The following is a 204,043-nucleotide window of genomic DNA, read 5'->3' on the forward strand; positions in this document are numbered from 1 at the left end:
CAATCGCGTCGAGGGTCACAAGGCGGGGGAGGAGGTGCTCCTCGACGTGGTCGCCGGCGCGATCCAGGCCGGGGTGAAGCACCTCTCCGTGTACGCGTTCTCGACCGAGAACTGGGCGCGGTCTCCTGAAGAGGTGCGCTTCCTGATGGGGTACAACCGTGATGTGCTGCATCGCCGACGCGATCAGCTCAACGAGTGGGGTGTGCGCGTCCGTTGGGCCGGCCGCAAGCCGCGCCTGTGGGGCAGCGTCATCAAGGAGCTGCAGTACGCCGAGCAGCTGACCAAGGACAACGACGTGCTCACGCTCACCATGTGCGTGAACTACGGCGGACGGATCGAGCTGGTCGATGCGATGCGGTCGATCGCCGCCGACGTGGCAGCCGGCAAGGTCAAGCCGAGCGCGATCAGCGAGAAGATGATCCGCCGCAACCTCTATGTGCCCGACATGCCGGACGTCGACCTGTTCGTGCGCAGCTCTGGCGAGCAGCGCACCTCGAACTTCCTGCTGTGGCAGGCGGCCTACGCCGAGATGGTGTTCCTCGACACGCTCTGGCCCGACTTCTCCCGCGAGGAGCTGTGGCGCTCTATCGGCATCTACCTGTCGCGCGACCGCCGCTTCGGCGGGGCGATCGACACCCCTGACGCGACGGCCTGAGCTCGCAGCCACCTCTCCGTCTCGCGAGGATGGCGCAGCCGCACGATGATGAGGTGGGGGAAGAGCTCTCGCTTCTGGGGCATCTGAGTCGTCCAGAACGTGCGAGTCTTCGTCTGCCAGGCCAGGATGCTCCGCGCAGGGTCTCGAGTTGAGAGCACCTGCCAGATCGGCTTCTCGACGTTTCCGTTGTACATCTCGGTGCGCAGGATGCTGCGGCTCAAAGTCCGTCGCAGGAGACGAGCTCGAACGATCAGCCAGGGGTAGTCGAGCCAGACCACGAGCTGCGCACGCGGAGTCATGATCTCGTCGGTGCCCTTGCTCGTGTACTGCCACTCGGTGACCCAGCGGTCTTCGGAAGCGAAGGCGCGCACGTCGTCGAGAAAAGACGGACGCGGCGTCCACTTCTCGCCGTGGAACAGCGCGTCCATCTCGTGTCGGTCAAGGCTCCAGAGCGTGGCGAGTCGGGCCGCGAGCGTGGTCTTGCCCGATCCGGTCACACCGGCGACGAGGACTCGCTCCGGGCGGAACGGAAGCGGATCGTCGGCGGTGAGCATTTGAGACGTCATGATGCCGGGGCCGACTCGACGCGACCGAGCCAGGTTTCGAGAGCGCGAGGATGATCGAGGCGAACCACCTGCAGGTGCGGATGGGATGCTTCGATATCAGGCATGCGCTCGATCCACTTGGTACGCGTGTCCTTCTGCCACCGCAGGATGTCGTTCTCGCCGGTCCATCCCTCGCGTGTCCACAGCGCCGGTTCGACGTTGCCGTTCCAGAGCTGCGTGCGCAGCAGGCGCCGCTTCAGCGTGCGGAGCAGAAGACGCCTGCGCACGAGGGGGTACGGGTAGTCCAGCCAGATCACGAGCTGCGCACGCGGAGCGAGGATCGCATCGGTGCCCTTGCTCGTGTACTGCCACTCGGTGACCCAGCGATCCTCCGCGGCGAAGGCGCGCACGTCATCGATGAACGACGGGCGCGGCGTCCAGTTCTCGCCGTGGAACAGCCCGTCGATCTCGACGTGGTGCAGATCCCACACCTCGGCCACGCGTCGAGCGAGCGTCGTCTTGCCCGATCCTGTGACACCGGCGATCAGTACTCGCTCTGGACTGAACGGCAGCGGATCGGCGGCGGAGAGCATCTGAGAATCCTAACGACGGAATAGCCCATAGGTGCATACGGTTGGATGTCAGTGTGAGTGAAGCCATCTCGATTGACATCTGGTCCGACATCGCCTGCCCGTGGTGCTACATCGGCAAGCGCAACCTCGAGAAGGGACTCGAGGCCGTAGCCTCCGACGACGACGCCCCGCAGGTGAACATCACCTTCCATTCCTTCGAGCTCTCTCCCGACACCCCCGTCGACTTCGACGGCGACGAGATCGACTTCCTCGCCGGCCACAAGGGGATGCCGCGCGAACAGGTCGAGCAGATGCTCTCGCACGTCACAGGCGTCGCCGAGGGGGCAGGACTCGCTTACCGCTTCGACCTGCTGCAGCACACGAACACGGTCAAGGCCCATGAGCTGCTGCACTTCGCGAAGGCTCAGGGCGTGCAGCACGAGATGGAAGAGCGCCTCATGTCGGCCTACTTCACCGAGGGTAAGCACGTCGGCCGTATCGACGACCTGGTGGAGCTCGCGGTCGAGGTCGGACTCAACCCCGACGACACCCGTGAGGCACTCGTGTCATCGCGGCACCTCGCGGATGTCCGCCAGGACCAGGCTCAGGCTCAGGCCTACGGAATCCAGGGCGTGCCGTTCTTCGTCATCGACGGACAGTACGGCATCAGCGGTGCGCAGCCGCCCGCGGCGTTCGAGAACGTCCTCCGCGACCTCTGGGCCAAGCGCGGCGACGCCGAGCCCGAGGGCGCAGCGGTCTAGCGGGTCAGCGCGGCTTCGATCGCGCCGACGATCTCGGGGTCGTTCGGCTTCTGCTTCGGGCGGAACCGGACGACCTCTCCGTCGGGCAGAACGAGGAACTTCTCGAAGTTCCACTCGACACGACCCGCCTTGCCGCCGGCATCCGGCGTCTCCTTCAGCGTCTTGTAGAGATCGGTGGCGTTCCTGCCGTTGACCTTCACCTTGTCGTTGATGGGGAACGTCACGCCGTAGGTCGTGGAGCAGAACTCCTTGATGTCCTCGACGGAGCCGGGCTCCTGGCCGAAGAACTGGTTGCACGGGAATCCGACGACGCTGAACCCGCGGTCGCTGTAGAGGCGCTGCAGTTCTTCGAGCTGCTCGTACTGCGGGGTGAGGCCGCACTTCGAGGCGACGTTGACCACGAGCACGACGTCGGCACCCAGATCGTCGAGCGTCTTCTCGTTGCCGTCGGCGTCTGTGAAGGGGATGGAACGGACTGCGGGATCGGTCATATTCACAGCTTAGGTCGATGCGCCGAGACGGGCTCCGTGTCTGGGAGAATGGGAGGGACATGACTCTCGCCACCACTTCTGCTCGCACCCTCAACATCGGTCCGATCGCTCTCGACGTACCGGTCGTCCTCGCACCCATGGCGGGTATCACCAACACCGCGTTCCGTCGGCTCTGCCGCGAATACGGAGCCGGGCTCTACGTGAGCGAGATGATCACGTCTCGCGCGCTCGTCGAGCGCAACGAGACGACGATGCGCCTGATCCGCCACCACGAGTCCGAGACGCCGCGCTCGGTCCAGCTCTACGGCGTCGATCCGCACACCATCTCCGAAGCAGTCCGCATCATCGTCGCAGAGGACCACGCCGACCACATCGACCTGAACTTCGGGTGCCCCGTTCCCAAGGTCACGCGCAAGGGCGGGGGAGCGGCGCTGCCGTGGAAGAGCTCCCTCTTCTCGCAGATCGTCACACAGGCCGTGAAGGCCGCGGGTGACGTGCCGCTGACCATCAAGATGCGCAAGGGCATCGACCCCGACCACCTGACCTTCCTCGACGCCGGGCGCGCGGCCGAAGACGCGGGCGTCTCTGCGATCGCCCTGCACGCCCGCACCGCGAGCGAGTTCTACTCCGGCTTCGCCGACTGGAACGCGATCGGCGAGCTCAAGCAGGCCGTCACCAGCGTCCCTGTGCTCGGTAACGGCGACATCTGGTCAGCCGACGACGCCGTGCGCATGATGCAGCAGACCGACTGCGACGGCGTGGTCGTCGGACGCGGATGTCTCGGTCGCCCGTGGCTGTTCGGCGAGCTCGCTGCGGCCTTCGGTGCTGAGTCGCACCCGGTCGACGCGACACTCGGTTTCGTAGCCGACGCCTTCCGTCGTCACGCCGAGCTGCTCGTCGAGTTCTTCGAAGACGAGGACCGCGGATGCCGCGACGTCCGCAAGCACGTCGCCTGGTACTTCAAGGGCTATCCGGTCGGCGGTGACATCCGCACCGGGCTCGCGACGGCATCCAGCCTCGCAGAGATCGACGAGCTGCTCGGTCAGCTCGATCACACGGCGCCGTACCCCGGCGCCGACGCCGAGGGCCAGCGCGGTCGTTCGGGGCGTCCGAAGCGTCCGGCGCTGCCTGACAAGTGGCTGGAGTCGCGCGAGCTCGCGGCGTCGGCATCCGAGATGATGCGAGGGGCGGAGATCGAGAACAGTGGCGGTTGATCCTCAGGTGGACTCGGCGCGCGGGCGCTCGGACGGATACGACCCGCGCGACGCCGAGCGATTCTTCGCCGAGACGCATCGATCCGAACGCGACGACTTCGCCCGCGACCGTGCGCGCGTGCTGCACTCCGCGGCGCTCCGCCGCCTGGCGGCCAAGACGCAGGTGCTCAGTCCCGCCAGCACGGCCGACTTCGCTCGGAACCGCCTCACCCACTCGCTCGAGGTCGCCCAGGTCGGGCGCGAGCTCGCGACCGCGCTCGGCGTCTCCGCAGACGTGGTCGACACCGCGTGCCTCAGTCACGACCTCGGACACCCGCCCTTCGGGCACAACGGCGAGCGGGCGCTCAACGAATGGGCAGAGCCCATCGGTGGTTTCGAAGGCAACGCGCAATCGCTGCGCATCCTCAGCCGTCTCGAGGCCAAGGCCATCGACGACGACGGGCGCTCGGTCGGGCTCAACCTGACCAGGGCCAGCCTCGACGCGACCTGCAAGTACCCGTGGACAGTCGACAGCCCCGTTCCCGACCCCGGTGGTCGGCTCAAGTTCGGCGTGTATCCCGAAGACGAAGAGGTCTTCCGATGGATGCGTGAGGGAATCCCCGGGCGTCGGCGATGCATCGAGGCCGAGATCATGGATCTCTCCGACGACATCGCCTACTCGGTGCACGACTTCGAGGACGCGATCGTCAACGGCTACGTCGACGTCGCCCAGCTCTCCGACCCGCGCCAGCACGAGGCGCTGATCGACCGCATCCAGCAGTGGGTCGGCTACGACTTCACGCGCGATGACCTCGCCGATGCGCTGTACCGCCTCGCCTCCCAGCCGATGTGGCTGCAGTCGTTCGACCGCTCGCGTCACGACCTGGCGCGGCTCAAGAACCTCACGAGTGACTTCATCGGTCGATTCGCCCGCGCTGCCGTTGCCGCGACCCGCGAGGCATACGCCGGTCCGACGCTCGTGCGCTACAACGCGCACGTCGTGGTGCCGCGGGTCATCGAGGCCGAGATCGCCGTGCTCAAGGGCATCATGGGGCAGGCCATCGTCACGATCGATGCGCGCAAGGGCGTCTACAAGGAGCAGCGCCGCGTGCTCAAGCGGCTCGCCGACGCGCTGTGGTCGACCGATACGCTCTGGTCCGCTGGAGCGGACGTGCTCGAGCCCGCGTTCTCGGCCGACTTCCGTTCAGCGACGACCGATCACGAACGCGCTCGGGTCATCGTCGATCAGATCGCGAGCCTCACCGATCAGAGCGCGATCGACTGGCACAACAGGCTGGTCGGCGAGATCGACCCCGCGGAGGTGGGCATCTGGACGCCGCGTCATGCGCGACCGGGTGCTCGTCAGCACACGCCGCGGCAGGCGGTCGTCGAAGGGGCCGGCTGATGCCCCGCATCCGCCAGGCCGACGTCGACGAGGTCAAGGCCCGCACGAACATCGCCGACATCGTCGGAGAGCGAGTCGCGCTCAAATCGGCCGGAGTCGGATCCCTCAAAGGACTCTGCCCCTTCCACGACGAGAAGAGCCCGAGCTTCCACGTGCGGCCCCAGGTCGGCTACTACCACTGCTTCGGATGCGGTGAGTCGGGCGACGTGTACTCGTTCCTCCGCGAGATGGACCACGTCAGCTTCACCGAGGCTGTCGAGCGCCTCGCAGGCCGCATCGGCTACGCCCTGCATTACGAAGATGGTGGTTCTGCTCCCGAGACGAGCGGGCGCAGCCGCCTGTACGCCGCGAACACCGCCGCCGCGGAGTACTTCCGCGGGCAGCTGCTGACGGCCGACGCCGAGGCAGGGCGCCGATTCCTCGGGGAGCGCGGCTTCGACGCCGGCGCCGCGGCTCACTTCGGTGTGGGATTCGCACCTCGGGGCTGGGACAAGATGCTGAAGGCGCTCACAGCACAGGGATTCACGCGAGACGAGCTGAGCGCCGCGGGGCTGGTCTCGACCGGTCAGCGCGGTGTCTACGACCGATTCCGCGGCCGTCTCGTCTGGCCCATCCGCGACGTGTCGGGTCAGACGATCGGGTTCGGCGCGCGCAAGCTCTTCGACGACGACCAGGGACCGAAGTATCTGAACACTCCCGAGACGCCGATCTACAAGAAGGCTCAGGTGCTCTACGGGCTCGACCTCGCCAAGCGCGACATCTCGCGGGGCGACCCGCGCCGGGTCGTGGTGGTCGAGGGGTACACCGACGTCATGGCCTGCCACCTCGCCGGTCTCACGACCGCGATCGCGACGTGCGGCACGGCGTTCGGCACCGACCACATCAAGGTGCTGCGCCGGGTCATGGGCGATGACAACGCCTCGGGTGAGGTCGTCTTCACATTCGACGGCGATGAGGCGGGGCAGAAGGCCGCGCTGCGCGCTTTCACCGAGGACGATCGCTTCAACGCGCAGACCTTCGTCGCAGTCGCCCCGGACGGCCTCGACCCCTGCGATCTCCGACTCCAGCGTGGCGACGCCGCGGTGCGGTCGCTCATGGAGACCAAGCAGCCGATGTTCGAGTTCGCGATCGACCGCAGGCTCTCGGGCTTCGATCTCTCCACTGTCGAAGGGCGCGTCGGCGCGCTGCGCGCAGCGGCGCCGATCGTCGCCGAGATCCGCGACCGTCTGCTGCGCCCAGGATACGAGCGGGTGCTGGCCAGGCGATTGGGCATGGACCCGACCGAGGTGCACAACGAGGTCGAGCGTGCGGCACGCGGCGGATCCCAGACCACGCGTCACGAGTCGCCCCGGCACGAGGTGACGATCGACCCCACGACCGGTGCGCCGGCCGTGGCGCCCGTGACGCTGGCCAGCCTGCCGCGCACGGCGGATGTCGCCGTCGAGCGCGATGCGCTGATGGGTGCCCTTCAGTACGGGCACCAGATCGATCAGGCGCTGCTCGGCCGCGCGCTCGGCAGTCCTTTCCGCACACCCGGGCTCGACGCAGTCCGCGAGGCCGTCGCGGCCGCTCCCGACCGCACGCGGGCGGGTTGGGTGACGGACGCCGTGAACTCGGTGCGCGAGCCCTACCGGTCGCTTGCGGGCGAGCTGCTCATGACACCGTTCCCCGCTCGCAACGAGGCCGGAGCCGTCGCATCGACCACCGACCTCGCCCGCAGACTCATCATGCGCAGCCTCGAGCACGAGAAGCAGGAACTCCTCGGTGCTGTGCAGCGGGTGCCTGCGGACTCCGACGGCGGGCGTGCGCTGCGAATGCGGCTGCGTGACATCGATGTCGAGCGTCAGAGGTTCGCCGAGTCGTAACGGCAGCTCCCCAGCAGGGCAGGGCAGGATGGAAGAATGTTCTCCCGGCCCGAATCGACCAACGCGATCGACAGCTCCGACCTGGTCATCGATCGCATCGGGCACAGCGGTGCCACCCGTGCGATCGACGGTGTGAGCTTCTCTCTCGCACCAGGCGAGCTCATCTGCGTGGCGGGGCCCACGGGGTCCGGCAAGTCCACGCTTGTCGCGGCTCTGGCCGGTTCCACGGATCCGTCGGTGCGAGTCGTCGGGGGCAGCGCTCAGGTCTGCGGCGTCGACATCCGACGCCCTGGGCGCAAGCACCGCCTGCTGACCTACCGCACCGGCTTCGTACCGCAGGGTGCGGGGGCCGATCTGCCGCCGCAGCTCACGGTGAACGAGGTGATCGCCGAGCCGATCCTCATCCGCGAGAAGCGCGTCAACACCAAGGCGCTGTCGATCAGGGTGGCGACGCTGCTCGACGAGCTGCACCTGCCGCTGGGCACCGCCGCGAAGTTCCCCTACGAGCTCAGCGCGGGTATGCGGCAGCGCGTCGCGATCGCGAGATCGTTCGTGCTCGAACCCCGCGTGCTCATCGCCGACGAGATCCTCGCGAACCTCGACCTCGAGGTCCGTCCCGTCGTCTTCGACGCGATCACCCGGCGCCGCAAGGAGCAGGGGATGGGTGCGCTGCTTGTCACCAATGACGCCGACTTCATCCGAGAGCTGAACGCCGAGACGCTCATGCTCCGCGGCGGTCACGTCGTCGCTCGCGGGGTGGGAAAAGACCTCCTGTGGGCGCCGAACGCGGAGGCGGATTCGCAGCACTGAAGGCGCCCGCGCGCGACACGCCCGATGTGCGGCCCGTGTCACGAGCACGCTCCGGAGTTTGCTAGGATTGACGAGTTGCCCGCGCAGCGGAGCACATTCCTCGGTAGCTCAATTGGCAGAGCAGCCGGCTGTTAACCGGCAGGTTCTTGGTTCGAGTCCAAGCCGGGGAGCCAATGAAAAGCCCCTCTTCGGAGGGGCTTTTCCCTTTCCCTCGGTCCGTCCGTGGCGATGGATCGCACAGTGCGGCGGGCGATTGCTCCGGCGCACGAAAGAAGGCCCCGTCGACGACGGGGCCTTCATGCGTGTCAGCGTCGGATCAGCGTGCTGCGCCCTGGAGCGAGCCCGTGGTCTGGCCGGCCGGGTCCGAGATGACGCACTGCACGATGCGGTCGTTCAGCTCGTCCCAGGTCTGCTGGGTCGGCGTGATCGGGTAGACCTCGAGCACGGAGTCGTTGAACGCGATACCGACGAAGCTCGTGTAGGCATCTCCGATGCACTCCTGCGAGGCTGCATCGACGCTCTCCTCGGAGAACTCGCCGTCGTCCATCGTGATCTCGTAGTAGACCTCTTCGTCGTGCGGCTGGTCGCACGGGACGACGTCCGCATCTTCGATCAGGCCGGTCGCGCTGGCCATCTTGCAGTCGCCCAGCTTGAGCGAGAAGATGTCGATGTTCGAGCTTTCGGTGACCTGCCCGGTGTCCTCGTCGCGGTCGGCGTCTCCCGAACCGCCACCCAGGATCCCGTTCAGCGCGCTACATCCGGTCAGTGCGACCGACAGCGCCACAGCAGAACCTGCAAGCGCCAGTGCGCGTCGCGTGCGCAGTTTCATCATGATTTCCCCTCCCAGAGCCTCTTGGTGCGTGGTATATCGAAACACCACCTCAAGCACGCTATCCGGCTCGGAGTCTGTGATGCAACTCCGAGAAGGCTTTGATTGGGCTGAAAGGTTAGGTCAGCCTTCCAGATCATCGACTCCGGGCATCCAGCTGGCTCCGGCCTTGCCCCACCCGCGCTTCTTCGCGATCTTCTGCACGGTCTTCCAGTCACCGTCCGAGAGACGGTCGATGTAGAGGATGCCGTCGAGGTGGTCGAACTCGTGCTGCATGATCCGCGCACGCCAGCCGTCGACCGCGATCTCGACCGGCGCGCCGTCCAGATCCACGCCTGTGACGCGTACCCGCTCGGAGCGACGCAGGGGGAATCGCTCGCCAGGGAAGGAGAGACACCCTTCGGACTCGAGGTCGTCGTCCGGCTCGCCCGGCTCGAGGGGCACCATCCAGAGCTCGGGGTTGATGATGACGCCGCGCCACGGCTGGTCGTCATCGTCGACGTACGCGTACGTGTAGATACGCAGCGGCACGCCGACCTGGGGAGCAGCCAGACCCACGCCTGGCGCGGTGTCCATGGTCTCGAACATGTCGGCCACGAGTGTGCGGATGTCGTCGGAGATCTCCTCGACGACGGAAGCGGGGGAGTGCAGGACGGGGTCGCCCATGATGCGAATAGAAAGAACAGCCACGCCATAACCCTACTCGGCGCATATCGCCGGGTAGGGTCGTAGGGTGAGCATCTCCGTATGGACAGCCGGGGCGGAAGACGTCACCGACCAGCTGGTAGGCGCGTTCCAGAACCCGGGACTGCTCCTCGGCATCCCCCTCGCACTCGCGGGCGCTGTCTTCATGTCGCTCGGTGCTCAGTACCAGCACCGCGGCGTCGAGAAGATGGAGCGGCTGAGCGGTGCGGACGGAGCATCCGGTCTGTCGATGGCTCAGGTCCGCGGGCTGCTGACGAGACCCTCGTGGCTCGTCGGGACCTTGATGCTGGGCCTTGCCATCGTCTGTCAGCTCGCAGCTCTGACCGTGGCGCCTCTGATCGTCGTGCAGCCGCTCGGAGCGATCGCGCTGGTCATCACCACACTGCTCAACGCCCGCATCTCGGGGCACTCACCGACCAAGCAATCCATCACGGCGATCATCTGCTGCGTCGGAGGAATCTTCCTCTTCGTCTTCTTCGCGGCGATCTTCGCCACCGAGAAGGACGTCACGGACACAGAGCTGTTCACGATCCTCGCGATCCTGCTCGTCGTGATCATCATCCTCGGCGCCTGCTGGCTCGTCCTCCGACACCGCATGCGCGCGCTCTTCTACATCGTCGGCGCCGGAATCCTCTACGGCTTCGTCGCGACGCTCGCGAAGGTCGTCATCAAGCGGGTCCAGGCCGGTGACTTCGAGTGGATCACTCTCGTCTGCGTGATCGCGCTCGTCGCCGCGAGCGCCGTGGGCGCCTACTTCGTGCAGACGGCGTACAGCTCGGGTCCGCCCGACCTCGTCATCGCGGGGCTCACCGTCGTCGATCCCCTTGTCGCCGTGCTGATCGGCATGGTGGTGCTCGGCGAGGCTGCTGCCGCGCCGCCGTGGGTTCTCGTGATCTTCGGCATCGCCGGTGCGATCGCGGTGTGGGGCGTGGTCGGACTGGCTCGGTTCCACCCGCAGGTGCTCAGCGACAGCCAGGAGATCGGCATCACCCGCGGAAGCGACGAGCATGCGAAAGGCCCCGAGGCGAAGAACCCCGAGGCCTGATCACATCGGCTCAGTATGCCGGATCGATGAGGTCGGGCGAGACCTCCGAGGCGGCCGCCTCATCGACGAAGAACACCGTGCGCTTGCGCCCCTTGGCGCCCGCTGCGGGAACATTCGTGTAGCTTGCCCCGGCGAGAGCAAGCCCCAGCGCTGAGGCCTTGTCGGCGCCGGTGAGCACGAGCCAGACGCGCTTGGATGCATTGAGCACCGGGCGGGTCAGCGTCACGCGCTCCGGCGGCGGCTTGGGCGAGTCGCGCACGGGCAGTGCCGAGGCATCCGTCACGGTGACCTCGATGCGATCGGGGAACAGCGACGCGATGTGGCCGTCGGGGCCGACACCGAGGAAGCACACGGCGAACGAGGGCCACGGATGCTCGTCGGTGCCGAACTTCGCGAGCTCAGCGGCGTAGGCATCGGCAGCCTCGTCGAGGGTCAGACCCTCGCCTGCGGCCGCGACCTCGTGCACGTTCTCGGCGGGGACGGGGATGTGGTCGAGCAGAGCCTCACGGGACTGCAACGCGTTGCGATCGGCGTCGTCTCGGGCGACGAACCGCTCGTCACCCCACCAGAAGTGAACGAGCGACCAGTCGATCTGCGACGAGCGCGGGTCATCGCGCGTGGCGCGAAGGACCGCACCTCCCATCGAGCCGCCCGTGAGGGCGACATGGGCGATGCGGCCGTTGCGCGTGCGTGCGCGAAGTCGTGTCAGGAATCTGTCGGCCACCCTCGCGGCGAGTGCGGCGGGGGTGGGTTCGACCACGACCCGCTTCTCTGCGGACGCTGTCTGCGACGACATCATTCTCCTGTCTCGGGCGGACCCAGCTTCTCCCAGCCCTCGGTGATCACTCGACCGTACAGGACGTCGGGGTCGAGGCGACGCAGCTCCTCGGCGAGGCACTCGCGCAGGGTGCGGCGGGGGAGGTGCAGATCGTGGTCCGGCTGATCCGGCTGCGTCAGCACGGCGACGCCCGGGGTCGGACGCTCGAGCAGGATGTCGCCGGAAGCGCGGTGGAGCCGCACGGACTTGATGCCCTCCTGCCAGTGCTCCGGGTCTTCGTAGGACCACGTGACGGGGATCTCGAGCGCCATCTGCAGCCAGGCGGCGAGCAGCGCGGTCGACGGCGAGGCCGAGCCGCCACGCACCTCGACAGCGGTGACCTCTTCGAACGGCGGCTGATCGAGCACGGCGGCGAGCTGCTCGCGCCAGTGCGTGAGGCGGGTCCAGGCGAGATCGGTGTCGCCGGGCGCGTGCGTCTCGCCGAGCTGAGCGAGACGGTCGCGCACATCGGATGCGGTGGCCGCATCCGTGATCCGGCGCTGAGCGATCTTGCCCAGCGGCGAGTTCGCGGGGGAGGTCGGAGCATCTTCCGGCCACCAGGCGACGACGGGAGCATCGGGAAGAAGGAGTCCGGTGACGAGGCTCTCTTCGTTGCTGGCGGCATCGCCGTAGGCGCGGAGCACGACGACCTCGCTCGCTCCGGCGTCGCCGCCGACGCGGATCTGTGCGTCGAGTCGTGCGTCGCCGTCGCCCGTGGTGAGCACGATGACACGCATCGGGTGCTCGCGGGAGGCGTCGTTGGCCGCGTCGATCGCGGCCTCGGCGACGCCGTTGCGGGCCGAGATGATCAGCGTCAGCACGCGTCCGAGGGCGACGGCGCCGCCTTCTTCGCGTACCTTGACGAGCTGCTTGGCGACCTGGCTCACGGTCGTGTCGGGAAGGTCGATGATCACGGGCGTCTCCAGACTCGTCCGTCGCGGGCGAGGAGGTCGTCGGCGGATGCCGGACCCCACGAACCCGGTGCGTACTGATCGACTGGACCGCCCTCGGCCGCCCAGTACTTCTCTACGGGGTCGAGGATCTTCCACGAGAGCTCGACCTCTTCGTGCCGCGGGAACAGCGGCGGGTCGCCGAGCAGGACATCGAGGATGAGTCGCTCGTAGGCCTCGGGGCTCGCCTCGGTGAACGCGTGGCCGTAACCGAAGTCCATCGTGACGTCACGCACGTTCGTGCCGTTGCCGGGGACCTTGGAACCGAAGCGGATCGTCACACCCTCGTCGGGCTGCACGCGGATGACGAGGGCGTTCTGCCCCAGCTCCGACGTGTTCGAGCGACCGAAGAGGTGCTCGGGGGCCTTCTTGAAGACGACGGCGACCTCGGTGACACGGCGTCCGAGGCGCTTGCCGGTGCGCAGGTAGAACGGCACGCCCGACCAGCGCCGCGTGTCGATCTCGAGCTTGATCGCGGCGTACGTCTCGGTCGCGGACTCCGGGTTCATGCCGTCCTCATCGAGGAAGCCGGTGACCTGTTCGCCGCCCTGCCATCCGCCGGCGTACTGGCCGCGTGCGGTCGCGAGGGAGAGATCGTCGGGCACGTGCACCGCGGCGAGGACCTTCTCCTTCTCGGCACGAAGATGTTCGGCCGAAAGGCTGATCGGCTCTTCCATGGCGGTGAGCGCCAGCAGCTGCAGCAGGTGGTTCTGGATGACGTCGCGAGCGGCGCCGACACCGTCGTAGTATCCCGCACGGCCACCGACGCCGATGTCCTCGGCCATCGTGATCTGCACGTGGTCGACGTAGTTGCGGTTCCAGATCGGCTCGTACAGCTCGTTCGCGAAGCGCAGCGCCAGGATGTTCTGGACCGTCTCCTTGCCGAGGTAGTGGTCGATGCGGAAGATCGAGTCCGCCGAGAACGCGACCTCGAGGGCGGCGTTGAGCTCGCGCGCGGATTCGAGGTCGTGCCCGAACGGCTTCTCGATGACGACGCGACGCCAGCGCTCGTCGTCATCGTCGTTCTCGCCGACGAGACCCGAGTCCTTGAGCTGCTTCGCGACCAGCGGGAAGTCCTTCGGCGGGATCGACAGGTAGAACGCGTGGTTCCCCATCGTGCCTCGCTCGACGTCGAGCTGGTCGACCGTCTCGCGGAGCTTGCGGAAGGAATCGGGGTTGTCGAACTCGCCCGAGACGAACCGGATGCCCTGGAGCAGCTGTGCCCATGTCTCCTCGCGGAACGGCGTGCGCGCATACTGCTTGACGGCGTCGTAGACGACCTGAGCGAAGTCCTGGTCCTCCCAGTCCCGTCGGGCGAAGCCGACGAGAGCGAATCCGGGCGGCAGGAGTCCGCGGTTGGCGAGGTCGTAGACCGCGGGCATGAGCTTCTTGCGTGACAGGTCTCCGGTCACACCGAAGATCACGAGGGCGCTGGGCCCGGCGATCCGGTTGAGGCGGCGATCATCGGGGTCACGCAGCGGGTTGTGCCCGCGCGAGATGGGAACAGACATCGGTGGGGGATTCTCCTGGCTGTTACTTCTGTGCTGCTTCGAAGAGGGTGAGGACGTCGGCCGACGAATCGGTGATCGTCAGGGAGACGACCGGGCGGCCGTGCTCGGCGAGGACACCGGCGTCGCCGGCGGCCTGCGCTTCGATGAGCTGCCCGAACGTGAAGGGCCTCTCGGGGATCTCGAGATCGACCTCGGTGCTCTCCAGGATCTGCAGGAACACACCCTGCGCGGGCCCGCCCTTGTGGTACTGACCGGTGGAGTGCAGGAAGCGCGGTCCCCATCCGAACGTCGTGGGACGACCGGAATCGGCGGCCACGAGTTCACGGAGGCCCTGCAGCTGCGGGACGTCGAGTCGGTTCACGTACGCCTGGATCGAGACGTAGCCGTCTGCAGGGAGCTGAGCCCACAGCGCATCGAGCACGCCTTCGACGGTGCCGGATGCCGCGAGAGCGGGATCGGACACGCGCACCTCGACGCCGTTCTCGACGAACGCGGGCGCGGTGGGCTCGGGGCGTGCGTCCAGCAGGCCGCGGGCCGCCACCTTGGCGGACTCGACGTCGGGCTGGTCGAAGGGGTTGATGCCGAGCAGGTAGCCCGCGATCGCCGTGGCATACTCCCACACGACGAGCTGAGCGCCCAGCGATCCGCTGACGAGGATCTCGCCCTCGTGCCGCTCGCGGAGGTGGAACTCGTTCGCGTCGTCGACCAGACGCACGATCTGCAGGTCCGACGGCTTCGAGTCGAGCTCCGGCGACACCGGAAGGAGCACGACGGGCAGGATGCCCGTGCTGTCCTTGCCCGTGGACTCGGCGATGAGCTGCTCGACCCAATCGGGCAGGCCGTTGATGTGCGTGCCGTCGGTGATCAGACCCAGCTTGTCGCGGCGGGGCGACGTTGCGGAGATCGCCGCTGCGAGCCGCAGTGCCGGGTTGTCGGCGGAGTCGATCGCAACCTCGAGAAGCGAGGCGTCGGCCTCGTTCAGGAGCTCGTCGATGTCGGCTCCGGCGAGCCCGGACGGGACGAGACCGAAGGCGGTGAGCGCCGAGTAGCGCCCTCCGACGTTCGGGTCGGCGTTGAAGACGCGGTACCCCGCCTCGCGAGCCGCGACATCGAGCGGCGAACCGGGGTCGGTGACGACGACGATGCGCTCGACCGGGTCGATGCCCACGTCGCGGAACGCGGCTTCGAACGTGCGGCGCTGCGAGTCGGTCTCTACCGTGGAGCCGGACTTCGACGACACCACGAGCACGGTGGCCTCGAGACCCTCATCAAGCGCGGCGAGCACCTGGCTCGGAGCGGTCGAGTCGAGGATCGTGAGCGGGACGCCCGCAGTCTGTGCGATGACCTCGGGTGCGAGCGACGATCCGCCCATGCCGGCGAGCACGACTCGCGTCACACCCTTCGCATGGAGATCCGCGCGGAGGGCCGCGATCTCGGCGACCAGCGGCCGCGAGACGGAGACCGCATCGATCCACCCGAGGCGGATCGATGCCTCGGACTCGGCTGCCGGACCCCAGAGAGTCGCGTCGCCGCCGGTGAGCCGGGAGGCGACGAGGTCGTGGACGAGAGCGGGAACCGTCTCGTCGATCGCGACCCGAGCCGCGCCCGAGGCGTGGATCGCGAATGTCATCGCTGCGCCTCGAGGCCCTCTGCCACCTGCGTGAGCAGGTCGTGCCAGGAGTCGATGAACTTGGCGACGCCTTCGTCCTCGAGCACCTGGGTCACGTCCGTGAAGTCGATTCCGAGGTCGGCGAGGCCGGCGAAGACGGCGCGGGCCTCTTCGTAGCCACCCGTGATGGTGTCGCCCGTGACCACGCCGTGATCGAAGGTCGCCTCGAGCGTCTTCTCGGGCATCGTGTTGACGACATCCTTCGCGACGAGCTCGGTGACGTAGAGGGTGTCCGGCAGAGCCGGGTCCTTGACGCCGGTCGATGCCCAGAGCGGACGCTGGGCGTTCGCACCGGCCGAGATCAGGTCCTGAGCACGCTTCTCGGCGAACTTCTGCTCGAAGAGCTCGTAGGCCAGGCGTGCGTTGGCGAGCCCCGCCTTGCTCTTGAGCGCCTCGGCCTGGTCGGTGCCGATCGCGGAGAGACGCTTGTCGGTCTCGGTGTCGACGCGCGACACGAAGAACGAGGCGACAGAGTGGATGGTGGACAGATCGATTCCGGCGCTGTGTGCGCGCTCGAGACCGGCGAGGTACGCCTCGATGACCTCGGCGTAGCGCTCGAGGCTGAAGATCAGGGTCACGTTGACGCTGATGCCGGATGCGATCGCCTCGGTGATGGCCGGGAGCCCGGCCTTCGTCGCGGGGATCTTGACGAGGAGGTTCGGACGGTCGACCGTGGCCCAGAGCTGCTTGGCCTGTGCGACGGTGCCCTCGGTGTCGTGCGCGAGGTCGGGGGAGACCTCGATCGAGACGCGGCCGTCGACGTGGCCGGAGGCCTCCCAGACGGGGCGGAAGACGTCGAGCGCTGCCGCGACGTCCTGCGTGGTCGCGGCGAAGACTGCTTCTTCGGCCGTCGCGCCGGACGCTGCGAGCTCGGTGACCTGAGCGTCGTACGACGTGTTGTTCTTGTCGGTGATCGCGTTGGCGAAGATCGTCGGGTTGGTGGTGACGCCGACGACGTTGCGGGTCTCGATCAGCTCGGCGAGGTTGCCGGAGGAGATGCGGGTGCGCGACAGGTCGTCGAGCCAGATGCTGACACCGGCTGCTGCGAGGTCTGCGGTGGGGGTGCTCATGCGTTCTCCTTGATGGTCTCGCGTGCGGCCGCGATGACGGCCTCTGTGGTGATGCCGAACTTCTCGAACAGGGTCTTGTAGTCGGCGGACGCGCCGAAGTGGTCGATGCCGACCGAACGGCCGCGGTCGCCCACGATGCCGCGCCAGCTGAGGACGGAACCCGCCTCGACGGAGACGCGGGCGGTGACGGCCTTCGGGAGCACCGACTCGCGGTATGCCTCGTCCTGCTCGTCGAACCACTCCAGAGACGGAGCGGAGACGACGCGCACGTTGACACCCTCGTCGGCCAGGGCCGCGCGGGCGTCGACCGCCAGCTGGACCTCGGAACCGGTGGCGATGATGATCACGTCGGGGGTGCCGTTCGGAGCCTCGGCGAGCACGTATGCGCCCTTCGAGACGCCGTCGGTCGAGGCGAAGACGTCGCCGTCGGCTGCTCCCTGACCGCGCTCGAACACCGGGATGTTCTGACGGGTCAGGGCGATGCCGGCCGGGCCCTCGTGGCGGCGCAGGATCTCGAGCCAGGCGGCCGAGGTCTCGTTGGCGTCAGCGGGGCGTACCAGCGTGAAGTTGGGGATGGCGCGGAGCGTGGCGATCTGCTCGACCGGCTGGTGCGTCGGGCCGTCCTCGCCGAGCGCGACGGAGTCGTGCGTCCAGACGAAGATGCTGGGGACGTTCATCAGCGCTGCCAGACGCACCGGCGGGCGCATGTAGTCGCTGAAGATGAGGAACGTGCCGCCGAAGGCGCGTGTCGGGCCGTGCAGCACGATGCCGTTGACGATGGCGCCCATGGCGTGCTCGCGGATGCCGAAGTGCAGCACCCGGCCGTAGGGGTCACCCGACCACTCGTGGGTGGACCACTCGGCGGGGATGAAGGACTTCGAGTCCTTGATGGTGGTGAGGTTCGACTCGGCGAGGTCGGCCGATCCACCCCAGAGCTCCGGGAGCTCGGCGGCGAGTGCGTTGATGACCTGGCCGGATGCCGCCCGGGTCGAGACGTCCTTGCCGCTGGCGAAGACGGGCAGAGCCGACGTGATGTCGGCCGGGAGCTCCTTGGCCTCGAGACGGTCGAGGAGCGCCTTGCGCTCGGGGTTGGCCGCGGCCCACGCGTCGAACGACGTCTGCCACGCGGCACGCGTCTCGGCGGCGCGGTCGGCGAGCGCGCGGGTGTGGGCGATCACGTCGTCGGCGATGGCGAAGTGCTCTTCGGGGTCGAACCCGAGGACCTTCTTGGTCGCAGCCAGCTCGTCGCCACCGAGGGCGGAGCCGTGGATCTTGCCCGAGTTCTGCTTGCCGGGCGAGGGCCAGCCGATGATCGTCTTGAGGATGATGAGCGACGGCTTGGAGGTCTCGCCCTTCGCGGCCTCGATGGCGGCGTTCAGCTCGGCCACGTCTTCGACGTACTCGCCCGTCTTCTTCCAGTCGACGGTCTGCACCTGCCAGCCGTAGGCCTCATAGCGCTTGGCGACATCTTCGGTGAAGGCGACGTTGGTGTCGTCCTCGATCGAGATCTGGTTGGAGTCGTAGATCGCGATCAGGTTGCCGAGCTCCTGGTGGCCGGCGAGCGAGGATGCCTCGCTGGTGACGCCCTCCTGAAGGTCGCCGTCACCGGCGATCACGTAGACGAAGTGGTCGAACGGGCTCGTGCCCGCAGCGGCCTCGGGGTCGAACAGGCCGCGCTCGTAGCGGGCTGCATAGGCGAACCCGACAGCGGAGGCGAGACCCTGGCCGAGCGGGCCCGTGGTGATCTCGACGCCCTTGGTGTGGCCGTACTCGGGGTGGCCGGGAGTGAGCGAGCCCCAGGTGCGAAGTGCCTTGAGGTCGTCGAGCTCGAGACCGAAGCCGCCGAGGTAGAGCTGCACGTACTGCGTCAGCGATGAGTGACCGACCGAGAGGATGAAGCGGTCGCGGCCGAGCCAGTCGGTGTCGGTCGGGTCGTGGCGGAGAACCCGCTGGTAGAGGAGATACGCGGCTGGAGCGAGGCTCATCGCGGTGCCGGGGTGGCCGTTCCCGACCTTCTCCACGGCATCCGCTGCCAGAAGACGCGCGGTGTCCACCGCACGTCGGTCGATCTCATCCCACTGCAATTCCGACACTGTGAAGCCCTTCTGCAACTGTTCGAGAGCGTCCGGAGTGCACATTCGCAGACCGCAACGTTACGGAGGGGTGTGTGATGTGCGCCGGGCGCGCGAGTCATTTCAGCATAGCGCCGTGGTGTGACCCGTTACCCAGTCTTACAACGCGTCACCGGCCCAGGAATTCCATGCCGGAGAGGGTGCTACGCGACCTGGTGAGACCCGGAATCACCGTCTTCGGAACGCGGTCTCGCGATGCCCCGGGCGAGTCCCCGGCGCGGGGCCGGGCGGGCCTCCGGCGTGCCCTAGACTGGGAAACGCTGTCGTGACGCGTGTGGAGGAGGCGATCGAGATCTCGACGATGTCTGATCAGACCGTTGTGAAGAAGTCCATCGGTCGTACCGTGAAGGCGTACGTCGCCCTCACCAAACCGCGTGTCCTCGAGCTGCTGCTGGTGTCGACCGTCCCGGTGATGTTCCTCGCCCAGGGCGGAATGCCCGACCTGTGGCTGGTGCTCGCCACGGTGATCGGCGGCTCGCTGAGCGCCGGTTCGGCAGCGGCGTTCAACATGTACCTCGATCGAGACATCGACGCGCACATGCACCGCACCGAGAACCGTCCGCTCGTGACGGGAGAGATCACCCCTCGGGGCGCTCTGATCTTCTCCTGGACCCTCGCCGTGCTCTCGACTGTCTGGCTCTGGTTCACGACGAACTGGCTGGCGGCCACGCTGTCGGCAGTCGCGATCTTCTTCTACGTCGTGATCTACACGATGATCCTCAAGCGCCGCACCGAGCAGAACATCATCTGGGGCGGCATCGCCGGATGCTTCCCGGTTCTCATCGGCTGGGCGGCCGTCACCGGTTCGCTCGACTGGCCGGCGTTCATCCTCTTCGCCCTGATCTTCCTCTGGACGCCGCCGCACTACTGGCCGCTGTCGATGAAGTACAAGGACGACTACGACGACGTCGACGTGCCCATGCTCGGAGTGACCCGCAACGCCTCGCAGGTCGGCCTCCAGGTCATCCTGTACGCCTGGGCGACCATCGCCTGCTCGCTGCTGCTGATCCCCATCGCGAACATGGGCCTCGTCTACACCGTCTCCGCCCTCGTGTTCGGCGGGTGGTTCATCTACGAGTCGCACCGCCTGTACAACCAGGCTGTGCGGGGGAACGAGGCGCGGCCGATGCGAGTCTTCCACGCCTCGATCACCTACTTGACGCTGATCTTCGTGGCCGTCGCGGTCGACCCGCTGCTGCCGTTCTGACGCTCGTCGTTCTCGACGGCAGCCTCGTCCTCCGACGAGGCCGGGGTGGGGTGCTCATCCGTGGCGGGCTCGATCGCGTCGACGGCGTCCGCCTCTGAGGTCCAGTCGATGGGTTCGACGACGACCGGTGCGGCCGTGGGCATGAGCGCCTGCACCGCGGTGAGCGCGATCGCGATCAGGAGTCCGATCACGCCTGCGCCCAGGAGAGCCGCGCCGACCACGACGAGCGACTGGCCGACATAGACCTCGATGCCCGTGGCTGTGCCATCGAGAAGAGTGCTCGTCATAGTGCCGACCTGCCCGGCGATCAGCCATCCGCCGACGCCCGCCGAGGCGAGCGAGAGCACGAGGAGGAGCCAGAAGCCGATGCTGCGTGTCAGTGACTTGTTCATGTCTGCCACGGTGCACGACGAACTGATGAGCCTCTGATGTCGCAGCTATGCATCCACTGTGCCGGTCGCCCAGCCGGCGGTCGTCGTCACTCCTGAGCGGAGACCGGCTTCTTCAGGTGCAGCACCACGACCGTGTAGGCGGCGGCCGACAGCGAAGCGAGCACCATGTGGATGCCGACGAGCAGCGGAGGGAGTCCCTCACGTGCCTGCCAGATGCCGACGCCCACCTGCACGAGGATCGCGAGCACGAGGACGAGCAGCCACTTGCGCGGTTCGAGCCGCAGCGCCCACGCCGTGATCGTCATCACGGCGACGAGAGCGGCGAGGATGTACCCGGGCCACGAGTGCACGTGAGCGAGGATCGTTGCGTCGAATCCGTGCCGCAGCACGTCGGCGTCGCCGGAGTGCGGCCCTGAGCCCGTCGTCAGAACACCGAACACGATCGTGACGGCCAGTGCGAGACCGGTGACGTGGCTGAGGATGGCGAACCACCTCGGGACGGCGCTGACACGGGGGCCGGCCGCAGCGTAGAGCCGCACCAGGAACGCCGCCGTGACGCACACGAGCAGCAGCGACGAGACGTAGTGGAACCCGACGATGAAGGGGTTGAGGCCGGTGAGGACCGTGATGCCGCCCACGAGCGCCTGCGCGACGACTCCGACGAGGACGATCCAGGCGAGCACGACGAGGTCGCGTCGTTCGGACGAGAGCCTGAGCGAACGGATCATCGCCGCGATCACCGTGATGAGAAGCGCACCCATGGCGAAGGGCGTCGCGGGAAGGGAGAACAGGGAGACGAGCCCGAAGACGATCGCCGCGGCGATGATCCCGGCGGCTGCGAACCGCAGCGCAGAGAACACCAGAAGTCTGCCGCCGACACGCGCCAGCACGAGCAGGAGGACGGCGAGGGCGATGATGCCGACGACTCCGGTCATCACGCGGTTGCCGAACTCGATGATCCCGTGTATTCCCTGATCGGCATAGATCGGCACGAGGGACTCGGGAGTGCACAGCGGCCACTCCGAGCATCCGAGGCCGGAACCGGTGAGACGCACCGCGCCCCCGGTGCCGATGATGATCGTCTGTGCGAGGAAGGAGAGCCAGGCGCACACGCGCAGCATCCGCCCCCAGAGGCGCGCGGCCGTCGAGGGCGCCAGAGGTGCGTTCATGGGGGAGGAGATCATCGTCTCGGGCATTGTTCTCTCCGAACCGCGCCGGACACGGCGAGCGGCCCTGTCTTCAGGCGGAACCTGTAGAATCGGATTGTTGTGATGAGCGCTGACCGCGCTGCACCATCACTAACAGTTTAGGCGCGATGGATGCGCCGGTGATGAGGGCCCACCAACGGCACCCGCTCCCGCAGACTCGACGGGGATCAGGTGTGTCGGGGCGGATGACACCGTTTTGGGACCTGTGAGGAGAGTGTGTGATGTCGGATGTGCTGATCGACCGCCCGGAGCTTGACGGCCTGGGGGTGTACGAATTCGGGTGGCATGACGAAGATGCTGCCGGAGCCATCGCCAAGCGCGGTATCTCCGAAGAGGTGGTCCGCGGGATCTCGGCGCTCAAGCATGAGCCCGAATGGATGCTGAAGACCCGTCTCAAGGGATACCAGCTCTTCGGACGCAAGCCGATGCCGACCTGGGGCGCAGACCTCAGCGAGATCGACTTCGACAACATCAAGTACTTCGTGCGCTCCACGGAGAAGCAGGCGCAGTCATGGGAAGACCTTCCCGCCGAGATCCGTGAGACCTACGAGCGCCTCGGCATCCCCGAGGCCGAGCGGCAGCGTCTCGTGGCCGGCGTCGCGGCTCAGTACGAGTCCGAGGTCGTCTACCACCAGATCCGCGAGGACCTGGAAGAGCAGGGTGTCATCTTCATGGACACCGACACGGCGCTCCGTGAGCACCCCGAGTTCTTCGAGGAGTACTTCGGCACCGTGATCCCGGCCGGCGACAACAAGTTCGCGGCTCTGAACACTGCCGTGTGGTCGGGTGGATCGTTCGTCTACGTCCCCAAGGGCGTTCACGTCGAGATCCCGCTGCAGGCGTACTTCCGCATCAACACCGAGAATATGGGCCAGTTCGAGCGGACCCTGATCATCGCCGACGAGGACAGCTACGTCCACTACATCGAGGGCTGCACGGCCCCGATCTACAAGTCGGACTCTCTGCACTCGGCCGTCGTCGAGATCATCGTGAAGAAGAACGCCCGCGTTCGCTACACGACGATCCAGAACTGGTCGAACAACGTCTACAACCTCGTCACCAAGCGTGCGGTCGCGCACGAAGGCGCGACGATGGAGTGGGTCGACGGGAACATCGGCTCCAAGGTGACGATGAAGTACCCGTCGATCTACCTGATGGGCGAGCACGCCAAGGGCGAGACTCTCTCGGTCGCCTTCGCGGGCCCCGGTCAGCACCAGGACGCCGGCGCGAAGATGATCCACATGGCTCCCTACACGCAGTCGTCGATCGTCTCGAAGTCGATCGCGCGTGGCGGTGGACGTGCCGGATACCGTGGCGAGGTGCGAGTGGACGCCAACGCGCACCACTCCGCGAACACCGTGCGCTGCGACGCCCTGCTCGTCGACACCAAGTCGCGCTCCGACACATACCCGGCGATCGACATCCGTGTCGACGACGTGCAGCTCGGGCATGAGGCCACGGTCTCGAAGGTCAGCGAAGAGCAGCTCTTCTACCTCCAGTCCCGCGGCATGCCCGAGGACGAGGCGATGGCGATGATCGTGCGCGGCTTCATCGAGCCGATCGCACGGGAGCTGCCGATGGAGTACGCGATGGAATTGAACAAGCTCATCGAGATGGGCATGGAAGGATCGGTCGGCTGAGATGACGGCCCAGACGACGACGCCCACGGCGTCGCATCATTCGAGCGCGCACGTCGACCCGGCCGCGCAGGTCGCGGACGCCGGATTCGTTCCGGTTCAGACGCGTTCCGAGCGCCCGCATTCGTTCGAGCCGGCGGACTTCGGTGCGCCGACCGGCCGCGAGGTCAACTGGAAGCACACGCCCGTCGCGAAGCTCTCGCCCCTCTTCGAGGTCGCGGGCTCCGCTGAGGGAGTGAGCTACACGTTCGGCGCAGGAGAGCAGTACGTCTCCGCGCCGCTCGCCGCCGGCGACGCTCCTCGTGGCGAGGTCTTCCTCGCCGAGGACATCACCGCGGCCATCGCGTGGCAGGGCTCGCCCGAGGCTCTGCACATCCGCATCCCTCGTGAAGAAGAGGTCGCAGAGCCGATCCTCGTGTCGATCGACGGTCTCGGCGCAGAACTGCGCGCGGATGCCCACATCGTGATCGAGGCGCTCGAGCACAGCTCGGCCACCGTCGTGCTCCAGCACACGGGCGCCGCGCAGTACTCGCAGAACGTCGAGATCATCGTGCGCGACGGAGCCAAGCTCACCGTCATCAGCCTGCAGCAGTGGCAGGATGCGGCCGTGCACACCTCGGCGCACCAGGCGCGTGTCGATGCGGATGCCACCCTCAAGCACTTCGTCATCAGCTTCGGTGGCGGCGTCGTGCGCGTGAACCCGAGCGTCGAGCTCGCGGGCGCCGGATCCGAGGGCTACCTCTACGGTCTGTCGTACGCCGATGCGGGGCAGCACCTCGAGAGCCAGGTGTACCTGCATCACAAGGGCCCGCACACCAAGGGCGACGTGCTCTACAAGGGCGCGCTCCAGGGTGAGGGTGCGCACAGTGTGTGGATCGGCGACGTGCTGATCGGCGCCGATGCGACGGGCACCGACTCGTACGAGGCGAACCGCAACCTGGTGCTCACCGAGGGCGCTCGCGCCGACTCGATCCCGAACCTCGAGATCGAGACCGGAGACATCCTCGGTGCCGGCCACGCCAGCGCCACCGGGCGTTTCGACGACGAGCAGCTGTTCTACCTGCAGGCTCGTGGCATCAGCGAAGAGGAAGCACGCCGCCTCGTCGTGCTCGGATTCCTCACGGACATCGTCCAGCGTCTGGGCATCCCGGCCCTGGAGGCCGAGCTGCTCGACGCGGTCGAGACGGAGCTCGCCGAGGTGAACGCGTGAGCGCCGAGCGCGTGTGCGGCGTCGCGGAACTCGAGCAGGACATGCCGATCCGTGTCGAGCCGAACGGCGTGCCGATCACCGTGATCAAGGACTCCGAAGGCGTGATCCACGCCATCGGAGACACCTGCACGCATGGCGACATCTCTCTCGCCGAGGGCTTCGTCGAGGGTGACACCGTGGAATGCTGGGCCCACGGCTCGGCGTTCTCCCTGCTCACCGGCAAGCCCCAGAATCTCCCCGCTTATGAGCCCGTTCCGGTCTACGTCGTCGAGATCGACGGCGACGACGTGCTCATCGACCCGACTGTGACGAAGGAAGTCTGAATGTCTGTTCTTGAAATCCGCGACCTGCATGTGACGGTCGAGACCGAGGCGGGGACCACTCCGATCCTCAACGGCATCAACCTCACCATGAACACCGGTGAGACGCACGCCATCATGGGCCCCAACGGCTCGGGCAAGTCGACCCTCGCGTACACGATCGCCGGACACCCGAAGTACACCGTGACCTCGGGGTCGATCACCTTCGACGGCCAGGACGTGCTCGAGATGAGCGTCGACGAGCGCGCTCGCGCCGGCCTGTTCCTCGCCATGCAGTACCCGGTCGAGATCCCGGGCGTCACGGTGACGAACTTCCTCCGCACCGCCAAGACGGCACTCGACGGCGAAGCCCCCGCGATCCGCGGCTGGACCAAGGACGTCAAGGCGGCCATGGCGAACCTCCGCATGGACCCGAAGTTCGCGCAGCGCAACGTCAACGAGGGCTTCTCGGGTGGCGAGAAGAAGCGTCACGAGATCCTCCAGCTCGAGGTGCTCAAGCCGAAGTTCGCCGTCCTCGACGAGACCGACTCCGGTCTCGACGTCGACGCCCTGAAGATCGTCTCCGAGGGCGTCAACCGCGCCAAGGAGTCCACCGGTCTCGGCGTTCTGCTCATCACGCACTACACGCGCATCCTCCGCTACATCCGTCCCGACTTCGTGCACGTGGTCGTCGCGGGCAAGATCGTCGAAGAGGGCGGCCCTGAGCTCGCTGACCGGCTCGAGGACGAGGGATACGACCGTTTCCTCGACCCCGCAGCCCCCGTCGAGGCGTAGGCTGATTCGCATGACAGCCACCCTCACGGACGAGAAGTACGACGAGGTCACCGAGGCTCTCAAAGACGTCATGGACCCGGAGCTCGGGATCAACGTCGTCGACCTCGGTCTCATCTACGACCTCGCATGGGATGACGAGAACGATGCTCTCGTCATCCACATGACACTGACCAGTGCCGGCTGCCCCCTGACCGACGTCCTCGAAGACCAGACCGCACAGGCTCTGGACAGCGTCGTCGACCGCTTTCGCATCAACTGGGTGTGGATGCCGCCGTGGGGTCCGGAGAAGATCACCGACGACGGCCGCGACATGATGCGCGCCCTCGGCTTCGCCATCTGAGGATGCTCGAGGTCAAGGCTCTGCCTCTGGCCGAGCTCCGCGAGCGCAGCAGCGAGAAGTGGCGGGAGTATCCCGCCGATGTGCTTCCGCTGTTCGTCGCGGAGACCGACTTCCCCCTCGCGCCCGCGATCTCGGCGGCGCTCAGCCGCGCCGTCGAGACGGGGGACACCGGGTACATCGCGTCGCGGACGCCGCTGCCATCCGCGTACGCTGCATTCGCCCGTCGGCGATTCGGATGGAACGTAGATCCTGCACGCATGCGCAGCACGGCGGACGTGAGCATGGGCATCGTGGAGATCCTCCGTCGCGTCACCCAGCCGGGGGAGCGCGTCGTCATCACGCCACCCGTGTATCCGCCGTTCTACGATCTGGTCGCCGAGGCGGGCGCCGAGGTCTCGCGCGTTCCGCTGCGCGACACAGGCACGGCGTGGGAACTCGACCTCGACGGCATCCGTGCCGCGTTCGAAGGCGGCGCGACCGCCATCCTGCTCTGCAACCCGCACAATCCGACCGGGACCGTCCACAGCCGCGACTCTCTCGCCGCATTGGCCGAGATCGCCGATGAGTTCGGCGCGTCCGTGATCTCTGACGAGATCCATGCGCCGCTGGCGCAGCCGGGCACCGGCTTCACGCCGTTCCTCGAAACCGGTGAGGCCGCCGAGCGGGTCGGATTCGCGGTCGTCAGCGCCAGCAAGGCCTTCAACCTCGCAGGCCTCAAATGCGCACTGATGGTGACGGCATCCGACGCTACGAGCGAGGTCGTGCGTGGCCTGCCGATCGAGGTCGTCTGGCGCACCGGGCAGTTCGGCCTCCTCGCCGCCGTCGCCGCGTTCTCGGAGGAGAGCGATGAATGGCTCGACGGACTGCTGAGGACGCTCGATGCGAATCGAGTGCTGCTCGAAGATCTGCTGGCCTCGAAACTTCCCGAGGCGCGCTACCGGATGCCGGACGCGGGCTATCTCGCCTGGATCGATCTCTCGGGGCTCGGGTGGGGCGAGAACCCGGCGCGCCGCATCCTCAAGGAGGCCAGGGTCGCGCTGCACTTCGGCCCGGCCTTCGGAGACGAAGGAGCGGGGTACGTGCGTCTGAACTTCGGCACGAGCCCTGAGATCATCACCGAAGCCGTCGAGCGCATCGCGGCGCTTGTGGAGAGGTGACCGTGCAGAGGTGACTGCGCGGAGGTGACAACGCGATAGGCGAAGGCGTCACCGGAGCCGTCGATCGCCCGCCTCGTCGTCTACTGTGTCTCTCGCCAGTGCTGTCACGCCGAGGTCGAAGATCCGATCCAGCCCCGCGGTGACGTCGACCGCGTCGCCTCCGGGGAGGGCGCCGTGGCTGTCGGCGTGCATGCGCTGCTGCACGAGCGTCGCGTGACCGAGGATGAAGTGCAGGAGGGCGACCGCTCGCTCCGGGGCGTCTTCGGCTCCCACGCGATGCAGAGAGTCTTCGAGCGCCGTCTGCGCCTGCGAGGAGCCGAGCTGCAGTGCGTACGTGCTGAGCACGAGTTCTGCGCCGTCGCGATACGTGAACAGGGCGTCGCGGATGCTGCGCGCTGTCGTCAGCACATCGGCGTCATCACGCGGGATGGTCGAGGTGATGCGGTCGGCGAGGTCGGCGAGCAGCTCCTGTTTGCTCGTGAAGTGCCAGTAGAGCGCGCTCGGCTGGACATCCAGCCTGCTCGCGATCCTGCGCATCGAGAGGTCGGCGAGCCCGACCTCGTCGAGGAGCGCCAGGGCTGCCCGAGCGACACCGTCGCGATCATGGCGGGTCGAGTTGTGATCGGGGCTCATGTTCTCACTATAGTGAACACCGTTCAGGTGAACAGTGTTCAGGAAGGTGTCGGATATGACGCAGCAGCGAGGCGACCTCGGTCGCGAACTGGCCAGAGTGGCGATCTTCGCCGCCCTCATCGTGGTGCTCGGGATGGTGACGATACCGATCCCCGGCGGGGTGCCCATCACCGCGCAGACTCTCGGCGTGATGCTCGCCGGCGCCGTTCTCGGCCCGCGGCTCGCTCCGCTCTCGATCCTGCTCGTGCTCGCCCTCGCGGCCGTCGGTCTTCCGGTTCTCGCAGGAGGACGCGGTGGGCTCGGCGTGTTCGTCGGTCCCACCGCCGGGTACCTGCTCGGGTGGGTGGCCGGAGTCGTCGTGATCGGACTGATCGTGCACCGGGGCAGGCTCACGTGGTGGCGCATCGCGCTCGGCACCGTGGTCGGCGGCATCCTGGTCGTCTATCTGTGCGGGATCCCCATCACAGCGCTCGTCCTCGGCCTCGACCTCGCGCCGACGGCCGTGGCCGCCCTCGTGTTCCTGCCGGGGGATCTCCTCAAAGCCGCAGCAGCTGTGGCGCTGACACTCGCACTGCGGCGCGCCTACCCGAGGGCTTTCGACGCTCGGGCGGCCCTCGCGCCCGCACCGGTCCGTGCGCTCTGAGACGAGTCACGCGCGCATCGCGCTCAACGGGGTGACCGTCGAGCGCGATGGCCGACGGATCCTGCGCGATGTCAGCGTCGATCTCACTGCCGCGCGCATCGCGGTCATCGGCGCGAACGGATCGGGTAAATCGACCTTCGCCAGGCTTCTCAACGGGCTCGTCGTGCCCACGTCGGGGAGGGTGAACGTGCACGGCCTCGACACGCGACGTGACGTCACCGCATTGCGGCGCCGCGTCGGATTCGTGTTCACCGATCCGCAGGCCCAGCTCCTGATGCCGACCCCGGCCGAGGACCTTGCGCTCTCGCTGCGCGGCCGGCCCAGGGCAGAGATCGATGCGCGGGTCGCCGATGCGCTCGCTGAGCACGGACTCGCTGAGCGGGCGGACGTCGCGGTATCGGAACTCTCAGGCGGTCAGAAGCAGCTCCTCGCACTCGCGTCAGTGCTGATCACGCAACCGGAGCTGATCGTCGCGGATGAGCCGACGACCCTGCTCGATCTGCGCAATGCCGGGCGCATCGCCGGCCTCCTGCTCGCCCAGACGGCACAGGTCGTCATCGTCACGCACGATCTCGACCTCGCGGCACGCTGCGACCACGCGGTCCTGTTCGACGACGGAGCTGTCGTGGCGGCCGGCGAGCCGGGCGCCGTGATCACGGCCTACCGGAACCTGTGCCGATGATCCAGACCTACAGGCCGGGCACGAGCATCTTCCATCGGATGCCCGCGGGGGCCAAGCTCGCGATCTTCGCCGCACTCGCGATCGGGCTGTCCGCGTATCCGCATGATGCCTGGAGTGTCGGCGTCACCGTGAGCGGTGTCTGCGCGCTCTTCGCCCCCGCCCGCCTGCCGCTGCGTGTGCTGGCAGCCGAAGTGTGGCGCCTCCGCTGGCTCGTGCTCGTGCTCGGAGGAGCGCTCTGGATCTTCGTCTCGCCACTTGTGGCCTGGATCAGCACCGCACGCGTCCTCTCGCTCGTCCTGCTCGCCTCGCTGCTCACGATCACGACGCGAATGGGCGATCTGCTCGGTGTGCTGCAGCGCATGCTCCGCCCGTTGCGGCGTCTCGGTCTCGACGCGGACGCCGTCTCGATGACGATCTCGCTCACGATCACGATGATTCCGGTCGTGGCATCGTTCGCCCACGAGGTCAGGGACGCGCAGCGGGCGCGAGGGGTTCGGCCGGGGCTTTGGGGCGTCGTTCCCCTTCTCGTTCGCACGCTACGCCACGCGGACGACGTGGGCGATGCTCTCGCCGCTCGCGGTCTGGTGTGAGCGCCGAGCCAGTCGAAGCGCCCAGAGCATCCCGCAGACCCCGACGGCCGCGGTCAGCACAGTCGTTCCGAGTACGAGCGGCAAGACGACGGCTGTGAGCCCCGCGGCCACGGCGCCGATCACGCGGCGAGGCGACTCCGTGAGCAGGGGAGACGGTCGGGTCTCGAATCGGGTGAGCGTGACGGCCACCGCAGCGGTGAGGGCGAGTGCGGCCGCGAGCCAGAGCGGACGCGTGATCCACCAGGCGACGCTGCTCGGTTCGGGGAGCGCCAGGCCCGTCATCAGCGCCGCGACGGCCGAGAGCCCGGCCATGCCGAGAAGCACCGGCATGTGCCAGAGGTAGATCGTCATGGTGCGACGGTTGATGAACACGGCTAAGGCGGCCGCCCGTGGGCGGCGGCTGAACGTCTCGATGCGGCCGCGGAACAACGACACGGCGCTCAGATGCACTACGCCGACGAGCAGGAGCGCTCCGGTGGGCGGGTTGATGTTCGCGATCAGGTCGGGGGAGTAGATGCCGCTGACGAACGTCGCGACGAGCACTGCGGCCGCCGCCGCGCCGCAGAGGGCTCTGCAGCGCCTGCTCAGACGCTCGATCGTTCCATCCGCGAGGAAGAATCCGATCTGCTGCAGTGCGAGCCACACGAAGGCGAGGTTGAGGAACCCCAGGCCGTCGACACCCGACAGTGCTCGGAGCCCGTCGACAGCGAGTGATGCCGCCACCAGCGCCGCCAGCATCGCCTTCGGCGCCCTGTCATGCGCACTCGCCAGCATCGGCAGCAGGGCCTGGCAGAGCAGGAAGACGCCGAGGAACCAGAGCGGCTGACCGTAGCGGAAACCGGCGATCACCACGAGCTCCGCAGGCACCCCGGCGAGGCTCAGCATCGCGAGAGCCATGCCCACGATCCCGATCGCGAACACGGCCGGCCGGAGGAGTCGGTGTACACGAGCTGCCACGAAGCCGGACGCGGTGCCGCCGCGCTCTCGCTGCCGCCGGTGGGCCAAAAAGCCCGCGAAGCCGCCGATGATGAAGAACAGCGGCATGACCTGCAGCATCCAGCTCACCGGCATGATCCACGCGGTGCCGTCGCTGGCGTTCTCGAAGACGGGGGCGCCGTCGACCACGGTGACACCCACCATGATCGCGTGCAGCAGCACGACGCCGACGACGCAGACTGCACGCAGGAAGTCGATCGCGGTGTCTCGACCACTCGGCATCGGAGCGTGCTGAGCGGTGAGCGGGGGTGTCTCGACGATGGTCATCGTTCCTCCTCGGATGGGTGTCCGAGGAGCGTATGAAGACGATGTCGGGTCGCGGATCAACCCGTGGGGCTGTTCGCACCCCTACCGAGGGGTGATGTCTCGCCGACGTTCACGACGCAGGCTCGACGAGCCCGGTGTCGTAGGCGAGGATCACGGCGTGCACGCGGTCGCGCAGCCCGAGCTTGGCGAGCACCTTGCCGACGTGAGTCTTGACCGTCTGCTCGGCGATGAAGAGGTCGCCTGCGATCTCGCTGTTCGATCGACCGCCGCCGATGAGCACCAGCACCTCGCGTTCGCGTTCGGTGAGGTCGGCCAGCGCGGCGGCTGCCCGAGGCGTGCGCGGCCGGCGACCGGCGAACTGCTCGATCATCCGCCGGGTGACGCTCGGCGCGAGCAGCGCGTCGCCGCCCGCGACCACGCGCACGGCATGGACGAGTTCTTCGGGGAGAGCATCCTTCAGCAGGAATCCGCTTGCGCCTGCTTCCAGGGCGTCGTAGACGTAGTCATCGATGTCGAAGGTCGTGAGCATGAGGATGCGGGGCACGTGGGCCGCGGGATACCCGGGTCCCAGGATGCGCCGTGTCGCCTCGATCCCGTCGACCTCCGGCATCCTCACGTCCATCAGGATGACGTCCGGGTCGAGGCGGGCTGCGAGGGTGACGGCGTCGGCGCCGTTCGCCGCCTGACCCACGACGCGGATGCCCTCGTGGGCGTCGAGGAGTGCCGCGAAGCCTGCTCTGACCATGGCCTGGTCGTCGGCGATGAGGACGCTGATGGTCACGGGGTCTCCTCCAGGGATGCAGTGGGGTCGGTGCGCGGATCCGGGTCGCGCAGCGGCAGGGACGCCGCCACCTCCCAGCCGCCGTCGGTGATGGGTCCCGCCGTGAAGGTGCCGCCGAGCAGTTCGACGCGCTCGCGCATACCGCGGAGTCCGTATCCGCCGCCGGTCGCTGCAGGAGGAGCGGAGGTACGGCCGTTGCGCACGCGGATGCTGATCGCGTCGGCGTCCGCCTGCACCCGGACGGTCACCGGCGCGCCGGACGCGTGCCGCACAGCGTTGCTCAGCGCCTCCTGTGCGATGCGGAACGCGGCGATCTGCACGGCCTGCGGTGCGTCCGCGACGGCCCCGGTGATCTCCAGCCCGACGGTCACTCCGGCTCGTCGCATGGTGTCGACGAGTGCGGGGATGTCATCGATGTCCTGCTGCGGGGCGAGCTCGGCGGTCTGATCCTCGGTGCGCAGGACGCCGAGCATCCGTCGCATCTCGGTGAGGGACGCCCGTGCGGTCGCCGCTATGCTGTCGAACTCGGCGGATGCCGCGTCGCCGATCTCGGGAAGCCGATATCGCGCGGTGGATGCCTGCACCTGGATCACCGACATGCTGTGTGCGATCACGTCGTGAAGCTCACGGGCGATGCGTGTGCGCTCCTCGACGAGTCCCCGGCGGGATTCCTCGAGGGCGGAGTGCTCGCGCTCGCGCGTGAGCTCGGCCGACACGCGCACCCGACCGGCGACCAGGACGGCGACCAGGAACATCGCCGCGGCCACGGAAGTGGTGACGATCATGTCGGCGGTCGTGCTGCCGGCCGTGGGCGCGGTGGCGACGATCTCCGGGCGCAGCAGGGGAGCCGTGAGAGAGAGGACGGCACCGATCACGAGAGGGAAGGCGCCGAGCCTGGCACCGTGCATGAAGGCCATGACGCCGACGAAGAGCACGAAGGTCAGGAGGGCGGGCACCGACCACGGCCAGGGCGACTCGGTGGCGAGCGTCGGGACCACGAGCAGGGGAAGGGTGAAGGCGGACGCGCAGAACGCCGCGATCGCCCAACGGGGGTGTGTCAAAGCCAACAGAGGTGATCCGCAGAGGGCCGCGGCCAGGATGAACGACAGGGGGAGGGACGTGCCGTAGAGAACGGTCTGGATCGGCACCAGCACCGAGAACAGCACGATGCACGCCGCACCGAGCGCCGCCACGGAGGCGGTGCGGCGGCTGATGCGGGGAGCGCGCTCGATGCGCGGCCGACGACGTGCCATGACTGTCATCCTGCCAGCTGTGCAAGGGGAGCACGTCGCCGACGGGCGGCTGCGACTCGGTCGATCACGAGCCCGATGACGAGCGCCACGGCGATCCCGATCCCGGCGCTGAGCAGCGGCTGCTCGGTGACCCACGAACCGGCGAGCAGTCCGATGGCGAGGCTCAGTGCGCTCCAGCTGACTCCTGCCACGACGCTCAGCGGAAGGAACCGTCGCCACGAGAATCGGAGGGCGCCGGCGGACATGTTCACGGCGACCCGACCGACGGGGATGTAGCGGGCGCCGAGGATGAGGGCGGCGCTGCGCTGCTCGAGTGCGCTTTCGGCGTGGGCGAATGCGGCCGCCACTCGCGGGCGACGCATCCAGGCCCATCGGGTGGTGCCCAGGCGCCGTCCGAGGGCGAACGCGATGTTGTCGCCGATCGCGGCGCCCAGCGCGGCGATCAGGCCCAGGGGGATCAGTGCCCAGAACTCACCCGTCGACGCCAGCACCGCCGCCGCGGCGACGAGGACCGTCTCGCTCGGCACCGGCGGGAAGAACCCGTCGACGACGGTCACCGCGAGCAGCACGACGTACAGCCAGGGCGATGCGACGGTCTGCATGATGAGCTCGTTGATAACATCCACCCCAGAAGGCTAGGAAGCAGGTGGCACGTGGGGCATCACCCTGAGGTATCGACCGCATCCCCCCTGAGAGGTAGATCGACCGACCGCCCGACGCGCGTCGGCGAGATCACGGTGCATGGGCTCGTGGTCGACGGCGAGACGCGCTGCGAGCACTATCGCGGTGCTCTCGACGTCATCGCGATCGCGTTCGCCTGCTGCGGTGACTGGTACCCGTGCCATCTGTGCCACGAGGAGGTCGCTGATCACGAGGCGCGGCAGTGGGCGCGGGGTCAGCGTGCGACGCCGGCTGTCCTGTGCGGTGTGTGCGGGGCGAAGCTGAGCATCCACGCCTACCTCGACGCACAGGGGTGTCCTGAGTGCTCGGCCGGTTTCAATCCGGGATGCCGGCTGCACCACGATCTCTACTTCGACTGAACGCGGTACGTCGACTGAACGCCCAGCCGAGCGATCTATACTGGGAGTTTGGCCCCTCGGCCGCTTCCCCTTGAAAGAACGGACATCCCGCCTGTGCTTGCCGTGCACGAACTCGAGATCCGCGTGGGCGCACGCCTCCTTATGGAGAACGTGTCGTTCCGTGTGAGCGACGGAGACAAGATCGGTCTCGTCGGCCGCAACGGTGCAGGCAAGACCACGCTCACCAAGGTGCTCGCCGGTGACGTCCTCCCGTCGGGCGGCAGCGTGACCCGGTCGGGTGAGCTCGGCTATCTTCCGCAGGATCCCCGTTCGGGCAACCCCGAAGACCTCGCACGCACCCGCATCCTCGACGCGCGCGGACTCGGTCAGCTCAACCTCGGGATGGCCGAAGCAGCACTCGCGATGGGATCAGACGACCCCGCGGTCGCCGAGAAGGCGATGAAGCGCTACGCGCGCCTGACCGAGGAGTTCGAAGGGCAGGGTGGGTACGCCGCTGAGGCTGAGGCGGCATCCATCGCGAACAACCTGTCGCTGCCCGACCGCATCCTCGACCAGCCGCTGTCGACGCTGTCCGGTGGTCAGCGCCGTCGCATCGAGCTGGCCCGCATCCTGTTCTCCGATGCCGAGACCATGATCCTCGACGAGCCGACCAACCACCTCGACGCCGACAGCGTGGTGTGGCTGCGTGAGTTCCTCAAGAACTACAAGGGCGGGCTGATCGTGATCAGTCACGATGTCGAGCTCGTCGGCGAAACCGTCAACCGCGTCTTCTACCTCGACGCGAACCGCCAGATCATCGACACCTACAACATGAACTGGAAGAACTACCTGCGTCAGCGGGTGGCCGACGAGGAGCGCCGTAAGAAGGAACGCGCCAACGCTGAGAAGAAGGCCACGACCCTGCAGCTGCAGGCGGCCCGCTTCGGGGCGAAGGCGTCGAAGGCCGCTGCCGCTCATCAGATGATCGCGCGTGCCGACAAGCTGCTCGCCGGCCTCGACGACGTCCGCCAGGAAGACCGCGTCGCAAAGCTGCGCTTCCCGAAGCCGGCTCCCTGCGGCAAGACCCCGATGATGGCGACCGGACTCTCGAAGTCCTACGGCTCACTCGAGATCTTCACGGATGTCGACCTCGCGATCGACCGCGGTTCGAAGGTCGTCGTGCTCGGGCTGAACGGCGCGGGCAAGACGACGCTGCTGCGCATGCTCGCGGGGGTCGACCAGCCCGACACCGGCCAGCTCGAGCCGGGACACGGCCTGAAGGTCGGGTACTACGCGCAGGAGCACGAGAACCTCGATGTGAATAGATCGGTCCTCGAGAACATGGTGTCGGCCGCACCGCACATCACCGAGATGGAAGCGCGCAGGGTGCTCGGCTCGTTCCTGTTCACGGGCGATGATGTGCTGAAGCCCGCCGGAGTGCTCTCCGGAGGCGAGAAGACCCGTCTCTCTCTGGCGACCCTCGTGGTGTCGTCGGCCAACCTGCTGCTGCTCGACGAGCCCACGAACAACCTCGACCCCGCCTCGCGCGAGGAGATCCTCGGCGCTCTCGCGCATTACGAGGGCGCTGTCGTGCTCGTCTCGCACGACCCGGGAGCGGTGCAGTCGCTCAATCCCGAGCGCGTGCTGATCCTGCCGGACGGCGTCGAGGATCTCTGGAGCCAGGAGTACCAGGACCTCATCGAGCTCGCCTGACCTGCGCCGTCCGCAGTCGGTGGCATAGTCGAGAGCGTGACGGACGAACAGGAACTGGACCTTCTCTCGCTCAACGAGTGGTTGAAAGGCAGGCACGCTCTCACCGGGGTCGCCCCGGTCTGGGATATCGGTGCGCTGCCCGAGCAACCGAGCGCGCTCTTCGCCCGCTGGCTGCGCGAAGCATCTGACGCGGGCGTGGCGGAGCCGCACACCGTCACCCTTGCGACCGTGGACGCGAACGGTGTCCCCGATGCCCGCACGCTCATCCTGAAGAGGATCGACGAGCGCGGGTGGGCGTTCGCCAGCACGAGATCCTCTCGCAAGGGCGCGCAGCTCGCCGCCGTACCCGCGGCGGCGTTGAACTTCTGGTGGCAGCCCCAGGTGCGTGCGGTGAGAGTGCGCGGACGCGTCGAAGAGGCGACGGCCGAGGAGAGCGCGGCCGACCTCGCCGCGCGCTCTGCATCGGCGCGTGCCGATATCGCGGCCGGTGACTGGACGCTCTGGCGACTGATCCCCACGCGGGTCGAGTTCTGGCAGGGATCGAGAGACCGACGTCATACGCGTGTGGTCTACGACGCGGTGGGTGAAGGGTGGTCACGGACCATCATGGGCGGTGCCACGGATCGGGTGACGGAAGGTCGAGAAGCGTGAAGGGCTTCCAGGTCATCGAGATCGGTGCCCTCGATGAGTGGCGCGAGCATCATGGCGGGTTCGATGCGGCGCGTTCGCGCGACGGACGCCGGGTCGTCGATCACGAGCTGACGATGCAGTACATCGGTCTCACCGCGAATGCTCTCGCCCCTGGTGAGGAGGCAGGCTACTGGCACGTCCACTCCCGCGTCGAGGAACTGTACGTCTTCCTCGACGGTCGAGGACAGATGGGGCTGGACGACGAGGTCGTCGAGGTCGGTCCCGGCACAGTGATCCGCGTCGGACAGGACGTCGCCCGCACCTGGCGCGCTCGACCCGACAGCACCGGCGAACTGCGCTGGCTCTGCATCCGAGCCGGCGGCGCAGAGCTTCCGCACCTCCCCGACGACAGCTCCCGTCTTCCCGAGAGAGCGATGCCGTGGGCGGACTGACCGATGGATGAGACTCTCGCGCCTCCACCGCACCACGCACCGGTTTTCATCGACGACTTCTCTCGAGGGCTCGACGAGGAGAGGTGGATCGCCCACTACCTCCCGCAGTGGACCGTGCCGGAGCGGTCGCAGGCGCGGTATTCGATCGTCGAGGCGGGCCTGCAACTGCGAATCGAGAGCGACCAGCTCGATTGGCGGGAAGAAGATGCGCCGCTCCGCGTGTCGAATGTGCAGACCGCGGTCTTCTCCGGAGCCATCGGGTCGACGCGGGGGACTCATCGGCATCGTCCGGACGGTCTCGAGGTGCGCACAGAGATGCCGTCGCGCCAGTTGTTCGCTCCGACCCGTGGACGGATCGATCTGACGGTCGCTGCCACCACCGACGAGGGATGCATGCTCGCAGCCTGGCTGGTAGGCACGGAGCAGCGCTCCGAGGAAGACGCGGGCGAGATCTGCATCTTCGAGATCGACGCCGACGCCATCTCGACGACGACACGAGCGCGGACCGGTATCAAGGCCCACCATGACCCGAGCCTCATGACCGACATGGCCGAAGTGGTGCTTCCGTTCGACGCGAGCGAGATGCACACCTGGACCGTCATCTGGGGCGACGGTGAGACGGTGATCGGCTGCGAGGGGCGCGTGCTGCGGCGCATCGCGCAGTCTCCGGACTATCCGATGATGCTCCTGATCGATCTCTTCGAGATCGGCGCTCCGTCTGGTGGATATCCCAAGACAGCCGTCATCTCCGAGGTGAGGGCCTGGTGCTGAGGCGCGTCAGCGCGCGTCGAGGAGCTCGTCCTCGACATCCGCATCCCTGTCGCGGCGCCGAGACTTCTTGACCGGAGCGGGAACGCCCTCGACCTCTTCACGGTGCTTCACGATCTCGGTGCGGATGATGTAGCCGATGAACACGAACCCCATGAGTGCGAACAGGATCCATTGGATCGCGTAGGACAGATGCGGACCAGGGTCGTCGGTGGGGGAGCCGAAGCCGCCCAGCGTGCCTTCTCCTGCCGGATCCTCGCTGACGATCTGCCCATAAGCGCTCGTGATCACATCGCCGTCGACCAGCTCGGCGATCGAGGGGAGGTTGATCGTCGGTACCTGGCCTTCGGGCGCGCCTCGTCCGGATGCCGGAAGCTGCTCGCCCGGACGCAGTCGCACGATGACCTCGACCTCGCCCGCCGGGGGAGCAGGAACGGCGTCGGCGGAATCCCCGTCTCCTGGTGGCACCCACCCGCGGTCGACGATGAACACCCGCCCGTCGACGTCACGGAAAGGGACCAGTACTTCGAAGGCGCTCGTGCCGCCGTGCGGGCGGTTGCGCACGAGAAGCTGCTCATCGGCGACGTACTCGCCGGTGAGCACGACCGGGTGCCACACATCACCGGGATCGAGTGATCCGTCGGTGCCGATGAGGTCGGCGAGCGGCACGGGATCCGCGTCGTAGTTCTTCTCGACCAGAGCGATCTGCTCGGATCTTGTCTCGTTCCGGTCGAACTGCCAGTTGGACAGGAAGGCGCAGGCGATCGCGAAGCCGATCGCGACCAGCACGTACACGGTCCATCGACCCATTCGGGCGCTCATGAGGGGACACCATCTCTCACGGTCACGGGGAAGTCCCTTGCTGCAAGGTAGTCACGGAGGAAGCCGACATGGTCAGCGCAGGCGAGCCAGATCTTCTCGCGGTCAGCGGCGTGGATGCGCGGATTGCGCCACACCACCTGCATGGTCGCGGTGTTCCGGCATCCGGCCCGCGAGCACTCCAGTTCACTCACTCGCGATCCTGGCGGCTTTCGTGGATGGTGAACACGCCGGGGGCGGCCTCCGGTACGACCGGGAGCGTCTCGGCCGGCGCGGGAGCTTCGAGCTCCTGCACGGGCGACTCTGCGATGGTCTCGGTGCTGTCGCTGCCGGCGTTCGCGAAGACGACCGCGATATAGGGCAGCACGGCAGCAGCGAGAGCGAAGACCCAGGTGTACCAGCCATAGGGCTGGATGAACATCATCAACGCGAAGCACACGATTCTGATCGCCATCGTGAGGACGTATCGGCGCACGCGGTGGTCTGCCTCGTCCTGCGGCGACTGCGGCAGGGAGGTGACAGCAGGGACCGGGTGCTTGCTCTTCACGATGACTCCAGCCTACGCCGGTGTGGGCGCGACGGCGCGCCCACACCGGCTCAGAGAGGCGCGCGTCAGGAGGAGAAGATGAACGGCAGTGTGAAGGCGCCGAAGAACACGAAACTGATGATGGTCATGACGATGGTGATCACCAGGAAGCCGACCATGATGTAGCCCATGATCAGGCCGGCGAAGGCCATGCCGCGACCACCGATCGCCGGGTTCGCCTTCGTCTGGCGCAGCGCCATGTGGCCGGTGATGACGGCGACGATCGAAGCGAGCAGCGGGATGAGCGCCCAGAACAGGACGATGCCCGCGATCCCGCAGATGAGCGAGGTGACGGCGAGTCCGCTCGTCGGGCGCGCAGGCGGATAGATCGGAGCGGCGTAGGTCGGGTATCCCGCACCGGGCTGACCCGGAGCGGGGGCGCCGTACTGCTGCGGGGCTGCGCCGTAGGGCTGGACGGCGGCTCCGTAGGGCTGCTGTGCCGGCGCCGCGCCGTAGGGCTGCTGTCCGGGTGCGAACGACGGCGCTGCACCAGGGTAGGACTGCGTCGGCGCGGCGGCGGGGTACGACGGTGCGGGGGCGACGGGGTACGCCGGACTCTGCGGAGCCGACGGGGCCGACTGGTAGGGCGCTGCCGGCGGCGCCGGGGGCGGCGTCCGCTGCTGTCCGCCCGGAGGGGTGGGGATGCTGTTGTCGCTCACGGTGAGGCCTTTCGTCGAGATCAGCGTCCCAGCCGGGGCAGGGGCTGTCAAACGCGCACCCGATCGAGTCACGGCATCATCGGTAGGATCGATGACGACCCGGCCCCGACCCCACCGGCCAGATCAGGAGTGGAAAATGAGTTCTCGCGTCGTCCTCGTCACCGGCGGCAATCGCGGCATCGGCCGTGCGATCGCCGAACGATTCGTCCGCGACGGATACCGCGTCGCCGTCACGGCGCGCAGCGGTGAAGGTCCCGAAGGCACACTGACGGTCCGCGCCGATGTCACCGACGCCGCTGCACTCGATGCCGCGTTCACCGAGGTGGAGCAGCAGCTCGGACCGGTCGAGATCGTCGTCGCGAACGCGGGTATCACCAAGGACACTCTTCTGCTGCGGATGAGCGAGGACGACTTCGACAGCGTCGTCGCGACCAACCTCGGCGGCACGTTCCGCGTCGTCAAGCGCGCCTCGAAGGGGATGCTCCGTGCGCGCTTCGGCCGCGTGATCCTGATCTCCAGCGTCGTCGGCCTGTATGGCTCGGCGGGCCAGGTGAACTATTCGGCGTCGAAGAGCGCGCTCGTGGGCTTCGCCCGATCGCTGACGCGCGAGCTGGGCGGCCGCGGCATCACCGCCAACGTCGTCGCGCCCGGCTTCATCGAGACCGACATGACGGCGGAACTCCCCGAAGAGACGCAGAAGCAGTACAAGGCGAACATCCCGGCAGGGCGCTTCGCGACTCCCGACGAGGTCGCGGGCGTCGTCACCTGGCTCGCCGGCGACGACGCGGGCTACATCTCCGGCGCCGTCATCCCTGTGGACGGCGGACTCGGGATGGGGCACTGAGTCGAGCGCAGGGCTGAGCCGAGCACCGCACTGAGTCGAGCACAGCACTGAGTCGAGTGCAGCACTGAGTCGAGTGCGGGGCGCTGCGTCAGCGGCGGGTCACCGCCGCATCGATGAGGTCCGCCAGCCTGCTCGGCACCGAGAACTGCGGCCAGTGACCTGAGCCGATGCGCACGACCTCGGCGTCGGCGATCGCCCGGAACTCGTCGGCGTACGGGCCCCACTGCTCGAGCTCGGAGTCGAGCGTCTCTCGGTCCATACTGCCCATGAGCAGGGTCACAGGGACTGCGTGCCGAGCCCCGGGGCCGAGCGTGATCTCGTCAGTGGGCACTCTGGCCGGCACGCTTCGTGCGAGAGGCGCGGTGCGCGCGCGGGTCTCGTCATCGAGATCGTCGACGTCTTCGGCAGGGAAGAAGTCCCAGCCGGGGAAGGGCACCACGCCGTCGACCACCTCGAACTCGCTGATGCCGAAGCCGGAGGGCGGCGGCACGGTGTCGACGAACACAGCCCTGGTCACGACGTCTGGGCGCGCATCTGCGACGCCCCAGGCGACGTTGCCGCCGCCGCTGTGCCCGACGACCACGACGGGCCCGCCGACTGCATCGACCGCGGCCACAGCGGCGTCGACCCAGTCGGAGATTCCGATCGCGGATGACTCGGTGGCGGGGGATCCGACGCCGGGCATCGTCAGCGGATGCACGGTGTGACCTGCGCGCTCGAGATCTGCGGTGACGTCGTTCCAGCTGGAGGCATCGAGCCAGAGGCCCGGGATGAGGATGATGTCCATGGCCCGACGATAGACCGGGCCACCGACATACGCTACGGGAGCAGCGCGATGACCTCGGACAGGTCCTGGGGGCCGACGACCAGGCTCGCGGCGGCGCGTACGGCCGGCTTAGCGTTGAACGCGAGTCCGAGCCCGGCGACCGACATCATCTGCAGATCGTTGGCGCCGTCGCCGATCGCGATCGTCGCGTGGCGCGGTACTCCGAGCTCGTCCGCCCAGGCCAGCAGCGACGCGGCCTTGGCCGCCGCGTCGACGATGTCGCCGTCGACTCGTCCGGTGAGGGTGTCGTCCGCGACTTCGAGGCGGTTCGCGCGCCAGCGGTCGACGCCGAGCCCGGGCGCGACGTCGTCGAGGATCTCGTGGAAGCCGCCCGAGACGACGCCGACGACACCGCCGCGTGCGTGGACGGCGGCCGTGAGTTCACGCACCCCGGGGGTCGGCTCGATGCGGGCGAGCACCCGGGCGAAACCCGACACGGGAACGCCCTCGAGAGCGGCCACGCGTGAGCGCAGGCTCGTCGCGAAGTCGATCTCGCCGCGCATGGCGGCCTCGGTCGCGGCCTGCACCTCGGCACGACGTCCGGCCTCGTCGGCGATCAGTTCGATCACCTCGTTGCGGATGAGGGTGGAATCAGCATCGAGTACGACGAGGAAGCGCGCAGAGGTCACGCCTCAGAGCCTATCGACAGCCGTGATGGTCGGCGCGCGACCCCGACTCAGGACGACGCGGTCACCGTTCGATGAACAGGCCCTTGCCGACCACGGTGATGCCGGACTCCGTCACGGTGAACCCTCGGGCGAGATCTCGCTCTCGATCGACGCCCACCGTCGCACCGTCGGCGAGGACCACGTTCTTGTCGAGAATCGCGCGATGAACGCGGGACCCCGCACCGACTCTCACCCCGTCGAAGACCACGGAGTCGGTGATCGTCGAGCCACCGCCCGCGAGCGTCCACGGACCGACGACGCTGCGCTCCAGGTGGGTGCCCGAGAGCACGGATCCGAGCGACACGATCGAATCGATCGCGTTTCCGATGCGGCCCACCGAATCGCGCACGAACTTGGCGGGCGGCGAGTTCACCGCCTGCGAGTGGATCGGCCACTCCATGTTGTAGAGGTTGAAGATCGGGAGCGTCGAGATCAGATCCATGTGGGCGTCGAAGAAGGAGTCGATCGTGCCCACGTCGCGCCAGTACGAGCGGTCTCGCGGAGAGGACCCCGGGACGTCGTTCTGCTTCATGTCGTAGTACCCGGCCTCGCCGCGGTCGACGAAGTACGGCACGATGTCGCCACCCATGTCGTGCCCGGAGGTCGGTGATTCGCCGTCGGCCTCGACCGCGGAGATCAGAGCATCGGCGTCGAAGATGTAGTTGCCCATCGATGCGAGCACCTCGTGAGGCGAGTCTTCGAGGCCGGCGATGTCGGTCGGCTTCTCGAGGAACTGCTTGATGCGTCCGGTCTCGGTGTCGGCGTCGATCACGCCGAACTGCGAGGCCATCGCGAGGGGCTGGCGGATGCCGGCGACGGTGGCCTTCGCGCCGGATTCGATATGCGCCTCGAGCATCTGACGGAAGTCCATGCGGTAGACGTGATCGGCACCGATCACCACCACGATGTCCGGTTTCTCGTCGTTGATCAGGTTGAGGCTCTGAAGGATCGCGTCGGCGGAGCCGGAGAACCAGCGCTTGCCCAGTCGCTGCTGCGCGGGCACGGACGTCACGTACGAGTCGAGCAGGGCGGACATGCGCCAGGTCTGCGAGATGTGGCGGTCGAGGCTGTGGGACTTGTATTGCGTGAGGACGACGATCTGGCGAAGGCCGGAGTTTATGAGGTTCGAGATCGCGAAATCGATCAATCGGTACTGTCCGCCGAAGGGCACTGCAGGTTTCGCGCGATCAGCCGTGAGAGGCATGAGACGCTTTCCCTCGCCGCCGGCGAGGATGATGCCGAAGATCTTCTTAGGTGCGGACATGCACCCACCATAGAGGCGAATCGGCCCGGCGAACTAGCATCTGGACAAGTGAGTCACTACCGTCTAGACATGCGCGTCGAGATGATCACGAAGGAATACCCGCCGGAGATCTACGGAGGTGCGGGCGTCCACGTCGCCGAGCTCGTCACGGCCCTGCGGCAGAATATCGATGTACAGGTTCGAGCCTTCGGTTCTCCCCGCGATGAGGCGGGTACTTTCGCCTATCGGACCCCCTCCGAACTGGCCTCCGCGAACGCCGCGCTGCAGACCCTCGGCACCGATCTCGAGATCGTCGCGGCGATCTCCGACGCCGACGTCGTGCACAGCCACACCTGGTACGCGAACTTCGCCGGGCACATCGCCTCCCAGCTGCACGGGATCCCTCACGTGCTCACCGCGCACAGCCTCGAGCCGCTGCGTCCGTGGAAAGCCGAGCAGCTCGGCGGCGGATACGCGGTGTCGAGCGGCATCGAGAAGCTCGCCTACGAGAACGCGGCAGCGGTCATCGCGGTCAGCGCGGGGATGCGTGCCGACATCCTTCGCAGCTACCCGTCGGTCGACCCGGCCAAGGTGCGAGTGATCCACAACGGGATCGACGTCGAACGGTGGCGGCCTGTGCAGAACCCCGCCTTCCTGGAATCCGTCGGGATCGACCCGGCCCGGCCGTCGGTCGTCTTCGTCGGGCGCATCACCCGTCAGAAGGGGCTCCCTTATCTGCTGCAGGCGGCTCGTCTGCTCCCGTCCGAGGTGCAGCTCGTCCTCTGCGCCGGCGCCCCGGACACCCCCGAGATCATGGCGGAGGTGCAGGAGGGCGTGAAGCTCCTCCAGCAGACCCGCGACGGTGTCGTCTGGATCGAGCGGATGCTGCCGCGTGATGAGCTCTCGGCGATCCTCACCGCCGCGACGACCTTCGTCTGCCCGTCTGTCTACGAGCCGCTCGGCATCGTGAACCTCGAGGCGATGGCGTGTGGCGCCGCGGTCGTCGGCACGGCGACCGGCGGCATTCCCGAGGTCGTCGCCGATGGCGTCACCGGACGGCTCGTGCCGATAGAGCAGCTGCAGGACGGCACGGGCACACCCGTCGACCCTGAGCGCTACATCGCCGATCTGGCCGGAGTGCTGACGGAGGTGACCTCCGACCCGGAGCGCGCGCGGGCATACGGCGAAGCCGGGCGGGAGCGTGCACGGGACGAGTTCAGCTGGGGTGCGATCGCCGACACCACACGCGCGCTGTACGCGGAGCTGACCTCCTGAGCCGATAGGCTGGAGGCATGTCGAGCGCTCTGGAATTCACCGACGTCGTCGTGCGCCGTGAGGGCCGCAACATCATCGATCACGTGACCTGGCAGGTCGACGACGATCAGCGATGGGTGATCCTCGGACCGAACGGCGCCGGCAAGACCACGCTGCTCCAGCTGGCCGACACGCTCATGCACCCGACCTCCGGAACCGTGACGGTGCTGGGGGAGACCCTCGGCCGCACCGACGTGTTCGAAGTGCGTCCGCGCATCGGATTCGCGTCCTCGGCGATGGCGAAGCGCGTGCCCCGCGACGAGACCGTGCTGAACACCGTCCTCACCGCCGCGTACTCGGTGCTCGGCCGCTGGAACGAGAACTACGAGGACATCGACGAGCGCCGCGCACTGCGCGTGCTGGGCGACTGGCGTCTCGAGCACCTGGCCGACCGCACGTTCGGCACACTGAGCGACGGCGAGCAGAAGCGCGTGCAGATCGCCAGAGCCGTCATGACCGACCCCGAGCTGCTTCTCCTCGATGAGCCGACGGCGTCGCTCGACCTCGGGTCGCGTGAAGAGCTGCTGGCCCTTCTCAGCGGCTACGCGTCGTCGCCGACGACTCCCGCGATGCTGATGGTCACGCACCACGTCGAGGAGATCCCCGTGGGCTTCACGCATGTGCTGCTGATGCGTGACGGCCGCATCGTCGCGGCCGGCCCCGTAGCCTCGACGCTCACGGCCGAGACGCTGACCGAGACGTTCGGCATGCCCATCGTGCTGACCAGCGAAGACGGGCGCTACGCCGCGCGCGCGGCATCCTGATCGCGATCTGATAGAATCGATCCTTGGTGCTCTCTGCACCGCAGACTTCCCTCGTCCCTGGCACAATCCAGGGCAGCAACTAAGGAATCCCATGAAGACTGACATTCACCCCGAGTACAAGGCTGTCGTGTTCCGCGACCTGGGCTCGGGAGAGACGTTCCTCACCCGTTCGACCGTGACGGGCGACAAGACCATCGAGCTCGACGGCGTCGAGTACCCCGTCATCGACGTCGAGATCTCGTCGGCATCGCACCCGTTCTACACGGGCAAGCAGCGCATCATGGACTCGGCCGGCCGCGTCGAGAAGTTCAACCAGCGCTTCAAGGGCTTCGGCGGATCGACCAAGTAACGATCGCCGCACTCGAAGGCCCCGTGTTCCTCGGAACACGGGGCCTTCGTCGTACCCGTTGCGACCGTCAGATGTCGATCACGATGCGTTCGCCGTCGATCCGGCTGAGCGGGTCACCGGGAGCGGGCGCGGGAGCCGTGCGCTTCGTCTGGCGGTCGCGCTCCATGCCGGCCTCGTGCGCCGACGGCATCCAGATCGCGTCGAACGAACCACCCAGTCCACCGCCTGTGCTCTCGTACTTCGTCTCCAGGGGTGCCTTCGCGTAGATCGCAACGATCACGACGACGAACGTGATCACGACGATCAGAAGGATCGCGATCGTGAGGAGCATCCCGAGAACGTCGGCCATGAGTCCAGGCTATTCGGCGCGCACCGTGCCGGCATCCACCCGCAGGAGGATTTCGGCCGGGGAGCCTCAGCGGATGCGGCGGCCGTGCGCGAGGTCGAAGAGGTGCGTCAGCACGGGGCCCGAGCGGACGCCGTTGTGCTCGTGCTCGCTGGTCACCCAGAGCTGCACGCCGGGCAGCAGCCGAGCGGTCTCGAGTGAGAACTCCATCGGCACGTATACGTCGTTCACGTACACCGCCGCGGCGCCCGTCGCTCCGGAGGTGGCGATGGCGACCTCGTCGTAGATCCGGGGCCACTCGAACTCCGCCAGCGCGAGCGCGACGTCACGCCACGGCTGGAACGCCGGCACCGTCTCGGTCCATTCGCGCCGGATGTGCTCACCGGTGAACAGGGTGACGTCGTCGCGGAAGTCCTGGGGCTCTGTGCGCTCCGCGGACCACCGTGTGGCGTGCCCGCTCGCATAGCTCGACTCGTGGAAGGCGAAGTAGAGAGGGTTGCGGCCGCCGTAGGGCATCGCGTGCATCAGATCGTGGCGGAAGGCGTTCGACCCGGAATCGCGCTCGAGCAGCGACCACACGGTCTGCCACCCGTCGTTCGTGCCGAGCGCCGAACCGACGGAGCGCAGTCGCGACGGCGAGACCACTTCACCGTCGGGAAGCACGATCTCGCCTGCCGCCGCCTGGTCCACCAGGCGGCGCATGACGTCTCGATGCTCGGGGAAGCTGCGGTAATACCGCTCGGAGGCTGATCGCATCTTGTCGTAGCAGAGCGCGTAGACCTCGTCGGGGTGCCGGTCGACGGTGCTGAGCCCACCCGTGATGAAGACGTCGGCGATCGAGTCCGCGTCGGTCGACAGGTAGGCCAGGGTCGTGAAGCCCCCGAAGGACTGACCCAGCACGCTCCACGTCTCCGCAGCGAGGTGCTCACGCATCGCCTCGCAGTCGCGGACGATCGAGTCCGCGCGCAGATGGGTGAGGTACTCGGCGACCTCGGCGGAGCCGCGTTCGAGGTCGGCGTCGCCGACCGGCGTCGAGAGTCCGGTGCCTCGCTGATCGAGCATCACGACCCGATAGTGCGCGAGAGCCTCATCGAGCCAGGCAGGGGAGGTGGACGAGTGGAACGGGCGCGGTGCCTCGTGCCCGGGGCCGCCCTGCAGGAAGACGAGGTAGGGGAGCCGTTCGCCTCCGTCGCGTGTGACCACACGGGCGAAGACATCGATCGTGCGGGTGTCGGCCGGGTCGGCCCAGACGAGCGGCACGGTCAGCGTGTGCTCTTCGACGGTGAGGTCGAGCAGGCGGCGGATGGTGGTGGTCATGTCACATCACATTCCCGATATAGGAGTACTTGACGAACACCTCGGAGGCGATGCCCGCCTCCTGGAGCACGCCCTGCACCGCGTTCATCATGTAGTTCGAATCCCACCCCATGTACAGGTGGTGCGAGTCGTCGAGCTGGTCCCACTGGCCCTTCCACGCCATCCCGTCGTAGATGGGTCCGCCGTGGGCGGCGCAGTACGAGACGGCGGCGGCACGTGTGTCCGTCCACGCGCGACGGAAGACGCGATTGAAGAGATACCTGACGTCGAAGACCTCCCACCGCTCGCCGCGGTACTCGACGTAGTCGAACTCCCGCTCCCAGCCTGCCGGCCAGCCACGTCGGCGGACGGCATCGAGGATCGGCGTCAATCCGTCGTCGTCGATCTCGGGCAGGGCCGGGCGCGCCCAGATGCGCAGCAGATCGGCGGTGAGGCGGACAGTGCGCTCGGAGATCGCGGCTGTGCCCCAGGTCGAGGTGCGTTCGAGCGCCCTCGTCTCGATGACCGCGCTGCGCGCATACGCCGAGTCGCGCTTGACCGCGAACGACTCCCCGAACACACGCTCGGCGAGGTTCTGCTCGAGCAGGGTGAGGTTGCCGAGCGTGGGCGCGAGAGCTCTGTGGGCGTTGCGCTCGTCATCCGAGTAATCGATCCAGGGGCGCACGCCGTCGCCCGACCAGCTGTCGCTCGGGACAGTCGGAACGATGTGCTCGACGTCGAAGTCGATCGCGTCGTCGACGCCCTCCAGACGCCCGAGCACGTAGGCGGGATGCGGCAGCTCGCTGTACTTCAGCACCGCACTCACACGCTCGTCAGACGGAGTGATACGGGCGAAGGCCCGGGCAAGCGCATCTCGGCCGTCGGAGCGGGCGCGGCAGAGACGCGCGACGAGCCGCTCGTTGGGAAGGTTCACCAGCGTGCGACGCAGATACATGGTCTGGATCCACTCGAGCGTCTGAATGAGTTCGTCGCGTCCGATGATTCCGCGCGAGTGGTCGCTGTACGCGCTCAGCACCAGCGGGTAGGACGCACGGCCGAAGGTGTTCACGAACCGCAGCTGCTGCGCGATCTCGGGGTCCTTCTCGAGAGAGGGGTCGAGCAGGATGCCGTAGATCTCGGCATAGTGCCGCCACACCTCGGCATCCGCCTGCAGGTGATCGAGGTCGACGCGGGGGAAGGAATGCCGGAACGCGCTGTACACGCCGTGCTCGCCGTTGGCCGCGACCTCGCGGCCCGTGGTCATGACGAGATAGTGCCGCCAGAACGCGCCGATGGTCTCACCCGTGTGCTGTTCGATCGGCAGCCAGAACCGCGTTTCGACATCGAGCTGCTCGGTGTGTGTCAGTCCCATCAGGATGTAGTTGTGGATCAGCTCGTGATCACGCAGCGGTTCGCCCGTGGAGTTCAGGCTCTCGAAGATCTGCTGCGCGTTGGCCTCGGTGCCGAGCGTGATCGACACGTGCTCGAGTCTCTGCAGCCCCCGCCAGATCAGCGGAGCCTCGTCGGCGTGCACCTGGCTGCGGAAGAACGCGTAGTTGTCGTCGAAGCGCGACTCCCGGTCGGCATGGTCGCCGCGCTCGAGCACCACCGATTCGTACAGCTCGGCCCAGGCGTCGTGGGGGCGCAGCTTGGTGCGGGTGGCGTCGTCAGGGCGCACGAGGACGCGATCGAGCTCCGCGGCGAGTTCGGGGGAGGAGTCCTGCACCGCGTGCCGCAGCGCTGCGACGAGCAGCATGAGCGTCGTGATGCGCTGCTGGCCGTCGATCAGCACGAGGTCGGTGTCGGCGTCGGAGTCGTCTGCGGCCGACAGGATCGAACCGATGAAGTGGCGATGGGACTCGTCTTCGCGGGCGACGGCTCGGACGTCGGAGAGCAGCTGCTCGCATCCGCCGATGTCCCATCGGTACTGACGCTGATACACCGGCACGACGATGGTCGTGGAGTCCTCTGCGAGCCACTCGATCGTGTTGACAGCTGTCGCCTCGACGTTGGTCGCAGTGCTCATGCTGGTGTCTCGTCCTCCCGTAACGCCGGGCGCCGAGGAGTCGCCAGGCGCCCGATTCAGTCTATTCGCTTATTCACGGCGACCCTCGGCGGCGCTCCAGAGGCGCCCTGTTAGGCTTGCCTTATCAGGGCCTGTTAAAACGTGCTGGCCCCCGATGAAAGGACATGACCTAGATCATGGGATACATCAAATCGAAGGCGCTCGAAGACAAGGGCTTCGTCGTTCTCGACAGCTACGACCAGGAGCTCGACCCCAAGGAGTGGCTCGACATCGAGTACAACGACTGGAAGTCGTCGGGCGACACACGGTTCGCCCCTCTCGCCAGCGCCAAGGGCGAGATCGAGTGCAACGGCTTCTGGAACCACAAGCCGCCGCGCACCGACAAGGACGGCGTCTGGATCGACGAGCAGACCTCCAAGGCCCCGAACCTGACTCGCCGCGCTCAGGAGCCGGGTGCCAACGTGGGTCGCTGCCGCGTGATCGAGCTGCAGCCGACCCCGTACGGCGAATGCCTCTACAACCTCCACCAGGACGACAACAACCGTCTGAACCCCGACGGCACCGGCTGGGTCGTCCGCGGCTTCTTCAACCTCAGCGACGACAAGGACAGCTTCTTCGTCCTGCGCGAGAACCGCACGGATCCCAGCATCGAGTACCGCATCGCTCTGCCGGCCGGAGCGCAGCTGATCGTCGACACGCAGCGTCTGTGGCACGCGGCGACCCACGTCGGCACCGAGCCCCGCTACTGCCTCATCACGTCGTGGACGTCGGGCCCCGAGCTCGACGCCTACATCGAGAAGTACAACGGCACCCAGGATGTGCCGAACGTCGAGGTCCCGCAGGACGTGCTCGAGGCCGGCTACGCCGAGCAGGCTCGTCGTGACGCCGCTCGTGCCGCGTACTACGCGGCCAAGGGCCAGCAGGTCAAGCAGGCGATGAGCGAGGCCTGAGCCTCATTCGATCAGGACCGGCGACGGTCCGAAGGCCCCGGTCCTCGCGACCGGGGCCTTCTTCGTGGAATCACATGCTTGTGATTTCGCCTGGTCTGGGCGAGAATAGCCCCATAACCGCATATTCACGCCAGTTCTCGTTGTTTCAGGTCGTTGGGGAAGACGCACCTGATGAAACGGAGAGATCATGGCGACGGCTTACGCACGCGGAGTGGTTTTCGTCCACTCTGCACCTCGCGCGCTCTGCCCGCACCTGGAATGGGCGGTAGGACGCGCCATCGGTCGTGCGGTGAATTTCGACTGGAGCGACCAGCCGGTGCTCGACGGCGCACGCCGTGCCGAGTTCTACTGGGACGGCCCGGTCGGTACCGGTGCGGCACTTGCCACCGCGATCCGCGGCTGGGAGCACCTCCGCTTCGAGGTGACGGAAGATCCGACGCCTCGCAGCGACGGCGGACGGTGGCTGCACACTCCGGATCTCGGCATCCACTACGCCCAGACGGATGCTGCGGGCAACATCGTCATCGGCGAGGACCGCATCCGCTATGCGATGGAGATCGCCGCCGGCAGTGCGAGCGAACTGCAGCGGGAACTCGACATCGCCCTCGGTTCGGCCTGGGACGAGGAGCTCGAGCCCTTCCGCCACGCGAGTGATGACGCCAGGGTCGTCTGGCTGCACAAGGTGGGCTAGTCGACGACACCGCACAGACCTGGATCGGGAAGGCGCGAGTATCGGATGCCGGTGAGTGATCCCGGACGCTGAGAAGGCGAATCCCCGTTCCACATGACGAGGACCCCGCCCCTGCATCAGGGACGGGGTCCTCGTCTGCGCTCAGATGACAGCCGAGCTCGGCATCTCCAAGCGCGCGGACGATCCGCCGGCCATGACGTCGTCCCACGCGAGCTGCAGTCGTCCTATCGCATCGGCCGTGCGCTCCGGCGGCATCGTGATGGGGATGCGCAGGCGTCGCTCCAACACCCCTCCGGTCGAGAATCGTGGTCCCGGCGGCAGGACGAGCCGGTGGTCGCGTGCGGCGAGGGAGAGCGCCGTCGATATCGGCGCGCCGAGATCGAGCCAGGCGGAGAGGCCGCCGGGCGCCGGTGGCATCGACAGCCCGCCGATGGATGCGAGGCCCTCCGTGACCGCTTCTCGCCCCGCCTGCAGCCTTGTCGTGACATGAGCGGTGAGCGCGGGCATGTCCTGGAGCAGCTCGACCGCGATGCACTGCTCGAGGAGCGCTGTGCCCAGTTCGAAGGAGGGTCGGGTGGCGAGCAGCCGGGTGATGAGTGAGCGCTCGGCGCGGATCCATCCGATGCGGAGCCCGCCCCAGGCGATCTTGGACATCGACCCGACCGTGATGATCTGCGGACTGTAGGCGGCCATCGGCAGCGGCGACCATCCTCGGTCGATGTCGAGCTCGGCGGTGGTCTCGTCGACGATCACGTGCGTACCGGAGTTCCGCGCGGTCGTCGCGATGCGGGAGCGCTCGGCGTCGCTCAGAGTCGCCCCGGTCGGGTTGTGGAAATCGGGGATGAGGTACGCGACGTGCGGGCGGCTGCGCAGGAGCGTCTCGTTGATGTGGCGTTCGTCCCATCCTGTGACGTCCACCGGGGTGGGGAGCAGCCGGTATCCGTGCCGGTGCAGGGCTTCGAGAGCGTGGGGGAACGTCGGCTGCTCCACCAGGGCTCGTTCTCCCCGTCGGCCGATCGTGGCGAGGACGAGGTGGAACGCATTGAGCGCACCCGACGTGATGATGATCTCGTCGGCATTCGTCTCGACTCCACGTTCGGTGAAGCGGCGCGCGACCGCCTCGCGAAGCTCGGGGAGTCCCCGCAGCGAATAGCCGCTCGTGCCTCGGAGTGCGGCGAGTCTGGGGAGCGACCTCACGGTGGCGTCGTAGAGCCCCGGCGTCGAGTCCATCGAGGCGATGGAGAGGTCGATGGCGTCGTCGTCGTCCGTGCTCGTGGAGGCGCGTGCGGAATGCGGAAGGGTGACTCGTGTGCCGCCGCCGTGCACACGGGACACGTAGCCGTCACCTTCGAGGAGCCCGTACACGCGCGTCGTCGTCGACCGTGAGCGGCGCAACTCGAGCGCGAGGGCACGCTCGCTGGGCAGTCGCTCTCCGACGGTCAGCCGACCGTCGAGGATCAGAGCGCGGATCTGCTCGGCCAGTGAGGCGGCAGTGGCCCCGGCGACGTTCTGCGCGCCGAGCTGTTCGACCAGTCGTGATGTCATCACTCCAGCATGCCGCAAAGTGGACTCGTCACAGCAGGCCACTTTTCACCGAGTGGCCTCGGCATCACGCAGAGCAGCGGGGCCACGATGGAACAATGCACCTCCGTTCCGTCTTCCTCCCGATCACGGCCACCAGCCGACGCGACGTCGTCGAGCGCATCGTCCAGCTGCTGGCGGGTCTGTTCCTCTACGGCGTCGCCCTCGGTCTGATGGTGCGTGGCGGTATCGGCGTCGCACCGTGGGACGTGCTCGCGCTCGGGATCTCCGGGCAGACGGGCATCGGGTACGGCGTCGTCACCGTGCTCGTCTCGGTGCTCGTGCTGGTGCTGTGGATCCCACTCCGCCAGCGCGTCGGTCTCGGCACGCTGCTCAACGCCCTGCTCGTGGGCCCGAGTGCCGACCTGGCCCTCTTCGTGATCCCTACGCCGCCGTCGATCTGGATCGGCGCGCCGATGTTCGTGGCAGGGCTGCTTCTGCTCGCGTTCGCGACGGGCCTCTACATCGCCGCGGACTTCGGCCCGGGCCCGCGGGACGGCCTCATGACCGGACTCGTGGCGCGCACGGGGCGGCCCGTCTGGCTGGTGCGCACCGTCATCGAGGGCGGCGTGCTGCTCATCGGGTTCGTCCTCGGAGGACCCGTCGGCCTGGGAACGGTGCTCTTCGCCTTCGGGGTCGGCCCGCTCGTCGGCTGGTTCCTGCCGTGGAGCACGCGTCTGCGCGCGGCTCGTTCGAGGCAGCTCTCCCGGGCCTAGGCCCTGGCAGGACGGAAGACGAGAACGGCCCCCGGTTTCCCCGGGGGCCGTTCTCGCATGTCTGCGTGTCAGTCGGCGTTCGCGAAGACCGCGACGGCGTTGTGCCCGCCGAAGCCGAACGAGTTGCTGATCGCGTACAGCGTGCCGTCGCCGAGGGGCTGTGCCTCGCCCGAGAGCTTGAACGGCACGGCCGGGTCGGGTTCGGTCATGTTGATGGTCGGGGGAGCGACGCGGTCGCGAAGCGCGAGAAGCGAGAAGATCGCCTCGAGAGCTCCCGTGCCACCGAGCAGGTGCCCTGTCGACGCCTTCGTGGCCGAGACCGGGATCTCATCGATCCGGTCGCCGAAGACCTTCCTGAGAGCGACGTACTCGTTGGGGTCGCCGACCGGCGTCGACGTCGCGTGAGCGTTGATGTGGGCGACCTGGTCGGCGGTGATGCCGGCCTCCTCGAGCGCCTGGGTGACAGCGCGTGCCGCCCCGTTGCCCTCGGGGTCGTTGCCGGTGATGTGGTACGCGTCTGCGGTCACCCCACCGCCGAGGACGTAGCCGTAGATCTTGGCGCCGCGAGCCTTGGCGTGCTCCTCGGTCTCGAGGATCAGTGCTGCGGCACCTTCGCCCATGACGAAGCCGTCGCGGTCGATCGCGCCGGGGCGGGATGCGGTGGCGGGGTCGTCGTTACGACGAGACAGAGCCTGCGCGGAGGCGAAGGAGGCCATGGTGATCGGGTGGATGGCCGATTCGGTGCCACCTGCGATCACGACGTCGGCGAGACCGTCCTGCAGGTGGTGGAACGCGTGGATGATCGACTCGGTGCTGGAGGCGCACGCGCTCACGACGGTCTGGGCGTAGGCGCGGGCCTGGAACTGCAGCGACAGGTTGCCGGCTGCGGCGTTCGGCATCAGCATCGGCACAGTCAGCGGCATGACGCGACGGGGGCCCTTCTCACGCAGCGTGTCCCACGCGTCGAGGAGAGTCCAGAGGCCGCCGATGCCGGTGGCGAAGTCGACGCCGAGGCGCTCGGGAGCAACCTCGGGGGATCCGGCATCCGCCCAGGCCTCGCGTGCTGCGATGAGGGCGAACTGGGAGGAGGGATCGAGCCGCTTCGCCTCGTGGCGGGGCAGGACCTCTTCGGGCCGGACGATCGCCTCTGCGGCGAAGGTCACGGGCAGCTCATACTGCTGAACCCAGTCGTGTTCGAGGGTGCGGGTTCCAGACTGCCCTGCGAGCAGGTTGGTCCAGTTGTCGGGAGCTGTCCCGCCGATGGCGGACGTGGCGCCGATGCCGGTGACGACGATGCGCTTGGTCATGTGTGGTTCCTTGTCAGGCGGGTCGAGCAGATGGCGGGCAAGGCGGAGGATGCCACGCCCCACATGCGTGGGGGTGGCATCCTGCGTGAATTACTCCTGGCCGGCGACGATGAAGTTGACGGCGTCTCCGACGGTCTTGAGGTTCTTGACCTCGTCGTCGGGGATGGTGACGCCGAACTTCTCCTCGGCGTTGACGACGATCGTCATCATGGAGATCGAGTCGATGTCGAGGTCGTCGGTGAACGACTTCTCGAGGGCGACCTCGGAAGCGTTGATGCCGGTCTCGTCGGTGATCAGCTCTGCGAGGCCAGCGAGGACCTCATCGTTGGTGAAAGCCATGTGGTCTTCCTCTTTCTTACGGGTTGTATATCGGAACCGTGGAACAGTCTAGGGAAAGTCGGCGCGTTCTCAGGGGAGGACGACGACCTGAGCGGCGAACACGAGGCCCGCGCCGAAGCCGATCTGCAGCGCGAGGCCACCCGAGAGCTCCGGGTGCTCGGCCATGAGGCGGTGGCTGGCGAGCGGGATCGAGGCAGCGGAGGTGTTTCCGGTGGTCTCGATGTCGCGCGCGATGACCGTGGACTCCGGCAGCTTGAGCTGCTTGGCGAACTCGTCGATGATGCGCATGTTCGCCTGGTGCGGGATGAACGCAGCGATGTCGGTCGGTTCGACGCCAGCCCGATCGAGAGCCTCGCGAGCGACCTTGGCCATCTCCCAGACGGCCCAGCGGAAGACCGTCTGACCCTCCTGGCGCAGGGTGGGCCACGGCACTTCGCCGTCGCGGAACTCGGTGAGTGTTCCGTTCATGCCGACAGCGTCGGCCTTCGAGCCGTCGGATCCCCAGACCGCAGGGGCGATGCCCGGCGTGTCGCTCGGGCCGATGAGCGCCGCACCCGCGCCGTCTCCGAGGAGGAACGAGATGCTGCGGTCGGCGGGGTCGACGATGTCCGAGAGCTTCTCGGTGCCGATCACGAGGGCGTAGCGTGCGGCGCCCGACCGGATCAGCGCATCGGCCTGGGTGACCGCGTAGGCGTACCCGGCGCAGGCGGCGTTGATGTCGTAGGCGGCCGCCGGGTTGGCGCCCACGCGGTCGGCGACGATCGCGGAGACCGAGGGCGACTGCTTGGGGTTGCTGATGGTGGCGACGATGACGAGATCGACCTGGTCGGCCGAGATGCCCGACTTCTCGATCGCCTCGGCGGCAGCGGTGGTGGCGAGATCGATCGCATCCGTGCCCTTGTCGGCCCGCACGCGGGTCACGATGCCGGTGCGCTGGCGGATCCACTCGTCGCTCGAATCGATCGGGCCGATGAGGTCGTCGTTCGGTACCGAGTTCTCGCCGCGCGCGGCCCCGTACGAGTAGATACGGGTGTACGCGGGACCTGTGACCTGGTTCAGGGTGGGGCTCATGCGGCTTCTCCGTTCAGCAGCGCGACGGCCGCATCGAGGTCATCGGGGGTCTTGACGGCGACTGTCGGCACGCCGCGCAGGCCGCGCTTGGCGAGCCCGGTCAGCGCACCCGCAGGAGCGAGCTCGATCAGTCCGGTGATGCCCTGATCGGCGAAGGATGCCATGCACAGGTCCCACCGCACTGGTGAGGAGACCTGGTCGACGAGGTAGCTCAGCGCCTTCGCGCCCTCGGTGACGACCGAGCCGTCGCGGTTCGTCCACAGGGTGATGTCGGGGTCGGAGGGTGTGACGGTCGACACGGCGTCGCGCAGGGCGGCGACCGCGGATTCCATGAACGAGGTGTGGAACGCGCCGGCCACCTGAAGGGGGATGACGCGGGTGCCCTTGACGGGCTCGGTGGCGAGGGCGTCGAGCCCTGCGAGCTCACCGGCCACCACGAGCTGGCCACCGCCGTTGTAGTTCGCGGGGGAGAGGCCGAGCTCGCTCAGGCGCGTGAGGATCGTCTCCTCGTCACCGCCGAGCACCGCACTCATGCCGGTCGGGGTCTGCGCTGCGGCATCCGCCATCGCGCGACCACGGATGCCGACCAGCCGCATTCCGGTCTCGGCGTCGATCACGCCGCTGCCCACGAGTGCGGCGATCTCGCCGACCGAGTGGCCGGCGACACCGTCTGCACGGCGTCCCGCACGGGCTGTCAGTGCGTTCGCGGCGATGAGCGAGGCGGCGACGATCAGCGGCTGGGCGACGCGCGTGTCGCGGATCGTGTCGGCATCCGACACCGTCCCGTGCTGCTCGAGGTCGACCTCTGCGGCCTCGGAGTAGGCGGCGAGGGTCTCCGTCACGCCGTCCAGCTCGAGCCAGGGGGAGAGGAATCCGGGGGTCTGCGAGCCCTGTCCTGGGCATACGACGACAATCACCACCCCAGTCTGCCAACGATCTGCCCGAAGTGGTGGATGATCCATCACAAGATTGCGAAGATCCCTTGTGTGTGGCGTACAGCAGATCGGAGTCTGCGGCCCCGATCAGCGGGAGGGGCGACGAAGCGGCGGGCGACGGCGGACCTGATCGGCAGCGCCGATGGAGCCGAGGATGAGGGCAGTCTGCAGGATCAACGCCTCGCGAGGACCCGTGGCATCCCAGCCGATGACCTCGCTGACGCGCTTCAGGCGGTAGCGGACGGTGTTGGGGTGCACGAACAGCTCGCGTGCGGTGGCCTCGAGCGATCGGCCGTTGTCGAGGTAGCTCCACAGCGTCGTGACGAGATCCGTAGAGTGCGCCTGCAACGGGCGATAGATCCGCTCGATCAGAGTCTGTTTCGCGAGGGGATCGCCCGCGAGCGCGCGCTCGGGCAGAAGGTCGTCTGCGTCGACAGGTCGCGGCGCGCTGCGCCAGGCGCGCGCGACGGCGAAGCCTGCGAGGGCAGCGCGTGCGCTCTGGCTCGCATCGACTAGGGCGGCGACGGCAGGGCCGAGGACGACGTACCCGGGACCGAACGAGGGCTCGAGTCGGGACGCGATCTCCTCGAAGCCGAGCTCTTCCTCCTCGCCTTCGGAAGGCTCCTGGCCCGCAATGCGGGCTCGACCGATGACGAGCACGAGGCGTGACCCCTGCACCCCGATGAGTACGTCCACCGCGAGCTTGCGTGCAGTGCGGCGCACGAGGTCGACGTCGAACTGCGGGGGAGTCGTGCCGACCAGCACCGCGACCTCGCCGTGGCCGTGCCAGCCGAGCGCGGCGATCCGGCTCGGCAGCTCCTCGTCGGCTTCACCCGTGAGGATCGAGTCGACCACGAGCGCTTCGAGTCGCGCATCCCACAGCCCACGGGCCTCGGCGGCGCGAGCGTAGACGTCCGCGGCGGCGAAGGCCACGTCGCGCGAGTACAGCAGGATCGCTTCGCGAAGATCGTTGCCTCGACCGGCGACCCGCTCTTCCGTCACCTCGACCGTGACCCGGATGAGCTGCAGCGTCTGCTGCAGGCTGACGCTGCGCAGAAGCTCGCGTGGTGCCGCGGCGAAGATGTCGGCGGCGATCCAGGGGGTCGAGGTCGGATCCTCGTACCACTGGATGAAGGAGGTGATGCCGGCCTGAGCCACCAGCCCGACCGCAGAGCGGCGGGCTGGTGGCATGTCGGCGTACCAGGGGAGGGTGTCCTCGAGGCGCTTGATCGTCACCGAGGCGATGTCACCGGAGATCCGGCGCAGCCACGTGAGCGTAGCGGCCTTGTCCATGCCGCGCGAAGAGGAACCCGTCACCGATGGCTCAGCTTTCGCCGCCCGCGTTGCCGCTGGTGCCGGCGTTCACGTCGTGCAGGCTGTACTTCTGAATGGCCTGCGCGGCGAGAGAACGATCGACGACCCCGTCTTCGGCGAGCGACTGCAGCGTGCGGACGACGATCGACGGACCGTCGATCTTGAAGAAGCGACGGGCTGCTGCACGCGTGTCGGAGAATCCGAAACCATCGGCACCCAGCGTCGCGAAACGCTGCGGGACCCAGGGGCGGATCTGGTCCTGCACGGCGTGCATGAAGTCGCTGACGGCGACGACGGGACCCTCGGCACCCTGCAGCTTCTGCGTGAGGTACGCGGTGCGGGGCTCTTCTTCCGGGTGCAGGAAGTTGTGCTCGTCGGCGGCGAGGCCGTCGCGGCGCAGCTCGGTCCACGAGGTGACCGACCAGACATCGGCGATCACGCCCCAGTCGTTCTTCAGCAGCTCCTGTGCTTCGAGAGCCCAGGGGAGTCCGACGCCCGAGGCGAAGAGCTGGGCACGCGGGCCCTCACCCTCGCCGACGGAGATGCGGTGGATGCCGCGCACGATGCCGTCGACGTCCACGTTCTCCGGCTCGGCCGGCATCACCATCGGCTCGTTGTAGAGCGTGATGTAGTACATGACGTTCGGGTCTTCGTGGTTGCCGCCGTACATGCGCTCGAGACCGGAGCGCATGATGTGCGCGATCTCATATCCGTAGGCCGGGTCGTACGACACCGTCGCCGGGTTGGTGGCGGCGAGCAGGTGCGAGTGGCCGTCGGCGTGCTGCAGGCCTTCACCCGTGAGGGTGGTGCGGCCGGCCGTCGCCCCCATGATGAAGCCGCGCGCCATCTGATCACCGGCGGCCCACTGGGCATCACCGGTGCGCTGGAAGCCGAACATCGAGTAGAAGAGGTAGATCGGGATCAGCGGCTCGCCGTGCGTGGCGTACGACGTGCCGGCCGCGGTGAACGCCGCGAGGGCGCCCGCCTCGTTGATGCCGACGTGCACGATCTGTCCCTGAGGGCTCTCCTTGTAGGCGAGGAGGAGCTCGCGGTCGACCGAGGTGTAGTGCTGGCCGTTCGGGTTGTAGATCTTCGCCGAGGGGAAGTACGCGTCCATGCCGAACGTGCGGGCCTCGTCCGGGATGATCGGGACGATGCGGTGCCCGAAGTCCTTCGAGCGCAGCAGGTCCTTCAGCAGACGGACGAACGCCATGGTCGTGGCGATCTCCTGCGTGCCGGAGCCCTTCTTCGGAAGCGCATAGGCCGTGTCGTCGGGAAGCGAGAGTCCCACGTGAGTGGAACGGCGCTCGGGCAGGTAGCCGCCGAGAGCCTGGCGACGCTCGAGCATGTACTGGATCGTCTCGTCCTGCGGGCCCGGGTTGTAGTACGGGGGCAGGTAGGGGTTCTCCTCGAGCTGCGCATCCGTGATCGGGATGTGCATCGCGTCGCGGAACGTCTTGAGGTTGTCCAGCGTCATCTTCTTCATCTGGTGGGTCGCGTTGCGGCCCTCGAAGTGCGGACCGAGGCCGTAGCCCTTGACGGTCTTCGCGAGGATGACGGTGGGCTTGCCCTTGTGCTCGGTCGCGGCCTTGAACGCGGCGTAGACCTTGCGGTAGTCATGGCCACCGCGCTTCAGGTTCCAGATGTCGTCGTCGGAGTAGTCCTTGACGAGGGCCGCAGCACGCTCGTCGCGGCCGAAGAAGTGCTCGCGGACGTACGCGCCGGACTCGGCCTTGTAGGTCTGGTAGTCGCCGTCGGGGGTGACGTTCATCAGGTTGAGCAGCGTACCCTCGGTGTCGCGGGCGAGCAGGTCGTCCCATTCGCGACCCCAGACGACCTTGATGACGTTCCAGCCCGCGCCGCGGAAGAACGACTCGAGCTCCTGGACGATCTTCCCGTTGCCGCGCACCGGACCGTCGAGACGCTGGAGGTTGCAGTTGACGATGAACGTCAGGTTGTCGAGCCCCTCGTTGGCTGCGACCTGCAGCTGTCCGCGGCTCTCGACCTCATCCATCTCGCCGTCGCCGAGGAAGGCCCAGACGTGCGACTGCGAGGTGTCCTTGATGCCGCGGTTCTCGAGGTATTTGTTCGACATCGCCTGGTAGATGGCGTTGATCGGACCGAGTCCCATGGAGACGGTGGGGAACTGCCAGTACTCCGGCATCAGACGCGGGTGCGGGTACGACGGGATGCCGTGCGGTGCGTGCGACTTCTCCTGGCGGAAGCCGTCGAGCTGGTCTTCGCTCAGGCGGCCCTCGAGGTACGAGCGCGCGTAGGTGCCGGGGGAGGCGTGGCCCTGGATGAAGATCTGGTCGGCGCCACCGGGGTGGTCTGCGCCCTTGAAGAAGTGGTTGAAGCCGACCTCGTACAGAGCGGCCGACGATGCGTACGTCGAGATGTGGCCGCCGACGCCGATGCCGGGGCGCTGCGCGCGGTGCACGGTGATCGCGGCGTTCCAGCGGATCCACGCACGGTAGCGGCGCTCGATCTCTTCGTCACCCGGGAACTCGGGCTCGTTCTCCGGCGCGATCGTGTTGATGTAGTCGGTGGTCGGGACCATCGGCACGCCCAGGTGCAGCTCCTTCGAGCGCTTGAGCAGGCTGAGCATGATCTCGCGGCCACGACCGTGGCCCTTCGCGTCGACGAGCTCGTCGAGAGACTGCTGCCACTCGCCCGTCTCTTCCGGATCGCTGTCGAGGGGGCCCTGGGAATACGGATCCTGGTCGTGCACAGTCACGGGGAGCCTTTCGTCAAGCTGGCAGGTCATGCCAATGAAACGGGAAGCGACGCGGGCAGCCTTGTCGGCTGTGCACAACGCGTGCCGCCCTCAGCCTATCCCCCTTCACGGACGGCCGGATGCCGCAGGCGTCTTGCGAGTCGTCTGTCACATCCGAAGCGCGGCCGGTGTCTTCATGTCGAAGGTCGGAAACGACAGGACAGGAGTCACGAGCATGAACAGCAGCAGCACGGATCGCCTCCCGGCGGCGGAGGTCACGGGTGTGTACGGCGCCATGGTCCGGTGTTCGCCAAGAGGATGATGGGCCGCAGATCCGAGGGTGGAAGGAACTGCCCCCGGATCTGGCCTCGTATGCGGCGATGGCGGCCGCGACGACGACCGGCCGCAGCTTCTGCCTCGACGTCAACTACTTCAGGAGGCTCCCCTGATGCGCTGGCTCACGCTGCTCGCGCCGTCTTGGCTAGGATGATCGGGAAGGGCCTTTAGCTCAGCTGGTAGAGCGCCACGTTTACACCGTGGATGTCGTCGGTTCGATCCCGGCAGGGCCCACCTGAATCCGATCCACACGCCGGACCGCGGGCGTGCTCACGTCGACGGCGCATCGGGGCACTGGGCCCGGATGCGCCGTCGAGTGTCTGCGAGGCCGCTTACTGCTGGATGAAGGCGAGGATGTCGGGGTTGATCACGTCGGCGTGCGTGGTCAGCATGCCGTGGGGGAACCCGCTGTAGATCTTCAGAGTCGAGTCGCTCAGGAGCTCGGCCTGCTTCACCGAAGCGTCCTTGTACGGCACCACCTGGTCGTCGTCGCCCTGGATGACGAGAACGGGCACGGTGATCGCCTTGAGGTCCTCGGTCTGGTCGGTCTCGGAGAAGGCCTTGATCCCCTCGTAATGGGCGAGGGCGCTGCCCGTCATGCCCTGGCGCCACCAGTTGTCGACGACCGGCTGCGACAGCGTGACGCCATCGCGGTTGAACCCGTAGAAGGGTCCTGCGGCGACCACCTGGAAGAACTCGGCACGGTTCGCCGCCAGAGCCTCGCGGAAGCCGTCGAAAACCGTGATCGGCGTGCCCTCCGGGTTGGCATCGGTCTGCACCATCAGCGGGGGCACGGACGACACGAGCACGGCCTTGGCGACGCGGCCCTGGGGCTGCCCGTACTGGGCGACGTAGCGTGCGACCTGGCCGCCGCCCGTCGAGTGACCGATGTGGATCGCGTTGCGAAGGTCGAGGTGCTCGACGACCGCCGAGGCATCGCTCGCGTAGTGATCCATGTCGTGGCCGGTGCCGATCTGAGATGACCGCCCGTGACCGCGACGGTCGCTGGCGATGACGCGGTAGCCCTTGCCGAGGAAGTACAGCATCTGAGCGTCCCAGTCGTCCGACGAGAGCGGCCAGCCGTGGTGGAACATGATGGGCTGCGCGTCGGGGCTGCCCCAGTCCTTGTAGTAGATCTCTGCGCCATCATCCGTGGTCACGAACGCCATGATCAGCCTCCAGGTTCCGTCGTGCCGGACAATGCCGGACGACTGTCGATCGCCCCACCTCTGCATCGTGGGAGCGCGACCACGCTAACCCGCCCGTCCTCACGGCGCGCTCGACATCTGTCCAGAATCCGTCCCCGCCGTTTTCGACATCTGTCCGGTGCGGCGTCGAGGCCGCATCGATAGCGTCTCGACCATGTCGAACTCCCGGATCTCGCACGGGGCGGGATTCTGGGTGGTCGCCTCCGCCTTCCTGCTCGTGATGGCGTACGCGACCGTGCCGACCCCTCTGTACCCGCTGTTCCAGGAGGTCGACGGGTTCCCGGTCTCGGTGATCACCCTGATCTTCGCGGCCTTCGCCGTCGGCGTCGTGCTCAGCCTCTTCCTGCTCGGGCATGTCAGCGACTGGATGGGGCGACGGCGGATGCTGGTGATCGCGATCCTCATCGCGGCTCTCAGCGCCGTCCTGTTCCTCGCATGGCACGAGGTGCCGGGACTGCTCGCCGCGAGGCTGGTGAACGGCGCGAGCGTCGGCATCCTCACCGCCACCGCCACCGCGCATCTGGGTGAGCTGCGGGCCCAGGCGCGCCCCAGCGAGAACGCGATCGTGGCCGCATCCGTGGCGGGTGCCGCCAATCTCGGCGGACTGGCGCTCGGACCGCTGATCGGCGGTCTGTTCGCCGAGTTCCTGCCCGCGCCGCTGGTGCTGCCGCACGCGGTCTTCCTCGTGGTGCTCATCGCGGCCGCCATCGCGGTGTCCGGTGTCCCGGAGACGGTGACACCACCCGGCGAGCTGAGACGGTACAGGCCGCAACGCATCGCCGCACCGCCGCGATCGAGGGCGGCATTCATCGCCGCGGGCTTCGGAGCATTCGCCGGATTCGCCCTGTTCGGCCTGTTCACCTCTCTCGCGCCCACCATCCTCATCAGCACGTTCGGCGAGCATGACCACCTTCTCGCCGGGATCACCGCGTGCTCGGTGTTCGCTGCCGCGGCAACCGGCCAGGTGGCTCTCGCTCGGGTGCCGCTGCGCATCCAGCTGACGGTCGCGGCCGTCTGCTGCGCATGCGGGCTCGTCGCCGTCGCCGCAGGAACGCTGGTGCCGTCGCTCGCGGTGTTCCTCTTCGGAGGCGTCGTCGCAGGCGTCGGCGTCGGGCTGCTGTTCAAGTCGTCGGTCGCGACGGCCGCGGGTCTCGCCGAGCCGGGACGACGGGGGGAGACGCTCGCGCTGGTCTTCCTCATCGCCTACTGCGGCCTCGCGCTTCCGGTGCTCGCGATCGGAGTGATCCTCACGTTCGCATCGCAGACCACGGTGCTCCTCGTCTTCATCTCGATCGTGTCGGTCGCGACCGTCTCGGCGGCGGTCGTCATGCGTCGCGCGCTCGTCGGTCAGGAGCCCGGCGCGAGGGCCGGACGTGCAGTGTCCGGTCCCGACGAAACCGCCCCGTAACCGGCGCGCCATCATCCCGCCGACGAGACCTGCCAAGCTGAGATCAGCGAAAGGCGGACGTCGTGACACAACCCTCACCCTTCGGGCTGATGCTGCGCTCGTTGCGCGTGGGCCAGAACCTGACTCTCGAAGCGCTCGCGTCTCGATCCGGGGTGAGCGTGCGCACGATCGGCGACCTCGAACGCGGAGCGAGCGCCTCGCCGCAACGGCGCACCGTCGATGCGCTCGCCGACGGACTCGGACTCGATGTGGCCGATCAGCATGCGTTCCTCCGCGCTGCGCGTGCCCGGCCCCGTGCCGCCGTCGCGACAGAGCCCGCGGGGGCCATAGCCCCGCACCGGGTGTTCGACTTCTCGGGCCGGCAGGCCGAGATCGATGAAGCACTTCGCATCCTGCACGGCCCTCCGCCCGCAGATCGGCAGCGACCGGCGCTGGTCATCAGCGGCGCGCCGGGAATCGGCAAGACGACCGGCGCCGTCGAGATCCTGTCGCGTGGAGGAGAGGCCGACCGCCGTCCGCTGGTCTTCGTGGGGCTGGACGGCTTCAGCTCGTCTCCGCTGACACCGCTCCAGGTGGTCACCGCCATGCTGCGGCAGCTCCCCGGAGCGGAGCAGAAGCCGCCTGCTGATCTGGCGACGGCGCGAACGGAATGGCGGGCAGCGGTCGCAGAGGCTCCCGTCCAGGTGCTGCTCGACAACGTCGCGAACGAGGCGCAAGTCCGTCCGATCCTGTCGATCTGCGCGGGGGATGTCGTGGTCGTGACGTCGCGCCGCAGTCTCGCAGGCCTCGAAGGGGTGCGGCGCCTGCGGCTCGGGCCCCTGCAGCGGGACGAGAGCATCGCGTTTCTCGGTCGTCTCATCCCGCATGACGATGCCTCCGATCTGGATGCGCTGAGTGAGATCGCGGCCCTGTGCGACGACGTGCCCCTCGCGCTTCGAGTGGTCGGCAACCGCATCGCCAGTCGCCCCTCATGGACGGCCCCCGATCTCCTGAGCCGCCTGCGCACGTCGGAGGACAGGCTGCGCATGCTCGTCGCCGGTGACCTGGCCGTGGAAGCGGCCATCTCTCTCTCCTACGAGGAGCTGGACCCGCGCACTGCCGCGCTGTTCCGGTGGATCTCGCTCATCGACGGTCGCACCTTCGGGGCCCATCTCGCCGCGGCTGCCGTGCGATCGTCAGATGTGGCCGAGGTGGAGCGACGGCTGGACGACCTCACGGACCTGGGAATGCTCGAGGCGCGCGGTGGCGACCGCTACCGTCTGCACGACCTGATGCGTCTCTTCGGGCTGGGCAAGCTGCGCGATGCTGTCGGATCCGATGAGATCGCACGGCGCCACGCCCATATCCGCGCGTGGCTGCTGGGGAGTCTGGAGCGCGCCGGCGCCTGGTACGAACCGGGAAGGGATGCGAGCGCAGTCTCACGCAACGGCCGCAGCTTCATCGATGCCGAGGCCGCCGCGGTGTGGATCCGCGAGGAGGTCGAGCACTGGTGGCCGGCGTATGCGGAGGCAGCGGAGCTCGGCGAGGACGCGATGGTCTGCGACGTCGCGGATGCGCTGCACTGGTACTCCGACATCTGGATCACGTGGGGACACTGGCATCGATTCTTCTCTCTCGCGGCTGCGGCGGCGAAGAGGCTGGGCGACCCGAGAGCAGAAGCCGCGCAGCTGGGGTACGTCGCGTGGGCGGAGATCGTCGAGGTCGGTGACCGGGCGCACGCGGTGCTCACCGGGCATGCCGCGCTGGAGGCGGCCACCCGCGCGGGTGATGCCGCGCAGCAGGGCTGGGCGCACTACTACATCGGGTGGGCGAGCTGGACGCTGGATCGTCTCGTCGAGGCCGACGAGGCGGCCGCGGCCGCCATGGTCGCCTTTCGCGCGGCTCAGGAGACGACAGGGGCGGAGAACGCGCAGGTGCTCTCGTCGATGGTCAAGGCCCGACGCGGCAAGTACCTCGAGTCGATCCCCGAGACGGAGGCGACGCTCGCGCGCGTCCGATCCGCCGAGACCACGGACAGTCTGACCAGCATCGTCACGCAGTTCGCGGCGTGCCTCGACCTCGTCGACGCCTATGTCGCCGTCGGACGACACGAGGACGCGGTCCGAGTCGGCGCGCTGGGCATCGAGATCGCACGATCGCTCAAGGACGACACCCGTGTGCTGCTGATGATGCGCCGACACATCCGTGCGCTGATCCACGCGGGCGACGGCGAGGCTGCGATCGCCGAGGCGGATGAGGCTCTGGCCATGCTGGGGCCGGGGAGCAGCGAGGCGTTCATCTTCGACAGAGTGCGCCGGGAGGTGTCGCTCATCGGCACGTCTTGCGCACCCGGTTCAGAGGGCGATTCAGCGTGATCGTCCGGCGGGGTCCCGCGGTCACAGGCGGCCGGTCGACTCCCAGAGCCTGATGAGCTTCAACGCAAGATGGAGAGTGCTGCGCGCGACGCCGTCGTCGAGCGCCTCTCTGACCACCTCGGGCAGACGCTCGAGCCGGTAGTAGAGCGTAGTCCGATGGACGAACAGGATGCGGCATGCCGCGACGACGTTCGCACCCACGTCGAGATACGTCTCGACGGTCACCCGCTGGCTGTCGTCTCGTTGGGAGTAGAGCGCATGCGCGGCGGGCGAGATGATCCGGAGTGCTGCCGGATCGGCTGACGCCGAGGCGAGCAGCCGCCATCCGCCGAGAGCGCTCGAGTCGACCGAGGGGTGGAACTGCGGGAGGGCGGCCGCGAGAGAGGCGGCGATGACGGCCTCATCGGCGGCGCTGCGCAGGTCCGACGCGCCCTGCGCAGGGGACGCGGTGCCGATTCCGAGAATGCGGATGCCGCGTCTCGCCGCCTCGTCGAGGAGGAGGTCGGTGAGGCCGTTGTCGGACGGCTGTCCCACGAGCAGGACGACACCGCGCTCCAGCCCGATGAAATGAGCCGGCACGGGCCGGAGGTGCGTCAGGTGGCGTCCGAAGGCGATGCGGTCGACATCGCTCACCGTCGCATCGATGAGGACGGCTCGAGCGACCGTGCCGGGGCCCGGCCGGAGCCACCGCTGCTGGACGGCGTGCGCGAAGGCGCCGCGACGCACGGACTCGTCGGCGTGCAGCAGATCGACCAGGATCGACTCTCGATCGACACGCGACGAGCCAGAGGCCCTGCGCAGGGCGATACGGGTGAGGGCGACGGCCGCATCGATCGCCTCGAACTCGCTCGCCGTGAGCTGCGGCCCATCTCCGAGGTCGATCTCGATGACGGCGACCGGGACACCGTCGTCATGCACCGGAACGGAGAGGAGCGAGGCGGATGCCTGAGGTGATGCGGACAGCCCGCCGTCGGACGCCGCCGGACCGAACTCGTGCACGACCACTCGGCGGTGCAGGGATGCTGCGAGTTGGAGGGCGATCTCCGACAGCGCCGTCGAGGCTGCGGGAGTCGTCGTATCGCTGATCGTCATGGGTCGCTCCTGTGCGGGGGATGGGCTCACCGTGTCGCTCTGCGTCGATGGATGCGGACGTCACATCCACCGAACTCGAGTACGCCCCATAGAAGCGTCTTCCGAGCAGCCGCACCAGGCGGAAAGCAGGCAGAAGTGAGGAACGACCGTCTTCGACTCCTGTCGCATGGTCGTGAGTCTGACGGTTCATAGATTCGTATTCAGCGGACGAAGGGACACGAGGTGACGCGATGATGAGCAGCAGCACGGTCGTCCTCGTACACGGAGCCTTCCTCGACGCATCCGGTTGGTGGCCGGTCGTGCTCCGCCTGCTAGACGGCGGACACCGGGTGCTCGCTCCTCCGGTGACCGGCCGCAGCTTCCGCGGCGACTGCGACTACATCCGCACGATCGTCGAGCACGTCGACGGAGAGGTGCTGCTCGTCGGACACGGGTATGGCGCGGCCGTCATCACGGTCGTCGGTGAGGCGGCGAACGTCTCAGGGCTGCTCTTCATCGCGGGCTATGCGCTGGAACGGGGCGAGAGCATCGCCGAGATGCGAGACCTCTTCGCGCCGGAAGAGGCATCCGCGCATCTCGTGGCCACCGTGTTCCCGGGTGAAGACGGCGCACGGCGAACGGAGCTGACCGTCGCACCCGACCAATTCGTGCGCCTTCTCGCGCAGGGCCTTCCCGCCGACGAATCGGGAGTCCTCGCGGTCTCACAGCGCCCGATCTCCGACTCCGTGTTCGCCGAGCGGGCGTCCGGCACGGGCTGGAGCGTGACGCCGAGCTGGGGCGTCGTGGCGACCCACGACCGTCTCATCAGCCCGCACCTCCAGCGCTTCGGATATCGGCGAGCGGGATGTCGAGCGGTGAGGGAGCTGGACGCACCGCACCTGGTCACGCAGACGCACGCCGCGGAGATCGTGCGGTTCATCGACAGCATCCTCGACGAGATCGAGACCCGTGGCTGAGCAGCAGGGGAGTGCTGTCGACGCCCGCCCCGGTTGGACGGCGGGGTTCGCGCCGCTCGCCGTCCCGATCTTCCGCCTGGTGTGGCTGGCATCGATCGTCAGCAACATCGGCAGCTGGATGCAGACCGTCGGCGCTCAATGGCTCCTGGTGCAGGACGACAGCTCGCCGCTGCTCGTCGCGCTCGTGCAGACGGCATCGGCAGCGCCCGTGCTCCTGTTCGCGATCCCGGCCGGCGTCATCGGCGAGTTCCTCAACCGTCGACGCGTCCTTCTCTGGTCGCAGACGGTCCAACTCGCCGTCGTGCTGGGTCTCACGTATCTGACCGCGGTCGGCCAGACGACCACGACCATCCTGCTGGCGTCGACGTTCGTGCTGGGGACGGTCTCGGCCATCCAGCTCCCGGCCTTCCAAGCGCTGGTGCCCGACATCGTGCCGCCGAAGCTCCTCATCGACGCGGCGAGCCTGTCGTCGATCGGCGTGAACATCGCGCGCGCGGTGGGACCGGCGATCGCGGGCCTCGTCGTCGCGCAGTTCGGGGTCGCAGCGGTCTTCCTCCTCAACGCGCTCTCCTTCCTGGTGTTCCTGGGCGTGCTGCTCTTCTGGAAGACCTACAGTCCGCCGGTGGCTCGGCCCGAGCCCTTCGTCGATGCGACGCGGGCCGGCATCCGCTACATCCGCCACTCGCGGATCGTCCGCCGCATCCTGCTGCGGCTCGCCGTCTTCCTGATACCGGCGAACGCGCTCTGGGCGCTGCTGCCGACCATCGCCAAGAACTCGCTCGGGTTCTCTGCGAGTGGCTACGGCCTTCTGCTGGCAGCGCTGGGAGCAGGATCGATCGTCGGTGCGTTCGTGCTCCCGTGGGCGCGTCGCGTCGCAGCGGTCAACGGTGTGGTGCTGGTCTCGTCCGTGGTCTTCGGGGCAGGACTCGTGATTCTCGTGACCTCGCCGACCCTGTGGATCACCTTTCCGGCGCTCGTGGCCACCGGTCTCGCCTGGATCGGGGTCATCGCGACCATCAACGGCACGGTGCAGGCGTTCCTGCCCGTCTGGGTGCGTACGCGCGGCCTGTCGTTCTACCAGCTCGTCCTCTTCGGCTGCACGGCCGCCGGGTCTGCGGGCGCGGGCGTGCTCGCGTCCGTGTGGGATCCCGGGCTCGTGGTCATCGGGGCCGGGATCCTCTGCGGCCTGGGCGGACTCTCCCTGCTCGTGTGGCCCATGCCGGCGACGAGCGGCATCGGCCGCGGCATCGTGGAGGTGCCGGGGGTCGAGGACCGGCCCCGCCCGGACGGTGCTGACGACGCGCCCGTTCTGGTGGTCATCCGGTATCGCATTCCGGTCGAGCGGAGACAGGAGTTCCTCGACACGATGACCGGCGTGCAGCAGACCCGTCTGCGGACGGGGGCGCGGGGGTGGCAGGTGTACGTCGACGCCGACGACCCGGGGTCGGTCATCGAGGTGTACTCCGTCGGCTCGTGGCGCGAGCACGTGAGTCAACACGAAGGTCGCACCACCGACTTCGACGCCCAGCAGATCGCCCGTGCGCGCGCGATGAGCACCCAGGAGCTCGAGGTGACGCACCTGCTCGCCATCCCCCTGCCTCACCACCGCGGCGTCGAGAAGCGCCGCACCCGCGACAAGAGACGGAGCATCCCGCATGGAACGTGACGACAACCCCACCACTCACCCCGAGATCCCGTCGCTGGGCGACCCCGATCTGCCGCAGGAGGGTGAGATCAACATCGCCGACCGCCCGCAGAGCAACATGATGACCGGCCCGCAGAACGAGGCGATCGAGTCGCAGTTCCCGAATCAGATGCATGCGCCGGCGACCGACATCAGCACGCAGCCGTTCTTCTGGTCCTCGTTCAACATCTCACCCCGCCGCGTGCAGCGCGGCGGCTGGGCGCGGGAGCTCACGAAGCAGGACTTCCACATCTCAGACGAGATCGCGGGCGTCAACATGTACCTCGAGCCCGGCGGGATCCGTGAGCTGCATTGGCACCAGACCGCCGAATGGGCGGTGATGACGAGGGGCAAGGCACGCGTCACGACGCTCAGCCGGTCGGGTCTCCCCGCGGTGGAGGATGTGGAGGAGGGTGATCTGTGGCTCTTCCCCGCGGGCACCCCGCACTCCCTGCAGGGCCTCGGCCCCGACGGCGCGGAGTTCGTGCTCGCGTTCGACGACGGCGACCAGTCCGAGTCGAACACTCTGCTGCTGACGGACTGGTTCGCGCACACCCCGCCCGAGGTTCTCGCGAAGAACTTCGGCGTCGCCCAGGAGGTGTTCTCCGACATCCCGCTGCACAACCTCTGGATCTTCCCGGGCGAGGAGCCGCCGGCGCTCGACGTCGACCAGGCCGCCGCGGGTGTGGAGTGGGGCATAGAGCCGGTCATCTTCCGACTGTCGCGCTCGAAGCCGCTCTACCAGAACACGGGCGGCAGCATCCAGATCGCCGACTCGACGAACTACGCATACTCGAGCACGGTCGCCGCCGCACTCGTGACCGTCGAGCCGGGCTCGATGCGCGAGCTGCACTGGCACCCCAACGCCGACGAGTGGCAGTACTACCTGCGCGGATCCGCCCGGATGACCGTCTTCAACACGGGTCCGCACGCGAACACGACCGACTTCCGCGCCGGCGACGTGGGCGTGGTGCGCAAGAACCTCGGACACTACATCGAGAACACCGGTGACGACGTGCTGCAGTTCCTCGAGGTGTTCCGCACCGACAGGTACGAGGAGATCTCGCTAACGAACTGGCTCGCGCACGTGCCACCGCAGCTCGTCTCCGCACACCTCAACATCGACCCCGCCGTGCTTGCGACGTTCCCCCGAGGGGCCCAGGGCATCACGCCGCTGCGCTGATCAGAGCGGCGCGATGTCGGCGAGGTAGCGGTGGATGAGGGTGACCGCCATCGCGCCCTCGCCCACGGCCGATGCGACGCGCTTGACGGAGTTGGCGCGGACGTCGCCAGCGGCGAAGACCCCGGGCACCGACGTCTCCAGATAGTGGGGCGCGCGCTCCAGGGGCCATCGATCCAGGTCGCCGGCGGAGAGGTCGATGCCGGTGAGCAGGAAACCGCGCGCATCGAGCCGCACGTCGGTGGTCTCCGCCCACGCGGTGTTGGGCGCACCTCCGATGCAGACGAAGAGATGCGTCGCCGGAACCCGGGTGGCCGTTCCCGCCTGATCGAGGGTGATCTCCTGCAGGTGGTCGGTGCCGTCGACGTCGACGACCCGGGTGTTCACGAGGATGGTGACGTTCGGCTGCACGGCGAGCCGGTTGAGCAGGTACGCCGACATGGTCGAGGAGAGCGACGGCCCGCGCACGAGCACCGTGACGTGCGCGGCGTGCGCGGCCAGATTCATCGCGGCCTGCCCGGCGGAGTTCGCGCCGCCGACCACGTAGACGTGAAGACCGATGCAGGCGGAGGCCTCGCTGGTGCCGGCGCCGTAGTAGACGCCCGCGCCCTCGAGATCGTGCGCTCGAGGCAGGTCGAGTCGGCGCCACTGCACCCCCGTCGCGCACAGGGCGGCGTGCGCGTGGATCTCGGATCCGTCGGCCAGTCGGGCCCGCACGTCGTGGTCCGTGAACGTGCGGTCGACCCCGTGACGCATGAGCACGAGGTCGGCACCGAACGAGACCGCCTGCCGGCGTGCACGTTCGGCGAGCTCAGCCCCGGAGATCCCGCCGGGAAAGCCGAGGTAGTTCTCGATGAGGCTGCTGAAGCCCGCTTGTCCGCCCACGGCGTCGCGTTCGATGACGGCGACGGAGAGACCCTCCGACGCCGCGTAGACCGCAGCCGAGAGTCCTGCAGGACCCGCGCCGTGGATGATCAGGTCGTACGTCGACCGGGACGGCGGATTGACCCAGCCCAGAGCCGAGGCGACCTGCTCAGGGGTCGGATCCTCGAGGATGGCGCCGTCCGACAGGACCACCAGAGGGAGAGCCCTGCCGACGAGGTCGACACCCGCCGCAGACGAGGATCCGGCGGGCACCACGATCGAGAGGAAGGGGACCTCGCTGCGGGTCAGATAGTCGCGGAGGGCGTAGGCATCCGGGCCGTCGGCATCCGCGACGACGCGGAGAGGCTGTTTGTCGTCCGCGGGGGCGATCATGCGTTCCCGGCGAGCTGTTCTTCCCAATCCGCCGGTACCCGCTCAGCGGGTCCGGGGGTGGTCTGCGACAGCGGGTGGCTGTGCGGGGGAGCGAGGGCTGGGCCGTCGAAGGCGGTTTCGGTGTCGAAGTCCCAGAACCAGTCCTCTCCGGGCTCGAAGCTCTGGATCACCCGATGACCGGTGGTGTGCGCGTGCTTCGTGGCGTGCTTGTGCAGGGAGTCGTCGCAGCATCCGATGTGCCCGCAGAAGGCGCACCGACGCAGGTGCAGCCACCAGGAGCCGATCTCCTCGCAGTCCACGCACCCAGGACCGGATGGGGGGACATCCGCGCGGATGAAGTCGCTGGCCTCGCTCATGGGCGGTTCTCCTGTCGTCGGAGTGCTGTCGAGGTCATGATGTCCCTCTTTCTCCTCGTACTCAAGGGTGCCCGCCGATCCCGGTCTGTTCCTCCGACAGTCGTCGAAGCGCGGGCGGCGATGCTCCTCTAGGTTCGAGAAGATGAGCACCTCTCCTTCCCGGCGCGTCCCCATCGAGTCGCAGAAAGTCGACGCCCCCCTGACCTCCAGCGCGACCTTCCTGGTGCTGAAGGTCGTCGAGGGCACGGACGCGGCCGACACGGTGCGAGATGTCATCAGCGGTATCGACGACATCGTGAAGAACGTCGGGTTCCGCGACCTCGACGCGCTGCTGTCGTGCACCGTGGGCATCGGATCCTCGCTCTGGCCGAGACTCACGGCCCGCAAGGCTCCTGCGGAGCTGCACCCGTTCGCGACGGTTGTAGGCGACGTGCACACCGCGCCGAGCACACCAGGCGACCTGCTCTTCCACATCCGCGCGAACCGTCGGGACCTCGTCTTCGAGTTCGAGCGCCAGCTGCTCGACGCGCTCGGCGACGCCGTGGCCGTGATCGACGAGACCACGGGCTTCCGCTACTTCGATGTCCGTGACCTGCTCGGCTTCGTCGACGGCACCGCGAATCCGGTCGGGAACGCCGTCGCCGATTCGACTCTCGTGGGGGCGGAGGACGGCGACAACGTCGCGGGCAGTTACGTCGTGGTCCAGAAGTACATGCACGATCTCGGCCAGTGGCAGTCGCTGACGACCGAGCAGCAGGAGGCCATCATCGGTCGCAGGAAGGCGGACAACATCGAGTTGGACGACGCCGAGGTCGGTCAGAAATCGCACAAGACCCTCGCCACCATCGTCGTGGACGGGGTCGAGCACGACATCCTGCGCGACAACATGCCGTTCGGAAGCCCGGGATCGTCGTTGTTCGGCACCTACTTCATCGGCTACTCGCGGTACCTGTGGGTCATCGAGAAGATGCTCGAGAAAATGTTCATCGGCGACCCGCCAGGGGCCTACGACAGGCTTCTGGACTTCTCGACTGCGACGACCGGAGGCACATTCTTCGCGCCGTCCGCGGGCTTCCTCGCAAGCCTTCCTGACGAGCAGCTGCCCGTGTAGCCGCTCCGGGGCTCCGCCACTCACGACGTGCGCGATGTCGCCGCATCCGGACCCGGGTATCCTCATGCGCATGGCCACCGCAACGACGCAGACCCCGAAACGCGAGGCATTCGGCTCGCGCAACGTCTTCATCCTCTCGGCGATCGGCTCGGCCGTCGGGTTGGGCAACATCTGGCGCTTCCCGTACGTGGCGTATGAGGGCGGAGGCGGTGCGTTCCTCATCCCGTACCTGTGCGCTCTGCTGACCGCGGGCATCCCGCTGCTCTTCTTCGACTACGCCATCGGACACCGATTCCGCGGATCCGCTCCGCTGGCCTTCCGACGGATGCACCGCAGGGCCGAGCCGCTCGGATGGTGGCAGGTGCTCATCTGCGTGGTCATCGCGGTCTACTACGCGGTGATCATCGCGTGGGCGGCGATGTACACCTGGTTCTCGGCGCAGCTGACGTGGGGCCCCGGCAACGAGAACGACTTCTTCTTCATCGACTTCCTGCGCTCGGCGGACGTCGCTGAGACGGGCATCTCGACCGAGTTCGTGCCGCAGGTCGGCATCCCGCTCGTGGTGGTCTGGCTGATCGTCATCGTGATCATGGCGCTCGGAGTGAAGCGCGGCATCGGCCGGGCGAACATGATCCTGATGCCCCTGCTGACGGTGATGTTCGCGATCCTCGTCGTGCAGTCGCTGTTCCTGCCCGGCGCGATGGACGGACTCAACGCCTTCTTCACGCCGAACTGGGAAGCGCTGGCAGACCCCGCCGTCTGGGCCTCGGCCTACGGCCACATCTTCTTCTCGCTGTCGGTCGCCTTCGGCATCATGGTGACCTATTCGTCGTACCTCAAGCGCAAGACCGACCTCACCGGTTCCGGTCTGGTCGTCGCGTTCGCGAACTCCGGGTTCGAGATCCTCGCCGGGATCGGCGTGTTCGCAGCCCTCGGCTTCATGGCGCAGGCGCAGGGCGCCGAGGTGGCAGGGGTGGCGTCGTCGGGCATCGGTCTGGCGTTCATCGCCTTCCCGACGATCGTCTCTCAGGCGGCGGGCGGCTCGATCATCGGGGTCCTCTTCTTCGGGGCGCTGGTGTTCGCGGGTGTCACCTCGCTCATCTCGATCCTCGAGGTGATCGTCGCCGCTCTGCAGGACAAGCTCGGCTGGGCTCGCATCCGCACGACCCTGACGGTCTCGATCCCGCTCGCGATCGTCTCGATGGCGCTGTTCTCGACGACCACGGCTCTGTCGGTGCTCGACACGGCGGATGCGTTCGTCAACGCCTTCGGCATCATGGCGGTCGCGCTCGTCGCGGTGGTCGTCGTCGCCTGGCTGCTGCACAAGCTGCCCGCGCTCGTCGAGCATCTCGATCGACGGTCGAGCTTCCGTGTCGGCCGGGTCTGGATGCTGCTCGTCGGCGCGCTCGCGCCGCTGGTGCTCGGTTACCTGCTCGTCACCGAGCTGATCTCGAAGATCTCCGAACCGTACGGCGGCTACCCCGGGTGGTTCCTCGCCGTCTTCGGATGGGGCATGGTCATCGCGCTCGTCGCGATCGCACTGCTGCTGTCGGCGCTGCCCTGGAGCGGCCGCTCGCATGCGAAGGACGACCCCGAGTACGACGAGTTCCTCACCGAGGAAGACTATGAACCGGATGCCGAGACGTCGTCGATCCCGCTGATCACGACCCCGGAACCGGGCGCGACGGAGAAGGGAGCGGGCGCATGACCACGACAGCGATCGTCATGATGATCATCGCGATGGTGACGATCTGGGGCGGCCTCATCGCCGCGATCGTCAACCTCGCACGTCACCCCGAGGCTGCGGACTCCGAGCCCGCTCCGCCCGTGGAGCTCTGACCGTCGACGTCGGGCCACCGTAGTCGCGTGAGTCCGCCGATGGTGAGCGTCCGCTCGTTCTCAGCGCGCAGGTAAGTGAGGAGCGTGTGGCGGCATCCGCGGCAGAGAAGGATCACTCCGGCGTCGTCGAGCTCGGCGACGGCATCGGCCAGCGCTGCCTCATGCGCGCAGTGTCGGCACGTCGCGCGTGCGGCCGTCATGTCTCTGCCGAAGATCTCGAGCAGGAGGCCTCCGGCGGCGTTGCCGTCGACCCTGTGGTGATGACCCGGGTGGGTGGTGTTCATCAGGCACCTCCGAAGCGTTCAGTGCGGATGAGGTCGGGGGAGTGCCCTGCCGCGACGAGCAGGTCGGCGACGGCCTCGACGAAGCCGGTCGGTCCGCACACGTACACCGACGGACGCTCGGCCGCGGGAATCGTGGATGCGGCGATCGTCGCCGCATCCACTCGTCCCGCCGGGCGGAGGACGCCCGGCGGTGCGGAACGGGTGTAGGCCCAATCGACGGTGAAGGCATCGCGTTCGAGGCCGGTCAGCTCATCGGCGTAGAACGCGTCGTCCTGCGAGCGGACCGAATACAGCAGCCGCATCGGCACGGTGCCTGCGGCGAGAGCGTGCACCCGCGCCATCGCGACGAGCGGGACGATGCCCGATCCGCCGGCGATGAGCTGCACCGGCTCCGCACGCTCGGGAGTCCACACGAAGTAGGCGCCGATGGGGCCGCGCACTTCCAGCTCGTCGCCGGGGAGCACGTCTTCGACCAGGTAGGGAGAGACCTCCCCGTCAGGGAGCTCGTCGACGGCGAGCTCGAGGATCTCGGAGTCTCCTGAGGAGGCGAGGGAGTACGAGCGAACGGCCTGGTAGCCGTCTTCGGCCGTGAGGCGCACATCGACGTGCTGCCCCGCGAGGTTGCCCGGCCAGCCGGCGACTCGAAGGTGAAGAACCCGACCGTGCGGCGTCGCCGGTCGGGTCTCGACGACTCGAGCGACCAGCCACGGTGATGAGGTCGTCACCAGTACCGCTCCTCTTTCCAGGGATCGCCGTGCATGTTGTAGCCGTTCTGCTCCCAGAACCCCGGTTCGTCGTGCTCCAGCATGTCCAGTCCGTGCACCCACTTCGCGGACTTCCAGAAGTAGAGATGGGGGACGAGCAGGCGCGCGGGTCCGCCGTGCTCGGCGGCGAGCGGCTCGCCCTCGAACTCGAATGCGATCCAGGCCTTGCCGCCCGACAGGTCCGCCCGTGGAACATTGGTGGTGTAGCCGCCGTACGAGAAGACCCGAGTGAAGTCGCCGCCGCCGGCATCCTGCAGCAGATGGTCGAGCGAGACGCCGCGCCACCGCGTGCCCAGCTTCGACCAGCGGGTCACACAGTGGATGTCGGTGCTGATGTCATCGATCGGGAATTCGTGCAGCTGCTCCCACGACCAGGTGCGGCGGATGCCGTCGAGCCCGACGACCGCGAACTCCCACGTGTCTGTGGAGACGCGCGGGGTGGGACCTGCGGAGAGAACGGGGAAGTCTTCGGTGAGGTACTGACCGGGAGGGAGTCGATCGTCGGACTCTCTGCGCCGTGCACCGAACCCGCGGGAGATCACAGCCATGTTCGTCTTCTTTCGTCGGTCGAACTCATTCCACCCGATCGCTCGGCCACAGTCGTCCTGCACATGTCGAAGCCTGATGCACGCGTGTCGCCCTGATTCTATGGGCGGTCGGAGCGAGATCGTTATGTGCTTTTTTTACTCATAAACGTGAACTTCGTGCTAGCTTCACTCGTAAAACAGTTGATCTAACCTCGGAGTCACATTGCTGAGTAATTCTGCTCTTTCTGCTGATTCCAGCATCGTCGCCGACGCACCCGTGACACCCGATCGACTCGCGCGCGACAACATGCCGCTCGCCACCTTTCTCGCAGTCGAGAAGGCGCGATCAGCGACGCATGTCGATCTCGACGATCTGCTCTCCGCCGCACGACTGGGCCTCGCCCGCGCGGCGATGACGTACGACGCATCTCGCGGCATCCCGTTCGGAGCCTTCGCCAGCAGTCAGATCAACTGGGCGATGCTCTCGGAGATGCGACGAGCAGACCCCGCCGGCGAACGCGGACGCGACAAGATCGAGCGAGTTCGCGTGGCCGGCGAGACCGTGCTGGCCCGCACCGGGCGCACGGCGAGCCTGGCCGAGCTCGCGAAGGAATCCGGCCTCGATGTCGATGCCGTCGCCGAGATGATGCAGCTCGACCAGATGGTGCGCACCGCCATCAGCTTCGACGAGCACTTCGATGTCGAGACCGGTCGTCAGGCGGTCGATCTCACCGACAGCGTGATCCTCCCTGAACACGCGGTCGAGCAGTCCGAGACACGTGCGATGGTGAATCGCGTGGTCGATGCTCTTCCCGCGGCGATGCAGCAGGTCGTGCGCGGCATCTACCTCGAGGACCGCATGGTCAAGGACATCGCCGAGGAACTCGCAGTCAGCCACGCCTACGTGTCGAAGCTGCGCTCTCGAGGCCTCGCCCTCGTGCGCGAGGCGATGGAGGCATGGGAGAGCGGCACGACTGGCGACCGCTCCACCAAGGCGAAGACCGAGTTCTTCGAGACGCTCTTCGGTCCCGCCCGCGTCGACACGCGCCTGCGATCGGGTGAGCTCCTCGTCGCGATCTGAGGCGACGTCAGAATCTTCGCGATCGGTGGTTACGCCGACGTCGCATGTCGCGAATATCGGTTGTGCAGGTCCACGGATGGACCGGCATTCAGTCCCATAACCACGGAGGAACACTCATGGGTCTTCAGATCGCAACCAACGTCGGCGCGCTCAACGCGTACCGCAACCTGTCCGTCAACCAGAACGACGTCTCGAAGTCGCTCGAGAAGCTCTCGAGCGGTCTGCGCATCAACCGCGCAGCCGATGACGCCGCCGGCCTCGCCATCTCCGAGGGCCTGCGCTCGCAGGTCAACGGCCTCAACGTCGCAGCCCGCAACGCCCAGGACGGCATCTCGGTCATCCAGACCGCAGAAGGCGCCCTGACCGAGGTCCACTCGATCCTGCAGCGTGTCCGCGACCTCGCGGTGCAGGCGGGTTCCGACTCGAACAACGCCGATTCGCGTGACGCCATCAAGACCGAGATCAACACGCTCGGCAACGAGCTCACCCGTGTCGCGGCCAGCACGAACTTCAACGGGATCAAGCTGCTCGACAGCGCGAGCACGCTGACGTTCCAGGTCGGTGCCGGTTCGGAGGCCGCAGAGGACCAGATCGCGGTCACCCTGACCGACTTCTCGGGCCTCGGTGCGACGATCAGCGGCCTGACCGTCGATTCCGCAGCCACCGCTCTCGCGTCGATCGCGACGATCGACACGCAGATCACCGGCGTCTCGACGGCTCGCGCCGGCCTCGGTGCGGTGCAGAACCGCTTCGAGTCGACGATCAACTCGCTGCAGGTCTCGGCCGAGAACCTCGCGGCAGCCAAGAGCCGTATCGCGGACACCGACATGGCCGCCGAGATGGTCAAGTACACCGCCTCGAACATCCTGCAGCAGGCCGGCACCGCCATGCTCGCGCAGGCGAACCAGTCGGGCCAGGGCGTCCTGCAGCTTCTCCGTTGAGTCGCTGCGCCTGAGGCGCACCAGGCGCCCGGGCGGAGTCACCTCCGCTCGGGCGCCTTCCTGTAGGACACCTTTGACCGCACCGCACGGAAGACGACCGGGATGAAACTCGACGGACTCGTATCAGGGCTCAAGACCGAAGAGCTCATCAAGGCGCTGATGGATGTCTCGGCGATCCCGAAGACGCTGATCACGAACAAGATCACGGACCGCAACTCGATCATCACGAACCTCCAGTCGCTCAACACCACGCTGCAGGACCTCGTCACGAAGGCGAAGACCGCTGCGGGTGCGACGTCGCTGGCCTCGTTCACCGCGTCCTCCTCATCGGACACCGTCACCGTCACAGCCGGCGCGAAGGCCAGCGCGTTCTCGACCGCGGTCGTCGTCGATGCCGTCGCCACCGCACATTCGGTCGTGACCGCCGCAGGAGGATCCACCGCATGGGGTGGCACGTTCACGCTCGTCGGCGCCGACGGCGAGTCCGTCGAAGTGGCTCCGGTGGGCACAGGCCCGCAGGACCTCGCCAAGGCGATCAACGCCTCGAAGGCGGGAGTGAGCGCCACTGTCGTCCCGGCCGGGACGGATGCCGACGGCAAGCCTCTCTCGCGTATCCAGCTGACGTCGATCGACACTGGGGCTGCCGGTGCGTTCACCGTGCACCGCGGCACGGCGGCCGATGTCGCCGCCGGAACCTCGACGGAACTCGGCGCCGAGCCGGGGGCCGCGATCATCACTCAGGGCACTGACGCCCGCATCCGTCTGTTCGCCGGCACGGCCGCCGAGCAGACGCTGAACAGCGCCAGCAACACGATCAGTGTGGGCGAAGGCATCGAGGTCACCGTGACGACTGCGAGCGCCGACCCCGTGACGGTGACCGTGGCGCGGGATGCGAAGAAGCAGACCACGACGGCTGAGGCGTTCGTCAAAGAGATCGCGGCACTCCTGACCCGCATCGACAAAGGATCGACGGCGACGGTCGGAGCGGTCGGGGAGACCACCACACTGGGCGTCTTCACGGGCGACAGCACGGTCCGAAATCTTCGCGGTGCACTCACGAGCGCGATGCAGCATCCGGTCGACGGCGTCTCGCCCTCGACGATCGGCATCTCGATCAGCGACAAGGGCGTGCTCTCGTTCGATGCCGAGAAGTTCGCGAAGGCACTGGCCGAGGACCCGGAGAAGACACAGGAGCTGTTCTCGTCGATCGCCGGTCGTGTGGAGGGCGTGACCACGCAGTATTCCGACAAGTACGACGGTCTGCTCACCCAGCGGATCACCGGCCAGGAGGCCGAGGTCAAGACGCTCAAGACCCAGGTCGAGCGGTGGGACATCCGTCTCGAGCAGCGCCAGGCCACTCTCGAGCGCACGTACGCGCAGCTGGAGGTCCAGCTCTCGAAGCTGCAGTCGCAGTCGTCGTGGCTGACCAGCCAGCTCGCAGGTCTCTCGTCGTCGTCGGACTCCTGACCCTCCGGCACCAAGATCCCGTCTTCTCGAACACCGCACCGCATCGGAGCTCGCACTCATGGCACTCACCTCCCTCGACCGGGCCAAGCAGCAGTATCTGGAGCAGCAGGTGGCGTCGGCCACCCCTGAGCGTCTGCTCACCCTGCTCTATGACCGGCTCCTGGTCGACATCGACCGTGCGGCATCGGCGCAGGATGCCGAGGACTGGCCGGGCGCGGGCCCGCATCTCACTCACGCGCAGTGGATCGTGTCCGAGCTCAATGGCTCGCTCACCGACGTCTGGGACGGCGCGGAGGAGCTGCGCGGCGTGTACACCTACCTCACCGGTCGCCTGATCGCCGCGAACATCTCGCGCGACCGTGCCGCGACCGCGGAGTGCCGCGACCTCGTGTCGCCCCTGCGTGACGCCTGGCATGCGGCGGCCGAGATCACGACCGCGGCCGCGCCGCGCGTCTCGGCTCTGGGCTGACGAGTCGTGCCAGACAATCTGACCGAGTGGCTCGCTGTCCTCGAGCAGTTCGAGCGTGCGCTCGACGCCGCGGACGATGCGCTCGACCCCCAGGCCTTCGAGCCGCCCTCCGGCCCGATACCCGATGAGCTCAGGGCCCGCGCCGAGGCGGTCCTCGCCCGACAGCAGCTCATGATCGGCGGACTGACCGCATCGCGCGCCCACGTCGCGCGCGAGATCGCCGCGCTGCGCCGCGTCCCCAGCGGACGCCAGGACGTGCCCATCTACCTCGACGTCGAGGGGTGAGTCCTCTCGGTTACGGCGCGCGCCCACTGTCGCGATAGTCCACACAGAGCACGGATCGCTCGACGATTGGCCAAGGATCGGCCTCTCCACCAACATCCGGAGTGCCCCCGTGCTCGAATCCGTCACCTCCTCCGCGCTGATCAGCGCTCTCGACGGCCTGGCGTTGCGCCAACGCTCGATCGCCGAGAACATCGCCAACGTCAACACCCCCGACTATCAGTCCCAGCGCGTCCAGTTCGAGGATGAGCTGCGGTCCGCTGTCGAGAACGGATCGGGAACCGTCGCCGCCACGGTGGAGCGGTCGCTCGAACCCACCAGGCTGAACGGCAACAACGTCAACCTCGACACCGAGACGCTGTCGAACATCGACACGGTGCTGCGATTCCAGTTCGCCAGCCAGGCGATCGGCGGCCAGGCTGCATCGATCACCAAGGCGATCGGCCAGGCCTCCGCATGACCTTCGACGCCATCGGCATCGCCGGCACGGGCCTCACCGCCCACCGCAAGTGGCTCGACGCCCTCAGCGACAACATCGCCAACGTCAACACCGCCACTCCCGCAGGCCAGGAGGCCTTCCGCGAGAAGTTCGTCACGGTGCAGGCGGGCACCGACAGCCCCGGCGTCTACGTCGCGGGGGTCGTCGAGTCGGACGCCGAGGGCAAGCTCGTCTACGACCCCGAGCATCCCTATGCGAACGAGGACGGGTACGTGCAGTACCCGAATGTCGAGCTCGGCGACCAGATGAGCATGCTCATCCTCGCCCAGCGCGGGTACGAGGCGAACGCCGCCGTCGTGGATCGCGCCAAGACGACGTACGAGGCCGCACTGCAGATCGGACGCAACTGATGAGCGGCGCTGTCGAGGCGGTCTCCGCCGCAGGGGTCACCCCGCTCGCGCCCCTCAGCTTCGAGACCGGTCCCGAAGCCGCAGGCGGGTCGTCGTCGGCCGGCGCCTTCGCGACTTCGCTCACGGGAGCCGTCGAGAACCTCCAGCAGCTGCAGTCGACATCGAACGGGCTCGCGGTCCAGGCCGTCACGGGCGACCTGCAGGACATCCACCAGGCGATGATCGCCTCGACCCGAGCCTCGGTCACGCTCGACCTCGTCGTAGCCGTCCGTGATCGCAGCGTGTCGGCATTCAACGAGATCATGAGGATGCAGGCCTGATGCCGAAGATGCTCACGGGATACTACGACCGCGCGAAGCAGGTCGTGGGAGGATTCTCGCTCGCCCAGCGCACGATCGCGATCATCGGCGTGGCGCTGCTCGTCATGGGAGCCATCGCGCTGGGATCGTGGTTGACCCGGCCGCAGATGAGCCCGCTGTTCACCGGTCTGAGCGCGGGTGACGCGTCGGCCGTCGTCGAGCAGCTGAAGTCCGCCGGCGTCGGATATGAACTCACCGAGGGCGGCGCGACGATCCTCGTCCCGGACGACCAGGTGTACCCCCAGCGGCTCGCGGCGGCATCCGCCGGTCTTCCCGGCGACACCAGCGAGGGATACACGCTTCTCGATGAGATGGGAGTGACCGCGAGCGAGTTCCAGCAGTCGGTCACCTACAAGCGGGCGATCGAGGGGGAGCTGGCCGGCACGATCGGCGCGATGGAGGGAATCTCCACCGCATCGGTGCAGCTGGCGATCCCCGAAGAGAGCGTCTTCGTCTCGGAGCGGCAGAGCCCCACGGCATCCGTCTTCGTGAAGACCCGGAGCGGGGCGACTCTCAGCGACGAGAAGATCGAGGCGATCGTGCACCTGACCAGTGCCGCGGTGCCGGGCATGACGCCCGAGGATGTGGCGGTCACTGATCAGGACGGACGGGTGCTCTCGGCCGTCGGAACGGGGCTCACCGGATCCTCGTCGAAGCAGGCCACCGAGCACGAGGCGAAGGTCGCCGCATCGGTCAACAAGATGCTCGAGACGATCGTCGGCCCCGGCAACGCGACCGTGACGGTGTCGGCCGACGTCGCGAACTCGACATCCGAGCGCATGGACGAGACATACTCCGCTCCGGAGGGCGACCTCAGCGCGTCGGAGCAGACCAAGACCGAGACGTACACCGGCGGCCAGGGCGGCGGCACCGGAGTGCTCGGCCCCGACAACATCGCGGTGCCCAACGGTGCGGACGGGAACGGTGCCTACGAGTTCGAGGAGACCTCGCGCAGCAACGCCGTGAACAAGTCGACCGAGAAGACGATCACTCCGGCCGGCGAGGTCACGAGGCAGACGGTCAGCATCGCACTGAACCGAGGGACGGTCACGGGAGTGACCGCGAACCAGATCGAATCGCTCGTCGCATCGGCCGCCGGCATCGACCTCGAGCGCGGCGACGAGATCGCTGTCGAGTTCGTCGAGTTCAACGAGTCGGGCGCGACGGCTGCGCAGACCGCCCTCGCGGCTGCGGAGGCCGAGCGTGATGCGCAGTTCCAGCAGGAGCTGCTGAAGTCGGCGATCATCGGGGGCTCGATACTCCTCGCGATGATCATCCTGATCATCTTCCTGGTCGTGCGTCGTCGGATGAAGCGCCGCGTGCTGTACACCGACGAAGGTCCGATCGAGTACTTCGCCACCGTGACCGAGAGCGAGGAGCAGAAGCTCAAGTCGCTCCGCGGGCTGAAGGATGCCGATGCGATCGTGCCGACGGCACCGACGAAGCTGCTCCCGTCGGCGACGGTCGACCTGGACGACGAGCCGGAACCCGACAAGGTGCTCGTCGAGCGACGGCGACGCGAGATCGACGACCTCGCCAAGCGCGAACCGGACGCGATCGCCAGCGCCCTGGCCGACCTGATGGATGAGGCGAGGGTATGAGTCTGCTCACGGATGTGCTGGACGCCCAGGCAGACACGGTCGAGGTGTCGACCGCTGCCGACATCGTCGCCGCACCGATCCCCGAGATGAGCGGCCTGCGCAAGGCCGCGATCGTGCTGATGAACATGGACCGCGCCGCGAGCGCCGAGGTGCTGCGTCATCTCGGTGAGGAGCGCTCCGAGATGCTGGCCGCTGAGCTCACCCAGCTCGGCGGTGTGGATGTCGCCTCGACCGCGCGTGCACTCGGGGAGTTCCGCCGCATCGCCCTCGGCGGCGCGGTGCCGTCTCGTGGCGGACAGGAGCTCGCCACCGGTCTGCTCGAGACCGCCTTCGGGCGCGAGAAGGCCGTCGGGATGGTGGGTCGGGTGATGTCCCAGGGCTCGGTCTCCTTCGATTTCCTGAACGCCGCCGACCCTGCCCAGCTCGCCACGATCATCGAAGGAGAGCTCCCGACGACGGTCGCGGTCGTGCTGGCGAACCTCCGCGCCGATCGTGCGGCGGCGGTTCTCGCGGCCCTGCAGGATCCGCTGCGCACCGACGTCGCCCAGGCGATCGCCACGATGGGCACGGCCACGCAGGAGGCGATCTCGATCGTGGCGGACTCGCTGCGTTCGCGCACCGGCGTGTTCGCCATGCGCGACAACCACGAGTCGATCGGGGGAGTGCAGCCGTTGGTGGAGATCATCAACCGCTCGGACACCGCTCTCGAGAAGTCTCTGCTCGCGAGCCTGGAGGGGCGGGACCTGGCCCTGGCCGAGGATATCCGAAGCCGCATGGTGACCTTCGCCGACATCGCCCGCCTCGAGGATCGCGATGCCCAGCGGGTGCTGCGCGGTATCGACCTGCGCATGCTCGCCTTGGCGCTGAAGGGTGCGGATGAGCAGATCACCGACAAGGTGAAGGGCAACATGACCGAGCGCAACCAGGAGAACCTGGCGGAGGAGACGCGTGTGCTCGGTCCTGTGCGGATGCGCCAGGTCGACGAGGCCCGCGCCGAGATCGTGCGCATCATCCGCGAGCTGGAAGCCGCGGAGGAGATCACGATCTCACGCGAGGACGAGGATGAACTCATCGAGTGAACCCGTGACCACGACTGATTCGGCGCACGCGGTTACCGCCGCAGAAGATCGTCGCGATAGTCGACAGGGAGCACGGATAGCTCGCCCTTCGGGCCACGGACAGGCCTCGTCATCTGATCCCGAGGTGTCCACCGTGCTCGATTCCGCCTTCACACCCCTGGTGGTGCCGCGCGTGGGCGAGACGCCGATCGACATCCGCAGCGAGTCCGATCGCGCACGCACCCGCGGCTACGCCGACGGATTCGCGGAGGGACGCCGGCTCGCGCTCGACGAGGCCGAGCGGCAGCAACGCGCGCATCAGCAGCGGATGCAGGAGCTCCAGGAGCTGTACCTGCACGAGCGAGGCTCGGCGCTCCGCGCACTGGAGGCCGCGCAGGCACTCCTGGGCCATCGGATCGACGAACTGAGCATGCTCACGGCGGAGCGGATCGAAGAGCTCGCCGTCGGGCTCACCGCGACCATCCTCGGTGCCGAACTCTCGGATCCTGCACGATCGGCCGCCCACGCGGTGCGACGCGCGATCGCGGAGATGCCTGTCGACCGATGGACGCGCGTGTCGTTCAGCGAGCAGGACCTGCAGACCCTCCGGTCGGACCCTCCGGTGATCGATCCGTTGCAGGGGATCGACATCGTCGGCTCGCATGCGGTGGACCCGGGAGGCGCGATCGTCGAGATCGAGGACGGCGCCGTCGACACGAGGATCACCGAGGCCCTCGCCCGCGCAGCGTCTGCGCAGCGTGGCGCTGATGAGCTCGGTGACGAGCTCGGCGGCGAGGTGATCGTGTGACCGTCGCGACGAGGTCGTGGCAGCGGACCCTCGAAGCCGCGCGTCCCGAGCGCTCCGGCACCGTGAAGGCCGTGCGGGGGCTGGGTGTGGAGGTGCTCGGCATCGATGCAGCCGTCGGCGACCGCATCCGCATCGATGCGGCGCAGGGTCGATCGGTCGATGCGGAGATCGTCGCCGTCGACGGAGCCTCCGCGCGATGCATGCCACTCGGCCGCCTCGACGGCATCACGGCCCGCGCCCGCGTGCGTCACGGGGGAGCACCGCTGCAGGTGCCTACCGGACGGGCGCTGCTCGGGCGCGTGCTGGACGGTCTCGGTCGCCCCATCGACGGCAAGGGGCCGCTCGAGCGGACCACGACGCTCGTGTCTCTCGACCACGACGCTCCGAGCGTCATGGATCGTCAGCGCATCGACAGCCAGCTCGGCCTGGGCGTTCGCGTGCTCGACACCATGACGCCGGTGGGCACAGGACAGCGACTCGGACTCTTCGCCGGTTCCGGTGTGGGAAAGTCGTCGCTCATGTCGATGATCGCCAGGGGCTCGACCGCCGACGTCAACGTCATAGCCCTCGTGGGCGAGCGCGGCCGCGAGGTACGGGAGTTCCTCGAAGACGATCTGGGACCTGAGGGACTCGCCCGCTCGGTCGTGGTGGTCGCGACGTCAGACCAGCCGGCCATGGCGCGACTGCGGTCCGCCTTCGTCGCGACGCGTATCGCGGAGGGTTTCCGGGACGACGGTCTCGACGTCGTGCTCATGATGGATTCGCTGACCCGCGTCGCGATGGCGCAGCGCGAGATCGGTCTGAGCGCCGGCGAACCGCCCGCCACACGCGGCTACCCGCCGTCGACGTTCTCGGTTCTCGCCCGCCTGCTCGAGCGCGCAGGAACAGGGCAGGTCGGATCGATCACGGGTCTCTACACGGTGCTCGTCGACGGCGACGACCACAACGAACCGATCGCGGATGCCGCGAGGGGAATCCTCGACGGACACGTCGTGCTCGACCGAGCGCTGGCCATCCGCGGGCACTTCCCGGCCGTCGACGTGCTGGGCTCCGTGTCTCGGGTCGTCTCGAAGATCACCACCGCCGAGCAGAGGCAGGACGCCGTGACCCTGCGGAGTGTGCTGGCCGCTCGTCGCAGCGCGAACGACCTGATCGACATCGGCGCCTATCGGCCGGGGGCGAATCCACTGGTGGATGCCGCGCTCACGCATGAAGCCGCCATCTCGCGTTTCCTCATGCAGCGGATGGACGATCTGACGGCATCCGACGATTCCTGGCGGCAGCTCGCCGCCCTCACCACCGATTTCGGAGGACTCACCCCATGACCTTCCCCCTGGCCGGTCTTCTCCGGGTGCGAGGCGCCCAGGAGCGTGTCGCCGCAGAGCGGCTCTCCCGCGCGAGCGCCGAGCGTGCGCAGGCCGAGGCTGCCGAGCAGAGCGCGATCTCGAGCCTCGCCGACATCAGCGCGCAGATCGACGATCCCCGAGCACTGATGGCCATGGCGGCTGCCCGGTCGGCCGGTCGCAGCACTCTCAGCGACCTGCAGGCACTCGTCGACCTGCGGCGAGGCGCCGAGTCGGAGGCGAAGTCCGCCCATGTCGATGCCCGCCGCGAGCTCAAGGGTCTCGAGCGCCTCGAGAGCACTCACCGGGTCGAATCCGCCAAGGCGGAGCTTGCCGCGGAGCAGACGGCTCTCGACGAGATCGCCGTCGTGCGCACCTCACGCCGAGAGGGGAGCGCCGCATGAGCGGCCTCGCATCCGTGATCGCGCGCGTCGACGCGATCGAGAGTCAGATCGTGTCACTCGATCCGGTGGCTCGGGCAGCGGCTGCGACCGCGACCGAGTCGACCGCTGAGGCAGGCGCGACGAGTGCGGCCAGCGCGGCGACGTTCTCGAGCGTGCTCGAGGCGGCGAAGGCGGCCGCATCCGCCGACACGACGACGCCCGTGTCTGAAGCGGGCGCTTCCGCTGACGCCGCGACGAGCGCGAAGAACGCCGAGCTCGTCTCGGCTCTGCAGACATTGTTCTCGGCGAACACATCGCGGTCGGCAGGATCAGCGGCGTCGATGCAGAAGCTCATCGAGATGCTCGGATGACCGCGGTGAGCCTGTTCGCTGTCTCTCTCGGCACCCCGACCGACGGTGACGCCGCAGGGCGCGCGGCCGGCGACTCGGGATCGCGGTTCGGAGACGCGCTGACCGCCGCAGGACAGATGCTCGTCGGCGCTGACGGGTCTCCCGATGGCGCGGAGGAGAGCGGCGCGGCTCAGGTCGCGGGTCGGCCGGATGCCGCCTCCGACACCTCGCTCGAAGGGGATGCCGCATCCACCGCCCTGGTTCAGCTCACCGCCCAGCTGCGTCCCGTCGCGCCGGACGCACAGGCGACGGCGGATTCGGATGAGCCCGAGGGCGGCCCCGACGATTCGCTGGTCGCAGCGGTCGCAGGCGTCGAGACGTCCACGGAACCGGCGCAGGCGCAGGCGCAGGCGCTCGTCGCGGTGCAGCAGGAGGTCGAGCCCGTGCCTGCGGCCGGGAGCGCGACGGTGCCCGCAGCCGCAGCCGCAGCCGCAGCCGCAGCCGCAGCCGCAGCCGCAGCCCCGATCGCCGCAGCGGTCGCAGCGCCGGTCGACGACGGTGCGGATGGCGACGCCGCATCCTCAGGTCCGGCACTCGCATCCTCAGAATCAGCCGCAGCCGCAGCCGCAGCCGCAGCCGCACCCGGCGCCCAGCCCTCGCCCGGCGCGCAGTCCCGGGGCGAGTCCGCCGGACGGCCTGCTCCGGCTCCCATGCCTGACCTCGCGGTGTCGTCCTCCGCATTCGCCGGAGCCGGGAATGCGTCGGCGACCGACCCGTCTTCGAACGAGGCCTCCGCGCGGATCGAGTCCGGCGAGCGCGTACCGTCGGGCCAGCCCACTCCGAGTACCGCGCCCGTCGCTCCGCCTCAGACCCCCGTGACCTCCGCGACCCCCGTCTCGACCCCGGAGACCGCGCCCGCGGGCCGCGCCGTCGCCGCCCAGGTCTCGCCGGTGGTCGTGAGCGTCGCGCAGCGACCGATGGGCACCCACCACCTCACCATGACCGTGAACCCGGACAGCCTCGGACCCGTCACCGTGCGCGCTCACATCAGCGCGAGCGGAGAAGTGCAGGTCGAGCTCAGCGGTGCCACGGATGCCGGACGCGATGCCCTGCGCGGCATCCTCATCGACCTGCGGCGGGACCTGGCCGCAGTGATGCCGCACGCCACCTTGAGCGTCAGCCAGAGCTCCGCAGCGGATGCGAACGGCGACCGCGGCGGCCAGGGCGCGGGAGCTCCCGGAGACCAGGGCGGCGGCGACCGCGACGCGAATCGCGGACGCTCGGAACAGCGCCCCGGTGCCGAGCGAGCCCCTGACCTTCCCCGCATCATCCAGACCACACCCCACGCCGGCGTCGGCGCGGGTCTCGACATCTTCGCCTGAGAGGACGACCGCATGACCGTCGACGCAGTGAGCGCTCCGAGCTCGATCTACACAGGAGGCACGACCGACCCAGCCGCGCGCAAGCAGGTGCTGGACGGCGAGGTGTTCCTGAAGCTCCTGGTGACCCAGCTGACCCACCAGGATCCGTCGAGTCCGATGGACACCAACGAGATGATCTCGCAGACGACGCAGCTCGCCATGATGGAGCAGCTCACGGCCCTCGCCGACAGCGGCGCCGAGGCCTTCGCATTGAACATGCGTCAGGCGGCGAGCGCTCTCATCGGCCAGGAGGCGAGCTACAAGGATGCCGACGGCAAGACCCTCTCGGGCGTCGTCACCAAGGTGTCGTTCGACGGACCCATTCCGCAGGTGACGATCGGAGACAAGACGATCGCCCTCGACGCCATCACCGGTGTCACCGCCAAGACCACCCCTGCCGCGCCGAACCCGGCCGCAGCCTGACCTTCGTCTCACACAGGAAGAGAGAATCACATGCTTCGCTCGCTCTACTCCGGGATCTCCGGACTCCGCTCGCACCAGACCATGCTCGACGTGACCGGCAACAACATCGCCAACGTCAACACGGCCGGCTTCAAGGGGTCGTCCGTGCTGTTCCAGGACTCGCTGTCACAGCTCATCGGCAACCCGGGCATCCCCGACGACGAGGTCGGGGGCCGCAACCCCGCTCAGGTCGGCCTCGGTGTGCAGGTCGCCGGAGTGCGCACGAACTTCGCGCAGGGGTCTGCTCAGGCCACCGGGCGCGGGGGAGACCTGATGATCTCGGGCGACGGGTTCTTCGCCGTCCGCTCGGGCGGGGAGACCCTGTACACCCGTGCAGGCGGCTTCTCGTTCGACCCGACGGGCAAGATGGTCACCGCCGACGGCGCCGTCGTCCAGGGATGGTCGGCGCAGAACGGCGTCGTCAACACCGGTCAGGCGACCGGGAACATCGTGCTGCCGCTCGACGCGGTATCACCGGCCAAGGCGACGACGGATGCCACCGTCACAGGCAACCTCCCCTCGACGGCGGCGACGGGCGACGAGCTTGTGCGCGATGTGAAGGTCTACGACGCACAGGGAACCCCGTCGACGCTGAGCCTGACCTTCACGAAGACCGCGACCGGCTGGGACGTCACCGAGCCCGTCAGCGGAGCGACCGGTTCGCTGACGTTCACCGACGGCAAGCAGGCGGGGGCAGGCCTCACCCTGACCGCCGGTGCTGTGAGTGTCGACCTCGGTGGGGTCACCGGCTACGCCAACATGTCGACCGTCGCGATCTCGGAGCAGAACGGCGCCGAGGCCGGCTCGCTCAAGTCGTACAGCATCACGGGCGACGGATCCATCGTCGGCACTTTCAGCAACGGCGCCACCCAGACGCTCGGAAAGATCGCGATGGCGACCTTCGCGAACCCCGAGGGACTCGAGAAGGCCGGAGGCACGGCATACCGGGTATCGGTGAACTCCGGCGCCGCCCGCATGGGGGAGCCGGGGCAGGCAGGGTTCGGCAACCTGGTGTCCGGGGCGCTGGAGATGAGCAACGTGGATCTCTCGCAGGAATTCACCAACCTCATCGTCGCGCAGCGCGGCTTCCAGGCCAACGCGCGGATCATCACCACGAGCGACGAGGTCCTGCAGGAGCTCACCCAGCTGAAGCGCTGATCGCAGGCTCGAGTTCCAGCGCATCCGCTTGTCGACGCGGCCCGCCCCTGGTTACCGGGGGCGGGCCGCGTCGCGATAGTCGGGGCAGACTTCCCCCTCTCGTCCGAAGCCCGGAGACCCCGCGATGATCATCGTCACCCGCCTCGACCGCACCCGGTTCGCGGTGAACCCCGATCTGGTCGAGCGCATCCATTCGTCGCCGGACACGACTCTGCACATGGTCGACGGCAAGGTCTATGTCATCGAGGAGACGCTCGACGCCGTGATCGACCTGATCGTCGCGTACCGGGCACGCGTCCTCGGTGCGGCCCACGCGCTGACCTCGCAGACGGGCGCGTGACCGTGGATCCCGCGTTCATCATCGGCGTCATCCTGGCGTTCGGCGCTCTCGTCGCGATGATCACGATGGAGGGCGCGAGCTTCGAGGCGCTGCTCATCCCCGCCCCGATGATCCTCGTGCTCGGCTCCACCATCGGCGTGGGTATCGCGAGCCACACGCTGCGCGACACGATCCTCGCGGTGAAGAGCCTCGGGCGCATGGTGCGCGGGCCGAAGATGACTCCCGAGGCGGTGATCCCGTTCCTGGTCGGCTACGCCGAGAAGGCACGTGGTGAGGGCCTCCTCGCGCTCGAGCAGGAGCTCGACGGCGCACCCGACGCGTTCACCCGCCAGGCGCTGCAGGCGCTCGCTGACGGCACGGACGCCGAGGACCTGCAGATGGTGATGGACGACGAGATCGCGGCCACCTCGTCGCGCAACCGCGTCGCCTCGAAGTTCTTCGGTTCTCTGGGCGGCTACGCGCCGACGATCGGCATCGTCGGCACCGTCGTCTCACTCACCCACGTGCTCGAGAAGCTCGACGAACCCGACCACCTCGGGCCCATGATCGCCGCCGCGTTCGTGGCCACGCTGTGGGGGCTGCTGTCGGCCAACTTCATCTGGAACCCGATCGCCGGTCGTCTCAACCGCATCGGTGCGGTCGAGCTCGAGCGGATGACGCTGGTGTCCGAGGGCATGCTGGCCATCCAGGCAGGAAGCGCACCGCACCTGCTGCAGGAGCGCCTCGAGGCGCTGTCGAGCGTCAAGCCGAAGGCCAAGAAGCAGAAGCGGGAGCAGGAGTCTTCCGTGGAGGACATCCTGTGAGCCCGACCCGCCGCGCGCGCGGCCGCGGGCATGAGGACGACTCGCATGACGAGCCGGACGAGCGCTGGGCCGTGTCGTACGCCGACATGGTGACGGTCCTGATGTGCCTGTTCATCGTGCTGTTCGCCGTGTCGAACGTCGACAAGACGAAGTTCGAGCTGCTCGCCAACAGCCTCGCCACGGGATTCGGTCAGGAGAGCACCGAGGGCGGCGCCGACAGTGCCGAGGGCCTGATCGTCCCGCCCGAGCTGCAGGATGACGACGGAGTGGTCGATCTCGCCGCCCGAGCCGCTGCCGAGTACGAGTCGTTGGAGGAGCTGCGTGATCGGATGAGTTCCGCCCTGGCCGCCCAAGGACTTCAGGACACCGTCTCGTTCGTGATCGACGACCGTGGGCTGCAGGTCGGGCTGGTCGGCGCCGAGACGTTCTTCGCCGACAACAGCACCGAGCTCTCGGCGAAGGCGAATGCCGTGCTCAATGCGATCGGCGACGTGCTCGTCACGGTCGACAACCAGGTCAGCGTCGAAGGGCACGCCGATCACCGGGTGTCGGCCGCCCCCTTCGCGACCAACTGGGAGCTCTCCGGTGGACGCGCGACGCAGGTGGCGAGATTCCTCGTCGAGCACGAGGGCGTCGGCGGGCCGCGGGTGAAGGCGACCGCGTTCTCGGACACACGACCGATCGTGCAGGGCGACAGCCCGCAGGCCCTGGCGAGCAACAGACGCGTCGACATCGTCGTCGAGTCCACCGAGGAAGAGCAGGTGCGAGCGCTGATCCCGGCCCTCGCAGCTGCCGCAGCGACGAGCTGAGCACACGTGAACACCACCGTCGAGGAGACACCCATGACCGCAGCCGCCGTGCTCGAGGACCCGGCCGCGCGCTACCCCGCATACGACTTCGGCCGCCCCGCCCAGCTCGGACGGGAGAGCACCCGGCACCTGGAGGCGGCGTTCGAGTCGTTCGCGCGCCTGTGGTCGTCGCAGCTGACGGCGAAGATCCGTGTGCGCGCCCATCTGACGCTCGAGTCCGTCGACCTGGTGTCGTACGAGGAGTACGCCGACACGCTGCCCGGCACGACGGCCATGGTGGCCGGTGCCTTCGCGGACCGCGAAGAGCCCTGCGTGGTGCAGTTCGGCCTCGACAGCGCGCTCCTATGGGTCGTGCAGATGATGGGCGGGCGCAGCACCTCGCTGCCCGAGGCGCGGACGTTCACCCCGATCGAGCTGGCGCTCGTGCGCAACCTCATGGAGGGCACGTTCGAGCACCTCCACGCGAGCCTCGACGCACTGCTCCCGGGGGCGCCGCGGTTCAGCGCCGTGCACTACAACCCGCAGTACATGCAGGTGATCGCAGCGACCGCCGCGGTCATCGTCGCGCGGTACACGATGCGTCTCGGCGACGCCGAGACGACGGCGACGGTCATGCTCCCGGCATCCGCCGTCGTCGACCGCCTGGCCGCAACGGGCTCGGATTCGGGCTCCGCCCACACCGCGGAGCAGACGCTGGAGCAGCTGCGCAGCACGCCGATGGAGATCACACTGCGCCTGGCGCCCATCACGATCGGCACGGGTGAGGTGCTCGACCTCGCGCCCGGCGATCTGCTGCGCCTGCCGCATCCGGAGACGAGACCGTACGAACTCATGGCAGGGGAGACCCGGATCGCCCTCGCCACCCCTGGGAGCAGAGGCTCGCGCCTCACCTGCAAGATCACGACCACCCCTGAGGAGACCCACTGATGAGCACCTTCCACGAGAGCGCCATCGCCGCGGCGATCGCCGGCAAGCTGCCGTTCGGCTACCCCGTCATCCCCGCACCCTCGACCGACCCCGGCGCATCCGGTGAGGCGGTCGCGGTCACCTTCGCAGGCAGCCCCGGGGCCCGCCTCGCGATCCAGGTCGTCGATCCGTCGCAGCTCGAGGACGGCTCGAAGAACGCAGCCCTGGCCGATCGACTGCATCCGATCTTCGAGGCGGCCGTCGCCGTGCTCGGCAGTGGCGCGCTCGGTGACGGCGAACTGGTCGATGCCGCAGGCGTCTTCACCGACACCGGCACCCAGGTGTTCGACATGATCGACGCCGCGGGCAGCGTCGTCGCGCGGGCAGCGGTGCGCATCGACGGAGCGCGGGCCGCCGCCGCGTCGTCGGGGCCGCAGCGCCTGAGCCGCATCGCCGGCGTCGAGATGGAGCTCGTGGTCGAGATCGGTCGCACGCGGATGCCGGTGCGCGACGTGCTGTCCCTCGAACCCGGCCGTGTCGTCGAACTCGACCGTGCGGCGGGCTCGCCTGCCGACATCAAGCTGAACGGCCGCCTGATCGGGCACGGCACCGTCGTGGTCGCCGAGGGCGACTTCGCCATCCGCGTCGAGCGCATCCTCGACGGCGCAGAGGCCGTCTGACCCATGGACGACATCCTCGTCGCGCTCCGTGCGATCGTCGCCCTGGGAGCGGTGCTCGGTCTGCTGCTGTTCCTCAGCCGTCGACTGCAGAAGTCACAGGCGAAGGGCGTGAGCCCGCTCGCGGGGTTGATGCCGAAGAAGCTCGCCCGGCTCACCGAACTCAGGCCGTCGCGCCCGGCGGCGGGCCCGAAGCCGCGGCCCGAGAAGATCACGGTCGTCGCGCGGTCGGGCATCGGCGGGAAGGCGCAGCTCGTGGTCGCCGAGTTCGGGGGCATCCGCTACGTCCTCGGCGTGACCGAGCACGGGATCAACGTCGTCGACACCCAGGAGGCGCCTCCCGTCGAGGAGGAATCGACGACGGAGGAGTCGACGGTCGCGGACGACCTGGCGAACGACATCGTCGATCGGGCCCTCAAGTCCGTCGCCTGACGCCGACCGGCGCGGGGCGACCGCTCCACGGTTACGCGCACGCCGTCGTGTCGCGATAGTCGACTGCGAGCACGGATCGCTCGACCCCCTGGCTACGGATCGGCCACGTCACCCATCTTCGGAGTGCCGCCGTGCCCGTATCCGCCGCCGCTGCCACCGCGCCGCTCGCGCGTGCGCCGCGCCTGCCGCGACGCGCGTGGATGCTGATCGCGGCAGCCCTCGGCGTCGCGACCGTCCTGGTGGTGCTCGACGCGACGAGCGCTCATGCGGCATCCGCCCTGCTCCCCACGGAGACGGGCGACGGCGAGGGCGTGACGATCAACGGCATCAACGGCACGCCGTCGGACAGCATCATGACGCTGCTCGGGATCACGGTCCTCAGCGTCGCTCCCGCGATGCTGCTCATGATGTCGAGCTTCACCAAGATCTTCGTGGTGCTTGCTCTCACCCGCAACGCGCTGTCGTTGCCCTCGATTCCGCCCAACCAGGTGCTGGCAGGTCTCAGCCTTTTCCTGACCCTGTTCATCATGTGGCCGGTGCTGACCGACATCAACACCGTCGCCGTGAGCCCGTTCACCGACGGGCAGATCGACTTCGGCCGAGCGTTCGAGCTCGCCCAGGAACCGCTCCGCGAGTGGATGCTCACTTACACGCGCGAAGAGGACATCGCCCTGATGCACCGGGCAGCGCAGATGGACAACCCGACCGACCCTGCAAGCATCCCGCTGCAGACGCTCGTGCCGGCCTTCATGATCAGCGAGCTGCGCGCAGCCTTCCTGATCGGGTTCATCATCTTCGTCCCGTTCCTCGTGATCGATCTGGTCGTCGCCAGCGCGCTGATGTCGATGGGCATGATGATGCTTCCGCCGGTGATGATCTCGCTGCCGTTCAAGATCCTGCTGTTCCTGCTCATCGACGGCTGGGGAATGGTCATCACCGCGCTCGTGCAGTCCTACAACGGGGGCGGCTGATGAACCCGGAAGCGGTCATCGACATCGGACAGGCGGCGCTGATCGTCGGAGCGAAGCTCTGCGCCCCGATGCTGATCACGGCGCTCGTGGTCGGGTTCGCGATCTCGCTGCTGCAGTCGATCACCCAGGTGCAGGAGATGACCATCTCGTTCGTGCCCAAGCTCGTCGCCGTGGGCATCGCGCTGCTGATCAGCGGGCACTGGATGATCGCCGAGATGATCGCGTTCACGAACGAGATGTTCGCGCGGATACCGTCGCTGCTGAACGGCGGCTGATGAACATCCCCATCGACTTCACCTGGCTCGAGGCCACGTCGCTCGCCTGCGTGCGCATCACAGCCTTCCTGGTGCTCGCGCCGCCGTTCAGCCACGGCACGATCCCGATGCGCATCCGCGCGATGCTGGGCGTCGGACTCGCCCTCGCGGTCTCGCCGGTGGTGACCGCGGGCTACGAGCGTCTCGACACCGGGGCGTTCATGTTCGCGCTGGTGGGGCAGGCTCTCACGGGCGCACTGCTCGGATTCCTCGTGATGGTGCTCTTCAGTGCCATCCAGGGTGCGGGCCACCTGGTCGACACCTTCGGCGGGTTCCAGATGGCGCAGGCGTTCGATCCGGGGATGGCGATCAACGGCGCCCAGTTCACGCGGCTGTTCCAGATGACCGCGATCATGCTGCTGTTCGCATCCGACGGCTACCAGCTCGTGCTCGGAGGGTTGTTCCGCTCGTTCGACGCAGTGCCGGTGACCGGCATGATCGACCTGGGCAAGCCGGCGGAGGCGCTGGTGGGAGCCGCCGGGCAGATGATGCTCAGCGCCGTGCAGATCGCGGGTCCCCTGCTGATCGTGCTCTTCCTCGCCGACGTCGGCCTCGGACTCGTCAGCCGGGTCGCACCGGCCCTGAACGCGTTCGCGATGGGCTTCCCCATCAAGATCGGTCTGACACTCCTGCTCGTGGGCTTTGTCTACGCCGCGCTTCCGAGCGTGGTGGCCGTCATCGCCGAGGACGCGGCCAAGCTGCTTCTGGGGGTGACCCGATGAGCGAGACCGACAGCGGCGAACGCACCGAGAAGGCGACCGAGCGTCGCCTCAAGGAGGCGCGCAGGAAGGGTCAAATCGGCCGCAGCCAGGACTTCACCGCGTGGGTGTGCATCGCCGCCGCCGCAGTGATGATGGTGCCGACGATCTCGTCGGGCACGCAGGTGCTCACGGAGCTGTTCCTGGCCGTCACACCGGTGGCGAAGAATCCCACCGACGGGGCGGCGTTGGATGTTCTGGGGTCGGCGATCTCGTCGCTGGGCGGCATTCTGCTGCCCATGCTGGTGGTCGTCCTGCTCGCCACCACCGCGACGGCGGTCGCCCAGGGCGGCATCCACCTGCGCGGTGTGACGATGCGCACCGAGCAGTTCAACATCGTGTCGGGGCTCAAACGCGTGTTCGGCCAGCAGGCGCTGTGGGAGGGCGCGAAGGCGCTCCTCAAGACGGCGGCCATCGGTGTCGCCCTGTGGATCGTCGTCTCGGGTCTCGTGCCCGTGCTGATGGCGAGCGGCAGCCACAACATCACGTGGCTGCTCGAGCAGGCCGCCGGGGGAGCGGTGGCCCTGCTGCAGGTGGCCGTGGCTGTGGGCATCCTGCTGGCGGCGATCGATGTGGCCGTGGTGATGCGGCGCAACCGCAAGCACACTCACATGACCAAGAACGAGGCGAAGGACGAGCACAAGAAGAGCGAGGGCGATCCGCTCGTGCGCTCCCAGCGTCGCTCTCGGCAGCTCGCCATGAGCCGCAACCGGATGATCGCCGCGGTGGGCGACAGCGACGTGGTGCTCGTGAACCCCACTCATGTGGCGGTGGCGCTGCGCTACGAACCGGGCAAGTCCGCTCCGCGGGTAGTGGCGAAGGGCGCGGGCATCATCGCGCAGAAGATCCGCGAGAAGGCCGAGGAGGCCGGCGTGCCGATGGTCCGCGACATCCCGTTGGCACGCGCCCTCCACTCGGCGTGCGACATCGGCCGCGAGATCCCCGAGGAGCTGTACACCGCGGTGGCGCAGGTGCTCGCCTTCATCGAGCACCTCAAGCGCCGCGGATCGGCGAGAGGAACACACACCATGCCCTTCGACAGCACCAGGGACCGCGGCCTCTGAGCCGCCGGATCCGCACCTGAACGAGTAGAGAGAACGAGAAGGCGAGACGCATGATCGGTCAGCTGTTGTCCAAGGCGGCGGTGCCCGTCGGAGTGGTGGGCATCATCCTCCTGCTCATCGTGCCCATCCCCACGCCGCTGCTCGACGTGCTCATCGTGCTGAACATCTCGTTCGCGCTGCTGATCCTCCTCACCGCGATGTTCGTGAAGAAGCCGCTCGACTTCTCGGTCTTCCCGAGCCTGCTGCTGGTGGCGACCCTCTTCCGGCTCGGCCTCAACGTCGCCTCCACCCGCCTCGTGCTCAGCGAGGCGCACGCCGGGCAGGTGATCCAGGCGTTCGGCCAGATCACGATCAGCGGGTCGCTCGTGATCGGCGCCGTGATCTTCCTGATCCTCACCGTCATCCAGTTCGTCGTGGTCACCAAGGGTGCCGAGCGCGTCGCCGAGGTCGGTGCGCGCTTCACCCTCGACGCGATGCCCGGCAAGCAGATGGCCATCGACGCCGACCTCAACGCCGGCCTCATCACCGACACCGAGGCGCGCAGGCGTCGTGCGGAGGTCGCGGCCGAAGCCGACTTCTACGGCGCGATGGACGGCGCGTCGAAGTTCGTCAAGGGCGATGCCATCGCGGGCATCGTGATCGTCGTCATCAACTTCGTCGGCGGCATCATCATCGGCATGGTCCAGCACGGCATGGAGATGGGGGATGCGCTCGAGACGTACAGCATCCTCACCATCGGCGATGGCCTGGTCACGCAGATACCGGCGCTCCTGATGGCCGTGTCGACGGGCATGATCGTGACCCGCGAGAACGCCGAGAGCGAGATGGGTCAGGCAGCCGGTCGTCAGCTCATGCAGTCGCGCAACGCCCTCGTGATCACCGGCCTCGCAGCCATCGCCATGGGCTTCATCCCCGGGATGCCCCTGGTGATCTTCCTGGCGATCGGGGCCGTGCTGCTGTTCGCCGCATCCCGGGTCAAGGCGAACGAGGATCGCGACGCCGCTCTCGAGGCCGACGCGCTGCAGCAGGAGGCCGTCGAGGCGGGTGTGGAGGGACCCGAAGAGCTGATGGACCGGATGCGCGTGCACGCACTCGAGATCTCGCTCTCGCCCGACATCGTCGATCTGGCCTCGGGGGGAGCAGGCGATCTGCTCACCCGGGTGAAGTCGCTGAGGCGAAAACTCGCTCTCGACATCGGCATCCTGATGCCGCCGGTGCGCACGCGCGACAACATCGACCTGCCGGCCCAGACCTACTCGATCCTGATCGCCGGGGTCGAGGCGGGCCGCGGATCCGTGCCGAGGGGCCACGTGCTCGCGATCGGCACGGGGCTCGAGCAGCTGCCCGGGTCAGCGGTCGTCGATCCGGTCTTCGGCCTCGAGGGCAAGTGGGTGCCCGCCGAGATGTCGCACGCCGCCGACATGGCCGGTGCCACCGTGATCGACCGCGCGAGCGTGATCATCACCCACCTCTCCGACATCGTGCAGAGCCAGGCCGACCGGCTGCTCTCGCTCGAAGACGTCCGTCAGCTGACCGAGCACCTCAAGCAGTCGAGTCCGGCGACCGTCGAAGAGCTGACGCCGGCCGTGCTGTCGCTCGCCGGCATCCAGCGCGTCCTCGCCGGTCTCCTGGCCGAGCGGGTGCCGATCAACGACCTCGCCCGCATCTACGAGGCTCTCGCGCTGCGCGGCAAGACGTCGACCGAGACGGCTGGTCTGATCGATGCGGCGCGTGCGGCCCTCGGCCCCGCGATCGCCGCACGATTCGCCGAGGAAGGCCGCATCCGCGTCGTGATGTTCGAGCCGATGCTCGAGCAGCAGATGCTCGAGGGGATGCGTGTGATCGACGGCCATCCGCAGATCGTGCTGACGCCGGAGGCGACGATGCACGTGCTCGAGAACGTCCGCCGAACGGTCGCAGAGCTCGATCAGGTCGGGCCGGAACCGGTGCTCGTGTGCGCGCCGTCGCTGCGCCAGGCTGTGCGCCGGATGATCTCGTCGCAGGTCGGCGGCCTCCCCGTGCTCTCGTATGACGAGGCTGCAGCCGGAGGACTCGCGACCGACGTGGTCGGTGTGGTCCGGATGACGCAGTCCGCTCTGCCCAGCGCCGCAGTGTAGCGTCGGAATCTGCTCATTTACGAGACGAGTGCGATACGTTTATGAGCAGAGGGCGCATCGGCGCTCACGCCATGGAAGGCAGACGACGCATGCTGGTACTCACGAGACGCGCCAATGAGAGCATCGTGATCGGTGATGACATCACCGTGACGATTCTGGCGGTGACGCCGAGCGGAGTCCGCGTCGGCATCGATGCGCCGCGCGACAAGCGCATCAATCGCGCCGAGATCGTCATCGCGGTGAGCGACGCGAACCAGGAAGCAGTCCAGGCGTCGTCGGACGACTCCGCGGCATCGCTGCTTCTGAGTGCTCTCGGGCGCGCCGGCACCACGTCCTGACCCGGTGCATCGCTGCTCGCCCTCGCGCTCGGAGTTACTGTCCAGGACGTTGTCGCGATAGTCGTGGATGTGGCGGGCGATCCCGTCGCGGAAACCGTGACATGACGAGGTGACGAATCGTGGCCGCTCACGACCTGAGCATGCAACTGATGCGAGAGCGCGATCTGCTGGAGGTGCTGCTGTTCAAGCTCGACGAACAGCAGATGCTGCTGGCGACCGGGCGCAACCGCTGGATCCATCATGCGGCGAACGAGATCGAGCGTGTGCTCGCGGCGATGCCCACGGTCGCCCTGTCGCGCGACACGCTCGTCATCTCCGTCGCGGATGAATGGGGAGTGCCCGAGGCGACGACGCTTCGCGAGCTGATCGACGCCGCACCGACGGATGCCTGGCGCGAGGTCCTGTCCGGCCATCTGGACGCCATGACCGCACTCGCCGACGAGATCGGCGACATGAAGAAGGTCAACGAGCAGCGACTGCGTACCGCCATCCGTGTCACGCAGGAGACGATCGCCGGCCTCGGCGTGCCCACCGGCGAGTACGACCCGCAGGGCGGCGTCGTCCGTGACGGTGACGCCCGACTCCTCGACACGAGGGTGTGAGGCGCGATGTCTTCGTTCGCAGGGCTTCGTCTCGCCGAATCCGCTCTCTCCGCCGCCCGCGCGGGGATGACTATCACCGGGCAGAACATCGCCAACCAGACCACCCCCGGCTACACCCGTCAGCGGGTCGACCAGGTTCCGATCTCGGCCCCCGGCCAGACCGGACTGTGGCCGTCCGGGCTCGGCATCGGCGGCGGAGTCAGCGTCACCGGCATCGCCCGGCTCGGCGACGACATCCTCGATGCCCGAGTGCGGGACGCGCTCTCGACCTCCGGCTTCTGGGCGGCGCGGGCGACGGCCGCCGGCCAGGCGGAGGCCGTGATGGCCGAACCCACGAAAGACGGTCTCGCCGCGAACCTGAACCGGTTCTGGGCTGGCTGGTCTGATCTCGCCAACACCCCGGATCCGGCGGCCGCGCAGGTCGTGCTCACCAACGCGAACGTGCTCATCGGGCAGATCGCGGCCGGGTACCAGTCGATCGCGGGGCAGTGGAGCGACCTTCGGGGTCAGGTGGACAGTCAGATCGCCGACGTCAACGCCATGGCAGGGCAGGTGGCCACCCTCAACGGGCAGATCCGTGACGCGCTGCAGTCTGGCCGCAACGCCAACGAGCTGATCGATCAGCGCAACGTCCTCGCCCAGCAGCTGTCGACCGCGGTCGGAGCCAAGGGCAACGTCGAAGCCGATGGGACCCTCACGCTGCGTGTCGACGGGAACGCGCTCGTCTCCGCCGACAGCAGCCGTGCCCTCGTCGCGAGCGGACCACGGGACATCGCGGACGCCGGACGCATCAGTGTCGCGTGGGCGGATCGCCCCGGTCTGCCGGTGACGATCACCGGCGGGCTGGTCGGCGGCACCATCAGCGCGCTGGCGCCTGCCGCCGACGGCGGGACCCTGGCCGGCGTCGCCGCCGCGTACAACGAGACCGCGACCGCTCTCGCGACAGCCGTGAACGACGTCCACCGCACGGGTGTCACCCCGTCGGGTGCCGCAGGCGGCGACTTCTTCTCGATGAGCGGCACCGGCCCCGCGGCCCTCGGGCTGAGCGTTGTTCCCACAGGCCTCGACGACCTCGCTCTCGCCGCACCCGGCGCGGGCGCCAAGGACACCACGATCGCTGACCGCATCAGTGCTCTGGGTGCATCGGCGACGGGACCGAGCAAGACGTGGTCGAGCTTCGTCACGGGCTTCGCGGTCGCGGTCGCCGGTGACGTGCAGCGCGCCGACATCGCCGACATGGGTGCCGTGGCCGCAGTCACCGCCCAGCAGTCGAACGCTTCCGTGGACGGCGATGAGGAGACGATCAACCTCCTGACCTACCAGACCGCGTACCAGGCCGCAGCTCGCGTGCTGACGGCCGTGGACGAGGCCCTGGACCTTCTGATCAACCGCACCGGCCTCGTCGGCCGCTGACTCTGGGGAGAGCCATCATGATCGGTCGCATCACGAGCAACACCATGACGCAGCAGTCGCTGCGGACGCTGCAGACGAACCTCGCGGATCGCGAGCGGCTGCAGAACCAGGCCGCCTCCCAGCGTGCTTTCCGCTCTCCGAGCGAGGATCCGGCCGCGGCCGCGACTGCGCTCGGCGTGCACGGCGACCAATCGCGCGTCGCGCAGTTCGCGCGCAACCTCAGCGACGGGATGGCGTGGGTGACGACGGTCGACACCGCTCTCGGGGCGAGTGCCGACCTGCTGAACCGCGCCAGAGACCTCACCGCGCAGGGCGCGAACTCGGGTGCGCTCAGCCCCACGGCCCGCGAGTCCATCGCGCAGGAGCTGGAGTCGATCAGCGCCGAGCTGCTCGCCAAGGCGAACACCACCGTGCTCGGTCGCAGCGTCTTCGCGGGAACCAGCGATTCGGGCGCGGCGTTCGACCCCGGGACGTTCACCTTCAACGGCAGCCCGGGAGCCGGAGTGCAGCGGCGCATCAGCGACAACGAGACCGTTCGCGTCGACTTCGACGGCTCGCAGGCGTTCGGCGACGGGGCGAACAGCGCGTTCGCGCTGCTCAACGACATCGCTGCGGAGCTGCGCGGCGGTGCGGAGGTCGGTGCCCGCCTTGCCGATATCGACGGACGTCTGAAGGATGTCATCGCGGCCAGGGGCGCGACCGGCGCACGGCAGGTGCAGCTCGAGCGGGCCTCGTCGCAGAACCTTTCGACATCGATCGACCTCGAAGCGCGACGTGCCGAGGTCGAGAACGTGGACGGCCTCGAGGTCCTCGTGCGGCTGCAGTCCGCCGAGCTCGTGTTCCAATCCGCTCTGCAGGTGACGGCCAAATCCCTGCAGACCAACCTCCTGGAGTTCCTCCGATGACCGCGACCGCTGAGACGACGGGCTTCGCCGTCGAGTTCACCTCTCCGATGCCCGGGCTGAGCCCGTACACGGCGTTCACTCTCGAGCGCCTCGCCGGCGCGGAAGGGCTCTATGCGCTGCGTGCTGCGGATGCCGACGTGCGGCTGTTCCTGTTGGATCCGCTCTCGGGCGACTACGGTTACGCTCCGGCTCTGCCCGCCGATGCGCGATCCGAGCTCGGCGCCTCCGACGACTCGGAGATCCGCGTCTTCGTGGTGGCGAATCCTGCCGACGACGGGGTCTACATCAATCTCCGCGCCCCCGTCCTGGTCCACCGGGAGACCGGGCGGGCGGCACAGGTCATTCTGGACGACCAGGCATACCCGATCCGCGCACTCCTCGGTGCTTGACCCCGACGCAGCGCGAATACCCAGTGACCGGCGTGCCAGGACGGCCCGCCGACCAGAACGCACAGGAGAGATGACGTGGTCGATCTGCGATCGAAGATCCATGGCGCCGGCGCGACCCAGGGCGTGAACCTGGTGGTGATGGCGTACCACGCCCGCGTCGCGCGTGACGCCGAGGGCGTGGTCATCACGCATTTCCTCGACGCCAGGGTGCACCCGGGCGATCGCCGCGCACCCGGGCAGACGAGTCTCGCGCTCGTGTCGAAGAAGGATGCGACGTCGACGACGGGCTTTGCGAATTCGGCTCGGTACACGCCGCTGCAGCTGGCGTCCATCGAGCAGGCGGCGGCCGACAACGCCACCGACCTCATCGACGTGTCGGGCAGAGTCGTGGGCAGAGCATTCGGCGTCAGGGCTGACCTGCTCATCAACAGCGGCGAGGTCGTCGTCAACACCCGGACGCTGACGGCCACCGAGCTGTCGGTGGGCGACGACGAGGACGGTCGCGACATCCGTGCGCAGATCGTCGCCTCGGTGACGGCTGCGAGGCGGGCGCGCGATGCTGCGCGCGCCCTCGTGAGCGAGCCGACGGGCGGTGCACTCGCGCGCGGATAGCCGTGGTGATGCGGCGATCGTCGGAAAAGCAAAGAAAACCGAGATTCACCGCATATACCAAGGAAGAGCCTTTAGGCTCTGGGAGCACAGGCTGGGGTACTGGCAGATCCCGGCGTCGTCGCAGGAGAGGGGAGACCTGCGCGCGCCGCGGATGCGGCTGGTAGGGGTACAGCGCAGAGAAGCCCGGTGACGGGCGACATTCCATGGGACGGAAGACGACATGAGCACATCAAGGACGCTCGAGACGAACAGGGTGAGCAAGCGCGAGTTCGTGCAGCGATTCGCGCGACGAGGGGGCATCTCGGTCCCGGCCGCGCAGACGGCGTACAACGCGATGATCGACGAGCTGCTCGACCTGGTCGGCCGGGGGAACACGGTGACTCTCACCAACTTCGGCAAGTTCTACCCGCAGACGCACAAGGGGCATCGCGTGCAGTTCGCGAAGGACGAGGGCGACGCCGAGGTCAATGACTACACGGTGTTGAAGTTCTCCGCGACGCGCGAAGTGAACCGACGCGTGAAGGTGAACGACTAGCCATCGTTATCTGAACGTAAACGAGAATCCCCGAAGGTTTCGACCTTCGGGGATCTTTCTTGCCCGTTACGCCTCTAGCATGTAGTTGAATGTAGTTCTGGCCGCTGGGGAGGGGCCTCGCTGTGAGTCGCTGGGGAGGGCTTGCACTTACAGTGGAAGAGACGGAATTCGATGCCGATGCGCGCACGGAACCAGCTCGTGGTCGAACACCTGCACATCGTCGGCGCGGCCACGGCATACGTGGCGTCCCGCCTCACTCAGGTCTCCCGCGACGACCTCGCCTCGGCGGGCGCCTTCGCGCTTGTCCGTGCGGCCGAGAAGTTCGACGCGACTCTCGGGGTGCCGTTCGGCGCCTTCGCCCGCGGGCGCATCAACTGGGCGCTGAAAGACGAGCTGCGGTCGATGGACTGGGCTCCGCGCGACATCCGCGTGCGTGCGAAGGAGACGACGAAGGTGCGGCAGACGCTTTCGGCGGCTCTCGGTCGCACTCCCAGCGTCGTGGAGATCGCAGCGGCCATGGGAGTGGACACCGGCTCGGTTCGCGAGGGGCTCGCCGATGCCGAGCGCATGCTCCTGAGCCTCGACGCCCCGGATGCGCCCGAGATCATCTGGACCGGCTATCTCCCCGAGGAGCAGGCGATCGCATCCGAGCGGGACGAGTTCCTCCGCCGCGCCGTCGATGCGCTCCCCGAGCGCAAGCGCGAGATCATCCGCGCGATCTACTTCGACGACCGCAGCGTGAAAGAGCTGGCCGACGAGCTCGGTGTCTCGCACGCCGCCGTGTCACAGCAGCGTGCCGAAGCGGTGCGGATGCTCCGCGATGCGCTCGACCGCCACTACGCCGAGGGCCCTGTCGGCGAGACCCCGCCGACGTCGCGCTCCTCCGCATCCGTGCTCGAGGCGTATTTCGAGCGGCTCGCGACCGGCGGTCACCGCTTCACGCGGGCGATCCTGTCGCACGCCGTCGGCGCCTGACCGCTCGACGCCGCACCGTCTCGGAATCCGCCCGTCGGTCTACCGTTCAGAGACCGAAGCCGTAGCTGGCCTGCCCGACCAGGATCAGGCTGACCGTGGTGGGGTAGACCTCCGGTTCTTCGTCTTCGTCGTCGAGCAGATCGAGTTTGTGGATCGGCACGAAGATGCCGCCGTCCGGCTCGAAGATGAGATCCTTCGGGACGAACGAGGCGAAGATCGAGCGCGTCGAGTTGCGCAGCTCATAGGTCCGGCCGACGTCGCCGCGCTCGAAGAGGTTCATCTCGACCTCCTCAGACCAGACCTTGCCGTCGGGGAAGCGGGCCTCGATGCGGTAGGTGCTGGGCTCGACGGACTTGATGTTCAGGTCTTCGACGATCTCGGAGAAGAGCGTGTCCGGCTGCTCGAGCTCGAACGCGATCGCGCGGAGGTGGTCGTAGTTGAGGCGAGCGCGTCGCGAGAACAGCGCCACGTTCTCGATCTCGTCCGGGTTGGCGTTCGGAGCCTGGTCGATCAGGTACTGCCTGACCTCGTCGGGGCCCGGGTACTCGAAGCGCATGTGGTAGTGGAATCGTCCTGGCCGGTTGACGATATAGGTGCTGACGTCGGCGATGTCGTTCACAGTGAGGCAATAGATGCGTTTGACTGACGACAGCCCGTCGAACAGTGACAGGAACTGGTTCTGCCGGTTGCTTGCGTCTCCGCCGCTGCGGCGGCCGGCGGGGAAGATCTTCTCGAACTCGTCGAAGATGATCAGGCACTCGTCGAGCGTGTCGAGGAACTCGACGATGCCGTCGTTGTCCTCCGAGACGATCACCACAGGAAGGCACTGTTCGCGGGCTTCCTCGGCGACCATTCGCAGGAAGAGCGTCTTGCCGATGCCCTTGTCACCGGACAGCATGACTCCCAGACTGCGGTCGGTGAGCGCGTAGGAGCGGAAGATCTTGTCGACCTTCCTGTCGCGACCGCCGTAGATGCGCTCGGTGCCGACGGAGAGGTCGTCGATCTTGATCAGGCTGAAGCCCTCTTTCGAGGTGAAATGCACCCGATATGTGCCGAGCGGGAACACCTGATGCGTGCGGACGGCATCGTCGTAGACGCGGACGTGTCCACCCGTCTCGATGTAGGTGCTGGTCAAGATCCTCCTCCTTCGCTCCCCGTTGTAGATATCGGTCGAGATCGCCGTGCCGTAAGGCGATCGCGGAGCGATTTTCGCAGTAGCCTGAGCGGATAGCGGGCGTGGGGACGTCCGGGTCTGGGGCCGTCATGGGTGGATTTGCAGGTGTGGAGCAGCCGGTCGACGGTTCGATCGTGATCATGGTCGAGGCGGCGCCGCAGGGGCTGATGCAGTACACGCTCGATCCGGACGCCAGACAGCCCGTGTGGAGGGCCATACTCATCGCTCATGACGACGCCATCATCGGTGCCGCGACGTCTCCCGAGCAGACCGCCGACCTGCTCGTGCGCGGCAGTGTCGAGTGCATCCGGCGGAGCATTCCCAGTCTCGATGTCGGCGGTCTGACGATGCGCCCCGAGGTCGGGCCGAACGACAACGCGCAGATCGTCGCCGCGGGCGACGCGAGATTCCTGAGATCCGAGTGGGACGCGGTCGTGCGCGAGATCGAGGACGAGATCGAGGGAGCGTAGCGCGCCCCTCAGTCGCCGATGAGGTAGGCGTCCACCAGCAGCGCCCCGCGGATATCGCGCAGGGTGTCGATCACACGGTCCACACTGCGCGGCGTGAAGGACGGCATCTGCAGGTCGTGCGGCCCCAGCGGCTCGAGCTTTCCGATGCGGATGCGCAAGACCTCCCATCCGGCGGCTCGCAGGGCTCGATCCTTGCGCAGATCGGCATCCTGGCGCTTGCCCACGTGTTCGAGGCCGTGTCGGCCGACCGTGTCGTACTCGATCGCGACCCGCAGCTCGGGCAGGAGGATGTCGGGCCAGACCTCGGTGTGTCGGAAGAAAGGCCGGGCGACCTTGACGGCATTGACGCCGGTGGTGACGGCGAGCCGGGACTCGAGCGCCCTGCGCAGCCTCGCCTCGGCGGCGGATGCCGGTGCCGGTGCGCACACGCTCAGGAACGCCTCGCCGCTCGGAAGGTCGGGGGTCTTCGCGCACAGCGTCGTAGGCGGCTTGGGTCGCCTCGGGATCGCGCGGGCTTCGCCGAGGATCACCGGCTGCGGTCGGGCGAGAGTAGAGCATTCCGGGCACCAGGACGACTGCCGGCGCACCCGTCCCGGGCGCTCGCGCTGCTCGGTGGGCGTGGCCGCGAAGCGGTGACCCATCCGGCACTCCCAGCAGAGCAGCACGTCGGCTGCGAGCGGCACCTGCGACAGTGCTATCCCGTGGTTGAGCTCGGGATGGTACTGGCGGATCAGCTCGGGGTACGCGGCCCAGGCCGCACGGTAGGTGCCCGTCTCATAGGGCACGTCGCGGCCGCGCGAGAACTGGCGTCTCGCCCACCACGACTGCACGGATTCGGTCACGCGAGGACGCTACCCGCGGCGACCGACATCGCGAGGAGGGACCGGACGTGACAGACTCGCGGAGACGGACGCGCCGGGAGACGGGCGAGCCGGGAGACGGACAGAGGGAGCAGTCATGGCGCAGCGGATCGTGATCAGCGGTGCATCGGGTCTGATCGGCACAGCGCTCGCTTCATCACTCCGCGCCGACGGCGTGGAGGTGACGACTCTGGTGCGCCGGACGCCTCGTGCGCCTTCCGAGGTCGAATGGTCGCCCGGGGAGCGGGAGCTCGACCCGGACGTCCTGGCGGGGGCGGACGCCGTCGTCGCTCTCGGCGGCGCGAGCGTCGGCAGACTTCCCTGGACGCGCCGGTATCGCCGCGAGCTCGTCGAATCCCGCCTCACGACGACACGTACGCTCGCGACCGCCGTGCGCACGCTGCGTGACGACGCTCCGGCGTTCGTCTCGGCATCCGCCGTCGGCTATTACGGCTCGGCGCCGGGGGAGACTCTGACCGAGGAGTCGCTCGCGGGTGACACGTTCCTCGCACAGCTCTGCGTCCGGTGGGAGCAGGAGGCGCAGCGCGCGGGGGAGCAGACCAGGGTCGCGCTGCTGCGCACTGCCCCGATCATCCACCGTCGGGGGGTGCTCAAGCCGCTGATCCAGCTGACCCGCTTCGGTGTGGCCGGCCCGATCGGCCGCGGCACCCAGATCTGGCCCTGGATCTCGCTCGACGACGAGGTGCGCGGCATCCGTCATGTGATCGACGCCCGTCTCGAAGGCCCTGTCAACTTCACCGGTCCCACGCGCGCGTCGGCGAACGACATCGGTCGGGCGCTCGCGAAGAGGATGCGTCGCCCGTTCTGGCTCCCCGTGCCGGGTTTCGCGCTCCGTCTCGCGCTGAGCAGATCCGCCGCAGACTCGCTGCTCCTGTCGGATGCGGACGTGCGACCGACGGCCCTCGAGAGATCGGGCTTCGAGTTCACGCACACGACCGCGCAGCAGGCGGTCGACGCGGCGATCTGATCGCACCCGGTCGACCGCCCGGCCGGATCAGTGCCCGTGCGGGTCGCGCCGGTTGAGTGTCTCCACGACCTGGGCGTAGTCGCCCCGCGCTTCGCCGTAGCGCAGGAACTTCACGTTCTCGACCTGGATCTCGGTCGCGTCCGGCTGCGTCTCGATCAGCCCGACGACCTCGTCGACGAAGTCCTCGAGCGGCATCGCGAAGGCACTGGATTCCTGACCGGGCATGAGCGACGTGCGCACGGCCGGCGGCTCGAGCTCCAACACCTTCACCGTGCTGCCGTCGAGCTGCAGGCGCAGCGACTCGCTGAGCATGTGGATGGCCGCCTTCGTGGCGTTGTAGGTCGGCGTCACTCGCAGCGGCGCGAAGGCCAGCCCTGACGAGACCGTCATGATCGTCGCGTCGGGAACCGTGCGCAGGTGCTCGATGAACGCCGCGATGAGACGGATCGGGCCGAGAAGATTCGTGGTGACGGTCGCCTCCGCGGTCTCGAGGAACCCGGCAGGTGTCGTCCAGTCCTCGGCGCGCATGATGCCCGCCATCGTGACGACGACGTTGAGGCTCGGGTGGTCGGCGAGCACGGTCTGTGCCGCGGCGCGGATGCTGTCGGCATCCGTCGTGTCGATCCTGACCGTGTCGATGCCGGGGTTCTCGGCGGCGATCCGTTCGAGCAGGTCGGTGCGGCGTCCGCCGACGATGACCGTGTTGCCGCGCTCGACGAACTTCTGGGCGAGCGCGAGCCCGATGCCGCTGGTCGCCCCGGGGATGAAGATGGTGTTTCCGCTGATGTTCATGCCTCCACTCTTCGGCCGACGGCGTCGGCTCACCAGAGAGCGCTGATCCAGGGATCCGCGATCCCTGGATCACCGTCGGCGCGCACGGGATACTCGAGAGGTGGACAGAGAAGCACTGGCAGAGTTCCTCGTGCGGCGCAGGGAGCAGCTGAAGCCGTCGGACGTCGGCCTCGGCGCCGGAGCGCGTCGTCGCACGCCGGGACTCCGTCGAGAAGAAGTCGCGCAGCTGGCGGCGATGTCGACCGACTACTACGCCCGTCTCGAGCAGCAGCGAGGGCCGCAGCCGAGCGTGCAGATCCTCGCGTCACTGGCGAGGGCCCTGCGACTCACCCCGGATGAGCGCGACTATCTGCACCGCATCTGCGGCCACAGCGCGCCCGATCGCACGATGTTCACCGACTATGTGCACCCCGGCATGCTGCGGGTGCTGGATCGCCTCGACGACACACCGGCGTTCGTGGTGTCCGTGCTCGACGAGGTGCTCATCCAGAACGATGCCGCGCGTGCTCTGCTCGGAGACGCGAGCGGCCTGGAGGGGATCGAGCGCAGTGGCATCTACCGGTGGTTCGCGCACCCCGATGGGGAGCGTGTCCGGTACCCGCCGGAGGACCATCCGCGGCACAGTCGAGTGCTCGTCGCGTCGCTGCGGGCCGCCCACGGGGCGCTCGGCGAGCGCTCGAGGGCAGGCGACATCGTCCGGGAGCTCTCCTCCCGCAGTGCCGAGTTCGCCGACCTCTGGGACGTGCACGAGGTGCGCAGGCGCTTCGAGGACCACAAGGTGCTCATCCACCCGGAGATCGGGCCGATCGAGGTCGATTGCCAGGCGCTGTTCACCGAGGACGAGTCGCAGGCGCTCATCGTGCTGACCGCCGCGCCCGGCAGCGATGCCGAGACCAAGCTCGAGCTTCTCAGAGTGCTCGGGACGCAACGGGTCTGACGGGCACCCAGCACGCCACGCGGTTGCGGTAGGCGGCGAACTCGGATCCGAAGCGGGACTCCAGATCGGCCTCCTCGAGCGGTCGGACGACCGTGTTCCAGAGGATCGAACCGCACAGCGAGTAGGCGACGACCATCCACGAGCCGAGCAGCATGCCCACCGCGACACCTTGCGCGATACCGGCCACGGCCATCGGGTTGCGCACGTAGCGGTAGGGGCCGGTGATCACGAGTCGGTGCGCCATCTGCGAGGGAAGCGGTGTTCCCTCGCCCTTCACCGACATCGACACCGCCGACCAGATCCCGAGTGCCGTCGCGCAGACGAGCAGCACGCCCCCGGCGATCCGCACGCCGAGAGGGACGTCGATGCGGAGCATCCACCGAGCCTCGACCAGCGACACGACGACGGGGATGACCAGGAGGAAGGTTCCCCAGAAGAAGAGCGTCTGCAGGCCGGTGCGGGCGAGCAGCCGCCCGGTGCCGACCCGCGCGGCCGAACGGAACGCGAACGGGCCGGTGACCATCCATTCCACCGGAACCCTGCCCAGGAGCAGGATGATCGCCGACACGATGCTCGCTCCGGCGGCGACGACCATCAGCAGGGCGCCCCACCCGGCGAGCGAGGTGAGTGTGGCGTAGACGCACATCGCCGCCGCCACCAGCGCCGTCCAGGGTGCGACCACCCAGAGCGCCCAGCGGAACCCGGCGGCGACCAGCGCGGACGCGACGACGAAGAGCGGGATGTCGAGCATCGCCACAGGTGCGACAGGAAGGTCTCCGAGCGTGGCACGACGGACCGCGTCCGACAGCGGGACCGCGATCCACCAGAGTGCCCCCGCGAGAGCCTGGAGGGCGAAATACACCCGCGCCGTCACCGGAGTGATGCGGATGCCTGCGATGACGGGCATGCTCGCCAGTCTACGAGCGAGTCCGGATCACGACTCCTCGTGCGTGGCAGGGTCGGCGTCGAAGAGGCGGCCGTCGGGGCGTCCGAGCGCGGTGATCGCCTCGACTTCGGAGGCGGAGAGCACGATCTCGCCCGCAGCCAGGTTCGAGGCCTGATGCTCGAGAGACGACGCCTTCGGGATCGCGACGGTCCCGCGGGCGACATGCCAGGCCAGAACGGTCTGCGCAGGGGAGATCCCGTGTCCGGCGGCGACCTCGCCGATCACCCGCTCCTGGATCAGTTCCTTGGCTCGTCCCAGCGGGCTCCAGGCCTCGGTGATGATCCCATGCTCGCGGTGATACGCCAGCTGCTCGTCCTGCGGGAAGTACGGGTGGACCTCGATCTGATTCACGACCGGGCGGACGCCCGTCTCGCGCTCGATGCGCTCCAGGTGCTCGGGAAGGAAGTTCGAGACGCCGATCTGCCTCACCGTCCCGCGCTGCTGTGCCTCGACCAGTGCCTCCCAGGCCTGCACGTACTCGTCCTGGTGCGGGTTCGGCCAGTGGATCAGGTGCAGGTCGATCGCATCGACGCCGAGACGCGAACGGCTCTCCTCGATGCTGGCGCGCGCCTTCTCGCGCGGGTGATGACGACCGGGAAGCTTCGTCGTGATGATGATCTCGGCACGGTCGACCTCGGCCGCGCGCACTCCACGGCCGACGGATCCCTCGTTCTCATAGTTGAAGGCCGAGTCGAGAAGACGGTATCCCGCACCGATAGCCGTCGTCACGGAGCCCGCTCCCGCATCGCCGTTGAGGGCATAGGTGCCGAAACCGAGGGCGGGAAGCGTGAAGCCGTTGTGTGCGGTGAAGTGAGGAAGAGCCGTCATTCCGCCAGCGTACGCTTATGGCATGACGGGAGGGCGAAGCGTGGCAGTCGATGACGGTGATCTCCCCGGCGACGCGAGCCGGTGTCCGTGCGGGTCGGGTGACGTCTTCGGCGGATGCTGCGGCCCGCTGCTCGCCGGGTCTCCCGCCCCGACGGCCGAGCGTCTGATGCGGTCGCGATTCACGGCCTTCGCACTGCACGATGCGTCGTACCTCCGCGCCAGCTGGCATGAGTCGACACGCCCGACGACGATCGACTTCGACGACGACCTGGTCTGGAAGCGGCTCGTGATCGTCGATCGCGTCGCGGGCGGTCCGTTCGATCGTGAGGGCGTCGTCGAGTTCGAGGCGTTCTTCCGAGAGGGCGCGGAGCGCGGTTCGCTGCGCGAGCGCAGCCGCTTCGTGCGGGAGGGGCGATCGTGGCTGTACCTCGACGGGCAGGTCGGGTGATGCACGCGACCGCGCAGCGACTAGATTTGAGAGCGTGAACGCCAGCCCAGAACACCAGCGCATCCTGCTCGACGTCGCCGACCTGGACCGGCGCATCGCGCAGGCGGAGCGCGCACGCACCACGCCCACGCAGGCGGCTCGGATCACCGAGCTCGTCGCGATCCGGCAGGAGCAGCTCCGCGAGCTGACCGCGCTGACCGGCACGCGTGACGACGTCCGCACGGAGCTCACCCGGCTCGAGTCCGATGTGAAGCTCGTCGAGCAGCGTCGGGCGCGTGATGCGGACCGTCTCGCCGTCGCGACGAACCCCAAGGACGCGCAGGCGCTCGAGCACGAGATCGCCAGCCTCACGAAGCGCCAGAGCGACCTCGAGGACATCGAACTCGATGTGATGGGGCGCGTCGAGGATGCCGATGCGGCGGTCGCCGCCCAGCAGGCGCTTCTCGCGACGACCACTGCCGAGGGCTCGGCGCTCACCGCGCAGGCCAAGGCCGACGTCGCGTCGGCGACCGAGCTCGGCGCGCAGCTGACGCGTGACCGTGAGGCCGTGACCGCGGTGATCCCCGCACCGCTGCTCGCCGAGTACACGCGTCGTGCCGCCAACAGCGCCGGTGCCGCTCGTCTCGCGCGCGGCACCTGCGAGGGCTGCCGCATGCTTCTTCCCGGCACCGACCTGAACGACATCCGCAACGCGGCGGACGACCTCGTGGTCTCGTGCCCCGAGTGCGGCTGCATCCTCGTCCGCACCGAGGAATCCGGGCTGTGATCTCCGCGCCGCGCGCGCGACGGCGGTGAGCTCGCCACAGCACACCGAACGGCGTGTGGCGTTGCTGGCCCGAGCCGGCGGATACACGGCGGTGGAACTCGCCGCCGACGATTCCGAGGTCGTACGCGTCGAACTCGCGGCGTCCGACATGCCGCGGTGGGTGTCCGATCAGGAGGCGACGAACCCGCCGCGCTGGGTGATCCGCAGCGCGCGGGAGATCTATCCCGTGCTGCTCGATGCGGGCGTTCTCCTCGGCCGCTCGCACGACCTGCTGCTCTGCCACGCCATCCTCCGCGACACCGACAAGGTGGCGAGGCCGCTCGCACCCTCCTCATCGTGGGTGCGTCGTGAGCCCGTCGACGAAGCGCCTGCTCTCTTCGACGTCGTCGAGGAGAGCGAGTCCGGCGACCCCGTGGGCGACGCGCTCGAGCAGTATCGAGAGCAGCGCCGCGTGCTCCGCGACGGCAAGGACGGGAGGCTGACGCTGCTGACCTCCGCGGAATCGGCGGGGGGACTGATCGCCGAGGAGATGCGCGCCGCGGGTCTGCCGTGGAACGAAGCGGCGCATGACGCGATCCTCACCGAGATCCTCGGCACGCGCCCTGCCGCAGGGGGCCTGCCCAGCCGGATGGTGGCGCAGGGAGAGCGTGTGCGTGCGATCCTCAGCGACCCGACCTTGAATCTCGAGAGCCAGCCCAAACTGCTCCGCGCACTGCACCGGGTGGGCGTGCAGGTCGAGTCCACGGGCCGATGGGAGCTGGCCCAGCACAGCCACGCGGTCGTCGAGCCGTTGCTGGCGTACAAGAAGCTGTCACGCCTCCTCAGCGCCAACGGGTGGGCCTGGCTCGCGGAGTGGGTGCACGAGGGCCGCTTCCGGCCGATCTACATCACCGGGGGCGTCGTGACCGGGCGCTGGGCGTCCGCCGGCGGCGGTGCGCTCCAGCTGCCGCGCAACCTCCGCGCGGCCGTGCGGGCAGATGAGGGGTGGACGCTCGTCGTCGCCGATGTCGCGCAGCTGGAACCGCGGATGCTCGCGGGCATGGCTGGCGATCGGGCGATGGCGAAGGCCGCGCAGGGCAAGGACCTCTATGCCGGCGTCGTGGAGTCCGGGGCCGTCGCCACTCGTGAAGAGGCGAAGTACGCGGTGCTCGGCGCGATGTACGGAGCGACCACGGGCGACAGCGGCCGCCTCGTGCCGCGCCTGCGCAAGGTGTATCCACGGGCCATGGCCCTGGTCGACAAGGCCGCACGCTTCGGAGAAGACGGCGGAGTCGTCTCGACCTGGCTCGGACGATCCTCGCCTCGTCCGTCCACGGAATGGGAGGCGATGCAGGCACGGGCGACCGATGCCGACGCCGATCCTGCAGACGTCGCTATCGCGCGACGACGAGCGAGGGACTGGGGCCGGTTCACCCGCAACTTCGTGGTGCAGGGGACGGCTGCCGAGTGGTCGCTGATCTGGCTGGCCGAGATCAGACACCGCCTGCAGGCGCTGCCCGATGCGGAGCGGCCGGCGACGGCATCCGGAGTCTTCCGCTCCCGCGCGCACCTCGCCTTCTTCCTGCACGACGAGGTGATCCTGCACGTGCCGGCCGACCAGGCGGACGCGGCGGCTGATGCCGTGCGCGAGGCTGCAGCGGTCGCCACGCGGCGGCTCTTCGGCGGCTTCCCGATTGACGTGCCGCTCGATCTCCGCATCGCGGAATCGGCCGAGAAGTAGTCACGCACCGACGTAGACTGGGACTGCGAATGGGTCGACTGGACGGTCGCGTGGCGGGCAACCGCACCGAGGAACGTCCGGGCTCCTCAGGGCAGGACGGTGGGTAACGCCCACCCGGAGCAATCCGCGAGAAAGTGCCACAGAGAGCAGACCGCCCCGCAAGGGGTAAGGGTGAAAGGGTGGTGTAAGAGACCACCGGGGGCCATGGTGACATGGCCCGCCAGGTAAACCTCGTCCGGAGCAAGGTCAGACAGAGGATGTTGACGCGGCTCGCCGAGTCCTCGGGTAGACCGCTAGAGTGCCACGGCAACGTGTCGCCGAGAGAGATGGCCGTCGAAGGGGCGAAGAACCCCGGAACAGAACCCGGCGTACAGGTCGGCCCATTCGCACTTACAGGCTTGGCCAGGATTGTCCGGTTCAGCGTGTCAGGCCTCGGCGGAGCGTCCCGACCGTCCGCTTCTGCCTCTGGCGTCACAGCCGGTTGCTCGGTAGCGTTCGTTGATGTCGAACCGCACAGCTGCCGCGACCGTGGCGCTCTTCACCGCCCTGTCCGTCTCAGCGCTCACCGGCTGCAGCGCGCCGACTCCGGAGATCGTAGAGACCGCGGCCGAGGTGCAGCCCGCCGCGAAGCCGACGCCGAGCGGCACCCACACGCCGACCCCGACTTCGACGTCGACTTCAGAGGTGAGCCGCTGCGACGTGCTTTCCATGATCTCGATTCCCGGGTACAGCGAGGGAGATGAAGAGCCGACCTATTACGCCACGTGGAACGGTGTACTCCCGGTGGACAACGGCGAGACCGATCATGCCCGCGGCACGATCACGAAGACATCGGACGGCCGGATCGCGACGTACACGGTCGCGGAAGGGGATGCGCCGATCGCAGTGCGGGAACGGCTGTGCACGGACGTCTACGCGGCGATGACCTACAACCGGCTGGGGTCGCTGCTCTATCCGGGCGATGTTCTGACGCTGGGGCCGGGAGCTATGGAGCCGCTCGCGACGGAACCGTTCGTGATGGAGCCTCAGCGACTCTGAGCACGGAAAGCTGCTCTCGCCGAGCGCCCGGGTGCGACCGGCGGCAGCCGAGCGTCGACGAGAAGGCGCACGGTGTTCTCGGAGCGGTTCTACGGCCGACCGCTGAGAGTGTCCGAGACGCTGTCGGCAGCCTCCGCAGCCTTCCTGCGCTTGAGGTTGCGTCGCACGAGGGGCCAGAACAGCACGAGCACGCCCGTGGCGATGAGGCTCGTCCACACCTGGGTGCGGCCCCCCTCACTGAACATCATCACGACGATCACTGCAGCGATGCAGGCGATCAGCAGGATGTTCAGCCAGGGGTGCAGCCACATCTTGAGCTTGAGATTCGCGACCTCCTCCGGTGTCATCTTCTGGCGGAGCCGCCACTGAGTGACGGCGATGAAGACGTAGACGAGCAGGGCGACGAGGCCGGCCGAGTTCATGATGAAGTCGAAGATGCCCGATCCGGGCGTCAGGAAGTTCACCAGGGTGGCGATGAGTCCGCCGCTGGTCGAGGCCAGCAGCGCCATCACCGGTACGCCGTTCTTCGACTTCTTCGTCATGATCTTCGGCGCGAAGCCCTGCTCGGCGAGCGCCGAGAACATGCGCGAGGCAGAGTACAGACCCGAGTTCAGTACCGAGATGACCGCGGTGAAGATCACGAGCTGCATGATGATGCTCGCACCGGGGATGCCGAACTGCTCGAGGGCGTAGGTGAACGGTGCGTTGGCGACGTCTGTGGGCGCCGGCAGCTCGTTCCACGGCACGACCGTGACGATGATGAGCACCGAGCCGACGAAGAACAGCAGGATGCGCCAGATGATCGTGCTCGTCGCCTGGCGGATGCCCTTGGCTGGGTCTTCGGACTCGGCGGAGGCCATCACGGCGATCTCGGTGCCGAAGTACGAGAAGATCACGAGCGCGACGCCGGTGAAGGCGACGCCGTAGCCGTTCGGGGCGAATCCGCCGTGCTCCCAGAGGTTCGAGACCGAGACCTCGGAGTTCGGCCAGAGTCCGAAGGCGAAGAGCAGACCGGCACCGAGGAACACGACGATCGCGAGAACCTTGACGCTGGCGAGCCAGAACTCGACCTCGCCGAACGCTCGGACCGAGATGATGTTCGTGCCGACGAAGATCCCGATCAGGATCAGGGACCACGCCCACGACGGGACTGCGGGGAACCAGCTCGCCATCGTCTCGCCTCCCAGCACCGCCTCGTAGGCGAGCACGCCGACCCAGAAGTACCAGTACAGCCACCCGACGAGATACGCGGCCCAGTTGCCGAGGCCCACTCGTGCGTATTCCATGAACGAGCCGATGGCCGGGCGCGAAGCCGCCATCTCGCCGAGCATGCGCATTGCGAGGAACACGAGCAGCCCGCCGATGAGATACGACAGCACCGCGGCCGGCCCGACAGCGCGGATCACGTTGCCGGAACCGACGAAGAGGCTCGCCCCGATGATCCCGCCGAGGGTGATCATCGTGACATGGCGCGACCTCAGCTTCTTCGCCTGAGGTCTCTCGACGGGCACGAATCCCGCCGACGTCGCCGGCGAGACCGGCTTCTCCCAGGATGATTCTGACGGTTGGTTCATCTCGAAGCTGCCTTTCGTTGCCACGCGACCTGGACGTCGGGGCCGTAGTCCAGAGGTATCTCACCGACCGAGGAGGACACGCAGGGATGCCATGTTGCCACGTGCCCTGGTGGTGCGCAGTATTTTCTGCGGACTGACCGTCCGCTAGCCCGCACCCCGGGAAGCCGCCGATCTCTCTCCCGGAAACGGAGAAGGCCCCGCCGGATCGGCGGGGCCTTCTGCAGTCTGTGGTCGTGGGGTCAGTCGCCGGCGAGGGACGCCGCGCCGATGATGCCCGAGTTGTTGCGGTGGATCGCCGGGACGATCGGCGTCTTGAGGTCGAGCAGCGGCAGGAAGTCTCCCGCGTTCTTCGACACGCCGCCGCCGACCACGAACAGATCGGGGCTGAACAGGAACTCGATGTGCGAGTAGAACTTCTGCAGACGCTCTGCCCAATCGGCCCAGCTGAGCCCCTCGCGCTCGCGTGCCGAGGTCGCGGCGTAGGTCTCGACGGACTCGTACTCGCCGAAGTTCAGGTGACCGAGCTCGGTGTTCGGAAGCAGCACGCCGTCGTAGAGGAACGCCGACCCGATGCCGGTGCCGAGGGTCGTGAGAAGCGTGAAGCCGCGCACGTCACGGGCGGCGCCGTGGCGAGCCTCGGCGACGCCGGCCGCATCCGCGTCGTTCACGAAGACGATGTTGCGCCCGAGGCCGTCGCGGAAGAACCGCTCGGCGTCGAAGTCGACCCACTCCTTCGAGACGTTGGCGGCGGAGAGCGTCTTGCCGCGCTTGACGATGGCGGGGAACGCCACGCCGAGGGGGAGAGTCGAGTCGTGCACGTCGAGAGTCTTCAGAACCGTCTTCACGGCCTCCAGGACGTCCTGGGGCGATGCGCCCTCAGGAGTGGGGACGCGCACCCTGTCGGAGGCCATGATGCCGTGCTCGAGGTCGACCAGACCTGCCTTGATACCCGTGCCGCCGATGTCGACGCCGATCGCTTTTGCCATGGTCGATAGCTTAGCGACCGCCGCCAGCGCCAGTAGGATCGATGACACCACGTGATGAAGGGGATCTGCCATGTCGAACGGCGATGAGAAGTACTGGTACAACCTGGAGACCGGTCAGGTGGAGTTCGGCATGATCTCGCCGTCCGCCGATCGGGTCGGTCCCTTCGACACCGAGCATGAGGCCGCCCATGCCCCGGAGAAGATGCAGGAGCGCTCGCGCGCCTGGGCCGACGAGGAAGCAGCCGAGAGCGGCTGGGACGCCGGCATCGGCAAGGGCGCAGAGTAACCGTGGACAAGCAGAGGGATTTCGTCCTGCGGACGATCGAAGAGCGCGGCGTCAAGTTCGTGCGCCTGTGGTTCACCGATGTCATCGGCACGCTCAAGTCGGTCGCGATCGCGCCGGCCGAGGTCGAGGGAGCATTCGCCGAGGGAATCGGCTTCGACGGCTCGGCCATCGAGGGACTCACCCGCAGCTACGAGTCCGACCTGCTCGCGCAGCCGGACCCGACCACTTTCCAGACACTCCCGTGGCGCGGCGAGATCGACCCCACCGCGCGCATGTTCTGCGACATCACCACGCCCGACGGTCGCCCTGCGGTCTCCGACCCCCGGCACGTGCTCAAGCGGACGCTCGCGAAGGCGGCGGACGCAGGATTCACCTTCTACACGCATCCCGAGATCGAGTTCTATCTGCTGAAGTCCTCGTCGTTCGGTCCTGAGGGCCCCGTCCCCGTCGACTCGGCCGGGTACTTCGACAACGTTCCGGGCGGAACCGCGCACGACTTCCGGCGTCGTTCGGTGCGGATGCTCGAGGACCTCGGCATCTCGGTGGAGTTCAGCCACCACGAGGGCGGCCCTGGTCAGAACGAGATCGACCTCCGCTACGCGGATGCGCTGACGATGGCAGACAACGTGATGACCTTCCGCACGGTCATCAAGGAGGTCGCGATCGAGCAGGGCGTCTACGCCACCTTCATGCCGAAGCCGCTGAGCGGACACCCGGGAAGCGGCATGCACACGCACATGTCGCTGTTCGAGGGCGAGCGCAACGCGTTCTACGAAGAGGGCGCCAAGTACCAGCTCTCGAAGACAGGCCGGCACTTCATCGCAGGCCTCCTGCGGCACGCCAACGAGATGGCGGCGGTCACGAACCAGTTCGTGAACTCGTACAAGCGTCTCTGGGGCGGCGATGAGGCTCCGAGCTTCGTCACGTGGGGCCACAACAACCGTTCGGCGCTCGTACGCGTCCCGATGTACAAGCCGAACAAGGGCGGCTCGTCGCGCGTGGAGTACCGCGCGCTCGACTCCGCGGCCAACCCCTACCTCGCGTACGCGCTCATGCTCGCCGCGGGCCTCAAGGGCATCGAGGAGGAGTACGAACTGCCTCCCGAGGCCGAGGACAACGTGTGGTCGCTCAGCGACGCCGAGCGTCGTGCTCTGGGTTACTCGGCGCTGCCGGCGAGCCTCGACCACGCGCTCGAGTACATGGAGAGCTCCGAGCTCGTCGCCGAGACGCTGGGGGAGTCGGTCTTCAACTACGTGCTCCTCAACAAGCGCAAGGAGTGGGAGGCCTACCGAGGCCAGGTCACGCCGCTGGAGCTGAAGAACAACCTCGAGCTTCTCTGAGCGTCGCGCATGGCCCGTTCGGACGACTCCGTCTCTCTCTCCGCGCTGGCCAGGCTCGGGTTCGCCGAGCTCAGCGAGGCCGCGGCCAACCTCGCGGAGCTTGCGACCCTGCTGGGCGTCGAGCGATCGTTGCTGCTCGGTGAGGCCGACGGCGCCGACCCCGATGCCGCGGTCGAGGGGATGCTGCGCGTGGCGCGGCGCGACCCCGCCCCGCTGGCCGCGTTGTTCGTCGACCCGGAGTCGCGTCGACGGGTCTGGCGGGTGTTCGGCGCATCGCAGGGTTTCGCGGACTTCTTCCTGAGGCACCCGGACCAGATCACGGTGCTGGGTGAGGCCACGAGCGAGCTGCCGTCGGCAGATCAGCTGCGCGAGCGGTTGCTGGACGCGGTGGGGGCGCGCGACGGGTTCGCCGAGTCCGCAGACGATGCGGCGGTGGTCACGCTGCGCGTCGCCTACCGCCGCAACCTCGCCGAGATCGCCGCGTTCGACCTCACGGCGCACAGTCCGGTGCGCATCGTGGGCGACGTCGCCGCGGCGCTGGCCGACATAGCGGGAGCCGCGCTCGAGGCGGCACTCGCGGTCGCCCGCCGACGTCTCGCAGACACTCTGAGCCGCGAGCAGGTCGCGGCGACGCAGCTCGCGATCATCGGCATGGGCAAGGCGGGTGCGCGCGAGTTGAACTACGTCAGCGACGTGGACGTCATCTTCGTCGGCGGAACGACCGACGAGGAGGTTTTGTCCGAGGCACGGGCTATCGACATCGCGACGCGCCTCGCGCGAGAGACCATGCGCGGCCTCAGCGGGATCGAGGTGGAGCCTCCGCTGTGGGAGGTCGACGCGGCGCTGCGCCCCGAGGGCAAGCAGGGCGCTCTGGTGCGATCGCTCGCCTCACACCTGGCCTACTACGACCGCTGGGCCAAGAGCTGGGAGTTCCAGGCCCTGCTGAAGGCTCGGCCCCTCGCGGGCGACCCCGACCTCGGCGCGGAGTACATCGCCGCCGTGCAGCCCAAGGTCTTCTCCAGCGCCGCTCGCGAGAACTTCGTCGACAGCGTGCAGCGCATGCGCGAGCGCGTCATGGAGCACATCGATCCCGAGGATGCGCCGTACCAGCTCAAACTCGGCTCGGGCGGGCTGAGGGACATCGAGTTCACCGTGCAGCTCCTGCAGCTCGTCCACGGCCTCACAGACCCCCGTCTGCGGACGAGAGGAACCCTCGAGAGCATCGATGCCCTGGTCGAGGGCGGCTACATCGGTCGAGCTGAAGCCGCATCGTTCGCCGACGATTACTGCATCCTGCGGCTGATGGAGCACCGACTTCAGCTGAAGGAGCTCAGCCGCACCCACCTGATGCCGCGGACCCCGGCGGGGCTCCGCGTGCTCGCGCGCAGCACGGGTCTGGGGGAGTCCGGGGAAGCGATCTGGGCGCGGTGGGAGAGCGTGCGCCGCGAGGTGCGCGACATCCACACCCGGCTTTTCTATCGCCCCCTGCTCAGCGCCGTGGCCTCGCTTCCCGAAGAGGAGCGCACGCTGTCGACGGCGCAGGCGCACGACAGGCTGATGGCCATCGGCTTCCGCGACCCCGCCGGAGCCCTCCGCCACATCGGCGCGCTGACCACCGGTCTCAGCCGGAAGGCGACCATCCAGCGGCACCTGATGCCGGTGATGGTGCGCTGGTTCGCCGACGGCAGCGATCCCGACTACGCCCTGGTCGCCTTTCGCCGGATCAGCGAGCGACTCGGCGACACGCCCTGGTTCCTTCGGATGCTCCGCGACTCCTCCGGTGCAGCGGAGAGCCTCACGAGGCTCCTGTCGTCGTCGCGGTACGTCGGCGAGCTCATGGAGTGGATCCCCGAATCCGTCGCGTGGCTCGACAGCAGCGATCTGCTGCGCCCGCGCAGTGGTGCCGCGATCGACGAGGAGGCGCGGGCGATCCAGACCCGCCACAAGAGCGTCGGCGACGCGCTGCAGGCTGTCCGCGCGCTCCGTCGCCGTGAACTGTTGCGCACAGCCATGGGCGGCGTGCTCGATGTGCTCTCGATCGAGCAGGTCGCCACTTCGCTCACCGAGATCACCGACGCGACCATCCAGGCCGCGCTCCGCGCCGTGCGCCGCGAACTCGTTCCACCCGAGGACGACGCGCTCGACTTCGCCGTGATCGGGATGGGGCGGTTCGGCGGTGCAGAGCTGGGCTTCGGGTCGGATGCCGACATCCTCTACGTGTATGACGCGAACGGCGTCGATCCGCAGCGTGCGCAGACCCTCGCGACACGCATCGTCGCGGGACTGCGCGAACATCTCACGGATCACAGGGTGCCGCTGGACCTCGATGCGGACCTGCGCCCGGAAGGCCGCAACGGACCGGTCGTGCGATCGATCGACGCGTACGCCGAGTACTACCGACGCTGGTCGCTGTCGTGGGAGGCGCAGGCCCTGTTGCGTGCACGCGGCGTCGCCGGCAGCACGACGCTCATCGAGAAGTTCACCGCTCTCGCCGACAGCATCCGATATCCCGCCGAGGTGGACCTGCAGGGAACCAGGGAGATCAAGCGCATCAAGGCGCGCGTCGAGGGGGAGCGGCTGCCTCAGGGCGTCGATCCGCGGCGACACCTGAAGCTGGGCCCCGGCACCCTGAGCGACGTCGAGTGGTTGGTGCAACTGCTCCAGTTGCAGCACGCGCACGAGGTGCCCGAGTTGCGCACCACGTCGACGCTCGGGGCGCTCGAGGCGACAGTCGCCGCGGGGTTCGTCCCGGCGGAGTCGGCTGACCTGCTCCGTGACGCGTGGCTCCTGTCCAGCCGACTGCGCTCAGCCATCACGCTGTACACGGGCAAGACGAGCGACGTGCTGCCGACCGACCCGCGCCAGCTCGACGCCATCGGCCGGCTGCTGGGCTACCCCGACCGCTCGGCGAGCGTGCTCGACGACGACTACCTCGGCGTCACCCGTCGTGCGCGACGGGCGTTCGAGCACCTCTTCTACGGGTAGCCCCGCGGTGCGAGTCACGGGCGGGCGCGTCATTTGCTTTTCGCCTGCTGGTCGCTCAGGCTGAGCGCATGACGATCTCGAAGCTCGGTGTGATCTGGAACCCCTCGAAAATCGATGAGGGCAAGCTGCGCGCCGCCGTGTCCGACACATTCACCTCGGACGTCGAGTGGTGGGAGACGAGCGTCGAGGATCCTGGTCGGGGGATGGCGGCTCAGGCCGTCGAGGCCGGCTGCGACGTCGTGGTCGCCGTCGGCGGCGACGGCACTGTGCGAGCAGTGGCCGAGGCGCTCGCGGGCACCGAGACGGCTCTCGGAATCGTCCCGCAGGGAACAGGCAACCTGCTGGCGCGAAACCTCGAGATCCCGCTCAACAACATCCCCGCGGCGCTGAAGCGCGTCCGCGACGGGGACCCGCGCAAGATCGACATCGGCTGGGTGGATCTGGACGGCACCGAACACGTGTTCGTCGTGATGGTCGGCTTCGGGATCGATGCGCAGATGCTCGTCGAGACCGACGACGACCTCAAGGACAAAGCGGGCTGGCTCGCCTACGTCGAGGCGATGGGTCGCGCACTCGCCGGCACCGAGATGACCGACATCACGGTCACGCTCGATGACGGCGATGCGCAGGAGCTTCGCGGCCACACCATGCTGATCGGCAACTGCGGGATGGTGCAGGGCGGCATCCGTCTGCTTCCGGACGCGGTTCTCGATGACGGTCTGCTCGACATGCTGCTGGTGAGCGCCGACGGACCGCTCCAGTGGCTCGACACCGTGCGCACGTTCGTCTGGGAGAACGGAATCCGTCGCATTCTCGGCAGCGTCGACGAGGCCGTCAGCAGCGACTCCACGCGCCACATCTCGGCAGAGAAGGCGACGATCGAACTGTCGTCGCCGCTGGCCTTCGAGATCGACGGTGAAGAGGTCGGCGAGGTCTCGAAGTTCTCGGTGCGGGTTCAGCCCGCGGCACTCATCGTTCGCTGAGCGTTCCCGGAGGCACGACCTTGCGGTCCTGCGTCGGGAAGACGACCTTCTGAACGATGATGATGACGCTCGCGGCGACCGGGATGGCGACCAGTGCGCCCAGGATGCCACCGAGCGCTCCACCGGCGACCGCTGCGATCACGACGAGGGCTCCGGGTACGGCCACTGCCTTGTTCATGATGCGCGGCGACAGGATGTATGCCTCGATCTGCATGTAGACCAGATAGTAGATGAAGGCGATCAGTGCGGTGACCGGGCTCACGATCAGGCAGATCAGCGAGTTGATGATCGAGGCGCTCAGAGTGCCGACAAGAGGGATCATCGAGCCGATGAAGGCGATCAGTGCGAGCAGCGCCGGCACCGGTGCGCCGATGATGCTCAGCACGATGAGGCTCAGGATGCCGTTGACGAGCGCGAGGCTCGCCTGGCCGATCACATAGCGTCCGACCGCACCCGACACGTCGTCGAGGAGCCCGCTGAACGTGTCGCGCTGGTAGGCGGGGACGAAGCGTGCGGCCACCTTCTTGATGCTGCGCAGCGAGGCCATGAAGTAGAGCGTGAGGATGAGGACGATCGTGACGCCCGTGAATCCTCCGGCGATGCCGGCACCGACGGCGAACACGCCGCCACCGATATCGGCGAGATTGCCGGGATCCTGGAGGAACGACAGGATGCCGTTCGCGGCGTCCTCGAAAGTCGAGCCGAACTGGTCGTTGAGGTCCTTGAACCAGGCCGAGGCCATGATGTCCTTGACCATCTGCGGGCCGTTCTCGATCAGGTTCGCGATCTGCTGCACGAGGATCGGGACGATCGCGAGGATGATGCCTGCGAAGGCGAGGACGACTCCGGCCACCACGATGGCGACCGCCGCAGGCCGGGGGAGCTTGCGCTCGAGGAAAGAGACGATCGGATCGAGGCCGAGCGCGAGGAAGATCGCCACTCCGATGTAGACCAACACGGTAGCGAGCTGGTTGACGATGCCGCCGAGCATGAGCGCGACGAGAACACCGAGTGCTCCGAGCAGGCCGTACATGAACGGGTTGATGCGGGCGATCGCCGCGGCCGCCGTCTTCGGCTGCGCCGGGGGAGTCTCGGTCGTGTGCCGCAGCAGCTGCTTCTCGGTCTTCCGGCGCATGGCGTCGTCCCCTCTGTAGTTCCCGACCTCTCAGTGCACCATCCGTAGCCCATTGAAGCAAGCGCGACACGGTCACGGTTGCGCGCGTGAAACCCGTGCGCGATGTCAGAGGTGTGTGGGATCGTTCCGAGATGCAGAACCTCACGCTCAGACGGTGGTCCGGCGACGACCTCGGTCTGCTCCGCATCGCGAACACCCCCGAGATGACGACGCACCTGAACGGGGTGGAGACCGAAGAGCAGCTGTTCGAACGCAACGAGCGGTATCTGCGCCTGTGGCGAGCAGGCGAGGCGAGGATGTTCGTCATCGAAGACGAGCACGATCGAGCGGTCGGATCGATCGGTTTCTGGCACGCCGCATGGCGCGGCGCACCGGCGCTGGAGACCGGGTGGTTCGTCGTCCCGGGGGCGCAAGGGCACGGCGTAGCCTCGAGTGCGCTCTCCCTGTTGGTCGACGACGCGCGCGCTCATCGAGACGGACGGCGCTTCCTGGTGGCGTTGCCTTCCGTCGAGAATCCCGGGTCGAACGGGCTGTGCCGCAGGGGTGGGTTCGAGCTCGTGGGCACGATCACCGAGACGTTCCGAGGATCCGAGCTGACGATGAACGAATGGGTTCTCGACCTCGAGGCATGAGCGCCGCCACCTGAGTCTCATGTCCGTCTCACGGGGGATGCCTCGAAGCCAGCGCCTTCGTACGGTGGATGATATGACGGATCCAGATAAGGACTCGAAGAACAAACCGCAGAACGGTCTCGCTGTGGGCCTTGGCCTCGGAATCGCTGTCGGAGCGGGGCTCGGACTCACTGTTTTCGACAACCTCGCACTCGGCATGGGGATCGGGCTCTCGATCGGTCTCGCGATCGGTCTCGCCGTCGACAATCGCAAGGGCGAATAGCCCACTCGTCCTCGCCACGGGCATCCGAGACCGCGGAACCGACACCGAGTGCGGCGGCACCGAATAGACCCTCGCCGCGACATGCGAAGAGCCCGCCAGGGCGGACCTGGCGGGCTCTCTCTGCATGTCTGAGGATCAGACGCCGAAGTACAGCTCGTACTCGAACGGGTGCGGGCGCTGAGCCATCGGCAGGATCTCGTTCTCGTACTTGTACGAGATCCAGGTCTCGATGAGCTCCTCGGTGAACACGCCGCCCTCGAGGAGGAACTGGTGGTCTTCCTTCAGAGCCTCGAGCGAATCCAGCAGGGAGTTCGGAACCTGCGGGATGTTCTTGGCCTCCTCGGGGGGAAGCTCGTAGAGGTCCTTGTCGACGGGCTCGTGCGGCTCGATGCGGTTCTTGATGCCGTCGAGGCCGGCCATGAGCTGCGCGGCGAAGGCGAGGTACGGGTTGCCCGATGCGTCAGGCGCGCGGAACTCGATGCGCTTGGCCTTCGGGTTCGAGCCCGTGATCGGGATGCGGATCGCAGCCGAGCGGTTTCCTGCCGAGTAGACCAGGTTGACCGGAGCCTCGAAGCCCTTGACCAGACGGTGGTAGCTGTTCAGGGTCGGGTTCGTGAAGGCGAGCACTGCGGGGGCGTGCGCGAGCAGGCCGCCGATGTACCAGCGCGCGATGTCGCTGAGCTGGCCGTAGCCGGCCTCGTCGTAGAAGAGCGGCTTGCCGTCGTTCCACAGCGACTGGTGCGTGTGCATGCCCGAGCCGTTGTCGCCGTACAGCGGCTTCGGCATGAAGGTGGCGACCTTGCCCCACTCTTCGGCGGTGTTCTTGACGATGTACTTGAACTTCAGGATGTCGTCCGCCGAGTGCACCATGGTGTCGAAGCGGTAGTTGATCTCCTGCTGGCCGGCGGTGCCGACCTCGTGGTGCGAGCGCTCGAGGATGAATCCGGCGTCGATCAGCTTCAGGGTGATGTCGTCACGCAGGTCAGCGGTCTTGTCGACCGGGCTGACGGGGAAGTAACCGCCCTTGTACGGGGTCTTGTTGGCGAGGTTTCCGCCTTCTTCTTCACGACCGGTGTTCCAGGCGGCTTCTTCCGAGTCGACCTTGTAGAAGCTCTCGCCGGCGGTGACCGAGTAGCGGACGTCGTCGAAGATGTAGAACTCTGCCTCGGGGGCGAAGACCGCGGTGTCGGCGATGCCGGTCGAGGCGAGGTACTTCTCCGCCTTCTTGGCGACCTGACGCGGGTCCTTCGAGTAGATCTCACCCGTGCGCGGGTTGTAGATGTCGAAGACCATCACGAGGGTGCTCGCCTCGCGGAAGGGGTCGACGTAGGCCGTGGTCACGTCCGGAATGAGCTGCATGTCGGATTCGTGGATGCTCGCGAAGCCTCGGATCGAGGAGCCGTCGAACAGCTGACCGTTGACGAAGAAGTCCTCATCGACGGTGGAGGCGGGGATGTTGAAGTGCTGCTGGACACCAGGGAGATCAGTGAATCGGATGTCAAGGAACTTGACGTCGTTCTCCTTGATGTAGGACAGCACCTCGGACGAATCTTTGAACATGTACGACTCCTGGATTGCGGATCGATGGCTTCACGGCCATTGTGCACAGTACGTGCGGGGCGTTACCCCACGGTATCCGCTTTGTTTCCGGCATGTTACGCGCCGGTAGGCTGGATACGTGACGGACGCTGTGAACACGTACCCCGGAGAACGACTCGGAATGCCGCAGACGGGGACCGGCAGCATCGCCCGCCCCGGCCGGCGGATCGGTGCTCTGCTGATCGACTACCTCGCGGCGACGATCATCGCGACCGGCTTCCTCGGATACGACCAGTTCGCGCTTCCCAGCGAGGCGGGGCTGACGCAGTTCGCCCCCATGGCGGTCTTCGCCGTGCTGCAGATCCTGTTCATCCCGACCGCCGGCGGAAGCCCCGGACACCGCATCCTCGGCATGCGGGTCGTGCGTCTCGACGGCGGATGGGTGGGGCTGTGGCGTCCGCTCGTGCGCACGCTGCTTCTCGTGGTCGTGATCCCGGCAGTCATCTGGGATGCCGACCAGCGCGGTCTTCACGACAAGGCGGCGGGGCTCGTGCTCATCCGAGCCTGAACGACGTCACTCCTTGCCTCGGTTGCGGCGTCGTGCCTCGCGAGGCGCGCGTCCGCCGAGGAACGATCGTGCCGGATCAACCGTGTACCCCTGGCGCAGGGCTTCGCGGCCGATGAGCATCCGGAATCCCATCTCGTCTCGGTTGCTCAGCGTCACCTCCGCGAGCACCTCGCGGTCGTGCAGGCGGATGAGCATCTCGACCACGAGTCGTTCCTGCGCATGCCCTGACGAGCTGCGGATCGCACGGCGATCATGCACGGGGGATTCGACGACCACCGTGTCCTCCTGGCTGTCCTGCCAGGGCTTCACTCGGAAGCGCACCCACGACACGCCGTCGCGCTCGAACTCCTGGATCTCGAATGCGTGCAGCGAGGAGGTGCGTGCGCCGGTGTCGATCTTGGCTTTCAGCCAATCGACGCCGAGATCGGGCAGGCTCACCCATTCTCGCCACCCGATAAGAGTGTTTGAATGGGATGACTTACTCACCCGACCATCCTGGCAGGAAATCCCCCGTGAAGATCGCAGTGCTCTCCCGTGCGCCGCAGGCGTACTCCACCCAACGACTGCGTGCTGCCGCGCTCCAGCGTGGTCACACCGTCAAGGTGCTGAACACGCTGCGCTTCGCGATCGATCTCACGGCCGATGAGCCGGATCTTCACTACCGTGGGCGTCAGCTCAGCGACTACGACGCGATCCTGCCGCGCATCGGCAACTCGATCACTTACTTCGGCACTGCTGTTGTCCGCCAGTTCGAGCAGATGGACGTGTACACGCCCAACACCGCGAACGGCATCTCGAGCGCGCGAGACAAGCTCCGCGCCAACCAGATCCTCTCCCGCCACAACATCGCGATGCCGCCCACGGCGTTCGTCCGCAACCGAGCCGACGTGCGTCCTGCGATCGAGCGCGTCGGCGGTGCCCCCGTCGTCATCAAGCTGCTCGAGGGCACGCAAGGCATCGGCGTGATCCTCGCGCCCCAGGTCAAGGTGGCCGAGGCGATCATCGAGACCCTGCACTCGACGAAGCAGAACGTGCTCATCCAGAAGTTCATCGCCGAGAGCCGCGGCCGCGACATCCGTGCGCTCGTCGTGGGTGATCGGGTCGTGGCGGCGATGCGTCGGTCGGCCGCAGGCGATGAGTTCCGCTCCAACGTCCACCGTGGCGGGTCCGTCGAAGCCGTCGAGCTCGATCCGATCTATGAGCGCGCGGCTGTGCGCTCCGCCCAGATCATGGGACTGCGTGTCGCCGGCGTCGACATGCTCGAGGGAGAAGACGGCCCTCTGGTCATGGAGGTCAACTCCTCTCCAGGTCTGCAGGGCATCGAGACCGCGACCAAGCTCGACGTCGCCGGTGCCATCATCGACTACATCGCCGGTCAGGTCGCCTTCCCCGAGATCGACGTGCGTCAGCGCCTCACGGTCTCGACCGGATACGGCGTCGCCGAGCTCATGGTGCACGGTGCGGTCGACCTCGTCGGCAAGACGCTCGGCGAAGCAGGCCTGTGGGAGCGTGACATCACGGTGCTCACCCTCCACCGCGGGGTGTCGGTCATCCCGAACCCCCGTAAGCACGTCGTCCTCGAAGCGGACGACCGCCTGTTCTGCTTCGGCAAGCTCGATGAGATGCGCTCGATGGTTCCCGAGCGTCGCCGTCGCCGCGCCAAGGTGCGCCGTCTTCCGCGCCAGCCGCTCTCGGAGTGAACGAAGAAGCGCGGCCGCTCCTCATCCGAGGTGCGGCCGCGCTTCTTCGTCTGCGGGCTGGATCAGCGCGGGCGCTGCGCCCTGACCTTGGTCGGGTCGATGCCCTTGGGGATCGGCAGCGATGAGATCGACTGCGAGACCGATTCGATCCGTCGGATGACGGCACCCATCGTCGCCTTGTCGATCACCTTGGGAAGCTTCTTGATGGTCTTGGCGAGGTCGGCGATAGCCACGTCGTCGTCGCCGTGTCCGACGTAGATCACGGTCACGGGAACACCGTGGGCCACGCGAGCGGCCTTGCTGCGCTCGTCGTTGACCAGACGGGTCAGGCGTCCGCGGGAGCCTTCGCCGACCACCACGACGCCGCCACGACCGACGGTGCGGTACACCGCGTCCTGCGTCTTCGGGTTGATGCCCACCGGTGTCTCAGAGCCCTGCCAGTTGCGGCCGAGGCTCGTGCTGATCACGTGACCGGTGGCTCCGGGCATACCGTCGATCTTCTGGTACATCGCCGAGGTCGACAGGCGGGTCATCAGGAACATCGCACCGAGGATGCCGAGCATCAGGCCCGAGATCCCCCAGAGGATGAGTGTCCACACCTGGAACGGCGGGATGAGGTAGCCGACGATGAGCCCGATCAGGACGCCGAGCACCAGCAACGCGATCTGCGCCCAGGGGAGCCAGGGGTAGATCTCTCTCGTGAACTTGAAGAGGGACTTGATCTGGGAGAAGAACCCCGGACGCTTCTCGGGCGCGGACGAACGGTTTGCCATGTGAACAAGAATACCGACTCCCGGCTGCGCTCATGTCGTCGTTCGCGTCAGGCGGATTCGCCCACGGGCCACCCGTCCTGCACGATGCGGAAACCGCGCGGATCCGTCCACATGGGACCTCATTCGACGCGCGTTCGCCTCGGGATGCGATGACATGGGGCCATGACAGTCCCAGAAGCGCCTGCTCGCGGTGCGTCGTTGGTGCCCGGAGCGCACCGTGTGATCAGACAGCTCGACGCCCACGAGGGTCCGTACGCCGGAGCACTCGTCACCCGAGGCGAATCGGTGGCGGTGCAGGTCGCTTCCGAGACGCTCGTTGGCTGGGCGGGCTGGGAGCACGCCGGCGATGACCATGTCGCGGGTCCGGTCGATGTCGTACGCCGCCCGGACGGCCATGATGTCCTCCTTCCCTGGTGCACGGAGCGGATCAGCGTGTTTCTCGGGCGTCGCGCCGCTGCCGAGGTCGCGTTCGGCGCGGGCGAGCTGACCACCATGGTGGCAAGCATCCTCAGAGGCCTCGGTGAACTCGCTCGCGCAGGCGGACCGGAAGCGACGGGGGAGTGGTGGCTGACCGACGACGGGCGCCCGATGTTCATGATCGGCACGGGCGGCGATGGGCGGTCGGCAGCGGCTGATCTGATCGAGCGGATGCAGCGAGAGTGCGTCGACCGGTCGCTGAAGCGGCTGTTGGGTGAGATCAGAGACGGGCTGGAGAAGAGCGGTGCGCGTCCGGGGATGCCGGCTCGGCAACTCGAGCGGTGGGAGGCGGAGCTGTTCGCAACCGCTGCCTCGCGGCCGCTCCGGCGCGACGTGCACGCTCCGGAGAAGGCGCGAGACCTCGACGTCGCACGCCGCGTCAGACCGGTGCCCGGGACGAGGCGCGAGGCGCGTGTCGGAGGACCAGAGCATTCCGTGGACACCGGACTGCGCGCTGCGATCGATCGCGTGTTCGAGTGGGCGAGGCATCGGCTGGAAGAGGGCAGGGCAGCCTTCGAGCGTCGACGGATCAGGCGGGGGAAGAAGACCGTTGAAGGCAGGCCACCCAGGCACGAGAAGAAGCACTCAGACGTCGTCGCCGGTGCTGTCGAGCCCCTGCCCCGACGCGGTGGACGCAGACTGGCCGTGGCCGGCGCTGCGGTGGCAGTCGTGCTGGGTGGAGGCCTCCTCTGGCCGGGCGGTGCGACCGGGGAGCCGGCGGCCGTGAAGAGCCGACCGTCGCCGGCGGTGAACCGGAGTTCTGCAGGTCCGCCGACGACCACGCCGACGGCGCGGGCATCTACGGTCCCATCCGCACAGGCGACTGATCCGTCGACCGGCCCCGACGACCCGGTGGTGGCGGCGCGAGCGCTCCTTCTCGCGATAGGCCACTGCGCCGAGGCGGGTGACCTGGCGTGCTCGGACGCGGTGGCTGCCGGATCATCCGGGATCGTAGAGGCGCTCGCAGGGGCGGCATCGGGGGAGAAGGTGCCGGAGCTGGCCGGGGTCGACGAGTACGGCGACGTCGCAGTGATCCGGGTCTCGTCGGTCTCCGGGGCCGGCGAGGGAGCGCCGCCGGAGCGGATCGAGCAGATGGTCGTGGTCGTGCGGGTCAACGAGAAATGGCTGGTCCGCGACGCCTACGACGTCGCGGACCAGCCAGGGTGAAGCTGTGGTCAGGCTCCGAGCTGAGCGGCGAACTGCGCCGACTCGAGGCGGGCCTTGACGGCGCCCAGGAAGCGGGCGGCGTCGGCACCGTCGATGATGCGGTGGTCATACGACAGTGCGAGGTACACGTACGAACGGACAGCGATCGCATCCGCGCCGCCGACCTTGACCAGACCGGGGCGCTTGACGACCGTTCCGGTGCCGAGGATCGCGGACTGCGGAAGGAACACGACGGGGGTGTCGAACAGTGCGCCACGCGAACCGGTGTTGGTCAGCGTGAACGTTCCGCCGGCGAGCTCGTCGGGCTTCAGCTTGTTGTCACGCGTGCGTGCGGCGAGATCGGCGATCTCGTGAGCGATCTCCGCGATGTTCTTCGATGCTGCGTCGCGCAGGACCGGCGTGAGCAGACCGCGCTCGGTGTCGACGGCGATCGACACGTTCTCGGACTCCGGGTAGACGATGTTCTCTCCGTCGACCGTGGCGTTCACGATCGGGAAGGCACGCAGCGCCTCAGCGGCAGCCAGAGCGAAGAACGGCAGGAACGACAGCTTGTCCCCGGTCTTCTCGAGGAACGAGCTCTTGACGCTGTCGCGGTACTCGGCGAGAGCGGTGACATCGACCTCGACCACGGTGGTGAGCTGAGCGGTCTGCTGCATCGACTCGACGGCGCGCTTGGCGAGGACCTTGCGCAGACGCGACATCGGCTGCGTGGTGCCACGCAGCGGCGAGACTTCGAGCGGAGCCGGTGCGGCGGGAGCTGCGGCTGCAGCGGGTGCAGACGTCGCACTCTCGGCGGCCTTGAGGACGTCTTCCTTGCGGATGCGTCCGCCCACGCCGGTGCCGGTGACGCTGGCGAGATCGACGCCCTGCTGCGAGGCCAGGCGGCGCACGAGCGGGGTCACGTACAGGTTGTCGCTCTCCGTGGGGAGGGACAGCTTCGGCTCGGCCGGAGCCGGTGCAGCGGCCGGAGCCGGAGTAGCGGCGGGTGCCGGTGCGGCGGCCGGAGCCGGTGCGGCGGCAGGAGCCGGAGCAGCGGCCGGAGCAGCAGCGGGAGCGGGAGCCGGGGCAGCAGCGGGCGCTGGGGCCTCGGCTGCCGGAGCGGGAGCCTCTGCCGGAGCCGCGGGAGCAGCACCGGAGCCGACACGGGCGAGCACGGCGCCGACGGCGACTGTCTCGTCTTCGGCGGCGACGATCTCCTGCAGCACGCCGGCGACGGGCGAGGGGATCTCGGTGTCGACCTTGTCGGTGGAGATCTCCAGCAGAGCCTCATCGACCTCGACGGTGTCGCCGATCTGCTTGAGCCAGCGAGTGACGGTGCCCTCGGTCACGCTCTCGCCCAGCTCGGGGAGGACGATGTCGGTGGCGTCGCCTGCCGGAGCGGCGGCTGGCGCGGCCTCGGCGGGAGCGGCAGGTGCGGGCTCTGCCGGTGCAGCCGGTGCCTCGGCCTGCGGTGCGGCCGGCTCGGGCGCCTGTTCGGCGGCCGGAGCCGCTGCGGCAGGAGCATCGTCGGCAGGAGCCGAGTTGCTGCCGTCGCCGATGCGCGCGAGCAGCGCGCCGACCTCGACGGTCTCGTCCTCGGCGACGAGGATCTCCTCGATCACACCGGTGATGGGCGAGGGGATCTCGGTGTCGACCTTGTCGGTCGAGATCTCGAGCAGGCCCTCATCCGCCTGAACGGTGTCTCCCACCTGCTTGAGCCAGCGGGTGACCGTACCCTCTGTAACGCTCTCGCCGAGAGGGGGGAGGACGACGGATGTGCTCATGACTGAGTCTCCTTCAAGAAGTTAAATGACGCGTGTCTAGCTTAGTGAACTGTGCACCGGTTGGTGTTCAGAGGGCGTGCAGTGGCTTTCCGGCGAGCGCGAGGAAGGCTTCGCCGAGTGCCTCGCTCTGCGTGGGGTGAGCGTGGATCAGGGGTGCGATGTCCTCGGGGTGGGCTTCCCACGCGACGGCCAACTGGCCTTCGGTGATGAGCTCGCCCACACGATCGCCGAGAAGGTGGACGCCGACGACGGGACCGTCCTTGAGGCGTACGACCTTGACCAGACCGCTCGTGCCGATGATCTCGCTCTTGCCGTTGCCGGCGAGGTTGTACTCGTAGGCGACGACGGCATCTGCACCGTGCTCGGCGACGGCCGCTTCCTCGGTGACGCCGACCGACGCGACCTCAGGGCTCGAGTAGGTGACCTTCGGGATCTGGATGTCGGGGATGTTCGCGGGTGAGAGGCCGGCGATCCGCTCAGCGACGGCGATTCCCTGCTGGAAGCCGCGATGTGCGAGCTGCAGTCCCGGGGTGATGTCGCCGACGGCCCACACACCGGGGACGCCGGTGCGGAGGTCCTGATCGACCGTGACGAAACCGCGATCGAGGCTGACACCCGCTTCCTCGAAGCCCAGGTCGGCCGTCACAGGACCGCGTCCGACTGCGACGAGGAGGTAGTCGCCGGAGAATTCCTTGCCGTCTTCGAGCGTGACCGTGACCGATCCGTCGTCCTGCGTGGCGGTCTGGAATCGGATGCCGAGCGAATACTGGATGCCGCGACGACGGAAGGCGCGCTCGAGCCCCTTGCTCATCGCGATGTCCTCGTTCGGGACGAGATGCGGGAGAGCTTCGATGATCGTGACCTCGGAGCCGAACGAGCGCCATACGCTTGCGAATTCGACGCCGATCACACCGCCGCCGAGGATCAGCACGCGCTCGGGGATGACATCCAGCGCCAGTGCATGCTCGCTCGTCAGGATCCGCCCGCCGATCTCGAGGCCGGGCAGAGTGCGGCTGTAGGAGCCGGTGGCCAGGATCACATCCGTGCCGACGTAGACGTCGTCGCCCACGCCGACGGAGCGGTCGGCGTTGAGGCGGCCGGTGCCCGCGACGGTCGTGATACCGCGGGCTTTGACGAGACCCTCGAGGCCCTTGTACTTCTTCGCGACGATGCCCTCGCGGTATGCACGTACGCCGGCGGGGTCGATTCCCTCGAGCGTCGCGGAGATGCCGACGTGCGCGGCGTCGCGCACGTGCTCCGCGACCTCTGCAGCGTGCAGGAGAGCCTTGGTGGGGATGCATCCCCGGTGCAGGCATGTGCCGCCGACCTTGTCCTTCTCGATGAGCGCGACGGATCTGCCGAGTTCGCTCGCTCGCAATGCTGCGGCGTATCCGCCGCTTCCGCCGCCCAGGACGACGATGTCGAAGGTGTGCGTGGTCATGGTCATGCCTCCGTGTGGGATGCGTCGGCGAACGCGATGATCGATCGGACCATCGCGCCCGTGGGGCCCTTGTCGGTGAAGCCGTACGGCGCACCGTTGTGCTCGCCGGATCCGGCGATGTCGAGGTGCACCCAGGGGATGCGAGGGGCGTCCTTCTCGTCGGAGACGCGTCCGACGAAGCGGCGCAGGAAGAGTCCTGCGTAAGACGCACCACCCATGCGGTCGCTCATGTTCGCGTTCTGCATGTCGGCGATGGGGGAGTCGAGCGAGTCCTCCATGTGCTCGGGGAGCGGCATGTGCCAGGCGAGCTCGTCCGCGCCCTTCGCGGCGCTCAGGAACTCGGCGACCGCGTCGTCGGCGCCGAAGACACCCGTGTGGCGGTGACCCAACGCCATGACGATCGCGCCGGTGAGCGTCGCGACGTCGATGATCACGTCGGGGTTCTCCCGGCTGGCGGCGACCAGTCCGTCCGCCATGACCAGTCGACCCTCGGCGTCGGTGTTCGGGACCTCGACGGTGGTGCCGTCGAGCATCCGGATGACGTCGCCGGGGCGCAGCGCCCGACCGGAAGGCATGTTGTCGGTGATGCAGAGCCAGGCCGTGACGCGCACCGGAAGACCGAGCGTGGCGATCGCACGCAGCGCGGCGACGCTCGTCGCCGCTCCGGCCATGTCGAACTTCATGCCCACCATCGATGCCGCGGGCTTGAGCGAGAGTCCGCCCGTGTCGAACGTGATCCCCTTGCCGACCAGGGCGATGTGCCGGGTGGCGTTCTCGGGTGCGTAGTCGAGTCGCACGAGACGCGGAGGGCGGTCGGAGCCCTGTGCTACGCCGAGGATCCCGCCGAAGCCCTGCTCTGCGAGGGCAGTCTCATCGAGGATCTCGACGGTGACGTCGAGATCCTCGACGCTGTCCGCGGCGCTCTGCGCGAGCTGGGAGGGGCTCTGCCACTCGGCAGGCACGAAGACGAGATCCTTCACCAGAGCGACAGCCTCGCCGACCGCGACGGCTCGAGAGAGCTCCTGGTCGTCGAGATCCGCATGCAGCACGACCGATGCGGCGCGGCTCTTTCCGGCGTCTCTCTTGTAGCCGTCGAAACGGTACCCGCCGAGGACCGCGCCCTCCGCTGCAGCGGATGCGAACTCCTCGAGTCCGGGAGCGAGTCCGAGCGAGACGTTCTCGAAACCGGTGAGAGAGCGAAGAGCTGCACCGACCGCGTTTCGCACGGCGGCGGCATCCGGGGCGCGTCCGACGCCGACGACGGCGAACGGCAGCTCCGTGACCTCCGGGGCGTACACGCGGGTGAACGCCGACGGCGAGCCCGTGAAGCCGATGCCCTTCAGGGAGGCGGCGAGTCCCGGGCGGTCCGACAACGACTCGGTTGAGTCGGAGATGTCGGGGATGACGAGCACTGCGGCGTCTGCAGCGCTTCCGGGGAACTGATCTGAGGTGCGCGAGAGCGCGGGAAGCGTCATGACTCCATCCTAGGGAAGCCAGCAGCGGGAGACGCGGAGGGAGTGTTCGCTCTCAGCATGACCGTCACCGCCCGCCCGTTGGAACCTGCTCGTAGCATGGACTCATGCCCTTCTCCGGAGAGATCCATGAACGTGTAGCGAACGCGCCGGCGGTGCCGCGCGGGCTGCCCCTTGTCCTGCTCCTGACGGGTTTCACCGATGCGGGCAACGCCGTCGCAGGTCTCATCGAGCACCTCCGCGAGACGACCTCCCCCGAGCCGATCGCTGTCTTCGACAACGACGTGCTCCTCGACTACCGCGCGCGTCGTCCCGTGATCTCGTTCGATCAGGATCACCTCACGGAGTTCCGCCCTGCGCGGCTCGAGCTCTCGCTCGCGACCGACGCCCTCGGTCAGAAGTTCCTGCTGCTCGCGGGCTACGAGCCCGACTTCGCGTGGAACGAGTTCGCTCGCACCGTGCTCGACCTGGCCGACGAGTTCGAGGTCTCCGGCCTCAACTGGGTCCACTCGATCGCGATGCCCGTGCCGCACACCCGCCCGATCGGCACCACGGTCAGCGGCAACCGTCGCGAGCTCACGGTCGCGCATTCGGTGTGGCGTCCGCGCACGCAGGTTCCGGCGACCGCAGGGCATCTGCTCGAGTTCCGCTTCGCCGAGCACGGCGACCGCGTCGTCGGATTCGTCCTGCTCGTGCCCCACTACCTCGCGGAGACCGAGAACCCCGAGGCCGTGATCGCGGCGGCTGAGAAGCTGATGGCCGCAACGGGCCTCGTGATCCTTCTCGACGAGGTGCAGGATCGTCGTCAGGACTACCTGACCCGGGTCGACGAGCAGGTGCTCGGCAACGACGAGCTGCAGCAGATGGTGCAGGGACTCGAGCGCCGCTACGACGCCTACATGGCGGGCCGCGACCCCGAGGACGGGTCGTACGACGAGGGCGGATTCAACGAGCGCGACCTCCCGAGCGCCGACGAACTGGCCGCTGAGCTCGAGCGTTATCTCGCCTCACGTCCCAGCGGCGACGAGGACAAGCCCGGTCGGAGTTGACATCCGGGTCGCGAACTTCGTCTGAATGCACCTGCATGCCCACACGTGTGCGATACTAGGACTCTGACCCGTTGTCAATCGATCTTTCCGGAGATCTGACTTGACAAGGGTCTTACTAGTGTCCGAAATGCTCCGGGGCCTGCGATCGGCCCCGTGAAAGGCGAAACGTGACTCCTGCCACGACGAAGAAGACCCGGACGACGAAGAAGACCGCCGACGCTCCCGAGGTCGACGCCCCGGTCGAGGAGGCCGCTGAGAAGCCGGTTCCCAAGACCGCAGCGCAGCGGGCCGCTGCCAAGCGCGCGCCCGCGAAGAAGAAGAAGGCCGATGACATCGTCGAAGACGACGAGACTCCTCCCGCCGCAGAACCCGACGAGGACGACGAGGACTCCAAGCCCAAGTTCACCGAGCCTCTGCCGACCGGCGCCATCGTCATCTCGTCGAACGACGACGAGGACGTGCCGGTCTACTCCACGCAGATCACCGGCGCGACGGCCGATCCCGTCAAGGACTACCTGAAGCAGATCGGAAAGGTCGCACTGCTGAACGCGGCCGAAGAGGTCGAGCTCGCGATGCGCATCGAGGCCGGTCTGTTCGCCGAGGAGAAGCTCTCGACGATGACCGCCGCCGAGAAGGCCGGTCAGCTCGGGCTCGACCTGCAGTGGGTCGCCCGCGACGGTCAGCGCGCGAAGAGCCACCTGCTCGGAGCCAACCTGCGACTCGTCGTCTCGCTCGCCAAGCGCTACACCGGCCGCGGCATGCAGTTCCTGGATCTGATCCAGGAGGGCAACCTCGGTCTGATCCGCGCGGTCGAGAAGTTCGACTACACCAAGGGCTTCAAGTTCTCGACGTACGCCACCTGGTGGATCCGTCAGGCGATCACCCGTGCCATGGCCGACCAGGCCCGCACCATCCGCATCCCGGTGCACATGGTCGAGGTCATCAACAAGCTGGCCCGCGTGCAGCGCCAGATGCTGCAGGACCTGGGCCGCGAGCCCACGCCGGAAGAACTCAGCCGCGAGCTGGACATGACGCCCGAGAAGGTCGTCGAGGTCCAGAAGTACGGTCGCGAGCCCATCTCGCTGCACACGCCTCTCGGCGAGGACGGCGACAGCGAGTTCGGTGACCTCATCGAGGACACCGAGGCAGTCGTCCCCGCGGACGCGGTCGGCTTCACGATGCTGCAGCGTCAGCTCGAGCAGCTGCTCGACTCGCTCTCCGAGCGTGAGGCCGGGGTCATCCGGATGCGCTTCGGACTCGGCGACGGCCAGCCCAAGACGCTCGACCAGATCGGTGACACGTTCGGCGTGACGCGTGAGCGCATCCGCCAGATCGAGTCGAAGACGATGGCGAAGCTGCGTCACCCGAGCCGCTCGCAGTCGCTGCGGGACTACCTCGAGTGATGCAGGCGAACGAGGGCAAGGCGCTCGAGACGAGCGTCGACGGCAAGAGCTACGCACGTATTCCGCTGCGCACCCGCGTAGTCATGCCTGACGACGACCTCGACTCCGTCATCACGGAGTACGCGAAGGATGCCGTGCAGCCGGGAGACCTGCTGTTCGTGACCGAGAAGATCGTGGCGATCACGCAGGGACGCTCGTACCGTCTCGACGAGATCACTCCACGTCCGCTCGCGCGCTTCCTCTCGCGGTATGTCGTACGCACGTCGTACGGCATCGGCCTCGGCATGCCGGAGACGATGGAGATGGCGCTGCGCGAGTGCGGCACCCTGCGCATCCTCTTCGCGGCCGGCGTCTCGGTGATCACGAAGGCCTTGGGCCGTCGCGGTGACTTCTACCGCATCGCAGGAGACAAGGCCCGCGCGATCGACGGCCCCACGAAGAACACGATCCCGCCATACAACCAGGCGGTCGTGCTCGGGCCGAAGAACCCGCGCGAGGTCGCTCTCCGCGTCCAGAAGCTGGTCGGCGGACAGGTGGATGTGGCGGTCGTCGACATCAACGACATCGGCGGCAACATCCTGGGATCGACCCTCGACAAGGCCGGTGAGCGCCGGCTCGTTCAGATCCTCGGTGACAATCCCCTCGGCCAGGCGACGCAGTCGACGCCGATGGGAATCGTCCGCGAGGTCTGATCTTCGCGAGTCGCACTGACAGCAAGAAGGCCCGGATGCTCAGCATCCGGGCCTTCTTCGTGCCCGAGTCGGGTCAGAACGAAGTCGGGTCAGAACCCGATCGCGGCCTGGTAGCGAGGCTTGTGGCCCGTGCGGATGCCCGTGACGCTCGGCTTGTTCTCGTACACGCCGGCTCCCCAGTTGCCCTCGACCAGAACAGGCCCCTCGGCGGTGACCACGACGTCCCAGCCGACGTACTGCACCTGAGGCACGACGCGGGCGACCTGGTCGACGAACTCGCGCACCTCGTCCATCATCGGAAGCTGGAAATCGGCGATCGGGAAGCCCGAGTCGGGGTGCGTGACGTGGACGTGCCCGTGCGAGTCGTAACCCGAACCCACCGAATGTCCGTCCTCGTCGAGCATGGTGTAGAAACCGCCGAAGCTCATCTGGTCGCTGACGGCTCCGCGGCCGAACTTCTGCGCCATCGCGAGGATGTGCGTCTTCTCGCCGTCGAAGAACGCGGTGATGCGGGTGGTGTTCACCGTGCCGGGGCAGACGGCGGCGAGGTCGGCGTGCTGACGGATGACCTCTTCGACCAGCACCTGCTTCTTCGACAGCAGCTCCGCGTGAAAGGCGTCCCAGTCGGTGACGTCGGCCGCGTGGTAGCGGTGGACGCCGGTGCCGGCCTGACCGTGCGTCTCCTTGACGACGATCGTGCCCTGGCGCTCCGTGAAGGCGCGCAGCTCCTCGGCATTGCCCTCGGTGATGAGCATCCACTCGCGCTTGAGGAACGCGTCGAAGACGGCGTTGAACTCGGCCTTGTCGTGGAAGAGGTGCCGGTAGTCGGGGTGGTCGTACTTCTGCGAGATCTCGTTGGAGACCGGGTGCGTCATGAAGGTGTCGCGCTCGGCCTTGGTGAGGATCGCGAAGTCGTAGTCGATGTAGTCCTGGAATCCGACGTTGTGTCGACCCGCCGACCACAGCATGTCGACCACCACGAGAGGCACGGCCTTGCCGTGCTGGGCGGATGACTCCTTGGCCCTCTCGATCACCGAGGCGACGTCGATGCGGCGGGCGCGCGTCAGCAGATAGCGGACGCGGGGCACGAGGGAAAAGCGTGACATGGATCTCCAAGGTCGGGGTCCCATCCAGTCTACGGGGGGCACGCAGGGCATCCTGAGAAGGCGGAGCTAGGCTGGAACCGTGTGTGAGAAGACATCCAGCTCCCGTCCGCGGGCGATGATCTCGCGGTCGGCTCTGGCCGCGTCCGCGTCCGCAGCCGTCGACGCGGGAGGCCGCATCGCGGATCTCCGCAGGGATGCCTGGGGCCATGGCGTGCTCGCGATCGCGCACGCCGTGACGGGTGCCGGCGCTGCCGCCGTGCTCGTGGACTACGCCGAAGAGGCCGAGATGCTGCGACTCGAGGGCATCGAGGCGGTCACCGAGGGCGCGGCCGACATCGACCCTTTCCTGCTCTACGGACTGCCGGATGCCGAGGGGACGCTGCGTACGACCCCCGTGATGCGCCTCGTCGGACGGATTCTGTCGACGAAGCCGCTGAAGGCCGGAGACGCGGTCTCGTACGGCTACACGCATCGGGCATCGCGCGACACCACAGCGGCACTCATCACCGGCGGATACGCGCAGGGGATCGTTCGGGCGCTCGGCAACGCGGCTCACGTCGAGATCGACGGCGTGCAACGGCCGATCGTCGGGCGCGTCGCGATGGATGTCTGCGTGATCGATCTGCAGGATGCCGCCGATGCCCAGCCCGGTGTCGACGCCACCTACTTCGGCGGGCCGGGATCTGCCGGCCCGGGGCTCGCGCGCTGGAGCGCTGTGACCGGACTCACGATCGCCGAGCTCATCACCGTGGCCGGGTCGCACGCGGAGCGGGGGTGGGAGGCATGAGCCGCCCGGAACTCCGCATCCGCACCGATCGATTCCTGTCGAACATCGTCGCCGTGCGGGAGCGCATCGCTCCGTCGGCCCTGATGGTGGTCCTCAAGGACGACGCGTACGGACACGGGCTCCGCTGGGCGGTCGAGGCAGCCCAGAGCGCCGGCGTCGAGTGGTACGGCTCCTATGACGTCGGCAGCGGTGTCGAGGCACGGCGGGTGCTGGGCGAGAGCGGGCGCGTGCTCGCCTGGGTCACATCGACCGATCCCGAGATCGATGAGGCGCTGCGTCAGGGCATCGACCTCGGCGTCGGCAGCGCCGAGTATCTCGAGCGGATCGTCGCGCGGGCATATGACCTCGGACTCCGCGCCCGGATCCATCTCAAGATCGACACGGGGCTGCATCGCAACGGACTGCTTCCGCAGGAGTGGGCGCAGACGATCGCGGACGTCAGAGCAGGTGAGACCGCGGGGCAGCTCGAGCTCGTCGGAATCTGGAGCCATCTCGCCGAAGCCAGCGACGCCGAGGACGACGAGGCCCAGGCGGCGTTCCTCGAGGCCGTCCGCGTGGTCGAGGAATCCGGGGGCACCCCCGAGGCGCTGCACCTGACGGCATCCGCTGCTTCCTGGTGGCGCCCGGAGCTGCGCGGTTCCGTCTCCCGCATCGGCGCGTTCTGCTACGGCGTCCGTTCGGCCGACGGCCCGGACCTCGATGGCCTCCTGCCCGTGGCCGAGCTCGTGGCCACCGTCGTCGAGATCCGCGATCACGGAGCGGTGATCGCGATCGGCTCTTTCGACGGGATCCCGTCGACGCTCGTGGGAGCGACTGTCGGCACACCGGAAGGACCGCGCGAACTGGTCCGCATCGACATGACGACGTCCGTGGTCGCCGCGTGGCCGGGCATGCAGGTGGGCGACGCCGTTCGGGTGTTCGGGGCAGGGGAGCACGGGGAATGCAGCGCGACCACGCTCGCAGAGAGCATCGACACGGTCGGGGAGGAGATCCTCACCCGACTGACACCTCGGGTGCGGCGCGTCGTCATCGAGTGACGAGAGGGGCCGCACGACGAAGAGGTCGGTCAACGAAAGCGGAGCCCGTCACATGACGGGCTCCGAGGCGGATCAGACCGAATGGCTCAGTCGATCAGACGAGCGGTCTCATCGTGCCAGCTCGTGGCGATGCTGCGGAGCTTCTCTTCGTACTTGCGTCCGTGGTGGGCGCAGAAGAGCAGTTCGGAGCCGTTGACCTCGGCCGCGATGTAGGCCTGAGCGCCACACGAATCACAGCGATCCATGGCGGTCAGGCGGAACTCGACGGCGGAGGTCTCACGTTCTGTCGTTGCGTTCATCTCGGTGCCTCCTTGAGAGTGTCGGGTTCGCTGGTTGGGCGTGATCAATGTAACCACGCTGTGGCTGCAGTAATGCCCGGTTTGCGGCGTGTTTCGCTCAGCGCGTACGCGCAGCAGTCGCAGTGGTCGCCCACGGGGAGTGTCTGCGGGCCCGAGGGAGGCATCGCGAATAGACTCGGAGATTGTGACCGCCGAGTATTCCGCCCATCATCTCCAGGTGCTCGAAGGGCTCGAGGCCGTCCGCAAGCGTCCCGGTATGTACATCGGTTCGAACGGATCCCCGGGCCTGATGCACTGCCTCTGGGAGATCATCGACAACGCCGTCGACGAGGCCGTCGCGGGCAACGGCTCGAAGATCGACATCATCCTGCACGAGGACGGCAGCGTCGAGGTCCATGACCGCGGCCGCGGCATCCCCGTAGACGTCGAGCCCCGCACCGGTCTCACCGGCGTCGAGGTCGTGTTCACGAAGCTGCATGCCGGTGGCAAGTTCGGCGGCGGGTCGTACGCCGCATCCGGTGGTCTGCACGGTGTCGGTGCTTCTGTGGTCAACGCGCTTTCCGAGCGCCTCGACGTCGAGGTCGACCGCGGCGGCAAGACGTATGCGATGTCCTTCCACCGCGGCGAGCCGGGACTCTTCGCCGACTCCGGCGAGAAGCGACCGGACGCGAAGTTCACGCCGTTCCAGGACAAGAGCGAGCTGCGGGTCGTCGGCAAGGCGCCTCGCGGTACCAGCGGCACGCGCATCCGCTACTGGGCCGATCACCAGATCTTCACGAAGGATGCCGCGTTCCAGCTCAACGATCTGGTGAACCGCGCTCGGCAGACGGCGTTCCTCGTCCCCGGCCTTGAGCTCGTCATCCGCGACGAGCGTGCGGCGAACGGATCCGAGGTCGAAGGTCAGGCGATCGAGACCTCCTACCGGTACGACGGCGGCATCTCGGAGTTCGTCGAGTACCTCGCGAACGACGCTCCCGTCACCGACACCTGGCGCATCCAGGGCGAAGGCACCTTCAAGGAGACCGTTCCGGTTCTGCAGGCCGACGGTCACATGATCGCGACAGAGGTCGAGCGCGTCTGCGCCGTAGACATCGCGATGCGGTGGGGAACGGGCTACGACACGACCACGCGCTCGTTCGTCAACATCATCGCCACGCCCAAGGGCGGCACGCACCAGCAGGGGTTCGAGCAGGAGCTGCTCAAGGTGCTGCGGTCGCAGGTCGATCAGAACGCACGCCGTCTGAAGGTCGGCAGCAACGACAAGCTCGAGAAGGACGATGTCCTCGCGGGTCTCACCGCTGTGCTCACGGTGAACGTGCCGGAGCCTCAGTTCGAGGGGCAGACGAAGGAGATCCTCGGCACGCCGGCCGTGCGCCAGATCGTGGCCCAGGTGATCCGCAAGGATCTCGCCGCGCGCTTCAGCTCGACGAAGCGTGACGACAAGAGCCAGGCGACGCAGCTGCTCGACAAGATCGTCGCCGAGATGAAGGCCCGCGTCTCGGCTCGCGCGCACAAGGAGACCCAGCGACGCAAGAACGCCCTGGAGTCGTCGACGCTGCCGACCAAGCTGGTCGATTGCCGCACGAACGAGGTCGAGCGCAGCGAGCTGTTCATCGTCGAGGGGGACTCCGCTCTCGGTACGGCCAAGAACGCGCGCAACAGCGAGTTCCAGGCCCTGCTGCCGATCCGCGGGAAGATCCTCAACGTGCAGAAGGCGTCCGTCGGCGACATGCTGTCGAACACGGAGTGCGCGTCGATCATCCAGGTCATCGGTGCGGGGTCCGGTCGGAGCTTCGACATCGACGCCGCGCGCTACGGCAAGGTGATCCTGATGAGCGACGCCGATGTCGACGGTGCGCACATCCGCACGCTGCTGCTCACGCTCTTCTACCGGTACATGCGTCCGCTCATCGAGCACGGACGCGTGTTCGCCGCGGTGCCGCCGCTGCACAGGGTGATCGTGATGAACCCCGGCTCCAAGCCGAACGAGACGATCTACACCTACAGCGAGCAGGAGATGCACACGCTCCTGGCCAAGCTCCGCAAGGCGGGCAAGCGCTGGCACGAGCCGATCCAGCGTTACAAGGGTCTGGGCGAGATGGACGCCGAGCAGCTCGCGAACACCACGATGGATCGTGGCGGACGGCTTCTGCGCCGCGTGCGCATGGAGGATGCCGAGGCGGCGGGTCGCGTCTTCGAGCTGCTGATGGGCAACGAGGTCGCTCCGCGCCGCGAGTTCATCATCGACTCCTCCGACCGCCTGTCGCGGGAGTCGATCGACGCCTGATCGTCACCCCTGATCGTCACGGCGCGAGCGACAGTGCGGCGCGGTACACATCGATCAGAGCATCCCTGTGGGTGTCCTGCGCGACCTGATCGCGATGGGAGATCGCAGCCGTGCTCATCGACCGGACAGAGGCCGGATCGTCGCGCAGCGCGCGGAGTGCATGGGCGAGCCCCGTCGCATCCGGGGTGTCGGTCACGATTCCGCCGCCGTCGGGGAGCATCTCGGCGAGGTCAGGGTCGGTGACGATCACCGGCAGCCCCGACGCGATCGCCTCGAGGATGACCATCGGCTGGTTGTCGAAGTCGAGCGAGGTCGACACCAGCACGTGTGCCTGACGCATGCCGTCGAGCACCCGGGACTGGGGGACTCCGCCGTGCACCGTGAGGCGTCCCGACGGCAGATCCGCCGCGGCATCCGCGCCAGTCCGACGCGCGACACCGTCACCGAACATCTCGGCGCGAACTCCGGGCGACTGCCGCAGGGCGTCGACGAAGACCTGAGGCCGTTTCTCGGGAGACAGTCGGCCGCACCACACGACGCGGAGCTCTTCGTCCGGCGCGACGATCCGTGGCGTCGGCGAGCCGACCCGGTCGAGCACACTCGACTCGAGCCCGTTGGACAGCACGGTGAGCGGCGTCCGCACGCCCTGGGCGACCAGCTTCGCTGCGAAATGCGCCGACGGCACGATCACCTGGTCGGCGTGGTTCGCCTGACTCACCATGAGCCGCCACATCCGCTGGGCCATCCGCGTCTTCGCATACGCGGCGGTCGAGTCGATGCGCGCCCGGTCGTGGCTCAGACGTCGTCGATGCATGGCCGCGAGCAACGCCGTCGTGACGGAGGGAAGGGGAAGCACGGATCGCGTGTAGACGTCGATGCGCCCGTGCATGGTCTGCACGATCGGGATGCCGAGGGCCCGCGCGGCCTCGAAGCCGGCCAGTGCCGCGAACATCTCGGTGTGGACGTGGACGATCTCGATCCCGTGCATGCTCAGACCGTCGCGAAGAGCCGTCGCCGCCGCTGCCGGCGTCCACGTGAACGGATAGCCGTCCGGCGCGAAGCCGCGGGCTGTGGGCAGCCGCACGATGTAAGGATCGGCACTGGGCCCAGCCAGAGGAGCGAACACGAAGACCTCGTGCCCGGCGTGCTCCAGAGCCTCCCTGTGCGCCTTGATCACGGTCTGCACGCCGCCCAGAGTCGGCAGGTAGTAGTCGGTGACCATGGCGATGCGCACTCGACCACAATAGGGCGGCTAGGGTGATGTGCATGTCCGGAGCCCGTGTGCTGGTGACGGGGGCGAGCGGGTTCCTCGGCGGCTACGTGGTGCCCGAACTGCAGCGCCAGGGGTACGAGGTCTTCGCGGCGGGGCGCAATACGGCGGCCCTCACCCTGGTCGCCGACGGCGAGCACTGCGTTCCCGGCGATCTCGTCTCGCTGCGTACCCGCGATCTCCCGATGGATGCCGTGATCCACTGTGCGGCGCTGTCGACGCCGTGGGGACCCTGGAAGGACTTCCGAGAGGCGAACGTCGGGGGCACTGGTCACGTCGTCGAATTCGCCCGCCGCAACGGCGTCCGAAGGATCGTGCACGTGTCGTCTCCGAGTGTGTACGCGGCGGCCCACGACCGCGTCGCGATCCGGGAGCCCGATGTCGATCGCAGCAACCGTCTCAACGGCTACATCCGGTCGAAGATCGCTGCCGAGGACCTCCTGCTGGAGGCGCTGGATGCCGGAACGATCCCCGAGGTCGTGATCCTGCGCCCTCGAGGACTCATCGGAGTGGGGGATCCGAGCCTCGTGCCGAGGCTGCTCGATGTGCACACGCGGATCGGCGTGCCGCTCTTCGACGGCGGCGACAACCTCATCGACGTGACCGCGGTCGAGAACGTCGCTGTGGCGCTGCGGCTCGCGGTGACCGAGGGAAACGGTGCCGGAGGGGTGTACAACATCTCGAACGGCGACCCTCGGCGATTCCGCGAGCTGCTGACGACACTGCTCGATCTCATGGGACAGACGCCTCGGTTCCGGCCGATGAGCAGACGTGTCGCCTGGGCATTCGCTTCCGCTCTGGAGGGTGTGTGCGCGGTGCTGCCCGGGCGGCCCGAACCTCCGCTCACCCGCTACACGCTCAGCACCATCGCCTACTCGCAGACCCTCGACATCTCGCGTGCGCAGGAGGAGCTCGGATACCGCCCAGAGGTGACGCTGGACGACGCCCTCGCCACTGTCGCCGCTCACCTGAGGGCGAGCGCGTGACCGCCCGACTCCGCCACTTCGTGTGCGGGAGCACCTCGCATGATGTCGGTGCGATGTTCTACGGCGCGTCGCACGGAGTCCGTGAATTCCCGTCCGGAGTGTTCCTGTACGACGACGCGTACGGGCGGCGCGTGCTGTTCGACACGGGTTACGCGACGGGTGAGTGGCACACGGGCTGGCGCGGTGCCGTCTACCGGCGTCTGCTCCCGCCGACCGTCGATGACGCGGATGACGTGGGCGCACGTCTGCGCGCCGACGGCGTCGACCCGGCATCCGTCACACACGTCGTGCTGTCTCACCTGCATCCGGACCATGTCGGGGGAGTCCGTCGGTTTCCGCGCGCCACCTTCGTGCTGAGCGCCGGGCACGTGCGGACCCTCGCCGCACCGCGGCTCCGCACGGGGGTGCTCCCGGGGCTGTTCCCCGAGTGGTTCCCGGGCACAGACGGCGTGGTGCTCGATGCCGATGCCTTCTCGACAGTCGAGATCCGAGGTGTCGCGTTGCGCGCTCACGACCTCTTCGGAGACGGCTCATACCTGGTGGTCGATCTTCCCGGCCATGCTGACGGTCACCTGGGCGCGCTGATCGAGCACCGAGTGCTGCTGGCAGGGGATGCGGCCTGGGGAAGAGACCTGGTCGAAGCGTCCGCGGGGCTGAAGACGCTGCCCCGGCTCGTCCAGCACGATGCGGATCGTTACGCCGCGACAGCGCGTGTTCTCGGCGACCTGGCGTCCGCCGGCATCCGGATCGTGTGCAGCCATGACCCGCTCGGCGCGAAGGAGCTGCTGGACTGATGTCGAAGTTCGCGATCCTGCGGGAGTTCGTCGCGGTGCGGTGGCTCCGGCCGCTGCGCACGAGGGCGGCGGTCGAGCGACGGCAGCGACGACTGCTGCGGTCGCACCTGAGGTTCCTGCGGCAGCGATCAGCGTACTTCCGCGAGCAGCTGGCGACCCGGTCCTTCTCCGATCTCCCGCTCATGGACAAGAGCGTCATGATGAGCCACTTCGACGAGATCAACACCGTGGGCGCCGGACGCGACGAGGCGCTCGCCCTCGCGATCGAGAACGAGCGCTCCCGAGACTTCGAGGCGGATCTGGGTTCGAACTCTGTCGGGCTCTCGAGTGGGACGAGCGGTCACCGCGGCCTCTTCGTGGTCAGCAGCCCCGAACGCGATGCCTGGGTGGGGACGGTGCTCGCCCGCGCCCTCCCGCGAGGCAGGCTGCTCGGACATCGGATCGCGCTGTTCCTCCGGGCGGACAACAGCCTCTACGAGTCGGTCGGCTCGCGAGCGGTGTCGTTCCGGTACTTCGACGTGTACTCCGACATGGACGAGAACATCGCCCGGCTGCAGGAGTACCGCCCGACCATCCTCGTCGCCCCGCCGTCTGTCCTGCGGCTGATCGCGCGAGCGGCCGATGCCGGTGCCTTCGACGTCGTGCCCCAGCGGGTGTACTCGGTGGCCGAAGTGCTGGAGATCGCCGACGAGCAGCGCATCAGGGAGTCGCTCGGACAGCCTCTCCTGCACCAGCTCTACCAGTGCACGGAGGGCTTCCTCGCGCACACGTGCGAGCGCGGCGTCATCCACCTGAACGAGGACAACATCCTCGTCGAGCGCGAGGTGTTGGATGCCGAGCGGTTCACGCCGATCATCACGGACCTCCGGCGACGCGCGCAGCCGATCGTGCGATATCGGCTGGGCGACGTCCTCCGCGAGCGGGATCGACGGTGTCCCTGTGGCAGCGCGCTCACGGCGATCGAGCGCATCGAGGGCAGAGAGGGCGACACGCTGGTCTTCCGAGGACTCGACGGGCGTGACGTCCCGGTATTCGCCGATGTGATCACACGTGCGCTTCTCTACGCCGACGGCTTCGACGAGTACCGCATCACCCAGATCGGCGCGTCGCGGCTGCAGATCGCTCTGGACACGGTCGATGATCGGTCACGGCGCCGCGTCGAGGACGAGGTTGGTGCACTGGCCGACAGATCGGATGCGAGCGGCCCGATCTCACGTTCGTGGACTATGTGAGGGACGGTTCGGTGAAGCTGCGCCGGGTGGTGCAGGAATGGGGGGACCGGAGATGGTGAGGAACTGCGAGATCGTCGGGTGGGGCACCTCGCTTCCCGCACGGACGGTGCGATTCGGAGACGAGACGCGGTACCGCCTCGAGGACGACGTGTCGCATCTCGACATGCTGACCGAGGCGTGCGAACGGGCGCTCGCGCACGCGGGCGTCACAGCGGATCAGATCGACCTCGTGCTGGGTGCCTCGGCTGCGGGCATCCAGCCGATCCCGTGCACCGCCGCGCTCGTGCTCGAGAGGTTGACGCTCACCGGTCATGCGGCCGCCTTCGACGTCAACTCGACCTGCACGAGCTTCATCACGGCGCTCGATGTCGCGTCGCGGTACCTGGACGCCGGCGATCACGAGACGATCCTCGTGTTCGCGGGCGACGTGGGAACGCGCTTCCTGAACCCCGAACAGCGCGAGAGCTTCGAGCTCTTCAGCGATGCCGGCGCAGCCGTCGTGCTCCGCCGGTCCGCAGACCCCGACCGGGGCGTGATCGCGAGCGCTCAGCGCACCTGGCCCGCCTATGCGCACGATACCGAGATCAGGGGAGGGCTGTCCGGGTCGCCCGCACAGGCCTATGCCACGGCGGACCCCGCCGACTACCTGTTCGACATGGACGGACGCCGAGCGCTGCTCGGGATGATGCGCGTGCTGCCTGAGTTCTTCGACGCGTTCCACCGGAGCTCGGGGATCTCCTACGACGATGTCGCGCTCTGGGTGCCCCATCAGGCATCGGCCGCGCTCGGACCGATGCTCGATCGCCTCGGGATCCCGGTCGAACGCCGCATCGACGAGGTCAGAGAGTTCGGCAACATGGTGTCGTCATCGGTGCCGTTCATGCTCGCACGCGCGCTCGAGAGCGGTCGGGTCGGCACCGGTGACACCGTGATCCTCTGCGGCACGGCAGCGGGCCTCACGGCCAACATCCTCGCGCTCCGACTCTGAGAGGCGGTCCGGGCAGGACTGCGCCCGGCCGACCCGCCCTCACACCAGGGTGCGGCCGATGCTCCCGATCACACCGTCGATCGGCTGCCCCGAGGCGTCACGACGCGCACCCGCGTCGGGGAGCTTGCGCACGGCACCGGTCGGATCGACGGCCTGCGCCGGGCTCGGTCCCACCCAGGCGACCGTCAGACGGTCCTCGCCCTTCAGGAACGCATGCGCCCGCACACCGCCGGTCGCCCGGCCCTTCGCGGGGTACTCGGAGAACGGCGAGACCTTCGCGCGGCCCGGTTCGGTTCCCGGAAGGCTGCTGTCGCCTCCGGACACCGTGGCGACCACGGCATCGGACTCGGGGGCCACCGCACCGAAGAAGAGCACCGAGGCGCCTGCGCCCAGCTTGATGCCGGCCATGCCACCCGCCGGTGCCCCCTGCGGTCGCACCGCAGACGCGGAGAACCGGAGCAGCTGGGCGTCGGTCGTCACGAAGACGAGGTCGTCATCGTCCCGCGCAGCCACCGCACCGACCACCGTGTCACCGGGCTTCATGCCGATGACCTCCAGATCGGGTCGCACGGGAAGCGTCGACGGGACGATCCGCTTGACGGTGCCCTGAGCAGTGCCGAGTGCGATCGGCGTGTCATCGTCGAAGCGGAGGAAGCCCAGGATGCGCTCTCCGCGGGTGGTGATCCCGAGGTAATCGCGCAACGGGGCTCCTGCGGCCAACTGCACGGACGACGACGGCACCGACGGCAGGTCGACAGGGGAGAACCGCAGCACGCGACCCTCCGTCGTCAGCGCTCCGATCTCGGCGCGAACCGTGGTCTCGATCGTCGTCAGGATCGCGTCGTGCTTGCTGCGGCGAGGCGGCAGCGAGAGCTCCTGGCCTTCACCGAGGTCGACGCGCACGGCTCGACCGGTCGTCGAGAGGACGAGCACGGTCGGAGCGTCCGCGATCTGCAGATCGACCGCGGCGCCCTTCGCCGCACGGGGCTTCGGGGGAGCGGCGTTCATCAGGAGCGTGCGGCGAGGAGTGCCGTAGGCGTCTGCTGCGGCATCCAGTTCCTTCGCGACCGCAGCCCGGAGCAGCACGTCGCTGCCGAGGAGCTCGCGCAGCGCGGCGATCTCGGCGAGCAAGGCGTCGCGCTCGGTCTCGAGTTCGATGCGCGAGAACTTCGTCAATCGGCGCAGGCGCAGTTCGAGGATGTACTCGGCCTGCAGCTCGCTGAGGTCGAACACGGAGCGCAGACGCGCACGCGCCTGCTCGGAGTCGTCGGACGACCGGATGACCTGGATGACCTCGTCGATGTCGAGGATCGCGATGAGCAGTCCCTCGACGAGGTGCAGCCGCTCTTCGCGCCGCGCGAGCCGATACCGGCTGCGTCGCGTGATGACCTCGAGACGGTGTGCCACGTAGACCCGGAGCATCTCCTTGAGCCCCAGTGTGCGGGGCTGTCCGTCGACGAGTGCGACGTTGTTGATGCTGAAGGAATCCTCGAGGGGCGTCAGGCGGTACAGCTGCTCGAGCACCGCGTTGGGATCGAACCCGGTCTTGATGCCGATCGCGACGCGGAGTCCGTGGTTGCGGTCCGTGAGGTCCGTCACGTCGCTGATGCCCTGCAGCTTCTTCGCCTGCACCGCATCGCGGATCTTCTCGATCAGCCGTTCGGGGCCGACCATGTACGGCAGCTCCGAGACGATGATGCCGGTTCGGCGCGGTCCGAGGGGTTCGACGGAGACCTTGCCTCGCACCTTGAGCGCGCCGCGCCCGTTCGTGTACGCGTCCTTGACGCCATCGAGACCCATCAGGATGCCGCCCGAGGGGAAGTCTGGCCCCGGAACGAACTCCATGAGCTCTTCGGTCGTGGCGTCAGGGTTCTCGAGCAGGTGAGTGGCGGCGGCGACGACCTCGATCAGGTTGTGCGGCGCCATGTTGGTGGCCATGCCGACCGCGATACCGCTCGCGCCGTTGACGAGGAGGTTGGGGAAGGCTGCCGGGAGCACGGAGGGCTGCTGGAACTGCCCGTCGTAGTTCGGGATGAAGTCGACGACGTCCTCGTCGAGGTTCTCGGTGAGCGCCATCGCCGGCGAGGCCAGACGCGCTTCGGTATAACGCGCCGCCGCTGGTCCGTCGTCGAGCGAGCCGAAGTTTCCGTGGCCGTCGACGAGGGGAACACGAAGCGCCCATTCCTGGGCAAGTCGCACGAGGGCGTCGTAGATCGCGGTGTCGCCGTGAGGGTGCAGCTTTCCCATGACCTCGCCGACGACACGGGCGCTCTTCACATGGCCGCGGTCGGGACGGAGTCCCATCTCGGCCATCTGATAGAGGATGCGGCGCTGAACGGGCTTGAGACCGTCTCGAGCGTCGGGCAGCGCTCGCGAGTAGATCACCGAGTAGGCGTATTCGAGGAAGGAACCCTGCATCTCGGTTTCGAGATCGATGTCCTGGATTCTCTCCGGGGCGAGCTCGGGAGGCGGGGTCTTCGGCATGGCCATCCTGAATGGGTGCGAGGCTGAGGGCGTACGGGAGCCTGTGTCAGACTGGCTCGGATGCCCATCATTCTACCGTCCGAGTCGCTCGCAGTCCGGAGCGTCGTCGGGGTGGCGGACGACGTGTTCGCCGCTCTGCGCGGCGAATCCGCGACCCTGCCGCGGGCCGAATCCGTCGTGCTCGTGCTGATCGACGGCCTCGGCGCGATCAGCCTGCGCGCCCATGCCGGGCATGCCCGGACGCTGACGGCGGGCATGGCGAAGAAGGATGTGGCACATTCGGTCTTCCCGTCGACCACCGCGGCGGCCCTCACGAGCATCCTCACGGGCGTCTGGCCCGGACAGCACGGGCTCGTCGGCTACAGCGTGCTCGACCCCGCACAGGACGCTCTGGTCAACCAGCTCACCGGCTGGGAGTCCGAAGGGCTCGACCCCGCGACCTGGCAGGCGGCGCCGACGATCTTCGAGCGCGCCCGTGCCGAGGGACGAGCGGCCTTCGCCGTCGGCTTCGCCGCCTACGCCGGAAGCGGGTTCACACGAGCGACGCTGCGCGGTGCCGACTTCGTCGCCGCGCAGACGCCGGCCGAACGAGTCCAGGTCGCCTACGACCTCGCCGAGCGCCACCCCGGTTCGCTGGTGTACTGCTATCTGCCGGAGGCGGACAAGGCGGGTCACCGATACGGTCTCGATTCGGCGCAGTGGGTGTCAGCGCTCGAGGAGATCGACGCCGCGATGTCCCGGCGGGTGCCGCCGGGAGTGGGGGTGCTCGTCACGTCGGATCACGGCATGATCGATGTGCCGTCGCATAGGCAGGTCGTACTCGAAGCCGAGCACCTGGCAGGCGTGCGTCACGTCGGCGGGGAACCGCGGATGCTGCACGTCTACGTCGATCCCGACGTCGATGCCGCGGTCGTCGCCGATCGGTTGACACGTGACCTCGACGGCCGCGCCGATGTCGGCACTCGTCATGAGGCGATCGCAGCGGGATTGTTCGGCCCTGAGGCGACTGCTGCCGCCGCATCGCGCATCGGCGATGTACTCGTCGTCGCGCGCGGGAACGGTGCGGTCTACGACGGGACCGCGCAGGATCAGCGCAGCCGGGGGATGATCGGTCAGCACGGCGGCCTCACTCCGGAGGAGCGTCAGGTGCCGCTGCTCCGGTTCGGTGCCTTCGTTCGCTGAACCGCCCCGCGGACTCTATTCGTCGGTGCGTGCTCCGAAGACGATCTCGTCCCATGAGGGCATGGCGTTGCGCCGCTTACGTCGGCCGGAGTTGTCGTTCGCCGGCTCGGGAGCGACTTCCGGCCGGTCGTCCTCGTCGGGGGCGGAGTTCTCGAAGGCGTCGAACAGGGCGATCGGATTGCGGTCGTCCTGTTCGTCCTCGGACGTCTCGAGGATCGGTGCGGTCTCCCGCTGTCCCCGGCGGCGGCGGAGGGCCTCGAGCAGGTCGGCGGTCTCGGGGCTCGTCGTGGCCGATTCCGGTGCACGCTTGATCGCGGCATCCTGCACGGCCGCGGTGGAGCGCTCGGGGGCCGCCACGTCCTCGATATCGGCCTCGGGGGCAGGGATCAGACGCGGTCCGAAGGCGCCGGAGTCGAAGCGGCTGTCGTCCTTGTAGGGCGACGCCTGGCGTTCGGCTTCGACCGCGCGCAGCCGCGGGATGAGACCCTCCGGGAGAGAGCCCTGGCGCGAGAGCTGCGTCGCATCGGCGTTGAGCGGCGCCAGGGCGCTGCGACGCGGATCGAAGCTCCAGCGAGCATCGTGCTCGACCTCGTTGGCAGCGAACTCGAGCTTGATGATCCAGCCGCTCTCGTCCTTCCAGCTCGCCCATCGTTCGGCGGTGGCCTCGATCTCGGAGAGCTTGGCGCGGATGGCGGTGCCGAACGTCGGCTGCGCGTCGGGTTCGACGTCGCTCCCGATCAGAACGGGAACGGCGAGAGCCTGGCCGATGACGTGCTCGCGCTCAGCCAGCACGGGGCCCTCGAAGCGGATGACGTCGTCGACGCTGATGCCGAGGAGCTCAGCCACCTCGGGGGCCGTGAGTCCGGCGCGGATCTGCGCCTGGATGTCGCGCGGGCTCGCGGCGAGGCGCTGAGCAGTCGGCTCGCTCTGTCGCGTCGCCCGTCGGATCTCGCGGTGCAGGACGTCGTCGATGGGCAGCGCGAAGCGCTCGCCCGACTCGGTCGCGAGTACGAGCAGACCTGCTTCTGTGCCGACGATGGTGACGTTTTCCATGCGAATGCCCCTCTGATGGGTGTGCGTTCATGGTGTCACGCGGTGCGCCTCTCAGCCGGGAATACTCTGGGCGTGCCGTGAGTTTGGTCTGTCGCACGCTCGGGCATTTGCTTATTGCCTCGCAGTCGTGCAAACTATGGCCGCCGATTACCCCGACGGCGCACCACCCACTCGCATGAAAGTGGAGATTCACCACATGGCAACCGACTACGACGCTCCCCGCAAGAGTGAAGACGACTCCGAGTCGATCGAAGCCCTCAAGGAGCGTGTGCCGGACAAGAGCTCCGGCTCTTCGGGAGACGAGGATGCGGACAACCCGTCCAGCTTCGATCTTCCCGGAGCCGATCTTTCCGACCTCGAGCTCGATGTCGTCGTGCTGCCCGCGCAGCAGGACGAATTCACCTGCATGAACTGCTTCCTGGTGAAGCACCGTTCTCAGCTCGATCACGAGGGCTCTTCCGGCCCCATCTGCAAGGAGTGCGCCGCCTGAGCGCACTCGAACGAGATTCCACGCGCCCCCGACCTCTCGGTCAGGGGCGCGTCGTCTTTGTCCGTGGGGCGGCTGTCGTCAGCCCCGGGAGGCGAGGATCGCCGCCGCGAGGCGGTCGGGCGTCCTGGTCGAGACGGTCCAGGTGTCGACCGGGTCGTCCGGGTCGATGTTGGGAACAACGACTACGCCGTCCACGCCGCCGCGGATGAGGTGCCACCCGCGGGCAGGCAGTCCGGGACCGCGCGCGTGGCGCGCCTCCTCGCCGGTCAGCGCCGTCGGCGTGCCGAGGTGTCGAGTCTCGATGTGCGCCCGTCCGGCGCGCAGGACGCCGCCCTCGACCGACACCACGGGCGTGAGGGCGATGAATGCGATCACGAGCAGTGCCGAGACCGCGGCGCCGACGATCAGAGCGATCGTGGAGCCGACCGGTACGAAGATGAGGGCGACCATCGGGCCCGCGAGTGCGACCGTCGCCAGCAGCCACAGGCTGGGGGACAGTCTCTCGCGGTAGCGGGTCCGCGCATCAGGAGCGATGTTCTGCATTAGCCTCGTGGGGTGACTGATTCCGTTGATGTCCCCATTATCGCCTCTGTGGTGCCCGGTTACGCGCATCCCGGCGACGCCGGAGCCGATCTGGTGGCGGCGGAGGCCGTTCATCTGGCCCCGGGGGAGCGAGCCCTCGTGGCGACGGGGGTGCGCATCGCACTGCCCGAGGGATACGCGGCATTCGTGGTGCCGCGCAGCGGTCTCGCGGCCAAGCACGGCATCTCGATCGTCAACTCGCCTGGCACGGTGGATGCCGGATACCGCGGCGAGATCAAGGTGAGCCTGATCAACACCGACATCCGCAGCGCGTACGATGTGGCCGTCGGCGACCGCATCGCGCAGCTGATCGTCATGCCCGTGACGCGAGCCACGTTCATCCCGGTCGAGGAGCTGCCCGACAGCGTCCGCGGCGAAGGTGGCTTCGGTTCGACCGGCTACCAGGCAGGATCCCATTCCCCTTCGGCAGGACAGGCCAATGACTGACAACAACGCGACTCCCTCGAAGTCCGCCCCGGACGACCGGGCGACGCAGGGTCCCTTCGACGACTCAGAGGCGAACCCCGTGCGCCCGTACATCGACCTCGGCGGAATCAAGATCCTTCCGCGTGAAGGACTGAATCTCCGCCTGGAGGTCGAGGAGCAGTCCAAGCGCATCGTCGCCGTCGGCCTCGACTATGCCGACTCCTCGCTGCAGGTGCAGCCCTTCGCCGCACCGCGCTCCGGCGGGCTGTGGGATGAGACGCGAGTGCAGCTGCGCGATCAGGTGCGCGGCCAGGGCGGTCGCGTGGAGGAGAGGGACGGCCCTCTCGGCAAAGAACTGCTCGCCGAAGTGCCGGCCGCCGCGAACGAGGGCTCGGAGCTGCGGCTCGCCCGCTTCATCGGCATCGACGGTCCTCGCTGGTTCCTCCGCGGCGTGATCGGCGGCGCTGCCGCATCCGATCTCGAAGCGGCGGCGAAGGTCGAGGACCTCTTCCGGTCGATCGTGGTCGTCCGCGGTGGGGCTCCGATGCCTCCGCGCGACCTGATCCCGCTGAAGATGCCCGCGACTCCCGGCTCCGCGTGACCACCCCGGCCCCTGAGCCCGAGCGCGAGCAGACCGCGTCGGACATCGTCGGCGCGGCCCTCGGCGGCGCCGCCCGGCGCGCAGGGCTCGACCCGACTGAGAGCGGTGCGACCCACAAGGTGGTCTGGTCCGCGATCGGCGGGTGGCGCGGCATCCTCGAGTCCGTCCTCCCGAGCCTCGCGTTCGTCGTCCTCTTCACGATCCGCCCCGAGCCGCTGATCCTGCCGCTCGGAGTGTCCGTCGGGCTCGCCGCCGTGTTCACCCTCGTGCGGCTGGTGCAGAAGTCCCCGCCGTCCGCGGCCATCGGCGGTCTGGTGGCCGCTGCGGCCGCTGCGGCATTGGCGCTCTGGACGGGGCGAGGTGAGGACAACTTCGTCCCCGGCCTGATCACGAACGCCGCGTACGGCACGGCGATGCTCGTCTCCGCACTGATCGGATGGTCGCTGATCGGCCTCGCTGTCGGGTTCCTGATGGGGGAGGGCACCGCCTGGCGCGGCGACCGTCGCAAGCGCCGGGCCTTCTTCTGGCTCGGAGTCGCCTGGGCCGCGCTGTTCTTCGCGCGGCTGGCGGTGCAGCTCCCGCTCTACCTCGCCGGTGATGTCACAGCGCTCGGGACGCTCAAGCTCATCATGGGTCTTCCGCTGTTCGCGCCGCTGATCGCCGTCACCTGGCTGATCGTGCGCGCGCTCTATCCGCGCGCGTCGGATGCCGAGGCGACTGCGCACTCGTGATAGATTTATCTTGACATCAAGATAAATTGCAGGCTTTCGCCCGGAGGCTGAGCGGAGCAGACTGGTTAGGTCTGCCTTGCTAGCCGCAGGGGCTCGCTGGCGAGCAAGATGGAGGCGCCTGTCGCTCCCATCCGAATAGAAGGAGACGGATTCGTGTCCACGGTGAACAGCTTCGGTGCCAAGAGCACCCTGACGGTCGGCAGCACCGACTACGAGATCTTCCGCATCGACACGGTGCCCGGTTTCGACAAGCTCCCCTTCAGCCTCAAGGTCCTCCTTGAGAACCTGCTTCGCACCGAGGACGGCGCGAACGTGACGAAGGCGCAGATCGAAGCCCTGGGTTCGTGGGATGCTGCGGCAGAGCCGAGCACCGAGATCCAGTTCACGCCCGCCCGCGTGGTCATGCAGGACTTCACCGGTGTTCCCTGCATCGTCGACCTCGCCACCATGCGCGAGGCAGTGACGGCGCTCGGCGGCGACGCGAACAAGATCAACCCGCTCTCGCCCGCAGAGATGGTCATCGACCACTCGGTGATCGCCGATCTCTTCGGTTCCGAGAATGCGCTCGAGCGCAACGTCGAGATCGAGTACGAGCGCAACGGCGAGCGCTACCAGTTCCTCCGCTGGGGCCAGACCGCCTTCAGCGACTTCAAGGTCGTCCCGCCCGGAACGGGCATCGTGCACCAGGTGAACATCGAGCACCTGGCCAAGGTCATCTACGACCGCGACGTGAACGGCGTGCTGCGTGCGTACCCCGACACCTGCGTCGGCACCGACTCGCACACCACGATGGTCAACGGCCTGGGCGTGCTCGGCTGGGGCGTCGGCGGTATCGAGGCCGAGGCCGCGATGCTCGGCCAGCCCGTGTCGATGCTCATTCCGCGCGTCGTCGGCTTCAAGCTGTCCGGCGAGATCCCCGCCGGTGTCACGGCGACCGACGTCGTCCTCACCATCACCGACCTGCTGCGCAAGCACGGCGTCGTCGGCAAGTTCGTCGAATTCTACGGCGAGGGCGTGGCATCCGTGCCGCTTGCGAACCGCGCCACGATCGGCAACATGTCGCCCGAGTTCGGCTCCACCGCCGCGATCTTCCCGATCGACGACGTCACGCTCGACTACCTGCGTCTGACCGGGCGCAGCGACGAGGCCGTCGCTCTCGTCGAGGCGTATGCCAAGGAGCAGAAGCTCTGGCACGATGCCTCCCACGAGCCCACCTTCAGCGAATACCTCGAGCTCGACCTCGGCACCGTCGTGCCGTCGATCGCCGGCCCGAAGCGCCCGCAGGATCGCATCCTCCTCTCCGAGGCGAAGACGCAGTTCGAGCACGACATCCTCTCCTACGCCTCCGCATCGACCTCGGACTCCGTGGTCGACCTCGAGTCGAAGCACTCGTTCCCGGCGTCCGACCCGGGTTCCGTCCCCGGTGAAGAGGAGCCCACGACGACCCGACCGGTGCACATCAACAGCGGCGCACCGGCCAATGCGTCCAAGCCCGTGCCGGTCACCACGCCCTCGGGTGAGAAGTACATCCTCGACAACGGTGCGGTGACGCTCGCGGCCATCACGTCGTGCACGAACACCTCCAACCCGTCGGTCATGATCGCTGCAGGTCTCGTTGCCCGCAAGGCGCTCGAGAAGGGCCTCAAGCAGAAGCCGTGGGTCAAGACGACGCTCGGCCCCGGCTCGAAGGTCGTCACGGACTACTACGAGAAGTCCGGTCTCGACAAGGACCTCGAGGGCCTGGGCTTCTACACCGTCGGTTACGGCTGCACGATCTGCATCGGCAACTCGGGTCCGCTGATCGAAGAGGTCTCCGCGGCCATCAACGACCACGACCTCGCGGTGACCGCCGTGCTCTCGGGCAACCGCAACTTCGAGGGTCGCATCAGCCCCGACGTGAAGATGAACTACCTCGCCAGCCCGCCGCTGGTCATCGCCTACGCACTGGCAGGGTCGATGCACTTCGACTTCGAGAACGACGCGCTCGGCAAGGGCACGGACGGTGAGGACGTGTTCCTGAAGGACATCTGGCCCACCCCGGCCGAGGTCCAGGAGCTGGTCGACTCGTCGATCTCGCGTGAGCAGTTCATCAAGCAGTACGCCACGGTCTTCGACGGCGACGAGCGCTGGCGCAGCCTGCCCACCCCGGACGACGACATCTTCCAGTGGGACGAGAACTCGACCTACGTGCGCAAGGCGCCCTACTTCGACGGCATGACGATGGAGCTCACCCCGGTGCGCGACATCGAAGGCGCGCGCGTCATGGCGACCCTCGGCGACTCGGTCACCACCGATCACATCTCGCCCGCCGGAAACATCAAGGCCGGCACGCCCGCCGCTCAGTACCTCACCGAGCACGGTGTGGACCGCAAGGACTTCAACTCCTTCGGGTCGCGTCGAGGCAACCACGAGGTCATGATCCGCGGAACGTTCGCGAACATCCGCCTGAAGAACATGATGGTCTCGGCCGTCAACGACGGTCAGGTCGTCGAGGGTGGATACACCCGCGACTTCACCCAGCCGGGCGGCCCGCAGTCGTACATCTACGACGCGAGCATGAACTACCAGGAGCAGGGCACGCCGCTCGTCATCTTCGGTGGCAAGGAGTACGGCTCCGGCTCGTCGCGTGACTGGGCGGCCAAGGGCACGAGCCTGCTGGGCGTCAAGGCGGTCATCACCGAGAGCTTCGAGCGAATCCACCGCTCGAACCTGATCGGCATGGGCGTCGTCCCGCTGCAGTTCCCGGCCGGCGAGAGCTGGGAGTCGCTGGGTCTCGACGGCACCGAGGTCGTCTCGATCACGGGTCTCGAGGAGCTCAACAACGGCACCACACCCAAGACGGTCCGCGTGACCGCCGCCCCGACCGATGACTCGCCCGAGGGCAAGCAGGTCGTCGAGTTCGACGCGGTCGTCCGCATCGACACCCCCGGTGAGGCGGACTACTACCGCAACGGCGGCATCCTGCAGTACGTGCTGCGTTCGCTGGTCTGATCGCACAGTCGGAAAGGGCTCGGTTCTTCGGAACCGGGCCCTTTCCGCGTGTCAGCGCCTGTGTCAAGGGGGAGTCGCTCTCCGAGCTTTCCCGGATGCCCGGGGTAGGATCGAGCAGGCGTCCGTACCGGAATCGGATGCCGCGAACGGTGCCTATGAGGAGGTGCAGATGCCGATTCTTCCGAGCATCTCAGGACCCCGTGACCTCGACTCGCTGTCCGAGGATCAGCTCATCGAGCTCGCGGGGGAGATCCGCGCGTTCCTCGTCGAGAACGTGTCGCGCACCGGCGGGCATCTCGGCCCGAACCTCGGAGTGGTCGAACTGACGATCGCCCTGCACCGCGTCTTCTCGTCTCCCGACGACCCGTTCATCTTCGACACCGGGCACCAGTCGTACGTGCACAAGCTGCTCACCGGGCGTCAGGACTTCTCATCGCTCCGTGTGCGCGGAGGGCTCGCCGGTTATCCGCAGCGCTCCGAGAGCCCGCACGACGTCGTCGAGTCGTCCCACGCATCCAGCTCGCTGAGCTGGGCCGACGGCGTCTCGCGCGCACTGACTGCAACCGGGCGTGCAGATCGCCACGTGGTCGCCGTCGTCGGAGATGGCGCGCTCACCGGCGGCATGACGTGGGAGGCGCTCAACAACATCTCCGACGACAACGACCGCAACCTGGTCATCGTCGTGAACGACAACGGGCGCTCGTACGCGCCGACCATCGGCGGGATGTCGCGATACCTGAACCGTGTGCGCACGGCCGCGGCGTACAAGGAGCTGCACCACAAATCGGACCGCCTCTTCCGCGCCTTCGGGCCCGTCGGCCGTGCCGTGTTCCGCGGTGTGCGGGGTGGCACACACGGGTTCCTCTCGCGCTTCACGAACAACGAGGCGCTGTATTCCAATCTCGACATCAAGTACCTCGGCCCGGTCGACGGACACGATCTTCCTGCGCTGCTCGAGACCCTCGAGCTCGCGAAGTCGTTCGGCGCGCCCGTCATCGTGCACACCATCACCGAGAAGGGGCGCGGCTACCAGCCCGCTCGAGATGACGAGGCCGACCAGTTCCATGCTGTCGGGCGCATAGACCCGACGACCGGTGAGACGCTCTCGTCGGGAGGGACCGGCTGGACCGATGTCTTCTCCGACGCTCTCGTCTCCGTCGGCGAGCGACGCTCGGATGTGATCGCCATGACCGCCGCGATGCTCCGCCCGACCGGGCTCGCTCCGTTCGCGGAGCGATTCCCCGACCGTGTGTACGACGTGGGAATCGCCGAGCAGCATGCCGTGGCATCCGCCGCAGGTCTCGCGTTCGGCGGCCTGCACCCTGTCGTGGCGCTCTATGCGACCTTCATGGGCCGCGCCTTCGATCAGGTGCTCATGGACGTGGCGCTCCACCGTGCGGGCGTCACGTTCGTCCTCGACCGGGCGGGTGTCACCGGTCCCGACGGTCCGAGTCACCACGGCATGTGGGACCTGGCGATGCTGCAGATCGTCCCGCACATCCGCATCGCCGCCCCGCGCGACGGAGTGCGCCTGCAGGAAGCGCTCGACGAAGCCGTACTCGTCGAAGACGCCCCGACCGTGATCCGTTTCCCCAAGGGCGATGTCGCGCCTGAGCTGCCCGCCCTCGAGCGCCTGCACGACGGTGTCGACGTGCTCGCCCGTGGCGAGTCCGAAGACGTGCTGCTCGTGGCGATCGGGCCGTTCGCTGCGCTGGCGATGGATGTCGCCGAGCGTCTGCGCGCCCAGGGCATCGGGGCCACAGTCATCGACCCCCGCTGGGCGATCCCTGTGCAGCCCTCGATCGTCAGCATGGCCGCGCGTCATCGCCTCGTCATCACGCTCGAAGACGGAATCCGCGTCGGAGGCATCGGCACGCGCGTGCGTCAGGTGCTCCGCGAGGCGGGCATCGACACGGCGGTCGATGAGCTGGGCCTGCCGGACGAGTTCATCGATCACGCCTCGCGCGATCAGATCCTCGCGGATGCCGGACTGACCGCGTCGAAGATCGCGCAGGACGTCGTCGCCCAGGTCCTCGGGACTCGTATTCCGGTCGCTCGCCAGTCAGGGGAGACCGGCACTGTCGATCTTCCGCTGCACGAGCGGAGCTGATCCCGGGCGGCCTACCCCGTGAGTGCCCGCCCGGTCAGTTGAGGGCGTGCAGCGCCGCGACGGCTTCGGCACCGCGGTCCGTGTCGCGGAGCGCGGTGGAGAGCAGATAACCGTCGGTCAGGGCGTCGCCCGTGACCATGACCCGGACGAGCTCGACCCCGCAGGAACGTCTGACCTCGTCAGCGCTGGCGGCGATTACGCGGGTGTTGATCTCGTCGTTGTGCGGCAGCTCGGCTCCGTCGAGGCTCCGGATGACGTCTCGCAGGGCCGCGCCGACGATGTTCGACGCGCGTTCGTTCACGTTCACCACGTCGAGTTCGAACACTCGCAGATCTCGGCCGGTGGCCAATGGTCGCCATTCGAAGGACGCGTGCACCCGGTGCTGATGCCCGCTGGCGCCGGTCATCTCGCGGGCGGGCAGGTCGGTCGCGCGACAGCGGACGTCGATGAGCTTGTACCAGTAGAACAGTGGGAAGGCGCCGTGCGAACCGGGGTCGAGCACGACGACTTCGCCGACCGCGCCCCCGCGTGAGGTGGGCCGCCGCTGCGGCCTGTTGCGGATGATCGGCTTGCCGTTCCGGGTGCGGATCGCCGCCCACCCCTCATCCACCGTGACGACGAAGATCTTCAACAGGGCCGGCACGACCAGCAGGATCGTGAGGATCGCCGTGCCGGTCTTGAACAGACCCGACATTCCTTTACCACCGAGCATCGAGAGGAGCATGTCCATGACACCACTGTGCCGCCTGCTGCTTCTGCGCACGGCCATTCACCGCTCTCCGATGCCGGTGTTCACACGCTGTTCCGTCGGTGTTATCCGCGACGCCGCGAGGTGGATACGCCGCGGGCGCGGGCGAGGCTCGATGCGCCTCAGCCGAGGTCCGCGAGCACCTCGGCAAGCAGTGCTTCGGTCGTGACTCTCGCCCGCTCGCGGTCGGCCTCGACGAGGCCGACCCTGGTGCGCCGGTCGAGGATGTCGGCGACGGTCATCGCGCCCTCGGCGCGCACGGCGAACTCGACCTGCTCGCGGGGCACTGCGCCGTCGGCATCCGAACCGGGACGAGACCGCTTCGGCGCGGTGTCGGTGAGCCGGAGGGACGCCGTCCGACTCGGCGCGGCGTTCAGACCGCTGACGTGTGCTGCGAGGTCGACGGCGTCTTCCGCCATCCGCCGATACGTCGTCAGCTTGCCTCCGAGGACGTTGACGAACCCCGCGTCGGAGACGGCGACCAGATGACGGCGAGAGATGTCCGCGGTCGAATCGGCCCCCGTGTCGACCAGCGGGCGCAGGCCCGCGAACGCCCCGCGCACTCGTTCCCGACCGATGGGTTCGGCGAGCACCCGGTTCAGGGTCGTCAGAAGGAAGCAGATCTCGCCCTCTGTCGGCGTGGCGATCCGCGGCACAGCGCCCGGAGCATCCTCGTCCGTCAGACCGACGATCACCCGTCCGCTCTGCTGCGGCAGAGCGAACACGTAACGGCTGATCGACCCCTCGTGCGGGATGGTCAGCGCCGCCGACGGGTGTCCGAGGTCGGCGGCGTCCAGGACGATGTGGGTTCCGCGGCTGGGGCGCATGGTGATCGACTCGTCGAGGGTCCCGGCCCACACCCCGGTGGCGTTGATCACCGAGCGGGCCCGGATGTCCAGGGTCTCGCCGGTCAGCGCGTCCGCGGCGATCGCCCCATCGCTGCGGAGCCCTCGCGCGCGAACCCGCGTGAGGATGCGTGCGCCGAGAGCTGCGGCCGTGCGGGCGACCGTCACGACCAATCGCGCATCGTCGACGAGCTGTCCGTCGTACGAGAGCATTCCGCCCCGAAGTCCTCGGCGGTCGAGCGCGGGAACCAGATCATGGGCGGCGCGCGCGGAGACCAATCGCGGCCCGGGCAGCACCGTTCGTGGCGTGCGAGCCCGCATCCGCAGCAGATCGCCCATGGCCATGCCCGCGACACCTGCCGCGCGCTGTGCGGCGGTCACACCGACGGCGAAGGGCATCAGCTGGCCGAGCGGTCGGATGAGATGCGGTGCGATGACCGTCATCAGCAGGTGCCGCTCGAGGGCGCTCTCCTTCGCGGTCGCGACATCACCGGTGGCGAGATAGCGAAGGCCGCCGTGCACGAGCTTCGAGCTGAATCGGCTCGTGCCGAATGCGAGGTCATCCGCTTCGAGCAGCGTGACGGACAGCCCTCGGGAGGCGGCGTCGAGAGCGACTCCCGTGCCGGTGATCCCGCCGCCGATAACGAGCACGTCGACGGTCTCTTCGGCGGCCCGAGCGAGGTCTGCGGCCCGACGCGCGACGTTGAGGTCGGGGGAGTAGGCGGTCATGGCCGGAGCAGCCCGTCGAGAGCAGCGCGCAGCTCGCGTTCCCACGATTGCTCGGAGATGAGCTCGGAGACGGTCCCGTGCGACAGCACCGCCGATTGCGCGATGAGCAGCAGCATCACCGCGATCTCGCTCGGCTCTCCCGCCCGGACGCTCTTACCCCGCTGCGCGGTCTCGATCGCCGCGGCGAGCCACTGCAGGATCAACCGCTGGCTCGATCCGACGCGCTGCAGCGTGTAGCGGGTGAAGACCTCGGGCTCGTCCGCGAGCAGTCGCCCATAGACCTCGTCGGAGCGGAAGGACGCCGAGAAACGGAGCACGTCGTCGACGAGGTCGTGGCGGGTGCGGGGCTCTGTCGGGAACTGCGCGACGATGCCGGCGACCCGGCGGAGCAGGGCTGAGCGCACGACGTCGTCGGCGTCGTTCCAGCTGCGGTAGATCGTCGGACGGCTGTGACCTGCGCGACGCGCGAGTTCCGCGATGGTGACTCCGTGCACCCCTCTGCGGCTGATCAGGTCGTCGGCCGCGTCGAGGATGCGCGCCTGGGTGGCGTCCCAGAGCGGATGCTGTGCGAGCCGCGCTTCTGCAGTCACTTGACGTTCTTCCATGATGTGTCACACTGTAACGCATGAGTCAGGAGAACGGCAGAGTGGCCGCACGATCGGAGATGCGGTGGAACGGCTGGGGTGATCCCGCGAAGGCCGATGATCTGCCCCGGGCCGTGCGGGCGCTGCTCCCGTTGCTGCTCGGGCGCATTCGCAAGCCCGCCGCGCCCGTCGAGCTCGGGGACGTGCTCCTCGCCGCCTCTGCGCTTACTCCCGACGACATCGCGGCGTTCACCGTCGTCGTGGGCAAGGATCGGGTCGATGTCTCTGACGAGTCTCGGATCCGCCATGCAGGCGGTCGCTCGACGCCCGATCTGCTGCGAAGGCGACTGGTGCGTCAGGTCACCCCGGATGCCGTCGTCCTTCCTGCCGATCACGACGAGGTGGCTGCCGTGCTCTCCGTCGCCGCCGATCGCGGAGTGGCGGTTATCCCCTTCGGCGGCGGGACGAGCGTGGTCGGGGCCCTCGATCCGCAGCGCGGCCGCCACCACGCCGTGATCAGTCTGGATCTGCGCCGACTCACCGGTCTCCTCCGCCTCGACGAGGTCAGTGGCGAAGCAGTCCTCGCGGCAGGAACCACCGGGCCCGATGCAGAGGCGCTGCTCAGCGCGCATGGATACGAGCTCGGCCACTACCCGCAGAGCTTCCGCTACGCGACGATCGGCGGGTTCGCGGCCGCGCGGTCTTCAGGGCAGAACTCTGCGGGCCACGGGCGCTTCGACACCATGGTCACGGGCATCAGGGTGGCGACGCCGACCGGTGACATCGATCTCGGGCGGTCTCCGGGTTCTGCCGCGGGGCCCGACCTGGTCCGCGTGTTCCTGGGCTCCGAAGGCATCTTCGGGGTGATCACGGAGGTCCGCGTCCGCATCCATCCGATCCCGCGTGAGCGCGTTCTCGAGTCCTGGACGTTCCCGGATTTCGCTTCGGGTGCCGATGCCCTCAGAGCGGTGGCGCAGCATGGCGGCGGGCCGACGGTCATCCGCCTGTCCGATGAGGCTGAGACCGCGGTCAGCCTGGCGCAGGTCGGCCGGATCGGCAAGGCGCTCTCGAAGGGTGCAGCGGTCGTCACGGTGTACGAGGGCGGCGGCATCGTCGAGCGCCGGGCGCGCGCGTCCGCACTGCTGGCTGCTGCTGGCGGAGTCTCCTCCGGTGAGGGAGCGGCTGAGGACTGGCTCGACGGACGCTTCGACGGTCCGTACCTGCGCGACGCGCTGCTCGACGCGGGAGTCTTCTGCGAGACTCTCGAGACGGCGACCACCTGGGCGAACATCCCCACACTGAAGGCGGCGGTCACGACTGCCCTTCGCGACGGACTCTCTGACTCCGGCGCGAAGCCCTATGTGATGTGCCACGTATCCCACATCTATGCGACGGGGGCATCGTTGTACTTCACGGTGCTCGCCTCCATCCGGTCCGACCCGATGGAGGTCTGGGCACAGGTCAAGGCGCGTGTGAACGACGCGATCATCGCTAACGGCGGCACGATCAGCCACCACCATGCCGTCGGTCGCGATCATGCACCGTGGTTGGAGCAGGAGATCGGCGAGACCGGCGTGCGGATCCTGGCCGCGATCAAGCGCGAGCTCGACCCCACGGGGATCCTCAACCCAGGCGCCGTGATCTCCGCTGATCGGACGCGCTGACGTGGGTGACCACATCGCCATGCTGTCGAATCCCTCCGCGGGCAAGGGGCGCGCCGGGCGCGAGGCAGCCGCAGCTCTCGCCCATCTGCGGGCCCGTGGCGCAGACGTGCATGTGTTCACAGGGGACTCCGCCGCATCGAGCGAGGTGCTCGCGGCGCAGGCTCTCGGTGAAGAGCCGCGTGTGCTCGTGGTCGTCGGGGGAGACGGCACGCTGTCCGGCATCCTCGACCTTCTCTGCGAGAGCGCCGTCCCTGTCGCGCTCGTGCCGGCCGGTACGGGGAACGACCTCGCGCGGGCCCTGGGCCTTCCTCGCCACGACCCGGTCGCCGCAGCGGAGCTCGCGCTCTCCGGAGTCTCCAGGGCGATCGACATCGGAGAGATACGCACCGGAGGCCGCGTCGCGCCGTTCCTGACGATCGCCGCTCTCGGCTTCGACGCGAAGGTCAGCGATCGCACCAACCGGTTGCGCTGGCCCCACGGTGCGCTGCGCTACTACCTCGCCCTCGTGATCGAACTCCTGCGTCTGCGCCCGATGGAGTTCACGGTGTCCGTCGACGGCTCGGCCCCTGTCGCGGCGCCGGGCACTCTCGTGGCCGTCGGCAACACCGAGAGCTATGGAGGCGGCATGCCGGTATGCATTGGCGCGGCGGCCGACGATGGTCTCCTCGACCTCGTACAGGTGGCGCCGCTGAGCCGCCTCCGTCTGCTGCGGCTGTTCCCGCTGCTGCTTCGAGGCACGCACCTGTCGCGTCCCGAAGTGACGCACGGACGTGCCCGGTCCGTGACGGTGAGCGCACCGGGACTCGTCGTGTACGCCGACGGAGAGCGGATCGGCGAGGACGAATGCACGGTCGGTGTCCGCCCGGCGGCGCTCACTGTCCTGGTGCCTGCAGCGAAGGAGACGGGTCGTGGCTGACAGCGGCAGGAACGCGCGACAGAGCGCACCGTTCGACGAGGACGTGATCGTGATCGGCTCGGGCTTCGGCGGATCCGTCTCCGCGCTGCGGCTCGTCGAGAAGGGGTATCGCGTGCGGGTCTACGAGGCCGGACGTCGATTCGAAGACGAGGACTTCGCGAAGACCAGCTGGGATGTGCGTCGCTACCTGTGGGCGCCGGCGTTGGGCTGCTACGGCATCCAGCGCATCCACCGCCTGCCGCACGTGATGATCCTCGCGGGGGCGGGCGTCGGCGGTGGATCGTTGAACTACGCCAACACTCTTTATCAGCCCGGCGGAGCCTTCTTCACCGACCCCCAGTGGAACGCACTCGCGAACTGGGATGCTGAGCTCTCGCCGCACTACAGGACGGCGAAGCGGATGCTCGGCGTGGTCGAGCGGTACCCTCATTCCGGTCCCGTCGAGCGCATCATGGCCGGTGCCGCAGAGGATCTCGGTGTCGGCAGCACGTTCCGGCGGGCTCCGGTGGGCGTGTGGTTCGGCAGGCCGGGGGAGCGTACGCCCGATCCGTTCTTCGAGGGAGAGGGCCCAGATCGCACGGGCTGCACACTCTGCGGCAACTGCATGGTCGGATGCCGTGTCGGCGCGAAGAACACGCTGATGAAGAACTACCTCGCACTCGCGGAGCGCCGCGGCGCGGTGATCGAGCCGCTCCGCACGGTCACCGAGGTGTGCGAGCTCGCGGGCGGCGGGTTCGCCGTGACGAGTGAGCGCAGCGGTGCCTGGCTGCGTCGTGATCGCCGTACCGTGCGCGCCGGTCAGGTCGTGCTGGCTGCGGGCACCTGGGGCACACAGCAGCTGCTGCATCGGATGAAGCACTCGGGTGCTCTTCCGCGTGTGTCCGACGCCGTCGGGCGACTCACGCGGACCAACTCCGAGGCGCTCGACGGCGCGATCGCGACCCGGGTTCCGACTTCTCTCGACCTCGCGAAGGGCGTCGCCATCACGACCTCGTTCCACGTCGACGAGCGCACGCATGTCGAGAACGTGCGCTACGGGCCGGGCTCGAATCTGATGGGTGCGCTGGCGTCGATCATGGTGCCCGGAGATGTGCCGCTCGGCCGCCGACTGGGCGGTCTCGTCGGGCGATTCCTTCGGGCGCCGATCCGTCAGCTGCGCCTGGGGTCTCTCCGGCGCTGGAGCGAGCGCGGCATCATCGCTCTCGTCATGCAGACCGTCGACAACTCGCTCACACTGTCTCTGCGGCGCCGGTTCGGGCGCCTGGTGATGACGAGCCGGCAGGGTCACGGTGAGCCGAACCCGAGCTATCTGCCGCAGGCGCACCGTGCGGCTGCGGCGATCGCCGCGCGCATGCAGAAGGAGGGTGGCGTGCCCGCCGAGGCGCGGGGCTCATGGCCCGAGGTCTTCGGCATCCCCCTCACCGCGCACTTCCTCGGCGGCGCCGTGATCTCGGCGTCCCCCGCGACAGGGGTCGTCGATCGGTACCACCGTGTGTGGGGGCATCCGGGGCTGCACGTCGTCGATGGGGCGGCGGTGCCCGCGAATCCGGGCGTTAACCCGTCGCTGACGATCACGGCGCTCGCGGAACGGGCGATGTCGTTCTGGCCGCGCGCCGGGGACGACGACGACGAGCGTCCAATTCAGCAGGCATGACGAAGGGGGCCGCGCCGAGCGCGACCCCCTTCGATGCATCCGATCAGCGGCTCTCGATGCCGCGGATCTGCGGGGTGTGGAACTCTCCACCGAAGGCGCGCTCCGAGGCGCCCTCGCGGTCGAGGTAGGGCGAGGCCCCACCGTCGATGAAGGGCCAGCCGGCGCCGAGGATGAGGCACAGGTCGATGTCCTCGACCTCGGGCACGACCCCCTCATCGAGCATGAGCTTGATCTCGCTCGCGAGACCGTCCTGCACTCGCTGCAGGATCGTCTCGGCCGACGCCGGCGTCTTGCCGACGGCGGGCTTCAGCAGCTTCTCGGCCTGCTTCGTCCAGCCGGTCACCCGACCGCCCTTGTCCTTCTCGATCACGGCGTCGAGCTCCGCGAGAGCGTGGAAGTTCTCGTTCGCGTAGAAGCGCTCCGGGAACGCGTGCGCCATCGTGTCCTGCACGTGGGCTGCGACTTTCCACCCGACCAGGTCGATCAGCTGGAAGGGTCCCATCGGCAGTCCGAGAGGTGCGAAGGCCTTCTCGACATCGGTGATCGGAGTGCCTTCGTACACCGCGCGAGCCGCCTCGCCCATGACCTTGGCCAGCAGACGGTTCACCACGAAACCGGGAGCATCTGCGGTGAGCACCGCGTTCTTGCCCAGATTCTTCGCGACGACGAACGCGGTCGAGAGCGCACCCTCGGAGGTGACTGGTGTCTTCACGATCTCGATCAGCGGCATCACCGCGACCGGGTTGAAGAAGTGGAAGCCGACGAGGCGCTCGGGGTGAGCGAGCTTCGCGCCGATCTCCTCGACCGAGAGCGACGAGGTGTTGGTCGCCAGGATCGCGTCCTCGGCGATGATCTTCTCGATCTCGCCGAACACCTGCTGCTTGACGCCGACCTCCTCGAACACGGCCTCGATGACGAAGTCGCAGTCCGCGTACAGGCTCTTGTCGGTCGTGCCCGTGACGAGCGCGCGAAGCTTGTTCGCGGAGTCCGCATCCAGGCGACCCTTGCCCTCGAGCTTGCCGATCTCCTCGTGGATGTAGGCCACGCCTTTGTCGACTCGCGCCTGGTCGAGGTCGGTGATCAGCACCGGCACCTGCAGCTTGCGCACGAACAGCAGCGCGAACTGGCTCGCCATGAGCCCCGCGCCGATGATGCCGACCTTGGTGACCTTCTTGGCAAGGGCATTGTCGGGTGCGCCGACGGGCCGCTTCGCGCGCTTCTGCACGAGATCGAACGCGTACATGGATGCAGCGAACTGGTCGCCCGTCACGAGTTCGGCGAGAGCTTCATCCTCGCGCGCGAAGCCCTCGGCCTTGGTGCCGCTCTTCGCCCTGTCGAGCAGCTCGAGCGCGGCGTACGGCGACTTCGGAACCGTGCCGATCTTCGACTCGAGCATGCCGCGCGCCATCTTGATGGCGATCGGCCACTTGGTGAGTCGCTCGATCTTGCCCGGCTCGTTCTTGCGCTCGACCTTCTTGCCGCCGAGCACGGCGTCGGCCCAGGCCAGCGAGTTCTCGAGATAGTTCGCCGCGGGGAAGATCGCGTCGACGATGCCCAGATCGAAGGCCTGCTGCGGCTTCAGCATCCGGTTCTGCTTGAGCGGGTTCGAGATGACGACCTCGAGGGCGTTCTCGATCCCGATCAGATTCGGCAGCAGATAGGCGCCACCCCAGCCCGGGATGATGCCGAGGAAGACCTCGGGGAGCGCGATCGCCGCGGCGGACGCGTCGACCGTGCGGTAGCTGGAGTTGAGCGCGATCTCGAGGCCGCCGCCGAGCGCCAGCCCGTTCACGAACGCGAACGACGGGACGCCGAGCTCGCCGAACTTGCCCAGCACCTTGTGGCCGAGCTGCGCGATCAGGCGCGCGTTGTCACGCGAGCCGACCTTGCTGATGTCCGAGAGGTCGGCCCCGGCGGCCAGTATGTACTGCTTGCCGGTGATGCCGACGGCCTGGATCTCTCCGGCGGCGGCGCGAGCGGCGAGGCCGTCGAGCGTGTCGCCGAGAGCGGTGAGCGTCGCCGGCCCGAGGGTGTTCGGACGAGTGTGGTCGCGTCCGTTGTCGAGCGTGATCAGGGCGAGGACCTTGCCCGAGGCGAGACGGATGTCGCGCACAGGAGAGTGCGTGATCACCTCGTCGTCGGTGAGAGCCTGGATGGGGGAGAAGTCGACGTTCGCGTACTGTTCGGAAATCGAGTGTGCCATCGGCGCTTACTTCCTCTTCTTGCCGTCGAAGTGCGGGTTCTCCCAGATGACGGAGCCGCCCTGGCCGAGACCGACGCACATCGCGGTCAGGCCGTAGCGCACGTCGGGACGCTCGGCGAACTGCGCCGCGAGCTGGATCATCAGACGCACACCGGATGCCGCGAGCGGGTGTCCGAGTGCGATCGCGCCGCCCCACTGGTTGACGCGGGGGTCGTCGTCGGCGATCCCGAAATGGTCGAGCAGCGAGATGACCTGGATCGCGAAGGCCTCGTTGAGCTCGAACAGGCCGATATCGGCGATCGTGAGCCCGGCCTTCTTCAGCGCCTTCTCGGTCGAGGGGATCGGGCCGATGCCCATGATCTCGGGCTGGACGCCCGCGAACGCGAACGACACCATGCGCATCTTCGGTGCGAGACCGAACTCCTTCACCGCACCGCCACCGGCGAGCAGCGACATCGTCGCACCGTCGGTGAGAGGCGACGACGTGCCGGCGGTCACTCGACCGTGCGGTCGGAACGGCGTCTTGAGCGCGGCGAGGTCTTCCATCGTCGTCTGCGGGCGCCGGCCCTCATCCTCCGTGGCGAGTCCCCAGGCTCCGTCGGCGCTCTTGGTCGCGACGGAGACGAGATCGGGCTGGATCTTGCCGGCGTCGTACGCGGCCTGCACCCTGTGCTGGCTCAGCATGCCGAACCGGTCGGAGCGCTCTTTCGTCAGGTGCGGGAAGCGGTCGAAGATGCGCTCGGCCGTGACACCCATGTTCAGGGCGCCGGGGTCGACCATGCGCTCCGCGACGAACCGGGGGTTGGGATCGGCGTTGCCGCCGATCGGGTGGTGGCCCATGTGCTCGACGCCGCCCGCGAGGGCGAAGTCGTACATACCCACACCGATCGATGCGCCCATCGTCGTGACGCTGGTCATAGCCCCCGCGCACATGCGTTCCACGGCGAGGCCGGGAACCGTCTGCGGGAGCCCGGCGAGGATCGCCACCGAGCGGCCGAGGGTGAGGCCCTGGTCTCCCGTCTGGCTCGTCGCCGCGATGGCGACGTCGTCGATGCGATCAGCAGGGACGGCTGCGTTCCGCTCCATCAGGCCGATGGTCGCCTTCACGGCGAGGTCATCTGCGCGGGTGTTCCAGTACATGCCCTTTTCGCCGGCGCGCCCGAAGGGGGTGCGCACTCCATCGACGAAGAAGACGTCCGAGATCTCGGCCACTCTGCCTCCAAGTTTGTGCGGTGGCCTCAGTTTAGGGAGGGCCGGAAACCGGGAGGAATCGGTTGGGTCGAACCTACGAAGCGGGCGGCGGCGTCTCGTCGGGCGTTTGCGCTGCTTCTACAAAGGCGTCGGCGATCTTCTGTGCGGTCTGTGCAATCTGCCACGGGCGTGCACCGAGCGCCGCGAGGGCATCGCCGATGGCCTCGGGCGTCGTGCCCGGCACATCCCACGCCACGCGACGGAGGTAGTCGGGGGTCAGCAGGTTCTCGGTCGGCATCCCCAGTTCCTCTGCCGTCGCCTCGATCACGGGGCGTGCGGCCTTCAGCCGCGCATCGGCCTCGGGGTTGCGGTCCGACCACGCCCGAGGGGGTGGCAGCGCATCGCTGGGGACGCGTTCGCGCGGAAGCTCCTCGGTCGCGCGCCCGTCGACGAACGCCTGCCACCACCGGTCGAGCTGCGTGCGGCTCGCGCGACCCTGGAAGTCCTTGACTCCCGCGAGCGCCTGCTTGCTCTGCGGGTTCGCGAGGACAGCGGCGATCAACGAGCGATCGGGAACCAGGCGACCGGGGGAGACATCCTGATCCTGCGCGAAGGCCTCCCGTGCCTGCCAGAGCGATCGGGCGACGGCGAGGTTGCGGGCGCCGCGAACCTGGTGGAGCCCGCTCAGTCGGCGCCAGGGGTCTTCCCGCGGCGGCTTGGGGAGGCGCGTGAGCGTCGCGGCGAACTCCTCGGCCGCGTACTCGGTCTTGCCCTGCTCCTCGAGCTCGGCCTGGAGCGCCTCGTACACGTCGATCAGATGCAGCACATCGAGTGCCGCGTACTCGAGCCAGGCTGCGGGGAGTGGCCTCGTCGACCAGTCCGCGGCCGAGTGCTCTTTCTTGAGAGTGATGCCCAGGGTGTTCTCGACCACGGCGGCGAGACCGACGCGTTCGTGTCCGAGCAGACGCGAGGCGAGCTCGGTGTCGAAGATCGAGCGAGGAAGCAGATCGAGTTCGCGCAGCGACGGAAGGTCCTGGCTCGCGGCGTGGAAGATCCACTGCACGTCGCCGATCGCCTCCTGAAGCGGGCTGAAGTCGCCGAGCGGCGGCGGGTCGAAGAGGAAGACCCCCGCATCCCTGCGGAACACCTGCACGAGGTACGCGCGCTGCGAGTATCGGAATCCGGATGCCCGCTCGACGTCGACGGCGACAGGGCCTGTGCCTGCGGCCAGCGCGGCGCATGCCGCACGGAACTCCGAGACGTCGGAGATCACGGAGTATTCAGTCACGTGCTGCCTTTCGCGCGCCGATCACGGCGATGCCCTCGGAACCGGGCGGAAGACCCGCCAGCATTCCGACCAGTTCGACCCATGCTTCGACGTGGGGTGTGAAGGGGCCTTCGGGTGTCCAGGACGCCCTCAATTCTATCTGGGCGCCGTCGCCTTCGTCCGCGAGGCCGCCGAAGCCCTTCGAGAGCGTCTTGGTCGACGTGCCTGATGCGGAGTGATATCCGGCGCCTCGGGAGTCCAGCGCGTCGACCAGCCACGACCACGTGACGTCCGCGAGAAGCGGGTCGGTTCCGATCTCCGTCTCGAGCGGTGCCTGGGCGAAGATCACGATCCGCCATGCTCCGTCCCACGCGGAGGGCGTGTCCGGATCGTGCAGCAGCACGAACCGGCCGGTTCCGTAGGCGGACTCTCCCTCGTCGTCCGGACGGACGTCGGCAGCGAGCGCGAGGGCGTGCGGGGCGAGGCCTTGAGGGGTGGGGATCTCACGGATCGTGATGTCCGCTCGGAACGCGATATCACGCAGCTCGGCCACTGCGGCGTCGAAGATCGTCCCGGCATCGGGGTGTGCGGTCACGGCAACAGGCTAGAGTCAGGAAGCGATGAAGAGTCTCAGGCACGCCGTTGCGCTCCTTGTCCCTGCACTGCTCGCACTCGGGGCGGCGATGGCCCTGCTCGTGCTCAGCATCGCCAGACGCGTGGTGATCCCGGCGAAACGCCCCGCGGATGCCGAGATCCTCGCGGTGGACACGGGCGCCCAGACGATCGAACTCACCCGCACGCGCGACACCGAGCTGCCGGGCCGTTACGGGCTGTTCACGTCGGGCACCTACGGCTACGTCAAGCTGGGGGCGGTGCTGAGCGCCGACGCGACGACCGTGCGTCGAAAGCTGTTGACGCAGATCGAACCAGGGGCTCGGGTCGACCGCAATGCCGCGTTCAGCGGCTGGTACTACGCCGCCCCGAGCGAGCTGCACCTCCGGTGGGAGAACGTGCTCATCGGATCGCCCGCCGGACCGTGTCCGGCATGGTTCTTCCCGGCCGAGTCGTCGACCTGGGTCATCCAGGTGCACGGCCGAGGTGTCACACGCGCCGAATGCCTTCGTGCGGTGCCTGTGCTGCACGCGGCCGGTTTCCCGAACCTCGTCGTGTCGTACCGGAACGACGGTGAGGCGCCCCGCAGCCGCAGCGGAGCGTACGCCCTCGGAGCATCGGAATGGCGCGATGTCGACGCCGCCATCGCCTACGCGCTGCGCCACGGCGCTGATCGCGTGATCCTGATGGGCTGGTCGATGGGCGGCGCGGTAGCCCTGCAGACCGCCGTCTCCTCGGGCAACCGCGACCGGATCGCGGGCCTCATCCTCGAGTCACCCGTGGTCGACTGGCGCACGGTGCTGCGTTTCCAGGCGCGAGAGGCCGGCATGCGCGCTCCGCTGCCCGACCTCGCGATGACCGCTCTCTCGGTACCGCTCACGGCGCGGCTCAGCGGAGCGGAGGATGCGATCCCGTTCGATCGCCTCGACATGGTCGCTCGCGCCGAGGAGCTTGCGGTGCCGATCCTGATCCTGCACAGCGACGACGACGGATTCGTCCCCGCCGACGCCTCGCATGCGCTTCAGCAGGCCAGACCCGATCTCGTGACGATGCCCCGGTTCACGGTGGCACGCCACACCAAGCTGTGGAACTACGACCAGGACGGGTGGAGCGACGCGATCACCGGTTGGCTCCGCGCACAGGGGTTCAGCGCTTCTGCCTGACCTGATTCTTCGCCCGCATCAGCATTCCGGTCATGCCGCCGATCCGCAGCGGTGAGACAGCTCTCGTGAGTCCGATCGACTGCGGGTAGTCGTCGGGGATCGCCAGCACTTCGTCTGCTGTGAGGCCTGAGATGCCCTGCACGAGGATGCTCGCGAAACCACGGGTCGTCGGTGCCTCCGGCGGAGCCGTGGCGTGCATCGTGACGACTCCGTCGTTCACCTCGACGTAGATGTAGACGGGCGACTGGCACTCGGCCACGCGCTCGCACATCTCGGGATGGCTCGCGACCTCCTCGGAGACCTCGGGAAGCTCGTCCGAGTACTCCAGCAGGAGCAGCAGACGATCTGCCTCAGGGGTCTCGAGGAATCCGTCGCGGATCTCGGCCAGGGTGTCGGGAACTTCGCTGGTGCTCATCCCTGTCATTGTCACACGGTCAGAGGGAACCGGGCTCCGCGCCGGTCACGATCGGGACGCGCACGGCGCTGCCCCACTCGGTCCACGATCCGTCGTAGTTGCGCACGTTCTCGAACCCCAGCAGGTGCTTGAGCACGAACCAGGTGTGGCTGGAACGCTCGCCGATGCGGCAGTACGCGACGACGTCGTCGCCGTCGGCGAGTCCCGCGCCGTCGCGATAGATCGCGTCGAGCTCGGCACGTGACTTGAAGCCGCCGTCCTCGGCGACGGCCTTCGCCCACGGCACGCTCTGCGCGGTCGGGATGTGGCCGGCGCGCAGCGTGCCCTCTTCGGGGTAGGCCGGTGCCGTGGTGCGCTCCCCGCTGTACTCCTCGGGAGAGCGGACGTCGATCAGAGGGCTGCCGATGTGGGCGAGCACGTCGTCCTTGTAGGCGCGGATGACGGAGTCGTCGCGCTCCACGATCGGATACTCGGTCGGCACGGGCGTCGGTGCATCGCGGGTGATCTCGCGCCCCTCGGAGATCCAGCGGTCGCGGCCGCCGTCGAGCAGACGCACGTCCTCGTGGCCGAAGAGCGAGAAGACCCAGAGCGCGTAGGCGGCCCACCAGTTGTTCTTGTCGCCGTAGATGACCACCGTGTCGTCGCGCGAGATGCCCTTGCTGCTCAGCAGCTTCGCGAAGCCCTCGCCGTCGACGTAGTCGCGCACGACCGGGTCGTTGAGCTCGGTGTGCCAGTCGACCTTCACTGCTCCGGGGATGTGACCCGTCTCGTACAGGAGCACGTCCTCGTCGGACTCGACCACCACCAGACCCGGGTTCCCGAGCCGCTCCGCGAGCCAGTCGGTGGTGACGAGGCGGCCGGGCTCGGCGTACTCGGCGAACTTGGGCGAAGTGGTGTCGAACTCGATGGCCACAGGGATCTCCTCAGACGGTGAGCGGCGATGATGCAGGGCGTTGACGGCGTAATGTGGAGCCGATACTTCGACGATAGATCCACGCCGTGCGCCCTGCACCCGATTCGTAAGACTTCGACACAGGTGCGCCCCCGATACAGGACCGTGATGACCGACACGCCCAACCGCACGGGCATCGTGCACCTGACCGATCGCCAGCCGACCGTCACCGGTCCCGAGATGCTCGCGAGCCTCGTTCCGCCTCCGCAGTTCGACGGAGCAACTTTCGACAGTTATCGGGCGGACGAGGCGTATCCCTCGCAGGAGGAGGCGAAGGAGACCCTCATCCGCTTCGCAGGTCGCGGCGCTCCGGTCAAGCGCGGTGGCTTCTTCAGCCGTGCGAAGAAGGAGCCCGAGATCAAGCCGGGCGTCTATCTCGACGGCGGCTTCGGCGTCGGCAAGACGCACCTGCTCGCATCGATCTATCACGCGATGCCGGCGCGGAGGAAGTACTTCGGATCCTTCATCGAGTACACGGCTCTCGTGGGCGCACTCGGCTACAAGAACACCGTCGACCTTCTGAAAGGCGCGGATCTGCTCTGCATCGACGAGTTCGAACTCGACGATCCGGGCGACACGATGGTGATGACCCGTCTCATCGGGGAGCTCGTGCCGACCGGCACCAAGCTCGCCGCGACCTCGAACACGCCGCCCAACGCGCTCGGCGAGGGGCGCTTCGCGGCGCAGGACTTCCTGCGTGAGATCCATGCCATGTCCGACAGCTTCCAGACGATCCGCATCGACGGGGTCGACTTCCGGCAGCGCGCGCTCGACGGGCACGCCGTGGTCAGCGACGCGAGTGAGTACGAGAACGCCGTCGAGACGGGCGCTGCCGCGGGAACGGCATCCGACGACTCCTTCGGCGAGGTCATCCGCCACCTCGCGCGGGTTCACCCCTCGCGTTACCTGCGTGTCATCGCAGGCCTCGATCTCGTCGGCCTCCGGGACGTGCACGTCCTGACCGATCAGTCGGAGGCGCTGCGGTTCGTCGCCTTCGTCGACCGCGTCTACGACGCGCAGATCCCGATCGTCGCGACGGGTGTGAGCCTCGATCAGGTGTTCGCCGAGGAGATGCTCGGCGGGGGATACCGCAAGAAGTACCTGCGCGCTATCTCCAGACTCAATGCACTTACACACGCGGATCGCAGTGTCGCGTAACGCGATGTTCACACACAGAGCCGCTCTGTAACGTCAGCGCAACAAACCTCACGCATTCCGGAAATCGGGCCTCGTCACACTGAAGCTCTCAGTTTCCCGAATGTGAGGTTTGACTATGGATGCTCCAGGCAACATCTCCTGGGCGATCACCGCGACCGCCCTCGTACTGCTCATGACGCCCGGCGTCGCCTTCTTCTACGGCGGCCTCGTCAAGGCCAAGAGCGTCGTCAGCATGATGATGATGAGCTTCGGCTCGATCGGTCTCGTCGCAGTGCTCTGGATCCTCTTCGGATTCTCGATGAGCGCGGTCGACAGCCCTACCGCCTTCGCAGGCAACCCCTTCGCCGACTTCGGCCTCTCGAGCCTCGCGGCCGGTGAGGGCTCGAACGTCGCTCTCCTCGGTGTCGCCTACGGCGCCACCTTCGCGATCATCACGGTCGCCCTGATCTCGGGGGCGATCGCCGATCGCGCCAAGTTCGGCAGCTGGCTGATCTTCGCCGGTGTGTTCGCGACCGTCGGGTACTTCCCGGTCGCCGCATGGGTCTGGGGCGGCGGTTGGATCATGAACCTCGGCACCACGCTCTTCGGCGAGGACAGCGGAATCGGCGTGATCGACTACGCCGGTGGTACCGCGGTGCACATCAACGCGGGTGCTGCGGCTCTCGCTCTCGCGATCGTCCTCGGCAAGCGCATCGGCTTCCAGAAGGGCATCCTCAAGCCGCACAACGTGCCGCTGACCCTCCTCGGCGCGGCGCTCCTGTGGTTCGGCTGGTTCGGCTTCAACGCCGGTGCGGAGTGGCTCGCGGAGGACATGGGCGGCGTCGGACTCATCGGCCTGAACACCCTCGGCGCCACGGCGGCCGCGATCCTCGGCTGGATCCTGATCGAGCGCATCAAGGACGGCAAGGCCACCTCGGTGGGTGCCGCATCCGGTGCGGTCGCCGGTCTCGTCGCCATCACCCCGGCGTGTGCCAACCTCACGCCCGGCTGGTCGCTGCTGCTCGGTGCCGTCGCCGGTATCGTCTGCGCACTCGCCGTCGAGATGAAGTTCCGTCTCGGCTTCGACGACTCGCTCGACGTCGTCGGCATCCACCTCGTCGGTGGTCTCATCGGAACCCTCTACCTCGGCTTCTTCGCGACCGGCACCGGGCTGTTCGTCGGCGGTGACTTCCGTCAGCTCGCTGTCCAGGCGATCGCCGCACTCGGCGTACTGATCTACTCCTTCGTGGTGGCCTTCATCATCGGCTTCGCGATCGAGAAGACGATCGGCTTCCGCATCACGAGCGAAGACGAGATCGCCGGTGTCGACCAGGTCGTCCACGGCGAGGAGGGCTACGCGCTGGCCGACGCCTGAACTGCGGTTAGGGTGACCGTGTGAGCAACAGCAACGGCATCCTGGCACGACTCGCGGAGATCCTCTTCACAGCACTGGGATCTGACCGGGCGTCTCGGACGAAAACTCGTCCGAGACGCCCGGTCTCGCGTCTGCGCACCTCCGACGAGGTGCGCATCGGGGAATCGGCGGTCTCCTCGAGGCCTCGGCAGGGAACGGCGACAGTGCGCATCGACCCCGACCAGATCGACGACCTCCGCGTCGAGTATGCGCCCGACCGGGACGGCGCGCCCGACGCGGGCGAGATCATCTGGACCTGGGTACCGTACGAGGAGAACGACGGACGGGGCAAAGACCGGCCGGTGCTGGTGATCGGCAGGGAGTCCGACGATCGCGTCTACGCGGTGCGGATGACGAGCAAGGCCCACGATGGCGACCACGACTACCTGTCCATCGGCTCTGGCGCGTGGGACTCGCAGGGGCGCGAGTCATGGGTGGACATCGAGCAGCTCTACAGCGTGCACGAGACAGGACTCCGCCGTGAGGCCGCAGTGCTCGACCGGTCGCGCTACGGTCGGGTCGCCTCCGCGCTCACGCGCCGACACGGCTGGTCGAACGCCTGAGGGCCGAGGCGGCGCCAGGGCAACGGGGAGCGATCGTCGACGAAGATCCAGTCGAGGACGAGAAGGATCGGGAAGATCGTGTGCAGGGTCGCGCTCACCCAGAGCGGCGCGCTCCCCGTGCCGGGGACGAGGACGTTGTAGACGATCCCCACGATGATCATGCAGGCGACCGCCACCGCGCGCGCCGACGTGAGAGACGACGGCACCCCTTTCGCGCGCACCGAGGTCAGGCCCGTCACGATGAGGATGCCGGCTGTCAGCAGACTCGTCAGGTTCGTGAAGTAGCCGAAGTAGTCGACGAGGCTCGCACCCTGACGGGGTATCCCGATCACGTAGGTGTAGAGCAGGATGCCCGCCACAGACGTGCCGACGGCGAGCCTCAGAGCGGAGACGGTGCGCGGGGGCGGTGGCGTCGACGTCATCCGTCCAGCGTACGAGGGGGCGGTGGGCAATCCGTTTCGTCTCGGGCTGCGAACCGTCTGTGAGTCGCAGCACGCGACGACACCACAGGAGGAATCATGCGTTTCATCCCCACCAAGGTCCATGGAATTCTCGACTACATCGTCGGAGTGGCGCTGATCGCTGCCCCGTGGCTGTTCGGATTCGCGAGCATGGGCGGGCCGGCCGTGATCATCCCGATCGTGCTCGGTGTCGGACTCATCGTCTACAGCCTGTTCACGAAGTACGAATGGGGCCCCTTCGGCTTCATCCCGATGCCCGTCCACCTCGTCTTCGACATCGTCGCGAGCCTGTTCCTGGCACTGTCGCCCTGGATCTTCGGCTTCTCGACCGAGGCGCCGAACGTCTGGGTGCCGCACGTCGTCGTCGGCGTCGCCGTGATCGTCGTGGTGCTGTTCTCGCAGCCGCAGCCCGCGAAGGTCAAGGCCGCACGCGCCTGACCCCGCCGAACTCTGAAGCCCCGCACGGAACGTCGGCCCCGTGCGGGGCTTCAGTTCTGCAGTGCCATGCTCACCCAGCGTGCGTAGAGCTGCCAGGGGTCGGCCACGGTGCGGAGCCCGGCGATGTGGGACTCGAGCTGTGGGGTGAGGGTGAACCATTCGCCACCCTCGCGGATGTCGGCGAACTCCCGATGCCGCGCCTGCTCGACGTCACGCCCTCCCTGCTCGAACGCCAGCAGCTCTTCATGACGGATGCTCGCGAGTCGCTGGCGGGGCCGTCTGCTCGTGCCGATCTTCACCCGGCTGTCGTAGCGGATGTAGTACACGACCTCGATCACCGGGCGCGGGAGGTCGGGGTCGGGGGAGTCGCCGTATCGCCACCCGCACCACGCGCACATCAGAGCCGCCGCCACTCGCACCGCGTCGCGGTGACCGCAGAGTGCACAGGGGCTCGGCAGCGGGGTCGTCTTCACCGTCGGCACGCTACCGGCGGCCACGGACGTCAGACCTCTGTGCTGCGCCGCTTCCGCCGCGAGGCACCCGGTTCGAGCAGCTCGGCTAGCATGAGGCCGACCGCCCGAACTCACGAGGGGAAGCGTGTGAACGCCGAAGTCATCGCCGTCGCGTCCGCGCGTCTCGACACCATGCTGCGCACGGAGCCCGACCGACTCCGCAGGCGCAGCATCTCGCTCGGTGTGCCGCTGGCGGATGCTGAGGATGCCGCGCAGAATGCGGCCCTCCGCGCCTGGCGTTCTCTCGCAGCCCTCCGTTCGGCCGATGCCGGCCCGATGTGCGCGTGGCTGGACACGATCGTGAGGACCACCGCCATCGACATGAACCGTGCCCGCAAGGACGATCTCGGCGAGGTCCTGTGCGAGCGCCTCGCGTCGCAGCAGGACGTCGAAGCCGAGGCGGAGTTGCGCGATCGCCTCGAGGCGGCTTTCCGGGCGATCGATGCGCTCCCGGACGATCTGCGACGGCCCCTCCTCATGAGCGTCGTCGACGATCTCACGGCGCAGGAGATCGCAGAGCGACTCTCGATCTCGTCGGCCACGGCGCGTCAGCGCGTATCTCGCGCACGCCGGGCTCTGCGGGCCTGATCCGCGGTTCCGTCCCATCCGCGGTTCCGTCACATCCGCGGCTCTGTCACAACCGTCGCTCCTGAACGTCTTTCTCGATGGGCCGCTTTTCCGCGGTCTCGCACACGACGAAGGAGAACATCATGCCCACGACTCCGGTCACCTCGCTCGACCAGCTCAACCTCGCGTTCGCCGAGCGCTTCAACGCCCGCGACGTCGAGGGCCTGCTGGCCCTGAACCTGCCGAACGCGGTGTTCGCCCCGGCGCCGGGTCACCCCGTCGAGGGTGAGGCAGCGATCCGCGGCGCACTCGAGCAGTTCCTCGCGCTCGGGCTGCCCATCACGATGAGCGTCCGGCACGTGTTCGAGGCGGGGACGGTCGGACTCGCCATCGCCGATTGGACGCTCGAAGGCACAGGCCCCGACGGCTCGGAGGTCAAGCTCGGCGGCAGCACGGCCGACGTCGCCGTGCACGACGACGAGCACGGCTGGCGCTACGCGATCGACAACCCCTTCGGCACCGCCTGAGGCACGGTCCTGGGCGGCGCCCGCGCACACCGGGTGCCGCCCACGACGGGCCTCAGCGCGGAACGACGAGCGGGGTGCCCGTATGCGGATCGGGGATGATCGAGCATTCCAGCCCGAACACCTCCTGGACGCGCTCGGACGTCACGATCGATGCGGGGTCGCCCGAGGCGACGATCCGACCGTCGCGCATCATGATCATGTGGTCCGCGAACCGAGCCGCCTGGTTGAGATCGTGCAGCACGGCGACGATAGTGCGCCCCTGCTGATGCAGGCCGTGGAAGAGCCGCAGCAGGTCGTACTGGTGCGCGATGTCGAGGAAGGTCGTCGGCTCGTCGAGCAGCATGGTCGGCGATTCCTGGGCGAGCAGCATCGCGACCCACACCCGTTGGCGCTGTCCTCCGGAGAGCTCGTCCACGAGCCGCCCGGCGAGCTCCGTCGTCCCGGTCGCGGCGAGCGCGGCGGCGACGGCCGTCTGGTCGTCGTGAGACCACTGTCGAAGGATGGTCTGGTGCGGATGGCGCCCGCGCGCCACGAGATCGGAGACGCGGATGCCGTCGGGGGCGATCGACGTCTGCGGAAGCAGGCCGAGGCGTCGCGCGATCTCCTTGGTGGGGAGCTCGGTGATCGCCCGACCGTCCAGCAGCACCTGGCCGCTCCTGGGCTTCAGGAGTCGGGCGAAGGCTCGCAGCAGCGTCGACTTCCCGCAGGCATTCGGCCCGACGATGACGGTGAAGGCGCCTGCGGGGATGTCGACGCCGAGATGCTCGGACACGACACGCCCGTCGTAGCCGATGGTGAGGTCCTCCGCGCGCAGCCGCACGGTGTCGGTGTCGATGACGGTCATCGCTTTCTCGCTTCCTGAATGAGCAGCCACACCAGATAGACGCCGCCGAGGCACACGGTGACGATTCCGACGGGGATCTGGGTGGGCGCGAACAGCCGTTGTGCCAGCACGTCGCTGGTTACCAGCAGCAGGGCGCCGACCGCGGCGGACGCCGTGAGGGTCACGCTCGCGGATCCGGTCAGACGGCGGGCGATCTGCGGAGCGGCGAGCGAGATGAACGCGATGGGACCGGCCATCGCGGTCACGGCTGCGGTGAGGCAGACGCCGAGGATGATGAGGGTCAGCCGCGTCCCGCCGGTGCGGACGCCGAGCGCCGAGGCCGTGTCGTCCCCGAGCTCGAGCAGATGCATCCGATCGGCGAGCATCGCCACGGCGAGGCTGATCGGGACGATGACGCACGCGGCGATGGCGACCTGTTCGGCGGTGATGACGTTGAGCGACCCTGCGCCCCATGCGCTGGCGAGCATCGCGATCCGCAGGTCGGCATTGAGGATGATCCACGTGTTCACCGACGCCAGCATCGAGGCCACGCCGATGCCGACGATGATGAGCCGGAATCCCGTGAATCCGCGACGGAATGCGAGCAGGTAGACGAGCAGCGCCGTCGCCGCGCCGCCCGCCAGTGCGGCTGCGGCGGTCGAGGCCACACTGATGCCCATGGTGGTGATCACGATGAGCGCGCCGGTGTAGGCGCCGGCGTCGAAGCCGATGACGTCGGGGCTGCCCAGCGGATTGCGGGTCAGCGACTGGAAGACGGCTCCGCCGATGCCGAGCGCGACGCCGAACACCAGGGCCGCGAGGACACGGGGGAGTCGCCACTCGATGATCACGAGTTCCGCGCGCGGCTCGCCGAAGCCGAGGAGTGCCATGAGCACCTCGCCCGGAGAGAACGGGGCGTCGCCGAGAGTCAGGGCGAAGACGCCGACGGCGACGGCGGCGAGCAGTGCGGCCACCGTCACGACGGTGGCGCGGACCCCGATGCGACGTGAGAGGACATCGGTTCGGGGTGCGAACACCCGGCGACCGGCATCGACCTCGGTCGACGGAGGGAGCAGAGCGGTCACAGTCCGCTCACCTTCTTCCTGCGGACGAGGGCGATGAGCACGGGGGCGCCGATCAGCGCGGTGACGACGGAGACGGGGAGCTCTCCGGTGCGAAGGACCAACCGGCCCACGACGTCTGCGGTCAGCAGCAGCAGTGGAGCGGCGAAGACGGTACCCAGGAGGATCCACCCCTGATGCGGCCCGACGAACCAGCGGACGGCATGCGGCACCATCAGGCCGACGAAGCCGATGGGCCCTGCCGCGGCGGTGGCGGCTCCGCAGAGCAGCGTGACCGCGAGGATCGACAGCACCCGTGTGAGCCCGACGCGCGAGCCGAGAGCGGTGGCCAGATCGTCGCCCAGCGCCAGGGCGTTGAGCGAGGGGGCGAGGCAGAAAGCCAGCACGAGTCCGATCAGGAGGAAGGGGAGCACCGTGTAGACATCCGGGGTGAGCGCCGACAGTGATCCCGCGTTCCATGAGCGGATCGAGTCGAAGGCCTTCGGATTCAGCAGCCCGATCGCCGCGACGATGCCTCCCATGACAGCACCGAGCGCGACGCCGGAGAGCGTCATGCGCATCGGGTCGGGCGCTGTGCGGCCCGCCGAGCCGATGAGGTACACGAGCACCGTCGCGACGATCGCTCCTGCGAAGGCGAACCAGATGTAGCCGCTGGCAGCGGTGAGTCCGAAGAACGCCACGCCTATCGTGACCCCGAGGCTGGCGCCCGCGTTGACTCCGAGGATCCCGGGGTCTGCGAGCGGATTGCGGGTGAATCCCTGGATGAGTGCTCCGGCGATGCCGAGAGCGGCACCCACGGCCAGACCGATCAGGGTGCGGGGGACGCGCATGCCCTGGACGATCGCGCCGGGGTCGCCTGCTCCTGTCGTCAGTCCGCTCCAGACCTCATCCACGCTGATGCGCTGGGAGCCGAGGAAGATGCTGGCGACAGAGGCGATCGCCAGTGCGATGGCGAGGACGAGGACGACCAGGCCACGGCGCGTGGCCGTGACCCGGGTCGCCCGATCCTCGGAGAGAACGGCGGTCATGACTCGGAGATCACAGACCCAGCTTCTCGAGCTCGGCCTCGTAGGCTTCCTCGATGTCCTCTGCGGGGCGGGTGTCGTCGTCCCACATCGCCATCAGTCGTGCGTGAGTGGACTCGTCGAGTGATTCGTACCGTTCACGCCACGCTTCGGCGTTCTCGGTCCAGTAGCCGATCACCTTGTACGCCGACGCGGGGAGCTTGAGCTCGTGCCGCAGGTGCTTGCGCACGCCACGGGTCGCCTTGGTCTCTCCGGCGACCCAGACGTATCCGGGGCCGCGGGGAAGCTCGGAGGCGCGGAGTATCTCCTCGATGCGGGTGGGGGCATGGCCGTTGCCGCCGTGAACCCAATGCAGCTCGACACCCTCCGCAGGAGTGAGGTCCAGCTCGTCCTCGGGGGTGGAGACCTCGAGCACCACGCGCGTGCGGATGCCTGACGGGGCGTTCTCCGCCAGGCGCGCGGCGGCGGGGAGCCCGGTCGCGTCGGCGATCAACAGCTGCCACTCGATGTCTGCGGGCGGGTCGTACAGCCCCTTCGGGGTGTTGACGCCGACCACGTCGCCCTGCTTCGCGTGGAGCGCCCAGGCCGCGGCGATACCGCCGTCGTGCACGACGAAGTCGATCGTGAGCTCGCGGGCCGCGGCATCCCAGTCCCGCACCGTGTAGGTGCGCATCGGTGCCGGGTCGACGCCCTCGGGGAAGTCCCAGTAGCCGTCATCCGTGGGGAAGGGGAGGTTCGGCTCGTGCTGCCCCTCAGTGGGGAAGAACACGCGGAAGTACTCGTCGCCGACCTCGGTGGAGACGAATCCGTCGAGTCCTGCTCCGCTGAACACGATGCGGACCATTCCGGGGCTCAGACGCTCGACGCGCTGAACGACGATGCGGTGGATCAGGTTGACGGTCATCCGAGAAGCGCCTTCTCGACCACGGTGAGGAAAGCGTCCATGCCGCTGGGCGAGCCGTAGATCATCTCGTAGTTGTACGGGAAGTAGGCACGGTCGTTGACGAACGACAGGTTCTGCCAGAGCTGGTTCTGCTGCAGCGCGGCGTCGTCCTCGATCCACACCGTGCCGTCCTCGTCGGCTCCGGTGAAGACGACATCGATGCCCTCGAGCTGGCCCACCTGCTCGGGGCTGAGCTCGGTGTAGTCCTCGCTCGCGGGGAGCCCCTCGTCGGTCGCGTTCATGAGTTCGTGCATCTCGAGGCCGAGGTCGGCGAACACCAGGCACGGCACGCCGTAGCAGGAGGTTGTGACCTGACCCTCGAAGTAGCCGACGTCGGCGACGACGGGGTGGATGTCCGCGGCGTCGAGGCGCGCCTTGATGTCTGCGACGCGCTCCTCGTACTGGTCGACCCAGGCCTGCCACTGGTCTTCGCGTCCGAGATCGGATGCCGCCTGCGCGACCACATCGCGCCAGTCCCCGCCGTCGAAGGCGTTGTAGGTGTAGGTCGGTGCGATCTTCTGCAGCTTGCCGTCGAGGTCTTCCTCGTAGCCCAGCCCGTTGAGGATGAAGTCCGGGTCGGCCTCGAGCACAGCCTCGAGGTTGAATTCGGGGAAGTTGCCGAAGGTCTCGAGTCCTTCGAGCTCCTCTTGGGGGAAGAACTCGGGGAATGCGGTGAAGTCGTCGCGGATCGGCTGAGTCCCGGCGAGATCGAAGCCGAGGGTGATGAGGATGTCGAGATCGGTCGTGTAGAAGCCGAGAGCGGACTGCGGCTCGGCGGGGATCTCTATGTCGACGCCGGCGGGAGTGGTGAGTTCGACGGTCTCAGCGTCGCCGGAGGAGCCGGCTGCGGTGGAGCCGGCGCACGAGGTGAGCAGAAGGCCGGTCGCGGCGAGCGCGATGAGCGAGAGGGGCGTGGAGCGCATGGATCGTCTTCCAGGAGAGAGTTCGGGAGGGCGCCAAGCAGGTTAGCTAAGGCTTGGCTTACTTAGTATGAACCGGCTCCGTGTCGCACAGGTGCCAGCCGGTGTCGCGCTCAGGCCGACTTCTTGGTCGCTTCACTGCGCACTGAGGCGAACTCCCCGGGGGTGCGACCGAGCTCGCGCCGGAACGCCTGCACGAACGCACTCGGCGTCGCGTATCCGGAGCGGCGGCTGACGTATGCGACGGTGTGGTCTGCGGCCAACCACTCGATGGCGCGGCGCATGCGTGCGCGAGTGCGCCAGGTGGAGAAGCTGAGTCCCGTCTCGGCGACGAAGAGTCGCGAGAGGTTGCGGGCGCTGGCGCCCACGTGGCGGCCCCAGTCCTCGATGGATCGATCATCGGCGGGGTCCGAGAGGAGCGCTTCCGCGACGAGGCGCGTCCTCATGTCGCGGGGGAGGGGGAGGTCGATCGTCGACACCTCGACCGGCTCGAGCAGGCTCAGTGCCAGCTCCTCAGCGTGCACGCGCGGGGCGGCTGAGAGATACGGGGGTGCTTCCAGTCTGTCGAGCACCGCACGGACCACCTCGGGAATCGCCACGGCTGTCGTGCGGGTGGCGATCGGGTGGATGTCGGCATCGACGAATGTGCAGCGGAACGCGGTGCCTGCCGCCGCCACCACCCGGTGCGTGACGCCTGCGGGGATCCAGAGCCCGAGGGACCCGGGAATGGCGAAGTAGCCGTCGTCCGTCTCGGCGGTCAATGCCCCCCGTGTGCCCCAGAGGAGTTCGTGCTGATCGTCGTGGGAGTGCGCATCCCACTCGACGTGATCCGCGAGTTCGAAGGCGTGAGTGCCGATGCGCCAGACGACGGACTCCTCGAGGTGCTGTCCGATCAGCGACATCGTCTTCCCGCCTGTCGTCTCGCGGTCATGGTTAGGTCACCCTAAGCTAGCACGCGGGGCGGGCCCGCTCAGCGCGCGGTGAACGACGCCCCGGCGCTGAGCAGCTGCAGGCGGGCAGCGAGGAGATCGGCATCGAGAGTCGCGCCGGAGATCTGGAACTCGCCAGCGAGCTCACCCGAGACCATGGGAGCGCTGATGACGCCGATGAAGTCGACGAGCGCGATCTGATTTCCCGGCGCGGGCGCGGTGGACGCCTCCCTGGTCCATGTTGCGAAATCCTCGGCATCGGGGGCGGACAGGGTCACGGCCACGACGTCGCCGCTCACCTCGACCTCGGCGATGGCGTTTCCGACCAGGCGCGCGGAGGAGGGAAGGAGCAGCTGGGTCAGCATCGCCTCGTCGCAGGCGAGGACGTGCCCCTCGAGGGAGATCGGACCGAACCGCAGTGCGTCGCACGGGGGAGTCGCCGAGCCGTCGCCGAGGTCTGCGCCCCCGGTCGCCGGATGCACGGCGTCGACCGCGTAGAAGCCCTGGGCTGCGGGTGCCGAGATGGCGCGAGCGAAAGCGTCGACGTCGGTGCCGGTGACATCCGCGCCGAAGGTCACGACGAGATCGCCGGCATCCGTCTCGGCGATGTCGACCACCTCGATGCCGGCGTTCTCGCCGTAGAAGGCGAGCGCGGTGCGGGCGGCGGCGAGAGTCGCCGAGTCCAGGTCGCGCTCCGCCGTGACCTGGATGACGAGCTCGTCGCCGGATTCTGATCCCGACGGCGGCGTCGACTCCGACGGCGCGGGGGTGTCGGGGGTGGTGGGCGCGGCTCCGCCGGAGAGCGCGCCTCCGAAGCTGAGCAGGAGCACGATCGCGACCACCCAGACGACGCTGAGGATCGCGCCGATGGTGACGGCAGTGGTCGCGACCACCGTCGGCAACCCCGAGGCCTTCGACTTCACGCGTGCGACAAGACCCAGGACGACGCCCGCGAGCGGGAGGATGAACGCGAGGGCGAGCGCCACGATCGACAGTGTGCTGGATCGTGTGTCCCTGGTCGAGACGTGCGGGGAGTCGGTCATGCGGGCTCTCTTTCTTCGCGGGGAAGGCGGACGGCGGCCACATGCGGACCCGTGGGGCGACTCGTGCGTACGAGAAAGCCCCGCACAACTCTAGTTGTGCGGGGCTTGTGTCTGTGGGCGATACCGGACTCGAACCGATGACCTCTTCCGTGTGAAGGAAGCGCGCTACCAACTGCGCCAATCGCCCATACCCATGGGGTACGTCAACCGATACTACCGGACGGTCGGAGGCGCTGCTGACCACCCTGGGAGACACGCGCGAGATTCGCTTCCGGTTTGGACAGGCGGGAATCATCGGCTAATGTTTCATAAGTGCCCGGGACAACAACCGGGAACAACGCGGATGTAGCGCAGTTGGTAGCGCACAACCTTGCCAAGGTTGGGGTCGCGAGTTCGAGTCTCGTCATCCGCTCAAGTGCAGGGGCCTTCTTCGGAAGGCCTTCGGCACGTGGGGTCAATCCACACGGTGGCGTGGCCGAGCGGCTAGGCACCGGCCTGCAAAGCCGTTTACACGGGTTCGAATCCCGTCGCCACCTCTCACAAACTGAATAGCCCACTTGGGCGCGATTGGCGCAGCGGTAGCGCGCTTCCCTGACACGGAAGAGGTCACTGGTTCGATCCCAGTATCGCGCACACTGAAACCCCCGGTTCTTCCGGGGGTTTTTTCGTATCCAGCGCGCTTCGGACCCACGGACGACCGGCATCACTGCATAGCCAGGCAAGTCTTTCGCTTGGCTAGACACTTTGATATATTGGGTGCGTGGCCACGATTCAGGTCACTCGCCGGTTGTTCCCCAGCGCCGGCTCAGCGCCCCGCGAATTCCCCAGGTTCGCCGGGGCGCTTCTCTGTTCGGGGCGCAGGCTCCGCGATCGTGCACCGATGCACCGCGACCCGCATGCAGGCGTCGAACCCGGGGGATGAGTCTCAGTCACGTTGTTCGCATCCGCCACACCTGCATCATTGTCAACAGCGCAGGGTTTCGCCTAGGGTGAAATAACGATGTATCGGCGAAGGTGCATCGGGCTCTGAGGGGGGTCGCGATGGGTGGGGGAGGTGTTCGTCGTGGCTGGGCGCGATCCGCCGTCGCCATGACCACCGCCATCGCCGTGATCGCCGCCGGATTCACCCTCGGCGCCCCGCAGGCTGCTGAAGCCGCCGTCGTACAGTGGGGCACCAACTCCGGCACCGCCCCGAACTACCAGGCCAACGTCAACGGTGACTTCATCATGGCCGGAAACGGCGTGCTCGCGTGCTCGGCGACGACGGCCACGACGAACGGCACCTGCGCCGACCTGCATGCCGCTTCGAGCACGAACGCGAACAACGTCAACGACAACTTCGTCATGACCCAGAACAACTCGGTCGCGGGTTTCACCTCGAACTCGAGCAGCGCGACGATGACGATCCCCGCCGGTGCCACCGTGGTGAAGGCGTTCCTCACGTGGAGCGCGAACACCGGCGTCTACACGGGGGACACACGTCGCCTCTGCGCCCAGTACTCCGCCGCGCGCGGTGTGGCCACGATGCCCTCCGGCAGCGCCACCGGCTACACCTCGCGCGCCATCCAGCTCAAGGTCGCAGGCAGCTCGGTGACCAACGTCTCCCCGCAGAGCATGCTGGCCGACCCCGCATCGCAGGCGACGGCGCTGTATTACTCCGCGAGCGCCGATGTGACCTCCGCATTCGCGGCTGTGCCGACCGGATCCGAGGTGACGATCTCTGCCGGGAACATCTGGACTCCCACCGGCGCCGGATGCTACGCGGGATGGTCGATCAATGTCGTCTACGACTACGGCACGTTCGTTCCGAACAATCCCGCCTCGGTGCCGCACAACATCATCTACTACGAGGGCCACGTGCGGCAGGGTGCGAACGACGCCGATCTCACGGTCGCCTTCAACGGCTTCACGGCCGTTGCGGCGGGAACCCGTGCAGGATTCACGCTCTTCGAGGGTGACCGGAACATCACCGGAGACTCTGCGGCGTATTCGCGCGGCGGATCGACCCCCTACACCGAGATCGCGAATGCGGCCGGAGCGAACAGCAACATCGGTATCTCGCGTGCCGTCGGATCCGTCCGGTATACCGGAACAGGTACCACATTCACGAACCAGAGCGTCGATGTCGCCACCGCTGCGCTGACCAACGTGGTCGCGGGAGATTCGACCGTGAACCTGCGTCTGGGCACATCCGGCGACTCCTATCTTCTGCGCAACGCGATGCTCTCGGTGCCGACGGCCGGCCTGCAGATCGTGAAGACGTTCGACGGCACGGCAGACACCCAGTCGCGAACCTCCGGCGAGCTCGCGACGTTCACGATCCGCATCACGAACACGGGCGCGGGAACCCTGCGCAACATCGTGGTGACAGACGATCAGGCGAACTGCGCCCGCAACCTCGGCGCACTCACCCTCGCACCGCTCCAGACGACCACCTATACCTGTACGGCGACGGCCCCATCGGCGACGGGATACGTCTCGACGGCCGAGGCCACCGCCAGGACGGCGGTGGGGGACTTCCTCGCGCAGGACAGCGACAGCACGACCGTCCTGCTCAGCGCGATCAGCCTGACCAAGACCAGTGCGCTCGCTCCCGGAGGCACCGGACGCGCAGGAGACGTCGTCATCTACACGTTCACCGTGACGAACACAGGTCAATCGACGCTCACCGACGTCGTGATCAGCGACCCGTTGTCCGGTCTGTCGGCGATCACCTTCGGCACCTGGCCGGGGACCGTCGGCACGCTGACGCCAGGCCAATCGGTCACCGCGACGGCGAACTACACGCTCAAGCAGAGCGATGTGGATGCGGGTTCCGTGGCGAACACGGCGACCGTCAGCGCGGCGGATGATGACGGCGGCATCCGGCCATCAGGATCAGCGAACCGGGTCACACCGATCGCCGCGGCCGGCGCCGTCACGGTCACCAAGACCGGCGCGCTCGCGAGCGGGACGACCGGCCGAGTCGGCGACCGCATCAACTACACCTTCACCGTCCGCAACACCGGCAACGTGACTCTCGAGAACGCGTCGCTCGTCGATCCGCTGCCGGGTCTCTCGCCACCGGCCATCACCTGGCCCACAGCGACGGCCGGCGTCATCCCCGTCGGTCAGACCGCCACAGCGACAGCCTTCTATACGATCACCCAGGCCGATGTCGACGCAGGCAGCGTCCGCAACACCGCCACCGCCACAGCCCGTACACCGGCCGGCACCACGGTCTCCGGTTCCTCTCCGCAGGTCACCGTCCCCACGATCGCCTCAGCCCCCGGACTCACGACGACGAAGTCGGGATCCATCACCCAGGGCAACGGGGGCGTGGGCAGCACGATCACCTACACGTTCACCGCCCGCAACGCCGGCAACACGACGCTCACGAACGTCGCGATCGCCGATCCGCTCGCCGGGCTCTCGGCCCTCACCTATTCGTGGCCCGGGGTCGCAGGCACTCTCGCCCCGGCCCAGTCCGTGACGGCGACCGCGACGTACACCGTGACCCAGGCCGACGTGGACGCCGGTGCAGTCCGCAACACCGCGACCGGCACGGCCCGCACACCCGCAGGGGCGGTGCTCACGGTTCCCAGCAGCCAGTCGGTCGTCTCGACCGTTGCCTCTTCACCTGCGGTGAACCTCACGAAGTCCGGTGCTCTCGCGCCCGGCAGCACAGGCAGGGCCGGTGACGTCGTCACCTACTCGTTCCGCCTCGCGAACAGCGGAAACGTCACGCTCACCGAGGTCGCGATCGCCGACCCGCTGGCAGGACTCTCCGCCCTGACATACACCTGGCCGGGAGCCGCGGGCACGCTGGCGCCGGGACAGGCCGTCACCGCGACCGCGACGTACACGTTGAAGCAGTCCGACGTCGACGCAGGGTCCGTCGCGAACGCGGCGACAGCGTCGGCCCTGCCGCCGAGCGGCGCGCGACTGTCGCAGACGAGATCGTTCACGCTTCCGGTCACCCCGACCGGCGCTCTGACCGTTCTCAAGTCGGGATCCGTCACGGCGGGGACGGGGGGAGTCGGCAGCACCGTCACCTACGACTTCTCGGCGACCAACAACGGCAACGTCACGCTGACGCAGGTCGCCATGGCGGATCCCCTTCCGGGCCTCTCGGCCATCACGTACACCTGGCCCGGCACGGCAGGAACCCTCGCGCCGGGTCAGACGGTGCAGGGCCGCGCGACATACACCGTGCGCCAGGCGGACGTCGATGCCGGCACCGTGACCAACACGGCGACCGCTTCGGCGCGCACCCCCGGCGGAGCATCGGTCACGGGAACGTCGCCGACGACCCGTGTGAACACGGTGACGGCTGCGCCCGCGAGCACGACGACGAAGACTGCCGCGGTGTCGGGCGCTGCCGCGGTCGGGGATGTCATCACCTACACCGTGCGCACCACGAACTCCGGGAACGTCACGCTGACGGACGTCGCCATCACAGACACGCTCGCCGGCCTGTCGGCCTTCACGTACACGTGGCCCGGGACCTCGGGGAGGCTCGCACCCGGACAGACGGTGACGGCGGTCGCCACCTACACGATCAAACAGGCCGATGTGAACGCGGGCTCAGTGCGCAACGTCGCGTCATCCACAGCCCTGTACGGCACGACGCCCGTGACGAGCACCTCCGGCACCGTCACGACGAACACCGTGGCCGCATCAGCCGGAATCGTCACGACGAAGTCGGGCGCCCTGCAGAGTGGCTCCTCCGGCCGGGCGGGCGACACGATCGTCTGGTCGATCACGCTGCGGAACTCCGGCAACGTCACTCTGACCGGAGTCTCGGTCGCGGATTCTCTTCCCGGAATCTCCGCACCGAGCTACGGCACGTGGCCGGGCGGCACTGCAGGCGTCCTGCAACCCGGGCAGACCGTCACCGCCACCGCGACCTCGGTGATCTCGCAGACCGACGTCAACTCGGGCGCGGTGAGCAACGCCGCCACGGGTTCCGGCGTCCCGCCCACCGGAGCGGCGGTGACGAGCACGGCACCGGCGACTGTGTCTCTCGCCTCCGCCCCCGGTCTCGTACTCACCAAGACCGGCGCGATCACCACCGGCAATGGCTCCGTCGACAGCACGATCACCTATTCGTTCTCGGCGCGCAACACCGGAAACGTCACACTCACGGGCGTCGCGATCACCGACCCGCACGCGGGGCTCTCGACGATCGCCTACACCTGGCCCGGAACGGCGGGCACTCTCCAGCCCGACCAGACGGTCACCGCGACCGCCACGTACACGGTGCGACAGTCGGATGTGGATGCGGGCTCTGCCAAGAACACCGCGAGCGCGAGCGGCACCCCGCCGACGGGGGCCGCGATCACCGCATCCTCCGGCGAGGTGACGGTCGCGACGATCGCCGCAGCGCCCGGCATCGCGATCACCAAGACCGCCTCGGGCGGCGGCGGAGGAGTGGGCAGCGTCATCACCTACACCTTCCGCGCGAGCAACACCGGAAACGTCACGCTCACCGGGGTCGGCATCGCCGATCCGCTGGCGGGCCTCGGAACGCTGCAGTACCAGTGGCCGGGTGCTGCAGGAACGCTCGCGCCGGGGCAGACAGTCGTCGCCACCGCGCCGTACACCGTGACGCAGGCTGACGTGAACGCGGGATCCGTCACGAACACCGCCACCGCCACCGGCACCGGTGGGGGAACGACCGCGACCGCGGCATCCGGAGCCGTGACGACCCCGACGGCCACGAGCGCACCCGCCGTCTCGGTCACCAAGACCGGAACGCTCGCAGGGAGCGGTGCCGCAGGCGACACCATCACGTATGCCTTCACCGTACGCAACTCCGGCAACGTCACCCTCACCGGAGTGTCCCTCGTCGACCCTCTGATCGGCGCGGCAGCAGTGCCGCTGTCCGGCTGGCCCGGAGCCGCGGGCACCCTGCAGCCGGGCCAGAGCGTCTCAGGCACCGCCACCTACTCGGTCACGCAGACCGACGTCGACGCCGGCGCGGTGGCGAACACCGCGACTGCCACGGGCACACCGCCGCGGGGTGCAGCTGTGGCCGGAACCGCGCCCTCGACCGTGCGGATCGCCGCGGTGCCGTCGATCGCCGTGCAGAAGAGCGGTTCGGTCACGGCCGGATCCGGCGAGGTCGGCAGCACAGTCACCTTCGCGTTCACGATCCGCAACTCCGGCAACGTCACGCTCAGCGGAGTCACGCTCACCGACACCCTCGCGGGGCTCAGCGCTCCGTCCGTCACATGGCCCGGTTCGCCGAACACCCTGAACCCGGGTCAGACGGCGACCGGAACGGCGACGTACACCGTGCGGCAGGCCGACGTCGATGCCGGTTCCGTGCGCAACACGGCGAGCGTCAGCGGTCGACCGCCGACGGGCGCGGTGGTGAGCGCGACGTCCACGGAGGCCGTGGTGCCCACGAGCGCGGCTGCGCCGGGACTGACCGTGACGAAGAGCGCGGACACCGCGGCCGGATCGCGCGTGGGCGATGTCATCACCTATACGATCACGGCGACCAACAGCGGAAACCAGACGCTGACCGGGGTGACGCTGAGCGATCCGCTCGCGGGTCTCTCCGCTCTCTCGGTCACGTGGCCGGCCGCGAGTGGAGTGCTGGCACCAGGGCAGACGGCGACCGCTCGAGCCACCTATGTCATCACCCAGACCGATGTGAACTCCGGATCGATTCGCAACCGCGCGTCCGCAGCGGCCACGGCTCCTGGCGGTGCAGCGGTCAACGCGTCTTCGTCCGACGTCGTGACGCCGACGGTGGCGGCCGCGCCCAGGCTGACTCTCGAGAAGACCGCGAGCCTGGCGCCCGGCGCGACGGGCCGAGCGGGCGACGTCGTCACCTACAGCTTCATCGTGCGCAACGCCGGCAACGTCACCCTCACGGGTGTCGGCATCGCCGATGCGCTGCCAGGACTCTCGACCATCTCATACACGGCCTGGCCCGGCGCGACAGGCACTCTGCAGCCAGGGCAGAGCGTGACGGCGACCGCGACGAGGGCACTCACACAGTCGGATGTCGATGCCGGCTCCGTAGCCAACACCGCGACCGCCACAGGCACTCCGCCGAGCGGTGACGCTGTCGAGGTCACGGCCTCGGCGACACTCCCGCTGATCGCCGGTCCGCTCCTCACCCTCGGCAAGACCGGGGTGTACACGCAGGGGAACGGCGCGGTGGGCAGCGTCATCACGTACACGTTCACGGCTCGAAACGCCGGAAACGTCACACTCACCGGCGTCGCGATCGGCGACCCGCACGCGGGCCTCGGCGCGATCGCCCTCACCTGGCCCGGTGCGGCCGGAACCCTCGCGCCGGGAGCCCAGGTCGTCGGCACCGCGACGTACACGGTGACGCAGGCCGACGTCGACGCGGGCACCGTGCGCAACACCGCACGGGTGACCGGCACACCTCCCAGTGGTCCCGCGGTCGGCGCGGACTCCCAGACCGTCTCCCTCGCGACGGTCGCCGCCGGCCCCGCGGTGACGACCACGAAGTCGGCGGCCGTCGGCGGCAGCGGAGCCGTGGGCGACGTCGTCGACTACACGGTGCGGGTGACCAACACCGGCAACGTGACACTCCGCAGCGTCGTGGTGAACGACCCGATGGCCGGCCTGACGCCGTTCGCATACACCTGGCCCGGTGACGCGGGAGTGCTCGCGCCCGGTGCTCAGGTCATCGCTCGGGCGAGCCACACGATCACTCAGGCGGACGTGGATGCGGGCTCGATCGTCAATGTCGCGACCGGAAGCGGGCTGTCGCCGAACGGCACCCCCGTGAGCGCGGCTTCCGGCACAATCACCACGCCGACGGTCGCAGGAGATCCGCGGCTCCAGGTCGTCAAGTCCGGCACGCTGCCCGCGGGCGCCACTGGCGTGGCAGGGGAGACCATCACCTGGACCGTGTCGATCCGGAACACCGGAAACGTGACGCTTTCCGGCGTCACCGCCACCGACTCCCTCCCGGGAATCAGCGATCTCACCTTCGGCGCCTGGCCGTCGGGCACCGCGGGTGTGCTCGCACCGGGCGACGTGGTGACGGCCACAGCCACCTCCACGGTGCGTCAGACCGACGTCGACGCGGGAGCCGTCTCGAATGCGGCGACGGCGACCGGCGCTCCCTCGCGGGGCCAGGCCACGTCGGCGGTGGGTTCGGCGACGGTTCCGCTGACCTCGGCGCCCGCGCTCACGATCCAGAAATCGGGCGCCTACACCGCAGGTACAGGGTCGCTCGGAGACACGATCACCTACTCGTACACCGTCCGCAACGCCGGCAACGTGACGCTCACGGGAGTCGCCGTGAGCGACCCGCACAGCGGACTCTCGGCGATCACCTACGGCGTCTGGGCCTCCGGCACAGCAGGCACGCTCGCGCCCAACCAGTCGATCACCGCGACCGCGACCTACCAGGTGCGCCAAAGCGATGTGAACGCGGGCTCCGTCACCGATGTGGCCACCGCGTCGGGGCGTCCGCCCACGGGCGCGGCCGTGTCCGCGACCTCGCAGACCGTGGTGCTCGGCACCGCCACTCCTGCTCCGGCGATCCTGACGACGAAGACCGCGTCGGTCGGGGGCCCCGGACAGCTCGGCGACCTCATCACCTACACGCTCCGCGCGACGAACTCGGGCAACGTCACCCTCACCGGCGTCGCGCTGTCCGATCCCGCTCCGGGGCTGAGCCCGCTTGCCTACGGGCCGTGGCCGGGCGCCAGCGGCACACTTCAGCCGGGTGAGTCCGTGACCGCGACAGCTACTCACCGCATCACCCAGGCAGACCTGAATGCAGGTTCCGTGTCGAACACGGCGACCTCGACGGGCACGCCCCCGACGGGCCCGGCCGTGACCGATCCGTCCGACACGATCGTGACCGCGACGGCGCCCCAGACCCCCGACATCGAGGTGACGAAGACAGGGACGCTCGCCGGCGGAGCGACGGCTCGCGCGGGCGATGCGGTCGCCTACTCGTTCTCGCTGCGCAACACCGGCAACGTCACGCTCACCGGCGTCGCACTCGCCGACCTCGAGCCCGGCGTCTCTCCGCTGGTCTACTCGTGGCCGGGCGCAGAGGGCGTCCTCGCTCCCGACCAGGTCGTCACGGCGACCGCGACCTACGCGCTCACGCAGGCCGACATCGACGCGGGTGCCGTCGACAACGTCGTGAGCGGTTCGGGTACCGCTCCGGGCGGCGCGTCGATCACCGAGAACGACGATGTCACCGTCCCGATCGCTCCGTCGGCATCCATCGACGTGTCGAAGACCGGAACGGTGCTCGGCGACGGAGTGGGAGACGGTGAGGCGGGCGACCAGATCCGGTTCGACTTCGTGGTCGTCAACACCGGCAACGTCACTCTCGCGGATGTCGAGCTCGCCGACAGCATCCCCGGTCTCGTCCCGACCGTCACCTGGCCGGATGCCGGCGCGGCGGGCGTCCTCGCTCCGGGCGCCACGGCCACGGCCACAGCCGTCTACGAGATCACCCAGGCCGACGTGAACAGCGGATCCGTGCCGAACTCCGTGACCGCGTCGGGTGCGCCGCCGACCGGGGCCGACGTGACGGACACCGACTCCGTCGAGGTGTCCACGGGTGCGCAGCGTTCCGAGCTCAGGCTCAGCAAATCGGGCACGACCCTGCCGAGTGCGGCAGGACTCGGCGACGACATCGCCTACACCTTCGTGCTCAGCAACACCGGGAACGTCACCGTCACCGGGATCGTCATCTCGGATCCGCTGGTCGGCCTGTCCGACATCGTCGCGGACTGGCCCGGCGCTGACAGCGTGCTCGAGCCGGGGCAGAGCGTGACTGCCACCGCGTCGCTCGAGATCACCCAGGCACACGTCGATGCCGGGCGTGTGCTGAACACCGCGACCGCCTCGGGGACTGCACCCGCAGGGGCCGTCTCGACGACGTCGCCGCAGAGCATCGTGCCGGTGGAAGCGGCGGCGCCGTCCGTCGCGGTCACGAACAGCGGCTCGCTTCCGCCCGGATCCGTGGCCGGATCGACCGTGACATGGACCTACACCCTCGAGAACACCGGCAATGTGACCCTGAGCGGTTCCGCGCTGTCGGACGCCCTCGCGGGCACGACGTCACCCGTCTACCAGTGGAACGGCCCCGCAGGTGTCCTCGCCCCGGGCGAGACGGTGACCGCGACAGCGACGACCGTGCTCACCCAGGCTGACGTCGATGCGGGCTCGATCATCAGCCTCGTCACCGGGCGCGGCACTGCGCCCTCCGGTGCCGTCGTCACCGCGGCCGCACCAGCCACAGTCACCATCGCCTCGAGTGCCGGGTTGTCGTTGGCCAAGTCCGCATCCCAGACCGAGAACCTGGCCGTCGGCGACATCGTCACGTTCACGTTCGACATCGCCAACACGGGAACGGCGACGATCGACGCCATCGCGCTGAGCGATCCGCTGCCCGGACTGTCGGCGATCACGTTCGGTCCCTGGCCCGCGGCGGCGGGAACTCTCGCGCCGGGTGCCACCGTGAGCGCATCGGCGCAGTACACCGTGACCCAGGCGGATGTGGATGCCGGAGGCGTCCGCAACACCGCGACCACGACCGGGCTCACCCCGACCGACGCCGCTGTCTCCGCATCCGACATCGTGACCCTCGCCACCGAGACGAGGGCGCCCGCGCTCGAGCTGGTGAAAACCGATGAACTCGTCGGCGACGGCGTGCTCGGAGACTCGATCTCGTACTCGTTCACCGTGCGCAACGCCGGGAACACGACAGTCACCGACATCGCGATCACGGATGAGCTCGAGGGAATCTCGGGCATCGTGTTCGGAACATGGCCGAGCGGGGAGACAGGTCGTCTCGCGCCCGGTGAGCAGGTGACGGCCACCGCGCAGTACACGATCGGCCAGGCCGACGTCGACGCAGGCGAGGTCATCAACACCGCCATCGCGACCGGAAGCACGCCGGCCGAGGTCGATGTGTCTTCGACCGAGGCTGAGGTGACGACCGAGCTCGCGGCGGCGGGTCCCGAGCTGACGGCGACCAAGCGCGGCACCCTCGCAGCCGGGTCGACGGGGCGCGCAGGAGACACCGTCGAATTCCGCTTCTCGGTCGTCAACACGGGTGACGTGACGGTCAGCGAGGTCGGGTTCGACGACGCCCTCCCAGGGCTCAGCCCGCTGACGATCACCTGGCCGGATGCGACGCGCCCAGGCATCCTCGTTCCCGGCGCCGAGACGACCGCGACCGCGACCTACGTGCTCCTCCAGTCCGACGTCGACGCCGGCGCGGTATCGAACGCCGTCACCGTGACGGGTACGCCTGTGCGAGGGACTCTCGCGCCCGTGCCGGCTGCTGCGACCGTTTCCATCACCCCCGGAGCCGCGTTGTCGGCGGTGAAGACGGGTGTGCTCGCTGCGGGTGACATCGGCGAGGTCGGCGACCGGATCGACTACACGGTCGTGGCGACGAACACGGGCAACGTGACGGTCACCGGCGGCGTGCTGGTCGACCCGATGGAGGGGCTCCAGGGTGTCTCCATCGCCTGGCCGGATCCTGCGGTTCCCGGTCGCGTCGGTGTGGGGGAGTCCGCGACAGGGCGCGGCTTCTATCTGCTGACGCAGGCGGATGTGGATGCCGGGTTCGTGGTGAATACGGCGTCGGTGGCGGCGTTTGCTCCGGGTGGGGTGCGGGTGTCTGCGGATACGAATACGGTGCGGGTGAACACGGTGTTGCCTGCTGC

General features: G+C 68.0%; 196 protein-coding genes, 6 tRNA genes, 1 other RNA gene and 1 pseudogene (1 of these 204 running past the window's edge). 123 read left to right on the forward strand and 81 right to left on the reverse strand.

Annotated elements, in window-relative coordinates; translation table 11 throughout:
* On the forward strand, positions 1–655 hold the 3' portion of the coding sequence (locus ASF63_RS16995; RefSeq protein WP_056516840.1) for an isoprenyl transferase. Its footprint begins 149 nt before the window's first position; the window shows 655 of its 804 coding nt (coding positions 150–804); the start codon falls outside the window, past its left edge; the stop codon is at positions 653–655.
* Here ASF63_RS16995 and ASF63_RS17000 read toward each other — a convergent pair.
* Positions 595–1,209, reverse strand: coding sequence for an AAA family ATPase (locus tag ASF63_RS17000; protein ID WP_056516844.1), 615 nt, complete (start codon positions 1,207–1,209; stop codon positions 595–597). The genes ASF63_RS16995 and ASF63_RS17000 overlap by 61 nt on opposite strands.
* 8 nt (positions 1,210–1,217) lie before the next feature.
* Positions 1,218–1,793, reverse strand: coding sequence for an AAA family ATPase (locus ASF63_RS17005; RefSeq protein WP_056516846.1), 576 nt, complete (start codon positions 1,791–1,793; stop codon positions 1,218–1,220).
* A 53-nt stretch (positions 1,794–1,846) separates the two neighbouring features.
* Here ASF63_RS17005 and ASF63_RS17010 point away from each other — a divergent pair, with 53 nt between their 5' ends.
* Complete coding sequence (locus ASF63_RS17010; RefSeq protein ID WP_056516848.1) at positions 1,847–2,533, forward strand: DsbA family protein; 687 nt, start codon at positions 1,847–1,849, stop codon at positions 2,531–2,533.
* On the opposite strand, the gene ASF63_RS17015 is transcribed toward ASF63_RS17010, so the two are convergent.
* Positions 2,530–3,024, reverse strand: coding sequence for a glutathione peroxidase (locus ASF63_RS17015; RefSeq protein WP_056516851.1), 495 nt, complete (start codon positions 3,022–3,024; stop codon positions 2,530–2,532). The genes ASF63_RS17010 and ASF63_RS17015 overlap by 4 nt on opposite strands.
* A 59-nt stretch (positions 3,025–3,083) precedes the next feature.
* Here ASF63_RS17015 and dusB point away from each other — a divergent pair, with 59 nt between their 5' ends.
* The 5 genes from dusB (at position 3,084) to ASF63_RS17040 (ending at position 8,470) form a co-directional block, all read left to right on the forward strand.
* On the forward strand, positions 3,084–4,238 hold the full coding sequence (gene dusB, locus ASF63_RS17020; RefSeq protein WP_056516854.1) for a tRNA dihydrouridine synthase DusB: 1,155 nt from the start codon (positions 3,084–3,086) through the stop codon (positions 4,236–4,238).
* Complete coding sequence (locus ASF63_RS17025) at positions 4,228–5,622, forward strand: deoxyguanosinetriphosphate triphosphohydrolase (RefSeq protein WP_056516855.1); 1,395 nt, start codon at positions 4,228–4,230, stop codon at positions 5,620–5,622. Before dusB ends, ASF63_RS17025 begins: the two co-directional genes overlap by 11 nt.
* Entirely contained in the window at positions 5,622–7,487 is a 1,866-nt protein-coding gene (dnaG, locus tag ASF63_RS17030; RefSeq protein ID WP_056516858.1) for a DNA primase, read from the forward strand. Before ASF63_RS17025 ends, dnaG begins: the two co-directional genes overlap by 1 nt.
* A gap of 36 nt (positions 7,488–7,523) precedes the next feature.
* Positions 7,524–8,297 (forward strand): ATP-binding cassette domain-containing protein, encoded by a 774-nt coding sequence (locus ASF63_RS17035; protein ID WP_056307278.1) that lies wholly within the window; start codon positions 7,524–7,526, stop codon positions 8,295–8,297.
* A gap of 97 nt (positions 8,298–8,394) precedes the next feature.
* A tRNA-Asn gene (locus ASF63_RS17040) sits at positions 8,395–8,470 on the forward strand.
* Positions 8,471–8,613: 143 nt separating this feature from the next.
* On the opposite strand, the gene ASF63_RS17045 is transcribed toward ASF63_RS17040, so the two are convergent.
* On the reverse strand, positions 8,614–9,129 hold the full coding sequence (locus ASF63_RS17045; RefSeq protein WP_056516861.1) for a septum formation family protein: 516 nt from the start codon (positions 9,127–9,129) through the stop codon (positions 8,614–8,616).
* Positions 9,130–9,249: 120 nt separating this feature from the next.
* Positions 9,250–9,816 carry a peptide deformylase gene (def, locus tag ASF63_RS17050; protein WP_082478298.1) on the reverse strand — a complete coding sequence of 189 codons (567 nt, stop codon included), beginning with the start codon at positions 9,814–9,816 and terminating at the stop codon, positions 9,250–9,252.
* 49 nt (positions 9,817–9,865) lie between these two features.
* Between def and ASF63_RS17055 the strand changes: the two genes are divergently transcribed.
* Complete coding sequence (locus ASF63_RS17055) at positions 9,866–10,876, forward strand: DMT family transporter (RefSeq protein WP_157534431.1); 1,011 nt, start codon at positions 9,866–9,868, stop codon at positions 10,874–10,876.
* A gap of 10 nt (positions 10,877–10,886) precedes the next feature.
* Here the strand turns inward: ASF63_RS17055 and pgl are convergent, their stop codons facing one another.
* Genes pgl through tkt form a run of 6 tightly spaced genes read right to left on the reverse strand, consistent with a single transcriptional unit; the run spans position 10,887 to position 18,986 of the window.
* Positions 10,887–11,672, reverse strand: a complete 786-nt coding sequence (pgl, locus tag ASF63_RS17060) for a 6-phosphogluconolactonase (RefSeq protein ID WP_200934039.1) — start codon at positions 11,670–11,672, stop codon at positions 10,887–10,889.
* The gene (locus ASF63_RS17065; RefSeq protein WP_056516870.1) at positions 11,672–12,607 is read right to left on the reverse strand and encodes a glucose-6-phosphate dehydrogenase assembly protein OpcA; all 936 of its coding nucleotides are present in this window, start codon (positions 12,605–12,607) and stop codon (positions 11,672–11,674) included. Before ASF63_RS17065 ends, pgl begins: the two co-directional genes overlap by 1 nt.
* Positions 12,604–14,154 carry a glucose-6-phosphate dehydrogenase gene (zwf, locus tag ASF63_RS17070; protein WP_056516873.1) on the reverse strand — a complete coding sequence of 517 codons (1,551 nt, stop codon included), beginning with the start codon at positions 14,152–14,154 and terminating at the stop codon, positions 12,604–12,606. Before zwf ends, ASF63_RS17065 begins: the two co-directional genes overlap by 4 nt.
* 22 nt (positions 14,155–14,176) lie before the next feature.
* Entirely contained in the window at positions 14,177–15,784 is a 1,608-nt protein-coding gene (locus ASF63_RS17075; RefSeq protein WP_056516876.1) for a glucose-6-phosphate isomerase, read from the reverse strand.
* Entirely contained in the window at positions 15,781–16,893 is a 1,113-nt protein-coding gene (tal, locus tag ASF63_RS17080; protein WP_056516879.1) for a transaldolase, read from the reverse strand. Before tal ends, ASF63_RS17075 begins: the two co-directional genes overlap by 4 nt.
* Entirely contained in the window at positions 16,890–18,986 is a 2,097-nt protein-coding gene (tkt, locus tag ASF63_RS17085) for a transketolase (protein WP_056517348.1), read from the reverse strand. Before tkt ends, tal begins: the two co-directional genes overlap by 4 nt.
* Before the next feature lie 331 nt (positions 18,987–19,317).
* Here tkt and ASF63_RS17090 point away from each other — a divergent pair, with 331 nt between their 5' ends.
* Positions 19,318–20,232, forward strand: a complete 915-nt coding sequence (locus ASF63_RS17090; RefSeq protein ID WP_414843793.1) for a heme o synthase — start codon at positions 19,318–19,320, stop codon at positions 20,230–20,232.
* Here ASF63_RS17090 and ASF63_RS17095 read toward each other — a convergent pair.
* Positions 20,178–20,624, reverse strand: coding sequence for a hypothetical protein (locus ASF63_RS17095; RefSeq protein ID WP_056516882.1), 447 nt, complete (start codon positions 20,622–20,624; stop codon positions 20,178–20,180). The two genes, ASF63_RS17090 and ASF63_RS17095, sit on opposite strands and share 55 nt — an antisense overlap.
* Before the next feature lie 86 nt (positions 20,625–20,710).
* On the reverse strand, positions 20,711–21,820 hold the full coding sequence (locus tag ASF63_RS17100) for a COX15/CtaA family protein (RefSeq protein WP_082478300.1): 1,110 nt from the start codon (positions 21,818–21,820) through the stop codon (positions 20,711–20,713).
* A gap of 233 nt (positions 21,821–22,053) precedes the next feature.
* On the opposite strand from ASF63_RS17100, the gene sufB reads away from it, so the two are divergent.
* Genes sufB through ASF63_RS17130 form a run of 6 tightly spaced genes read left to right on the forward strand, consistent with a single transcriptional unit; the run spans position 22,054 to position 27,270 of the window.
* A complete protein-coding gene (gene sufB, locus ASF63_RS17105) occupies positions 22,054–23,472 on the forward strand; it encodes a Fe-S cluster assembly protein SufB (protein WP_053096457.1) in 1,419 nt (472 codons plus the stop codon).
* A 1-nt stretch (position 23,473) separates the two neighbouring features.
* Positions 23,474–24,679, forward strand: a complete 1,206-nt coding sequence (sufD, locus tag ASF63_RS17110; RefSeq protein WP_056516885.1) for a Fe-S cluster assembly protein SufD — start codon at positions 23,474–23,476, stop codon at positions 24,677–24,679.
* Positions 24,676–25,002 carry a non-heme iron oxygenase ferredoxin subunit gene (locus ASF63_RS17115; RefSeq protein WP_053096453.1) on the forward strand — a complete coding sequence of 109 codons (327 nt, stop codon included), beginning with the start codon at positions 24,676–24,678 and terminating at the stop codon, positions 25,000–25,002. The genes sufD and ASF63_RS17115 overlap by 4 nt, the downstream gene beginning before the upstream one ends.
* Positions 25,003–25,773: a Fe-S cluster assembly ATPase SufC gene (gene sufC, locus ASF63_RS17120; protein ID WP_056516888.1), complete on the forward strand. Its 771-nt coding sequence runs from the start codon at positions 25,003–25,005 to the stop codon at positions 25,771–25,773.
* A 10-nt stretch (positions 25,774–25,783) separates the two neighbouring features.
* On the forward strand, positions 25,784–26,113 hold the full coding sequence (locus tag ASF63_RS17125) for a metal-sulfur cluster assembly factor (RefSeq protein WP_042537580.1): 330 nt from the start codon (positions 25,784–25,786) through the stop codon (positions 26,111–26,113).
* 2 nt (positions 26,114–26,115) lie between these two features.
* Complete coding sequence (locus ASF63_RS17130; protein ID WP_056516891.1) at positions 26,116–27,270, forward strand: MalY/PatB family protein; 1,155 nt, start codon at positions 26,116–26,118, stop codon at positions 27,268–27,270.
* Positions 27,271–27,318: 48 nt separating this feature from the next.
* Here ASF63_RS17130 and ASF63_RS17135 read toward each other — a convergent pair whose 3' ends face one another.
* On the reverse strand, positions 27,319–27,903 hold the full coding sequence (locus tag ASF63_RS17135; protein WP_056516894.1) for a TetR family transcriptional regulator: 585 nt from the start codon (positions 27,901–27,903) through the stop codon (positions 27,319–27,321).
* Between the two features lie 55 nt (positions 27,904–27,958).
* Between ASF63_RS17135 and ASF63_RS17140 the strand changes: the two genes are divergently transcribed.
* Genes ASF63_RS17140 through ASF63_RS17150 form a run of 3 tightly spaced genes read left to right on the forward strand, consistent with a single transcriptional unit; the run spans position 27,959 to position 29,818 of the window.
* Positions 27,959–28,546, forward strand: coding sequence for a biotin transporter BioY (locus ASF63_RS17140; RefSeq protein ID WP_056516898.1), 588 nt, complete (start codon positions 27,959–27,961; stop codon positions 28,544–28,546).
* Positions 28,536–29,228, forward strand: coding sequence for an energy-coupling factor ABC transporter ATP-binding protein (locus ASF63_RS17145; RefSeq protein WP_082478302.1), 693 nt, complete (start codon positions 28,536–28,538; stop codon positions 29,226–29,228). The genes ASF63_RS17140 and ASF63_RS17145 overlap by 11 nt, the downstream gene beginning before the upstream one ends.
* Positions 29,225–29,818: an energy-coupling factor transporter transmembrane component T family protein gene (locus ASF63_RS17150; protein WP_056516901.1), complete on the forward strand. Its 594-nt coding sequence runs from the start codon at positions 29,225–29,227 to the stop codon at positions 29,816–29,818. The genes ASF63_RS17145 and ASF63_RS17150 overlap by 4 nt, the downstream gene beginning before the upstream one ends.
* Here the strand turns inward: ASF63_RS17150 and ASF63_RS17155 are convergent.
* The 4 genes from ASF63_RS17155 to ASF63_RS17170 form a co-directional block, all read right to left on the reverse strand.
* The gene (locus ASF63_RS17155; RefSeq protein WP_056516904.1) at positions 29,765–31,081 is read right to left on the reverse strand and encodes an acyltransferase family protein; all 1,317 of its coding nucleotides are present in this window, start codon (positions 31,079–31,081) and stop codon (positions 29,765–29,767) included. The genes ASF63_RS17150 and ASF63_RS17155 overlap by 54 nt on opposite strands.
* A gap of 109 nt (positions 31,082–31,190) precedes the next feature.
* Positions 31,191–31,862 carry a response regulator gene (locus ASF63_RS17160; protein WP_056516907.1) on the reverse strand — a complete coding sequence of 224 codons (672 nt, stop codon included), beginning with the start codon at positions 31,860–31,862 and terminating at the stop codon, positions 31,191–31,193.
* Positions 31,859–33,115 (reverse strand): sensor histidine kinase, encoded by a 1,257-nt coding sequence (locus ASF63_RS17165; protein WP_056516911.1) that lies wholly within the window; start codon positions 33,113–33,115, stop codon positions 31,859–31,861. Before ASF63_RS17165 ends, ASF63_RS17160 begins: the two co-directional genes overlap by 4 nt.
* 5 nt (positions 33,116–33,120) lie before the next feature.
* Positions 33,121–33,741 carry a DedA family protein gene (locus ASF63_RS17170; RefSeq protein WP_056516914.1) on the reverse strand — a complete coding sequence of 207 codons (621 nt, stop codon included), beginning with the start codon at positions 33,739–33,741 and terminating at the stop codon, positions 33,121–33,123.
* Positions 33,742–33,852: 111 nt separating this feature from the next.
* On the opposite strand from ASF63_RS17170, the gene ASF63_RS17175 reads away from it, so the two are divergent.
* The 5 genes from ASF63_RS17175 to ASF63_RS17195 all read left to right on the forward strand — a co-directional run bounded on the left by ASF63_RS17175 (position 33,853) and on the right by ASF63_RS17195 (position 37,700).
* A complete protein-coding gene (locus ASF63_RS17175) occupies positions 33,853–34,155 on the forward strand; it encodes a CHY zinc finger protein (RefSeq protein ID WP_082478335.1) in 303 nt (100 codons plus the stop codon).
* 93 nt (positions 34,156–34,248) lie between these two features.
* A complete protein-coding gene (locus ASF63_RS17180) occupies positions 34,249–35,847 on the forward strand; it encodes an ABC-F family ATP-binding cassette domain-containing protein (protein WP_056516917.1) in 1,599 nt (532 codons plus the stop codon).
* A gap of 36 nt (positions 35,848–35,883) precedes the next feature.
* Positions 35,884–36,498, forward strand: a complete 615-nt coding sequence (locus tag ASF63_RS17185; protein ID WP_235560848.1) for a pyridoxamine 5'-phosphate oxidase family protein — start codon at positions 35,884–35,886, stop codon at positions 36,496–36,498.
* Entirely contained in the window at positions 36,495–36,929 is a 435-nt protein-coding gene (locus ASF63_RS17190; RefSeq protein WP_056516920.1) for a cupin domain-containing protein, read from the forward strand. Before ASF63_RS17185 ends, ASF63_RS17190 begins: the two co-directional genes overlap by 4 nt.
* Positions 36,930–36,932: 3 nt before the next feature.
* Positions 36,933–37,700 (forward strand): hypothetical protein, encoded by a 768-nt coding sequence (locus ASF63_RS17195; protein ID WP_056516923.1) that lies wholly within the window; start codon positions 36,933–36,935, stop codon positions 37,698–37,700.
* A gap of 6 nt (positions 37,701–37,706) precedes the next feature.
* Here the strand turns inward: ASF63_RS17195 and ASF63_RS17200 are convergent, their stop codons facing one another.
* The 4 genes from ASF63_RS17200 to ASF63_RS17215 all read right to left on the reverse strand — a co-directional run bounded on the left by ASF63_RS17200 (position 37,707) and on the right by ASF63_RS17215 (position 39,761).
* Positions 37,707–38,519, reverse strand: a complete 813-nt coding sequence (locus ASF63_RS17200) for an SURF1 family protein (protein ID WP_056516926.1) — start codon at positions 38,517–38,519, stop codon at positions 37,707–37,709.
* On the reverse strand, positions 38,516–38,710 hold the full coding sequence (locus ASF63_RS17205; RefSeq protein WP_056516929.1) for a hypothetical protein: 195 nt from the start codon (positions 38,708–38,710) through the stop codon (positions 38,516–38,518). The genes ASF63_RS17200 and ASF63_RS17205 overlap by 4 nt, the downstream gene beginning before the upstream one ends.
* Positions 38,707–39,063, reverse strand: coding sequence for a DUF3099 domain-containing protein (locus ASF63_RS17210; protein ID WP_056307322.1), 357 nt, complete (start codon positions 39,061–39,063; stop codon positions 38,707–38,709). Before ASF63_RS17210 ends, ASF63_RS17205 begins: the two co-directional genes overlap by 4 nt.
* A 65-nt stretch (positions 39,064–39,128) precedes the next feature.
* Positions 39,129–39,761, reverse strand: a complete 633-nt coding sequence (locus ASF63_RS17215; protein WP_056516932.1) for a DUF4190 domain-containing protein — start codon at positions 39,759–39,761, stop codon at positions 39,129–39,131.
* A 136-nt stretch (positions 39,762–39,897) separates the two neighbouring features.
* On the opposite strand from ASF63_RS17215, the gene ASF63_RS17220 reads away from it, so the two are divergent.
* Positions 39,898–40,605, forward strand: coding sequence for a beta-ketoacyl-ACP reductase (locus ASF63_RS17220; RefSeq protein WP_056516934.1), 708 nt, complete (start codon positions 39,898–39,900; stop codon positions 40,603–40,605).
* Between the two features lie 88 nt (positions 40,606–40,693).
* Here ASF63_RS17220 and ASF63_RS17225 read toward each other — a convergent pair whose 3' ends face one another.
* The 3 genes from ASF63_RS17225 to glgC all read right to left on the reverse strand — a co-directional run bounded on the left by ASF63_RS17225 (position 40,694) and on the right by glgC (position 43,363).
* Positions 40,694–41,392, reverse strand: coding sequence for an alpha/beta fold hydrolase (locus ASF63_RS17225; RefSeq protein WP_056516937.1), 699 nt, complete (start codon positions 41,390–41,392; stop codon positions 40,694–40,696).
* Between the two features lie 32 nt (positions 41,393–41,424).
* Positions 41,425–42,060 (reverse strand): phosphoserine phosphatase SerB, encoded by a 636-nt coding sequence (serB, locus tag ASF63_RS17230; protein ID WP_056516940.1) that lies wholly within the window; start codon positions 42,058–42,060, stop codon positions 41,425–41,427.
* A gap of 61 nt (positions 42,061–42,121) precedes the next feature.
* Entirely contained in the window at positions 42,122–43,363 is a 1,242-nt protein-coding gene (glgC, locus tag ASF63_RS17235) for a glucose-1-phosphate adenylyltransferase (RefSeq protein ID WP_056516943.1), read from the reverse strand.
* Between the two features lie 69 nt (positions 43,364–43,432).
* Here glgC and glgA point away from each other — a divergent pair, with 69 nt between their 5' ends.
* The 3 genes from glgA to ASF63_RS17250 all read left to right on the forward strand — a co-directional run bounded on the left by glgA (position 43,433) and on the right by ASF63_RS17250 (position 45,769).
* Entirely contained in the window at positions 43,433–44,617 is a 1,185-nt protein-coding gene (gene glgA / locus ASF63_RS17240; protein ID WP_056516946.1) for a glycogen synthase, read from the forward strand.
* A gap of 17 nt (positions 44,618–44,634) precedes the next feature.
* Complete coding sequence (locus tag ASF63_RS17245; RefSeq protein WP_056516949.1) at positions 44,635–45,420, forward strand: ABC transporter ATP-binding protein; 786 nt, start codon at positions 44,635–44,637, stop codon at positions 45,418–45,420.
* A gap of 91 nt (positions 45,421–45,511) precedes the next feature.
* A complete protein-coding gene (locus tag ASF63_RS17250; RefSeq protein WP_056307337.1) occupies positions 45,512–45,769 on the forward strand; it encodes a type B 50S ribosomal protein L31 in 258 nt (85 codons plus the stop codon).
* Positions 45,770–45,836: 67 nt separating this feature from the next.
* Here ASF63_RS17250 and ASF63_RS17255 read toward each other — a convergent pair whose 3' ends face one another.
* From ASF63_RS17255 to ASF63_RS17265, 3 genes are all read right to left on the reverse strand, one after another.
* Complete coding sequence (locus tag ASF63_RS17255; RefSeq protein ID WP_056516952.1) at positions 45,837–46,118, reverse strand: hypothetical protein; 282 nt, start codon at positions 46,116–46,118, stop codon at positions 45,837–45,839.
* A 66-nt stretch (positions 46,119–46,184) separates the two neighbouring features.
* Positions 46,185–47,432, reverse strand: a complete 1,248-nt coding sequence (locus ASF63_RS17260) for an alpha/beta fold hydrolase (protein WP_056516954.1) — start codon at positions 47,430–47,432, stop codon at positions 46,185–46,187.
* Position 47,433: 1 nt separating this feature from the next.
* Positions 47,434–49,437, reverse strand: a complete 2,004-nt coding sequence (locus ASF63_RS17265; protein ID WP_056516957.1) for a DUF262 domain-containing protein — start codon at positions 49,435–49,437, stop codon at positions 47,434–47,436.
* A gap of 176 nt (positions 49,438–49,613) precedes the next feature.
* Here ASF63_RS17265 and ASF63_RS17270 point away from each other — a divergent pair, with 176 nt between their 5' ends.
* Positions 49,614–50,387 carry a hypothetical protein gene (locus tag ASF63_RS17270; protein WP_056516963.1) on the forward strand — a complete coding sequence of 258 codons (774 nt, stop codon included), beginning with the start codon at positions 49,614–49,616 and terminating at the stop codon, positions 50,385–50,387.
* Positions 50,388–50,574: 187 nt separating this feature from the next.
* A complete protein-coding gene (locus ASF63_RS17275; RefSeq protein WP_056516966.1) occupies positions 50,575–51,078 on the forward strand; it encodes a DUF3145 domain-containing protein in 504 nt (167 codons plus the stop codon).
* Between the two features lie 141 nt (positions 51,079–51,219).
* Here ASF63_RS17275 and ASF63_RS17280 read toward each other — a convergent pair whose 3' ends face one another.
* Positions 51,220–52,623 carry a PLP-dependent aminotransferase family protein gene (locus tag ASF63_RS17280; RefSeq protein WP_056516969.1) on the reverse strand — a complete coding sequence of 468 codons (1,404 nt, stop codon included), beginning with the start codon at positions 52,621–52,623 and terminating at the stop codon, positions 51,220–51,222.
* A 95-nt stretch (positions 52,624–52,718) separates the two neighbouring features.
* On the opposite strand from ASF63_RS17280, the gene ASF63_RS17285 reads away from it, so the two are divergent.
* On the forward strand, positions 52,719–53,375 hold the full coding sequence (locus ASF63_RS17285) for a YczE/YyaS/YitT family protein (protein WP_056516972.1): 657 nt from the start codon (positions 52,719–52,721) through the stop codon (positions 53,373–53,375).
* Between the two features lie 68 nt (positions 53,376–53,443).
* Here the strand turns inward: ASF63_RS17285 and ASF63_RS17290 are convergent, their stop codons facing one another.
* From ASF63_RS17290 to aceE, 6 genes are all read right to left on the reverse strand, one after another.
* Positions 53,444–54,682, reverse strand: coding sequence for a beta-ketoacyl-[acyl-carrier-protein] synthase family protein (locus ASF63_RS17290; protein ID WP_056516974.1), 1,239 nt, complete (start codon positions 54,680–54,682; stop codon positions 53,444–53,446).
* Positions 54,683–54,772: 90 nt separating this feature from the next.
* Positions 54,773–55,021: an acyl carrier protein gene (locus ASF63_RS17295; RefSeq protein ID WP_017202249.1), complete on the reverse strand. Its 249-nt coding sequence runs from the start codon at positions 55,019–55,021 to the stop codon at positions 54,773–54,775.
* Between the two features lie 69 nt (positions 55,022–55,090).
* Positions 55,091–56,092, reverse strand: a complete 1,002-nt coding sequence (locus ASF63_RS17300) for a beta-ketoacyl-ACP synthase III (RefSeq protein WP_056516976.1) — start codon at positions 56,090–56,092, stop codon at positions 55,091–55,093.
* Positions 56,089–57,009, reverse strand: a complete 921-nt coding sequence (locus ASF63_RS17305; RefSeq protein WP_056517364.1) for an ACP S-malonyltransferase — start codon at positions 57,007–57,009, stop codon at positions 56,089–56,091. Before ASF63_RS17305 ends, ASF63_RS17300 begins: the two co-directional genes overlap by 4 nt.
* Positions 57,010–57,114: 105 nt before the next feature.
* A complete protein-coding gene (locus ASF63_RS17310; protein WP_056516980.1) occupies positions 57,115–58,320 on the reverse strand; it encodes a PucR family transcriptional regulator in 1,206 nt (401 codons plus the stop codon).
* Positions 58,321–58,351: 31 nt separating this feature from the next.
* Entirely contained in the window at positions 58,352–61,078 is a 2,727-nt protein-coding gene (aceE, locus tag ASF63_RS17315; protein ID WP_056516982.1) for a pyruvate dehydrogenase (acetyl-transferring), homodimeric type, read from the reverse strand.
* A gap of 476 nt (positions 61,079–61,554) precedes the next feature.
* Between aceE and ASF63_RS17320 the strand changes: the two genes are divergently transcribed.
* Positions 61,555–61,627: transfer RNA gene (locus ASF63_RS17320), tRNA-Val, on the forward strand.
* A gap of 98 nt (positions 61,628–61,725) precedes the next feature.
* Here ASF63_RS17320 and ASF63_RS17325 read toward each other — a convergent pair.
* Complete coding sequence (locus ASF63_RS17325; RefSeq protein ID WP_056516987.1) at positions 61,726–62,562, reverse strand: alpha/beta fold hydrolase; 837 nt, start codon at positions 62,560–62,562, stop codon at positions 61,726–61,728.
* A gap of 193 nt (positions 62,563–62,755) precedes the next feature.
* Here ASF63_RS17325 and ASF63_RS17330 point away from each other — a divergent pair, with 193 nt between their 5' ends.
* Positions 62,756–64,009, forward strand: coding sequence for an MFS transporter (locus tag ASF63_RS17330; RefSeq protein ID WP_082478303.1), 1,254 nt, complete (start codon positions 62,756–62,758; stop codon positions 64,007–64,009).
* Between the two features lie 62 nt (positions 64,010–64,071).
* Positions 64,072–66,363, forward strand: a complete 2,292-nt coding sequence (locus tag ASF63_RS17335; protein ID WP_157534419.1) for a helix-turn-helix domain-containing protein — start codon at positions 64,072–64,074, stop codon at positions 66,361–66,363.
* A 21-nt stretch (positions 66,364–66,384) separates the two neighbouring features.
* Here ASF63_RS17335 and ASF63_RS17340 read toward each other — a convergent pair whose 3' ends face one another.
* Positions 66,385–67,455 carry a PucR family transcriptional regulator gene (locus tag ASF63_RS17340; protein WP_056516992.1) on the reverse strand — a complete coding sequence of 357 codons (1,071 nt, stop codon included), beginning with the start codon at positions 67,453–67,455 and terminating at the stop codon, positions 66,385–66,387.
* A gap of 233 nt (positions 67,456–67,688) precedes the next feature.
* Here ASF63_RS17340 and ASF63_RS17345 point away from each other — a divergent pair, with 233 nt between their 5' ends.
* The 3 genes from ASF63_RS17345 to ASF63_RS17355 are packed head-to-tail and all read left to right on the forward strand — an operon-like array spanning position 67,689 to position 71,278.
* Positions 67,689–68,411, forward strand: coding sequence for an alpha/beta fold hydrolase (locus ASF63_RS17345; RefSeq protein ID WP_056517366.1), 723 nt, complete (start codon positions 67,689–67,691; stop codon positions 68,409–68,411).
* Complete coding sequence (locus tag ASF63_RS17350; protein ID WP_056516995.1) at positions 68,404–70,077, forward strand: MFS transporter; 1,674 nt, start codon at positions 68,404–68,406, stop codon at positions 70,075–70,077. The genes ASF63_RS17345 and ASF63_RS17350 overlap by 8 nt, the downstream gene beginning before the upstream one ends.
* Positions 70,067–71,278: a cupin domain-containing protein gene (locus tag ASF63_RS17355; RefSeq protein ID WP_056516998.1), complete on the forward strand. Its 1,212-nt coding sequence runs from the start codon at positions 70,067–70,069 to the stop codon at positions 71,276–71,278. The genes ASF63_RS17350 and ASF63_RS17355 overlap by 11 nt, the downstream gene beginning before the upstream one ends.
* On the opposite strand, the gene ASF63_RS17360 is transcribed toward ASF63_RS17355, so the two are convergent.
* Together ASF63_RS17360 and ASF63_RS17365 are read right to left on the reverse strand one after the other, a co-directional pair.
* Positions 71,279–72,532, reverse strand: coding sequence for an NAD(P)/FAD-dependent oxidoreductase (locus tag ASF63_RS17360; RefSeq protein ID WP_056517001.1), 1,254 nt, complete (start codon positions 72,530–72,532; stop codon positions 71,279–71,281).
* The gene (locus ASF63_RS17365; protein ID WP_056517370.1) at positions 72,529–72,888 is read right to left on the reverse strand and encodes a UBP-type zinc finger domain-containing protein; all 360 of its coding nucleotides are present in this window, start codon (positions 72,886–72,888) and stop codon (positions 72,529–72,531) included. The genes ASF63_RS17360 and ASF63_RS17365 overlap by 4 nt, the downstream gene beginning before the upstream one ends.
* 142 nt (positions 72,889–73,030) lie before the next feature.
* Between ASF63_RS17365 and ASF63_RS17370 the strand changes: the two genes are divergently transcribed.
* The 3 genes from ASF63_RS17370 (at position 73,031) to ASF63_RS18925 (ending at position 75,838) form a co-directional block, all read left to right on the forward strand.
* Complete coding sequence (locus tag ASF63_RS17370; protein ID WP_056517005.1) at positions 73,031–73,999, forward strand: Dyp-type peroxidase; 969 nt, start codon at positions 73,031–73,033, stop codon at positions 73,997–73,999.
* 70 nt (positions 74,000–74,069) lie between these two features.
* The gene (locus ASF63_RS17375) at positions 74,070–75,707 is read left to right on the forward strand and encodes a sodium-dependent transporter (RefSeq protein WP_056517377.1); all 1,638 of its coding nucleotides are present in this window, start codon (positions 74,070–74,072) and stop codon (positions 75,705–75,707) included.
* Positions 75,704–75,838, forward strand: a complete 135-nt coding sequence (locus ASF63_RS18925; protein WP_082478305.1) for a methionine/alanine import family NSS transporter small subunit — start codon at positions 75,704–75,706, stop codon at positions 75,836–75,838. Before ASF63_RS17375 ends, ASF63_RS18925 begins: the two co-directional genes overlap by 4 nt.
* Here the strand turns inward: ASF63_RS18925 and ASF63_RS17380 are convergent.
* Genes ASF63_RS17380 through ASF63_RS17390 form a run of 3 tightly spaced genes read right to left on the reverse strand, consistent with a single transcriptional unit; the run spans position 75,790 to position 77,434 of the window.
* Positions 75,790–76,122 carry a DUF6510 family protein gene (locus ASF63_RS17380; RefSeq protein ID WP_056517007.1) on the reverse strand — a complete coding sequence of 111 codons (333 nt, stop codon included), beginning with the start codon at positions 76,120–76,122 and terminating at the stop codon, positions 75,790–75,792. The two genes, ASF63_RS18925 and ASF63_RS17380, sit on opposite strands and share 49 nt — an antisense overlap.
* A complete protein-coding gene (locus ASF63_RS17385; protein ID WP_082478307.1) occupies positions 76,122–76,847 on the reverse strand; it encodes a ferredoxin reductase in 726 nt (241 codons plus the stop codon). Before ASF63_RS17385 ends, ASF63_RS17380 begins: the two co-directional genes overlap by 1 nt.
* Positions 76,844–77,434 (reverse strand): molybdopterin-dependent oxidoreductase, encoded by a 591-nt coding sequence (locus ASF63_RS17390; RefSeq protein WP_056517010.1) that lies wholly within the window; start codon positions 77,432–77,434, stop codon positions 76,844–76,846. Before ASF63_RS17390 ends, ASF63_RS17385 begins: the two co-directional genes overlap by 4 nt.
* Before the next feature lie 256 nt (positions 77,435–77,690).
* Between ASF63_RS17390 and ASF63_RS17395 the strand changes: the two genes are divergently transcribed.
* From ASF63_RS17395 to ASF63_RS17570, 36 genes are all read left to right on the forward strand, one after another.
* Entirely contained in the window at positions 77,691–78,494 is an 804-nt protein-coding gene (locus tag ASF63_RS17395) for a sigma-70 family RNA polymerase sigma factor (protein WP_056517012.1), read from the forward strand.
* Positions 78,495–78,610: 116 nt separating this feature from the next.
* The gene (locus tag ASF63_RS17400) at positions 78,611–79,435 is read left to right on the forward strand and encodes a flagellin (RefSeq protein WP_056517015.1); all 825 of its coding nucleotides are present in this window, start codon (positions 78,611–78,613) and stop codon (positions 79,433–79,435) included.
* Positions 79,436–79,537: 102 nt separating this feature from the next.
* Complete coding sequence (gene fliD, locus ASF63_RS17405; RefSeq protein WP_056517019.1) at positions 79,538–80,902, forward strand: flagellar filament capping protein FliD; 1,365 nt, start codon at positions 79,538–79,540, stop codon at positions 80,900–80,902.
* Positions 80,903–80,960: 58 nt separating this feature from the next.
* Positions 80,961–81,371: a flagellar export chaperone FliS gene (fliS, locus tag ASF63_RS17410; protein ID WP_056517021.1), complete on the forward strand. Its 411-nt coding sequence runs from the start codon at positions 80,961–80,963 to the stop codon at positions 81,369–81,371.
* A 6-nt stretch (positions 81,372–81,377) separates the two neighbouring features.
* Complete coding sequence (locus ASF63_RS17415) at positions 81,378–81,656, forward strand: hypothetical protein (RefSeq protein WP_056517024.1); 279 nt, start codon at positions 81,378–81,380, stop codon at positions 81,654–81,656.
* Positions 81,657–81,765: 109 nt separating this feature from the next.
* The gene (locus ASF63_RS17420) at positions 81,766–82,113 is read left to right on the forward strand and encodes a flagellar basal body rod protein FlgB (RefSeq protein ID WP_056517027.1); all 348 of its coding nucleotides are present in this window, start codon (positions 81,766–81,768) and stop codon (positions 82,111–82,113) included.
* Positions 82,110–82,502, forward strand: a complete 393-nt coding sequence (gene flgC / locus ASF63_RS17425) for a flagellar basal body rod protein FlgC (RefSeq protein ID WP_056307381.1) — start codon at positions 82,110–82,112, stop codon at positions 82,500–82,502. Before ASF63_RS17420 ends, flgC begins: the two co-directional genes overlap by 4 nt.
* Positions 82,502–82,822: a flagellar hook-basal body complex protein FliE gene (fliE, locus tag ASF63_RS17430; RefSeq protein ID WP_056517029.1), complete on the forward strand. Its 321-nt coding sequence runs from the start codon at positions 82,502–82,504 to the stop codon at positions 82,820–82,822. Before flgC ends, fliE begins: the two co-directional genes overlap by 1 nt.
* Positions 82,822–84,462 (forward strand): flagellar basal-body MS-ring/collar protein FliF, encoded by a 1,641-nt coding sequence (fliF, locus tag ASF63_RS17435; protein WP_056517033.1) that lies wholly within the window; start codon positions 82,822–82,824, stop codon positions 84,460–84,462. The genes fliE and fliF overlap by 1 nt, the downstream gene beginning before the upstream one ends.
* Positions 84,459–85,541, forward strand: coding sequence for a flagellar motor switch protein FliG (gene fliG / locus ASF63_RS17440; protein ID WP_235560849.1), 1,083 nt, complete (start codon positions 84,459–84,461; stop codon positions 85,539–85,541). Before fliF ends, fliG begins: the two co-directional genes overlap by 4 nt.
* 133 nt (positions 85,542–85,674) lie before the next feature.
* Positions 85,675–86,328: a FliH/SctL family protein gene (locus ASF63_RS17445; protein WP_162238907.1), complete on the forward strand. Its 654-nt coding sequence runs from the start codon at positions 85,675–85,677 to the stop codon at positions 86,326–86,328.
* Positions 86,325–87,653, forward strand: coding sequence for a FliI/YscN family ATPase (locus ASF63_RS17450; RefSeq protein WP_056517039.1), 1,329 nt, complete (start codon positions 86,325–86,327; stop codon positions 87,651–87,653). Before ASF63_RS17445 ends, ASF63_RS17450 begins: the two co-directional genes overlap by 4 nt.
* Positions 87,650–88,075 (forward strand): flagellar FliJ family protein, encoded by a 426-nt coding sequence (locus ASF63_RS17455; RefSeq protein WP_056517042.1) that lies wholly within the window; start codon positions 87,650–87,652, stop codon positions 88,073–88,075. The genes ASF63_RS17450 and ASF63_RS17455 overlap by 4 nt, the downstream gene beginning before the upstream one ends.
* Positions 88,072–88,425, forward strand: a complete 354-nt coding sequence (locus ASF63_RS17460; RefSeq protein WP_056517045.1) for a hypothetical protein — start codon at positions 88,072–88,074, stop codon at positions 88,423–88,425. The genes ASF63_RS17455 and ASF63_RS17460 overlap by 4 nt, the downstream gene beginning before the upstream one ends.
* 5 nt (positions 88,426–88,430) lie before the next feature.
* The gene (locus ASF63_RS19190) at positions 88,431–89,786 is read left to right on the forward strand and encodes a flagellar hook-length control protein FliK (RefSeq protein ID WP_157534420.1); all 1,356 of its coding nucleotides are present in this window, start codon (positions 88,431–88,433) and stop codon (positions 89,784–89,786) included.
* Positions 89,787–89,798: 12 nt separating this feature from the next.
* Positions 89,799–90,248: a flagellar hook capping FlgD N-terminal domain-containing protein gene (locus ASF63_RS17470; RefSeq protein ID WP_056517051.1), complete on the forward strand. Its 450-nt coding sequence runs from the start codon at positions 89,799–89,801 to the stop codon at positions 90,246–90,248.
* Positions 90,249–90,278: 30 nt separating this feature from the next.
* Positions 90,279–91,445: a flagellar hook protein FlgE gene (locus ASF63_RS17475; RefSeq protein ID WP_056517055.1), complete on the forward strand. Its 1,167-nt coding sequence runs from the start codon at positions 90,279–90,281 to the stop codon at positions 91,443–91,445.
* Positions 91,446–91,569: 124 nt separating this feature from the next.
* Positions 91,570–91,785: a flagellar FlbD family protein gene (locus ASF63_RS17480; RefSeq protein ID WP_056517058.1), complete on the forward strand. Its 216-nt coding sequence runs from the start codon at positions 91,570–91,572 to the stop codon at positions 91,783–91,785.
* On the forward strand, positions 91,782–92,588 hold the full coding sequence (locus ASF63_RS17485) for a motility protein A (protein ID WP_321163166.1): 807 nt from the start codon (positions 91,782–91,784) through the stop codon (positions 92,586–92,588). The genes ASF63_RS17480 and ASF63_RS17485 overlap by 4 nt, the downstream gene beginning before the upstream one ends.
* Positions 92,585–93,397: a flagellar motor protein MotB gene (locus tag ASF63_RS17490; protein WP_056517060.1), complete on the forward strand. Its 813-nt coding sequence runs from the start codon at positions 92,585–92,587 to the stop codon at positions 93,395–93,397. Before ASF63_RS17485 ends, ASF63_RS17490 begins: the two co-directional genes overlap by 4 nt.
* 33 nt (positions 93,398–93,430) lie before the next feature.
* A complete protein-coding gene (locus tag ASF63_RS17495) occupies positions 93,431–94,324 on the forward strand; it encodes a flagellar motor switch protein FliM (RefSeq protein ID WP_157534421.1) in 894 nt (297 codons plus the stop codon).
* Complete coding sequence (locus tag ASF63_RS17500) at positions 94,324–94,983, forward strand: FliM/FliN family flagellar motor switch protein (RefSeq protein ID WP_056517065.1); 660 nt, start codon at positions 94,324–94,326, stop codon at positions 94,981–94,983. The genes ASF63_RS17495 and ASF63_RS17500 overlap by 1 nt, the downstream gene beginning before the upstream one ends.
* Positions 94,984–94,986: 3 nt before the next feature.
* Complete coding sequence (locus ASF63_RS17505) at positions 94,987–95,412, forward strand: flagellar biosynthetic protein FliO (RefSeq protein ID WP_056517068.1); 426 nt, start codon at positions 94,987–94,989, stop codon at positions 95,410–95,412.
* A 200-nt stretch (positions 95,413–95,612) separates the two neighbouring features.
* Positions 95,613–96,383 carry a flagellar type III secretion system pore protein FliP gene (gene fliP / locus ASF63_RS17510; RefSeq protein WP_056517394.1) on the forward strand — a complete coding sequence of 257 codons (771 nt, stop codon included), beginning with the start codon at positions 95,613–95,615 and terminating at the stop codon, positions 96,381–96,383.
* Positions 96,383–96,658 (forward strand): flagellar biosynthesis protein FliQ, encoded by a 276-nt coding sequence (fliQ, locus tag ASF63_RS17515; RefSeq protein ID WP_056517073.1) that lies wholly within the window; start codon positions 96,383–96,385, stop codon positions 96,656–96,658. The genes fliP and fliQ overlap by 1 nt, the downstream gene beginning before the upstream one ends.
* Positions 96,658–97,419, forward strand: a complete 762-nt coding sequence (locus ASF63_RS17520) for a flagellar biosynthetic protein FliR (RefSeq protein ID WP_056517076.1) — start codon at positions 96,658–96,660, stop codon at positions 97,417–97,419. Before fliQ ends, ASF63_RS17520 begins: the two co-directional genes overlap by 1 nt.
* Positions 97,416–98,519, forward strand: coding sequence for a flagellar biosynthesis protein FlhB (locus ASF63_RS17525; protein ID WP_056517078.1), 1,104 nt, complete (start codon positions 97,416–97,418; stop codon positions 98,517–98,519). Before ASF63_RS17520 ends, ASF63_RS17525 begins: the two co-directional genes overlap by 4 nt.
* Positions 98,520–98,569: 50 nt before the next feature.
* Positions 98,570–100,636 (forward strand): flagellar biosynthesis protein FlhA, encoded by a 2,067-nt coding sequence (locus ASF63_RS17530; protein ID WP_056517081.1) that lies wholly within the window; start codon positions 98,570–98,572, stop codon positions 100,634–100,636.
* A gap of 89 nt (positions 100,637–100,725) precedes the next feature.
* Positions 100,726–100,974, forward strand: a complete 249-nt coding sequence (csrA, locus tag ASF63_RS17535; protein WP_056517084.1) for a carbon storage regulator CsrA — start codon at positions 100,726–100,728, stop codon at positions 100,972–100,974.
* Between the two features lie 119 nt (positions 100,975–101,093).
* Positions 101,094–101,576, forward strand: coding sequence for a flagellar export chaperone FlgN (flgN, locus tag ASF63_RS17540; protein ID WP_056307424.1), 483 nt, complete (start codon positions 101,094–101,096; stop codon positions 101,574–101,576).
* 6 nt (positions 101,577–101,582) lie between these two features.
* A complete protein-coding gene (flgK, locus tag ASF63_RS17545; RefSeq protein WP_056517086.1) occupies positions 101,583–102,989 on the forward strand; it encodes a flagellar hook-associated protein FlgK in 1,407 nt (468 codons plus the stop codon).
* Positions 102,990–103,006: 17 nt separating this feature from the next.
* The gene (flgL, locus tag ASF63_RS17550; RefSeq protein WP_082478311.1) at positions 103,007–103,894 is read left to right on the forward strand and encodes a flagellar hook-associated protein FlgL; all 888 of its coding nucleotides are present in this window, start codon (positions 103,007–103,009) and stop codon (positions 103,892–103,894) included.
* Positions 103,891–104,283: a flagellar assembly protein FliW gene (locus ASF63_RS17555; protein ID WP_056517089.1), complete on the forward strand. Its 393-nt coding sequence runs from the start codon at positions 103,891–103,893 to the stop codon at positions 104,281–104,283. Before flgL ends, ASF63_RS17555 begins: the two co-directional genes overlap by 4 nt.
* Before the next feature lie 75 nt (positions 104,284–104,358).
* Positions 104,359–104,895, forward strand: coding sequence for a hypothetical protein (locus ASF63_RS17560; RefSeq protein WP_056517092.1), 537 nt, complete (start codon positions 104,359–104,361; stop codon positions 104,893–104,895).
* A gap of 220 nt (positions 104,896–105,115) precedes the next feature.
* Positions 105,116–105,430, forward strand: coding sequence for an HU family DNA-binding protein (locus tag ASF63_RS17565; RefSeq protein WP_056307433.1), 315 nt, complete (start codon positions 105,116–105,118; stop codon positions 105,428–105,430).
* A gap of 177 nt (positions 105,431–105,607) precedes the next feature.
* On the forward strand, positions 105,608–106,405 hold the full coding sequence (locus ASF63_RS17570; protein ID WP_235560850.1) for a sigma-70 family RNA polymerase sigma factor: 798 nt from the start codon (positions 105,608–105,610) through the stop codon (positions 106,403–106,405).
* A gap of 46 nt (positions 106,406–106,451) precedes the next feature.
* On the opposite strand, the gene ASF63_RS17575 is transcribed toward ASF63_RS17570, so the two are convergent.
* The gene (locus tag ASF63_RS17575) at positions 106,452–107,540 is read right to left on the reverse strand and encodes an AAA family ATPase (protein ID WP_056517100.1); all 1,089 of its coding nucleotides are present in this window, start codon (positions 107,538–107,540) and stop codon (positions 106,452–106,454) included.
* Between the two features lie 128 nt (positions 107,541–107,668).
* Here ASF63_RS17575 and ASF63_RS17580 point away from each other — a divergent pair, with 128 nt between their 5' ends.
* Positions 107,669–108,049, forward strand: coding sequence for a hypothetical protein (locus ASF63_RS17580; protein WP_157534422.1), 381 nt, complete (start codon positions 107,669–107,671; stop codon positions 108,047–108,049).
* 8 nt (positions 108,050–108,057) lie between these two features.
* Here the strand turns inward: ASF63_RS17580 and ASF63_RS17585 are convergent, their stop codons facing one another.
* Positions 108,058–108,891: a zinc-ribbon domain-containing protein gene (locus tag ASF63_RS17585; protein ID WP_056517106.1), complete on the reverse strand. Its 834-nt coding sequence runs from the start codon at positions 108,889–108,891 to the stop codon at positions 108,058–108,060.
* Positions 108,892–109,006: 115 nt separating this feature from the next.
* Here ASF63_RS17585 and ASF63_RS17590 point away from each other — a divergent pair, with 115 nt between their 5' ends.
* Positions 109,007–109,897 carry a TIGR01777 family oxidoreductase gene (locus ASF63_RS17590; protein WP_056517108.1) on the forward strand — a complete coding sequence of 297 codons (891 nt, stop codon included), beginning with the start codon at positions 109,007–109,009 and terminating at the stop codon, positions 109,895–109,897.
* A gap of 27 nt (positions 109,898–109,924) precedes the next feature.
* On the opposite strand, the gene ASF63_RS17595 is transcribed toward ASF63_RS17590, so the two are convergent.
* Complete coding sequence (locus tag ASF63_RS17595) at positions 109,925–110,689, reverse strand: SDR family oxidoreductase (RefSeq protein ID WP_056517111.1); 765 nt, start codon at positions 110,687–110,689, stop codon at positions 109,925–109,927.
* A gap of 100 nt (positions 110,690–110,789) precedes the next feature.
* On the opposite strand from ASF63_RS17595, the gene ASF63_RS17600 reads away from it, so the two are divergent.
* Positions 110,790–111,626, forward strand: a complete 837-nt coding sequence (locus ASF63_RS17600; protein WP_056517114.1) for a helix-turn-helix transcriptional regulator — start codon at positions 110,790–110,792, stop codon at positions 111,624–111,626.
* On the opposite strand, the gene ASF63_RS17605 is transcribed toward ASF63_RS17600, so the two are convergent.
* On the reverse strand, positions 111,598–112,533 hold the full coding sequence (locus tag ASF63_RS17605) for a methyltransferase family protein (protein WP_056517117.1): 936 nt from the start codon (positions 112,531–112,533) through the stop codon (positions 111,598–111,600). The two genes, ASF63_RS17600 and ASF63_RS17605, sit on opposite strands and share 29 nt — an antisense overlap.
* Before the next feature lie 27 nt (positions 112,534–112,560).
* Positions 112,561–113,400 (reverse strand): aldo/keto reductase, encoded by an 840-nt coding sequence (locus ASF63_RS17610; RefSeq protein ID WP_056517120.1) that lies wholly within the window; start codon positions 113,398–113,400, stop codon positions 112,561–112,563.
* Positions 113,401–113,422: 22 nt separating this feature from the next.
* Here ASF63_RS17610 and ASF63_RS17615 point away from each other — a divergent pair, with 22 nt between their 5' ends.
* The 5 genes from ASF63_RS17615 (at position 113,423) to ASF63_RS19195 (ending at position 117,372) form a co-directional block, all read left to right on the forward strand.
* The gene (locus ASF63_RS17615; RefSeq protein ID WP_056517122.1) at positions 113,423–113,848 is read left to right on the forward strand and encodes a YchJ family protein; all 426 of its coding nucleotides are present in this window, start codon (positions 113,423–113,425) and stop codon (positions 113,846–113,848) included.
* 34 nt (positions 113,849–113,882) lie between these two features.
* The gene (locus ASF63_RS17620) at positions 113,883–114,614 is read left to right on the forward strand and encodes a zinc ribbon domain-containing protein (protein ID WP_056517125.1); all 732 of its coding nucleotides are present in this window, start codon (positions 113,883–113,885) and stop codon (positions 114,612–114,614) included.
* A gap of 25 nt (positions 114,615–114,639) precedes the next feature.
* The gene (locus tag ASF63_RS17625; protein WP_056517127.1) at positions 114,640–116,334 is read left to right on the forward strand and encodes a bifunctional 3'-5' exonuclease/DNA polymerase; all 1,695 of its coding nucleotides are present in this window, start codon (positions 114,640–114,642) and stop codon (positions 116,332–116,334) included.
* 30 nt (positions 116,335–116,364) lie between these two features.
* Positions 116,365–116,721: RNase P RNA component class A (gene rnpB, locus ASF63_RS18010), an RNA gene on the forward strand.
* Positions 116,722–116,835: 114 nt separating this feature from the next.
* Positions 116,836–117,372, forward strand: a complete 537-nt coding sequence (locus ASF63_RS19195) for a hypothetical protein (protein WP_157534423.1) — start codon at positions 116,836–116,838, stop codon at positions 117,370–117,372.
* A gap of 89 nt (positions 117,373–117,461) precedes the next feature.
* Here the strand turns inward: ASF63_RS19195 and ASF63_RS17640 are convergent, their stop codons facing one another.
* Positions 117,462–118,946, reverse strand: coding sequence for an amino acid permease (locus ASF63_RS17640; protein WP_056517136.1), 1,485 nt, complete (start codon positions 118,944–118,946; stop codon positions 117,462–117,464).
* Positions 118,947–119,185: 239 nt separating this feature from the next.
* Positions 119,186–119,932, reverse strand: a complete 747-nt coding sequence (gene ppgK, locus ASF63_RS17645; RefSeq protein ID WP_056517137.1) for a polyphosphate--glucose phosphotransferase — start codon at positions 119,930–119,932, stop codon at positions 119,186–119,188.
* A gap of 70 nt (positions 119,933–120,002) precedes the next feature.
* Between ppgK and ASF63_RS17650 the strand changes: the two genes are divergently transcribed.
* From ASF63_RS17650 to ASF63_RS17665, 4 genes are all read left to right on the forward strand, one after another.
* Positions 120,003–120,218 (forward strand): hypothetical protein, encoded by a 216-nt coding sequence (locus tag ASF63_RS17650; RefSeq protein ID WP_056307461.1) that lies wholly within the window; start codon positions 120,003–120,005, stop codon positions 120,216–120,218.
* A gap of 2 nt (positions 120,219–120,220) precedes the next feature.
* Complete coding sequence (gene glnA, locus ASF63_RS17655) at positions 120,221–121,558, forward strand: type I glutamate--ammonia ligase (RefSeq protein ID WP_042541155.1); 1,338 nt, start codon at positions 120,221–120,223, stop codon at positions 121,556–121,558.
* 9 nt (positions 121,559–121,567) lie between these two features.
* On the forward strand, positions 121,568–124,543 hold the full coding sequence (locus ASF63_RS17660) for a bifunctional [glutamine synthetase] adenylyltransferase/[glutamine synthetase]-adenylyl-L-tyrosine phosphorylase (RefSeq protein ID WP_056517140.1): 2,976 nt from the start codon (positions 121,568–121,570) through the stop codon (positions 124,541–124,543).
* Between the two features lie 68 nt (positions 124,544–124,611).
* Positions 124,612–125,526 (forward strand): diacylglycerol/lipid kinase family protein, encoded by a 915-nt coding sequence (locus ASF63_RS17665; RefSeq protein WP_056517143.1) that lies wholly within the window; start codon positions 124,612–124,614, stop codon positions 125,524–125,526.
* Here the strand turns inward: ASF63_RS17665 and ASF63_RS17670 are convergent.
* Positions 125,513–126,661, reverse strand: a complete 1,149-nt coding sequence (locus tag ASF63_RS17670; protein ID WP_056517145.1) for an AI-2E family transporter — start codon at positions 126,659–126,661, stop codon at positions 125,513–125,515. The two genes, ASF63_RS17665 and ASF63_RS17670, sit on opposite strands and share 14 nt — an antisense overlap.
* A 131-nt stretch (positions 126,662–126,792) precedes the next feature.
* Between ASF63_RS17670 and ASF63_RS17675 the strand changes: the two genes are divergently transcribed.
* Positions 126,793–127,293, forward strand: a complete 501-nt coding sequence (locus tag ASF63_RS17675) for a GNAT family N-acetyltransferase (protein ID WP_056517400.1) — start codon at positions 126,793–126,795, stop codon at positions 127,291–127,293.
* Positions 127,294–127,366: 73 nt separating this feature from the next.
* Positions 127,367–127,555 (forward strand): hypothetical protein, encoded by a 189-nt coding sequence (locus tag ASF63_RS17680; protein WP_056517149.1) that lies wholly within the window; start codon positions 127,367–127,369, stop codon positions 127,553–127,555.
* Between the two features lie 135 nt (positions 127,556–127,690).
* On the opposite strand, the gene glnA (ASF63_RS17685) is transcribed toward ASF63_RS17680, so the two are convergent.
* Entirely contained in the window at positions 127,691–129,115 is a 1,425-nt protein-coding gene (gene glnA, locus ASF63_RS17685) for a type I glutamate--ammonia ligase (RefSeq protein WP_056307474.1), read from the reverse strand.
* A gap of 160 nt (positions 129,116–129,275) precedes the next feature.
* Here glnA (ASF63_RS17685) and ASF63_RS17690 point away from each other — a divergent pair, with 160 nt between their 5' ends.
* Positions 129,276–129,662: an RDD family protein gene (locus ASF63_RS17690; protein WP_120493660.1), complete on the forward strand. Its 387-nt coding sequence runs from the start codon at positions 129,276–129,278 to the stop codon at positions 129,660–129,662.
* A 6-nt stretch (positions 129,663–129,668) separates the two neighbouring features.
* Here ASF63_RS17690 and ASF63_RS17695 read toward each other — a convergent pair whose 3' ends face one another.
* Entirely contained in the window at positions 129,669–130,148 is a 480-nt protein-coding gene (locus ASF63_RS17695) for an ATP-dependent zinc protease (protein ID WP_056517151.1), read from the reverse strand.
* A gap of 26 nt (positions 130,149–130,174) precedes the next feature.
* On the opposite strand from ASF63_RS17695, the gene ASF63_RS17700 reads away from it, so the two are divergent.
* A complete protein-coding gene (locus ASF63_RS17700) occupies positions 130,175–131,362 on the forward strand; it encodes a RimK family alpha-L-glutamate ligase (RefSeq protein WP_056517154.1) in 1,188 nt (395 codons plus the stop codon).
* A gap of 62 nt (positions 131,363–131,424) precedes the next feature.
* Here the strand turns inward: ASF63_RS17700 and ASF63_RS17705 are convergent, their stop codons facing one another.
* Positions 131,425–132,135 carry a DUF4191 family protein gene (locus ASF63_RS17705; protein ID WP_056311620.1) on the reverse strand — a complete coding sequence of 237 codons (711 nt, stop codon included), beginning with the start codon at positions 132,133–132,135 and terminating at the stop codon, positions 131,425–131,427.
* 162 nt (positions 132,136–132,297) lie between these two features.
* Here ASF63_RS17705 and ASF63_RS17710 point away from each other — a divergent pair, with 162 nt between their 5' ends.
* Positions 132,298–133,779, forward strand: coding sequence for a hypothetical protein (locus tag ASF63_RS17710; protein WP_157534424.1), 1,482 nt, complete (start codon positions 132,298–132,300; stop codon positions 133,777–133,779).
* 8 nt (positions 133,780–133,787) lie between these two features.
* Here the strand turns inward: ASF63_RS17710 and sucB are convergent, their stop codons facing one another.
* The 3 genes from sucB to ASF63_RS17725 all read right to left on the reverse strand — a co-directional run bounded on the left by sucB (position 133,788) and on the right by ASF63_RS17725 (position 138,458).
* Positions 133,788–135,542 (reverse strand): 2-oxoglutarate dehydrogenase, E2 component, dihydrolipoamide succinyltransferase, encoded by a 1,755-nt coding sequence (gene sucB / locus ASF63_RS17715; protein ID WP_056517160.1) that lies wholly within the window; start codon positions 135,540–135,542, stop codon positions 133,788–133,790.
* Positions 135,543–135,609: 67 nt separating this feature from the next.
* Positions 135,610–136,983 (reverse strand): dihydrolipoyl dehydrogenase, encoded by a 1,374-nt coding sequence (gene lpdA, locus ASF63_RS17720; RefSeq protein WP_056517164.1) that lies wholly within the window; start codon positions 136,981–136,983, stop codon positions 135,610–135,612.
* Between the two features lie 2 nt (positions 136,984–136,985).
* Positions 136,986–138,458, reverse strand: coding sequence for a leucyl aminopeptidase (locus ASF63_RS17725; protein WP_056517167.1), 1,473 nt, complete (start codon positions 138,456–138,458; stop codon positions 136,986–136,988).
* A 104-nt stretch (positions 138,459–138,562) separates the two neighbouring features.
* Here ASF63_RS17725 and ASF63_RS17730 point away from each other — a divergent pair, with 104 nt between their 5' ends.
* From ASF63_RS17730 to ASF63_RS17740, 3 genes are all read left to right on the forward strand, one after another.
* Entirely contained in the window at positions 138,563–139,504 is a 942-nt protein-coding gene (locus ASF63_RS17730; RefSeq protein ID WP_056517172.1) for a proteasome assembly chaperone family protein, read from the forward strand.
* A 167-nt stretch (positions 139,505–139,671) separates the two neighbouring features.
* Positions 139,672–140,907, forward strand: coding sequence for an RNA polymerase sigma factor (locus ASF63_RS17735; RefSeq protein WP_056517175.1), 1,236 nt, complete (start codon positions 139,672–139,674; stop codon positions 140,905–140,907).
* Complete coding sequence (locus ASF63_RS17740) at positions 140,907–141,599, forward strand: coenzyme F420-0:L-glutamate ligase (RefSeq protein ID WP_056517178.1); 693 nt, start codon at positions 140,907–140,909, stop codon at positions 141,597–141,599. The genes ASF63_RS17735 and ASF63_RS17740 overlap by 1 nt, the downstream gene beginning before the upstream one ends.
* An 89-nt stretch (positions 141,600–141,688) precedes the next feature.
* Here the strand turns inward: ASF63_RS17740 and ASF63_RS17745 are convergent, their stop codons facing one another.
* Positions 141,689–142,705, reverse strand: a complete 1,017-nt coding sequence (locus ASF63_RS17745; RefSeq protein WP_056517180.1) for a sugar-transfer associated ATP-grasp domain-containing protein — start codon at positions 142,703–142,705, stop codon at positions 141,689–141,691.
* Between the two features lie 79 nt (positions 142,706–142,784).
* On the opposite strand from ASF63_RS17745, the gene ASF63_RS17750 reads away from it, so the two are divergent.
* A complete protein-coding gene (locus ASF63_RS17750; RefSeq protein WP_235560852.1) occupies positions 142,785–143,492 on the forward strand; it encodes an alanine racemase C-terminal domain-containing protein in 708 nt (235 codons plus the stop codon).
* Positions 143,489–144,529, forward strand: coding sequence for an alanine racemase (locus tag ASF63_RS17755; RefSeq protein WP_056517405.1), 1,041 nt, complete (start codon positions 143,489–143,491; stop codon positions 144,527–144,529). Before ASF63_RS17750 ends, ASF63_RS17755 begins: the two co-directional genes overlap by 4 nt.
* An 86-nt stretch (positions 144,530–144,615) precedes the next feature.
* Here ASF63_RS17755 and ASF63_RS17760 read toward each other — a convergent pair whose 3' ends face one another.
* Entirely contained in the window at positions 144,616–144,828 is a 213-nt protein-coding gene (locus ASF63_RS17760) for a hypothetical protein (protein ID WP_042540282.1), read from the reverse strand.
* A gap of 184 nt (positions 144,829–145,012) precedes the next feature.
* Here ASF63_RS17760 and ASF63_RS17765 point away from each other — a divergent pair, with 184 nt between their 5' ends.
* Positions 145,013–147,115 carry a DNA topoisomerase IV subunit B gene (locus ASF63_RS17765; RefSeq protein WP_082478315.1) on the forward strand — a complete coding sequence of 701 codons (2,103 nt, stop codon included), beginning with the start codon at positions 145,013–145,015 and terminating at the stop codon, positions 147,113–147,115.
* A 16-nt stretch (positions 147,116–147,131) separates the two neighbouring features.
* Here ASF63_RS17765 and ASF63_RS17770 read toward each other — a convergent pair whose 3' ends face one another.
* The gene (locus tag ASF63_RS17770; RefSeq protein WP_056517183.1) at positions 147,132–148,349 is read right to left on the reverse strand and encodes a glycosyltransferase; all 1,218 of its coding nucleotides are present in this window, start codon (positions 148,347–148,349) and stop codon (positions 147,132–147,134) included.
* A gap of 32 nt (positions 148,350–148,381) precedes the next feature.
* Here ASF63_RS17770 and ASF63_RS17775 point away from each other — a divergent pair, with 32 nt between their 5' ends.
* Genes ASF63_RS17775 through ASF63_RS17790 form a run of 4 tightly spaced genes read left to right on the forward strand, consistent with a single transcriptional unit; the run spans position 148,382 to position 152,385 of the window.
* On the forward strand, positions 148,382–149,371 hold the full coding sequence (locus ASF63_RS17775; protein WP_056517185.1) for an NAD-dependent epimerase/dehydratase family protein: 990 nt from the start codon (positions 148,382–148,384) through the stop codon (positions 149,369–149,371).
* Positions 149,368–150,165 (forward strand): MBL fold metallo-hydrolase, encoded by a 798-nt coding sequence (locus ASF63_RS17780; protein ID WP_056517187.1) that lies wholly within the window; start codon positions 149,368–149,370, stop codon positions 150,163–150,165. The genes ASF63_RS17775 and ASF63_RS17780 overlap by 4 nt, the downstream gene beginning before the upstream one ends.
* Positions 150,165–151,397, forward strand: a complete 1,233-nt coding sequence (locus ASF63_RS17785) for a F390 synthetase-related protein (RefSeq protein ID WP_200934040.1) — start codon at positions 150,165–150,167, stop codon at positions 151,395–151,397. The genes ASF63_RS17780 and ASF63_RS17785 overlap by 1 nt, the downstream gene beginning before the upstream one ends.
* A 52-nt stretch (positions 151,398–151,449) precedes the next feature.
* Entirely contained in the window at positions 151,450–152,385 is a 936-nt protein-coding gene (locus ASF63_RS17790) for a 3-oxoacyl-ACP synthase III family protein (protein WP_056517190.1), read from the forward strand.
* Positions 152,386–152,424: 39 nt separating this feature from the next.
* Here the strand turns inward: ASF63_RS17790 and ASF63_RS17795 are convergent, their stop codons facing one another.
* Positions 152,425–154,869 carry a DNA topoisomerase (ATP-hydrolyzing) subunit A gene (locus ASF63_RS17795; RefSeq protein WP_157534425.1) on the reverse strand — a complete coding sequence of 815 codons (2,445 nt, stop codon included), beginning with the start codon at positions 154,867–154,869 and terminating at the stop codon, positions 152,425–152,427.
* 60 nt (positions 154,870–154,929) lie between these two features.
* Between ASF63_RS17795 and ASF63_RS17800 the strand changes: the two genes are divergently transcribed.
* Positions 154,930–156,051, forward strand: a complete 1,122-nt coding sequence (locus ASF63_RS17800) for an alkaline phosphatase family protein (RefSeq protein ID WP_082478317.1) — start codon at positions 154,930–154,932, stop codon at positions 156,049–156,051.
* Positions 156,052–156,066: 15 nt separating this feature from the next.
* On the opposite strand, the gene sepH is transcribed toward ASF63_RS17800, so the two are convergent.
* The gene (gene sepH / locus ASF63_RS17805; protein ID WP_056517196.1) at positions 156,067–157,104 is read right to left on the reverse strand and encodes a septation protein SepH; all 1,038 of its coding nucleotides are present in this window, start codon (positions 157,102–157,104) and stop codon (positions 156,067–156,069) included.
* Between the two features lie 196 nt (positions 157,105–157,300).
* Between sepH and ASF63_RS17810 the strand changes: the two genes are divergently transcribed.
* Positions 157,301–157,594 (forward strand): DUF4193 domain-containing protein, encoded by a 294-nt coding sequence (locus ASF63_RS17810; RefSeq protein ID WP_056307515.1) that lies wholly within the window; start codon positions 157,301–157,303, stop codon positions 157,592–157,594.
* A 78-nt stretch (positions 157,595–157,672) separates the two neighbouring features.
* On the opposite strand, the gene ASF63_RS17815 is transcribed toward ASF63_RS17810, so the two are convergent.
* Complete coding sequence (locus tag ASF63_RS17815; protein ID WP_056517199.1) at positions 157,673–158,137, reverse strand: DUF3093 domain-containing protein; 465 nt, start codon at positions 158,135–158,137, stop codon at positions 157,673–157,675.
* A gap of 12 nt (positions 158,138–158,149) precedes the next feature.
* On the opposite strand from ASF63_RS17815, the gene dut reads away from it, so the two are divergent.
* The 5 genes from dut to dxs all read left to right on the forward strand — a co-directional run bounded on the left by dut (position 158,150) and on the right by dxs (position 165,035).
* A complete protein-coding gene (gene dut / locus ASF63_RS17820) occupies positions 158,150–158,623 on the forward strand; it encodes a dUTP diphosphatase (RefSeq protein WP_056517203.1) in 474 nt (157 codons plus the stop codon).
* Positions 158,616–159,203, forward strand: a complete 588-nt coding sequence (locus ASF63_RS17825; RefSeq protein ID WP_056307521.1) for a DUF3710 domain-containing protein — start codon at positions 158,616–158,618, stop codon at positions 159,201–159,203. The genes dut and ASF63_RS17825 overlap by 8 nt, the downstream gene beginning before the upstream one ends.
* Positions 159,200–159,934, forward strand: a complete 735-nt coding sequence (locus ASF63_RS17830) for a DUF3159 domain-containing protein (RefSeq protein WP_056517206.1) — start codon at positions 159,200–159,202, stop codon at positions 159,932–159,934. The genes ASF63_RS17825 and ASF63_RS17830 overlap by 4 nt, the downstream gene beginning before the upstream one ends.
* A 153-nt stretch (positions 159,935–160,087) precedes the next feature.
* Positions 160,088–162,925, forward strand: coding sequence for an aconitate hydratase (locus tag ASF63_RS17835; protein ID WP_056517209.1), 2,838 nt, complete (start codon positions 160,088–160,090; stop codon positions 162,923–162,925).
* A 169-nt stretch (positions 162,926–163,094) separates the two neighbouring features.
* The gene (gene dxs, locus ASF63_RS17840; RefSeq protein WP_056517211.1) at positions 163,095–165,035 is read left to right on the forward strand and encodes a 1-deoxy-D-xylulose-5-phosphate synthase; all 1,941 of its coding nucleotides are present in this window, start codon (positions 163,095–163,097) and stop codon (positions 165,033–165,035) included.
* A 34-nt stretch (positions 165,036–165,069) separates the two neighbouring features.
* Here dxs and ASF63_RS17845 read toward each other — a convergent pair whose 3' ends face one another.
* From ASF63_RS17845 to ASF63_RS17855, 3 genes are all read right to left on the reverse strand, one after another.
* The gene (locus ASF63_RS17845; RefSeq protein ID WP_056517214.1) at positions 165,070–165,765 is read right to left on the reverse strand and encodes an SPFH domain-containing protein; all 696 of its coding nucleotides are present in this window, start codon (positions 165,763–165,765) and stop codon (positions 165,070–165,072) included.
* 140 nt (positions 165,766–165,905) lie between these two features.
* Entirely contained in the window at positions 165,906–167,357 is a 1,452-nt protein-coding gene (locus tag ASF63_RS17850; protein WP_056517218.1) for a glycerol-3-phosphate dehydrogenase/oxidase, read from the reverse strand.
* The gene (locus ASF63_RS17855; protein ID WP_056517220.1) at positions 167,354–167,962 is read right to left on the reverse strand and encodes a TetR/AcrR family transcriptional regulator; all 609 of its coding nucleotides are present in this window, start codon (positions 167,960–167,962) and stop codon (positions 167,354–167,356) included. Before ASF63_RS17855 ends, ASF63_RS17850 begins: the two co-directional genes overlap by 4 nt.
* Positions 167,963–167,982: 20 nt before the next feature.
* Between ASF63_RS17855 and ASF63_RS17860 the strand changes: the two genes are divergently transcribed.
* Genes ASF63_RS17860 through ASF63_RS17870 form a run of 3 tightly spaced genes read left to right on the forward strand, consistent with a single transcriptional unit; the run spans position 167,983 to position 172,175 of the window.
* Complete coding sequence (locus ASF63_RS17860; protein WP_235560853.1) at positions 167,983–169,605, forward strand: FAD-binding oxidoreductase; 1,623 nt, start codon at positions 167,983–167,985, stop codon at positions 169,603–169,605.
* A 1-nt stretch (position 169,606) separates the two neighbouring features.
* Entirely contained in the window at positions 169,607–170,521 is a 915-nt protein-coding gene (locus tag ASF63_RS17865) for a YegS/Rv2252/BmrU family lipid kinase (RefSeq protein ID WP_056517223.1), read from the forward strand.
* On the forward strand, positions 170,514–172,175 hold the full coding sequence (locus ASF63_RS17870) for a GMC oxidoreductase (RefSeq protein ID WP_056517226.1): 1,662 nt from the start codon (positions 170,514–170,516) through the stop codon (positions 172,173–172,175). The genes ASF63_RS17865 and ASF63_RS17870 overlap by 8 nt, the downstream gene beginning before the upstream one ends.
* A 43-nt stretch (positions 172,176–172,218) precedes the next feature.
* Here ASF63_RS17870 and ASF63_RS17875 read toward each other — a convergent pair whose 3' ends face one another.
* From ASF63_RS17875 to ASF63_RS17890, 4 genes are all read right to left on the reverse strand, one after another.
* Positions 172,219–174,378 carry a 3-hydroxyacyl-CoA dehydrogenase NAD-binding domain-containing protein gene (locus ASF63_RS17875; protein WP_056517229.1) on the reverse strand — a complete coding sequence of 720 codons (2,160 nt, stop codon included), beginning with the start codon at positions 174,376–174,378 and terminating at the stop codon, positions 172,219–172,221.
* A gap of 6 nt (positions 174,379–174,384) precedes the next feature.
* Entirely contained in the window at positions 174,385–175,590 is a 1,206-nt protein-coding gene (locus ASF63_RS17880; RefSeq protein WP_056517232.1) for a thiolase family protein, read from the reverse strand.
* A gap of 73 nt (positions 175,591–175,663) precedes the next feature.
* Positions 175,664–176,857, reverse strand: a complete 1,194-nt coding sequence (locus ASF63_RS17885) for a ribonuclease D (RefSeq protein ID WP_056517235.1) — start codon at positions 176,855–176,857, stop codon at positions 175,664–175,666.
* Positions 176,850–177,431 (reverse strand): DUF3000 domain-containing protein, encoded by a 582-nt coding sequence (locus ASF63_RS17890; protein WP_056307547.1) that lies wholly within the window; start codon positions 177,429–177,431, stop codon positions 176,850–176,852. The genes ASF63_RS17885 and ASF63_RS17890 overlap by 8 nt, the downstream gene beginning before the upstream one ends.
* A gap of 25 nt (positions 177,432–177,456) precedes the next feature.
* Between ASF63_RS17890 and ASF63_RS17895 the strand changes: the two genes are divergently transcribed.
* A complete protein-coding gene (locus tag ASF63_RS17895) occupies positions 177,457–178,611 on the forward strand; it encodes an alpha/beta hydrolase family protein (protein ID WP_056517237.1) in 1,155 nt (384 codons plus the stop codon).
* Here ASF63_RS17895 and ASF63_RS17900 read toward each other — a convergent pair.
* Both ASF63_RS17900 and ASF63_RS17905 read right to left on the reverse strand, forming a co-directional pair.
* Positions 178,595–179,026 (reverse strand): SufE family protein, encoded by a 432-nt coding sequence (locus tag ASF63_RS17900; RefSeq protein WP_200934042.1) that lies wholly within the window; start codon positions 179,024–179,026, stop codon positions 178,595–178,597. The genes ASF63_RS17895 and ASF63_RS17900 overlap by 17 nt on opposite strands.
* A 19-nt stretch (positions 179,027–179,045) precedes the next feature.
* Positions 179,046–179,939 carry a sulfurtransferase gene (locus ASF63_RS17905; RefSeq protein WP_056517243.1) on the reverse strand — a complete coding sequence of 298 codons (894 nt, stop codon included), beginning with the start codon at positions 179,937–179,939 and terminating at the stop codon, positions 179,046–179,048.
* Positions 179,940–180,086: 147 nt separating this feature from the next.
* Here ASF63_RS17905 and zapE point away from each other — a divergent pair, with 147 nt between their 5' ends.
* The 3 genes from zapE (at position 180,087) to ASF63_RS17920 (ending at position 183,092) form a co-directional block, all read left to right on the forward strand.
* Entirely contained in the window at positions 180,087–181,136 is a 1,050-nt protein-coding gene (zapE, locus tag ASF63_RS17910; protein ID WP_056517246.1) for a cell division protein ZapE, read from the forward strand.
* 115 nt (positions 181,137–181,251) lie between these two features.
* Positions 181,252–182,490 carry an ammonium transporter gene (locus ASF63_RS17915; RefSeq protein ID WP_056517248.1) on the forward strand — a complete coding sequence of 413 codons (1,239 nt, stop codon included), beginning with the start codon at positions 181,252–181,254 and terminating at the stop codon, positions 182,488–182,490.
* Positions 182,491–182,510: 20 nt separating this feature from the next.
* A complete protein-coding gene (locus ASF63_RS17920; RefSeq protein WP_082478321.1) occupies positions 182,511–183,092 on the forward strand; it encodes a type II toxin-antitoxin system PemK/MazF family toxin in 582 nt (193 codons plus the stop codon).
* Here ASF63_RS17920 and ASF63_RS17925 read toward each other — a convergent pair.
* Complete coding sequence (locus tag ASF63_RS17925) at positions 183,038–183,514, reverse strand: Pr6Pr family membrane protein (protein WP_056517252.1); 477 nt, start codon at positions 183,512–183,514, stop codon at positions 183,038–183,040. The genes ASF63_RS17920 and ASF63_RS17925 overlap by 55 nt on opposite strands.
* Positions 183,515–183,610: 96 nt before the next feature.
* Here ASF63_RS17925 and ASF63_RS17930 point away from each other — a divergent pair, with 96 nt between their 5' ends.
* Positions 183,611–183,991: an SPW repeat domain-containing protein gene (locus ASF63_RS17930; RefSeq protein WP_056517255.1), complete on the forward strand. Its 381-nt coding sequence runs from the start codon at positions 183,611–183,613 to the stop codon at positions 183,989–183,991.
* 50 nt (positions 183,992–184,041) lie between these two features.
* Here the strand turns inward: ASF63_RS17930 and ASF63_RS17935 are convergent, their stop codons facing one another.
* Complete coding sequence (locus tag ASF63_RS17935) at positions 184,042–184,464, reverse strand: GIY-YIG nuclease family protein (RefSeq protein ID WP_235560854.1); 423 nt, start codon at positions 184,462–184,464, stop codon at positions 184,042–184,044.
* Positions 184,465–184,590: 126 nt separating this feature from the next.
* On the opposite strand from ASF63_RS17935, the gene ASF63_RS17940 reads away from it, so the two are divergent.
* Both ASF63_RS17940 and ASF63_RS17945 read left to right on the forward strand, forming a co-directional pair.
* Positions 184,591–185,091, forward strand: a complete 501-nt coding sequence (locus ASF63_RS17940; protein WP_235560855.1) for an RNA polymerase sigma factor — start codon at positions 184,591–184,593, stop codon at positions 185,089–185,091.
* A gap of 122 nt (positions 185,092–185,213) precedes the next feature.
* The gene (locus ASF63_RS17945; RefSeq protein WP_056517260.1) at positions 185,214–185,597 is read left to right on the forward strand and encodes a YybH family protein; all 384 of its coding nucleotides are present in this window, start codon (positions 185,214–185,216) and stop codon (positions 185,595–185,597) included.
* Between the two features lie 52 nt (positions 185,598–185,649).
* Here ASF63_RS17945 and ASF63_RS17950 read toward each other — a convergent pair whose 3' ends face one another.
* From ASF63_RS17950 to ASF63_RS17985, 8 genes are all read right to left on the reverse strand, one after another.
* Complete coding sequence (locus ASF63_RS17950) at positions 185,650–186,441, reverse strand: ABC transporter ATP-binding protein (protein WP_056517263.1); 792 nt, start codon at positions 186,439–186,441, stop codon at positions 185,650–185,652.
* Positions 186,438–187,505 carry a FecCD family ABC transporter permease gene (locus tag ASF63_RS17955; protein ID WP_056517266.1) on the reverse strand — a complete coding sequence of 356 codons (1,068 nt, stop codon included), beginning with the start codon at positions 187,503–187,505 and terminating at the stop codon, positions 186,438–186,440. The genes ASF63_RS17950 and ASF63_RS17955 overlap by 4 nt, the downstream gene beginning before the upstream one ends.
* Positions 187,502–188,530 (reverse strand): iron chelate uptake ABC transporter family permease subunit, encoded by a 1,029-nt coding sequence (locus tag ASF63_RS17960; protein WP_082478323.1) that lies wholly within the window; start codon positions 188,528–188,530, stop codon positions 187,502–187,504. The genes ASF63_RS17955 and ASF63_RS17960 overlap by 4 nt, the downstream gene beginning before the upstream one ends.
* Before the next feature lie 10 nt (positions 188,531–188,540).
* Positions 188,541–189,431, reverse strand: coding sequence for a siderophore-interacting protein (locus ASF63_RS17965; protein WP_056517269.1), 891 nt, complete (start codon positions 189,429–189,431; stop codon positions 188,541–188,543).
* The gene (locus ASF63_RS17970) at positions 189,428–190,393 is read right to left on the reverse strand and encodes an ABC transporter substrate-binding protein (protein ID WP_056517270.1); all 966 of its coding nucleotides are present in this window, start codon (positions 190,391–190,393) and stop codon (positions 189,428–189,430) included. The genes ASF63_RS17965 and ASF63_RS17970 overlap by 4 nt, the downstream gene beginning before the upstream one ends.
* Positions 190,394–190,503: 110 nt before the next feature.
* The gene (locus tag ASF63_RS17975) at positions 190,504–191,292 is read right to left on the reverse strand and encodes a helix-turn-helix transcriptional regulator (protein ID WP_056517271.1); all 789 of its coding nucleotides are present in this window, start codon (positions 191,290–191,292) and stop codon (positions 190,504–190,506) included.
* A 68-nt stretch (positions 191,293–191,360) separates the two neighbouring features.
* Entirely contained in the window at positions 191,361–192,362 is a 1,002-nt protein-coding gene (locus tag ASF63_RS17980; RefSeq protein ID WP_056517275.1) for a hypothetical protein, read from the reverse strand.
* A gap of 114 nt (positions 192,363–192,476) precedes the next feature.
* A tRNA-Val gene (locus tag ASF63_RS17985) sits at positions 192,477–192,549 on the reverse strand.
* Positions 192,550–192,701: 152 nt separating this feature from the next.
* On the opposite strand from ASF63_RS17985, the gene ASF63_RS17990 reads away from it, so the two are divergent.
* The 4 genes and pseudogenes from ASF63_RS17990 to ASF63_RS18005 form a co-directional block, all read left to right on the forward strand.
* A tRNA-Gly gene (locus tag ASF63_RS17990) sits at positions 192,702–192,774 on the forward strand.
* Between the two features lie 53 nt (positions 192,775–192,827).
* Positions 192,828–192,898: transfer RNA gene (locus ASF63_RS17995), tRNA-Cys, on the forward strand.
* Positions 192,899–192,923: 25 nt separating this feature from the next.
* Positions 192,924–192,995 (forward strand) — tRNA-Val (locus ASF63_RS18000).
* A 456-nt stretch (positions 192,996–193,451) separates the two neighbouring features.
* Positions 193,452–204,043: pseudogene (locus ASF63_RS18005) on the forward strand (DUF11 domain-containing protein); the annotation flags it as partial.

Source organism: Microbacterium sp. Leaf320 (assembly GCF_001423485.1).
Lineage (GTDB): Bacteria > Actinomycetota > Actinomycetes > Actinomycetales > Microbacteriaceae > Microbacterium.

Bases quoted from the DNA above. Each gene is read 5' to 3' on its own strand.
- ASF63_RS17000 (WP_056516844.1), bottom strand. From the start codon at position 1,209: ATGCTCACCGCCGACGATCCGCTTCCGTTCCGCCCGGAGCGAGTCCTC.
- ASF63_RS17005 (WP_056516846.1), bottom strand. From the start codon at position 1,793: ATGCTCTCCGCCGCCGATCCGCTGCCGTTCAGTCCAGAGCGAGTACTG.
- ASF63_RS17015 (WP_056516851.1), bottom strand. From the start codon at position 3,024: ATGACCGATCCCGCAGTCCGTTCCATCCCCTTCACAGACGCCGACGGC.
- dusB (WP_056516854.1), top strand. From the start codon at position 3,084: ATGACTCTCGCCACCACTTCTGCTCGCACCCTCAACATCGGTCCGATC.
- dnaG (WP_056516858.1), top strand. From the start codon at position 5,622: ATGCCCCGCATCCGCCAGGCCGACGTCGACGAGGTCAAGGCCCGCACG.
- ASF63_RS17035 (WP_056307278.1), top strand. From the start codon at position 7,524: ATGTTCTCCCGGCCCGAATCGACCAACGCGATCGACAGCTCCGACCTG.
- ASF63_RS17045 (WP_056516861.1), bottom strand. From the start codon at position 9,129: ATGATGAAACTGCGCACGCGACGCGCACTGGCGCTTGCAGGTTCTGCT.
- pgl (WP_200934039.1), bottom strand. From the start codon at position 11,672: ATGTCGTCGCAGACAGCGTCCGCAGAGAAGCGGGTCGTGGTCGAACCC.
- zwf (WP_056516873.1), bottom strand. From the start codon at position 14,154: ATGTCTGTTCCCATCTCGCGCGGGCACAACCCGCTGCGTGACCCCGAT.
- ASF63_RS17075 (WP_056516876.1), bottom strand. From the start codon at position 15,784: ATGACATTCGCGATCCACGCCTCGGGCGCGGCTCGGGTCGCGATCGAC.
- tal (WP_056516879.1), bottom strand. From the start codon at position 16,893: ATGAGCACCCCCACCGCAGACCTCGCAGCAGCCGGTGTCAGCATCTGG.
- ASF63_RS17095 (WP_056516882.1), bottom strand. From the start codon at position 20,624: ATGAACAAGTCACTGACACGCAGCATCGGCTTCTGGCTCCTCCTCGTG.
- ASF63_RS17100 (WP_082478300.1), bottom strand. From the start codon at position 21,820: ATGCCCGAGACGATGATCTCCTCCCCCATGAACGCACCTCTGGCGCCC.
- sufB (WP_053096457.1), top strand. From the start codon at position 22,054: ATGTCGGATGTGCTGATCGACCGCCCGGAGCTTGACGGCCTGGGGGTG.
- sufD (WP_056516885.1), top strand. From the start codon at position 23,474: ATGACGGCCCAGACGACGACGCCCACGGCGTCGCATCATTCGAGCGCG.
- sufC (WP_056516888.1), top strand. From the start codon at position 25,003: ATGTCTGTTCTTGAAATCCGCGACCTGCATGTGACGGTCGAGACCGAG.
- ASF63_RS17125 (WP_042537580.1), top strand. From the start codon at position 25,784: ATGACAGCCACCCTCACGGACGAGAAGTACGACGAGGTCACCGAGGCT.
- ASF63_RS17130 (WP_056516891.1), top strand. From the start codon at position 26,116: ATGCTCGAGGTCAAGGCTCTGCCTCTGGCCGAGCTCCGCGAGCGCAGC.
- ASF63_RS17135 (WP_056516894.1), bottom strand. From the start codon at position 27,903: ATGAGCCCCGATCACAACTCGACCCGCCATGATCGCGACGGTGTCGCT.
- ASF63_RS17140 (WP_056516898.1), top strand. From the start codon at position 27,959: ATGACGCAGCAGCGAGGCGACCTCGGTCGCGAACTGGCCAGAGTGGCG.
- ASF63_RS17150 (WP_056516901.1), top strand. From the start codon at position 29,225: ATGATCCAGACCTACAGGCCGGGCACGAGCATCTTCCATCGGATGCCC.
- ASF63_RS17155 (WP_056516904.1), bottom strand. From the start codon at position 31,081: ATGACCATCGTCGAGACACCCCCGCTCACCGCTCAGCACGCTCCGATG.
- ASF63_RS17165 (WP_056516911.1), bottom strand. From the start codon at position 33,115: ATGGCACGTCGTCGGCCGCGCATCGAGCGCGCTCCCCGCATCAGCCGC.
- ASF63_RS17195 (WP_056516923.1), top strand. From the start codon at position 36,933: ATGGATGAGACTCTCGCGCCTCCACCGCACCACGCACCGGTTTTCATC.
- ASF63_RS17200 (WP_056516926.1), bottom strand. From the start codon at position 38,519: ATGAGCGCCCGAATGGGTCGATGGACCGTGTACGTGCTGGTCGCGATC.
- ASF63_RS17220 (WP_056516934.1), top strand. From the start codon at position 39,898: ATGAGTTCTCGCGTCGTCCTCGTCACCGGCGGCAATCGCGGCATCGGC.
- ASF63_RS17225 (WP_056516937.1), bottom strand. From the start codon at position 41,392: ATGGACATCATCCTCATCCCGGGCCTCTGGCTCGATGCCTCCAGCTGG.
- glgC (WP_056516943.1), bottom strand. From the start codon at position 43,363: ATGTCCGCACCTAAGAAGATCTTCGGCATCATCCTCGCCGGCGGCGAG.
- glgA (WP_056516946.1), top strand. From the start codon at position 43,433: ATGCGCGTCGAGATGATCACGAAGGAATACCCGCCGGAGATCTACGGA.
- ASF63_RS17245 (WP_056516949.1), top strand. From the start codon at position 44,635: ATGTCGAGCGCTCTGGAATTCACCGACGTCGTCGTGCGCCGTGAGGGC.
- ASF63_RS17250 (WP_056307337.1), top strand. From the start codon at position 45,512: ATGAAGACTGACATTCACCCCGAGTACAAGGCTGTCGTGTTCCGCGAC.
- ASF63_RS17255 (WP_056516952.1), bottom strand. From the start codon at position 46,118: ATGGCCGACGTTCTCGGGATGCTCCTCACGATCGCGATCCTTCTGATC.
- ASF63_RS17260 (WP_056516954.1), bottom strand. From the start codon at position 47,432: ATGACCACCACCATCCGCCGCCTGCTCGACCTCACCGTCGAAGAGCAC.
- ASF63_RS17265 (WP_056516957.1), bottom strand. From the start codon at position 49,437: ATGAGCACTGCGACCAACGTCGAGGCGACAGCTGTCAACACGATCGAG.
- ASF63_RS17270 (WP_056516963.1), top strand. From the start codon at position 49,614: ATGGGATACATCAAATCGAAGGCGCTCGAAGACAAGGGCTTCGTCGTT.
- ASF63_RS17275 (WP_056516966.1), top strand. From the start codon at position 50,575: ATGGCGACGGCTTACGCACGCGGAGTGGTTTTCGTCCACTCTGCACCT.
- ASF63_RS17280 (WP_056516969.1), bottom strand. From the start codon at position 52,623: ATGACATCACGACTGGTCGAACAGCTCGGCGCGCAGAACGTCGCCGGG.
- ASF63_RS17285 (WP_056516972.1), top strand. From the start codon at position 52,719: ATGCACCTCCGTTCCGTCTTCCTCCCGATCACGGCCACCAGCCGACGC.
- ASF63_RS17290 (WP_056516974.1), bottom strand. From the start codon at position 54,682: ATGACCAAGCGCATCGTCGTCACCGGCATCGGCGCCACGTCCGCCATC.
- ASF63_RS17295 (WP_017202249.1), bottom strand. From the start codon at position 55,021: ATGGCTTTCACCAACGATGAGGTCCTCGCTGGCCTCGCAGAGCTGATC.
- ASF63_RS17300 (WP_056516976.1), bottom strand. From the start codon at position 56,092: ATGAGCCCCACCCTGAACCAGGTCACAGGTCCCGCGTACACCCGTATC.
- ASF63_RS17310 (WP_056516980.1), bottom strand. From the start codon at position 58,320: ATGGACAAGGCCGCTACGCTCACGTGGCTGCGCCGGATCTCCGGTGAC.
- ASF63_RS17325 (WP_056516987.1), bottom strand. From the start codon at position 62,562: ATGGCGTTCGTGACCACGGATGATGGCGCAGAGATCTACTACAAGGAC.
- ASF63_RS17330 (WP_082478303.1), top strand. From the start codon at position 62,756: ATGTCGAACTCCCGGATCTCGCACGGGGCGGGATTCTGGGTGGTCGCC.
- ASF63_RS17340 (WP_056516992.1), bottom strand. From the start codon at position 67,455: ATGACGATCAGCGATACGACGACTCCCGCAGCCTCGACGGCGCTGTCG.
- ASF63_RS17345 (WP_056517366.1), top strand. From the start codon at position 67,689: ATGAGCAGCAGCACGGTCGTCCTCGTACACGGAGCCTTCCTCGACGCA.
- ASF63_RS17355 (WP_056516998.1), top strand. From the start codon at position 70,067: ATGGAACGTGACGACAACCCCACCACTCACCCCGAGATCCCGTCGCTG.
- ASF63_RS17360 (WP_056517001.1), bottom strand. From the start codon at position 72,532: ATGATCGCCCCCGCGGACGACAAACAGCCTCTCCGCGTCGTCGCGGAT.
- ASF63_RS17365 (WP_056517370.1), bottom strand. From the start codon at position 72,888: ATGAGCGAGGCCAGCGACTTCATCCGCGCGGATGTCCCCCCATCCGGT.
- ASF63_RS17370 (WP_056517005.1), top strand. From the start codon at position 73,031: ATGAGCACCTCTCCTTCCCGGCGCGTCCCCATCGAGTCGCAGAAAGTC.
- ASF63_RS17375 (WP_056517377.1), top strand. From the start codon at position 74,070: ATGGCCACCGCAACGACGCAGACCCCGAAACGCGAGGCATTCGGCTCG.
- ASF63_RS18925 (WP_082478305.1), top strand. From the start codon at position 75,704: ATGACCACGACAGCGATCGTCATGATGATCATCGCGATGGTGACGATC.
- ASF63_RS17380 (WP_056517007.1), bottom strand. From the start codon at position 76,122: ATGAACACCACCCACCCGGGTCATCACCACAGGGTCGACGGCAACGCC.
- ASF63_RS17390 (WP_056517010.1), bottom strand. From the start codon at position 77,434: ATGGCTGTGATCTCCCGCGGGTTCGGTGCACGGCGCAGAGAGTCCGAC.
- ASF63_RS17400 (WP_056517015.1), top strand. From the start codon at position 78,611: ATGGGTCTTCAGATCGCAACCAACGTCGGCGCGCTCAACGCGTACCGC.
- fliD (WP_056517019.1), top strand. From the start codon at position 79,538: ATGAAACTCGACGGACTCGTATCAGGGCTCAAGACCGAAGAGCTCATC.
- fliS (WP_056517021.1), top strand. From the start codon at position 80,961: ATGGCACTCACCTCCCTCGACCGGGCCAAGCAGCAGTATCTGGAGCAG.
- flgC (WP_056307381.1), top strand. From the start codon at position 82,110: ATGACCTTCGACGCCATCGGCATCGCCGGCACGGGCCTCACCGCCCAC.
- fliE (WP_056517029.1), top strand. From the start codon at position 82,502: ATGAGCGGCGCTGTCGAGGCGGTCTCCGCCGCAGGGGTCACCCCGCTC.
- fliF (WP_056517033.1), top strand. From the start codon at position 82,822: ATGCCGAAGATGCTCACGGGATACTACGACCGCGCGAAGCAGGTCGTG.
- fliG (WP_235560849.1), top strand. From the start codon at position 84,459: ATGAGTCTGCTCACGGATGTGCTGGACGCCCAGGCAGACACGGTCGAG.
- ASF63_RS17455 (WP_056517042.1), top strand. From the start codon at position 87,650: ATGACCTTCCCCCTGGCCGGTCTTCTCCGGGTGCGAGGCGCCCAGGAG.
- ASF63_RS17460 (WP_056517045.1), top strand. From the start codon at position 88,072: ATGAGCGGCCTCGCATCCGTGATCGCGCGCGTCGACGCGATCGAGAGT.
- ASF63_RS17470 (WP_056517051.1), top strand. From the start codon at position 89,799: ATGACCGTCGACGCAGTGAGCGCTCCGAGCTCGATCTACACAGGAGGC.
- ASF63_RS17475 (WP_056517055.1), top strand. From the start codon at position 90,279: ATGCTTCGCTCGCTCTACTCCGGGATCTCCGGACTCCGCTCGCACCAG.
- ASF63_RS17480 (WP_056517058.1), top strand. From the start codon at position 91,570: ATGATCATCGTCACCCGCCTCGACCGCACCCGGTTCGCGGTGAACCCC.
- ASF63_RS17495 (WP_157534421.1), top strand. From the start codon at position 93,431: ATGACCGCAGCCGCCGTGCTCGAGGACCCGGCCGCGCGCTACCCCGCA.
- ASF63_RS17500 (WP_056517065.1), top strand. From the start codon at position 94,324: ATGAGCACCTTCCACGAGAGCGCCATCGCCGCGGCGATCGCCGGCAAG.
- ASF63_RS17505 (WP_056517068.1), top strand. From the start codon at position 94,987: ATGGACGACATCCTCGTCGCGCTCCGTGCGATCGTCGCCCTGGGAGCG.
- fliP (WP_056517394.1), top strand. From the start codon at position 95,613: ATGCTGATCGCGGCAGCCCTCGGCGTCGCGACCGTCCTGGTGGTGCTC.
- fliQ (WP_056517073.1), top strand. From the start codon at position 96,383: ATGAACCCGGAAGCGGTCATCGACATCGGACAGGCGGCGCTGATCGTC.
- ASF63_RS17520 (WP_056517076.1), top strand. From the start codon at position 96,658: ATGAACATCCCCATCGACTTCACCTGGCTCGAGGCCACGTCGCTCGCC.
- ASF63_RS17525 (WP_056517078.1), top strand. From the start codon at position 97,416: ATGAGCGAGACCGACAGCGGCGAACGCACCGAGAAGGCGACCGAGCGT.
- ASF63_RS17530 (WP_056517081.1), top strand. From the start codon at position 98,570: ATGATCGGTCAGCTGTTGTCCAAGGCGGCGGTGCCCGTCGGAGTGGTG.
- csrA (WP_056517084.1), top strand. From the start codon at position 100,726: ATGCTGGTACTCACGAGACGCGCCAATGAGAGCATCGTGATCGGTGAT.
- flgK (WP_056517086.1), top strand. From the start codon at position 101,583: ATGTCTTCGTTCGCAGGGCTTCGTCTCGCCGAATCCGCTCTCTCCGCC.
- flgL (WP_082478311.1), top strand. From the start codon at position 103,007: ATGATCGGTCGCATCACGAGCAACACCATGACGCAGCAGTCGCTGCGG.
- ASF63_RS17555 (WP_056517089.1), top strand. From the start codon at position 103,891: ATGACCGCGACCGCTGAGACGACGGGCTTCGCCGTCGAGTTCACCTCT.
- ASF63_RS17565 (WP_056307433.1), top strand. From the start codon at position 105,116: ATGAGCACATCAAGGACGCTCGAGACGAACAGGGTGAGCAAGCGCGAG.
- ASF63_RS17570 (WP_235560850.1), top strand. From the start codon at position 105,608: ATGCGCGCACGGAACCAGCTCGTGGTCGAACACCTGCACATCGTCGGC.
- ASF63_RS17580 (WP_157534422.1), top strand. From the start codon at position 107,669: ATGGGTGGATTTGCAGGTGTGGAGCAGCCGGTCGACGGTTCGATCGTG.
- ASF63_RS17590 (WP_056517108.1), top strand. From the start codon at position 109,007: ATGGCGCAGCGGATCGTGATCAGCGGTGCATCGGGTCTGATCGGCACA.
- ASF63_RS17595 (WP_056517111.1), bottom strand. From the start codon at position 110,689: ATGAACATCAGCGGAAACACCATCTTCATCCCCGGGGCGACCAGCGGC.
- ASF63_RS17605 (WP_056517117.1), bottom strand. From the start codon at position 112,533: ATGCCCGTCATCGCAGGCATCCGCATCACTCCGGTGACGGCGCGGGTG.
- ASF63_RS17610 (WP_056517120.1), bottom strand. From the start codon at position 113,400: ATGACGGCTCTTCCTCACTTCACCGCACACAACGGCTTCACGCTTCCC.
- ASF63_RS17615 (WP_056517122.1), top strand. From the start codon at position 113,423: ATGACGGGAGGGCGAAGCGTGGCAGTCGATGACGGTGATCTCCCCGGC.
- ASF63_RS19195 (WP_157534423.1), top strand. From the start codon at position 116,836: ATGTCGAACCGCACAGCTGCCGCGACCGTGGCGCTCTTCACCGCCCTG.
- ASF63_RS17640 (WP_056517136.1), bottom strand. From the start codon at position 118,946: ATGAACCAACCGTCAGAATCATCCTGGGAGAAGCCGGTCTCGCCGGCG.
- ppgK (WP_056517137.1), bottom strand. From the start codon at position 119,932: ATGGCAAAAGCGATCGGCGTCGACATCGGCGGCACGGGTATCAAGGCA.
- ASF63_RS17650 (WP_056307461.1), top strand. From the start codon at position 120,003: ATGTCGAACGGCGATGAGAAGTACTGGTACAACCTGGAGACCGGTCAG.
- ASF63_RS17660 (WP_056517140.1), top strand. From the start codon at position 121,568: ATGGCCCGTTCGGACGACTCCGTCTCTCTCTCCGCGCTGGCCAGGCTC.
- ASF63_RS17665 (WP_056517143.1), top strand. From the start codon at position 124,612: ATGACGATCTCGAAGCTCGGTGTGATCTGGAACCCCTCGAAAATCGAT.
- ASF63_RS17670 (WP_056517145.1), bottom strand. From the start codon at position 126,661: ATGCGCCGGAAGACCGAGAAGCAGCTGCTGCGGCACACGACCGAGACT.
- ASF63_RS17675 (WP_056517400.1), top strand. From the start codon at position 126,793: ATGCAGAACCTCACGCTCAGACGGTGGTCCGGCGACGACCTCGGTCTG.
- ASF63_RS17680 (WP_056517149.1), top strand. From the start codon at position 127,367: ATGACGGATCCAGATAAGGACTCGAAGAACAAACCGCAGAACGGTCTC.
- glnA (WP_056307474.1), bottom strand. From the start codon at position 129,115: ATGTTCAAAGATTCGTCCGAGGTGCTGTCCTACATCAAGGAGAACGAC.
- ASF63_RS17690 (WP_120493660.1), top strand. From the start codon at position 129,276: ATGCCGCAGACGGGGACCGGCAGCATCGCCCGCCCCGGCCGGCGGATC.
- ASF63_RS17705 (WP_056311620.1), bottom strand. From the start codon at position 132,135: ATGGCAAACCGTTCGTCCGCGCCCGAGAAGCGTCCGGGGTTCTTCTCC.
- ASF63_RS17710 (WP_157534424.1), top strand. From the start codon at position 132,298: ATGACAGTCCCAGAAGCGCCTGCTCGCGGTGCGTCGTTGGTGCCCGGA.
- sucB (WP_056517160.1), bottom strand. From the start codon at position 135,542: ATGAGCACATCCGTCGTCCTCCCCCCTCTCGGCGAGAGCGTTACAGAG.
- lpdA (WP_056517164.1), bottom strand. From the start codon at position 136,983: ATGACCACGCACACCTTCGACATCGTCGTCCTGGGCGGCGGAAGCGGC.
- ASF63_RS17725 (WP_056517167.1), bottom strand. From the start codon at position 138,458: ATGACGCTTCCCGCGCTCTCGCGCACCTCAGATCAGTTCCCCGGAAGC.
- ASF63_RS17730 (WP_056517172.1), top strand. From the start codon at position 138,563: ATGCCCTTCTCCGGAGAGATCCATGAACGTGTAGCGAACGCGCCGGCG.
- ASF63_RS17740 (WP_056517178.1), top strand. From the start codon at position 140,907: ATGCAGGCGAACGAGGGCAAGGCGCTCGAGACGAGCGTCGACGGCAAG.
- ASF63_RS17745 (WP_056517180.1), bottom strand. From the start codon at position 142,705: ATGTCACGCTTTTCCCTCGTGCCCCGCGTCCGCTATCTGCTGACGCGC.
- ASF63_RS17755 (WP_056517405.1), top strand. From the start codon at position 143,489: ATGAGCCGCCCGGAACTCCGCATCCGCACCGATCGATTCCTGTCGAAC.
- ASF63_RS17760 (WP_042540282.1), bottom strand. From the start codon at position 144,828: ATGAACGCAACGACAGAACGTGAGACCTCCGCCGTCGAGTTCCGCCTG.
- ASF63_RS17775 (WP_056517185.1), top strand. From the start codon at position 148,382: ATGTCCGGAGCCCGTGTGCTGGTGACGGGGGCGAGCGGGTTCCTCGGC.
- ASF63_RS17785 (WP_200934040.1), top strand. From the start codon at position 150,165: ATGTCGAAGTTCGCGATCCTGCGGGAGTTCGTCGCGGTGCGGTGGCTC.
- ASF63_RS17790 (WP_056517190.1), top strand. From the start codon at position 151,450: ATGGTGAGGAACTGCGAGATCGTCGGGTGGGGCACCTCGCTTCCCGCA.
- ASF63_RS17795 (WP_157534425.1), bottom strand. From the start codon at position 154,869: ATGCCGAAGACCCCGCCTCCCGAGCTCGCCCCGGAGAGAATCCAGGAC.
- ASF63_RS17800 (WP_082478317.1), top strand. From the start codon at position 154,930: ATGCCCATCATTCTACCGTCCGAGTCGCTCGCAGTCCGGAGCGTCGTC.
- sepH (WP_056517196.1), bottom strand. From the start codon at position 157,104: ATGGAAAACGTCACCATCGTCGGCACAGAAGCAGGTCTGCTCGTACTC.
- ASF63_RS17810 (WP_056307515.1), top strand. From the start codon at position 157,301: ATGGCAACCGACTACGACGCTCCCCGCAAGAGTGAAGACGACTCCGAG.
- ASF63_RS17815 (WP_056517199.1), bottom strand. From the start codon at position 158,137: ATGCAGAACATCGCTCCTGATGCGCGGACCCGCTACCGCGAGAGACTG.
- ASF63_RS17825 (WP_056307521.1), top strand. From the start codon at position 158,616: ATGACTGACAACAACGCGACTCCCTCGAAGTCCGCCCCGGACGACCGG.
- dxs (WP_056517211.1), top strand. From the start codon at position 163,095: ATGCCGATTCTTCCGAGCATCTCAGGACCCCGTGACCTCGACTCGCTG.
- ASF63_RS17845 (WP_056517214.1), bottom strand. From the start codon at position 165,765: ATGGACATGCTCCTCTCGATGCTCGGTGGTAAAGGAATGTCGGGTCTG.
- ASF63_RS17850 (WP_056517218.1), bottom strand. From the start codon at position 167,357: ATGACCGCCTACTCCCCCGACCTCAACGTCGCGCGTCGGGCCGCAGAC.
- ASF63_RS17855 (WP_056517220.1), bottom strand. From the start codon at position 167,962: ATGGAAGAACGTCAAGTGACTGCAGAAGCGCGGCTCGCACAGCATCCG.
- ASF63_RS17860 (WP_235560853.1), top strand. From the start codon at position 167,983: ATGAGTCAGGAGAACGGCAGAGTGGCCGCACGATCGGAGATGCGGTGG.
- ASF63_RS17875 (WP_056517229.1), bottom strand. From the start codon at position 174,378: ATGGCACACTCGATTTCCGAACAGTACGCGAACGTCGACTTCTCCCCC.
- ASF63_RS17895 (WP_056517237.1), top strand. From the start codon at position 177,457: ATGAAGAGTCTCAGGCACGCCGTTGCGCTCCTTGTCCCTGCACTGCTC.
- ASF63_RS17900 (WP_200934042.1), bottom strand. From the start codon at position 179,026: ATGAGCACCAGCGAAGTTCCCGACACCCTGGCCGAGATCCGCGACGGA.
- zapE (WP_056517246.1), top strand. From the start codon at position 180,087: ATGACCGACACGCCCAACCGCACGGGCATCGTGCACCTGACCGATCGC.
- ASF63_RS17915 (WP_056517248.1), top strand. From the start codon at position 181,252: ATGGATGCTCCAGGCAACATCTCCTGGGCGATCACCGCGACCGCCCTC.
- ASF63_RS17925 (WP_056517252.1), bottom strand. From the start codon at position 183,514: ATGACGTCGACGCCACCGCCCCCGCGCACCGTCTCCGCTCTGAGGCTC.
- ASF63_RS17930 (WP_056517255.1), top strand. From the start codon at position 183,611: ATGCGTTTCATCCCCACCAAGGTCCATGGAATTCTCGACTACATCGTC.
- ASF63_RS17945 (WP_056517260.1), top strand. From the start codon at position 185,214: ATGCCCACGACTCCGGTCACCTCGCTCGACCAGCTCAACCTCGCGTTC.
- ASF63_RS17950 (WP_056517263.1), bottom strand. From the start codon at position 186,441: ATGACCGTCATCGACACCGACACCGTGCGGCTGCGCGCGGAGGACCTC.
- ASF63_RS17960 (WP_082478323.1), bottom strand. From the start codon at position 188,530: ATGACCGCCGTTCTCTCCGAGGATCGGGCGACCCGGGTCACGGCCACG.
- ASF63_RS17965 (WP_056517269.1), bottom strand. From the start codon at position 189,431: ATGACCGTCAACCTGATCCACCGCATCGTCGTTCAGCGCGTCGAGCGT.
- ASF63_RS17970 (WP_056517270.1), bottom strand. From the start codon at position 190,393: ATGCGCTCCACGCCCCTCTCGCTCATCGCGCTCGCCGCGACCGGCCTT.
- ASF63_RS17975 (WP_056517271.1), bottom strand. From the start codon at position 191,292: ATGTCGCTGATCGGACAGCACCTCGAGGAGTCCGTCGTCTGGCGCATC.
- ASF63_RS17980 (WP_056517275.1), bottom strand. From the start codon at position 192,362: ATGACCGACTCCCCGCACGTCTCGACCAGGGACACACGATCCAGCACA.